At 69.2% G+C, this 228,744-nt stretch carries 183 protein-coding genes, 3 tRNA genes and 1 pseudogene (2 of these 187 only partly in view); 103 read left to right on the top strand and 84 right to left on the bottom strand.

Annotation, left to right across the window (positions count from 1 at the left end):
* The 8 genes from mscL to ACZ5LB_RS19620 form a co-directional block, all read left to right on the top strand.
* Positions 1-373 carry the 3' portion of a large conductance mechanosensitive channel protein MscL gene (gene mscL / locus ACZ5LB_RS19655; protein ID WP_464603901.1) on the top strand. The gene continues 20 nt to the left of window position 1, outside the view, so only the last 373 of its 393 coding nucleotides appear in the window; its start codon lies beyond the left edge, outside the window; it ends in the stop codon at positions 371-373.
* 93 nt (positions 374-466) lie between these two features.
* Positions 467-1,450, top strand: a complete 984-nt coding sequence (locus tag ACZ5LB_RS19650; protein WP_464603900.1) for a [citrate (pro-3S)-lyase] ligase — start codon at positions 467-469, stop codon at positions 1,448-1,450.
* A 3-nt stretch (positions 1,451-1,453) separates the two neighbouring features.
* The gene (citD, locus tag ACZ5LB_RS19645) at positions 1,454-1,717 is read left to right on the top strand and encodes a citrate lyase acyl carrier protein (protein ID WP_464603899.1); all 264 of its coding nucleotides are present in this window, start codon (positions 1,454-1,456) and stop codon (positions 1,715-1,717) included.
* A gap of 2 nt (positions 1,718-1,719) precedes the next feature.
* Complete coding sequence (locus ACZ5LB_RS19640; protein WP_464603898.1) at positions 1,720-2,190, top strand: PPC domain-containing DNA-binding protein; 471 nt, start codon at positions 1,720-1,722, stop codon at positions 2,188-2,190.
* 7 nt (positions 2,191-2,197) lie between these two features.
* On the top strand, positions 2,198-3,109 hold the full coding sequence (locus tag ACZ5LB_RS19635; RefSeq protein WP_464603897.1) for an HpcH/HpaI aldolase/citrate lyase family protein: 912 nt from the start codon (positions 2,198-2,200) through the stop codon (positions 3,107-3,109).
* A complete protein-coding gene (gene citF, locus ACZ5LB_RS19630) occupies positions 3,096-4,634 on the top strand; it encodes a citrate lyase subunit alpha (RefSeq protein WP_464603896.1) in 1,539 nt (512 codons plus the stop codon). The genes ACZ5LB_RS19635 and citF overlap by 14 nt, the downstream gene beginning before the upstream one ends.
* Positions 4,627-5,901 (top strand): triphosphoribosyl-dephospho-CoA synthase, encoded by a 1,275-nt coding sequence (locus ACZ5LB_RS19625; RefSeq protein WP_464603895.1) that lies wholly within the window; start codon positions 4,627-4,629, stop codon positions 5,899-5,901. The genes citF and ACZ5LB_RS19625 overlap by 8 nt, the downstream gene beginning before the upstream one ends.
* Before the next feature lie 148 nt (positions 5,902-6,049).
* Positions 6,050-7,813 carry a sodium:solute symporter family protein gene (locus ACZ5LB_RS19620; protein ID WP_464603894.1) on the top strand — a complete coding sequence of 588 codons (1,764 nt, stop codon included), beginning with the start codon at positions 6,050-6,052 and terminating at the stop codon, positions 7,811-7,813.
* On the opposite strand, the gene ACZ5LB_RS19615 is transcribed toward ACZ5LB_RS19620, so the two are convergent.
* On the bottom strand, positions 7,810-10,086 hold the full coding sequence (locus ACZ5LB_RS19615; protein WP_464603893.1) for an ankyrin repeat domain-containing protein: 2,277 nt from the start codon (positions 10,084-10,086) through the stop codon (positions 7,810-7,812). The two genes, ACZ5LB_RS19620 and ACZ5LB_RS19615, sit on opposite strands and share 4 nt — an antisense overlap.
* Before the next feature lie 367 nt (positions 10,087-10,453).
* Positions 10,454-11,152, bottom strand: a complete 699-nt coding sequence (locus tag ACZ5LB_RS19610; protein WP_464603892.1) for a DeoR/GlpR family DNA-binding transcription regulator — start codon at positions 11,150-11,152, stop codon at positions 10,454-10,456.
* A 194-nt stretch (positions 11,153-11,346) separates the two neighbouring features.
* Between ACZ5LB_RS19610 and ACZ5LB_RS19605 the strand changes: the two genes are divergently transcribed.
* From ACZ5LB_RS19605 to ACZ5LB_RS19555, 11 genes are read left to right on the top strand one after another with little or no spacing between them, the layout of a single operon-like run.
* Positions 11,347-12,153, top strand: a complete 807-nt coding sequence (locus ACZ5LB_RS19605) for a hypothetical protein (protein WP_464603891.1) — start codon at positions 11,347-11,349, stop codon at positions 12,151-12,153.
* A 30-nt stretch (positions 12,154-12,183) separates the two neighbouring features.
* Positions 12,184-15,309, top strand: coding sequence for a TonB-dependent receptor (locus tag ACZ5LB_RS19600; protein ID WP_464603890.1), 3,126 nt, complete (start codon positions 12,184-12,186; stop codon positions 15,307-15,309).
* A gap of 12 nt (positions 15,310-15,321) precedes the next feature.
* Positions 15,322-15,903: an outer membrane beta-barrel protein gene (locus ACZ5LB_RS19595; protein WP_464603889.1), complete on the top strand. Its 582-nt coding sequence runs from the start codon at positions 15,322-15,324 to the stop codon at positions 15,901-15,903.
* Between the two features lie 27 nt (positions 15,904-15,930).
* A complete protein-coding gene (locus ACZ5LB_RS19590) occupies positions 15,931-17,106 on the top strand; it encodes an AgaS family sugar isomerase (protein ID WP_464603888.1) in 1,176 nt (391 codons plus the stop codon).
* Complete coding sequence (locus ACZ5LB_RS19585) at positions 17,103-18,044, top strand: carbohydrate kinase family protein (protein WP_464603887.1); 942 nt, start codon at positions 17,103-17,105, stop codon at positions 18,042-18,044. The genes ACZ5LB_RS19590 and ACZ5LB_RS19585 overlap by 4 nt, the downstream gene beginning before the upstream one ends.
* Positions 18,037-18,873: a class II fructose-bisphosphate aldolase gene (locus ACZ5LB_RS19580; protein ID WP_464603886.1), complete on the top strand. Its 837-nt coding sequence runs from the start codon at positions 18,037-18,039 to the stop codon at positions 18,871-18,873. Before ACZ5LB_RS19585 ends, ACZ5LB_RS19580 begins: the two co-directional genes overlap by 8 nt.
* Positions 18,866-20,170, top strand: coding sequence for a class II D-tagatose-bisphosphate aldolase non-catalytic subunit (locus ACZ5LB_RS19575; protein ID WP_464603885.1), 1,305 nt, complete (start codon positions 18,866-18,868; stop codon positions 20,168-20,170). Before ACZ5LB_RS19580 ends, ACZ5LB_RS19575 begins: the two co-directional genes overlap by 8 nt.
* A complete protein-coding gene (locus ACZ5LB_RS19570; RefSeq protein WP_464603884.1) occupies positions 20,164-21,054 on the top strand; it encodes an EamA family transporter in 891 nt (296 codons plus the stop codon). The genes ACZ5LB_RS19575 and ACZ5LB_RS19570 overlap by 7 nt, the downstream gene beginning before the upstream one ends.
* Positions 21,055-21,068: 14 nt before the next feature.
* Positions 21,069-23,096, top strand: coding sequence for a glycoside hydrolase family 36 protein (locus ACZ5LB_RS19565; protein ID WP_464603883.1), 2,028 nt, complete (start codon positions 21,069-21,071; stop codon positions 23,094-23,096).
* Positions 23,093-24,154 (top strand): amidohydrolase family protein, encoded by a 1,062-nt coding sequence (locus tag ACZ5LB_RS19560; protein WP_464603882.1) that lies wholly within the window; start codon positions 23,093-23,095, stop codon positions 24,152-24,154. The genes ACZ5LB_RS19565 and ACZ5LB_RS19560 overlap by 4 nt, the downstream gene beginning before the upstream one ends.
* A 1-nt stretch (position 24,155) precedes the next feature.
* Positions 24,156-26,186, top strand: coding sequence for a glycoside hydrolase family 36 protein (locus ACZ5LB_RS19555; protein ID WP_464603881.1), 2,031 nt, complete (start codon positions 24,156-24,158; stop codon positions 26,184-26,186).
* Positions 26,187-26,448: 262 nt separating this feature from the next.
* Here ACZ5LB_RS19555 and ACZ5LB_RS19550 read toward each other — a convergent pair whose 3' ends face one another.
* Entirely contained in the window at positions 26,449-27,318 is an 870-nt protein-coding gene (locus ACZ5LB_RS19550) for a 1,4-dihydroxy-2-naphthoate polyprenyltransferase (RefSeq protein WP_464603880.1), read from the bottom strand.
* Positions 27,319-27,397: 79 nt separating this feature from the next.
* Between ACZ5LB_RS19550 and ACZ5LB_RS19545 the strand changes: the two genes are divergently transcribed.
* From ACZ5LB_RS19545 to ACZ5LB_RS19535, 3 genes are all read left to right on the top strand, one after another.
* A complete protein-coding gene (locus tag ACZ5LB_RS19545; RefSeq protein ID WP_464603879.1) occupies positions 27,398-28,768 on the top strand; it encodes a C1 family peptidase in 1,371 nt (456 codons plus the stop codon).
* A 130-nt stretch (positions 28,769-28,898) separates the two neighbouring features.
* Complete coding sequence (locus ACZ5LB_RS19540; protein WP_464603878.1) at positions 28,899-30,065, top strand: cytochrome-c peroxidase; 1,167 nt, start codon at positions 28,899-28,901, stop codon at positions 30,063-30,065.
* A 9-nt stretch (positions 30,066-30,074) separates the two neighbouring features.
* The gene (locus ACZ5LB_RS19535; protein WP_464603877.1) at positions 30,075-31,274 is read left to right on the top strand and encodes a hypothetical protein; all 1,200 of its coding nucleotides are present in this window, start codon (positions 30,075-30,077) and stop codon (positions 31,272-31,274) included.
* Here the strand turns inward: ACZ5LB_RS19535 and ACZ5LB_RS19530 are convergent.
* The gene (locus tag ACZ5LB_RS19530; protein WP_464603876.1) at positions 31,271-31,744 is read right to left on the bottom strand and encodes a thioredoxin family protein; all 474 of its coding nucleotides are present in this window, start codon (positions 31,742-31,744) and stop codon (positions 31,271-31,273) included. The genes ACZ5LB_RS19535 and ACZ5LB_RS19530 overlap by 4 nt on opposite strands.
* A gap of 80 nt (positions 31,745-31,824) precedes the next feature.
* Positions 31,825-32,277, bottom strand: a complete 453-nt coding sequence (locus tag ACZ5LB_RS19525; RefSeq protein WP_464603875.1) for a cupin domain-containing protein — start codon at positions 32,275-32,277, stop codon at positions 31,825-31,827.
* A 197-nt stretch (positions 32,278-32,474) separates the two neighbouring features.
* Between ACZ5LB_RS19525 and ACZ5LB_RS19520 the strand changes: the two genes are divergently transcribed.
* Positions 32,475-33,056 carry a TetR/AcrR family transcriptional regulator gene (locus tag ACZ5LB_RS19520; protein WP_464603874.1) on the top strand — a complete coding sequence of 194 codons (582 nt, stop codon included), beginning with the start codon at positions 32,475-32,477 and terminating at the stop codon, positions 33,054-33,056.
* Here the strand turns inward: ACZ5LB_RS19520 and ACZ5LB_RS19515 are convergent.
* From ACZ5LB_RS19515 to ACZ5LB_RS19495, 5 genes are all read right to left on the bottom strand, one after another.
* Positions 33,053-33,517: an ExbD/TolR family protein gene (locus ACZ5LB_RS19515; protein WP_464603873.1), complete on the bottom strand. Its 465-nt coding sequence runs from the start codon at positions 33,515-33,517 to the stop codon at positions 33,053-33,055. The genes ACZ5LB_RS19520 and ACZ5LB_RS19515 overlap by 4 nt on opposite strands.
* A gap of 126 nt (positions 33,518-33,643) precedes the next feature.
* On the bottom strand, positions 33,644-33,946 hold the full coding sequence (locus tag ACZ5LB_RS19510) for an MTH1187 family thiamine-binding protein (protein WP_464603872.1): 303 nt from the start codon (positions 33,944-33,946) through the stop codon (positions 33,644-33,646).
* A gap of 95 nt (positions 33,947-34,041) precedes the next feature.
* Positions 34,042-36,072 carry a M13 family metallopeptidase gene (locus ACZ5LB_RS19505; RefSeq protein ID WP_464603871.1) on the bottom strand — a complete coding sequence of 677 codons (2,031 nt, stop codon included), beginning with the start codon at positions 36,070-36,072 and terminating at the stop codon, positions 34,042-34,044.
* Positions 36,073-36,246: 174 nt separating this feature from the next.
* A complete protein-coding gene (locus tag ACZ5LB_RS19500) occupies positions 36,247-36,948 on the bottom strand; it encodes a nucleotidyl transferase AbiEii/AbiGii toxin family protein (protein ID WP_464603870.1) in 702 nt (233 codons plus the stop codon).
* Positions 36,949-37,037: 89 nt separating this feature from the next.
* A complete protein-coding gene (locus ACZ5LB_RS19495; RefSeq protein ID WP_464603869.1) occupies positions 37,038-37,853 on the bottom strand; it encodes a type IV toxin-antitoxin system AbiEi family antitoxin domain-containing protein in 816 nt (271 codons plus the stop codon).
* 297 nt (positions 37,854-38,150) lie between these two features.
* Here ACZ5LB_RS19495 and ACZ5LB_RS19490 point away from each other — a divergent pair, with 297 nt between their 5' ends.
* The gene (locus tag ACZ5LB_RS19490; RefSeq protein ID WP_464603868.1) at positions 38,151-39,227 is read left to right on the top strand and encodes a 3-oxoacyl-ACP synthase III family protein; all 1,077 of its coding nucleotides are present in this window, start codon (positions 38,151-38,153) and stop codon (positions 39,225-39,227) included.
* Here ACZ5LB_RS19490 and ACZ5LB_RS19485 read toward each other — a convergent pair.
* From ACZ5LB_RS19485 to ACZ5LB_RS19460, 6 genes are read right to left on the bottom strand one after another with little or no spacing between them, the layout of a single operon-like run.
* Positions 39,193-40,053, bottom strand: coding sequence for a N5-glutamine methyltransferase family protein (locus ACZ5LB_RS19485; RefSeq protein ID WP_464603867.1), 861 nt, complete (start codon positions 40,051-40,053; stop codon positions 39,193-39,195). The genes ACZ5LB_RS19490 and ACZ5LB_RS19485 overlap by 35 nt on opposite strands.
* Positions 40,054-40,062: 9 nt before the next feature.
* On the bottom strand, positions 40,063-40,938 hold the full coding sequence (locus tag ACZ5LB_RS19480) for a hypothetical protein (RefSeq protein WP_464603866.1): 876 nt from the start codon (positions 40,936-40,938) through the stop codon (positions 40,063-40,065).
* Between the two features lie 8 nt (positions 40,939-40,946).
* Positions 40,947-41,945, bottom strand: coding sequence for an NAD(+) synthase (gene nadE, locus ACZ5LB_RS19475; protein ID WP_464603865.1), 999 nt, complete (start codon positions 41,943-41,945; stop codon positions 40,947-40,949).
* 2 nt (positions 41,946-41,947) lie between these two features.
* Complete coding sequence (gene asnB / locus ACZ5LB_RS19470) at positions 41,948-43,921, bottom strand: asparagine synthase (glutamine-hydrolyzing) (protein WP_464603864.1); 1,974 nt, start codon at positions 43,919-43,921, stop codon at positions 41,948-41,950.
* Positions 43,922-45,436, bottom strand: a complete 1,515-nt coding sequence (locus ACZ5LB_RS19465) for a class I adenylate-forming enzyme family protein (RefSeq protein WP_464603863.1) — start codon at positions 45,434-45,436, stop codon at positions 43,922-43,924.
* Between the two features lie 13 nt (positions 45,437-45,449).
* Positions 45,450-45,698 (bottom strand): acyl carrier protein, encoded by a 249-nt coding sequence (locus ACZ5LB_RS19460; protein WP_464603862.1) that lies wholly within the window; start codon positions 45,696-45,698, stop codon positions 45,450-45,452.
* Between the two features lie 223 nt (positions 45,699-45,921).
* Here ACZ5LB_RS19460 and rlmF point away from each other — a divergent pair, with 223 nt between their 5' ends.
* From rlmF to ACZ5LB_RS19445, 3 genes are all read left to right on the top strand, one after another.
* Entirely contained in the window at positions 45,922-46,830 is a 909-nt protein-coding gene (gene rlmF / locus ACZ5LB_RS19455) for a 23S rRNA (adenine(1618)-N(6))-methyltransferase RlmF (RefSeq protein ID WP_464603861.1), read from the top strand.
* A 300-nt stretch (positions 46,831-47,130) separates the two neighbouring features.
* Positions 47,131-47,334, top strand: coding sequence for a cold-shock protein (locus tag ACZ5LB_RS19450; protein WP_306599326.1), 204 nt, complete (start codon positions 47,131-47,133; stop codon positions 47,332-47,334).
* A gap of 68 nt (positions 47,335-47,402) precedes the next feature.
* Positions 47,403-47,567 (top strand): hypothetical protein, encoded by a 165-nt coding sequence (locus tag ACZ5LB_RS19445; RefSeq protein ID WP_464603860.1) that lies wholly within the window; start codon positions 47,403-47,405, stop codon positions 47,565-47,567.
* A gap of 15 nt (positions 47,568-47,582) precedes the next feature.
* Here ACZ5LB_RS19445 and ACZ5LB_RS19440 read toward each other — a convergent pair whose 3' ends face one another.
* Positions 47,583-48,647, bottom strand: a complete 1,065-nt coding sequence (locus ACZ5LB_RS19440; protein WP_464603859.1) for an aldo/keto reductase — start codon at positions 48,645-48,647, stop codon at positions 47,583-47,585.
* A gap of 28 nt (positions 48,648-48,675) precedes the next feature.
* Positions 48,676-50,388, bottom strand: a complete 1,713-nt coding sequence (locus tag ACZ5LB_RS19435) for a serine hydrolase (protein WP_464603858.1) — start codon at positions 50,386-50,388, stop codon at positions 48,676-48,678.
* A gap of 109 nt (positions 50,389-50,497) precedes the next feature.
* Here ACZ5LB_RS19435 and ACZ5LB_RS19430 point away from each other — a divergent pair, with 109 nt between their 5' ends.
* Positions 50,498-51,823 carry an OmpP1/FadL family transporter gene (locus ACZ5LB_RS19430; protein ID WP_464603857.1) on the top strand — a complete coding sequence of 442 codons (1,326 nt, stop codon included), beginning with the start codon at positions 50,498-50,500 and terminating at the stop codon, positions 51,821-51,823.
* A 193-nt stretch (positions 51,824-52,016) separates the two neighbouring features.
* Here the strand turns inward: ACZ5LB_RS19430 and ACZ5LB_RS19425 are convergent, their stop codons facing one another.
* The 3 genes from ACZ5LB_RS19425 to panE form a co-directional block, all read right to left on the bottom strand.
* Positions 52,017-52,496 carry a PIN domain-containing protein gene (locus ACZ5LB_RS19425; protein ID WP_464603856.1) on the bottom strand — a complete coding sequence of 160 codons (480 nt, stop codon included), beginning with the start codon at positions 52,494-52,496 and terminating at the stop codon, positions 52,017-52,019.
* A 3-nt stretch (positions 52,497-52,499) separates the two neighbouring features.
* Positions 52,500-53,339: a hypothetical protein gene (locus ACZ5LB_RS19420; protein ID WP_464603855.1), complete on the bottom strand. Its 840-nt coding sequence runs from the start codon at positions 53,337-53,339 to the stop codon at positions 52,500-52,502.
* A 147-nt stretch (positions 53,340-53,486) separates the two neighbouring features.
* On the bottom strand, positions 53,487-54,398 hold the full coding sequence (panE, locus tag ACZ5LB_RS19415; protein ID WP_464603854.1) for a 2-dehydropantoate 2-reductase: 912 nt from the start codon (positions 54,396-54,398) through the stop codon (positions 53,487-53,489).
* 74 nt (positions 54,399-54,472) lie between these two features.
* On the opposite strand from panE, the gene ACZ5LB_RS19410 reads away from it, so the two are divergent.
* The 3 genes from ACZ5LB_RS19410 to ACZ5LB_RS19400 all read left to right on the top strand — a co-directional run bounded on the left by ACZ5LB_RS19410 (position 54,473) and on the right by ACZ5LB_RS19400 (position 58,498).
* Complete coding sequence (locus ACZ5LB_RS19410) at positions 54,473-56,251, top strand: M14 family metallopeptidase (RefSeq protein ID WP_464603853.1); 1,779 nt, start codon at positions 54,473-54,475, stop codon at positions 56,249-56,251.
* An 80-nt stretch (positions 56,252-56,331) separates the two neighbouring features.
* Positions 56,332-57,771: an aminotransferase-like domain-containing protein gene (locus tag ACZ5LB_RS19405; protein WP_464603852.1), complete on the top strand. Its 1,440-nt coding sequence runs from the start codon at positions 56,332-56,334 to the stop codon at positions 57,769-57,771.
* The gene (locus ACZ5LB_RS19400; protein ID WP_464603851.1) at positions 57,764-58,498 is read left to right on the top strand and encodes a class I SAM-dependent DNA methyltransferase; all 735 of its coding nucleotides are present in this window, start codon (positions 57,764-57,766) and stop codon (positions 58,496-58,498) included. Before ACZ5LB_RS19405 ends, ACZ5LB_RS19400 begins: the two co-directional genes overlap by 8 nt.
* 73 nt (positions 58,499-58,571) lie before the next feature.
* Here ACZ5LB_RS19400 and ACZ5LB_RS19395 read toward each other — a convergent pair whose 3' ends face one another.
* The 10 genes from ACZ5LB_RS19395 to ACZ5LB_RS19350 all read right to left on the bottom strand — a co-directional run bounded on the left by ACZ5LB_RS19395 (position 58,572) and on the right by ACZ5LB_RS19350 (position 69,782).
* Positions 58,572-61,733 (bottom strand): immunoglobulin domain-containing protein, encoded by a 3,162-nt coding sequence (locus ACZ5LB_RS19395; RefSeq protein WP_464603850.1) that lies wholly within the window; start codon positions 61,731-61,733, stop codon positions 58,572-58,574.
* Positions 61,734-61,828: 95 nt separating this feature from the next.
* Positions 61,829-62,998: a PP2C family protein-serine/threonine phosphatase gene (locus tag ACZ5LB_RS19390; protein ID WP_464603849.1), complete on the bottom strand. Its 1,170-nt coding sequence runs from the start codon at positions 62,996-62,998 to the stop codon at positions 61,829-61,831.
* On the bottom strand, positions 62,995-63,873 hold the full coding sequence (locus ACZ5LB_RS19385; RefSeq protein ID WP_464603848.1) for a patatin-like phospholipase family protein: 879 nt from the start codon (positions 63,871-63,873) through the stop codon (positions 62,995-62,997). The genes ACZ5LB_RS19390 and ACZ5LB_RS19385 overlap by 4 nt, the downstream gene beginning before the upstream one ends.
* Positions 63,863-64,201 carry an STAS domain-containing protein gene (locus tag ACZ5LB_RS19380; RefSeq protein ID WP_464603847.1) on the bottom strand — a complete coding sequence of 113 codons (339 nt, stop codon included), beginning with the start codon at positions 64,199-64,201 and terminating at the stop codon, positions 63,863-63,865. Before ACZ5LB_RS19380 ends, ACZ5LB_RS19385 begins: the two co-directional genes overlap by 11 nt.
* Positions 64,201-64,638 (bottom strand): ATP-binding protein, encoded by a 438-nt coding sequence (locus ACZ5LB_RS19375; RefSeq protein WP_464603846.1) that lies wholly within the window; start codon positions 64,636-64,638, stop codon positions 64,201-64,203. The genes ACZ5LB_RS19380 and ACZ5LB_RS19375 overlap by 1 nt, the downstream gene beginning before the upstream one ends.
* A gap of 125 nt (positions 64,639-64,763) precedes the next feature.
* A complete protein-coding gene (locus tag ACZ5LB_RS19370; protein ID WP_464603845.1) occupies positions 64,764-65,138 on the bottom strand; it encodes a response regulator in 375 nt (124 codons plus the stop codon).
* On the bottom strand, positions 65,135-66,757 hold the full coding sequence (locus tag ACZ5LB_RS19365; RefSeq protein WP_464603844.1) for an ATP-binding protein: 1,623 nt from the start codon (positions 66,755-66,757) through the stop codon (positions 65,135-65,137). The genes ACZ5LB_RS19370 and ACZ5LB_RS19365 overlap by 4 nt, the downstream gene beginning before the upstream one ends.
* Positions 66,758-66,833: 76 nt before the next feature.
* The gene (locus ACZ5LB_RS19360; RefSeq protein ID WP_464603843.1) at positions 66,834-68,666 is read right to left on the bottom strand and encodes a hypothetical protein; all 1,833 of its coding nucleotides are present in this window, start codon (positions 68,664-68,666) and stop codon (positions 66,834-66,836) included.
* A gap of 73 nt (positions 68,667-68,739) precedes the next feature.
* Positions 68,740-69,252, bottom strand: coding sequence for a carboxymuconolactone decarboxylase family protein (locus tag ACZ5LB_RS19355; protein ID WP_464603842.1), 513 nt, complete (start codon positions 69,250-69,252; stop codon positions 68,740-68,742).
* A gap of 2 nt (positions 69,253-69,254) precedes the next feature.
* Positions 69,255-69,782, bottom strand: a complete 528-nt coding sequence (locus ACZ5LB_RS19350) for a peroxiredoxin (protein WP_464603841.1) — start codon at positions 69,780-69,782, stop codon at positions 69,255-69,257.
* Between the two features lie 108 nt (positions 69,783-69,890).
* Between ACZ5LB_RS19350 and ACZ5LB_RS19345 the strand changes: the two genes are divergently transcribed.
* Positions 69,891-70,823, top strand: a complete 933-nt coding sequence (locus tag ACZ5LB_RS19345) for a LysR substrate-binding domain-containing protein (RefSeq protein ID WP_464603840.1) — start codon at positions 69,891-69,893, stop codon at positions 70,821-70,823.
* Positions 70,824-72,164: 1,341 nt separating this feature from the next.
* On the opposite strand, the gene ACZ5LB_RS19340 is transcribed toward ACZ5LB_RS19345, so the two are convergent.
* Positions 72,165-73,262 (bottom strand): NADH:flavin oxidoreductase/NADH oxidase, encoded by a 1,098-nt coding sequence (locus ACZ5LB_RS19340; RefSeq protein WP_464603839.1) that lies wholly within the window; start codon positions 73,260-73,262, stop codon positions 72,165-72,167.
* A gap of 163 nt (positions 73,263-73,425) precedes the next feature.
* Between ACZ5LB_RS19340 and ACZ5LB_RS19335 the strand changes: the two genes are divergently transcribed.
* The 3 genes from ACZ5LB_RS19335 to ACZ5LB_RS19325 all read left to right on the top strand — a co-directional run bounded on the left by ACZ5LB_RS19335 (position 73,426) and on the right by ACZ5LB_RS19325 (position 75,644).
* Positions 73,426-73,905 carry a MarR family winged helix-turn-helix transcriptional regulator gene (locus ACZ5LB_RS19335; RefSeq protein WP_464603838.1) on the top strand — a complete coding sequence of 160 codons (480 nt, stop codon included), beginning with the start codon at positions 73,426-73,428 and terminating at the stop codon, positions 73,903-73,905.
* A 265-nt stretch (positions 73,906-74,170) separates the two neighbouring features.
* Complete coding sequence (gene rsgA, locus ACZ5LB_RS19330) at positions 74,171-75,280, top strand: ribosome small subunit-dependent GTPase A (RefSeq protein ID WP_464603837.1); 1,110 nt, start codon at positions 74,171-74,173, stop codon at positions 75,278-75,280.
* Positions 75,281-75,284: 4 nt separating this feature from the next.
* A complete protein-coding gene (locus tag ACZ5LB_RS19325) occupies positions 75,285-75,644 on the top strand; it encodes an RNHCP domain-containing protein (protein WP_464603836.1) in 360 nt (119 codons plus the stop codon).
* Between the two features lie 176 nt (positions 75,645-75,820).
* On the opposite strand, the gene ACZ5LB_RS19320 is transcribed toward ACZ5LB_RS19325, so the two are convergent.
* Positions 75,821-76,255, bottom strand: coding sequence for a MarR family transcriptional regulator (locus ACZ5LB_RS19320; protein WP_464603835.1), 435 nt, complete (start codon positions 76,253-76,255; stop codon positions 75,821-75,823).
* 422 nt (positions 76,256-76,677) lie between these two features.
* On the opposite strand from ACZ5LB_RS19320, the gene ACZ5LB_RS19315 reads away from it, so the two are divergent.
* On the top strand, positions 76,678-77,220 hold the full coding sequence (locus ACZ5LB_RS19315) for an arginase family protein (protein ID WP_464603834.1): 543 nt from the start codon (positions 76,678-76,680) through the stop codon (positions 77,218-77,220).
* Between the two features lie 751 nt (positions 77,221-77,971).
* Here the strand turns inward: ACZ5LB_RS19315 and ACZ5LB_RS19310 are convergent.
* Positions 77,972-78,421: a hypothetical protein gene (locus tag ACZ5LB_RS19310; RefSeq protein WP_464603833.1), complete on the bottom strand. Its 450-nt coding sequence runs from the start codon at positions 78,419-78,421 to the stop codon at positions 77,972-77,974.
* 569 nt (positions 78,422-78,990) lie between these two features.
* On the opposite strand from ACZ5LB_RS19310, the gene ACZ5LB_RS19305 reads away from it, so the two are divergent.
* The 3 genes from ACZ5LB_RS19305 to ACZ5LB_RS19295 all read left to right on the top strand — a co-directional run bounded on the left by ACZ5LB_RS19305 (position 78,991) and on the right by ACZ5LB_RS19295 (position 90,113).
* Positions 78,991-82,038, top strand: a complete 3,048-nt coding sequence (locus ACZ5LB_RS19305; protein ID WP_464603832.1) for a hypothetical protein — start codon at positions 78,991-78,993, stop codon at positions 82,036-82,038.
* A gap of 2 nt (positions 82,039-82,040) precedes the next feature.
* Positions 82,041-87,371, top strand: a complete 5,331-nt coding sequence (locus ACZ5LB_RS19300) for a DEAD/DEAH box helicase (protein WP_464603831.1) — start codon at positions 82,041-82,043, stop codon at positions 87,369-87,371.
* A gap of 582 nt (positions 87,372-87,953) precedes the next feature.
* A complete protein-coding gene (locus tag ACZ5LB_RS19295) occupies positions 87,954-90,113 on the top strand; it encodes a 3'-5' exonuclease (RefSeq protein WP_464603830.1) in 2,160 nt (719 codons plus the stop codon).
* 750 nt (positions 90,114-90,863) lie between these two features.
* Here ACZ5LB_RS19295 and ACZ5LB_RS19290 read toward each other — a convergent pair.
* A tRNA-Ser gene (locus ACZ5LB_RS19290) sits at positions 90,864-90,953 on the bottom strand.
* A gap of 105 nt (positions 90,954-91,058) precedes the next feature.
* Between ACZ5LB_RS19290 and ACZ5LB_RS19285 the strand changes: the two genes are divergently transcribed.
* A complete protein-coding gene (locus tag ACZ5LB_RS19285; RefSeq protein WP_464603829.1) occupies positions 91,059-92,132 on the top strand; it encodes a DUF2891 domain-containing protein in 1,074 nt (357 codons plus the stop codon).
* A 3-nt stretch (positions 92,133-92,135) separates the two neighbouring features.
* Here ACZ5LB_RS19285 and tadA read toward each other — a convergent pair whose 3' ends face one another.
* Genes tadA through ACZ5LB_RS19270 form a run of 3 tightly spaced genes read right to left on the bottom strand, consistent with a single transcriptional unit; the run spans position 92,136 to position 95,831 of the window.
* Positions 92,136-92,588 carry a tRNA adenosine(34) deaminase TadA gene (gene tadA, locus ACZ5LB_RS19280; protein ID WP_464603828.1) on the bottom strand — a complete coding sequence of 151 codons (453 nt, stop codon included), beginning with the start codon at positions 92,586-92,588 and terminating at the stop codon, positions 92,136-92,138.
* On the bottom strand, positions 92,589-94,754 hold the full coding sequence (locus ACZ5LB_RS19275) for a hypothetical protein (RefSeq protein WP_464603827.1): 2,166 nt from the start codon (positions 94,752-94,754) through the stop codon (positions 92,589-92,591).
* Positions 94,755-94,760: 6 nt separating this feature from the next.
* Positions 94,761-95,831 (bottom strand): NAD(P)/FAD-dependent oxidoreductase, encoded by a 1,071-nt coding sequence (locus tag ACZ5LB_RS19270; protein WP_464603826.1) that lies wholly within the window; start codon positions 95,829-95,831, stop codon positions 94,761-94,763.
* Positions 95,832-95,931: 100 nt separating this feature from the next.
* Between ACZ5LB_RS19270 and ACZ5LB_RS19265 the strand changes: the two genes are divergently transcribed.
* From ACZ5LB_RS19265 to ACZ5LB_RS19250, 4 genes are read left to right on the top strand one after another with little or no spacing between them, the layout of a single operon-like run.
* Entirely contained in the window at positions 95,932-96,135 is a 204-nt protein-coding gene (locus ACZ5LB_RS19265; RefSeq protein WP_464603825.1) for a CopZ family metallochaperone, read from the top strand.
* A 7-nt stretch (positions 96,136-96,142) separates the two neighbouring features.
* The gene (locus ACZ5LB_RS19260; RefSeq protein ID WP_464603824.1) at positions 96,143-96,439 is read left to right on the top strand and encodes a metal-sensitive transcriptional regulator; all 297 of its coding nucleotides are present in this window, start codon (positions 96,143-96,145) and stop codon (positions 96,437-96,439) included.
* A gap of 8 nt (positions 96,440-96,447) precedes the next feature.
* Positions 96,448-98,517, top strand: coding sequence for a heavy metal translocating P-type ATPase (locus ACZ5LB_RS19255; RefSeq protein WP_464603823.1), 2,070 nt, complete (start codon positions 96,448-96,450; stop codon positions 98,515-98,517).
* A gap of 26 nt (positions 98,518-98,543) precedes the next feature.
* Positions 98,544-98,777, top strand: coding sequence for a hypothetical protein (locus ACZ5LB_RS19250; protein ID WP_464603822.1), 234 nt, complete (start codon positions 98,544-98,546; stop codon positions 98,775-98,777).
* On the opposite strand, the gene ACZ5LB_RS19245 is transcribed toward ACZ5LB_RS19250, so the two are convergent.
* Positions 98,778-100,841, bottom strand: a complete 2,064-nt coding sequence (locus tag ACZ5LB_RS19245) for a sensor histidine kinase (RefSeq protein WP_464603820.1) — start codon at positions 100,839-100,841, stop codon at positions 98,778-98,780.
* Between the two features lie 42 nt (positions 100,842-100,883).
* Between ACZ5LB_RS19245 and ACZ5LB_RS19240 the strand changes: the two genes are divergently transcribed.
* Complete coding sequence (locus tag ACZ5LB_RS19240) at positions 100,884-102,080, top strand: DNA methyltransferase (RefSeq protein WP_464603819.1); 1,197 nt, start codon at positions 100,884-100,886, stop codon at positions 102,078-102,080.
* Between the two features lie 44 nt (positions 102,081-102,124).
* Here the strand turns inward: ACZ5LB_RS19240 and ACZ5LB_RS19235 are convergent, their stop codons facing one another.
* The gene (locus tag ACZ5LB_RS19235; RefSeq protein ID WP_464603818.1) at positions 102,125-103,495 is read right to left on the bottom strand and encodes a PQQ-binding-like beta-propeller repeat protein; all 1,371 of its coding nucleotides are present in this window, start codon (positions 103,493-103,495) and stop codon (positions 102,125-102,127) included.
* Positions 103,496-103,618: 123 nt separating this feature from the next.
* Here ACZ5LB_RS19235 and ACZ5LB_RS19230 point away from each other — a divergent pair, with 123 nt between their 5' ends.
* From ACZ5LB_RS19230 to ACZ5LB_RS19215, 4 genes are all read left to right on the top strand, one after another.
* Positions 103,619-104,119 carry a MarR family winged helix-turn-helix transcriptional regulator gene (locus ACZ5LB_RS19230; protein ID WP_464603817.1) on the top strand — a complete coding sequence of 167 codons (501 nt, stop codon included), beginning with the start codon at positions 103,619-103,621 and terminating at the stop codon, positions 104,117-104,119.
* Positions 104,116-105,879, top strand: a complete 1,764-nt coding sequence (locus ACZ5LB_RS19225) for a chloride channel protein (RefSeq protein ID WP_464603816.1) — start codon at positions 104,116-104,118, stop codon at positions 105,877-105,879. Before ACZ5LB_RS19230 ends, ACZ5LB_RS19225 begins: the two co-directional genes overlap by 4 nt.
* Before the next feature lie 408 nt (positions 105,880-106,287).
* Positions 106,288-106,761 carry a GNAT family N-acetyltransferase gene (locus ACZ5LB_RS19220; RefSeq protein WP_464603815.1) on the top strand — a complete coding sequence of 158 codons (474 nt, stop codon included), beginning with the start codon at positions 106,288-106,290 and terminating at the stop codon, positions 106,759-106,761.
* 310 nt (positions 106,762-107,071) lie between these two features.
* Positions 107,072-107,488 carry a GxxExxY protein gene (locus ACZ5LB_RS19215; RefSeq protein WP_464603814.1) on the top strand — a complete coding sequence of 139 codons (417 nt, stop codon included), beginning with the start codon at positions 107,072-107,074 and terminating at the stop codon, positions 107,486-107,488.
* Between the two features lie 210 nt (positions 107,489-107,698).
* Here the strand turns inward: ACZ5LB_RS19215 and ACZ5LB_RS19210 are convergent, their stop codons facing one another.
* The 3 genes from ACZ5LB_RS19210 to rpmB form a co-directional block, all read right to left on the bottom strand.
* Positions 107,699-108,127 (bottom strand): GNAT family N-acetyltransferase, encoded by a 429-nt coding sequence (locus ACZ5LB_RS19210; protein WP_464603813.1) that lies wholly within the window; start codon positions 108,125-108,127, stop codon positions 107,699-107,701.
* On the bottom strand, positions 108,124-108,819 hold the full coding sequence (gene tsaB / locus ACZ5LB_RS19205) for a tRNA (adenosine(37)-N6)-threonylcarbamoyltransferase complex dimerization subunit type 1 TsaB (RefSeq protein WP_464603812.1): 696 nt from the start codon (positions 108,817-108,819) through the stop codon (positions 108,124-108,126). The genes ACZ5LB_RS19210 and tsaB overlap by 4 nt, the downstream gene beginning before the upstream one ends.
* 78 nt (positions 108,820-108,897) lie before the next feature.
* On the bottom strand, positions 108,898-109,089 hold the full coding sequence (gene rpmB / locus ACZ5LB_RS19200) for a 50S ribosomal protein L28 (RefSeq protein WP_316412867.1): 192 nt from the start codon (positions 109,087-109,089) through the stop codon (positions 108,898-108,900).
* Between the two features lie 140 nt (positions 109,090-109,229).
* On the opposite strand from rpmB, the gene ACZ5LB_RS19195 reads away from it, so the two are divergent.
* From ACZ5LB_RS19195 to ACZ5LB_RS19150, 10 genes are all read left to right on the top strand, one after another.
* Positions 109,230-110,069, top strand: a complete 840-nt coding sequence (locus ACZ5LB_RS19195; protein ID WP_464603811.1) for a DNA-processing protein DprA — start codon at positions 109,230-109,232, stop codon at positions 110,067-110,069.
* Positions 110,070-110,100: 31 nt separating this feature from the next.
* Positions 110,101-112,533: a type I DNA topoisomerase gene (gene topA, locus ACZ5LB_RS19190; RefSeq protein ID WP_464603810.1), complete on the top strand. Its 2,433-nt coding sequence runs from the start codon at positions 110,101-110,103 to the stop codon at positions 112,531-112,533.
* A 47-nt stretch (positions 112,534-112,580) separates the two neighbouring features.
* Complete coding sequence (locus tag ACZ5LB_RS19185; RefSeq protein ID WP_464603809.1) at positions 112,581-112,970, top strand: bacteriohemerythrin; 390 nt, start codon at positions 112,581-112,583, stop codon at positions 112,968-112,970.
* Between the two features lie 74 nt (positions 112,971-113,044).
* The gene (locus ACZ5LB_RS19180) at positions 113,045-115,111 is read left to right on the top strand and encodes a hypothetical protein (protein ID WP_464603808.1); all 2,067 of its coding nucleotides are present in this window, start codon (positions 113,045-113,047) and stop codon (positions 115,109-115,111) included.
* A gap of 101 nt (positions 115,112-115,212) precedes the next feature.
* Positions 115,213-117,036, top strand: a complete 1,824-nt coding sequence (locus ACZ5LB_RS19175; protein ID WP_464603807.1) for a hypothetical protein — start codon at positions 115,213-115,215, stop codon at positions 117,034-117,036.
* A 1-nt stretch (position 117,037) separates the two neighbouring features.
* Positions 117,038-119,365, top strand: coding sequence for a VIT domain-containing protein (locus tag ACZ5LB_RS19170; RefSeq protein WP_464603806.1), 2,328 nt, complete (start codon positions 117,038-117,040; stop codon positions 119,363-119,365).
* Positions 119,362-126,951, top strand: coding sequence for a hypothetical protein (locus tag ACZ5LB_RS19165; RefSeq protein WP_464603805.1), 7,590 nt, complete (start codon positions 119,362-119,364; stop codon positions 126,949-126,951). The genes ACZ5LB_RS19170 and ACZ5LB_RS19165 overlap by 4 nt, the downstream gene beginning before the upstream one ends.
* On the top strand, positions 126,948-128,462 hold the full coding sequence (locus tag ACZ5LB_RS19160) for a hypothetical protein (RefSeq protein ID WP_464603804.1): 1,515 nt from the start codon (positions 126,948-126,950) through the stop codon (positions 128,460-128,462). Before ACZ5LB_RS19165 ends, ACZ5LB_RS19160 begins: the two co-directional genes overlap by 4 nt.
* A complete protein-coding gene (locus ACZ5LB_RS19155; protein ID WP_464603803.1) occupies positions 128,459-130,132 on the top strand; it encodes a hypothetical protein in 1,674 nt (557 codons plus the stop codon). Before ACZ5LB_RS19160 ends, ACZ5LB_RS19155 begins: the two co-directional genes overlap by 4 nt.
* A gap of 52 nt (positions 130,133-130,184) precedes the next feature.
* Positions 130,185-130,643 carry a hypothetical protein gene (locus tag ACZ5LB_RS19150; RefSeq protein WP_464603802.1) on the top strand — a complete coding sequence of 153 codons (459 nt, stop codon included), beginning with the start codon at positions 130,185-130,187 and terminating at the stop codon, positions 130,641-130,643.
* Here the strand turns inward: ACZ5LB_RS19150 and ACZ5LB_RS19145 are convergent.
* Together ACZ5LB_RS19145 and ACZ5LB_RS19140 are read right to left on the bottom strand one after the other, a co-directional pair.
* On the bottom strand, positions 130,526-131,845 hold the full coding sequence (locus ACZ5LB_RS19145) for a DmsC/YnfH family molybdoenzyme membrane anchor subunit (protein ID WP_464603801.1): 1,320 nt from the start codon (positions 131,843-131,845) through the stop codon (positions 130,526-130,528). The two genes, ACZ5LB_RS19150 and ACZ5LB_RS19145, sit on opposite strands and share 118 nt — an antisense overlap.
* Positions 131,842-133,854, bottom strand: coding sequence for a molybdopterin-containing oxidoreductase family protein (locus ACZ5LB_RS19140; protein WP_464603800.1), 2,013 nt, complete (start codon positions 133,852-133,854; stop codon positions 131,842-131,844). The genes ACZ5LB_RS19145 and ACZ5LB_RS19140 overlap by 4 nt, the downstream gene beginning before the upstream one ends.
* A gap of 123 nt (positions 133,855-133,977) precedes the next feature.
* Between ACZ5LB_RS19140 and ACZ5LB_RS19135 the strand changes: the two genes are divergently transcribed.
* From ACZ5LB_RS19135 to ACZ5LB_RS19125, 3 genes are all read left to right on the top strand, one after another.
* Complete coding sequence (locus ACZ5LB_RS19135; RefSeq protein WP_464603799.1) at positions 133,978-134,328, top strand: hypothetical protein; 351 nt, start codon at positions 133,978-133,980, stop codon at positions 134,326-134,328.
* A gap of 328 nt (positions 134,329-134,656) precedes the next feature.
* Positions 134,657-134,905: a BrnT family toxin gene (locus ACZ5LB_RS19130; protein ID WP_464603798.1), complete on the top strand. Its 249-nt coding sequence runs from the start codon at positions 134,657-134,659 to the stop codon at positions 134,903-134,905.
* A complete protein-coding gene (locus ACZ5LB_RS19125) occupies positions 134,880-135,200 on the top strand; it encodes a BrnA antitoxin family protein (RefSeq protein ID WP_464603797.1) in 321 nt (106 codons plus the stop codon). Before ACZ5LB_RS19130 ends, ACZ5LB_RS19125 begins: the two co-directional genes overlap by 26 nt.
* Here ACZ5LB_RS19125 and ACZ5LB_RS19120 read toward each other — a convergent pair.
* From ACZ5LB_RS19120 to surE, 3 genes are read right to left on the bottom strand one after another with little or no spacing between them, the layout of a single operon-like run.
* Positions 135,181-135,693, bottom strand: coding sequence for an adenine phosphoribosyltransferase (locus ACZ5LB_RS19120; RefSeq protein ID WP_464603796.1), 513 nt, complete (start codon positions 135,691-135,693; stop codon positions 135,181-135,183). The two genes, ACZ5LB_RS19125 and ACZ5LB_RS19120, sit on opposite strands and share 20 nt — an antisense overlap.
* 10 nt (positions 135,694-135,703) lie before the next feature.
* Positions 135,704-135,976: an acylphosphatase gene (locus tag ACZ5LB_RS19115; RefSeq protein ID WP_464603794.1), complete on the bottom strand. Its 273-nt coding sequence runs from the start codon at positions 135,974-135,976 to the stop codon at positions 135,704-135,706.
* A complete protein-coding gene (surE, locus tag ACZ5LB_RS19110; protein ID WP_464603793.1) occupies positions 135,973-136,731 on the bottom strand; it encodes a 5'/3'-nucleotidase SurE in 759 nt (252 codons plus the stop codon). Before surE ends, ACZ5LB_RS19115 begins: the two co-directional genes overlap by 4 nt.
* Before the next feature lie 69 nt (positions 136,732-136,800).
* Here surE and ACZ5LB_RS19105 point away from each other — a divergent pair.
* Together ACZ5LB_RS19105 and ACZ5LB_RS19100 are read left to right on the top strand one after the other, a co-directional pair.
* Positions 136,801-136,877, top strand: a tRNA-Pro gene (locus ACZ5LB_RS19105).
* 249 nt (positions 136,878-137,126) lie between these two features.
* Positions 137,127-138,995: a methyl-accepting chemotaxis protein gene (locus ACZ5LB_RS19100; RefSeq protein ID WP_464603792.1), complete on the top strand. Its 1,869-nt coding sequence runs from the start codon at positions 137,127-137,129 to the stop codon at positions 138,993-138,995.
* A gap of 48 nt (positions 138,996-139,043) precedes the next feature.
* Here ACZ5LB_RS19100 and ACZ5LB_RS19095 read toward each other — a convergent pair whose 3' ends face one another.
* The 5 genes from ACZ5LB_RS19095 to ACZ5LB_RS19075 all read right to left on the bottom strand — a co-directional run bounded on the left by ACZ5LB_RS19095 (position 139,044) and on the right by ACZ5LB_RS19075 (position 150,737).
* Entirely contained in the window at positions 139,044-146,381 is a 7,338-nt protein-coding gene (locus ACZ5LB_RS19095; RefSeq protein ID WP_464603791.1) for an InlB B-repeat-containing protein, read from the bottom strand.
* Complete coding sequence (locus ACZ5LB_RS19090) at positions 146,378-148,204, bottom strand: SUMF1/EgtB/PvdO family nonheme iron enzyme (protein WP_464603790.1); 1,827 nt, start codon at positions 148,202-148,204, stop codon at positions 146,378-146,380. Before ACZ5LB_RS19090 ends, ACZ5LB_RS19095 begins: the two co-directional genes overlap by 4 nt.
* Before the next feature lie 18 nt (positions 148,205-148,222).
* On the bottom strand, positions 148,223-148,822 hold the full coding sequence (locus tag ACZ5LB_RS19085) for a hypothetical protein (protein WP_464603789.1): 600 nt from the start codon (positions 148,820-148,822) through the stop codon (positions 148,223-148,225).
* A gap of 113 nt (positions 148,823-148,935) precedes the next feature.
* Positions 148,936-149,343, bottom strand: coding sequence for a helix-turn-helix domain-containing protein (locus ACZ5LB_RS19080; protein WP_464603788.1), 408 nt, complete (start codon positions 149,341-149,343; stop codon positions 148,936-148,938).
* Positions 149,344-149,357: 14 nt separating this feature from the next.
* Positions 149,358-150,737, bottom strand: coding sequence for a sigma-54-dependent transcriptional regulator (locus ACZ5LB_RS19075; protein WP_464603787.1), 1,380 nt, complete (start codon positions 150,735-150,737; stop codon positions 149,358-149,360).
* Between the two features lie 63 nt (positions 150,738-150,800).
* Between ACZ5LB_RS19075 and ACZ5LB_RS19070 the strand changes: the two genes are divergently transcribed.
* The 3 genes from ACZ5LB_RS19070 to ACZ5LB_RS19060 all read left to right on the top strand — a co-directional run bounded on the left by ACZ5LB_RS19070 (position 150,801) and on the right by ACZ5LB_RS19060 (position 154,195).
* Entirely contained in the window at positions 150,801-151,574 is a 774-nt protein-coding gene (locus tag ACZ5LB_RS19070) for a TatD family hydrolase (protein ID WP_464603786.1), read from the top strand.
* Positions 151,550-152,206 carry a hypothetical protein gene (locus ACZ5LB_RS19065; protein ID WP_464603785.1) on the top strand — a complete coding sequence of 219 codons (657 nt, stop codon included), beginning with the start codon at positions 151,550-151,552 and terminating at the stop codon, positions 152,204-152,206. Before ACZ5LB_RS19070 ends, ACZ5LB_RS19065 begins: the two co-directional genes overlap by 25 nt.
* An 87-nt stretch (positions 152,207-152,293) precedes the next feature.
* Positions 152,294-154,195, top strand: coding sequence for a DUF6600 domain-containing protein (locus ACZ5LB_RS19060; protein WP_464603784.1), 1,902 nt, complete (start codon positions 152,294-152,296; stop codon positions 154,193-154,195).
* Positions 154,196-154,279: 84 nt separating this feature from the next.
* Here the strand turns inward: ACZ5LB_RS19060 and ACZ5LB_RS19055 are convergent, their stop codons facing one another.
* Complete coding sequence (locus ACZ5LB_RS19055) at positions 154,280-154,660, bottom strand: hypothetical protein (RefSeq protein ID WP_464603783.1); 381 nt, start codon at positions 154,658-154,660, stop codon at positions 154,280-154,282.
* A 32-nt stretch (positions 154,661-154,692) separates the two neighbouring features.
* Positions 154,693-155,775, bottom strand: a complete 1,083-nt coding sequence (locus ACZ5LB_RS19050) for an OmpA family protein (protein WP_464603782.1) — start codon at positions 155,773-155,775, stop codon at positions 154,693-154,695.
* Positions 155,776-155,881: 106 nt separating this feature from the next.
* Here ACZ5LB_RS19050 and ACZ5LB_RS19045 point away from each other — a divergent pair, with 106 nt between their 5' ends.
* Positions 155,882-156,586, top strand: coding sequence for a response regulator transcription factor (locus ACZ5LB_RS19045; RefSeq protein ID WP_464603781.1), 705 nt, complete (start codon positions 155,882-155,884; stop codon positions 156,584-156,586).
* On the opposite strand, the gene ACZ5LB_RS19040 is transcribed toward ACZ5LB_RS19045, so the two are convergent.
* Positions 156,580-157,251: an OmpA family protein gene (locus ACZ5LB_RS19040; RefSeq protein ID WP_464603780.1), complete on the bottom strand. Its 672-nt coding sequence runs from the start codon at positions 157,249-157,251 to the stop codon at positions 156,580-156,582. The two genes, ACZ5LB_RS19045 and ACZ5LB_RS19040, sit on opposite strands and share 7 nt — an antisense overlap.
* A complete protein-coding gene (locus tag ACZ5LB_RS19035) occupies positions 157,248-158,651 on the bottom strand; it encodes a serine/threonine-protein kinase (RefSeq protein WP_464603779.1) in 1,404 nt (467 codons plus the stop codon). Before ACZ5LB_RS19035 ends, ACZ5LB_RS19040 begins: the two co-directional genes overlap by 4 nt.
* An 80-nt stretch (positions 158,652-158,731) precedes the next feature.
* On the opposite strand from ACZ5LB_RS19035, the gene ACZ5LB_RS19030 reads away from it, so the two are divergent.
* Together ACZ5LB_RS19030 and ACZ5LB_RS19025 are read left to right on the top strand one after the other, a co-directional pair.
* Positions 158,732-160,981, top strand: coding sequence for a hybrid sensor histidine kinase/response regulator (locus tag ACZ5LB_RS19030; RefSeq protein ID WP_464603778.1), 2,250 nt, complete (start codon positions 158,732-158,734; stop codon positions 160,979-160,981).
* The gene (locus tag ACZ5LB_RS19025) at positions 160,978-161,322 is read left to right on the top strand and encodes a DMT family protein (protein WP_464603777.1); all 345 of its coding nucleotides are present in this window, start codon (positions 160,978-160,980) and stop codon (positions 161,320-161,322) included. Before ACZ5LB_RS19030 ends, ACZ5LB_RS19025 begins: the two co-directional genes overlap by 4 nt.
* Here the strand turns inward: ACZ5LB_RS19025 and ACZ5LB_RS19020 are convergent.
* Positions 161,306-161,785 carry a carbohydrate-binding protein gene (locus tag ACZ5LB_RS19020; RefSeq protein WP_464603776.1) on the bottom strand — a complete coding sequence of 160 codons (480 nt, stop codon included), beginning with the start codon at positions 161,783-161,785 and terminating at the stop codon, positions 161,306-161,308. The two genes, ACZ5LB_RS19025 and ACZ5LB_RS19020, sit on opposite strands and share 17 nt — an antisense overlap.
* Before the next feature lie 223 nt (positions 161,786-162,008).
* On the opposite strand from ACZ5LB_RS19020, the gene ACZ5LB_RS19015 reads away from it, so the two are divergent.
* From ACZ5LB_RS19015 to ACZ5LB_RS19005, 3 genes and pseudogenes are all read left to right on the top strand, one after another.
* On the top strand, positions 162,009-162,302 hold the full coding sequence (locus ACZ5LB_RS19015) for a hypothetical protein (protein ID WP_464603775.1): 294 nt from the start codon (positions 162,009-162,011) through the stop codon (positions 162,300-162,302).
* A pseudogene (locus ACZ5LB_RS19010) lies at positions 162,274-162,597 on the top strand (carboxypeptidase-like regulatory domain-containing protein); the annotation flags it as partial. The gene ACZ5LB_RS19015 and the pseudogene ACZ5LB_RS19010, both read left to right, overlap by 29 nt.
* Before the next feature lie 360 nt (positions 162,598-162,957).
* Positions 162,958-164,154 (top strand): erythromycin esterase family protein, encoded by a 1,197-nt coding sequence (locus tag ACZ5LB_RS19005; RefSeq protein ID WP_464606338.1) that lies wholly within the window; start codon positions 162,958-162,960, stop codon positions 164,152-164,154.
* Here ACZ5LB_RS19005 and ACZ5LB_RS19000 read toward each other — a convergent pair.
* Positions 164,145-165,902, bottom strand: coding sequence for an acyl-CoA dehydrogenase family protein (locus tag ACZ5LB_RS19000; protein ID WP_464603774.1), 1,758 nt, complete (start codon positions 165,900-165,902; stop codon positions 164,145-164,147). The genes ACZ5LB_RS19005 and ACZ5LB_RS19000 overlap by 10 nt on opposite strands.
* A 97-nt stretch (positions 165,903-165,999) precedes the next feature.
* Between ACZ5LB_RS19000 and ACZ5LB_RS18995 the strand changes: the two genes are divergently transcribed.
* The 3 genes from ACZ5LB_RS18995 (at position 166,000) to ACZ5LB_RS18985 (ending at position 167,692) form a co-directional block, all read left to right on the top strand.
* Complete coding sequence (locus tag ACZ5LB_RS18995) at positions 166,000-166,707, top strand: class I SAM-dependent methyltransferase (RefSeq protein ID WP_464603773.1); 708 nt, start codon at positions 166,000-166,002, stop codon at positions 166,705-166,707.
* Positions 166,708-166,783: 76 nt separating this feature from the next.
* The gene (locus ACZ5LB_RS18990; RefSeq protein ID WP_464603772.1) at positions 166,784-166,984 is read left to right on the top strand and encodes a hypothetical protein; all 201 of its coding nucleotides are present in this window, start codon (positions 166,784-166,786) and stop codon (positions 166,982-166,984) included.
* Between the two features lie 66 nt (positions 166,985-167,050).
* Positions 167,051-167,692: a MarC family protein gene (locus ACZ5LB_RS18985; protein WP_464603771.1), complete on the top strand. Its 642-nt coding sequence runs from the start codon at positions 167,051-167,053 to the stop codon at positions 167,690-167,692.
* A 611-nt stretch (positions 167,693-168,303) separates the two neighbouring features.
* On the opposite strand, the gene ACZ5LB_RS18980 is transcribed toward ACZ5LB_RS18985, so the two are convergent.
* From ACZ5LB_RS18980 to ACZ5LB_RS18955, 6 genes are all read right to left on the bottom strand, one after another.
* On the bottom strand, positions 168,304-171,417 hold the full coding sequence (locus ACZ5LB_RS18980) for a PAS domain S-box protein (RefSeq protein ID WP_464603770.1): 3,114 nt from the start codon (positions 171,415-171,417) through the stop codon (positions 168,304-168,306).
* 66 nt (positions 171,418-171,483) lie between these two features.
* Positions 171,484-172,752 carry a threonine synthase gene (gene thrC / locus ACZ5LB_RS18975; RefSeq protein WP_464603769.1) on the bottom strand — a complete coding sequence of 423 codons (1,269 nt, stop codon included), beginning with the start codon at positions 172,750-172,752 and terminating at the stop codon, positions 171,484-171,486.
* Between the two features lies 1 nt (position 172,753).
* Positions 172,754-173,683 carry a homoserine kinase gene (locus tag ACZ5LB_RS18970; RefSeq protein WP_464603768.1) on the bottom strand — a complete coding sequence of 310 codons (930 nt, stop codon included), beginning with the start codon at positions 173,681-173,683 and terminating at the stop codon, positions 172,754-172,756.
* Positions 173,684-173,691: 8 nt separating this feature from the next.
* A complete protein-coding gene (gene thrA, locus ACZ5LB_RS18965) occupies positions 173,692-176,121 on the bottom strand; it encodes a bifunctional aspartate kinase/homoserine dehydrogenase I (RefSeq protein ID WP_464603767.1) in 2,430 nt (809 codons plus the stop codon).
* Between the two features lie 243 nt (positions 176,122-176,364).
* A complete protein-coding gene (locus ACZ5LB_RS18960; RefSeq protein WP_464603766.1) occupies positions 176,365-178,011 on the bottom strand; it encodes an NAD(P)-binding domain-containing protein in 1,647 nt (548 codons plus the stop codon).
* A gap of 24 nt (positions 178,012-178,035) precedes the next feature.
* The gene (locus tag ACZ5LB_RS18955) at positions 178,036-178,392 is read right to left on the bottom strand and encodes a cytochrome c3 family protein (RefSeq protein ID WP_464603765.1); all 357 of its coding nucleotides are present in this window, start codon (positions 178,390-178,392) and stop codon (positions 178,036-178,038) included.
* 148 nt (positions 178,393-178,540) lie between these two features.
* Between ACZ5LB_RS18955 and ACZ5LB_RS18950 the strand changes: the two genes are divergently transcribed.
* Entirely contained in the window at positions 178,541-179,530 is a 990-nt protein-coding gene (locus tag ACZ5LB_RS18950; RefSeq protein ID WP_464603764.1) for a PstS family phosphate ABC transporter substrate-binding protein, read from the top strand.
* 64 nt (positions 179,531-179,594) lie between these two features.
* Positions 179,595-181,745: a hybrid sensor histidine kinase/response regulator gene (locus tag ACZ5LB_RS18945; RefSeq protein WP_464603763.1), complete on the top strand. Its 2,151-nt coding sequence runs from the start codon at positions 179,595-179,597 to the stop codon at positions 181,743-181,745.
* A 477-nt stretch (positions 181,746-182,222) separates the two neighbouring features.
* On the opposite strand, the gene ACZ5LB_RS18940 is transcribed toward ACZ5LB_RS18945, so the two are convergent.
* Positions 182,223-183,206 carry a GGDEF domain-containing protein gene (locus tag ACZ5LB_RS18940; protein WP_464603762.1) on the bottom strand — a complete coding sequence of 328 codons (984 nt, stop codon included), beginning with the start codon at positions 183,204-183,206 and terminating at the stop codon, positions 182,223-182,225.
* 103 nt (positions 183,207-183,309) lie between these two features.
* On the opposite strand from ACZ5LB_RS18940, the gene ACZ5LB_RS18935 reads away from it, so the two are divergent.
* Positions 183,310-184,041, top strand: coding sequence for an SHOCT domain-containing protein (locus ACZ5LB_RS18935; RefSeq protein ID WP_464603761.1), 732 nt, complete (start codon positions 183,310-183,312; stop codon positions 184,039-184,041).
* Here ACZ5LB_RS18935 and ACZ5LB_RS18930 read toward each other — a convergent pair.
* Positions 184,038-184,802, bottom strand: a complete 765-nt coding sequence (locus ACZ5LB_RS18930) for a M23 family metallopeptidase (RefSeq protein ID WP_464603760.1) — start codon at positions 184,800-184,802, stop codon at positions 184,038-184,040. The genes ACZ5LB_RS18935 and ACZ5LB_RS18930 overlap by 4 nt on opposite strands.
* Before the next feature lie 90 nt (positions 184,803-184,892).
* On the opposite strand from ACZ5LB_RS18930, the gene ACZ5LB_RS18925 reads away from it, so the two are divergent.
* From ACZ5LB_RS18925 to ACZ5LB_RS18890, 8 genes are all read left to right on the top strand, one after another.
* Positions 184,893-186,581: an ABC transporter substrate-binding protein gene (locus tag ACZ5LB_RS18925; RefSeq protein WP_464603759.1), complete on the top strand. Its 1,689-nt coding sequence runs from the start codon at positions 184,893-184,895 to the stop codon at positions 186,579-186,581.
* Positions 186,578-187,447, top strand: a complete 870-nt coding sequence (locus ACZ5LB_RS18920) for an ABC transporter permease subunit (protein ID WP_464603758.1) — start codon at positions 186,578-186,580, stop codon at positions 187,445-187,447. Before ACZ5LB_RS18925 ends, ACZ5LB_RS18920 begins: the two co-directional genes overlap by 4 nt.
* Entirely contained in the window at positions 187,444-188,226 is a 783-nt protein-coding gene (locus ACZ5LB_RS18915) for an ABC transporter permease (protein WP_464603757.1), read from the top strand. Before ACZ5LB_RS18920 ends, ACZ5LB_RS18915 begins: the two co-directional genes overlap by 4 nt.
* The gene (locus ACZ5LB_RS18910; protein ID WP_464603756.1) at positions 188,223-189,158 is read left to right on the top strand and encodes an ABC transporter ATP-binding protein; all 936 of its coding nucleotides are present in this window, start codon (positions 188,223-188,225) and stop codon (positions 189,156-189,158) included. The genes ACZ5LB_RS18915 and ACZ5LB_RS18910 overlap by 4 nt, the downstream gene beginning before the upstream one ends.
* Positions 189,155-189,910: an ABC transporter ATP-binding protein gene (locus ACZ5LB_RS18905; protein WP_464603755.1), complete on the top strand. Its 756-nt coding sequence runs from the start codon at positions 189,155-189,157 to the stop codon at positions 189,908-189,910. Before ACZ5LB_RS18910 ends, ACZ5LB_RS18905 begins: the two co-directional genes overlap by 4 nt.
* 167 nt (positions 189,911-190,077) lie before the next feature.
* On the top strand, positions 190,078-192,360 hold the full coding sequence (locus ACZ5LB_RS18900; protein WP_464603754.1) for a cadherin-like beta sandwich domain-containing protein: 2,283 nt from the start codon (positions 190,078-190,080) through the stop codon (positions 192,358-192,360).
* Positions 192,361-192,370: 10 nt separating this feature from the next.
* On the top strand, positions 192,371-194,488 hold the full coding sequence (locus ACZ5LB_RS18895; RefSeq protein WP_464603753.1) for a S8 family peptidase: 2,118 nt from the start codon (positions 192,371-192,373) through the stop codon (positions 194,486-194,488).
* Between the two features lie 77 nt (positions 194,489-194,565).
* Positions 194,566-195,129, top strand: a complete 564-nt coding sequence (locus ACZ5LB_RS18890; RefSeq protein ID WP_464603752.1) for a hypothetical protein — start codon at positions 194,566-194,568, stop codon at positions 195,127-195,129.
* Here the strand turns inward: ACZ5LB_RS18890 and ACZ5LB_RS18885 are convergent.
* Positions 195,112-196,776, bottom strand: a complete 1,665-nt coding sequence (locus tag ACZ5LB_RS18885) for a DUF2813 domain-containing protein (protein ID WP_464603751.1) — start codon at positions 196,774-196,776, stop codon at positions 195,112-195,114. The two genes, ACZ5LB_RS18890 and ACZ5LB_RS18885, sit on opposite strands and share 18 nt — an antisense overlap.
* Positions 196,777-196,987: 211 nt before the next feature.
* Here ACZ5LB_RS18885 and ACZ5LB_RS18880 point away from each other — a divergent pair, with 211 nt between their 5' ends.
* A complete protein-coding gene (locus tag ACZ5LB_RS18880; protein ID WP_464603750.1) occupies positions 196,988-197,431 on the top strand; it encodes a hypothetical protein in 444 nt (147 codons plus the stop codon).
* A gap of 14 nt (positions 197,432-197,445) precedes the next feature.
* Here the strand turns inward: ACZ5LB_RS18880 and ACZ5LB_RS18875 are convergent, their stop codons facing one another.
* The 11 genes from ACZ5LB_RS18875 to ACZ5LB_RS18825 form a co-directional block, all read right to left on the bottom strand.
* Positions 197,446-199,032, bottom strand: coding sequence for a methyl-accepting chemotaxis protein (locus ACZ5LB_RS18875; RefSeq protein WP_464603748.1), 1,587 nt, complete (start codon positions 199,030-199,032; stop codon positions 197,446-197,448).
* A gap of 73 nt (positions 199,033-199,105) precedes the next feature.
* On the bottom strand, positions 199,106-203,602 hold the full coding sequence (locus ACZ5LB_RS18870) for a pilus assembly protein (RefSeq protein WP_464603747.1): 4,497 nt from the start codon (positions 203,600-203,602) through the stop codon (positions 199,106-199,108).
* An 18-nt stretch (positions 203,603-203,620) separates the two neighbouring features.
* Positions 203,621-204,205 carry a PilX N-terminal domain-containing pilus assembly protein gene (locus ACZ5LB_RS18865; protein WP_464603746.1) on the bottom strand — a complete coding sequence of 195 codons (585 nt, stop codon included), beginning with the start codon at positions 204,203-204,205 and terminating at the stop codon, positions 203,621-203,623.
* Positions 204,206-204,218: 13 nt separating this feature from the next.
* Positions 204,219-205,400 (bottom strand): PilW family protein, encoded by a 1,182-nt coding sequence (locus ACZ5LB_RS18860; RefSeq protein ID WP_464603745.1) that lies wholly within the window; start codon positions 205,398-205,400, stop codon positions 204,219-204,221.
* A complete protein-coding gene (locus ACZ5LB_RS18855; RefSeq protein ID WP_464603744.1) occupies positions 205,387-205,929 on the bottom strand; it encodes a type IV pilus modification PilV family protein in 543 nt (180 codons plus the stop codon). Before ACZ5LB_RS18855 ends, ACZ5LB_RS18860 begins: the two co-directional genes overlap by 14 nt.
* On the bottom strand, positions 205,911-206,636 hold the full coding sequence (locus ACZ5LB_RS18850) for a pilus assembly FimT family protein (protein ID WP_464603743.1): 726 nt from the start codon (positions 206,634-206,636) through the stop codon (positions 205,911-205,913). The genes ACZ5LB_RS18855 and ACZ5LB_RS18850 overlap by 19 nt, the downstream gene beginning before the upstream one ends.
* A complete protein-coding gene (locus tag ACZ5LB_RS18845) occupies positions 206,636-207,793 on the bottom strand; it encodes a DUF4382 domain-containing protein (RefSeq protein WP_464603742.1) in 1,158 nt (385 codons plus the stop codon). The genes ACZ5LB_RS18850 and ACZ5LB_RS18845 overlap by 1 nt, the downstream gene beginning before the upstream one ends.
* Positions 207,794-208,015: 222 nt before the next feature.
* Positions 208,016-208,708, bottom strand: coding sequence for a FecR family protein (locus ACZ5LB_RS18840; RefSeq protein WP_464603741.1), 693 nt, complete (start codon positions 208,706-208,708; stop codon positions 208,016-208,018).
* Entirely contained in the window at positions 208,705-210,072 is a 1,368-nt protein-coding gene (locus tag ACZ5LB_RS18835; RefSeq protein WP_464603740.1) for a sigma-54-dependent transcriptional regulator, read from the bottom strand. Before ACZ5LB_RS18835 ends, ACZ5LB_RS18840 begins: the two co-directional genes overlap by 4 nt.
* The gene (locus ACZ5LB_RS18830; RefSeq protein WP_464606336.1) at positions 210,069-211,733 is read right to left on the bottom strand and encodes a CHASE2 domain-containing protein; all 1,665 of its coding nucleotides are present in this window, start codon (positions 211,731-211,733) and stop codon (positions 210,069-210,071) included. The genes ACZ5LB_RS18835 and ACZ5LB_RS18830 overlap by 4 nt, the downstream gene beginning before the upstream one ends.
* Positions 211,734-211,850: 117 nt before the next feature.
* Entirely contained in the window at positions 211,851-212,624 is a 774-nt protein-coding gene (locus ACZ5LB_RS18825; protein WP_464603739.1) for a hypothetical protein, read from the bottom strand.
* A 215-nt stretch (positions 212,625-212,839) separates the two neighbouring features.
* Here ACZ5LB_RS18825 and ACZ5LB_RS18820 point away from each other — a divergent pair, with 215 nt between their 5' ends.
* Positions 212,840-213,136 carry a type II toxin-antitoxin system TacA family antitoxin gene (locus ACZ5LB_RS18820; protein ID WP_464603738.1) on the top strand — a complete coding sequence of 99 codons (297 nt, stop codon included), beginning with the start codon at positions 212,840-212,842 and terminating at the stop codon, positions 213,134-213,136.
* Entirely contained in the window at positions 213,133-213,633 is a 501-nt protein-coding gene (locus tag ACZ5LB_RS18815; protein WP_464603737.1) for a GNAT family N-acetyltransferase, read from the top strand. The genes ACZ5LB_RS18820 and ACZ5LB_RS18815 overlap by 4 nt, the downstream gene beginning before the upstream one ends.
* A 71-nt stretch (positions 213,634-213,704) precedes the next feature.
* On the opposite strand, the gene ACZ5LB_RS18810 is transcribed toward ACZ5LB_RS18815, so the two are convergent.
* A tRNA-Arg gene (locus ACZ5LB_RS18810) sits at positions 213,705-213,780 on the bottom strand.
* Between the two features lie 98 nt (positions 213,781-213,878).
* Between ACZ5LB_RS18810 and ACZ5LB_RS18805 the strand changes: the two genes are divergently transcribed.
* The 3 genes from ACZ5LB_RS18805 (at position 213,879) to ACZ5LB_RS18795 (ending at position 216,079) form a co-directional block, all read left to right on the top strand.
* Positions 213,879-214,913 carry a tyrosine-type recombinase/integrase gene (locus ACZ5LB_RS18805; RefSeq protein ID WP_464603736.1) on the top strand — a complete coding sequence of 345 codons (1,035 nt, stop codon included), beginning with the start codon at positions 213,879-213,881 and terminating at the stop codon, positions 214,911-214,913.
* A gap of 227 nt (positions 214,914-215,140) precedes the next feature.
* A complete protein-coding gene (locus ACZ5LB_RS18800) occupies positions 215,141-215,668 on the top strand; it encodes a hypothetical protein (protein WP_464603735.1) in 528 nt (175 codons plus the stop codon).
* A gap of 63 nt (positions 215,669-215,731) precedes the next feature.
* Positions 215,732-216,079 carry a hypothetical protein gene (locus ACZ5LB_RS18795; protein WP_464603734.1) on the top strand — a complete coding sequence of 116 codons (348 nt, stop codon included), beginning with the start codon at positions 215,732-215,734 and terminating at the stop codon, positions 216,077-216,079.
* 164 nt (positions 216,080-216,243) lie between these two features.
* On the opposite strand, the gene ACZ5LB_RS18790 is transcribed toward ACZ5LB_RS18795, so the two are convergent.
* The gene (locus ACZ5LB_RS18790) at positions 216,244-216,954 is read right to left on the bottom strand and encodes a hypothetical protein (protein WP_464603733.1); all 711 of its coding nucleotides are present in this window, start codon (positions 216,952-216,954) and stop codon (positions 216,244-216,246) included.
* Positions 216,955-217,099: 145 nt separating this feature from the next.
* Between ACZ5LB_RS18790 and ACZ5LB_RS18785 the strand changes: the two genes are divergently transcribed.
* On the top strand, positions 217,100-217,573 hold the full coding sequence (locus tag ACZ5LB_RS18785; RefSeq protein WP_464603732.1) for a hypothetical protein: 474 nt from the start codon (positions 217,100-217,102) through the stop codon (positions 217,571-217,573).
* An 8-nt stretch (positions 217,574-217,581) separates the two neighbouring features.
* On the top strand, positions 217,582-217,929 hold the full coding sequence (locus ACZ5LB_RS18780; protein ID WP_464603731.1) for a DUF3024 domain-containing protein: 348 nt from the start codon (positions 217,582-217,584) through the stop codon (positions 217,927-217,929).
* Positions 217,930-218,107: 178 nt separating this feature from the next.
* Here ACZ5LB_RS18780 and ACZ5LB_RS18775 read toward each other — a convergent pair whose 3' ends face one another.
* Positions 218,108-219,913 carry an ATP-dependent nuclease gene (locus ACZ5LB_RS18775; RefSeq protein WP_464603730.1) on the bottom strand — a complete coding sequence of 602 codons (1,806 nt, stop codon included), beginning with the start codon at positions 219,911-219,913 and terminating at the stop codon, positions 218,108-218,110.
* Between the two features lie 180 nt (positions 219,914-220,093).
* Entirely contained in the window at positions 220,094-221,167 is a 1,074-nt protein-coding gene (locus ACZ5LB_RS18770; protein ID WP_464603729.1) for a type I restriction endonuclease, read from the bottom strand.
* Positions 221,168-221,947: 780 nt separating this feature from the next.
* On the opposite strand from ACZ5LB_RS18770, the gene ACZ5LB_RS18765 reads away from it, so the two are divergent.
* From ACZ5LB_RS18765 to ACZ5LB_RS18730, 8 genes are all read left to right on the top strand, one after another.
* Positions 221,948-222,319 carry a hypothetical protein gene (locus ACZ5LB_RS18765; protein ID WP_464603728.1) on the top strand — a complete coding sequence of 124 codons (372 nt, stop codon included), beginning with the start codon at positions 221,948-221,950 and terminating at the stop codon, positions 222,317-222,319.
* 766 nt (positions 222,320-223,085) lie between these two features.
* Positions 223,086-223,817 (top strand): hypothetical protein, encoded by a 732-nt coding sequence (locus ACZ5LB_RS18760; RefSeq protein WP_464603727.1) that lies wholly within the window; start codon positions 223,086-223,088, stop codon positions 223,815-223,817.
* Positions 223,818-224,630: 813 nt separating this feature from the next.
* Entirely contained in the window at positions 224,631-224,975 is a 345-nt protein-coding gene (locus ACZ5LB_RS18755; RefSeq protein WP_464603726.1) for a DUF3024 domain-containing protein, read from the top strand.
* 121 nt (positions 224,976-225,096) lie between these two features.
* Positions 225,097-225,312, top strand: a complete 216-nt coding sequence (locus ACZ5LB_RS18750) for a hypothetical protein (RefSeq protein WP_464603725.1) — start codon at positions 225,097-225,099, stop codon at positions 225,310-225,312.
* A gap of 29 nt (positions 225,313-225,341) precedes the next feature.
* On the top strand, positions 225,342-225,836 hold the full coding sequence (locus tag ACZ5LB_RS18745; protein WP_464603724.1) for an N-acetyltransferase family protein: 495 nt from the start codon (positions 225,342-225,344) through the stop codon (positions 225,834-225,836).
* A 48-nt stretch (positions 225,837-225,884) separates the two neighbouring features.
* On the top strand, positions 225,885-226,133 hold the full coding sequence (locus ACZ5LB_RS18740; RefSeq protein WP_464603723.1) for a hypothetical protein: 249 nt from the start codon (positions 225,885-225,887) through the stop codon (positions 226,131-226,133).
* Positions 226,134-226,234: 101 nt separating this feature from the next.
* Positions 226,235-226,666 (top strand): EamA family transporter, encoded by a 432-nt coding sequence (locus tag ACZ5LB_RS18735; RefSeq protein WP_464603722.1) that lies wholly within the window; start codon positions 226,235-226,237, stop codon positions 226,664-226,666.
* A 113-nt stretch (positions 226,667-226,779) separates the two neighbouring features.
* Complete coding sequence (locus ACZ5LB_RS18730) at positions 226,780-227,265, top strand: methyltransferase (protein WP_464603721.1); 486 nt, start codon at positions 226,780-226,782, stop codon at positions 227,263-227,265.
* 958 nt (positions 227,266-228,223) lie between these two features.
* Here the strand turns inward: ACZ5LB_RS18730 and ACZ5LB_RS18725 are convergent.
* Positions 228,224-228,744 carry the 3' portion of a hypothetical protein gene (locus ACZ5LB_RS18725; RefSeq protein WP_464603720.1) on the bottom strand. It continues 229 nt past the right edge of the window, so only the last 521 of its 750 coding nucleotides appear in the window; its start codon lies beyond the right edge, outside the window; its stop codon occupies positions 228,224-228,226.

Below are 228,744 nucleotides of genomic sequence, written 5' to 3'. Positions count from 1 at the left end.
CAAGGCCTTCGTGGCCAAGGGAAACGTGGTGGACCTGGCCGTTGCGGTCGTGGTCGGCGGCGCCTTCGGGGAGATCGTCAAGGCCTTCGTGAACGGAATCGTGATGCCGCTGGTGAGCTATGTGCTGCCGGCCAACATGGTCTGGGAGCAGTGGGCCGTGGGCAAGCTGCGCATCGGCGTGGTGCTGGGCGCCACCCTGAACTTCCTCATCATCGCCGGCGTGGTGTTCCTCATCCTGGTGAAGCTGCTGGGCGCCCTGATGAAGAAGAAGGAGGAGCCCGCGGCCCCCACCACCAAGCCCTGCCCCCAATGCCTGGAGGCGATTCCCCTGGCCGCCAAGCGCTGCAAGTTCTGCACAAGTCAGGTCGACTGACCGCTCCGTGACGGTTTCCACAAATAGAAGACTGTAAGGTAGTTGAAAGGCCGCCGGTCCTATACTGCGGGCGGACCCTTCACGGAGCACGTCTTGTTCGACCAGCCCACGGAACGCGAAGTCCGGGAACTCATCGAGTCCCAGGGTTTGCGTTACGAGGCCGGGGTGGATGAGCGGGTGGGCTGGTACGAAAACGGGCGCCTCGCGGCCTGCGGCGCACGGAAGGGCTATGTGCTCAAGATGCTGGCCATAGCTCCAGAATTCCGGGGCACGGAAATCCTGGGCGCCCTGGTGACCCGGCTCGTGCTGTCGGGCCTGTCGGCGGGCCACGAGACCGTCTTCCTCTTCACCCGGCCCCAGAACGCCGGGATCTTCGAGGCCCTGAACTTCCGGCTCCTGGCCACCCACGGCACCGCGGCCCTGCTGGAGCACGGGCCCGGCCTGGAGGCCTACTTGGCCTCCCACCCCGCCGCCCCGGGCCGGAACGGCGCCATCGTCGTCAACGGGAACCCCTTCACCCTCGGGCACCTCCACCTGGTGGAACGGGCCGCGAAGGAGGTGGACCGGCTCTTCCTGTTCGTGGTGAGCGAGGACTGCTCGGCCTTCCCGTTCGCGGTGCGCCTGCGCCTGGCCCGGGAGGCCACGGCCCACCTTCCCGGCGTCACCGTCCTGGAGACCTCCCGGTACGCGGTGTCCGCCGGGACCTTCCCGTCCTACTTCCTCAAGCGCCAGGACGAGGCCGCCCAGGCCCAGATGCGCCTGGACCTGGACCTCTTCGCGCATCGCATCGCCCCGGCCTTCCACGTCGTCCACAGGTTCGCGGGGGCCGAGCCCCTCTGCCCCGCGACCCGGGCCTACAACGCCGCCATGGCCGAGGTCCTGCCCGCGGCCGGCATCGCCCTCACCGAGGTGCCCCGCATCGAGGCCGGGGGCGCCCCCGTGAGCGCCACCCGGGTGCGCGCGGCCTTCGCGGCCGGCGACTTCGCGGCCCTGGCGACCCTCGTCCCCCCATCCACCCTCCAGTTTCTCAGATCCGACGAAGCCCGGCCCATCGCCGGGCGCCTCAAGGGAGCCTAGCCCATGCAGATACACCGCAAGTCCACCGCGGGCACCATGCAGTCCAGCGACCTCATGGTCGTGGTCGAGCCCGCCGAAACCCTCCAGATCGACATCGAATCCACCGTGAAGAAGCAGTTCGAGCACCTGATCCGGGCCCGCATCGAGACGACCCTGCGGGACCTGGGCGTGGCCACGGGCCACGTCCGGGTCTCGGACCGGGGCGCCCTGGACTACGCCATCGCCGCCCGGGTGGAAACCGCCATTCACAGAGCTTCCCAGGAGTAGTCATGGACAAGGTATGGTCCCGCGAATGCGTCACAGGCCGGCGCTTCATCATCAAGATCCAGCCGGGTGCGCGCATCGTTCCCACCCTCCTGGAATTCTGCAGCGAGCAGAACATCTCCTTCGCGTCCATGGTGTCGGCCATCGGTTCGGTGCGTGAAGTGGAGTTCCGCGACATCCAGACCGGCGCCCACCTGCCCCTGACCGAGCCCAGGACCCGCAAGCACCGCGTGGAAGGCCCCCTGGAGATGCTCGGGCTCTCCGGCAACATCGCCCCGTGCGCCGACAAGAAGCTGGGCGCCCGGTTCCACATCCTGGCCTCCAAGGCGGGCGGGGAAGTGGTGGGCGGCCAGCTGTTGGACGCCGAGGTCTTCGCCACCTGCGAAATCGTGCTGGCCGAGTACCTGGTGACGGGCATCGAGCGCTACCACTCCACCTCGAGCGGCGTGGACACCCTCTTCTTCGAAGAAAGGTAGGGGACCCATGAGACTCCGCCGTTCCCTGCTGTACGTTCCCGGCAACATGCCCGGGATGCTCCAGAACATCCCCGTCTTCGAGGCCGACGTCGTCATGGTCGACCTGGAGGACGCGGTCCCCCTCCAGGAGAAGGACGCCGCGCGCCTCCTGGCGCGGAACTTCCTGCGGTCCTACACCGACCGCAACAAGGAGATGTTCGTCCGGATCAACGGGCTCGACACGCCCTACGCCCTGGACGACCTGCGGGAGATCCTCCCCGCCCTGCCCGACGGGATCCGCCTGCCCAAGGCCGACAACCCCGAGGTGGTCGAACGGCTCGACACCCTGCTCACCGAGCACGAGGAGCAGCTGGGCCTGGAGATCGGCCACTTCAAGATCATCCCCTCCATCGAAAGCGCCGAGGGCGTGCTGAACTGCGTGCAGACCGCGGTCAGCTCCCCGCGCCTGGTGGCCCTGGCCTTCGGCGCCGAGGACTTCACCGCCTCCATGGAGATCGACCGCACCAAGACCGGGGAGGAGCTGTTCTCCGCCCGCACCCAGATCGTCTGGGCCGCCAAGGCGGCGGGCCTCCAGGTCATCGACACCATCTTCCCCGACGTGAACGACATGGAGGCCCTCCGCACGGAGACGGCCCTCATCAAGCGCCTGGGCTTCACGGGCAAGTCCCTGGTCAACCCCAGGCAGATCGAGATCATCCACGAGGTGTTCCGCCCCTCCGCCAAGGAGATCGAGCACGCCCTGGAAGTCATGGACGCCATCAAGCGCGCCCGGGAGATGGGCACCGGCGTGATCTCCCTGAAGGGCCGGATGGTGGACGCGCCCGTCGTCACCCGCGCCGCCCGCGTCCTGAAGACGGCCATCGCCTTCGGGATGATCGACTTTGACCTGACCGACGAGGTGATCCATGGCGAAAAATAGCCTCGGCCGAGAGATCCCGGCCCAGTGGAGGGGCCGCACCCTCGACCCCTACGTGGACCCCTGGAACAAGAAGCCCGAAGTGCTGAGGGCCACCCGGCCCCTGGTGCGCCGCCACCCCTCCGACTCCAAGCTCCTGCCCAGCCTGCGGGCCGCCCTGGAGAAGTGCGAGCTCAGGGACGGCATGAACATCTCCACCCACCACCACCTGCGCAACGGGGACCTGCTCCTGAACCTCCTGGTGAAGGAGATGGACGCCATGGGCCTCAAGGACATGGGCATCGCCTCCAGCTCCATCCACGACGTGCACGCCGAGATCATCCCCTACATCCGCAAGGGCGTCATCACCCGCATCGAGACCGGCGTCAACGGGCTCATCGCCCAGATGGTGAGCAAGGGCGAATTGAAGTGCGACATCATCGTGCGCAGCCACGGCGGCCGGGCCCGCTCCCTGGTCACCGGCGAGGTGGAGGTGGACGCCGCCTTCATCGCCGCCCCCTGCTGCGACGTCACCGGCAACATGAACGGCGTGCACGGGAAGTCGGCCTGCGGCTCCCTGGGCTACGCCTACACCGACGCCCGCTACGCCAAGAAGGTCGTGGCCGTCACCGACAACCTGGTGCGCTACCCCGCGGCCCCCATCAGCATCTCCCAGTCCGACGTGGACTACGTGGTCCAGATCGAGTCCCTGGGCGACCCGAGCAAGATCGTCTCCACCACCACCCGCGTCACCCGCGACCCGGCGGGGCTGCTCATCGCCAAGTACGCCTCCGAGGTCATCCACGCCTCGGGCCTGCTCAGGGACGGGTTCTCCTTCCAGACCGGCGCCGGGGGGACCTCCCTGGCCGTGGCCGACAACGTGCGCCGCCTCATGGCCGAGAACAAGGTCAAGGGCAGCTTCGGCTGCGGGGGCATCACGGGCTATTTCGTCGACATGCTCGAGGAAGGCTACTTCGAGACGCTGTTCGACGTGCAGTGCTTCGACACCCGGGCCGTGGACTCCATGCGGCGCAACCCCTGCCACCGGGAGATCTCGGCCGACCTGTACGCCAGCCCCTTCAACCGCGGCTGCGTGGCCAACATGCTGGACTGCGTGATCCTGGGCGCCACCGAGGTGGACGTGGACTTCAATGTCAACGTCAACACCGAGTCCAGCGGCTACCTGCTGCACAACACGGGCGGCCACTGCGACGTGGCCGCCGGCGCCAAGCTGGCCATCGTGGTGGCCCCCTCCATGCGCGGCCGGCTCCCGGTGGTGCGGGATTCCGTCACCACCGTCACCACCCCCGGCGAGACCGTGGACGTCATCGTCACCGAGCGCGGCATCTGCGTCTCCGCCAAGCACGCCGACCTGGTGGCCGAACTGAAGCGCCGCAACCTGCCGGTGAAGGACATCCACCAGTTCCACGAGGAGATCACCCGGGTGACCGGCAAGCCCCGGCCCGTGGAGTTCGAGGACGAGGTGGTGGCGCTCGTGGAATACCGGGACGGGTCCATCATCGACGTGATCCGGAAGGTCCATGAATAGCGTGTTCCTGGAGGCCCGCGACGCCCGGGAGCGCGAGCTCCACCGGGCCCTGGCCCAGCGGGGCGGCGCGGCCTCCATCCTGTTCGTGGGCTGCAACGTCCCCGGCCCCGCCAAGCTCCGTCCGGGCCTTTCCCGCCTGGCCCAGGGGGCCCTGGACGGGCTGGAGGTCCCGGCGGCCCATTCCGGTTTCGACGCCCTGGGCCCCTTCCACATCGCCTTCTCCGACGGGGACCCGCTCCGGATCAAGGCCGCCGCCGTCGCCCTGGAGGCCCTGACCCCCTCCGGGCGGATCCTGGACATCGACGTCTACCGCCCCGACGGAACGCAGGTGGACCGGGCCTCCCTGGGCCTGCCTCAGCGCCCCTGCCTCCTGTGCGACGAGCCCGCCCGGGAGTGCATCCGCGCCGGGCGCCACCCCCAGGCCGAACTCCTGGCCAAGGTTGACGCCCTGCTCCGCGAGCACGGCACGCCCCGGCGGCTCCCGCCCGGGACGCTGGCCGCCGCCCTCCACCAGGGCGCCCTGCGCGAGCTGGACCTCACCCCCAAGCCCGGGCTCGTGGACCGCCGGGACGCGGGCTCGCACCCCGACCTCACCTTCGAGGCCATGCGGACCTCGGCGGACCTGCTCCCCCGGTACTACGAGGACCTCCTGGAGCGCTTCGGCGAGGGCCGGTCCCTGGACGAGCTCACCCAGGCCGGCCGCGACGCGGAGGACCGCATGCTGCGCGAGATCGGCACCAACGGCCACAAGGGCTACATCTTCCTTTCCGGCCTGACCCTCCTGGCCGCCTGCCAATGCAAGGGCCGGTTCGACCAGCTCCGGCCTTCCATCCGGGATCTGGCGGCGCGGTTCTTCGCAACCTGCCCGCCCCAGGGCACCCACGGCGCGGACCTCCGGGCCCGCCAGGGCCTGGGCGGCATCCAGGCCGAAGCCCTCGAGGGCCTGCCTGCGGTGTTCGAGCACGGCTGGCCCGCCTACCGCAGGGCCCTGGAGGCCGGCCTCGAGCCCCGCCTCGCCGGTTTCCACCTCATGGCCGCCCTCATGGTGGCGGTGGAGGACACCACCGCCGTGCGCCGCTGCGGCCCCGGAGGCCTGCAGCGCCTGCGCCAGGACGGCCAGGACCTCCAGGCGCTCCTGGACATGGGCCGGGACCCCGAACCCTTCCTCGCGGCCTTGAACGAGGACTACCGGCGCATGAACCTCACCATGGGAGGCGTGGCCGACTGCATGGCCCTCACCTGGGCCCTGCACGCCGCATCCGCCTGAACGGACCTCCGTCCCCCGGGCGACGCCCCATTTCCACCCGCAGCGACGCCCACGGGCGTCTACAATGCCCACGATCCGGAAGGCCGTCCCCGTCCGTATCCGCGTGATCAACGCGCTGGAAACCAGAATCGGTGAGCAAGGAATTCCCATGGAACTGCGGGTGCTGGACTGGGTCGTCATCGCCGCCTATTTCATCTTCAACCTGGCCATCGGACTGTACTACCGGCGTCGCGCCACGGGTTCCACGGACGCGTATTTCGCCGGCGACCGGAAGGTGGGCTGGTTCCTGGCGGGCACCAGCATGGTGGCCACCACGTTCGCCGCCGACACGCCCCTGGCCGTCACCGGCCTGGTCGCCAAGCACGGCATCGCCGGCAACTGGCTCTGGTGGAACCTGCTGCTCAGCGGCATGCTCACGGTCTTCTTCTTCGCGAGGCTCTGGCGCCGCGCGGGGGTGCTCACGGACGTGGAGTTCGCCGAGATCCGCTACGCGGGACGGCCCGCGGCCTTCCTGCGGGGATTCCGGGCGGTCTACCTGGGGCTGCCCATCAACTGCATCATCCTCGGCTGGGTCAACCTGGCCATGGTCAAGATCCTGATGGTGATCTTCCCCGCCCTGGACAAGCTCCACGCCCTGGGCCTGGTGTTCTGCATCATCCTCCTGACGGCGGGCATCAGCACGCTGTCGGGCCTCTGGGGCGTGCTTGTGACCGACCTGTTCCAGTTCGTGTTGAAGATGGGCATGGTCATCGTGCTGGCGTACGACTCGGTCAAGGCCGCGGGAGGCATGGGCGGGATGGTGGCGAGGCTCAGGGCCATGGACGCGGCGAGGGATGGCGGCAGCATCCTGGACTTCGTCCCCGCCATGGACAGCGCCTGGATGCCGCTGCTCACCGTCTTCGTCTACATCGCCGTCACCTGGTGGGCGACCTGGTACCCCGGATCCGAACCCGGCGGGGGCGGCTACGTGGCCCAGCGGATATTCTGCGCCAAGGACGAGCGGAACTCCCTCCTGGCGACCCTCTGGTTCGCCATCGCCCACTACGCCATCCGGCCCTGGCCCTGGATCCTCACCGCCCTGGCGAGCCTCGTGCTCTACCCCACGCTGGCGGACAAGGAATCCGGCTACATCAAGCTCCTGATGGATCCCAGCGTCTTCCCGCCCGCGCTCCGGGGCGTGATGATCGCCGCCTTCGCGGCGGCCTACATGAGCACCGTGGCCACCCAGCTCAACTGGGGCGCCTCGTACCTGGTGAGCGACGTGTACCGGCGGTTCCTGAATCCGGGCAGGGAGGACAGGCACTACGTCCGGGCCGGCCAGGCCGCGACCCTGCTCCTCATGGTGGCCAGCTGCGTGGTGACCTGGTTCCAGACCGACATCGAGGGGGCCTGGAAGCTCCTCATGGCCATCGGCGCGGGCACCGGCAGCGTGCTCATCCTCCGCTGGTTCTGGTGGCGCATCAACGCCTGGAGCGAGATCACGGCCATGGCGGCCAGCTTCCTGTCCAGCATGGCGCTCCAGCACGTCTTCAGGTTCGACGCGGGCGACCCGCGGGAGCTGGCCATCCAGATCCTCATCTCGGTGGGGGTGTCCACGGCGGCGTGGCTGGGGGTGACCCTCCTCACCGGCCCCGAGCCGGACGCCGTGCTCCGCGCCTTCTACCGCAGGGTCCGCCCCAGCGCGCTGATGTGGGGACCCGTGGCCCGCGCCTGCGCCGACGTCGTGCCCCGGAACGACCTGGCCACCGCCTTCCTGGACTGGCTCGCGGGCTGCGTCATGGTCTACATGGCCCTGTTCGGGGTGGGGAAGTGCCTGTTCGGAGCCTGGGGGCCGGGCCTGGGCTTCCTCGGCGTCGCGGCCGTGTGCGGAGGCTTCCTCCACTGGCACCTCCGGCTTCAGGAGGGGTCCTAGTCGGCCTTTTTCTTCAAGTGCCCCTCGAACTGTGCGGCGAGTTCGGCCAGCCCCAACAGCCGGGCCACGCTCAGCGGAGTGTCTCCCTGTCTATTGGCCAGCAGGGGATCCGCGCCTGCGTCAAGCAGGGCCTGGACGATGGCGGGCCCGCCGGAAGAGAAGCCAGGAATGGACTTCCAGGCCAAGGCCGCACTCAGGAGGGGGGTCGTTCCGATCTCGTCCTCGTCGTTCACCCGCGCACCCGCACTCAGGGCCTCCTGGACAAGGGGGAGCGAACCGGTCGTGGCGCAATAGGCCAGGATGGAGAGTCTGCCCTCGATCCGCGTGGATGGGTCGAGGCCGTGCCGGAGCCAGAAGCGGACCCAGAAGACCATTTCCGGGCCACCCACGGACAGCTCGCCATTCCGGAAAAGGGCCGCCTTCCGCTCCTGCGGCATGGCGCGGACGAAGGGGACGGGGTACCAGGGGGGCCCCAGGCCTTCCGCCCCGGCGTTGTGCAGGACACCGGCCAGGGCGAGGTAGGCATCCGAGTCGATGGGGATGGCCTTCTCCACCAGGAGGTGCATCGCGGGCAACAGGGTCCCGGAACGGGAAACCACGATGGACTGGATGGCATTCAAGGCCATTTCCGGAGAATCCAGTTCCGTGGCGAAGAGGCCCCACAGGTCCCGGTACGGTTCCAGCCCCACGAACGCGTGATGCCACGCGCCCAGCAGAGGGGCGTCGGAAGGGATCTCCATGGGCCGGAGCCTGGAGAAGCGGCCCTCGTTCTCCAGGGAACGGATGGCGAAATGACCCGGCTTGAAGGCCCATTCGAAGACCTGTTCCCGGTTGATGGAAAAGGTGAAGGTCCCGAACTCCGATTCGGTCTCCCCTCCCTTGGCGGCAACGCAGGCGAAGAACCGGCCCGGTGCCGACACCAGTTGGCAAAGGCGATCGAGCTTGCCGGTGGCCTGGGAGAGGGCCCGGCCCTCCTCCCAGGGGGCGTTGAGGATGGGATCGGGGAGCAGGTGGGCGATGAGGTTCAGCATGTTCCGGAGGCCCGTGCCCTTGAGGTTGTGGCTTCCGTTGCCATAGACGATGGGCAGGGGGTCCCCGGGGCGGTTGAGCCCGGAGACGAGTTCGCTCCATGCGTCCCGGGCCGCCTGGGTGGTCTGGCCGGAGACCTGGGGGAAAGCCCGGTAGAACGCATGGAGCGCCGCCAGTTTTTCGGTGGGGGGAGCCGGGAACCGGTGAAGGAAGGCGGTGAAGAGGTCTTCGGAAAAACGTCCATCCCGGGTCAAGGCGATGTTGAAGAAATTGCGCAGGGAGGTTTCCCCGCAGTCCGGGTAGAGGGCACCGCCGTGGCGGGCCATGCCGTAGTTGACCAGGGCGGGAATGATTCCCTTGGTGCGCTGGGATTCCAGGAACACGGCGATCTCGTCCGGAGGCACCGGCCCACATCCACCTGCCCGGTGCACCTCCATGCGTTCCAGGACGCCAGGCACCACAGCGTCGGACCAGGCCGGGTCGAACGGCGGAAGGGGCCCTCCCTGGGGCGGCCCGAGGAGCAGGTCCGGACTGAAGGCACGGTACAGTTCATCCACATGGTCCGCCACCGTCCAGGCATAGCCCAGGAGGGCCATCTCCACCACCCGTGGAGGGTAGGCGCGCCCGCCGTCGGCCACTTCCTCGCGAACGCCCCGGGCGAGCATCGTGGCGAAGGCGCCCAGGATCCGGTTGTGCCCCGATTCCTGATCGCCAGTGGCGCCCCCCAGGATCCGGACCACGTCGGCGCGCAGTTCCCGCTCCGCCTCTTCGGGCGAGGTCGTGGCCCTGGAGGAGGAGGCGCCGCGCGTGTCCTCCATGGAACCCTTTCGGAACGTGATCGCGTCCAGGAGGGCCAGGATCCTGGGCAACCCCTGCTCGCGGTCCCTGGACAGCGCTCCGATGGGGTCCTTCGTGCGCTGGTTGGGCACGAAATTCGCGCCGTCCGGGGACGGGAAAAGGTACTGGATCACCCCGGCCACCGCATCCTGGGGGTGGTCGTTGGCCCCACGGAGGCCGGGGTGCCTGGGAAGGTCCGCCCGGGGCGCCGGGCCGTAGGCCCCATAAAGGCGCAGGTTCCGGAGCAGGCCCGACTTGAGGGAGACCATGCCCCAGAGGGGGGAGAGTTCCCGGTGGGCGGGATCCGTCTGGCCGTAGATGCCCACCGCCTGCTCCACGGGGATCTCGGCCGACACGGCCAGGCCCAGGGTGAAGGGAAGGATGGGCAGGATGCGGAGGATGCGCATGGGGCTCTTTTCGATAAATTACCCATAATGCGTGCCCAGGATCACCAGAAGGTTCCCTGGAAATCCGAGGCGCCGGTCGGGACGCGCCGGACCCTGCTAGGAGGCTGTCCAAGTATTCCTCGGCCCCGCGATGATGGCACCGGCCATGGCAAGACAAGGCACGCGAGGAGAGCGATTCGGGTAATCGTTCGACGAGCGTAACGCGGGATTGCCGTGGCCGCTGCCATCACCCGTAGGGCGGCGCCTGGAAGCCCGCTTCTCGTGTGCAAGCCCCTTGAAAATATGACCTATATTTCCTGCGGGTCTTGCGCTCGATAATCGGGCTTCCAGGCGCCGTCGCGGGGCCGAGTAATACTTGGACAGCCTCCTACGCGATGGAAACCTTCACCCCGGCCTCCCGGAGGTTCGCGAGTTCGGCCGCATCCGCGCTGGCGTCCGTGATGAGTTCGCTGATCTGCGTCACCGGGCAGATCCTGGCGAACGCCATGCGGCCCACCTTCGAGCCGTCGGCGACCACCACGGTGCGCCGGGCGTGGTCGATGAGGGCGCGGTTGGTGTGGGCCTCCACGTCGTGGTGGGTGGTGAGGCCGCCCTGCACGCTGATGCCGTCGACCCCCACGATGGCCAGGTCCAGGTGGATGCCGTCGAGGCTGGCTTCCGCCAGGGGGCCCACCAGTTCGTAGGATTCGCTCCGGGCCGTGCCCCCCGTGACGATGAGCTTGATGTTGGGGCGCAGGGCCAGGTCCGAGGCGATGTTCAGGGCGTTGGTGACGATGATCAGGCCCGAGCGCATGGCCAGGGCCCGGGCCACCTCCGTGGTGGTGGTCCCGCCGGTGAGGCCGATGGAGACCGTGCTTTCACCGAGCGCCTCCAGGGCCGCGGCCGCGATGCGGCGCTTCTCGTCCTTGTGGCGCCCGCCGCGGTACCTCAGGGGCAATTCGTACACGAGGCTGTTGGCCACCGCACCCCCGTGGGTGCGGGAAAGGAGATGCTGGTCCTCGAGCATTTCCAGATCCCGCCGCACCGAGGCGGTGGAAACGCCCAGTTCCTGGGCGAGATCCGTCACCCCCAGCGTACCTTGTTTTGAAAGCCGATCGAGGATCAGGCCCAGACGTTCTTCCTGTCGCATTCTTCAAAAATACCATCAAAAAGGAAATCCTGTCTGTTGCTTCTTGTTTACTTCTGCTTAAAATCAATCACGAACAATCAACATTGCTGTAACATTGCGATGCAAACCCCACTTCCCGCGGAGGGCCCGCCATGCTGTCCAACCACCTCGTCCCCAGGGCCCTCGCCGCGTTGGCGTGCGGGGCCGTCCTGCCCCTCCTGGCCGCGGATCCCGCGCCGACCTTCGATTTCAAGGTGCGCACGGGCCTCACGGCCGGCGACATCCGGCGGGACCACGACGACAACAAGGCCCTGGGCTTCGCCGTGGCCGGGCGCTTCCCCCTGGGCCCCTCCCGCGCCTTCACCGTCGAGCTCGGGTTCGACGTCATGCCCGGCCAGGCCCACGACGTCATGCCCACCTCCGGCACCGTGCACTACAGGCCCGAGGCGCCGGTCACGACCTACGGCGGCGAACCCCTCTACCTGAGCCCCTCCAATTCCATCGATTTCCGCAAGGAGCGCAGCCAGGGCTTCAGCCTCCGGGGCTCCTACACGGACAAGCTCGGATCCGGCTCCCTGTACTGGTTCGCCGGCGCCAGCCTCGACCTGTACAAGGTCACCGCGGAGCTGAGCGGCACGCTCATCCCCGTCTACGGCACGGACCCGGCCACGCCGGTTCCCGGCTACGTGCCCCTGGACCCCTCGGATCCCGGCGGCGACGTGAAGGACTACTACGAGGGCTGGGCCATGAGCCGGGAGAAGACCCGGCTGGCCGTGGGCGCCCACGCGGGCCTCGGCGTGGCCCTCACCCAGGACTTCAAGCTCGAGCTGACCGTCCGGAACATCGGCATGAACCACTTCGAATACAAGCCCTTCACCTACACCGGCAAGGCCCCTGTCCTCGAGGAAAGCACCCGCCGCGGGTTCGTATTCGAGCTGGCCCTGGCCTTCCGCATCTGACGTCCAGGACCGCGAAAAGGAGATTCATCCATGCTGCATCGAAGAATGTTCACGCCCATCGCGATGATCCTGGCCGCGAGCCAGCTGTTCGGCCAGGAGACCACCGGCGTGGCCTCGGGCCAGATCCTCACCCGGGCCGGGAAACCCATCCCGGGCGCCGTGGTGCGCCTGGCCTCGCCGACCCTCCTGGGAGAGCGCTCCGTCGCCTCCAACGACAGCGGCCAGTACCGCGTGGGCCTCCTGCCCAACGGCCGGTACACCATCACGGTCTCCGCCCCCGGCTACCTCACCATCAAGGGCCAGTTCCAGATCGTGCCGGGCCAGACGGCGCGCCAGGACGTCATCCTCACCCCCGCGGTGGAGCAGGGGGCCACGGTGGAAGTGGTGGACCAGGCCGCCCAGGTGGACAAGACCACCACGGTCACCTCCTCCACCTTCTCCATGGACAACCTCAACGAGCTCGCCGACTTCAAGATGGACGCCATCATCCAGCTGTCCCCGGGCATCACCGGCACCCTGGACCCCAACGTCGGCGGCTACGCCGACGACGCCCTCTCCATCCGCGGCGGAATCCTGCACAGCACCAAGGTGATCCAGAACGGCCTGAACATCACGGAAGAGGGCGGAGGCTACCTCAACGAGGTGACCACCCTCATGGACATGGTCGAGAGCATGTCGGTCATCCAGTCCCCCCTCAACGCCCGGTACGGCAACACCGATGGCGGCCTCGTCTCCATCGTCACCACCCGCGGCAGCAACACCTTCACCGGCACCGCCCGGGTGAAGTACCGCAAGAACATCTGGCAGGACAACAGCACGTCCTACGCCCGCCGGGACGGAACCCCCGGGGACCCCGCGTGGCCCAACGACGACTACTCCAACCGCACCTACGAGCTCTCCCTGCGCGGACCCATCTGGAAGGACCACATCACCTTCGCCTACGGCACGCAGCAGACCCCCAACCACTCCTACACCGCGCAGGTGGGCAACACCGTCCTCAACGGGCTGCCCAGCCAGTCCACCTACACCTTCGTGCCCGGCGCGGGGGTGGTGCCCGCCAACACCTACGGCCTGGGCGCCCTGGACACGGTGGCGGACGTCTCCAAGTTCCACCAGTTCGTCGTCTTCGCCCAGATCAACGACAACCACAGCCTGGAGTGGAACTACACCCAGAACGACAGCCAGGCCTACTGGGGCATCCCGCGCTTCGGCCGCATCGATTCCGTGGGCTCGTCCACGGACGACTACAAGCATCACCTGTGGAACCTCGGCTACAAGGGGATCCTGGGCGACGCCGGCGTCCTGGAGGCCCGCGTGGGCCACACCTACCGTTCCTGGCCCCATCCCTACAGCCCGGGCCAGCCGGCCATCTGGACCACCTTCATCCCCGGCGCCCACAACGCCGACGGCTCGAACCCCGTCACCAGCCTCCTGGACGGGTACGCCTCCGGGGGAACCGCCTACAACATCAACGGCTACAACGCGGACCGGGGCGACACCATCCTGAACGACTCCATCCTCGTGAACTGGTCCCGGGAGTTCACCCACAACGGCTCCACCCACCTGGTGGACATGGGCGTGGACATCGAGAAGTTCAAGTGGGGCATCCAGGTGGGCGCCGCCAAGGACCAGTACGTAGTGCCCGGCCAGAACCCCGTCACCGGGGAGTTCCTGGTCTACAACACCGCCACGGCCACCCTCCACGACCTGGACCCCACCTACGACAACACCCCGGTCCTCAACGACGGCCTCGTGAATCCGGGCCTGGGCGCCCCGGGATCGGACAACCACTGGCCCGGCGGCCTGGGCCTCGTGCCCCTGTGGGTGAGCCGCACCGGATCCGAGGGCGGCGACATGCGCAAGCAGACCACCTCCATCTACCTCAACGACCTCTGGACGATCAACAGCCACCACAGCATCATGCTCGGCGTGCGCCACGACGCCTTCAAGGTCAGCGACGAGACCAGCACCTTCGTCTCCTACGGGCGATTCAACCCGCGGTTCGAATACAAGTGGGACGTGTACGGCGACCAGACCCGGCTGTTCAACCTGTCCTACGGCGAGTTCCAGTCCAGTTCGCCCGGGTCGCTCTTCCTGCCCGCGGCCCGCGGCCGGTATGGTAATCAGACCGTCTCCTACTGGAGCCAGGGGTCCAGCACCCCCTACTACGTGAGCCAGGCCCAGCTCCAGGACCCGGCGAACTACACCGCCTACACCCGCACCTACGCGGGCGACACCTTCGTCATCGACCCCAACTGGAAGAACCCCGTCTCCCACGAATTCACCCTGGGCTTCCGCCGCGCCTACGCCTCGGGCGGCTTCTGGCGGGCCACGGCCATCTACAAGTACTGGTCGAACCTCTTCGACTTCTTCCCGGGCGAGGTCTACACCGACGAATCCGGCTCCCCGAACTTCAAGCGGATCCTGCGGAACGACCCGGACTCCAGGCGGACCTACAAGAGCCTGGAGCTGGAATGGATGATGCCGTTGAGCCACCGGCTGTCCATCTACGGCAACTACACCTTTGCCCGCATGATGGCCAACACCCGGTACACCATCGACAATCCCGACCGCACCACGAGCCAGCTGGCGAACTTCCGGGACTACTACGACACGTTGTACTCGCGCGACCAGTACAACCCCATGACCCTCCGGACCCCCGAACACATCTTCAATCTTTATCTCGCCTACAACCTGAGCCAGGGGAAGGTCAAATCCAACGTGACCCTGCAGGCCTCGTACACCAGCGGCAGGCCCGAAGGCCGGTGGTCCACGGCCAACATCCCCGCGCCCACCCTGCCCGGCTACAACGACGCCAACGTCCAGAACACCGGCGGCCTCCCCAATTCCATCTCCCTCACGGCGGACGGAAGCCGCATGACCAACATGGACGTCACCACCCTCAGCCTGAAATACAACATGGAGATCACGGTGTGGGGGTCGGTGAAGGGCTTCTTCGACGTGACCTTCGCCAATGTCTTCAACGCCAAGCGCAGGGGCGCCTATTCCCTCGAGGGAACCGGACTCACCGACACGGTCGGACAGCCCCCGCAGCACACCGGCAGCGGGTGGCGCGCCGCGGATGACCTCTCGACCGTCGGCACCGGAAGGGTCGCCGGCAGGTCCATCACCTTCGACACCGGCATCCGGTTCTGAGCGGAGACGACCATGACTTCCACCCGAATGCTCCTTTCCTGCGCCCTCGTCCTGGCCCTGGCCGCCCCCGGAAGGGCCGGCGACAGCCGGTTCCAGGCTTCCGGCGGCCTCGTCGTCAACCAGGGCAACACGGTCGACCTCACCGGCAAGACCACCGGCGGCTACACCGTCGAACTGGGGGCCCTCTTCAGCCCCAAGGGCTTCGGCCCCGACATCCTGGTGTACGCCGGCTACGCGCACATGCCCGCCGGCACCGGGACCGATGAGCGGCCCACCTTCGAACTGAACGGCACCCGCGTGGGCGCGGACCTGGTCTTCCGTCCCTGGGACGGCGTCCCCCTCAGCCTTCGCACCGGCCCATCCGTCCACGTGTGGAAGGGCACCCAGCGGGGCGGCGATCCGAGCCTCTACCCGGCCGACAACCACCTGAAGGCCGGCTGGCGCCTGGGCATGGGCTACGACTTCACCAAGGACTGGTCCGCCACCCTCCTCTACACCTTCACCGAATGGCGGTCCAATTCCGACATCGACCTTTCCGCCACCAATCCGAGCCGCCCCGCGTACTTCAGCCTCATGGCCACCTACCGGTTCTGATCCAATCATTCTTGGGAGCCTTTTGGCATGACCGCTGTTTTCTCCGAATTCGACACGACGGCACGGGCAACGCTGGGCGCCGTCCACACCATTCCCGAAATCCTCGGGCAGCCCGCCCTCTGGCGCGGGATCTGGACGGGCCTGAGGGCGGAGCGGCCCGCCCTGCTTTCCTTCCTGGCCCCGTCCGCCCTGGGCCCCCACCGGGAGATCGTGCTCACCGGGGCGGGATCCTCCGCCTACATCGGCGAGCTGCTCCAGGGACGCTATGCCCTCCGCACCGGGCGCACCGTGCGGGCCGTGCCCACCACCGACATCGTCACCAATCCCGAGGAGGCCTTCCCCCGGGACGTGCCCACCCTCCTGGTCTCCTTCGCCCGTTCCGGCAACAGCCCCGAGAGCGTGGCCGCCGTGGATTGCGCGGACGCGCGCCTGGGGGACGTGAAGCACCTCATCATCACCTGCAACCCCAAGGGGGAGCTGGCCACGCACCCCACCCCCAACCCCCGCGCGGTCTTCGTCCTCCCCCCGGAATCCGACGACCAGGGCCTGGCCATGACCGGGAGCTTCACCGGCATGGCCCTGGCCGGACTGCTGCTGGCGGACCTGGAGTGCCTGGATGCCGCCGAAGTGCGGGTGGAACGCCTCGCCGCGGCCGCGGAGGGCATCCTGGCCACCCAGGGGGACCGGTTCCGGGAGCTGGCGGCTCTGCCCTTCACCCGGGCCATCTTCCTGGGCGCAGGCGCCCTGAAGGCCGCCGCCCGGGAGAGCCACCTCAAGCTGCAGGAACTCAGCAACGGCGCCGTGATCTGCGCGTACGACTCCTTCCTGGGATTCCGCCACGGCCCCAAGGCCGCCATCAACGATTCGACGCTCCTGGTGTTCCTCTTTTCGGGGCGGGCCGGGCACCGGGCCTATGAGGAGGACCTGGTGGACGAGATCCGGAGCGGCGTCCAGGGCCTGTTCCACCTGGGCGTGGGCGAGGGCCTCCGCTCCCATTCCCCCCTGGAGGCCACCATCCCCCTTCCCGGCCCCATGGACGACGAGGAGCGGGCCATCTGCGCGGTCCTGGCGGCCCAGATCCTGGGGGTCCACAAGGCCATCGCCCTGGGCCTGCGCCCGGACACCCCGTCCCCGGCCGGGACCATCTCCCGGGTCGTGCGGGGCGTGACGATCTACCCCACCGTCGAAAGGAATCCGCGATGACCCGTCCGTCGGATGTGCTTGTGGTCGGCGAGCTGAACGTGGACCTGATCCTCAACGGCCTGGCGCGCATGCCGGAAATCGGGAAGGAGGTCCTGGCCGAGGCCATGACCCTCACCCTGGGCAGCTCCTCGGCCATCTTCGGCAGCAACCTCAGCACCCTGGGCGTCCGGGTGGCCTTCCTGGGCAAGGTGGGCGAGGACCTGTTCGGGGACCTCGCCGTGGAGCGGCTGCGCGCCAAGAACGTGGACACCGCCATGATCCTGCGCACCCCGGCCCACGCCACCGGCGCCACCATCGTCCTCAACCGGGGCGAGGACCGGGCCATGGCCACCTACATGGGAGCCATGGCCCACCTGACCCTGGCGGACGTGACCCCGGAGCGCCTGGCCACCGCCGGGCACCTCCACTTCGCCTCGGCCTTCCTCCAGCCCGGGATGTTCCGGGACGTCGCCGCCCTGTTCCGCCGGGCCAAGGCCTGCGGGCTCACCACCTCCTTCGACCCCCAGTGGGACCCGGCGGAGGCCTGGGACCTGGACCTGCCCGCCATCCTCCCCGCGGTGGACGTCTTCCTGCCCAACGAACAGGAGATCCGCCACCTCACCCGGAAGGCCACCGTCGCCGAAGCCCTGGAGGCCCTGCGGCCCCATGCCCACACCATCGTGGTGAAGCAGGGCTGCGCGGGCGCCACGGCCGCCCGGGGCGCGGAAACCTTCTTCCAGCCCGCCTTCCTCAACGACCGCGTGGTGGACGCCATCGGCGCGGGGGACAGCTTCGACGCCGGGTTCATCTCCCGCTTCATCGCGGGCGACCCCGTGGAAGCGTGCCTTCGCTTCGGCTGCCTCATGGGCGCCGTGAACACCACCGCCGCCGGAGGCACCGGCGCCTTCCAGGACCGGGCCGCGGTCATGGCCATCGCCAGGGAGCGCTTCAATGCCTAGCCTGAAAGAGAAACTCCTGGAGATGCGGGACCGCAAGGCCGCCCTCCTCGCCGCCAACTACTACAACGCCGAGACCCTCCGCGGGGTGCTGGAGGCCGCCGCCGACCTGGGCCAGCCCATCATCCTCCAGATGACCCGCGGCTCCATCGACTACCTGGGCCTGCCCGTGGCGCTGGCCATGGGCCGGGCGGGGCTCCGCCAGTACGGGGTGGAGGGCTGGATCCACCTGGACCATGCCCTCAGCCTGGACCTGGTGGCGGACTGCCTCGAGGCCGGCTTCGATTCGGTGATGATCGACGCCAGCGAGCAGGACCTGGACCGGAACATCGCCGACACCCGCAGGGCCGTGGCCATGGCCAAAGCCACCGGGGCCAACGTGGAGGCCGAACTGGGCTTCGTGGCCAAGCTGGGCCAGGAGGCCGACCCCGCCGGCCTCACCGACCCCGCCCAGGCCGCGCGGTTCGTGGAGGCCACCGGGGTGGACGCCCTCGCGGTCTCCATCGGCACCGCCCACGGCTTCTACAAGGCCGAGCCCCGCCTGGACCTGGCGCGCCTGGAGGCGATCCGGGCGCTCACGGACGTGCCCCTCGTGCTCCACGGCGGCTCCGGCGTGGGCGAAGCGTCCATCCGGGACGTGGTGGCCCGGGGCATCTGCAAGGTCAACGTGGCCACCGAGACCAAGGACGCCTTCGTGAGGGGCATCAAGCGCGAGCTGCTGGCCTCCAGCGGCATCGACATCCGCACCATCTTCCCCCCCGCCATCCGCGACGTGAAGGAGCTCATTTCCCAGAAGCTGCGCATGCTCATGACGGACGGCGGCCATGCCTGACCTCCTGCGCCTCCGGGACGACCGCCGCGAAGGGCGCGTGCGCGGCGTGTACGCGGTGTGCTCGGCCCATCCCATGGTCCTGCGCGCGGCCCTGGACCAGGGCGCCGCGGACGGGACGCCCGTGCTCATCGAGGCCACCTGCAACCAGGTGGACCAGTTCGGGGGCTACACCGGCATGACCCCCGCCGCCTTCGCCGCCTTCGTGCGGGACCTGGCCCTGGAAACCGGGTTCGATCCCGGGCAGGTCATCCTGGGCGGCGACCACCTGGGGCCCAACCCCTGGCGCGCCGAGGCCGCGGAACCCGCCATGGCCAAGGCCGGCGACCTGGTGGAAGCCTACGTGGCCGCCGGGTTCCACAAGATCCACCTGGACGCCAGCATGGCCTGCGCGGACGACCCCGCGGACCTGCCCGGCGAGGTCGTGGCCCGGCGCGCCGCGGCGCTCTGCCTCCGGGCCGAGGCGGCCTTCGCCCGGCGCGGCTCGGGCCCCGCGCCGGTGTACGTCATCGGCACCGAGGTGCCTCCCCCGGGCGGCGCCCAGGACGGCGAACCCGGGGTGCGCCCCACCGCCGCCCGGGACGTGGCCGGGACCCTGGACATCACCCGGGCCGCCTTCGCCGGCCTCGGCCTGGCCTCCGCCTGGGACCGGGTCATCGCCCTGGTGGTCCAGCCCGGCGTGGAGTTCAGCCAGGCCGAGATCCACGCCTACCGCCGGGACGCCGCGGCGCCCCTGGTGGAGGCCATCGCCTCCCGGGCGCCCTGGATGTACGAGGCCCACTCCACCGACTACCAGACCCCCGAGGCCCTGCGCCAGCTGGTGGAGGACCGCTTCGCGATCCTGAAGGTGGGCCCCTGGCTCACCTACGCCTTCCGGGAGGCGCTCTTCTCCCTGGAGGCCATCGCCCTGGAGCTCCACGGCCTGGACCCCGCCCGGGAGCGGCCGCGCCTGGCGGAGGTGCTGGAGGCCGTCATGCTCCGCAATCCCATCCACTGGAAGAACCACTACCACGGCAAGGAGTGCGAGCTGGCCTTCGCCCGCCGGTTCAGCCTCAGCGACCGGTCCCGCTACTACTGGACCGATCCCGACGTGGTGGCGGAGGTGGAACGCCTCTTCCGGCTCACCGAGGGCCCCCTGCCCCTGGGCCTGCTCAGCCAGTACCGCCCCCTGGCCTACGAGGCCGTGCGGGAAGGGTCCCTGCCGCCTTCGGGCAGGGCCGTGGCCATCCATGCCGTGCGCCGGGTGCTGGGGCATTACGCCGCCGCCTGCCGCGCCGAATCCCAAGGATCCCCATGCTGAAGCAGCCCTGGTTCCTGTTCACCGTCATCACGGTCCTCGCCTGGGGCCTCTGGGGGGCCCTCATCGACGCGCCCGCCGCCGCGGGCTTTCCCGCGACCCTCGGCTACATCGTCTGGGCCTTCACGATGATCCCCCCCTGCCTGGTGGCCCTGGCCCGGGTGGGCTGGAAGATCGAGACGGACCGGAGGTCGGTGCTCTTCGGGTGCCTCGCGGGCTTCCTGGGCGCCGGCGGACAGCTGGTGCTGTTCCTGGTGCTGCGCATCGCCCCCGCGTACCTGGTGTTCCCCTTCATCGCCCTGTCGCCCCTGGTCACCATCCTTCTGGCCCTGGCGGTGTCCCGGGAGCGCGCCTCGGCCCGGGGCTGGATCGGCATCGCCCTGGCCCTGGTGGCCGGCATCCTGCTGGCCTACACCCCCCCCGGCGCCGGCGCCGCCCGCGGCCTCCTCTGGGTGGGCCCCGCCCTGGTGGTGTTCCTGGCCTGGGGCCTGCAGGGCTTCGTCATCTCCCACGGCAACAAGTCCATGCGCGCCGAGAGCATCTTCTTCTACATGACCCTCACGGGCCTGCTCCTGATCCCCGTGGCCTGGCGCATCACCGACTTCAGCCACCCCATCAACTGGGGCCTGCGCGGTCCCTGGATGGCCGCCGCCATCCAGGTGCTCAACGCCGTGGGCGCCCTGCTCCTGGTGTACGCCTTCCGCTACGGCCGGGCCATCATCGTCTCCCCCCTCGTCAACGCCGGAGGCCCGGTGGTGACCATCATCCTTTCCCTGGCCCTGTTCCGCACCCTGCCCCTGGCCCCCCATGCCCTGGGCATGGTCGCGGCCGTCCTGGCCACCCTGCTCATGGGCATGGAGGACGAGGGCGACAAGGCCGAGGCCTGATTCCGGAGGTCCCCATGCGCATCCCGGCCATCGGCCGAACCCTGCTCGCCCTGGCCTGCGCCGCCGCCTGGGCCGCGCCCCTCAAGCTGGCCTCCCCCCGGGCGGAATTCCAGGTGCTGGCCTCGGGCCGCGTCCTGGCCAAGCGTCTCCAGGAGGGCCACCGCCTGACCCTGGACCTGGCCGGCGCCCGGGACGGGGCCCCGGTGCTGGACCTGCGCCGGGCCAAGGTGGCCCCGCACCGCGCCGAGGTGCCCTTCCTGGGCCGCGGCCCCCTGGTGCGGACCCTGATCCTGGAAACCCGGCCCGGGACCCCCGAAGCCCTCTTTGCCTCCATCCGCGTCACCAACCCCCGCACCCGGCCCCTGCCCCTGGAGGAGGTGCGGGTGCTCAGCGCGCGCCTCGCGCCGGGGCGCCTCACCGTGTTCCAGGGAGCCAGCGTGGGCTGGGGCGAGGACGAAGTGTCCGAGCCCAGGCCCGGCACCCATCCCAACCGCATGGGCGCCATGAACGCCGACGGCCTGGGCGGGGGCATCCCCGTCACCGCCTTCTGGAACGCCGCCACCTGCGCGTCCCTGGGCGTCCTGTCCACCGCGGCCTGCGCCCTGCCCGTCGCGGTCGACCGCGACGGCGCCGTGGAGGCCTCCCTGACCTTCCCCCCGCGGACCCTGGGCCCCCGGGAGACCTGGACCTCGCCCTGGGGCTACCTGTCGGTGCACGCCGGGGACTTCTACGACCCCCTGCGGCTCTGGTCCACGCTCATGGGCGCCCAGGGCTGGCGCCCCGCCGCGCCGCCCCCTTCGGCCTTCGAGGCCACCTGGTGCAGCTGGGGCTACGGCTTCGACGTCACCCCCGCGCAGATGCTGGGGGCGCTGCCCAAGCTCAAGGACCTGGGCCTGGCCTGGGCCACCCTCGACGACCGCTGGTTCGATGCGTACGGCGACTGGAACCCCCGGCCCGACACCTTCCCCGGCACGTCCATGAAGGACATGGTGGACCGGTTCCACCAGGCCGGCGTGAAGGTGCAGCTCTGGTGGCTCCCCATCGGCGCCGAGATCGCCAACGGCAAGGGCGAGTCCCACCGCTACCGGCAGTCCGCCGTGGTGCGCGACCACCCCGAATGGCTGGTGCTGGACCCCTCGGGCCGGCCCGCCACCATGGTCCGGTCCCTGGCCGTCCTGGATCCGTCCCTGCCCGAGGTGCGGGCCTACTTCCGGGACATGGCCGTGCGGTTCATCCGGGACTTCGGCTTCGACGGCTTCAAGATGGACAACATCTTCGCCATCCCCCCCTGCCACAACCCCCTGCACCACCACGCCTCCCCCGACGAATCCACCCGGGCCGCGGCGGAGGTCTACCGCGAGATCCTGGCGGCCACCCACGCCCTGAAGCCGGAGGCCGTCATCCAGATCTGCCCCTGCGGCACCCTGCCCTCCGCGGACTGGCTGCCCTGGATGGACCAGGGCGTCACCGCCGACCCCGTGGGCGCCGTGCAGGTGCGCCGCCGCATCAAGATCCTCAAGGCCCTCCTGGGCCCCGCCTCCGCCGTGTCCGGCGACCACGTGGAACTCAGCGCCATGACCCGGGAGGGCCACCCCGACTGGTTCGAGACCGGCGAGGACTTCGCGTCCACCCTGGGCGCCGGCGGCGTGGTGAGCACCAAATTCACGTGGCCCCCCACGGGCGTCGTGCCCCCCTCCGGCCCCGTGGACCTCACCCCCGAGCGGGAGGCGGTGTGGCGGAAATGGCTCGGCCTCTATGACCGCAAGCGCCTTTCCAGCGGGACCTTCCTGAACCTCTACACCCTGGGCGTGGATTCGCCCGAAGGCTACGCGGTGGCCAAGGACGGCGTCCTGAACTACGCCTTCTACGCCCCGGGGCCCTGGAAGGGCGAGGTGGAGCTGCGGGGCCTGCGGCCCGGCACCTACCGGGTGCGGGACTACGCCGGGGGCCGGGACCTGGGCTCCGTCACCGCCGCTCCTGGCAAGGCCCCCCGCCTTCCGGTCACGTTCACCGATCACCTTCTCATCGAGGTCGCCCCTTGAACCCAACCGCCCTCCTCCTCACCCTCGCCTCCACCCTGGCGGCCCAGGCCCCCGACCAGCTCCTCCTCAAGGACTACCGGCCCCGCTCCATCTACAAGGTCCCCGTCACCCGCGTGGAGAAGGCCATGTTCCCCGTGGTGGACATGCACTCCCACGCCTACGCGGAAACCGACGCCCAGGCCGCGGAATGGGCCGCCACCATGGACCGGTGCGGCATCGAGCGCACCGTGGTGCTGGTCACGGAACCGGGGAAGGGCTTCGACGACGCCGTGCGGCGCTACGGGAAGTTCCCCCGCCATTTCCAGCTCTGGTGCGGCCTGGATCTCTCCGGCTTCGACCAGCCCGGCTTCGCCGCGGCCGCCGTGGCCGAACTGCGCCGGTGCCGGAAGGCCGGGGCCATGGGCGTGGGCGAGATCACGGACAAGGGGGGCGGGCTCGCCGGGAACAAGGGCGGCATGCACCTGGACGATCCCCGCATGGACCCCATCCTCGAGGCCTGCGCCGACCTGGGCCTGCCCTTCAACATCCACGTGGGGGAGGACCAGTGGATGTACGAGCCCGCGGACCGCACCAACGACGGCCTCATGAACGCCTTCACGTGGAAGATCGCCGACTCGCCCGCCATCCTGCGCCACGACGCGGTGGTGGCGACCCTGGACCGGGCCGCGGCGCGCCACCCCCGGACCACCTTCATCGCCTGCCACTTCGCCAACTGCAGCAGCGACCTCGCCCTCCTCGGATCCATGCTGGACCGCCACCCCAACCTCTACGCGGACATCAGCGCCCGCTACGCCGAGACCTCCCCCGTGCCCCGGGCCACCGCGAAATTCATCGCGAAATACCAGGACCGGCTGATGTACGGCACCGACATGGGCATGGACGCGGGCATGTACGGCATCACCTTCCGCATCCTGGAGACCCAGGACGAGCACTTCTACGAGGTCGACCAGTTCGGCTACCACTGGCCCCTGTACGGCCTCGGCCTGGACGCCGGCATCCTCAAGAAGCTGTACCGGGACAACGCCCTGGCGCTCATGAAGCGCGTGGGAAGGCCCTGACATGGATTTCTCCCGGCTCCTCCTCACGGCCCTCCTCGGCGCGGGTCCCGCCTTCGCCCAGGCCCCCGCCGGCCCGCGCATCCAGACGCCCCTCCTGCGGGTGGAGTTCGACGACCGGCTCCGGAGCCGCATCATCGCGCGCTCCGGGGACCGGGAGACGCCCCTGGGTCCCTTCACCGCCGCGGACGGCCTCCTGGGCGCCCCCACCGCCTTCCACCTGGTGTCCAGCCGCACCGAACCCGTCACCGACGTCTTCGGGAAGGGCGAGCGCCTGGTGGTGGAGGGCGCCTCCGGCCGGCTCCGCACCACCGTCGCGGTCACCGTCTATCCCGCCTACCCGGCCCTGGCCTTCTTCGACGTGGAATACGTCAACGGGGGCGCCGCCGCCCTCCCCCACAAGGGCTGGACCCGCAACGCCTACACCCTGGATGCCGTGAAGGCGGGGCCCGGGCCGGCCTGGTGGTCCTATCAGAGCGGGTCCTATTCCAACCGCCCGAACTGGATCGTGCCCCTGCGCCCGGGGTTCCGCCAGCGCAACTTCCTGGGCATGAACGCCACCGACTACGGGGGCGGCACCCCCGTGGTGGACGTGTGGAACCGGGAACGGGGCCTGGGCGTCGGCCACCTGGGCACCGCCCCGGAGGCGGTTTCCCTGCCCGTGGCCATGGGCCGGGACGGACGGGTCCAGGTGGGGATCCGCCTGGACCGGGCCGGATCCCTGGCGCCCGGGGAAACCCTGCGCGGGCCCCGCACATTCGTGTCGGTGCACCGGGGGGACTGCTTCGAGACCCTCGCCTCGTACCGCCGCCTCATGGCGCTCCAGGGCCTCACCATGGAAAAGGCGCCCGACAGCGCCTTCGAGCCCATGTGGTGCGCCTGGGGATACGGCAGGACCATGACGCCCGCCCAGATCTACGGCACCCTGCCCACCGCCAAGCGCCTCGGCTTCAAGTGGGTCACCGTGGATGACGGCTGGCAGGACAACTACGCGGACTGGCTCCTGGATCCCCGGAAGTTCCCCCGCGGCGACGCCGACATGAAGGCCATCGTGGACCGCGTCCACGCCGACGGCTTCCGGGCGCAGGTGTGGTGGGCGCCCCTCATGGGCCAGCGCGGCAGCCGGCTCCAGCGCGAGCATCCGGAACAGGCCCTGCTGAACCCCGACGGCTCCCGCCGGAAGATCTCCTGGTGGCCCACGTTCTACCTGTGCCCCGCCGATCCCGCCGTCATCGAACAGACCCGGGCCCTGGTGCGGAAGATGGTGGGCGAATGGGGCTTCGACGGCCTGAAGCTGGACGGCCAGTACCTCAACGGCATTCCGCCCTGCCACAACCCCGCCCACCACCACGCCAGCCCCGACGACGCCTCCAAGGCCATCCCGGCCTACATCCGCATGATCACCGAAACCGCCCGGGCCCTGAAGCCCGACGTCCTGGTGGAGTTCTGCCCCTGCGGCACCTCGTACGCCTTCCACACCATGCCCGGCTACACCATGGCCGTGGCGTCGGACCCCCACGACTCCTACCAGGTGCGCACCAAGGGCAAGGTTCTGAAGGCGCTCATGGGCGACGGCGTCGCTTACTTCGGCGACCACGTGGAACTCAGCGACCACGCCTCCGATTTCGCGTCCACGGTGGCCGTGGGCGGGGTGGTGGGCTCGCAGTTCGTGCTGCCCTCCCTGGCCCCCAAGCGGAGCACCTCCGACCTCACCCCCGCCCGGGCCGCGGATTTCGAGAGATGGGTGGGCCTCTACTCGCGCCTCATGCTGTCCCGGGGCGAGTACCTGGGTTCCCTGTACGACCTGGGTTTCGACCTGCCCGAAGCCCACGCCATCCGCAAGGGCGACGCCCTGTACTACGGGTTCTTCGCGCAGGCCTGGGACGGGGCCGTGGAACTGCGCGGCCTGGGCACGGGGACCTACCGGATCACGGACTACGAGAACGGCCGGGATCTGGGCCAGGTGACGGGGCCCACCGCCCGGCTCCCGCTGGCCTTCAAGGGCCACCTGCTGCTGGAAGCCAAGCCGCTCTGATCGGGTGGGGTTTGAAGCTGCCGACCTGTCTCCCGGTGAACCCGGCAAATTCCAGCGAAAGGCGTTGTCGCCGAGGCGCCGAAGACGCCGAGGATCGCCGATAAAAAAGAAGATCTTTTCTCGGCGAACCCCGGCGCCTCGGCGCCTCGGCGATAGGTTTTTTGTTTCGAACAACCTCGATGACGGGATCCAATAGATCTCCATCACCCGGCTTTTGGGCTCAAACAGGTTGTCTCGGCAACCAACGACGCACCCCGATCGGCTAGAGGGCCAGCGACAACCCAAGCACCACCCCGTAGGCCAGTTCCAGGGCCCCCGTCCGCCGCAGCACCGGCAGAAGGTCTCTGCCTGCGGCTCCGCCCAGGACCGCCTTCAGGGGGCTGAACGCCAGCGGCGCCACCAGGAACGTGAGCGCCGCCCAGGGGCGCGCCAGGACCGCGGGCACCAGGGCCAGGGCCGCGGCGGCCAGAAGCGCGCCGTAGAGCCTGCGCGTGCCGGCGTCGCCCAGCTTCACGGCCAGGGTCAGCTTCCCGGAAGCGGCGTCCGTGGGGATGTCCCGGAGGTTGTTGGCCACCAGGATGGCGCAGGCCAGCGCCCCCACGCCCACCGCGGCGCAGCCCGCCGGCAGAGACAGGCGCCCCGCCTGGGCGTACGTGGTGCCCAGCACCGCCACCAGGCCGAAGAAGACGAACACGAAGACCTCGCCCATGGCGCGGTAGCCGTAGGGCCTGCGCCCCCCGGTGTAGAACCACGCGGCGGGAAGGCACGCCGCCCCCACCCCCAGGAGCCACCACGCCCCGCACAGCGCCACCAACGCCAGCCCCGCCGCGGCGGCGACGCCGAAGGAGGCCAGGGCCGCCCCCAGCACGGCGCGGGGGCGCGCGGCCCCGGAGCCGGTGAGGCGGAAGGGGCCCACGCGGTCGGCGTCCGTGCCGCGGATGCCGTCGGAGTAGTCGTTGGCGAAGTTCACCCCCACCTGCAGGGCCACGGCCACGGCCAGGGCCAGGGAGGCCCGCAGGGCGCCGGCCCCGTCCAGGGCGGCGGCGGCTCCGGTGCCCGCGGCCACCGGGGCCAGGGCGGCGGGAAGGGTGAAGGGGCGGGCGCCCGAAACCCACTGTGCCGCTGTGGCCATGCCCGCCTCCTCGCAACCTCCATTGTGACGCAAGGCGCGGGCCCCGACCCGGCATAATGGAGCATCCCCAGGAGCGCCCATGTTCGCGAGGCTCAGCCTTCCCCTCCTTCTCGCAGCGTCCCCGCTGCTCGCCCAGGCCCTCACCCCCGAGCGCCTGGATCAGCTGGCGGCCGCATGTCCCCAGGACGGCCCCTTCCGGGCCCTGCGGAACGCGCTGGCCCAGAGCGACGGCCGCAAGCTGGCCGAGGACTGGTCCCGCATCACCGCCGTGGACGCCCACTTCACCAAGCGCCTCCCCGACGAGCCCGTCGCCAACCAGATGTCCAGCGGCCGCTGCTGGATGTTCTCGGGCCTGAACCTGTTCCGGCGCGCCGCCGCGGCCAGGCTGGGCTGCGAGAACCTGGAGTTCAGCCAGAACTACCTCTTCTTCTACGACAAGCTGGAGAAGGCCAACCTCTTCCTGGACGCCATCGCCCGCACCCGCGGCGTGGCCCACACGGACCGGCGCGTGGAGTTCCTCCTGGGGAGCCCCGTGCAGGAGGGCGGCAACTGGCAGGGCTTCGTGGACCTGGTGAAGAAGTACGGCGTCGTGCCCAAGGACGTGATGCCCGAGACCTTCAGCGCCTCCAATTCGGCAGCCATGAACCAGGTGCTGTTCCTGCGCCTGAAGGTCGCCGGCGTGCGCATCCGCGCGGCCAAGGACGCCGCCGAGGTGGAGGCCCTCAAGCTGCAGGCCATGAAGGACGTCTACCGCATCCTGGCCATGCACCTGGGCGTCCCCCCCGCGAAGTTCGACTGGCGCTTTGTCGCCAAGGACAAGAAGGTGACGCCCCTCAAGGCCTGGACCCCCAAGACCTTCTCCGCCGCCACCCTCGCCGCGGACCTGGACGAGATGGTGGCCCTCTATTCCATCCCCACCCTGCCCTTCCAGCGGAAGTACGAGATCGACCTGGACCGGGCCCTCCTGGACGCCCCCAACATGTTCTTCGTGAACTGCCCCCTGGAGGTCCTGAAGGAGGCGGCCACGGCCTGCGTGCTTTCCGACCGTCCCGTGTGGTTCGGCGCCGACGTGAGCCAGGACATGCAGCGCGAGGAGGGCCTGCTCATGGCCGGCGTGCGCGACTACGCCTCCCTCTACGGCATGGACTTCGCCATGGACCGCCGCGCGTGCTTCGAGAGCCGGCGTAGCGTGCCCAACCACAACATGGTCTTCACCGGTGTGGACATGGCCGGCGGCAAGCCGGTGAAGTGGCTGGTGGAGAACTCCTGGGGCGAGAAGGGCGGCAAGAAGGGCTACTACACCATGATGGACGGCTGGTTCGACACCTTCGTCCAGGTGGTGGTGGTGCCCCGGTCCGTGGTGCCCAAGGCCGTGCTGGACGTCTTCGGCGCCAAGGCGGAGGTGCTGCCCCCCTGGGATCCCATGATGTCGGCCCTCAACGTCCAGTAGGGGTAGCGAACGGGCATCCGAAATGGGGTTGACAATTCATGGTTTTTAATTGAGAATCAGTCTCGTTCTCAGCTAAAAGACGTTTCCCCACCCGGACGTCCAACCCCTGACCGGAAGACCTGGAGGCCGCATGCCCGCCCTCACCCGAAACGTCTGCCTCCTCGCGGGGGCCGGGCTGGCCCTGGCCACCGCCCTGGCCTGCGGCAGCGCCGCGCAGCCCGCGGATCCGGGCGGCCTCTCCCCCGCCGCCCGCCTGGGCGAGCAGATCTTCAAGGACACCTCGCTCTCCGCGTCGGGCCTGCAGTCCTGCGCCACCTGCCACGTGGCCGAGGCGGCCCACGGGGCGGACAACGACCTGCCCGCCCAGTTGGGCGGCCCGGCCATGAACCTGCAGGGCACGCGCCAGTCCCCGTCCATCCGCTACCTGGCCGGCAACACGGCCTTCCGCTACGACGCCGAGGGCACGCCCACGGGCGGCTTCTTCTGGGACGGCCGGGCGGAGTCCCTGGCGGACCAGGCGGGCGGTCCCTTCCTCAATCCGGTGGAGATGGCCATGCCCAGCAAGGCGGCCGTGGTGGCCCGGCTGGCGGCGGCCCCCTACGCGGCGGCCTTCCGGGCGGTGTACGGGGACGGCATCTTCCAGGACGCCGAGCAGGCCTACCGCTGCATGACCCTGGCCCTGCAGCAGTACCAGCGGGAGGATCCGGAATTCCACCCCTTCTCCAGCAAGTACGACGCCTTCCTGCGGGGAAGCGTCCGGCTGTCGGATGCCGAGGCCCGGGGCCTGGCCCTCTTCAACAACCCCCAGAAGGGCAACTGCGCCGCCTGCCATCCCTCGTCCGGCGACCGGCCCCTGTTCACGGACTTCACCTACGACGTGCTCGGCGTCCCCCGCAACCCGGCCCTGGCGGCCAACGCCGATCCCACATTCTACGACCTGGGACTGGGCGCCCGGCCGGACATCGACCGGCCGGACCTCTACGGCGCCTTCAAGGTGCCCAGCCTGCGCAACGTCGCCCTGCGCCGGGTTCTCTTCCACAACGGAAGCTTCACGTCCCTGAAGGACGCCGTCACGTTCTACGTGCAGCGGGACACGAACCCGGAGAAATGGTACCCCTCCGCGCCCGACGGCACGGTGATGAAGTTCGACGATCTCCCATCGAAGTACCACGGGAACGTCAACGTCACCGAAGTCCCCTACAACCGCCTGCCGGGCCAGGCGCCGGCCCTCACCGACGCCGAGGTCGACGACGTCGTCGCCTTCCTGAAAACCCTAACCGACGGCTACACCCGCTAAGGAGCCCCCTTGAACCCCCTTCGCCTGCCCCTCGTCACCGCCTGCCTCGCCCTTTCGACCCTGAACGCCCAGACCCCGCCCGAGGACCTCGCCAAGCGGGTGGACGCCCTCTCCCGCGAGCTCGAGCGCGTGAAGGGGGAGATGGCCACCAAGTCCTCCTCCGACACGGTCCTGGGCGGCTACGGGGAGGTGCAGTTCTCCCACTTCTCCAAGGACGGGTCCAAGGACACCGCCGACCTGCGCCGGTTCGTCCTGGCCGTCACCCACCGGTTCGACGACCGCACCGAGCTGGTGACGGAACTGGAGATCGAGCACGCCGTCAGCTCCGCCGACGACGCCGGCGAGGTGGAGATCGAACAGGCCTACATCCAGCACCGGCTCTCGGCCGCGTGGTCCCTGCGGGGCGGGCTCTTCCTGGTGCCCGCGGGCCTCCTCAACGAGCGCCACGAGCCCACGGCCTTCTTCGGCGTGGAGCGCAACGCCGTGGAGACCGCCATCATCCCCAGCACCTGGCGCGAAGGGGGGCTCCAGGTGGTGGGCTCCTTCGAGAACGGCGTGGTGCTGCAGGCCGGCGTCTCCACCGGGTTCGACTTCTCCAAGTGGGACGCCGCGAGCACCGAGGGCGCCGAATCGCCCCTGGGCGCGGTGCACCAGGAGCTGAGCGGGGCGCGCTCCCACGACCTGGCGGCCTTCGCGGCCGTGAACTGGCGCGGCGTGCCGGGCCTCCTGCTGGGGGGCTCCTGGTTCCACGCCAAGGGCGCCCAGGGCCAGCCCAACATGCCCGCCATGGCCGCCACCCTGTGGGACGTCCACGCCCGGTGGACGCCGGGCCCCTTCGACCTCAGCGCCCTGTTCGTCCGCGGCACCGTGCGGGACACCGCCGCCTTCAACCAGACGCGGGTGGGCAACCCCACCCTGGTGCCCAGCCGCTTCGAGGGCTGGTACGGCCAGGCCGCGTGGCGCCTGTGGTCCTCGGGCTCCTACGCCTTCGCGCCCTTCGTGCGCTTCGAGTCCGTCAACACCGCCGCCGCCTTCGACACCCTGGCCCCGGCCTCCCTCACGCCGGCGGCCGCCCCGTCTGAGAAGATCTGGACCGGGGGTTTCAATTTCAACCTGAACCCCCACGTGGTGCTCAAGGCCGACCTGCGGCGCTTCCGGAACGACACCGCGCAGAACCGGGTGAACCTCGGGCTGGGGTGGGCCTTCTAGCCCTTCCAGGCGTTGAGGAAGGCCGTGATCTTCTCCCGGCTGTACCCCTTGCCCTCCTCCAGCACCCCGGTGTCCTGGGAGTGCAGCACCTTCCCGTCGGCGTCCAGGACGAACAGGTGGGGATACCCGGGGACCTTGGGGAACTGGGCGAGGAACTTCTCGTTCTTCGCCTCCTTGCTGAAGTTCACCAGGACGAACACGAAATGCTTGTCCCGCAGGTCCTTCACGTCCTTCTGGGCCTCCCAGAAGCCGTGGAGGAGGTGGCACCAGGGGCACCAGTTGCCGCCCACGTCCAGGATGATGCGCCGGCCGGTCTTCCGGGCCTCGGCCTTGGCGGCGTCCAGGTCCTTGAAACTGTCCCGGGCGGGATCGAAGGGGCCCGCCTTCACGGCGGTCTTCGCCGGGGCGCCGGCGGCCAGGGGCGCGACGCTCGCGCAGAGAAGAAGGGAAAGCGTAAGGGCTCGCATCATGACACTCCTGGATACCCAGTATAACGAGGAACCCGGCCGGTCCGGGTCTGGACCGCGCCGGGTTGCCCATCGCCCTCCGCCTACCAGGCCAGGGGCTGCTCCGCGATGATCCCATCCGAGACCGTGGCCTGCTCCAGGCTGCCGGCCTTGGCCTGGATCACCACGAACGTGAGGGGTTCGGTTCCCGTCGCCCTCCAGGCCCGCACGCCGGCGGGCTCGATGCGGACGGCGGTACCGGCCTGGAGCGGAATCCGCTCCCCATCCACCTGCATCTCCCCCTGCCCCGTCAGGAACACGTAAAGCTCCTCGTTCTGCTTGTGGGAATGGCAGAACGGCGCAGTCTCCCCGGGGGCCATGGACCCGAAGGACACCTCCATGCCGGTGAGGCCCAGCACCTGCCCCAGGAAGGTCTTGCCGGTGGTCCGGCCCCGGCGGGGATGGTCCATTTCAAAGGCCCTCCAGCGGTCCAGCGCGCCGTACTCCGCGGCGGTGAAGTGGGTGGATCGGGTGAGGGCCTGCGCGGCTTGGGTCATGGCGACGCTCCGGGAAAAAGGGGGTGGTGAACGGGGATGTGCTATTTTAGCACGATCGTTCGTGTTAATCTAACCAAATCGACCCTCCAGCGCAAGGGCCGGGTACGCTTAAAATTCACGGGCCGTCAGGGGCAGCTTTTCCGCTTTCCGTCCAAGCGGTGCGGCGGCCGCCGCAGGTTCCCTCCAGGAGGTCAGGTTTGGCGGAAAAAGGCGACAGCACGCGGGCGCGGATCCTGGACGAGGCGATGCGCATCGCCAGCCGCGACGGCCTGGAGGGCCTGAGCATCGGCGCCCTGGCCGCGGCCCTGCCCATGTCCAAGAGCGGCCTCTTCGCCCACTTCGGTTCCAAGTCGGCCCTGCAGGTGGCCACCCTGGAGCACGCGGCCCTGACCGTCCGGGAACGCGCCGCGCCCGGCGCGCGGCTGGCCCCGGGCCCCGAACGTCTCCGCTTCATGCTCCGGACGATCATGGCCTGGATCGACGACCCGGGCCTGCCCGGGGGCTGCCCCATCACCGGGGCCTGCGTGGAATTCGACGACCGGGAAGGCCCCGTGCGGGAGACCCTCCTGCGCCTCCAGCGCGACAACCAGAGAAAGGCCGCCGAAAGCTTCGCGGGATTCGCCCACCCCTCCCAGGATCCGGATCAATTGGCCTTCGAATTCCGGGCCATCACCCTCGCCTACCACCACGCCTCGAGGCTGCTGCGGGAGGAACGGGCCGGGGACTGGGCCCGCAGGGCGCTGGAAGCCCTCATCGAAAGGGCCGGACGCCCAGCCTAGGTCGTCTTGAGCCGGGTGAGGGCCACCTTGACGGGTCCGCCGTCCTCCTCCTGGAAGCCGGGCCTGGCGCGGGTTTCACGGCGGGCCTCGTCGGAGGCCACGCGGATCTGGTCCAGCACCTGCACGGCGCGCTCGTGGGGGAGCTCCCCGTCCACCTTCACGAAGACCTTGCGCAGGCCCAGGGGCTGAAGCATCACGACCGGCACGAGGCGCTCCCGCAGGCTCGCCAGCGTCACCTCCTCGCGCTGCAGGAAGAGCCGGCCCTCGCCGTCCAGGGTGACGACCACCGGCGGTTCCAGGGGCTTGTCCTTCGGTCCTTCCACGACGCGGGGCACCACCACCTGCAGCGCCTTGGAGAGGCCCGGCACCATCACGATGAAGACGATGAGGAGCACCAGGACGATATCGATCAGGGGCGTGATGTTGATATCGGACTTCGCGCTGGGGCGGCGCACGTTCATGGGGGCCTCCTGGGATTTGCCCCAAGGTCGGTCCCCCGGCCGGCCCGTCAATGCCCGGGAGCAGAAGTTACAATTTCCTGATTAATGGGCGTTTATCGGGCGAATTGTCACCCGGGCGTCACGCCGTCAGGCGCCCAGGACCCGTTTCACGGAAGCCACCTTGTCGGCCATGCGCTGGGGCCGGTCGGAGCGGGTGCCCAGCTTGACGTCCGTGTGGATGCGGGGGACGCCCATGGCGTGGAGCCGCTCGTGGCAGGTGCGGATGGCGGCCATGACCGCGTCCCACTCCCCCTCGACGTTCGTGCCGTTGGCGTGGAGCTCGAAGGTGAGCCCCGATGCCGCCAGCACCCGCTCCACCTCCGCCACGTACCCCGACAGCGAAATCCCGGCGCCCACCGGCACCACCGTGAAGTCGACGATCACATGCATGACGCACCTCGTTCCCAGGATCCCACCCGGGCCCCCCGGAACGCAACGCGGCGGCCCCCCGTCGCCGGGAAGGGCCGCCGCGGCGGAGAACGGGCCTACCAGACCTTGATGCGGTCGGCGGGGGCCAGGTAGAGCTTCTCGCCGGCCTTGACGCCGAAGGCTTCGTACCAGGCGTCCAGGTTACGCACCACCGTGGGCCGCACGAAGCCGGGGGTGTGGGGGTCGGTGGTGAGCCGGTTCAGGAGGTTGGCGTCGCGGTAGCGGGACCGCCAGACCTGCCCGAAGCCCAGGAAGAAGCGCTGGTCGCCGGTGTAGCCGGCCACGACCTTGGCGGGCTTGCCGCCCAGGGACTTGTGGTAGGCGTCCAGGGCCACGGTGACGCCGGCCAGGTCCGCGATGTTCTCGCCCAGGGTCAGCTCACCGTTCACGTGCGAGCCCTTGAGGGGTTCGTACTCGGCGTACTGCTTGACGACCTTTTCGGTGAGGGCGGTGAAGCGCTTGACGTCCTCGGAGGTCCACCAGTCGGAGAGCTTGCCGTCCATGTCGAACTTGCGGCCCTGGTCGTCGAAGTGGTGGCTGATCTCGTGGCCGATGACGGCGCCGATGCCGCCGTAGTTCACGGCCGGATCGGCCTTGGGATCGAAGAAGGGGGGCTGCAGGATGGCGGCGGGGAACACGATCTCGTTCCACAGGGGGTTGGCGTAGGCGTTGACGGTCATGGGCGTCATGCCCCACTCGGAGCGGTCGATGGGCTTGCCGATCTTCTCCAGCTGGCGCTGGAACCGGAATTCCGCGGCCCGGATGGCGTTGCCCAGGGCGTCGCCGCGCACCACTTCGAGCTTGGAATAGTCACGCCACTTCTCGGGGTAGCCGATCTTGGGGGTGAACTTGGCGAGCTTGGCCCGGGCCGCGGCCTTGGTCTTGGGGTCCATCCAGGCGAGGTTGGCCAGGCGCTGGTCCATGGCCGCGATGATGTTCTTCACCAGGGCGTCCATCTGGGCCTTGGCTTCGGGGGGGAAGTACTTCTTCACGTAGAGCTTGCCCACGGCCTCGCCCAGGGCGGCGGTGGTGAAGTCCGCGCCGCGCTTCCAGCGGGGCTGCATCTCGGGCTGGCCGGAGAGCACCGTGCCGTTGAAGGCGAAGTTCTCGGCCACCAGGGCCTTGGTGAGGAAGGGGGCCGCGTCCTTGAGGGTGTGGAAGGCCAGGTAGTCCTTCCAGGTGTCCAGGGGCTCGCTGGCCAGGAGCTTGGCGGCGCCGGCGATGGCGCTGGGGTTGGCGATGATCAGCTGCTTCTGGTCGTTGACGCCCACGGCCTTGAGCAGGGCCGTCCAGTCCAGGCCGGGGTAGGCGGTGTCGATGGCCGTGCGCTGCACGGGGTTGTAGAGCTTCTCGATCTGCCGCTGCTCCACCTGGGTCCAGTGGGCGGTGGCGATCTTCACTTCCAGGTCGTAGATGGCCTTGGCCTTGGCCTCGGGGTTGGCGATGCCCGCCAGGCGCAGCATGGCCGCGATGTGGGTCTGGTACTTGGAGCGGATCTCCGCGAACTTGGGGTTCTTGGTGTCCAGGTAGTAGTCCCGGTCCGGCAGGCCCAGGCCGCCCTGGCCGATGTAGACGGAGTAGATGGAGGGGTCCTTCAGGTCCTGCTCGGGGCCCACGCCCACGGGGGTGTTGACGCCGAGGCGGGAGGCCTCGCCCAGGGCCTTGGCCAGCTGGGCCCGGTCCGCGATGGCCGAGATGGCGTCCAGCTGCGGCTTGAGGGGGGCCAGGCCCTTGGCCTCGATGCCCGCCTCGTCCAGGAAGCTGGCGTAGAAGTCGCCAACCTTCTGCTCCTCGGAGCCCTTCCGGGCGCCCTTGGCCTTGGCCGCGGCTTCCACGATGCCCCGGGTGCGCTCCTGGCTCAGGTCCCGGAGCTGGTCGAACATGCCGAAGCTGGCGCGGTCCGCGGGGATAACCAGGTTCTTGAGGTAGATGCCGTTGACGAACTGACCGAAGTCGTCGCCGGGCTTGACGGACAGGTCCATGCCTTTGGTGTCGACACCGAACGCGCCGTACGTGGGGCCGGCCTTCGCCGAGGCGGCGGAAGCCTTCCCCGGCGTGGCGGCCAGCACGGGGGCGGCCAGGATCATCGATCCGGCAACCAGTTTCGCCAATAATCCGCTTTTCTGCATAGGGTCTCCTGACCTTGGGTGGTTACAAGTGTAACGCATTACGATGCGTGGTCGTTTAGGGGGCTTGCACAAGCTCCCTGAACACCCGAACCCACCCATCCTCAAAAAGAAGGTCGTCCCGGCCTAGCCTGATCACATCAAGGCCAGCAATCGATCCAGGACCAGCTTGAAGGGATCAGCGGCCTCGTAATGGCTGCGGACCTGATCTGCGAGCAGGGGGAGAACATCACGATTGAAGGTGGGGTCCTCGACCTTCAATTTCAGGTTCGACTCCAGGATGGTCCTGCTGACCTGGGTCTCCCCGAACTCCATATAACGTTGGAAACACTGGACAATACCGACGGGGTCCACATTTGTGCTGGCAAGAGCCAGCCAGAGGTCGAAAAGGTCACGCCCCTTCTTCCGCTGATACAAGGCGCGGAGTTTGGTGCCCAGCAGTTCTTCCAGGTGGTAGGTCTTCATCATGGCCTTCCCCTTGAACCACGGGCTCTCCACTTTGAACGGCAAATTCTTGAAGCCCAGATGGGTGAAGTGCTCACGCGTGTTGATCTCGACCTTCAGCCTCAGCGGCACGACCGGAGGCGTTTCGGACTCGAAGCGGAAAACCAGCGTCACGAGCCCTTCCCCCTGCTTCCACCGCGGTTCACCAAGCCAGGGAGTCAGCTTCGACCGCAAGGCGCTGATGACGGGGCCAATGGGGCCAGCCGCAACCTGCACGAGGTCCAAATCCTCGGAGTAGCGCCCCGCGGGTTGAAGGAAGAGCTTGTGGAGGGCGGTGCCACCACGAAAGGCCAGGGCGGTTAGGCAGGTGGGGTCCGTGAAGACCTCAACCATCGCCCGACTCAAGACGAGGTCTTGTTCGATTTGTGCATCGGATGACCAGGGGGCGTGGGCTCGCCAATGAGTGATGTACGCCTGGGAAATCAAATGTCGGCCTCGATCTGGTCGTTGATCCACAGGGACCATCGTTTGGACATGATCGCACCCGATCCGGGGAGATCCGATCTCAGTTTCACGACAGAATGGTGTCGGTGCCGGAGGAGGTTCTCGACTTCAAGGGCCGCGTCCGGCCAGCCGGTCAATTCCAGGAGATATCCCAGCCGCTGGAGGATGGCGGACTCGTTCCGCTTGGCCGCCAGCGTAAGATCCTTGAATTCGAGTCCGGCGGCCAGTTCGGCCACGATTGTCGCGACGTTGCCCAGTCCCCCGGCCCGCCGGTGATATGCCACAAGATCCAGCAGGGTCGTCCCCTTGGTCGAGACCACCATGGTGCCGGTCGGAGTCTTCACCTCCATGAGGGGCATGTGCCCTGCTGCGTCGCGTACGAAGAAGGCAAGGCTGTGGCGCCCTGCCTTGGCAGGTTTCCGTTGGCGCTCCACCATGACCTGAAACTCCTGGGCCTGCTGATGGGCGGCGCCGTGGATGGAGGCGGCGGAAAGGAGGGCCACGTAGTATCTGCGCCCTTCGTCGGCCATCAGGGCGTCGATGAACCACGGTGGAGGAGGGGCCCCTTGAGACAGATATTCCAGTGGGACGATGACGAAGAATCCCCTCCGGGGCATCGCCAGGCGCCCCTTTCGAATCAGGCGTCCGAGGTAGACACGCAGGTTCGGGTCTTCCAGGTTCACGCCCTGGGACGCCTCCTCCTTGGTAAAGGTGTACCGCCCGTTGGCCTGGAGATCGTCCACCCAGTTGCGAAGCCGAGGCGAATCTTTCAGGGAGTTGGAGATGACGTCCATCTTGGCTAGATATCCTCAAGGAGACATTTTCTGTTTCCTTTGGTGAAGTATAGATTCCATTTTTAGCTAAAAACACCCAATGAAACAAAAAATGTTACTTTAGGCATATTTACCTGAAATTGCTGACGTTCAAAGCACCGCAGGTTTCATTCGGAAGCTAATTACTTTATTTGAGGATCTTAGACGGCGGCGATCGGGAACCTGAACGGTCCCCGCCGGCTGGACTCCAGGGCCCGGGACCGGGATCACACCTTGGTCCCACCCTACCGCAGAGGCTAACCTGTATGAGGGGTTCGTATGGCACTTCAGACCTTCATTGCGGGAACCGGCCGTCACATCCCGGCCCAGGTCGTTCCCAATTCGGCCTTCCTGCACCACCGGTTCCACGGTCCAGACCACCAGCCGATCGACAAGCCCAACGAAGAAATCCTTGAACAGTTCGAGGCCATCACCGGCATCCACGAGCGCCGGTACGCCCCCGACGACCTGCTCACCTCGGACATGGCCTTCCTGGCGGCGGAGGACGCCCTGGCCTCCTCGGGCATCGACCGGGAATCCCTGGACGGGCTCATCGTGGCCCACAATTTCGGCAACGTGCGCCCCGGCACCCACCGGTCGGACTTCGTGCCGTCCCTGGCGGCGCGGGTGAAGGCGCGCCTGGGCATCCATAACCCCGGCGCCGTGGCCTTCGACCTGGTCTTCGGGTGCCCGGGCTGGCTCCAGGGCGTCATCCAGGCCGACTGCATGGTCCGTGCGGGCGCAGCCCGCCGGGTGCTGGTCCTGGGCGCCGACACCCTCTCCCGGGTGTCGGACCCCCACGACCGGGACAGCCTCATCTACGCCGACGGCGCCGGCGCCGTGATCCTGGAGGGCCGCGAGGCCCCGGGGGGCATCCTCGCCCACGCGGTGCGCTCCGACGCCTTCGAGCATTCCGGCATGCTGGTCATGGGACCCTCCTACCGCGACGGGGCCTTCCCGGGGGACCTCTTCCTGAAGATGGAGGGCCGCAAGCTCTACCGCTACGCCCTCCATAACGTCGCCGGCGCCGTCAAGGACGCCCTGGACAAGGCCGGGGTGGACCTGAGCCAGGTGGCCAAGCTCCTCATCCACCAGGCCAACCTGAAGATGGACGAGGCCATCCTGGAGGCCCTGTGCCGCCTCTACGGCCTGGAAGCCCCCCCTCCCGGCCTGATGCCCATGACCATCTCCTGGCTGGGCAACACGTCCGTGGCCACGATCCCCACGATGCTGGACCTGATCCTCAAGGGGGACCTGGAGGGCCACGCCATCCGCCCCGGCGACGTCCTGGTCCTCGCCTCGGTGGGGGCGGGCATGAACATCAACGCGGTGGTGTACCGGGTTCCCGGGTCCTGAGCACCGCCACCCGGGGCTCGCCCGCGGCGTCCGTGGCCAGGCGGCAGTCCCCGTAGGCCGGGTTCTTGGCCACCAGCGCCTGGACGAGCCGGGCCTGGCCCAGGCCGAACTCGAACAGCACCCGGCCCCCGGGCTTCAGGAAGGCCGGGGCCTCCTGCAGGAAGCGCCCGACGATGGAGATGCCGTAGGGGCCGCCGTCGAAGGCCTCCCGGGGCTCGTGGAGCAGCAGGTCGGCGTGGTTCTTCTCCAGCGAGGTGGATGGGATGTAGGGCGGGTTCATGGCCACCACGTCCATGGTGCCTTCCAGGCCCCGGCCCTTGAGCGGCTCGAAGAGGTCCCCCTGGGAGACCTCCACGCGGTCCCCCAGGCCGTGCAGCCCGACGTTCTCGCGGGTGAGGGCCGCGCAGCTCTCGGTGAGGTCGGAGGCCCACACCCGCGCCCGGGCCATGAGCACCGCCGCGGCGCAGCCCAGGTTGCCCGAGCCGCAGCCCATGTCGATCATGCGCACCTCGCCGGGGCCCGCCGCCTCCAGCGCGGCCAGCACCTCGCGCCCGAGGATCTCCGTCTCCTCCCGTGCCGCCAGGACGTCCCGGCCCGTGAGCAGCTCCACGCCCAGGAACCGCTGCCGGCCGATCACCAGGCCCAGGGGAGCGCCCTCCGCGCGCCGCGCGGCCCACGCCGCGACCTGCGCCTCGGCCTCGGCCGGGGCCAGGCCGCGGGCCGCGGCGAGGATCCGTTCGGCCTCCGCCCCGGCCTCGCTTCCCGCCACGGGGGCCAGGAGCGCCTCCACCTTCGCCTTGAGCTGGTCCAGATCCAAGCCGGCCATGTTCTCTCCTCAGAGTCCCGTGAGGCTCGACGTGTCGCCCCGGCCCTCGATGACATCCACGATGCGTTTACCCAGGAGGGGCGCGGCCTTCCTGGCGAAGTCGGCCGACGGATGGGAATCACCGGCGGTGACGGAACGGCCGGGTTTCAGGTACAGGCCGCCGTCGGTCTCCAGCTCCCGGAAGTCCCACACGAAGATGTTGTCGCCCTTCTCGTCCCAGGTGTCCTTCACCCACGCCGCGAACCGCTGCGCGCGCTCGGCGTCCCCGGGCCGGGTGGCCGACTCGGTGAGGGCGGGTCCCGTCCAGACGATGAAGGTCGTGCGGGGGAACTCCCGCATGCGGGCCTTGAGGGCCTCGTACTGCAGCTTGTAGTTGGCGAGGGTCCGCCGCCTCGACGACGCCGAGGGGGCGCCGTCGTCGTCGGCCACGGAGCTCACGGGGAAGCAGTGCTTGAAAACGATCACGTCGTAGTCCCGGGCCAGGTCGTCCAGGTTGGCTTCGGACCGGTCCCGGTCCTGCCCGCGGTGGGCCACCCAGAGGTTCCAGTAGTCGTAGGGGTTGTTCTCCCAGGGGTAGTGGTCCCGGAAGATCGCGTTGAAGACACGCGCCGGCAGCAGCGCGCCGATGCGGGGGTGGTTCCCCTTGGCCATGGGGTAGTTCTGCTCGGTGATGCGGTAGTCGGTGCCGTGCCGGGTGTTCCAGGCCTCGATGAAGGGGGCCAGGCCGCCCTTCCACACCGCCTCGCCGGTGCTGTGGTGGAGGAACGCGATGCGGACGGGGGTGTGGGCCATGGCGGCCTCCTTGGGTTTCGTCCCCGGGCAGGAGACGCAGAGCGGCGCCGCCAGCGCGAAGGCCGCGGTCCGGACCACTCGCGGGAAGGCCACGGCGCGCCTCAGGACCCGGCCGGAACCGGCCGTTCCATCCCCGCCATGTCCAGGGGGGGCGTGCGCAGGTAATGGGTGGCCCGGGTCTTCCGGCTGAAGTCGTCGAAGGCGTTGCGCACCTGGGCGGGGGTGAGGTCCAGGGCCCGGGCCGTCTCCTCCAGGCTGACGCCGTTCTCCTGGGCGTACCAGAGCAGGTCCATGGTGGCGAAGGGCATGCGGAAGAAGAACTCCTCCTGCGTGGCCGGGGCGCTGTAGGTGTCGGAGGTGGGCGTGCGCTCCTGGATGACCTTGGGCACGTCCAGGTGGGCCGCCAGCTGGTAGACCTGGGTCTTGTACAGGTGGACGATGGGCTTGAGGTCCACCCCGCCGTCGCCGAACTTCACGAAGAACCCCTGGTCGTGCTCGTTCTTGTTGGGCGTGCCCACCACCGCGTAGTTGCGCAGCTCGGCGTGGTAGTAGAGCATGGCGGTGCGGGTGCGCTGCTTGAAGTTGGAGGCGGCCACGATCTGGGCGAATTCCGCCGGCCCCAGGCGCGCGGTCTTCTCGACGCCTTCGGGCGTGACGATGGTGAGGGAATAGACGTTGAGCGTCCCGTTGTCCAGGAGCCCGGGGGGCAGCACGATCTTGGCCAGGTAGCCCTTGGCGGCGTCGAATTCCGGGAACACCCGGGCGATGGCCTCGTCCCGGCGCCCGTAGCAGTCGTAGCCGTCCAGGGCGGGGGTGATGACCTCCTTGACGGGCGTCAGGCCGTAGTGGGCCGCCAGCATGCGGGCCAGGTCCTCCGAGGCCGGGTCCGAGTCCTTCTCGGGGAGGATGAGGGGCACCACGCGCCCGGGGCCAAAGGCCTTCACGCAGAGCGCCAGGCACACCGAGGAGTCGATGCCGCCGCTGATCCCCAGCACCGCGCCGGTCCGGTGCAGCCCGCGCATGTTCTCCCGCAGCCACTTCACGATGCGGTCCGTCTCCGCCGGGGGATCGATGTCGAGGATATGCCTGTTCATGACCATGGTCAGTCCTGCAGCGAGGCCCCGGCGCCGGTGACGAGCTTCACGTCGTCCGCGGCGTCCAGGGGAGGGGAGGGCCTGAAGCCCGAAAGGAACTGGCGGTGGACCAGCTGGGTGGAGATGATGCCCGCCACGGCCATGTCGTCGGTCTCGCTGTGGGCGTGGCCCTGGCGGAGCTTGGACGCCAGGTGCTCCACGGCGCGCGGGTTGAAGTACCCCGCCTCGCGGATGGCGGCGGGGGAGAGCAGCTCGTCCACGTAGTCGGGCGCCGCCGCCCCGAAGAACGCCCGCTGGATGGGCGCGCGGAAGGGCTGCTTGGGCCGGTCCGTGATCTCGGGAGGCAGCCACTCGCGGCTCACGCGCTTGAGCAGGAACTTCTCCGTGAGCCCCTGGAGCTTGAGGCCCGGGGGAAGGCGGTTGCAGAACTCCACCATGCGGTAATCCAGGAAGGGGAACCGGCCTTCCACGGAGTGGCCCATGGCCATGCGGTCGCTCTGGGAGGAAAGGAGGTACTGCGACAGGAAGATGGAGATCTCCAGGTACTGGGCCTGGTGGAGGGGATCCCACCCCGTGAAGCCCTCGGGGTAGCCGGGGACGCGGGTGGCGCCCACCTGTTCCAGAAGGGCGGGGCTGAAGAAGCGCTTGGCCCGGGCCGTGGTGCGCCACCGGATGGCGTGCGAGTAGTCCTGGGCGCCGGTCTCGGAAAGGCCCATGCCGAAAAAGGCCGAGGCGTAGTTCGCGGTGCCTTGCGTCAGGCCCGAGATCCAGGGGTAGATGCGGCTGAACAGCTCCTGGCGGAGCTTCGAATCGGGGCGGGCCGCCCAGAAGCGGCGGATCCGGGCCTCCTTGAAGATGTCGTAGCCCGCCAGGAACTCGTCGGCCCCCTCCCCGGTGAGCACCACCTTGAAGTTCCGGCTCCGCACCAGGCCCGAGAGCAGGAACATGGGCGCCGGGGACGTCCTCATGAGGGGCGTCTCCGCGTGCCAGACCACCTCCGGGAAGATGCGCCCGATGTCGGCGTGGCTGGCGCGCACCACGTGGTGGTTCGTCCCCAGGGCCTTGGCCATGCGGGCCTGGAAGCCGCTCTCGTCGAAGGCCGGGTCGTCGAAGGCGATGGAGAAGGTCTCCAGCGGATTGGTGGTGAACGTGCGGATGATGGCGGTGATGGTGGAGGAATCCAGGCCCCCGCTGAGGTAGGCCCCCACGGGCACGTCGGCCCGCAGGCGCAGGCGCGTGGCGTCGATGAGGAGCTCCCGCAGTTCCGCCGCGCAGTCCTCCGCGGACCGCACGGGACCGGGCTCGGGGAAGTCCAGCTCCCACCAGGGCTCGAGGGTCACGCGGCCGTCCCGGACCTGCATCCAGCTGCCCGGAGGCAGCTCCCGGACGCCCTTGAAGAAGGTGCGGGGCGACAGGGTGCTCCAGTAGGTGAAGATCTCGTCCAGGGCCTCCGGGTCCGCCTGGGCCTCCACCTCCGGGTGCGCCAGGATCGCCTTGATCTCGGAACCGAAGACCAGGGTCGCCCCGGCCTGGGCGTAGAAGAGGGGCCGCACGCCGAGGCGGTCCCGGGCCAGGAAGAGGGTCTGCTTGACGGTGTCCCAGATGGCGATGGCGAACTGGCCGTTGAACCGGGACAGGCACCCGGGGCCGAACTCCTCGTAGGCGTGCAGGACCGTCTCGGTGTCGCAGGAGGTGGCGTAGCGGTGGCCCCGGGCCTCCAGCTCCTCGCGCAGCTCGGGGTGGTTGAAGATCTCGCCGTTGAAGACGATCCAGAGCGTTCCGTCCTCGTTGGAGATGGGCTGCTGGCCGGAGCTGAGGTCGATGATGCTGAGCCGGGCGTTGCCCAGCCCGGTGCGGCCGTCCACGTAGACGCCGAACTGGTCCGGCCCCCGGTGGCGGATGGCGCCCAACATGGCGCGCAGCACCGAGGCCCGCGCCGGGGCCGAATCGCCCAGGCCGCAGTACCCGACCACGCCACACATCTAGGCCAACCCGAGTTTGCTGATTTTCCCGCTGGGGGTCATGGGCAGCTCGGCCATGAACTCGACGTACCGGGGCACCATGAAGTCCTCCAGGTGCCGGCGGCAGTGGGCGATGACCTCGGCTTCCGTGAGCTTCGGTCCGGTGCACACCACGCAGGCCTTGATCACCTGGCCGGCCATGGGATCGGGAACCCCCACCACCGCGGCCAGCACCCCGGGCAGCATGTGGAGGACGTTCTCCACCTCCTTGGGCGCCACCTTCTCCCCGCGGCTCTTGATGATGTCGTCCTGGCGGCCCACGAAGTAGAAGAAGCCGTCGGCGTCCGTGCGGAAGAGATCGCCCGAATGGCACACGCGCTCGCCCGGGATGGGCCCGGGACGGTAGCGCCGGGCGGTGGCCTCGGGGGCCTCCCAGTAGCCGCGCATGACGTGGCGGCCCCGCACCACCAGCTCGCCGGTCTCGCCCGGGCCGAGCCTGCGGCCCGCCTCGTCCTCCAGCCACGCCTCGGTGCCGGGGATGGGGATGCCCACCGACCCGGGCCGCGCGTCCAGTTCCGAGGGCGGAAGGTAGAGGGTGCGCTTGGTTTCGGTGAGGCCGTACATCGAGTAGAGGGTCGCCCCCGGGAACGCGGCCCGCAGGTCCTGGATGTGGCTGGGGGGCAGCGCCGCGGCGGTGTTGGTGAGGTAGCGCAGGCTGGAGAGGTCGAAGGCGCTGCGGTCCATGGCCAGGAGCATGGCGAAGACGGTGGGCACGCCCGGGAAGCCGGTGATGCGCTCCTCCTGGATCCGCTGGAGGATCAGGGCGGGATAGGTGAAGCTGCGCTCCAGCACCAGGGTCCCGCCGAACTTCAGGACCATCAGGAGCTGGTAGAGGCCGTAGTCGAACGACAGCGGCAGGACGCCCAGGACGATGTCCTCCTCGCGGTTCTCCAGGTAGGTGATGATGGAGGTCGACGCGAAGTCCACGTTGCTGTGGTCGCACATGACGCCCTTGGGCTCGCCGGTGCTGCCCGAGGTGTACACCAGGCAGGCCAGGTCCAGGTCGATGTTGACGATGGGCAGGGGCGCCCCGGGGTCGTCGGCCTGGATCGCCTCGAAGGTCCGCACGCGGCCCTCGGCGGGGCGGGTGGAAAAGCAGGACACCCCCAGGCGCAGGGACGGCACGCCGGCCCACAGGTCCTGGAAGCCCACCACGCGCTCGTCCATGAGCAGGGCCGAGGCGCGGCAGTTGTTGAGAATGTACTTCAGCTTGTCCAGCTTGGTGGAGGCGTTGATGAGGACGAAGACGCCGCCGGCCTTCAGCGCCGCGAAGATCCCCACCACGGCTTCCACCGAGTTGTGCAGGTGGATGGCCACCCGGTCCCCCCGCCCGACGCCCGCGTCCACCAGGGCCCGGCCCAGGCGTTCCGCCATGGCATCCAGCTCCGCGTAGGTGACCCGCTGGTTCCCGCACACCACCGCCACCTTGTGGGGCAGTCGTGCGGCCGTGGCCGAGAGGAATTGATGGACCAGCATGGGCGCGCCCCCCTCAGGAGGCCTTTTCCGTCTTGCCCACGACGTAGGCGCTCAGCTTCGCCACGGAATCGAAATTGTCGGGGAGCAGCTCGCTGTCGCTCACGGAGATCCCGAACTCCTTTTCCACGAAGGAGACCAGTTCGATGATCCCAAGGGAATCGATGATGCCCTCCTCGAGGAACGAGGATGCGTCGCCGTATCCGTAGCCCTGGTCGCTGAAGAGGAAGTTTCGCGCGATGTAGTCGCGGATCTTCGGAGCCACAGAAGTCGTGTCCAAAGCCATTCGGGTTCCCCTCAGCAGGGCAGGTGATTGACGGTCCAACTTGTATATAAACTGCTGGTATTATGTCGATGACAGTTTAGCCGAACTGCGGTCCGATGCAACAGGCCCGATGCAGGGAATTCCCAACTGCCCCACCCGTCTGGTTAAGGTTGGAAGGAAGCGGCCCGAACCCAGGGTCCACCCTTAGCCCCGAGACCCGACCATGACCCGAACGACCGACCCTGGAACCGGAGGCAAACCGGGCCTTCACCCCCGCAACCGCCACCGGGGCCGCTACGACATCCCCGCCCTGGTGGCCGCCTGCCCCGAACTGGCCCCCTTCCTGCGGCCCAACCCGCTGGGGGAGGCCACCATCGACTTCGCGGACCCCGAGGCCGTGCGCACCCTGAACCGGGCCCTGCTGGCCTCGGCCTACGGCATCCGGGGCTGGGACCTGCCCCCCGGCTTCCTGTGCCCCCCGGTGCCGGGGCGCGCCGACTACCTGCACCACCTGGCCGACCTCCTGGCCACCGGAGGGGTCCCGCCCCGGGGCCCCGGGGTGCGGATCCTGGACGTGGGCGTGGGGGCCAACGCCATCTATCCCCTGGTGGGCCACCGGGAGTACGGCTGGAGCTTCCTGGGCACGGACATCGACCCAAAGGCCCTGGCCAGCGCCCGCACCATCCTCTCCGCCAACCCCGGCCTGGCCGAGGCCGTGGAGCTCCGCCTCCAGAAGGACCCGGGGCGGATCCTGGCCGGGGTGGTGCGCCCGGGCGAGACCTTCGACGCCTGCATGTGCAACCCGCCCTTCCACGGCTCCCCCGCCGAGGCCCGCGAGGGCACCCGGCGCAAATGGCGCAACCTGGGGCGCCCCGCCGCCGGGGTGCTGAACTTCGGGGGCCAGGGCGCGGAGCTCTGGTGCGAAGGGGGCGAGGTGGCCTTCGTGGGCCGCATGGTGGAGGAGAGCGCGGAGCGGCCGGAATGCTGCCGATGGTTCACCAGCCTGGTGTCCAAGTCCGCGAACCTGCCGCCGGTGCGGGCCGCGCTGCGCAGGGCCGGGGCGACGCGGGTGCGGGTGCTGGAGATGGGCCAGGGTCAGAAGGTCAGCCGCATCGTGGCCTGGGGCTTCTGAGGGCCGGGAATGAAATATAAAGACAGATATGCAGCACCCTGGCTTTCGGCCTATCCCTTTCGCCTCGGCATGGGTCAAAGGGGTGAAGGGGCGATCTCCTTCAATTTCAGGGGGAATTCAAACATCGCTGTTCCAACAGATAAAAATAATTGCAAAAATCGGCATCATTTTCTGGCTTCTCCCCGGAAGTACGTCATGATGACTCTAGAGAATCCATACGTCGTGGGTAATCTACGCTGGGCCGGCCACTGTCTCGACTCGCACACAGCGCTTAAATTCGAGACAACTTCAGGATCTCCAATGGCTCAAGGTACTGTTAAGTGGTTCAACGCTGAAAAGGGCTTCGGCTTCATCACCCCCGATGGTGGCGGCGCCGACCTGTTCGTCCATCACACCGCCATCCAGGGTTCGGGCTTCAAGACGCTGGACGAGAACCAGCGCGTGAGCTTCGAGAGCGGACAGGGCCAGAAGGGCCCCCAGGCGATCAACGTCACCAAGCTCTAGTCCGGCGCAATCCGGTTCCGGCCCGCCCCTGCTGAAGGTGGCGGGCCGGTTTCTTTGCAGGAGTCCCCATGGCCAGAGTGAATTACCAGAGAGACAAGCGGCTCAAGGACCTGGACCGGCAGCGCAAGCAGGAAGAAAAGCGCGCGAAGCGCCTGCAGAAGGGCCAGGCCCCGGCCGAACCCGATGCCCAGGTTCCCGAGGAAGGACAGGACACCACGCCTGTCCAGGAGTAGGCTGGCCCGGCCGGGTCAGCGGTTCTGCGGGGGGTTCTGCGGGGCGTCCCGCTTGTACCACTGCGCCTGCCCCGACACCGGAAAGGCGCGCCGTTCCAGGTCCGCCAGCTGCGCCGGCGCGTAGGGCGTGAAGGCCCGGGCGATGGCCACGTTCTCCTCCAGCTGGGCGATGGTGTCCACGCCCACGATCACCGTGGAGACCGGGTGGGATAGCACGTAGCCCATGGCCTCCTTCATGGTCAGCGCCCCGGTGCGGGTGATCTTCACGGCGCCGCGCTGCTGCTCGAGGGGCGGCGGCGCGTAGCCCGCCAGGAGCCGGCCGCGGGCGGGAATCTTCATGCCGATCACGCCCATGCCCTTCTCCACCGCCAGGTCCAGCAGGGGGCGGAACGTGAGGTGGTGCGGGTCGGCGGCGTTGAACGCCATGAGCACGGTGTCGAAGGGGAAGCGCCGGATGGCCTCCATGAGCACGGCCGGATCGGTGTGGCCGCTCAGGCCCAGATAGCGCACGAGGCCCTGCTCCCGCGCCTCCCGGAAGGCTTCCAGGGCTCCGCCCTTGGCGCACACGGCCTCCACGTCCTGGGGCGTGGCCATGGCGTGCAGCTGCCAGAGGTCCACGTGGTCGGTCTGGAGAAGGCGCAGCGACGTTTCCAGGAGGCGGAGGGAGCCGTCCCGGGTGCGGTCGTGGGTCTTGGTGGCGAGGAAGGCCTCGCGGCGCCTGCGCTTCATGACCTTGCCCAGGTACTGTTCGCTCCACCGGGCCTCCCCGCCGTAGCGGGCCGAGGTGTCCAGGTAGTTCACGCCCAGGTCCAGGGCCCGCTCGATGATGGGCACGGCCACGGCTTCATTGTTGGGCTTCTCGATGGCGGCCTGGCCCCCCAGGCTGAAGATCCCCACCAGGTGACCCGTGTGCCCCAGGTTGCGGGTGGGCATGGCCCGGGCGGTGCCGGGGTTCCAGGGGGCGTCCGCCCGGGGCCGGGAGGCGGCGGGTCCCGGCTCCGCGGCCCTGCCGGCCGCGAGCCCCAGGGCCGCTCCGGCCCCGAGCTTGAGAAGGGTGCGGCGGTCCATCGGCATGGTCATGGGCGTTCTCCGTTCCAGGGCAAATCTATCAGGTCTTGGGCAGGTCCCCCACCCGGCTCACCAGCCTCACCCAGAGGTCGCCGCCGCTCAACCCGTTGGTGAGGATCACCAGGCCCGTGCCCCGGACCGGATCGAACTGGCTGAAGCAGCGGAAGCCGGTCTGGTTCGCGCCCGAGTGGTGGAAGATGTCCCCGCCCAGGGTCCGGTTCACGGACCACCCCAGGCACCACCCCACCCCCAGCCCGCGGGCCATGCCGGGACGCTCCATGGGCTCCCGGGCGTCCAGGGTCACCTGGGCGGTGAGGGCGGCCTTCAGGGACGGGGCCGTGAGGCCGCCCTGGGCGGGGTCCAGGAAGGCCAGCAGGAACCGCGCGTAGTCGTCGGCGGTGGTGTAGAGGGTGTAGGCCGCGTTGGCGTGGAGGTAGCGGGAGCGCGTGTTGAAGGTTCCGTCCGGCCTGTGGCCGGCGGCGAGCGTGGCCCCGACGGCCGGGGTCCACACGAAGCTCGAGCGGGACATTCCCAGGGGCTTGAAGACCATGCGCTCCGCCAGCAGTTCCAGGGGCTCGTCGGCGATGCGCTCCACCACCCGCTGGAGCAGGAACATCCCCTCCCCCGAATACAGGAAGCGCGACCCGGGCTTGAAGGCCACCGCCACGGGCCCTTCCCGCTCCTCCCCGTCCTTGCGCCAATTGGGCAGGCCCGAGGTGTGGGAGAGGACCATGCGCGCCGTGATGAGCCGGAACTCGGCCTGGGGCGGGTAGCCGTCCCCGGGGAGGTAGGCGCAAAGGGGCCGGTCCAGGTCCAGCAGGCCCCGGTCCGCCATCAGGAGCGCCAGGTACGCGAACACCGGCTTGGACATGGAGCAGGCCTCGAACACCGTCTCCCGCGCGGCGGGGGTCCCGGTCCGGGCGTCGGCGACGCCGAAGGCGCCGGACCAGGCGATCTTCCGGTCCCGGATCACGGCGATGGACACGCCCGGCACCTTCAGTTCCTTCATCAGCCGCGGCGTGAGCTCCCGGATCGTTTCGACGGTGCCGCCGGGGGCGGCCCCCATGCGGTCCAGGGCCCAGGAGGCCGCCCACCGCACGTCCTCGTCGGGGTCGGCCAGGGCCTCCCGCAGCGCGGAGGCCCCCGCCCCGGCCACGCCCAGGGCGAAGGCCGCCCCCTGGCGCAGGGCCGGGTCCCGGTCCCCGAGGGCCTTCACCAGGCCCGGCGCCGCCGGCATCGCGGCGGGACCCAGATGCCCCAGGGCCGTGGCCGCGCCCTTGCGCACGGAAGTCTCGGGCGATTCCAGGGCCCCGGCCAGCACCGGCACCGCCCCGGGCCCGAGGCTGCCCAGGGCCAGGGCGGCCTGGCCCTGCACGAAGATGTCGGCGTCGGCCAGGGCCCCGGCCAGGGCCTTGGCCGAGGTCGCCGCGCAGGGCCCCAGGGCTCCCAGGGCCTGGGCGGCCCGCTCCCGCACCAGGGCCTCGGGGTCGCCCAGGGCGCGGACCAGGGCCGGCACCGCGGCGCAGGCCGCCGGGCCCAGCCGCGCCAGGACGCGGGCCGCGGCCTCCCGGCCCGCGGCGTCGCCGGTCTCCAGCACCCGGATCGCCTCGGGCACCGCCCGGGCCCCCTGGGCGGCCAGGGCCGCCACCGCCTTCCACCGCAGGGCCGGATCCGGCTCGGAAAGGCCTCCGGCGAGACCCGGGACTGCCAGGCAAAGGACGAGGCCAGCCACGGACGGGGAAAGGATCCGCATGATTCGCTCCTGGAGGTGAGGCCAGTGTACAGGGATGAAGGAGAAATCATGTCGTGACCTGCAAGGTTCGTTTGGTATGCTGGGGGTTTGGCAAAAAGATGAGGTTCTAATGCAAAATCCCATCCACCGCACCCTGGCCTGCTCCTCCCTGGTCCTCGCCCTGGCCCCCGCGGCCCTGGCCTCGGGCTTCCAGCTGCGCGAACAGAGCCCCAGCGCCCAGGGGAACTCCTACGCGGGCATTTCCGCGGGGGGGAGCGACATCGGCTCCATGTTCTTCAACCCGGCCACCCTGACACGCTTCCAGGGCAATGCATTAGTCATCGGCGCCAGCCAGATCCAGCCCTCGGCGAGGCTGGAGGGCGGCAGCGCCACCCGGGCCACGACCCTCGGCGGCAGCGCGATCACCGGCACCTCCGGGGGCGACGCCGGCCGGAGCGCGGCCCTGCCCGTCCTCTACGCCATGTGGAGCCTGAGCCCCGACCTGAAGGTGGGCTTCTCCCTGAACAGCCCCTTCGGCCTCACCAGCGAATACGGGTCCGACTGGATCGGGCGCTACCACGCCATGAAGTCCACCATGACCATCGTCGAAGTCGCCCCCAACCTGGCCTGGCGCATCAGCCCCAAGTGGTCCGTGGGCGCGGCCGTGGTGGCCCGCCACGTGGACGCCACCCTCAGCAACGCCGTGGACTTCGGCGCCGTGGGCGCGGCCTACCGCATCCCCGGCTTCGCCCCCGGGGCCCAGGACGGCGTCGCCACCGTCAAGGGCACCCAGTGGCGCCCCGGCTACCGGGTCGGCGTGCTCTTCGAGCCCCGCACCGACCTGCGCTTCGGGGTGGGCTACCAGTCCGCCATCGACTTCGAGCTCAAGGGCGACGTGTCCTACCAGGGGGTCCCCGCCGCCCTGGCCGCCAATTTCCGCGACGGCGCCGCCACCCCCAAGGCCAACCAGCCCGGCACCGCCTCCCTGGGCGCCGCGTGGGACGTCACCCCCGCCCTCACCCTGGAGGCCGAGGCGGCCCGCACCTTCTGGTCCCACTTCAAGGAGATCCGCATCACCTTCGCCAGCGGCCAGGCCGATTCGGTCACGCCCGAGTACTGGAAGGACTCCTGGTTCCTGGCCCTGGGCCTCACCTGGCGCCCCGGCGGCGCCTGGACCGTGCGCACCGGCGTGGCCCTGGACCAGACCCCCACCACCGACACCCACCGCACCCCCCGCATCCCCGACGCCGAAAGGACCTGGGCCTCCGCCGGCGCGGGCTACGCCGTGACCCGGGCCTTCTCCGTGGACTTCAGCTACAGCCGGCTCTTCGTGAAGAACTCCAACCTCGCCCTCACCGCGACCCCGGGCGGCCCGGACTTCTTCCGCGGCACCATCCACGGCACCTTCCACAACCGCGTGGACATCTTCGCGCTGCAGGGGCGCCTGACGTTCTAGCAGCCTGTCTAGGTATAGGTACGGGTCCCTATATTTCGCCCCGATCGTCGCGGGAGTTGCTGTCGCAACTCCCGCGACGGAGAGCATCGCCAAAAGACGCTCGCCCGTGTCTCTCTTCGCGGGAATGCCGGTTTCGGGACATTTCAGGTCGGATGCAATCCTGAATCGGCTCCGAGCGGGCATTTTTAGAGCCTCAAGATCCGGAATAGCAGACCATCTTCAGGCCCAGAGCTTCCTGCATCCAGGAAAAGTCTTTGCCATTGTCCGTTACCAGGGGCAAGCCATGGGCCAGGGCGCAAGCCGCGATCCATGTGTCGTTGAGTTGGGCCTCCCTGTTGGGGTTCCCACCATCCCGCACATGGATCAAGGCGGCGGATTCCCCTGCGGTAATGATCTTGGCCCAATGGCGGGCGACGAGATCGGTTCCGTCAATCAGCCCGGTCTGGTCAAGAATTTCTTGAATACCTTGGGCATACTCCGCCTTGCGCGAATCCTCCGGCAGCCGCTGCAGCCAGACATGGAGTTCCGCTTCCGTTGGGAAGGCCCGGACCATGTCCTTGCCGTGCAGGTATGCCTCATAGCGCCTGGCGCGCGCCTCGTCCTTCTTCAGACGGCCATTCTTCAACTTGACTAGAAGGGAGATCAGGTTTGTATCCACCACCACGAGGGCCATGCCTCACTCCCCTTCGAATTCCTTCAGGAATGCGCCCAGGCTTTCGCCAGCGTCCGCTCCTAGACTGGGAGCGAATTCCTCCAGGTTGAAGCCGCCTGCCATGGGGCGCCTGGGGGGGTGGATGCCGGCGGGGTAGGATTCGGCGAGGAGTTCCTGGGATTGGGGAGCCAGAAGCACGCTTTCGCAAGCCTCGGCCTTCCACAGCCCTTGGGGGGGGCGGGGTCGACATAAAACCCTCGCGAAGATGACTTTCCGCACCAACCCAACCAGACGATCCTCCGGTAGATCAGGTGGGAAGGTGCAGGTCATCGCTCCGTGTCGGGTATGGACCTCGAAGGTCCGGTCCTTGAAATCAACCTCCAGCAGGCGGCCCTGGATGAGCTCCCATTTCGCCTCTGCGGCGATTCGCTGCGAAAAGGCCAGGTAATCCTTGCGATCGAACTTTGCCTTGAATTCCGTTTCATCGGAGTGGGCGGGGGGCACTTTGACGCCAAGACGACAGCCACGCCGGGTCAGCCGATCAAGGGCGGCCCTCTGGGCCTTGGCCCATTTCCAGCCTTCCTGTGGATCAAACCCGCCATTTTGAAAATAGGACCGGACAGCCTCCCGCGCCGGTCGGATGTCCGGGAGGCCTTTGGATTGGGGTGCGACCAGACCTACCGTTGCGCTGCCGGCCCGGATTGAGCCCACCATCCGCAAGGATTCCAAGGATGGATCAAAGTTCTTCAGGCCCTTCATCAGGTCAGCCAGGTCCTCGAGGTCCTCGGGGGTCAGAGCCCCTTTCAGGGCGCCCTTGCCGCCGATGGAAAGCACCAGGTCCAGGTCCTTCTTGGTTCTGGTCATGGCCCCCCCTCCCGCAGCAACGCGATCCCATCATCCCCCAAGGACCCCTCCCGGGTCGAGCCCGCAGGGGCACGGCGCCTTAACCAGGACCCACCCCAGCTTAACGTTGGGTTGAAAGGATTCCTCCAATCGTATCAATCCGGCTGGCTACCGCCGCCGCCGCACCTCGTAGGTGCGCAGGCTCGCGTCCACCAGGGCCAGCATGGGCAGGGGGCCCTTCCCCCGGCGCAGCAGGTCGCCGATGAGGTGGTCCGCTTCGATGCGGCCGCCGCCCTCCAGGTCGCGGAAGAGCGAGGACGTCATGGCCGAGCCCGGCTCCGTGAGGATGGCCCGGGTCTTCTCCAGGCTCGCAGGCCGGGGCGCGTAGCCCTGGGCCGCGGCCACGGAGGCGCACTCCTCCATGAGGGCCACGCCCAGGGATTCGGCGCCCGCGGCGACGATGTCGCCCACCGAACCCCGCAGGAGGCAGGTGATCCCGGCGGCAGAGGCGATGAACACCCACTTCTCCCACAGCTCCTGGACGATCTCCAGGCTGAGGCGGCCGTCGAACCCGGCCCCGCAGAGCTGGGCCTCCAGGGCCAGGGCCCGGGGCGTGCGCGCCCCGTCCCGCTCCCCGAAGACCAGCCCGTGAAGGCGGTTGAAGTGCACCACGGCGCCCTGGGCGTCCAGGGCCGAGGAGATGAAGCAGGACCCGCCCAGCACCCGTTCCGCCCCGAAGCGCCGGTCCAGGAGATCGAAGTGGCGCATGCCGTTGAGCAGGGGCAGCACCGCGGTGCCGGGGCCCACGGCGGGGGCGAAGGCCTCCACCGCCTCCTCCAGGTCGTAGGCCTTGCAGCTGAGCAGCACCAGGTCGAAGGGGTCCCGGAGGTCGCCGGCCAGCACCGTGGGCGGGGCGGCGAGGTGCAGGTCCCCGAAGGGGCTGCGGATGGAAAGGCCTTCGGCGGCCAGCTTCCGGGCCCGCCCGGGACGCACCAGGAAGGTCACGTCCCGCCCCGCCTCCAGGAGCCGCCCCCCGAAATACCCCCCGATGCCGCCGGCGCCCACGATGAGAATCCGCATGTCTGGTGCTCCCGGGGACCAGGATACGATGCGCATGAGCTACGCTGGAACCTCTGGTTCGCGATGGAGGCACCATGCGGTTCGTCAGTCTGGCCCCGGCCCTGCTCGCCACAGCCCTGGCCGCGGGCACCCTGCCCCCCACCCGCTTCGAGCGGTCCGGGGGCCTCGAGACGCCCCGGCTGGCGGAGACGGTGGAGGAATGCCGGGCCCTGGCCAAGGCCTCGCCCTGGGTCCGCGTGGGAACCTTCGGCCGCAGCCCCCAGGGCCGCGACCTGCCCCTGGTGATCGTGGACCGGGACCGGGCCTTCGACCCCGCCCGGGCCCGGGCCAAGGGCAAGCTCGTGGTCATGATCCAGGCCTGCATCCACGCCGGCGAATCCGACGGCAAGGACGCGGGGCTGCGCTTCCTGAAGGAGCTGTGCGTGGAGCGCAAGCACCCCGGCCTCCTGGACCGGCTCGTGTTCGTGTTCCTGCCGGTCTTCAACGTGGACGGCCACGAGCGCTTCGGCCCGCACAACCGCATCAACCAGAACGGCCCCAAGGAGATGGGCTGGCGCAGCACCGCGGCGGGGCTGAACCTGAACCGCGACTACCTCAAGGCCGACGCCCCGGAGATGAGGGCCTGGCTGAAGCTCCACCAGGCCTGGCTTCCGGACGTCTTCCTGGATTGCCATTCCACCGACGGCGCCGACTACCAGTACCCCCTCACCATCGCCCGGGAGGCGGGCCCCGGGGACACCTGGTTCCTGGAACCGCGGCTGGGCGCCTGGATCCGGGACAGCTTCCTGCCCGGCCTGCGCTCCGGCCTGGAGGCCGACGGCATGCCCACCACGGAGTACATCGTCTTCCGCACCTGGCACGACCCCCGCAGCGGCCTGGTCATCGGCCCCTCCGGGCCGCGCTATTCCCAGGGCTACCAGTCCGCCCAGAACCGCATGGGAATCCTCCTGGAGACCCACATGCTCAAGCCCTACCCCGTGCGGGTCGAGGCCACCCGGCTGGCGCTGCTGCGCACCTCGGAGATCGTGGCCCGGGAGCACGCCACCGTGGCCCGCCTCAACCGCGAAGCCGACGCCTTCACCGCCAGCGCCGCCTTCCGGGCGGCGCCCATGTCCCTGGGCTTCAAGGACGACGGCACCTCCGAGCCCATGGCCTTCAAGGGCTTCGCCTACGACCGCGCCACCAGCGACCTCACGGGAGGAGACTGGTTCACCTACGACCCCACGCGGCCCCAGACCTTCCAGATCCCGCGCTACGGACACCTGGTGCCCACCGCCACGGCCCGGGTGCCCGAAGCCTACCTCGTGCCGCCGGAATGGACCGAGGTCATCGCCCGCCTCGAGGCCCAGGGCATCCCCCACCACCGCCTGGCGAAGCCCGCCACGGTGGCGGTCTCCGGCTGGCGCTTCCGGGACGTGGTCTTCCGGCGCACCCCCACCGAGGGCCGCCAGCGGGTGGAGAGCCTGGTGCAGGAGGAATTCGCCGCCACCCGGGATTTCCCCGCGGGGACCGTGGTGGTGCCCACCGGCAACCGCCTGGCGCGGATCATCGTCCACCTGCTGGAGCCCGCCTCCGAGGAGAGCCTGCTGCGGTGGGGCTTCTTCAACACCATCTTCGAGCAGAAGGAGTACGGCGAAAGCTACGTCCTCGAGCCCCTGGCCCGGAAGATGCTCGCGGCGGACCCCGCCCTCAAGGCCGCCTACGAGCGCCGCAAGGCCGAGGACAAGGCCTTCGCCGCCAACCCGGACGCCCAGCTCAACTGGTTCTACCAGCGCTCCCCCTGGGGGGATCCCGGCCTGGGGCTCTACCCCGTGGGCCGGATCTTCGACGCCGCGGAGGCCGCGAAGCTCTGAAACTGGCCGGATCAGAATTGATCCCAACTGACGGTTCCAGTGCAGCCAGAGGGACGTAACCTGGAGGTCCGGGGGGCGCCATGCTGCTGAAACTGGAGGAGGGGGGAAGCCCCAAGGGCCGCCAGATCGTCGACCAGGTCCAGCGGCTCATCCGGGACGGGCACCTGAATCCCGGCGAGGCCCTGCCCTCCACCCGACACCTGGCGGAGGGCCTCGCCTTGCACCGCTCCACGGTGGCCACGGCCTACCAGGAGCTGTGGGCCCTGGGCTGGCTGGAGCTGCGGCCCGGCGCCGTTCCCCGGGTCCGGCGCCGGGGGGCCCTCGGGGCCCCCGCGGGGCCGGAGCCGGGCGCCTTCCCGTGGCGGGAACGGCTCACCCTGCCCCTGGAACCGCCGCCCCGGCCCCGCCCCGAAGGGCTCATCTCGTTCAACAGCCTCGGCATGGACCCCCGCCTCATTCCGGTGGAACCCCTGGCCCGCTCCCTGAAGGCCGCCCTGCACCGGGAGGGCGCCCGGCTCCTTGACTACGGGGATCCCCGGGGCCTCCCCTCCCTGCGGGCCGTGCTGGCCCAGCGCATGGGCCGCCACGGTGTCCAGGCCGCCCCGGAGGAGATCCTCGTCACCCAGGGCGCCCAGCAGGCACTGGACCTGGCCCTCAGGGCCCTCACCCGCCCGGGGGACGCGGTCCTCGTGGAGACCCCCACCTACGATCACATGCTCCGCCTCCTGGCCCTGCACCGCCTGCGGCCCCTGCCCATCCCCGAGGGCGCGGACGGTCCGGACCTGGCCGCCCTGGAGCGCCTCGCCCGCAGGGAACGCCCCGTTCTCCTGTACACCATGCCCAGCTTCCAGAACCCCACGGGCCGCTGCCTGCCCCAGTCCCAGCGGGAGGGCCTCCTGGCCCTCTGCGAGCGCCTGGCCCTGCCCATCCTGGAGGACGGCTTCGAGGAGGAGATGAAGTACTTCGGCCGCGCCATGCTGCCCCTCAAGTCCATGGACCGCGCGGGCCTCGTGCTCTACGCCGGCACCTTCTCCAAGGTCCTGGCCCCGGGCCTGCGCCTGGGCTGGCTCACGGGCCCCGCCACCTGCCTGGGGGCCCTGGCCGGACTCCGGCGCTCCACCGACCTGGGCCCCTCCCCCATCCTCCAGGCCGCCCTGGAGGACTTCCTGCGCAAGGGCCACTTCGACCAGCACCTCGCGCGGCTCCACCGCACCTTCCGCCGCCGCATGGAAACCGCCCTGGCCGCCCTGCGCCGGGAAATCGACCCCGCCGTCGCCACCTGGACGGCCCCCACCGGCGGCTACCTCATCTGGCTCGCCCTGCGCGGAGCCCCGCCGGCCGGCCTGGAAGCGGCCCTGCACGCCCACGGCGTGGACGCCCGCGGCGGTTCGTCCTACTTCAACGACCCGGAATCCGGGAAACCCTTTCTCCGCCTCTCCATCTCCTCCCTGGACGAGGCGGAGATCACCGAAGGCGTGGCCCGGCTGGGCCGCGCCCTGGGAGCCCTCAGCCATGCCTGAACCCGCCACCCCCTTCGCCAACGCCTACGACGACCAGCTCCGCGCCGCCTCCTACGCGGCCCTGGCCTTCCCCGGAACCTACCACCTGGCCTTCCGGGACCTGCCGGAGCTCCTGGGGCGGCCCGGCCCCGGCGCCCGGGCCCTGGACTTCGGCTGCGGCGCGGGCCGCTCCACCCGCTTCCTCACGGACCTGGGCTTCCGGGCCGAGGGCGCAGACCTTTCGGAGGCGATGCTGGCCCAGGCCCGGGCCCGGGATCCCCGGGGCACCTACCGCCGGGTGCCCGACGGGGACCTGACCGCCCTGGCCGGGAACCGCTACCACCGGATCCTGTCGGCCTTCACCTTCGACAACGTGAGGACCGGCTCCAAGCCGGGCCTCTTCCGGCAGCTGGCGGACCTGCTGGAACCGGAAGGACGCCTCCTGAACCTGGTGAGCTCCGAGGAGCTCTATCGCCTGGAGTGGGCCTCCTTCAGCACCGCGGCCTTCCCCGGCAACGCGGCCCCGGCCCCGGGCGCGGCGGTGTTCACCGTGATGAAGGACGTGCCCGACGCCCGGCCCGTGGAGGACATCTTCTGCCCCGAGGCCGACTACCTGGACCTGTACCGCGGCGCCGGCCTCGTGCGCGTCCTGGCCCACCGCCCCTTGGGCCGCCCCGGCGAACCCTTCGCCTGGGTCAACGAGCTGCAGGTGGCCCCCTGGCGCATCGACGTGCTGCGCAGGGCCTGACCTTCCGCCGTACAGGCCTCCGCCCCGGCCCCTCCCCGCAGGGAGGAGGATGCCGGGGCGGAACGCGGCGGGACTACGGGATATAGATGTGGTACCCGAGGCGGGCGGAATCCGTCTCGGCCGCGGCCTGGACGTCGGCCATGGTCTTCTGGGTCCACTCGGCGGCGGTGTAGGTGGGATTCCCGGCCTTCACGGACGGCAGCCGGAAGAAGCTCTTGTCGGCGGCGGGATTGGCCGCGCCCCAGGCCAGGTCGCCGAGGGTGTCGATGCGGGCGTCCCAGGCGGCGGAAGTGGCCGTGCCCACCGTGCTCAGGAAGACGGGGTCGTTGCCGTTGAAGTTGGCCACGTTGTTGTTGGTGACCGCGGCGGCGCCGTTGGTCACGTGGGCGGCGTCGGGAAGGGCGGCCCCGGTGTTCTTCATCAGGAAGCTGGCGCCGGGAGCCAGGGTGCCCGGGATCAGCGCGGTCTTGAAGGTATTGGACGTGTTCGGGTTCGTCCAGAGGCAGAGGTAGACCGGCGTGACGGCGGCATCATAGGTGCCGGCGCCGACGTTGGTGACCTCGATCCACTTGTCGTAGCTCGCGCCTTCGTAGTACTGGCTGATGATGAGAGAGGACGCGCCCGGGATGCCGCCGGGGGTGACGGTGAGGGTGAACGTCGTGGTGGTGCTGGCGCCGTCGCCGTCGGTGACGGTCAGGGTGACGATGGCCGAACCGGTGACGCCCGCGGCGGGGATCAGGGCCAGGGTGCAGACGCCCGCGGCGTTGTCCACCACCAGGGCGGAGGGCAGCAGGACGGTGTTGTCCGCGGTGGCGGTGACCGTGAGGGCGCCGGGAGCCGTGGAATCGTCGGCCACGGTGAAGGTGGCGTTGACGGCGGCGCCCTCCGTGGTGGATTTGTTGCCCACGCCCGCGAAGGTGGGGGCCTCGTTGCCGCCCTTCACCTTGATGACGCGGGTGATGGTGTTGCTGGAGCCCAGGCTGTCCTGGACCGTGAAGGAGGCGGAGAAGGTGCCCCCGAGGGAATACGTGTGGCTCGCGGTCATGCCGGTGGAAACCGGGGTCCCGTCGCCGAAGTTCCAGGTGGCCGAGGCGATGGCGGTGCCCGCGGCGGAGGCGGAGTTCGGCGTGGCCGCGCCCGCGAAGGTCACGGTGTCATTGACGTTCACGGTGGTGTCCCAGCTGGGCTCGACCATGTGGACGTTGGGGCCGGAGGTCTGCTCGAAGGGAGTGCGCCAGCCGCGCACGTCCACGGTGGCCTTCCAGGCGGGGATGTCGAGGCCGGGGGCCACGGTCTGGAGGTTGGGGAAGAAGTCCAGGCCGGTGAGGGCCTCGATGCGGGCCACGGAGGTGACGTAGGTGGTGAGGGTCGCCGGCGCGTTGACCAGGCCCCAGGCGTTGGGCAGGATCAGGGCCAGGGCCTTGGGCTGGCCGGGCGTGGCTTCGGAAACCACGATCTTGTAGCAGGCCGTGGGAATGGCGATGTTCAGGCCGGGCTGCGCCTTGGAGGCCCACCACGCGGGGCTGGGGGGGAAGTAGGAGCCGGTGTAGACCCACACGCGGCCCAGGTAGGACGTGATGCCGTTGGTGTCGCCGCCCTGGGTGCCGCCGATGGTCTCCTCCAGCCGCTGCCAGAGCTGCTGGTTGAACTGGGAGATCTGGGGCACCAGGTTGCTCATGATGGTGGCGTCGTCGCCGGCCACGGGGGTGTAGCGGTAGGAGACGTCGGCCCGGGGCACCTGGTGGCCGCGGTCGAAGCTGTCCGGCGAGTTGGCCCCGCCCGTGTAGATGCCCGTGTAGTCGTCCTTGCCCACCCGGGGCGCCTCGAGGCGCAGGTCGGCGGTGTAGTCCTTGTCGGAATTGGCGTAGGGCTGGTGGACCGGGAAGTTCAGGTACGAGGTCCACACGGGGTTCTTCAGGGACTCGTCATAGCCCAGGCGGAAGGAGCCGTTGGGGTAGTTCACGGGGTCCACGTGGAGGGAAGGCAGCACCGTGAGGGGCCGGCTGGGCACCGCCACCGGATCCCCCGCGTAGACGGGGCTGGGCACGGAGGCCACGGCGTAGGTGTTGGCGCTCTCCACCTGGAAGGCGCCGTCGCTCACCAGGACGGAGTAGGCATCCCCGTTGGTGGGGAATTCGGTCGAGGGCACCGTGTAGGAAGCGGCGTTGGCGCCGTCGATGGGGGTGCCGTTCTTGCGCCAGGAATACGTGAGGGCGCCGCCGTGGTTCGCGGTGGCCGAGACGGTGAACGTCACGGCGTCCGGAGGCAGGACGGTGCGGCTCTCGGGCTGGGCGAGGATGGTCGGCGGCGCGTGCACCGCCACGGCCGCGGCCAGGGAGAGGGTGGAGGTGACGGTGCCGTCGAGGGTGCAGGTGGCCACGGCGTCGTAGCTCCCCGCGTCGGCCACGGCCACGGCCGCGATGGCGAACTCGGGCGAGGTGGCGCCGGCGATGGGCAGGCCGTCCTTGCGCCACTGGTAGGTCACGGAGCCCGCATTGGCCGAGGCCGCCACGCTGAGCGCCAGGGGCGCGCCCAGGTCCACGGTCTGGGAAACCGGCTGGAGCGTGAAGACCGGAGGCACGTTCACCTGGAGCGCGGCCGCCGCGGAGGTGGCCGAGGTGACGGTTCCGTTCACGGTGTTGGTGACCACCGCGTCATAGCTGCCGGCGTTGGCGGCCGTCACGGCGGTGAGGTTCAGGGTGGCTGAGGTGGCGCCAGCCAGGGCGGAGCCCCCCTTGCGCCACTGGTAGCCCAGGGTGCCCTTGCCCGTGGCCGCCACGGTGAAGGAGGCGGAGGCCCCCTGTACCACGGTGAGGCTGGCGGGCTGGGCGGTGATGACCGGCGGGACGTTGATGGCCAGGGTGGCGGGGCGGCTGTGCACCCAGCCCGTGGGGTTGCTCACGATCACCGTGTAGACGCCCGCGCTGGCGGCCGTGGCGGCGGGGATGGTGTAGGTGGCCGAATCGCCGCCCACCCGGTGAAGGCCCTTCAGCCACTGGTAATGGAAGCGGCTGGGCTTGCCCGTCACCTCCACCTTGAAGGTCACCGCCTGGCCGGCGATGGCCGTCTGGCTCCGGGGCTGGGTGACGATCCTCAGGTGATCGGGCTTGTGGAACCAGCCGAGGTGCCGGCCCTGATCGTGGTCGCGGTCCGGGCCGCCGGCCCGGGTTGGGGTGCCCAGGCCGAGCACGGCCAGGCAGAGGCTCAGACGAGCCAAGCTTCGAAGCGCCTTCATGACAGTCTCCTGGAAATCCGGGGTAATGGTTCATGAAGTATCCAGCGACCGCCCCCGGGTACCAAGTCAAATCTTGTGAATTCCCGGCAACAAATTCAGCGTTCGCTTGTTTGTCTGTCTCTCGGGTTCCGGCACAGGGCCAGGAGGGTGATGTCGTCCGAGGGCTCGAAGCCCGCCACGTGCCCGCGCAGGGCCTCGGTCACCCGGTCCAGCCACGGGCCGGCGCCCCCGCCGGGGGGCACCCCCAGCAGCCGCGCCTCCCCGAAGAACCCCCCGGCGCCCTGGGCCTCGGTCACCCCGTCCGTGAACAGCAGCAGCCCCTCCCCGGGCGCCAGGACCTCCCGCGCCACCCCGAAGGCCGACCCGGGCAGGAGCCCCAGCGCCGGGCCCGTGGGGGCCAGCCGGGTCCGCACCACGCCCCCGGAGGCCACCAGCGGCGCGTCGTGGCCGCAGTTCGCGTAGGCCAGCTCCCCCGACCCGGAATCCACCATCCCCAGGAAGGCCGTGGCGAACATGCTGGAGCGCTCGTGCACCGTGGCGATGTAGTCGCTGGCGGTGCGGGCGGCGCGCTCCAGCACCTGGGCCGGGTCGCCCGGGGCCGCGGTGGCCGCGGCGCGGATGAGGGTCCGGAAGAGCGCCATGTAGAGCGCGGACCCCACCCCCTTGCCGCACACGTCGGCGACCACCACCATCGTGCGGCCCCCGTCCACGGCGAAGGCGTCGTAGAAGTCGCCCGCCACCTGCGTGGCCGGCGCGAACCGCGCGGCCAGGTCCCACCCGTCCAGCGCCGGCAGGGCCTCGGGCAGGAACCCCTTCTGGATCTCGTGGCCGATCCGCAGCTCGCGCTCGAGGCTCTCGGTGTGCAGGCGCTCCCGGTCCCGGAGGCGCTTCCGGTCCAGGGAGGCCCCCACCCGGGCCCTGAGGATCACGGGGTTGAAGGGCTTGGGGAGGTAGTCCTCCGCCCCCAGCTCGATGCAGCGCACCACCGTCTCCAGTTCCTCCACCGCCGAGATCATGATCACCGGCAGGTGGCGCAGGGCCTCGTCGGCCTTGAGCTGGGCCAGGACCTCCAGGCCGTCCATGCCCGGCATCATGATGTCCAGGAGCACCACGTCGAAGCCGCCGCCCTCCACCATGGCCAGCGCCTCGGCCCCGCCGGCCGCGGAGGCCGTGGCCAGGCCCAGCTTCTCGAGCCTGCGGGTGAGGAGGTTCCGGTTGGCCTCCACATCGTCCACCACGAGGACCCGGCCCGGGGACGCGCTCACGCCTCGACCGGGGCGTCCGCCAGGAGCCGGCGCAGGTAGGGGACCTGCTCCTGGGCGGCCCGCTCCCCGACCTCCGCCACGTAGGGGATCTTCTCCGTTTCGAACAGGCCCACCCGCTTGTCGAACCTGGGCACGATGAGGATCACCTCGGAATGGTGGGTGAGGTTGTGGAAGGCGAACCGCGACTTGAGCAGGTTGTTGGTCATGATGCTGCTCAGCTGGAAGGAGAAGCGGCCCAGGGTGTTGAACCGCCGCTGGTAGGGGCTCTCGAAGCCCACGGCGATGATCACGTCCGCGCCCTCGCGCATGGCCACGTTCACAGGCAGCGGGTCCGACATGAAGCCGTCGATGAGGAGCCGGTCCCCGATGCGGTGGGGGCTGAAGATGTAGGGGATGGAGATGCTGGCGCGGATGGCGTCCACCACGCTCCCCTCCCCGAGGATGGCCTGGTCCCCGTTGGCGAGGTCCGTGGCCGTGATGAACAGCGGAACCTTCGCGTCCTCGATGGCCATGTCCCCGAACGTCTCGCGCAGGCGGCGCATCACCAGCACGTCCTTGCGCATGCCGAAGACGGCGTCCCTTCTTCCGAAGAGCCGCCCGAAGACGACGCGCAGCAGGGCCAGGCGGTCCCGCTGGCTCGTGAGCTCCCGGGTCCACAACCGGGTGCTCATCTCCAGGGTGGTCTCCACGTCGTGGCCCGCGGCGATCATGGCGGCGTAGATGCTCCCGGCGCTGCAGCCCACCACCAGGTCGATCCCGATGCCCTCCCGCCGCAGCACCCGCTGCACCCCCAGGGCCGCGGCGCACTTCACGCTGCCCGCGCCGATGACCAGCGCCACCTTCTTGGAATGCCTCGAGGCCAGGTTACCTTCCATAGCTGGCCACCGCCTCGTCGATGCCGGGGAAGAGCTTCAGGATCCCGGTGAAGCCGCTGATCTCCAGCACCCGGTTCACGTCGGGCCGCACCGCCCCCAGGCGGAAGTCGCCGCCGGCGCGCCGCGCCTCCTTGACCACCGCCAGGAGCGTGCGCAGGCCGGCGCTGCTGGTGTAGTCCACCGCGCTGAAGTCCACGGCCAGGCGCACCTTCCCGCCGCGCACCTGCGCCTCCAGGGCGTCCTGCAGGGCCCCCGCGGTCAGGCCGTCGATGCTGCCCACCACCGTCGCCACCGTCACATCGCCCACGTCCTTGACCGACAGATCCATCAGGTCCTCCCTCCCATGAACTTCACGAGCGTCACCCGGTTCCCCCGGGGCGCCACGTCCTCGTGGCGCACCTCGTCCACCACGGCCCGCACCAGGCTCCAGCCGTGGCCCCCGGGGCTGCGGTCCCGCCACCCCGAGGCCAGGTCCGGGGCCGGCGCCGAGGCCGGATCGAAGGGCGCCGCGCGGTCCTCCACCACCACCTGCCAGGACCCGGGCTCCGCCCGGAACGCCACCCGGATGGGCCCGGGAGCCCCCGGCGCGTAGCCGTGCAGGATGATGTTGGCGCACACCTCCTCCACCGCCAGGCGCAGGTCGTGGCGCGCCGCGCCGGCCACGCCGGCGCGGTCGAAGGCCTTGGCCATGAAGGCCAGGATGGACCCCAACCCATGGGCGTCGGCGGTCACCTCCAGGGCGGCCGGGGTCTCCGGTCCGGTCATGGGGACCCTTCGACGACAAATGAAACATTCAATTCGGTCACCCCCCGAATGCGTTCCCTTGGTTGCTTGATGAGCGAAAAATGCGACTCATTCTCGCACATCCTGATGTCTGAACACATGAAAATTCAGGGGATTTCCGGGGGCACCAGGGCCGCGATCTTGGCGAGCAGCCCGTCCAGGTCCACCGGCTTGGTGCCGTAGTCGTCGCACCCGGCGCCCAGGGCCTTCTCCCGGTCCCCGCTCATGGCGTGGGCGGTGAGGGCGATGATGGGGATGGGCCGGGTGGCGGCGTCCGCCTTCAGCAGCCGCGCCGCGTCCCATCCGTCCAGGCCGGGCAGGCTCATGTCCAGGAGGATCAGTTCCGGCGCCCCGGTGCGGGCCAGGGCCACGCCCTCCAGGCCATCGGCGGCGGTGACCACCTCGTGGCCCCGGCGCCGCAGCCGCCGGCTCAGCATGTCCCGGTTGTTCTCGTTGTCCTCCACCAGCAGGATCCGGGTCAAGGCTCCCCTCCCGGCTCCGGGGCCTCGGCCGGAAGGCGTAGGGTGAAGCGCGACCCCCGGCCGGGCTCGCTTTCCACCTCGATGTCCCCGCCCATCATGCGCGCCATGCGCCGGCCCACGGCGAGCCCGAGGCCCGTGCCGCCGAAGCGCCGCGTGGTGGAGCTGTCGGCCTGGGAGAAGCTCTGGAAGAGCCGGCCGATCTGCTCGGGGGTGAGGCCGATGCCCGTGTCCCGCACGGCGAAGGCGAGCCAGCCGCCCTCCCGGTCCACCTCCAGGGCGACGGCGCCGCCGGAGGTGAACTTGCAGGCGTTGCCCAGGAGGTTGAGGAGCACCTGGCGCACCTTGGTGGCGTCGCCGCGCATGGCGCCCGCCTCCGGGGCGCAGCGCAGCTCCAGGGAGTTGGCGTTCTTCGCGGCCAGGGGCAGGGTCAGGGACACCAGCTCCTGCACCAGGGGCTCCACGGCGAAGTCCTCCAGGTGGAGTTCCATCTTCCCCGCCTCGATCTTGGCGAGGTCCAGGATGTCGTTCACCAGCAGGAGCAGGTGCTTGCCCGCGGAGGTGATGCGGGCCAGGTCCTCGCCCATGGTGTCCATGCCCGCGTCGGCGGCGTCCTCCTGGAGCATCTCGCCGTAGCCGATGATGGCGTTGAGGGGGGTGCGCAGCTCGTGGCTCATGCGCGAAAGGAACTCGCTCTTGGCGCGGGTGGCCTCCTCGGCGGCGGCGTACAGGGCCTCCAGGTGGCGCTTCTCTTCCACCTCCGCCAGGAGCCGCGCGGCGCGGATCTTGGCGGCGGCCATGTGCCCGGCCACCGCCAGCAGGCGCAGGTCCTCCCCCGTGAAGGCGCCCCGGGCCAGGCCCGCGTCCAGGTAGATCACCCCCACCACCTCGCCGTCGTGCTCCAGGGGCACCATCATCACCGAGGCCGCCCCGCTGGCCACGATGGACTGGGCCTGGGCGAACTGCGCGTCCAGGACGGGGTTGTTGATGAGCAGGGCCTTGCGGCCCTCCACCACCTTCTCCAGGAGCGTGCGCGAGGGCTGCACCTGGAAGCCGGCCCCCTGCCGCCGGGTGCGGGAGGCCACCTGCACCATCTCCCCCCGGGCATCCACGAGCAGCGCCGCCCCGCGGTCCGGGCGCAGGAACGGGAAGATCCGCTCCAGGAGGTTGCCCAGCATCACTTCGGCCCCGGCGTCCCCCAGCATGTCCAGGCTGAGGCCGTGCATGAGGTCCAGGGCCTCCTTCCACCCCGGGGCGCCCTCGGGGGCCGGAACGGACGGGGACGAGGCCCGCAGCTGCTCCACCTCCATGATGAAGGAGATGGAAGGGTCCTCGGCCCGCTCCAGGGCGAGGCTCACCCGGCCCAGCACGAGGCTGTCGCCCGGGGCCACGGCCCGGGGCCCCGCCAACAGCTCCCCGTTGACCCGGGTCCCGTTGCGCGAGCCCAGGTCCTCCAGCAGGGCGCGGCCGGCATCCAGGAACAGCCGCGCGTGGTTGCGGGAGAGGCTGGGATCGTACACGACCACGTCGCAGGACGGGTCCCGGCCGATGACGAGGGACGGCCGGTCCTTCCCCAGCTTAGCGGGGGGACCGTCGGGAGGGCGGAGCCAGAGTTCGTCCATGGGATGACCTGTTGATGGGCCATCTTGGATTGTTTCCCGAACCTGTCAACTATAAACTATTTAACCGCTTTCGCCCTCACTGCACATCACTGACCCGGCCGTTCAGGAAGGTGACCTTCAGATCGCGGTAGACGTAGATCTTCTTGGCTCCCAGGTCCACGGTGTTCCGGGGCCGGCCCAGGGCGGTTTCCACCTGCGCGGGGGTCATGCCCAGGGAGACCGTCGTGCCGGAGGGCGTGTCGTCGCCGGCGTCGATGAGGGAGCGCTCGGCCCCGTTGGCTTCGCGCACCGCCTGGGTGAGCTCGGTCTGGGCATCCGCGTCGGGCCGGAGATCCCGGGCGTAGTCGGCTTCCTGGGAACCCAGGGCCGAGGCCGGGAGGGCCGGAATGCCGTCCTTGCCCTGTTCGGTCTGGAGCTTGGCCAGGCCGCGCTCCATGGAGGCCTGCATGGTGTTGGCCATCTCCTGCAGGTCCAGGGTCCGCACCGAGACGTAGCCGCCCCGGGGGCAGCTGGCGCCGCGGGTGGACAGCACCCGCACCTCGGCCCATTCGGCGCCCTGGGCGGGCGTCTGGGAAAGCTGGAGCACGTCGCCGTCCACCAGCGAACACTCCTCGCTGCCGGAATAGGCCATCACGCCCCCCGACACCACGAAGATCCGGGGCCCCCGCGCCGTGAAGATCGCCGGCGGGCCGGAGACCGCGGCCGGGTCCGGCCGGGCCTCGTCCATCTGCCGGCGGACCTCCTCGGCGATGGCGTCCTTCACCTCGGGCGACAGGGAGGTGCCGCTGTCGTACACGACGGGCGGCGCCGAGACGGTGACGTTCTGGGCCAGGTAGGCGGATTCCAGCGAGGCCGCGATGATGAAGTCCGCCAGCCAGAAGGCGGGGCTCCGGTACACCGGGTAGGGCGCGAAGTAGCCGCCGTAGTAGCCGTACCAGGGCCGCGACGACCAGCCCCAGGTGTAGCGCACGGGCCGGCTCCACGGGGAATGGCACCAGGAATAGAAGGCCGGGCGGTAGGCGTGGCGGGGCATGTAGACGTTGTAGGTGCGCCCGCCGTAGAACCAGGGGCGGTACACCGAGGCGTGGGGCACCCCGTTGACGATGTAGGTGCGGTGCACGTAGGCGTGGCCGCGGAATTCCACCGGACGCTGGATGTAGCCCATGCGGCCCGTGGCGTTGGCCACGATCACGCGGCCCCCGGGGCGCACCACTTCCACCTGCCGCACCCCGCTGGGCGAATGGCGGATCACGGCGCCGCCCGGCGTGCGCACCTCCCGGATGGCCCCGGTGTGGGTCCGGCGGATCTCGCCGCCCTCCCGGGTGCGCACCACCTCGTGCACCGGTCCCCGGCCGGCGGGGCCGGGACGGACTTCCGTGGGCCGGGGGACCCCGCGCCCGGGTTCGGGCCGGGTCTCGGGCCTGCGTTCCGTCCGCGGATCGGGGCGCACCTCGGGGCTGCGTTCCTGCCGGGGCTCGGGCCGCACCTCGGGCCGGCGTTCCGGGCGGGGCTCGGGCCGGATCTCGGGCCTGCGTTCCTGGCGCGGTTCGGGCCGAACCTCGGGGCTGCGCTCCGGGCGGGGCTCGGGCCGCACCTCGGGCCTGCGTTCCTGGCGAGGTTCCGGCCGGGTCTCGGGCCTGCGTTCCTGGCGGGGCTCGGGCCGGGCCTCGGGACGGCGCTCCTGGCGCGGTTCGGGCCGGGCCTCGGGCCTGCGTTCCTGCCGGGGCTCGGGCCGGGGTTCAGGCCGAGGTTCGGGCCTGCGCTCCTGCCGGGGCTCGGGTCGCTTCTCCCGGGGCTCCTCCTTCTTCCGGTCCTGGGCCTGGAGCAGAAGCGACGCGGCCAGGAGGGCCACCAGGGCCCTCCCGCCGCCGCTGAAGGCCTTTCGGATCCTGCTGGCGCCCATGGACATGGTGACTCCTGGTGACATGCGACCACTCTACACCCGGACCCCCGACAGGGGGGGCGCCGGGGCGGAGCCCGCGTCAGTCCCCGGTCTGGAAGGCCACCGCCAGGCCGTGCACCGTGGCCGCGATGCGCACCGCCTCGAAGACCTGGGCCTCGGAAAGGCCCCCTTCCACCAGGACGGCCTCGTGGGCCCGCACGCAGGCCTCGCACCCGTTCACGGCGCTCACCGCGAGGCAGAACAGCTCGAAGTCGAGCTTCGGGCCCGCGGTGCGGGCGATGCGGTTCATGCGCAGGCGCACCGGAAGCTGGGCGTAGGACTCCTTGCCCACCAGGTGGCGGAAGCGGTAGACGATGTTGGTCATGCCCATGAGGGCGGCCGCGGCCAGGGCGTCTTCCACCGTGGCCTCCCCGGCGGCCTCCAGGGCCTGGGCCCGCAGTTCGCGCAGCAGGTCCGGGTTGCGCGCCGCGGCGGCGGCCGCCAGGGCCGTGCCCAGGCGCTGGGCGGGCTCCAGGGGGGAATCGCCCAGCACGGCCTGGAGGTTGAGCTTGAGGTCCCGGGCGTAGGCGGGGAGGGTTTCGAGGGTCGTCATGGTCACACCTTCAGGGTCGCGTCGCCCTTGCGCCAGTTGCAGGGGCAGAGTTCATCGGTCTGGAGGGCGTCCAGCACGCGCAGCACCTCGTCCACGCTCCGCCCCACGCTCAGGTCGTTGACGCTCACGTGGCGGATGACGCCCTGGGGATCCACCACGAAGGTGGCCCGCAGGGGAACGCCCTCGGTCTTGTGCAGGACGCCCAGGGCCGAGCTCAGCTCGCGCCGGGTGTCGGCCAGCATGGGGAAGGGCAGGTCCTTGAGGTCCTCGTGCTGGTTGCGCCAGGCCAGGTGCACGAAGTGGGTGTCCGTGCTCGCGCCCAGCACCTGGGTGTCCCGGTCCTGGAAGTCGCCGTCGCGCTTGCCGAAGGCCGCGATCTCGGTGGGGCACACGAAGGTGAAGTCCATGGGCCAGAGGAAGAGCACCTTCCACTTGCCGGGGAAGCTCTCGTGGGTGAGGGTCTCGAATTCCTTGCCGCTGTTCACGGCCTGCAGGGAGAAGGAGGGGAACGTGTCGCCGACGGTCAGCATGTCTATTCCTTTGGGAGAGGGGAGCGGGATCGCTCCGCCCAACCAGCATCCCGTTTCCCCGGATCCAGGTCCAAGATATCAATTCTATCAAAGTGATAGCATGAACCTATGACGATCGCTCCCCTGCCCTGCACCCTCCGCCAGATGCAGTACGCCCTCGCCGTGGCGGAAACCCTCAGCTTCCGCAAGGCCGCGGACCTCTGCGCCGTGGCCCAGCCCTCCCTCAGCGCCCAGGTGGCCGCCCTGGAGGAGGCGCTGGGGGTGCCGCTCTTCGAACGGGGGCGGGGGGGCGTGCGGGTCACCACCCCCGGCCGCGCGCTCATCGCCCGCATGGGCGCCCTGCTGCGGGACGCCGCTGACCTGACGCACGAGGCCCGGTCCCTGCGGGACCCCCTGGCGGGCCCCCTGCGCCTGGGCATCATCCCCACCCTCGCCCCCTACGTGCTTCCCTTCCTCGTGCCGGCCCTGCGCACGGCCTTTCCGCGCCTCCAGCCCATCTGGATCGAAGGCACCACCGCCACCCTGGCCGCGGGCCTGGAGGACGGCGGCCTGGAGGGCGCCCTGCTGGCCCTGGAAGCGGACCTGGGCGAACTGGAGACCTTCCCCCTGGGCCAGGATCCCTTCCTGGTGTGCCTGCCCGCCGGCCACCGCCTGGCCCGGGGCGAACGCCCCCTGCCCCTGGACGCCCTGGAGGGCGAGCGCCTCCTCCTGCTGGACGACGGCCACTGCCTGCGCGGCCAGGCCCTGGCCGCCTGCGGCCGCACCCGGGTGGAGGAAGCGGGTTTCCGGGCCACCAGCCTGTCCACCCTGGTGCACATGGTGGCCGGCGGCCTGGGGATCACCCTGCTGCCGCGCCTGGCCGTGGGCACCGAGGCCGCCCGGGCCACGGTGGCCCTGCGCCCCCTGGCGCCGCCCGTCCCCTTCCGCACCCTGGCCCTGGCCTGGCGGTCCGGCTCCTACGCCGGCGCCGCCCTGCGCAGCGTGGGAACGGCCATGGCCGCCGCCCTGCGGGAGCATCCGGACGGCGGAGGGACGCCGTGAGCCGCGGGGCGGCTTTCCACCCGGGCCGGCGGACCGACTACCCTGGAAGCATGGACTCCACGCTGCGCATCCGGACGATCCTCACCTTCTGGCTGCCGCTTGCGGCCGCCTGGCTCATGATGGGCGCCGAGGGCCCCTACCTGTCGGCCATCGTGGCGCGCATGGACCGGCCCGTGGAGAACCTGGCGGCCTTCGGCCTCTCCTTCACCCTGGCCTGGCTGGTGGAATCGCCCATCATCATGCTGCTTTCCGCCTCCACCGCCCTGTGCCGGGACCGGGCGAGCTTCCTGGCCCTGCGGCGCTTCGCCTACCTGCTCAACGGCACGCTGACGGCGATCCTGGTGGTCGTGGCCCTGCCGCCGGTGTTCCGCCTGCTGGCGCAAGGGGTGCTGGGGCTGCCCGCCGACGTGGTGCACCTGGCCAACCTGGCCACGGCGATGCTGGCCCCCTGGCCCGCGGCCATCGGCTACCGGCGCTTCCACCAGGGCCTGCTGGTGCGCACGGGCCAGACCCGCCGGGTGGCCTACGGCACCGTGCTGCGCCTGGTCACCATGTCCCTGGCCGCCGCCGGCCTGGCCCTGGGCACCCGCCTGCCGGGGGCCTGCATCGGCGCCCTGGCGCTCAGCTCCGGCGTGGTGGCCGAAGCCGCCGCCAGCCGCTGGATGGCCCACCGGGTGGTGCGCGACCTCCTGGATCCCGGCCCCCCCAGCGGCCCGGCCCCCACCTTCCGGGAACTGGCCCGGTACTACTACCCCCTCGCCCTCACATCCATCATCGCCATGGCCACCGCGCCCCTGCTCACCTTCTTCATGGGCCGGGGCCGCGACCCCCTGCAATGCCTAGCCGCCTGGCCCGTGGTGCACGCCTTCGTGTTCTTCTTCCGGAGCGGGGGCAGCGCCTTCCAGGAAGTGGGGGTGGCCCTCACCGGCGCCGACGGCCGCCACGCGGCCCAGGTGCGCCGGGCGGCCACGCTGCTGGCGGCGGGGTCCACGGCGCTCATGGCCGTGGCGGTGTTCACGCCGCTGGGGGCGCTGTGGTTCCGGCGGGTGGTGGGCCTGGGCGCCGAGCTGCTGCCCTTCGCCCTGCTCCCCGCCCAGGTGCTGCTCCTGCTGCCCGCCATGGAATACCTGCTGAGCTTCCAGCGGTCCCGGTGGATCCTGGCCGGCCGCACATCCCTGGTGTCCACGGCCACCGCCCTGGAAACCGTGGGCCTCACCCTTTCCATGGCCCTGTTCGCCCTGGTGCTGGACTGGCGCGGCACCCTGGCCGCGGCCCTGGCCCTGACGCTGGGCCGGTCCGCCGCCTGCGGCTACCTGCTCCGCAAGGCGGCGGACGAGCCGTTCACTGGTAGCGGGACACCCAGTGGGCGTACGGCGGCGGAAGCGTCCGGGCCGCCGCCTCCGGCACCCCCAGCGTGCGGGCCGCGTGGAAGGGCCAATGCGGGTCATCCAGGAGAGGTCGCCCCAGGGTGACCAGGTCCAGGCGCCCCTCGCGGATCAGGGCGTCGGCCGCCCGGGGATCCCGGGCCAGGTTCCAGCTGGTGGTCACCGGCAAGCCCGTGGCCCCGTGCACCCGGACGGCGGTGGGCACCATGAAGTCCGGGCCCCAGGGGATATGAGCCTCCGGCGTGTTGAACCCCAGCGACACATCCACGAAGTCGAGCCCCTCGGCCTTCATGCGGCCCAGCAGCGCGACGGCTTCGGCGAGCATCGCCTCGTCGTCCCCGTGGAACTCCACCACGCCCAGGCGCACGGTGAGCGGAAGGTGCGCGGGCCACACCGCGCGCACGGCCCGGAAGGTCTCCAGCAGGAACCGGGCCCGGTTCTCGGCGCTGCCGCCGTAGGCGTCGGTGCGCCGGTTGGCCAGGGGCGAAAAGAACTCCTGCGCCAGGTATCCGTGGGCGAAGTGCAGCTGGAGCCATTCGAAGCCCAGGTCCCGGGCGCGCTCGGCAGCGCGGACCATGTCCGCCTGCACCCTGCCGATGTCCTCCAGCGTCATGGCCCGCGGCACCCGCGGCAGTCCCTTGCCGTAGGCCACCGCCGACGGCGCCAGGGTCTCCCAGGCGTTGGGCTGGCCCAGGGGGATGTGGTCGTCCCCCTCCCAGGGGCGGTTGGCCGAAGCCTTGCGGCCCGCGTGGGCGAGCTGGATCCCCGGCACCGCGCCCCCCGCCTTGATGGCCGCGACGACCGGCGCCAGGGCCTGGGCCTGCGCGTCGTTCCACAGCCCCAGGTCGGCCCAGCTGATCCGGCCCTCCGGGGACACCGCCGTGGCTTCCACCGTCACCAGGCCCGCCCCGCCCCGGGCGAGGGAGGCGTAGTGCCCCAGGTGCCACGCGTTGGCCAGGCCCTCGTCGGCCATGTACTGGCACATGGGCGGCACGGCGATGCGGTTGCGCAGGGTCACGCCCTTGAGCGAATAGGGGTCGAACAAACCAGGCATGGATCACTCCTTTTCAATGCCGGCGGCGCTGCGGCCGCCATCCCGGGTCCCGCCCGGCTGGATTCGACATTAATTGCAGACGCCGTATATTTCAATACAAGATTATTCCTAATCGCAATTTTCACCCCCTGCTATCATCCCCTGGGCACTGCCCGGAGACGCGATGGCCCCTTCCCCCCAACCCACCCCCCTGGCCCAGCACTGGTGCGCGCTGTCGCTCCTGCACGAGCGCATCCAGGCCCACCTGGAACGGGCCCTGCAGGCCCGGCACCAGCTGAGCGTGCGCGAGTTCTCCCTGCTCACCGTGCTCGCCCGCCAGAACGAGGGCGGCAAGGGCCACCTGCAGATGAAGCAGGTTTCCGATTCCGTCCTCCTCAGCCAGAGCGCCACCACCCGCCTGGTCACCCGCCTGGAGGAACGCGGCCTCCTGGAACGCGCCTTCTGCCCCATCGACCGCCGCGGCATCTACACCCACGTCACCGAACAGGGCTTCGCCACCCTGGACCGCGCCCGCCCCACCCACGACGAGGCCCTGGAACAGGCCCTCGCCGAGGCGCGGCGGGACCCCCAGTTGGTGCCGCTGGTGCAGGCGCTGGATGCCCTGGATCTGGGGGCGGGTGGGGCGGCGCGGCCGGGAGCCTGAGGGCGGACCGGCCAGCATCGCCTGGCCAACCTTCCACGAAACATGGGCGGAAGGTACGCATCCCCGCTCCGGCGCCGGCCTTGCCTTCCGGCCGGTGGCCTCCTATGCTGGACCCGGAGTCTGGATGCGACAGCAGCACACGACAACCTGGATGAACCTGGAGACGGTTGCCGTCCCCAGGGCCGAAGCCTAGGCTCCGGCCCTCACCCTCTCGGAAGCGCCCCCGTCGGGGGGCTTGAGCGGTCATTCATCCAGGAAATCCACCATGACGCATTCAGCGTGTCCATCCGCGGGCCTCGGCCTGCCACCCTTCGATTCCCTCACCCCCTACGGCTGGTCCCCGACCCACGGCGAGACCTTCCAATCCATCGCCTCTCCCGGCTGCGAACCGGGCCGCGTCGTGGCCGCCTCCCGCGGCCTCGTGCTGGCCCAGACCCCCCGCGGCGAATGCTGGGGCGTGCCCACGGGCCGCCTCCGCGAACGTCTCCAGCGCACCGGCCTGAGCCTCTGCGCCGGGGACTGGATCCTCCTCCAGCCCAACCCCGGCCCGTCCAAAGCCTCCATCGTGGACCTGATCCCCCGGGGAGCGACGCTCACCCGGTCCTGGACCGGCTCCGGCGGCCGCCCCCAGTGCCTCGCCGCCAACCTCGACGTGATCCTCCTGGTCATGGGCCTGGACCGGAACTTCAACCCGGCGCGCATGGAGCGGCTCCTCTCCCTGGCCTGGGGCAGCGGCGCCCAACCCGTCGCCGTCCTCACCAAGCGGGACCTCAACCCGCAATGGGAGGCCTTCACGGCCCGCATCGAGGGCATCGCCCCCGGCGTGGCGGTCCGCGCCATCTCCGCCTGGACCGGCGAGGGCCTGGAAGTCCTTCCGGAGCTCCTGCCCGAGGGCCACACCGGCGTCCTGGTGGGGTCTTCGGGCGCCGGAAAATCCACCCTCCTCAACGCCCTGATGGGCAGCGAGGTGCGGCGCACCCGGGAGGTGCGCACGTCGGATGGCCGGGGACGCCACACCACCTCCCTGCGGGAACTCTTCCTGCTGCCGGGCGGCGGGTGCCTCATCGATACGCCCGGCATCCGCGAAGTGGGCCTGTGCGCCGAAGGCTCCGACCTGGATTCCGCCTTTTCCGACATCGCCTCCCTGGCCGAAGGGTGCCGCTTCCGCGACTGCACCCACGGCGCCGAACCCGGCTGCGCCGTGCAGGCCGCCCTTTCCGAAGGCGCCATCGACCCCGACCGCTACGGCCACTACCTGCGCCTGCGCAGGGAAGTGGCCTTCGAGGCCGCCCGCAGCGACGAGCACCTCTGGCGCGAACGCGAGGAAAAATGGCGCCGCATCAGCAAACTTCAAAAGACCTTCAAGAAACGGTGAATGCATGTCCCGCGACCAACGCCCCCCTCGAGGGCCCCTCCCCAACCGCCCCACCGACGCCTTCCTCCGCACCCACTGCGGCACCACCGTGCCCGCCGAAGCCCTGGGAACCCGCCAGCGCAACCACTGCCCCCGCTGCCTCCGGAGCCTCCACGTGGACGTCACCGTGGGCGACCGGCGCAGCCTGTGCCGGGGCGTCATGGACCCCATCAGCGTGTGGGTCCGCCACGGCGCGGAAATGGCGCTCCTCCACCGCTGCCGCCGCTGCGGCGTCATCCGCTCCAACCGCATCGCGGGGGATGACGACCTCGAACCCCTGCGCGCGCTGGTCAGGAGCCTGGGGGAGGTGGGCGGGGGGTTCTGACACGGCGGAGATCCGCCGGCCTCGCGCCGCCAAGGGCCGGACCCAATGGCCTCCGGTGACAACCCGCCCCTGCTAGCGCGGGCACCGGAGGCGCCCGTCGCCGGGGTGCGATCCGCCCACGGAGACCGCCCGTTTCCGCAGAGACCCGAGGACTTTCGCGATGCGTTCCACCATGCTCAGGTTGGGGTCGGGATTCCCGTGAGGCGCTCCTCAAGGAAGTGTGCCGCCAACTGCCGTTCCCGTGCCCGGCCCATACGCAGGGCATCGAAGAGCGCCAGAAGCTCATAGAGCGCAGGATCCGACAGGGCCGCCTCGGTCGCGGACTTGTACAGGGGCTCAACGCTGGTCCCCCGGACCGTCCCATCCTTGTGGGGCCAAACCGGGGGCAGATCAGCGTCCGCCTGGAGTTCGTCCTTGAGGGGAGAGGCCGCGTGGGCGGTGGGGAAACCCCGGGTCACCTGGCCCAGTTGGGTGGGGAAGGCGTACTTGGCGCCGTGGATCAGGAATTCCCTGATCGGCATGGGGCTGGGTGGGGAGGACAGCCCATCCGATGGCAGGAGGCCCCCCTTCCGTGCGCGCTGAACCGCGTTGTGGGTTTCGGCGATGCTCATGCCGAGTTCGTGAGCCAGGGTCTGGTAGTTCCAGGCACGACCGCGCCCGACCCAAAGTTTGAGCGTGACGAGGAGGTCTTGGGGTTTAAGCACCATATTCCAAATATATCTACTATTCACGAATTGTGAATAAGCGGGTGAAAATTTCGGTCGGTCACCCTCCTGAACCACCTTGCGTGCACGAAGACGGACGCTCCACGCTAAGGGTAAGGACGGCTCAATCAGGTTTCTGGCGTTCCTGCACCGCTGCTGCCGATGCGGCGTCATTCGGTCCAACCGCATTGCCGGGGATAACGACAGGCGGATCATCGCCCAGGCTGAGTGTGGGTGCACAATGGTTCGGACCCGATCGTTCAAAAAACCCGCGCCGCCATTCCATCCGTTGCGCAGGAAGCCGGTCTCAAGCGGAGAACCAAGGCGCCATGACCTCCCTCAAGCTCTTCATCCCGGATTTCGGCCCCCTTGCGGCCCAGCCTGTCTACCAGCGCCACCTGCTCGTGGGTGAACGGGCCGTCGCCACCGGAATGGCGACCCTGTTCCACCCCGAACCGGCCCGGGTTGAGGACCTCCTGCTTTTCCATTCCCCCGAATACGTCGAAGCCCTGGCCCAGGGCGTCCCGGACCCGCTGGCCTCCTCCGGCGGGACCTGGTTCCCGGGCCTGATGGATTTCGCGCGATCCATCGTCGGGGCCTCCTTCGCCTCCATCGAGGCCGCCGCCCGCGATGGCGTCTCCGGGTTGCTGGGAGGTGGGGGCCACCACGCCTACCCGACGCGAGGCGGTGCCCTGTCCTGGGTGAACGAGATCGGGATCGGAGTCCACCACTTCCGCCGCCTGGGTTTCCAGCGCGTCCTCGTCCTGGACCTGGATGCCCATTTCGGCAACGGCACCGTCGCCGGCTTCCCCGACGACCCCGACCTGTTCCTCTTCGACCTCCACGGCCACGCCTCGGACTGGGTGAGCTGATGGACCAGGTCGAGGGCAGTGATGAACCGGCAGCTGTAGCCCTGCTGGATGGCCTTCCTACCCAAGCCGATGCCACACCTGTGACCGGTGATCTTGCCGAGGACCTGCCGGCGCTTCTGGAGCCAGAGCATGAAGCCGGGCTTGGGGGTGATCCACACGGCCCCTTCGAGCCTCCCACTTTCGGGGTGGAGGATGGCTGCCGGGAGTTCCAGCCCGGGCCGCAGCCCCTCCGCGGACCAAGGCTCCCGGCAGGTGGCCAGAGGGAACAGGTACTCGGCCATGTCGCTGTTCCGGCCACGGGGGCGCCCCAAGAAGAAGCAGGCGTGAGGAAGGCCTCTTGCGATCCTGGGGGTGATCCTCCCCGTTGGGAGGGCTATCCACAGGAAGAGAAAGGGCCCGATGGCCGATAGGTCCCCCGGAAGGGGACCATGGTCCTGGGCTACGAGGGGTGAGGTGCGTGCGCTCATGGATCCTCCAATGCTCCGCCCTAGGCTTGGGGCAAGGCGTCAAAGAGGGATGGGGATCCGTCACTGCATGGGCTGAGCCTAGCTTCCAAGAGAGGGGACTGCAACGCTTGTCCCTGGGCCCGATGAGGACAGAGTTGGCGCATGGGATTCCCTTTCGCTCCAGGGCTTTCCGAACAAGGCTTGAACGTAGCCGAAGGATTCCCGGGCATCGGGTGGGCGGCCCAATTCTCCATTCGGGGCAAAGACGCTTGCCATCATTGCCTCCCGTCGCCTTGGGCAACGATTCAGAGGTTCCCTCCCGACACCAGCGCCAGCATGGGGCTCGAACAGCCCTTTGCGGGGCAGGAGCAGTCCACGATGTTCCCGCAATGTTCTTTGATCCCTTCGGCCCAGATGCCCTCCCACCCGCATTCTGGGCAAACCAGGGGTTCGTGCTTGTAGTCGCTGTAGTAGTCGAGAATGCGGGCGCGGTACGGCTCCGGGGCCGGACGGGTTGGGCTGGGGACTTCCTCCGGTGCGGTCGATCCGATTTCCGCGCCCATGACCCACTGGAGGTAGTCCGCGTGGGTCCCGGGCTGGACGATCCCGAGGCCCTCCATGTAATGAGCCTCCGCCGAGAGGACCCGCCGGAGGATGTCCGGGGAATGCTCCGTGATTCGTTCCAGGTAGGACACCAGGATCTCCCGGTCCATGGTCTCCGGAGGCAGTTCTCGGAGGAGGTCTTCATGAGCCATTCGCTCCGAAGCGAGGGATTCCTGCTCCTCCTCCGCGTCTGCCAGTCCCGCGAGCACAAGGAATTGGAAATGTCCGTCCAGGATCTCCTGCGCCGTGGGGGAGGGCTCACCGCTCTCATGGCAAGCGATGGCTACGGCATCGGCCGTGTCGTAAATCGGGGTGTTCTCCATTCTGTCCTCGGGATTACTCATCCTTGCATGGGGCTTGACTGGCATGCAAGGGGACCGGGAGACAGTGGCTGTCTTTATGAACCTGCTTTATTCCTCAAGTCGAAGCCGGCGGATTCCCCCTCTAGGGGATTCATTTCTCATGCATTTATCTATCGGGGCATGGAAGAATGTCCGTAGCCACCTGCTGCCCTTTCAAGACCCGCCTCCCTGCTGGATGTCCAACGGCCATGGTTCACCTCGAAGATCACAAAGACATTCTTGTTCAGGCGGGGCATGGGGTTTTCGTGATTTGGAATTTATCCAAAGGGGCTGCGCCTGGAGTCAAAGATGCTCGGTCTGGAAGGTCGCGCCTATCCGTCGTCTCGGATCAATGCTCGTGATTTTCATACAGTGGGATATTGATGCGTGCCCTTCAGTCATTCCATCACGAATCTCCAGCCAACTTTGGCGCCTGGTTTATGGTGATGCTCGCCAATAGGCCACTCCCCTGGTCGTGGGACCAGGAAGATGCCGCCCTGCTTCTTCGGTGGTTCCACCATTTCGATTGGAGTCGGCACCTCGGGCAATATTCCCCGTCGAACAGCGGCGCGGCCTCTGCTTTGGCCGTGCTCCTGGCGCAAGCGTACCAGTCCTGCTTTGCAGGGGACGGGGATACAGCCGTTTGGAAACGCCTTGGCCAGGTCACAGGGCTGCCTGATACGGCCTTTGGCGCCAATGTGACGAATCTGACCCGCCAGCTTGGGCTATACAAGGACTGCACCGCGGAATCCGATCTGATCCATGTGATTCCCTTCCTCAAGCTGGTGGGCTGCCCTCAACAGGCCTTGCCGAGTCTCGGTCAGCAACTTCGGAGCAGTTCACCGGTTGGCAAGCGGTTCCGCGCTCTTGCGACGGCCCAGTGGGGTCCCGATGCGGAGGCTCTCCTGAAGGCCTGGATGCGAGAGGGGCGTGGTGTTCCTCCATTCCTTTCACCAGCGGAAGCGGAACTCCTCCAAAGAGAGCCCGAGGCGAAGAAGGAGGAGCAGGGATTCATCTGGCGCGTCCTTCAAATGACGACGGGTGCCTTCATGCCCGTGCTCTTTTCCACCAGCACCATTCCTGCCGGGGACTGGAGGGGGGCAACCGGACAGACTGTCACCGCCGAGGTTGCAAGGACCCATGGCATTCCGCAGGTGACTGGGCGGGATGGACTGGTCCAGGGAGGTGGGCAGACACTGGAAGTGTCCTGGCCGAACACGCCGACCTTCTGGTGTGAGACCAAACCGACCCCCAGGGGCGTCCGCCACGTCTACCAGAAGGGCAAGGGCGGTGGCGCCACTCTGGTCTGCCTGCCGCCTAAATGGTCCCTTGACGGAGATGGTGATCCGAGTTGGCGGTGGGTGCCCATCAAGGGCAGGTGTACCCTCTTCGATCCTTCAGGGAACCCATGGCAACCGAGGGACGAATCCCCCACCTGGGACGCACTCGACGGGATTGCCATCGAAGGGCAGCCGAACATTACCATCCTTCACGAACTGCCGTCCGGACTTCAGAAGTTGGAAACCCGTGGAGGGCAGCTGGGGAGCACGCTCCGTGAAGGGGCGGTGTGGCGGAATGATGATCTTGGGGTCCCGCCCCTTGGGCATCTCATTCTTTCCTGGGTTTCAAAACAGGGCATTCGCCGGACGAAGGAAATCTATTGCCTGCCCACGCTTCAGTTGGCCAAGTCCCTCGGGGAAAGGCCCACCGTCTGGATCCGTGGGATGGAGGGGCTGGTCGGGCGGGAGGAGGGGGGCCGGTACTACGAACTGGAGATTGAAGCCAAGGCGAATGCGTGGACTTCAGTCATTACCTTCCGTGGATGGGGTCCCGAGCCGGTTTTGCTTCGTCTCGAAGGACCACTGAATCCCTACGGAGTCTCTCTCTATGGCTGGAGGCCGCACCACCCCTGGTCCTCCCATGGCCCTTGGCATGTGGGGCCTGGTTTCCCCATGCAGGCCTATGAGGCCAACCTGCGCATCGAAGTCGCACTTCCCCCTACTGCGGAGAGCCGGGTCTGGGTGGACAACCTCGTGCCGTTGTGGCCCGACAAGATGATCAAGCATCAACGGCGCCTGGGCCCCCTTGAATTCCACGAGCCTCTTAAACCGCTATGGGATGTCATCGAGCCGATGGCTCGTCCTGTGCGTCTCTCCTTGGCCTGGGCCAATCTGGCGAATCCGGAGGATGAACGGCTCCGTTCGGCGCTCCTGGCCCGCATCTTCCCCCGGGAGGCGCCATTGAGCGTACGTGTGATGGGTGAGTGGGGCCTTCAGGTGCGGGTCAAGGGTGGGACCGGGGGAGGCCCGGATCTCAAGAGGTTGGTCATCAAGGTGGGATCGACTAAAAATCCGCTTGCCGTCCATGAATTTCCATTGGATTCCCTCACGGCCGCGCCCATCGACAACGGCATCGTCGTCCAGGTTCCCCCCCAGGATCCGGCCCACGGCCCCTACCACCTTGGCCTGCGCTCTGAAGAAGAGGACCTGCATCCCATCAGTATCCATGTGGATGGGCGGGGGAAGTTGATTCCTCGCGCGGTTGAAGCCCACTTCAAGGCCGTTCGGGGCCGGATGATCGGCGGTGTGTGCCTTCGGGAGGACCTTCCAGATTACAGGGACCAGCAGCTCCGCTTCGTTTACGACCTAGCAGAAACGCACAACCTGCTGGAACTACTAGAACGGGGCGAAATCCAACACTGGCTCGAATACCTCGGTGATGACTTTCTCTTCAGCCAGCCCTGGACCCTTGGGATTGCGCTCCGGCATCCCAAGATGACCCTTGAGCACATCATCGGTTCCACTTGGAGTGATGAGAAGAAGTTGCAAGCACTCGGGAACCTGGGCCAGAGCGGCTGGACGTGGTGGATCATCCCGCCCGCAGATATCGCTTCCATGGACCCTGAAGTCAGGACTCCGCTCCTGGCCTTCATCGCCCAACTGGCCCGGCGCAGGGTGACGGCCCTGGATGGGATCACCAATCCAGGAATCCGCAGCGTAGCCATCGCGAGGCTCTGCGAAGAAGGCCTATTTCTTCATCTGGAACCTGCGGCCCAGCGCCTCCTCCTTGAATGGATGGGGTTCCCCGTGGAGATGATGGAACAGCCGTCGCGGGCACAGGATCTTGCGCCGCGGCTGTGCCAGCAGCAGGGAGACTTCCTGGGAGGGCTGATCCAGGGGATCTTCACGCCGAGTCCGGAACCACCGCCGCCCCTGCCAAAGCCACCGGTGTCCGGGTTGGCCGGGCTTCCCCCTGTCCTAGAGCCACTCACGCGGCTGTCAGGTTGGGGACGCGCCTACCACCACTGGATGCAGACGGAATCCAGTTCGCTCATCTGTGCGAAATCATGGGCCGATGCGACGCCCGAAGTATTCAGGCACTATGGCCCACTGTTCACCTTCTTCGCCCTTCTCAACTGGAAGGATTGAACATGCACGATCCCATCCGCGCCATCCAGGATGTCAGGGATTCCCTCGCGCTCGCGGCACTGGAGCGCATCCCACCCTACCTCGGCCATCAGCGTGAAGCCCTGCTGCAGTGGTTCTCCAAGCCGCAAGGCCCCTTGAGCGATCCCTTGGTGGAGTTCGACCCGCCTTTCGAATCCGCCGATCTGAGCTGGGACGAGGCTGTACAGGAAGGGGCTCTGCTCCCTGAGACGCTGGCGCTCCTGCGCAAGGGCGGGACGATCAAGTCTGTGAAGCCATACCGCCACCAATGGGAAGCGATCAAGGTCGCACGGGAGGGGAAGAGCATCGTCGTGAGCGCAGGGACGGGTTCGGGAAAGACCGAGTGCTTCCTGATTCCGATCCTGGATGACCTCGTGAGGGAAGCCCTCGCGAAGCGTGGCCCCCTCCTCGGGTTGCGCTCTATGCTCGTCTATCCATTGAACGCCCTCGTGTTCGACCAGATAGGGCGCTGGCGTGCGGTGCTCCGTCACCAGCAGGCCGTGCTGGGGCATGTCCCGATCCGGCTCTCCATGTACAACGCCTTCCTCCAAAAGAAGAAGGATGTGGGTGCGGATCTGCGCCCCACCTTCTACGCCCTTGGGATGAGTGAGGAAGACCCGGACCTGCGCCCCTATCTTCCGATGGACGAGGGCGAGGTCACGAGGCGGGAGCAATTCCTTGCCGGAGGGGACTCCGGGGCCAACCTCCTGATCACCAACTACGTGATGTTGGAGCTGGCGCTCCTGAGAGACGCTGACCAGACGTGGCTTTCAGAGGCCAAAGGTTGGAAGCACCTGGTGCTGGACGAGGCTCATACCTACACAGGGGGCCTGGCGGTGGACATCGCCCTGCTGCTGCGCCGCCTCCGCGACCGCATCGTTCCTGACCTCACCCCCCAGGGATTTGCGACTTCAGCGACCTTTGGAGGAAAAAACGCCAAAAGCGAACTGGCCTCCTTCAGCTCGGTTCTGTTCGGTCAGGAGCCATCCGAGGTGGAAGTGCTGCAGGGCCGGCGGGTCGCCGTCAGGCCTGATCCCTCTGTACCCGCAGCAATCAGAGGGGACTACGCCACCTTGGTCCGCTTCCTGGCGGCAAGACAGGATACAGAAAGGCTGAAGCCCCTGATCTTTCCCCACAGCCAGCTTCAGAAGCTATATGGAACGAACGAAGGCGGCCTTCAGCGGTTGAATGACCTGCTGCGCCAGTGCAGTGAATTCCGTAGCGAGGATGGGGCCCGGGCCCTGCTCCCCCATCGTCTGCACGCCGTCCTCCGGCGGCCCATCCCCTGGGCCAGCCAGTGCATCAACCCCCAGTGCCCCGGACGGGCAGGGCTCGACGGATACCTACGCTGGCCTGGACTCGGATGGATCGGACAGGATCCTAGTGATGATGTCTGCCCGAAGTGCCATGCCCCCATGCTTCTTCCGGTGACATGCGGATTCGAGGGCTGCGCGCAGGAGGGCCTGCTGGCGAAGGCCTCCTACGATGCGTTCCCTCCCACCTTGAATGGCCTCTTTCACCCGAGCTCAGAATCCCCCCTACTGGCGGAAGCCTGGGTTCTCCTCGTGCCCAAGGCGGAGTGGGTGGAGGATCGGCCTGCGACCCCGGTTGTATTGAAGGGGGGCGCGGTTCGTGAGGCATCCCTGGAGGATGCGGAGTGGCTCGTCGTCCTGATCGAGACGGATCGGGAGACCGGCAAGCTGAAGTGCCCGCGTTGCGGGCAGGTTGAGACCCTCGAAAATACGTGGAGCAGGAGGTTCCCCGCGGGGGCCATGGACCTGGTCGCCATGGACCGTCTCATCGCGCTTCAGGCACCCGATGGGCGGGGTGACGGGGAACCCAATCAAGGGCGCCGCCTCCTCAGTTTCGCGGATTCCCGCCAAGGCGCGGCCCGACTCGCACCCCGGCTGGCTTTTACCCATCGGGTCCTGTATGTGCGTCGATGGATGGTGGACACGCTGCGCTCCATTCCTGCGGCCCAGCCCCAAGTTGCGAAGATTGAAAGCCAGCTCGAGCGCCTCCGGGAGATGAATGCAGGTGGGCTGATGGATGACCTCATCCGCAAGATGGAGGCCGAAATGGCTTCCCTGCAATGCGGTGAGACGATTCCCGGGCTCATCCACCACATGGTGCAAGACCGCCGCAGGTTGGAGGTCTGGGCGCGGAGTCTGGAAGGATCCCGGTTCCACCAGCGCTTCTCCGGTGCGGCCCTGCTCCCCAAGGCGTCGGACGGGAGTGATCCTGATCTTGAGACGATCTGGTACGGGATGATCCGCAGCCCCGAAGGGCGGGCCGCCGTGCGGGCGATGAGCGACGGGGCCAGGGGTAAGGACGACCTGTCCCAGTCCCTGATGGACTTTCTGTCAAGGGAGCTCCTGCTTGCTGTCCTTCGCGAGCTATGCCGTCCCCCGGGGCGGACTCCAACGGCCATCAAGCTCGGCCTCATCCAGTTGCAGTGGCCTCGGCTTACGGGCCCCCTAGCGCCCCTTAGCAGCCTGAAGGTCCCCGATTCGCTGCATCAAGAAGTCTTCGAGCGTGCCTGCTTCCTGCTCCTGGAGCAGCGCTGCCTTGAACTCCCCCAGCCCATCAGCGGCAAGGAGGAGGACTGGGGGAGCGCCTTCATCAACCGAAGGGCCGCACTCCAGGAATCGGCTACAGCCGGTGAAGTGTACAGCTTCGCCAGCGATCGCATCGACATGAGGCGTTTCACGGCCTTCCTCGACCTGCTGGCGGAGCAATGTCTCGGTCGTCGGGATGATCAGTGGAACAAGCGGGCCTATGTGGCGTTGTGGGATTCCCTCCGCGCAGTGTCCCGGGATGCCCCGCTGCTGAACCTGTTCACGGACGGCAACATCGACTACTTGCGCATTAAGGCGGAGCTCCTTCAGCTGCGCCCCGGGACCAGGGCATTCCTCTGCAAGCGTTGTGGTGCCACCTCCCCCTGGGGCGGGCTTGGTAAGTGCTCGGAACAGCGTTTCCGGGAGGCCCGGGGGGGCGACCGGTCTGAGCCCTGTGAGGGGGACCTGGTGGAGACGGATCCCTTCCTGGCCATGCCTCCTCAAGGAGCGGCCTTTCCCCATGCCCGGGAAGTCCTCCTGAATCGGCCTGCGCCCGATGGGCTCACCGCATTCGAGCACACGGCCCAGCGGAGCGGAGACAAGGTGCGGCGGGATGAACTTCTCTTCCGCCAGAGCCGGATGAACGTGCTCTGCAGTTCCACAACTTTGGAGATGGGTGTCGATCTCCCCGATCTGGACACGGTGGTCCTGATGGGGGTTCCCCCCGCGGCATCCAATCACACTCAGCGAGTAGGTCGTGCAGGCCGCTCCCGCACCAGGTCCTGCCTCGCCTTGACCCTGGCTGGCGAGGACAGTTTCGACCGATGGGCGCACCGGGACCTGATGGCCTTCCTCAAGCGCCCCGGTGTCACGCCACAGGTCGACCTGGATCGAGAAGAGAAGCTGTTCCAGCATTTCTTCGCCTGGAGACTCGGCATCCTGGTCCGCGGCGGTGATCTCCTGAGGGTGGGGGCCGGGGCAGAACTCCTCAACCGCGTGTCCATGTTCGCGGGCATCGATCCCGACCTGCGCCGGAATGCCATCGCCGTCTGGAACACCCGGTACCCCGAAAGTCCATGGCGTCTGGAGTCCTTCGCGCCGGGATGGGGCGACGAAGCGGTACTAAGGTGGGAGACCCTCACCACAGAGGAAATGGCCCGGGGCATGGCTATCTTCGGCCGCGGGGAGCAGGCACTCCGCACCTGGCTTCAGGAGGGGGAAAAGGCCCTCCAGGAGCAGATCGATGGCATCCACAAGCAGGTACTCTCGATCGAGGATGCGATCGCCAACGGTCCTGAGCGCCAGGCCAATTTCATGCGCTACCTTCTCCATTCCCTGCGGGAATACGACGCCCTCAAATGGCTTGCCGAAAACCACCTTCTGCCAAGTTTCGGGTTCCCCATCTCATCGGTGAGCCTCGCGCCTCCCAAGGACATCGGGCCCATTGAACCCATCGGCCGGGATCGTCGGCAGGCGGTGATGGAATGGACGCCTGGTGCCAATGTCGTTGTCGCGAACCGCAGATGGACGGTCAGAGGACTGGCCCCTGACACGCGGCGTGGCCAGAGAGAAACCCATCACAGGCTATACACCCTGCTGAAATGCCGCAGTTGCGGGCATCAGCACGTGTCCATGAGCGCCGATCTGGGGACCTGCCCGGCCTGCTCCAGCAAGGAAAGGGAGATGCAGGCCGTTGTCACGCCTTTTGCCTTCGCTTCGGAGGATAAGTCCAAGCTGGCCGGCACTGAGTCCCAGATGCCCTTCGGACGCTCCACGCGTGTCCTGACCTTGGATGATCGGCAGTGGCCCGAAGGCGTGATCACCTTCCGGCCCTCGGTGCCAGTGGCCTTCCTGAACCTGGGACAGGAGGAGCACGGGTTCTGGCTTTGTCCGGCCTGCAACATGCTCCGACACGCCCAAAGGCGGTGGACCCGATGCTGTCAGCAGAATACGCAGACGGATCCCGACCCTGTGGTCCTGGGGGAAGTCGTCCGCATGGACGTCCTTCGGATCCGGCCCACGGCGGAGACTACCCATGATGGACTCCGGTCAGCCTCCCAGGCACTTCGCCTCGCCGCGGCCTTCCTGCTGGAATTGGATCCCCGCACCCTTGCTCTGGCCGACATCCTCGAGGATGGCCTCAACAGCATCTATCTCGTGGATCTGACCGATGGCGGAAGTGGGCTGCTCGCGCGGCTCCGGGAAGGGCGGCGATGCCGGGACTGGTTCGCTCTCGCACGCAGGATCCTGACCCATGAGGACTGCCCCGAGCAGGCCTGCGCCAACGCCTGCCCGGAGTGTCTCCTGACGCACGACAATCGGACCGAGCATCGACGAAGGCCCTTCCGCCGGATGGCAGGAATCGGAACCGTGGATGCGCTGCTGGCTGACCTCGAGGCCGCAGAGACGGATGATTCGCATAGCTCTGGGCCTGAGAGTCACGCTGAACCGGATGCCCCATGGTCCTGGGCCGATGTGGTCATGCTGACGGTACTTGAGGCATCCGTCGTAGAAGCCCTTCAGAACCTTGGACTCCCGGCTCCCGAAGTCGGCCAGGATCTGGTGGTCGGTCATGAAACGGTGGGTACCGCAGAACTCAGCTGGTCCAATCTGAAGGTGGCCGTCATCGAAGGGACGAGCGATGTGCCGGAGGTTCCGGACTGGGTCCTAATCCCGGCCACGAACCCTGACCTGATCACACGGATCCTGGAGGCGATCGCTGCGCGGACCGGCGAGGCAGAGGCAGGCGTGAAGTGAAGGGGCCCCAGGCTTATCCCGGCCCGGCCCCGGGTGCGATCATAGTTCTTCACGCTTATTCGAATCGACCAGGGAGGTTCTCCTCGATGTCTGCTGTTGTCCCTCACTTGGGTACCGCTCCTGACCCTCGAATACCCCCTCCAATCCAGCTTCTTGAAATGAAGGAAATTTGGAATCACGTGCCCACCTCGGCCGCCGCAGGACATCCGTTCCTGTTCAATCCGGCGCGGGCTCCGTTCCAGGGCCCCGGCCTAGCTTCCATTCCGGAAGGACGCCATGCCGATTCTCGCTGAACCCCGCCCCATCCCCGCCCCTGGGCTTCGCATCGAACTTCGCGACGCGGAATGGCGGGTGCTCCGTGTGGACGCCACCTCGGATGGCGGGCACCTTCTGACCTGCGAAGGGCTGTCGGAGATGGTGCGTGGCTGTGAGGCCACCTTCCTCACAACCCTCGATCCGGATTATCGGATCCTCGATCCTGCCCAGACCTCGCTCGTTGAGGACCCCACCAGCCACTACCGGGCCAGCCGGTGCAGACTGGTTGGACCAGCTTTCGACATCGCTTCTAGATAGGACGAGACCATGAATGAACCGAAAGTCGCCATCGGAGACGGATTCCTGGAGGCCTTTTCTCTGATCCCCAGGGCGAAGCAGAAGAAGGTCATGGAGTTCGTGGCCAAGTTTCGCCATGACCCCCGGGGGGTGGGGATCAATTACGAGACCATCAATGATGCAATGGATGAGAACTTCAGATCGGTGCGCATCGATCTGGAATACCGCGGCATCGTCCTGAAGCCGGAGAAGGGGGATGTCTACATCCTCCTGCATGTCGACAAGCATGATGATGCCTATCAGTGGGCCCGCCGACACCGCTGTGGGATCCACCCGACCACGGGTGTTCTGCAGCTCATGGAACTGGAGCGACTGGAGGAGCCAGTCCCGGTGCCGAATGTCAACCTGGATACTGCCCAGGCCACGGTTATGGCCTCACCGCCTAACCCTATTTTTGAACTCCCGCCGGACATCCTTATGCGCCTCGGGGTTCCAGAATTTCGCCTGGAATGGGTGAGGGGCCTCACGAGCGTGGTTGCTTTGGAGAGTGGACAGTCACTCCTGCCCATTGAGGCCTTCGAGGCGCTCTACCTGTTTGCGAATGGGATCGAGCTTGAGGACCTTCTTGCCGAATATGCGCCGGAGCGGAAGAAGCCCGTGGATACCGAGGACTTCGTGGGGGCCCTGGAACTCGATGCCAGCCGCCGTCGCTTCTTCGTGGTCGATGACGAGATGGAGCTGCTCGAGATGCTCGAAGCTCCACTGGAGAAATGGCGCGTATTCCTGCACCCGTCTCAACGTCGGCTCGTCGAGCGGAACTGGAATGGGCCGGTGCGTGTGCTGGGAGGTGCAGGCACTGGGAAGACCGTGGTGGCGATGCACCGGGCCAAATGGCTCGCCCAGCAGGTGCTCAGCAAGGGGGAGAAGCTCCTGTTCACGACCTTCACCAGCAACCTCGCCACGGACATCAGGGAGAATCTCGCCAAGATCTGCGTACCGGAGGTGATGGAACGGATCGAAGTGGAGAACCTGGACGCCTGGATCTCCCGCTACTTGAAGAGCCAGAACCATGGGAGGCGGATTGTCTATCCAGGCGGACACGGTCGTGAATACGAGGTCTGCTGGGAGAGGGCGATGGCGGTGTGTCCTGCATCGCTCGGACTTCCGGCCTCGTTCTATCAGGAGGAATGGGAAAGGGTGGTGCTTCCGCAGAACCTGCAGGTCCTGAGGGACTATCAGATGGCTCCGCGAGCAGGCCGCGGTGTGGCGCTCAACCGCAAGCAGAGGACGGAGATCTGGCCGGTATTCGAGGAGATGCGCCTTCAGCTGAGCCAGCATCAGCCCACCCCCCTCATCACCATCGAGGATGCGGTCCATGAGGTCATGGCCCTGCTGGGCAAGGATGCGGCCATACGTGGGCGATATCGCGCTCTTGTGATCGATGAGGGTCAGGACTTCGGACCGGAGATGCTGACGCTCCTGAGGCACCTGGTGCCTGCACGGGAAAACGACCTGTTCCTGGTGGGAGATGGCCACCAGAGGATCTACCGCCGAAAGGCGGTGCTTGGACGCTGCGGTATCGAGGTCAAGGGGCGCAGCCGGAAACTGAAGATCAATTACCGCACCACGGAGGAGATCAGGGATTTCGCCACGGCCATCCTGGAGGGAATCCCCGTGGATGACCTCGATGCAGGGGCCGATGAGACGACGGATTACCGATCTCTCACCCATGGGGAGCGACCGACAATGAAGGTCCTCGGCTCGTTCAAGGAGGAGTGCGACTGGATCCTGGCCCAGGTGGACGAACTCCAGGCCGAGGGCATGCGGCAACGCGATATCTGCATCACTGTGCGCACCAACAACCTCCTTGAAGCCTTCGATCATGAGTTGAAGTCCCGGGATGTCGCCCGCCAGCGGCTGTCCCGCCAAAAGGCCGACAACCGCAACCTAGACGGCATTCGCTTGGCTACGATGCACCGGATAAAGGGATTGGAGTTCAAGGCCGTGTTCATGGCCAGCGTGAACGAGGGAATAATCCCCCTGCGCCAAGCCCTGGCCGACACTGAGGACCCAGTTGAACTCAATCTTGCGGAGACCGCCGAACGAGCGCTATTCCACGTCGCGGCGACGCGTGCTGTCAGGCATCTATTCGTCTCGACATCTGGTCGACCGAGCACCTATCTCGTGTGATCCGCGCCACCGTGCACCTTCGATTTCAGGGGCCAATCCAGGAATATCCAGGGGATAATGGAATCAACAGATAATCACTTGGTTTTCTACACTCCGGTGGCCCATGACCGCCTCCACGCCAAGCACATTCGACCTTCTTCTCCCTTTCCAGGAAACGTTGGACGGGCCAGGTGGGTCCGCCTACCAGGGGCTGGCTGCTGAAGCCATAGGGCTGCAGACCTGGACCGATTCCCAGCGGTTCACCTGCGCCTTTCTGGGTGGCACGGGCACGGGGAAGAGCACACTTCTTTCAGGCCTGCTCCACTGGGATCTCCTTCCGGCCTCCAACCTTCCCTCCACTTCCCAGCCGATCAGGATCCAGCACTCTCCAGCAGCCGACGTGCCCTCCCTGGGTACGCTCGAAGGGCCTTCGATCCGGTCTTGGCTCATGGACCGCGACCGGACCTTCCGGGAGGGTGGCCGCCTGGATCCTGCGCCCTGCCTGATCCGGACACAAGTGCCCTTCCTTCGGGGCTTGGAGGGCAGGCTGCCGCTGGAACTCGTTGACACCCCGGGCTGCACGGATGTGGAAGGGGCGATGCGGGACGCGCGGCGCGGGCGGCGCGACCAGGGCGCCGCGACAATCTTGCTTTAATACCGGCCGCCCCACGATGGAGTAAAGATGGAGTAATACAGAGTCGTGCCTCAAGCCAGCTAAAATCGAGTCCCATACAAAAAGGCCCCGAAACCATGCGGCATCGGGGCTTTCACTGGCGGAGAGAGAGGGATTCGAACCCCCGGTGAGCTCACACCCACACCTGATTTCGAGTCAGGCGCATTCGACCACTCTGCCATCTCTCCAGGACGGCCAGTCTACCAGAACCTTGACCGCGTTGTCCCAGGGGAGCGCTTGGACCATGATGAAAGGGTTTGGGCCCTGCCGGCTGGGGCTCCTGGGAGGTGGGCATGCGCTTGCACTGGATAGTCGCGGGGATCGTGGCTGTGGCGTCATTGGGGGCGCAGGGGGTGACCCGGGAGGCGGCGTCGCGGTTTGCGGGGCATGTGCTCAAGTCGGTGGAGCGGGAGTATCCGAACAAGCTGGACCATACGATGGCGGGGGCGGGGGACGTGAAGGGGCCGCGGGAGCTGCATCCTTCGTTCTACGGGTGTTTCGATTGGCATTCCTGCGTGCACGGGCACTGGATGCTGGCGCGGCTGCTGCGGACGTATCCGGACCTGCCGGAGGCGGGGGGGATCCGCATGGCGCTGGACCAGGCGCTGGCGCCGGAGCGGATCAAGGTGGAGGTGGCCTACTTCGTGGATCCGGCGCACCGGGGGTTCGAGCGCACCTATGGGTGGGCCTGGCTCCTGAAGCTGGCGGCGGAGTTGCGGGGGTGGGACACGCCGGATGCGCAGCGGTGGGCGGACCAGCTCCAGCCGCTGACGGACGCGGTGGCGGCGCAGTTCCGGAGCTTCCTGCCCAAGCTCAGCTATCCGAACCGGGTGGGGGTACACCCCAACACGGCCTTCAGCCTGGGGCTGGCGCTGGATTATGCCCGCACCGCCAAGGACACGGCGCTCGAGGCCCTGGTGGTGGAGCGGGCCCGCACCTATTTCGGCAAGGACCGCAAGGGGCCCATGGAATGGGAGCCGGGGGGCGAGGACTTCCTGTCGCCCTGCCTGGAGGAGGCGGCCCTCATGGTGAAGGTGCTTCCGGCGCGGGAATTCAAGCCGTGGGTGGAGGGCTTCCTGCCGGGACTCCTGAAGACCGGGACCCTGGCGCCCGCGGTGGTCTCGGACCGCAGCGATCCCCGGATCGTGCACCTGGACGGGCTCAACCTCAGCCGCGCGCGGTGCCTCCACGCCCTGGCGGCGGGTCTGGGGCCGCATGATCTCCGGGCCAAGGCCCTGGAGAAGGCGGCCGTGGAGCACGCCGGGGCCGCCCTGCCCCACGTGGTCTCGGGCAACTACGAAGGGGACCACTGGCTGGCCACCTTCGCGGTGCACATGCTGGAGGAGCGCGGCAACTCCGGGCGGTGAGGCCTACCGCCGCCGCCGAAAGAACGCCTGCAACTGCTCCCGGCACCCCTCCTCCAGGAGGCCGCCCTCGAAGGCCAGGCGGTGGTTCAGGTTCACCTGGGCCAGTTCCTCGTGCAGGCGGCTGACGCCCACCTTGGGGTCCGACGCCCCGAAGACCACCCGCTCCACCCGGGCCAGGGTCAGGGCTCCGAAGCACATGAGGCAGGGCTCCAGGGTCACGTAGAGCGTCGCCCCGGGCATGCGGTAGTTGCGCAGCCAGGCGCCGGCGCTGCGCAGGGCCATGATCTCGGCGTGGGCGGAGGGGTCGTGGGAGGAGACGGGGCAGTTGTGGCCCCGGGCCACGAGCTTGCCGTCGGCCACCAGGACGGCGCCGATGGGCACCTCGTCCTTGCCGTCGGCCTTCTCGGCCTCCTCCAGGGCCAGCTTCATGAAATAGATGTCATCGCCCGACCACATTCACCGGCTCCCCGAAACGTCCCTTCCCATCATCGCTCCAAAGGCCTTCTCCAGTTCAATCTGCTGTTCGTGAAGGCCCAGGGCGCCCAGGGCGTCGCGCAGGGGACGGAAGACGGAGGTGTCCTCCTGGGCGCGGCGCTCCAGGTACCAGGCGCGCTCCCAGGGGCGCAGCTCCCGCAGGGGGCGGTGGTCCAGCAGGTCCCAGCAGGCCTGGAACCATTCCCGCATCTGGAGGAAGTCCCCCTGGGCGCGGAGCTCGTCGGCCACGGCGCGCTGGACGGCGTAGGGGAGGGCCGTCCTCCAGTCCCCGCCGGGGAACCAGTGGGGAAGGCCCCGGGCCAGGCCCAGGATGGAGGGGCGGCCGGGGTGGAAGCGCGCCCAGGAGATCCATGCGCGCCACAGGCGCGTGTCGCTGGGCCAGCTGCGCAGGAGGGTCTCCAGGCCGGGCAGCGCCGCCTCGGCGGCGGCGCCCCACAGCTCGGCGTTGGGCTTCCAGGGCTCCCGGGGGCTGAAGGGCAGCTCCAGGCCGGCCCGGGCGGCGTCCTCGGCCAGGAGGGGCTCCAGGCGGCGGTCCGGCATGCGCGCCAGGAGGGCCTTGAACCGGGCCCTGCGCGCGGCCACGTGGCCGGGATCCTGGGCGATCGCCTGGGCCAAGCGTTCCAGGTAGGGCGTGGCCTGGCCGGCCAGGATCCCGGCCAGGGCCCGGGGCTCGGGGCAGGCGTCGCCGGTGGCGCGGAGGTCGTCGCCCTGGAAGAGGGCCCACCGCGGACCGGGGGCCCAGCCCAGGCGCGCCCGGAGCCGGGCGTGGACCTCGGGGGCGGCGGTCTCCCACCGCAGCTCCCCGGGGGACCAGAGCGCGAGCGCCGGCGCGTCCCGCAGGGCCTTCCAGGACCCGAGCCAGGCGGGGCGTCCGAAGACGGTGAGGCGCAGGGGCGGCGGCACCGGGGGCATGGGGGGGCGGTGGGACCCGCGCGGGGCGGCCTGGGAGCCCAGGCGGCGCCAGACGTCGGCGGCCTGGGGTCCGCGGCGCAGGAAGGCGGTGGCGGCGGTGCGGGCCCCGCCCCAGCCCGCGGCGGCGTCCAGGGCGGCGCGGGCCTGGTCCGCCGAGCCGGAGGCCGCCAGGGCCGCGGCCTTGTGGGCCAGGAGCGCGGCCTCCAGTTCGCAGTGGTCCTCCCAGCCCTTGGGGGTGAGGGGGTCGGGGGGGGCCTGGGGCGTCAGGTCGGCCAGGAGCCGCAGCTCGCCGGCGGGGTCGTGGCGGCGGCGGAAGGGCTCCAGGAGCAGGGGAAGGAGGGGCGCCGGCGGGAAGACCGCGCCGGGGACGGGCTGGACGGCGCCGGAGAGGGACTCGGGCAGGTGCCGCGCACCGTCCAGGGTCTCCATCCAGAGTTCGGTGAGCCCGGGGTCGTCGGGGTCGGCCAGGGCCTGCTCCCCCACCTCCGCGGCCAGGCCCTGGAAGATCCCTCGCAGGGCGGTGGACTGGCCCAGGTCGAACAGGGCCAGGCGCGCGGCGAGGGCGTGGCCTTCCCGGTACCACCCGGGCACCTTGCCCAGTTCCTCCAGGGCCGCGCCCACCCCGCGGTAGAGATCGCCGGCCCAGGCGTCGCCGTCGGCGCCGGCCAGGGACACGCGGTCCTCGGCGGGGGCCGCGCCGGGTTCGGGGTGCCAGGCGGGAACCCGCACCTTGCCCTGGCCGTCCAGGCTGGCGATGCGGGCCCGGGCGAGGCGCAGCTCGAAGGTCAGCGCCTCGGAGCGGGCCTCGCCCTGGCCGGGGTTGTCCTTCAGGAAGGCCTCCCGCGCCTCGAAGCGGGCCATGGCGCCGGTGGCGCGGACGGCGTCCAGGAGCGCGGACCCCTTGGGCCGGCCCCGGCCCGCGCCGGCCACGTCGCCGGTGGGGGCCAGGAGGGCCCACTGGGCGCCCTGGGTGGCCTGCAGGTCCTGGGCGGGGGCGGTCCCCAGCACCTCGATCCCCCAGTCGCCCCCGGCGGCGAGCTTCTGGTAGTCCGGGTCGGCCAGGAACTCCGCGGGCACCAGCAGGCCGGGCTGGAGGCACAGGGTCCAGCGGTTGCGGGATGCCTCCACCTTCCGGTGGGACTGGACGAAGTCCTCCCAGGGCCCGGCCAGGGCGACGGTACATGAAAAGATGAAGAAAAGAGCTCGTGTGACCACGAGGAGTTAGTGCGGGAATAGCCTCCCGGGATCCAGGACGCCGGCGGATTCCTTTTCCAGGAGGCCCCGGGCGGCGGCGGCGCCCACGGCCAGGCCCGACGTCATGCCATGGCCGCCCAGGCCCGCCACCCAGAAGAGGCGCGGGTTCACGGGGTCGGGGCCCAGCACGAAGCGGCGGTCCGGGGCGAAGGTGCGGATGCCGCACCACAGGCGCGCCACGGGGGCGTCCTCCAGGGCGGGGGCCAGGTCCCGCAGGGAGCCGGCGAGGCCCTCCAGCACGGCCGCGTCGTCGGGGGGCTGGAGGCCGCGGGGCGGCGCCGCCACGCGCTGCTCCTCGCAGGCGCACAGGAGCACGCCGCCGGATTCGGGGCGCAGGTAGAGGGGGCGGTCCGCCCACCACGTGTAGGGCCGGTCCGGGGCCATGGGGGCCGTGCTCCACACCAGGTGGCGGCGCAGGGGCGCGAAGTCCACGTCGAGTCCGCCGGCCATGCGCCCGATTTCGCCGGCCCAGGCCCCGGCGGCGTTCACCAGGGTGCGGGCGCGCAGCTCCCCCTGGTCCGTGGCCACGCGGAAGCCGCCGTCGGCCTCCCGGATCCCCAGCACCTGGCACCCGAAGCGCAGCTGGGCGCCGCCTTCCCGGGCGCCGTCGGCGCAGTGGCGGAGCAGCGCGGCGGTGTCGATGAGGCCGTCGGAGGGGATGTGGAGGTGCTCCGCGGCCCGCAGGCCCGGGAAGGGCGCGCCCGCGCCCAGGTGCGCCTCCAGGCCGAAGTCCTTGGCCTCCCGGGCCAGGGCGCCGGCGCCCCCGGGGTCGGCGCCCAGCAGGTAGCCGCCGGTGGGGGTCAGGAGGCCCGCGGCCGCCAGGAGGTTGCGTCCCCGGATGGTCAGGGCGGTGTGCTCGGGGCGGCCCGTGAGCTGGCGCGCGATGCCGGCGTTGTGGCCGCTGGCGTAGAAGCCGGGCAGCGCCTCGCGCTCGACCACCAGGATCCCCTTCTGGCCGGCCCGGGCTAGGTGGAAGGCCGTGGAAAGTCCGGCGACGCCGCCGCCGATGATGAGGATCTCCGCGCTGTCCAGGACCATGGCCACTCCAGGGGACATTGTGCCATCTTGACGGGGCGGAGGCGGGGACCTATGCTTTCCATACCCCACCCCAGGGGGGGGTGGGTAAGGAGAAGCAGCCATGATCCAGTTGAAGATCGAAGGCATGACCTGCGGGCATTGCGTCATGGGCGTCAAGCAGGCGCTCGCGGCGGTTCCGGGGGTGAAGGGGGCGGTGGAGGTGGATCTGGCCTCGGGCCGGGCCCAGGTGGACGGCACCGCGGAGGCGGCGGCCCTCATCGCCGCGGTGGAGGAGGAAGGTTACTCCGCCACCCTGGCGCAGTGAGGCGGCCATGGCCGGCAACTGCTGCGGGCAGGGACTGCGGTTGGACGCCTCGGTGCGGGAGGACGCCCGCAGGCGCCTGCTGTCCGTGAAGGGGCACGTGGAGGGCATCCTGCGCATGCTGGAGGACGAGACGGTCTACTGCGTGGACATCCTCAAGCAGGTGAAGGCGGTGGACGGGGCCCTGGCCAAGGTGGGCAACCTGGTGCTGCAGAGCCACCTCAGGCACCACGTGGTCACCGCCCACGAGCGCGGCGACGAGGACACCATCGTGGACGAGCTGATGGAACTGCTGAAATACCGATAGGAGCGGTGATGGAAAGGCTGTTCAAGGTCGAAGGCATGACCTGCGCGAGCTGCGTGCGCAGGGTGGAAAAGGCCCTGGCCGCCGTGGGCGGGGCCACCCAGGTGCAGGTGAACCTGGCCACGGAGGAGGTGCGCATGGTCTTCCCCGGCGCCCCCGCGGGGGACCCGGAGATCGCCCGGGCCCTGGAGGCCCGAGGCTACCGCATGGCCGTGGAGGACGCCGTGGAGGCCGATCCCTCCCGGGAGGCCCTGGTGCGCCTGGCGGTGGCCTGGGGGTGCACCCTGCCCCTCATGCTCGGCATGTTCCACCCCTTCCACCTGTCCTGGCCCGTGCAGGCGCTGCTGGCGGCGGTGTCGGCCTTCGGGGCCGGCAGCGGCTTCTTCCGGCGCGCCCTGCGCCAGGCGCTGCGGCTGGAGACCAGCATGGACACGCTCATCGCCCTGGGCGCGTCCGTGACCTGGGTGTTCGCGCTGTGGGAGAGCCTGCAGGGCTCGCCCCATCCGCCCTTCGAGAGCGCCGCGGCCCTGGCCGCCTTCCTCCTCACGGGCAAGTTCCTGGAGGTCAAGGCCCGCCACCGCGCCACGGGCAGCCTGGAGGCGCTGGTGAAGCTGGCGCCGGCGGTGGCCTTCCGCCTGCGGGAGGACGGCTCGGAGGAGGAGGTGCCCACCCGCCTCGTGCAGCCCGGGGACCGGCTGCGGGTGCGCCCGGGCTCGGCCTGCCCCGTGGACGGCACCGTCCTGGAAGGCGTGGCGGAGGTGGAGGAGGCGCTGCTCACCGGCGAGCCCCTGCCCGTCACCAAGGGCCCCGGGGATGCGGTCATCGCCGGCGCCATGGTCCACGGCGGCGCGCTGGTGTTGGAGGCCGCCTCCACGGGCCGGGACACGTGGCTGGCCCGTCTGGCCCGCCAGGTGGCCCAGGCCCAGGGCTCCCGCGCCCCGGCCCAGGAACTGGCGGACCGGGTGTCGGCGGTCTTCGTGCCGGCGGTGCTCCTGCTCTCGGCGCTGACCCTGGCCGGGTGGTGGTGGCATACGGGGGCCCTGGCCCTGGCCTGGCGCCCCGCCGTCACCCTTCTGGTCATCGCCTGCCCCTGCGCCCTGGGGCTGGCCACGCCGGTGGCCTCGGCCGCCGCGCTGGGCACCGCGGCCCGCAACGGCCTCCTGGTGCGGGACGCCTCGGCCATGGAGGCCCTGGCCCGGGCCACGCATCTTGCGTTCGACAAGACCGGCACGCTCACCCAGGGCCGGCCCGTGGTGCGGCGCGTGGACGGTGATCCGGACACCCTGCGCCTGGCGGCGTCCCTGGAACGGGATTCCGAACACCCCGTGGCCCGGGGCATCCTGGAGGCCGCCGCCGGCCTCGCCCTGGCCGAGGTGCGCGGCTTCCGGGCCCATCCGGGCCAGGGTGTGGAGGGCGAGGTGGAAGGCCGCATCCTGCGCCTGGGCAACCCGGCCTTCACGGGCCAGGCCTTCGACGCCGACCCCGCGGGCGTCACGGTGGGCCTGGCCGAGGGGGACCGCCTCCTGGGCGTCCTGGTGCTGGCGGACGCCCTGCGCGAGGACGCGCCGGGCACCGTGGCCGAGCTCACGCGCCAGGGCCTCACGCTGCACCTCCTCAGTGGAGACCGGCCCGAACCGGCCGAGGCCCTGGGGCGGTCCCTGGGCATCTCCGAAGCCCGCGGCGGCTGCCGTCCCGAGGACAAGGCCCAGGCCATCCGCGACCTGCAGGCCGGCGGCGCGGTGGTGGCCTTCGTGGGCGACGGCGTGAACGACGGCCCCGCCCTGGCCCAGGCGGACGCGGGCATCAGCCTTCCGGGGCTGGAGGCGGCCCAGGCCGCGGCGCCCCTGAACCTCCTGCGGGAAGGGCTCGTGCCCCTGCTGCAGGCCCGGCGCCTGAGCCTGCGCACGCGCACCGTCATCCGGCAGAACCTGGCCTGGGCCTTCGGCTACAACCTGGTGCTGGTGCCCCTGGCCGCCTTCAATCTGCTGGACCGCTTCGGCGGGCCCATGCTGGCGGGAGCCGCCATGGGCTTGAGTTCACTCACGGTGGTGCTCAACGCCTTGCGCCTGCGAAGGGCGTGAATAGAATCGATGGAGAGGAGTTCACGATGCTTCCCATGCTGTTGACCGTCGCCGCCCTGGTGGCCCCTGCCCCGGCGCCCAAGCCTGCCACCAACACCAAGTGCCCGGTCATGGGGGACAAGGTGGATCCCAAGAAGAGTCCGAAGGTGGTGGTCAGGGGGCAGGAATACTTCATCTGCTGCGGCGGGTGCAAGGCGAAGCTGGAGAAGGATCCGGACAAGTACCTGAACAAGGACGGCACTCCGAAGAACGCGAAGTAGCTAGGCGCGCGGCGGCAGCAGAAGGCTGAAGAGGCTGCCCTGCTCCAGGGGCTCGTAGCGGGCTTCGCCGTGGTGGTCCTCGGCGATGCGGCGCACGATGGCCAGGCCCAGGCCGGTGCCTTTCTGCTTGGTGGAGAAGTAGGGCTGGAACAGGTTGGGGCGGTCGGCCTCGCGGACGCCGGGGCCGTTGTCGGCCACGTCCAGGCGGAGCATGGGGCCCTGGTGGGTCAGGGCCACGCGGATGCGGCCCTGGCCTTCCAGGGCGCCGATGGCGTTGTCCACCATGTTGATGAGGGCGCGCTTGACCATGTCGCCGTCCCACAGGACCTCCAGGGGGCCGGGGAGGTCCAGGTCGAAGGTGATGCCGGGGTAGGTGGGCTCGTAGAGGCGGATGGCCTGGCGCACCAGGTCGGGGGCGTCCAGGGGGGCCGGGTGCGGCGCGGGGAGCTTGGCGAACTGGCTGAAGCTGTCCACCAGGCGCGTGAGGCTGGCTACCTCGGCCAGGATCGTCTCGGCGCCCTCGGCCACGGTCTGGGGGTCCAGGCGGCCCTCGCGGCTGCGGCGCTGCAGGCGCTGGGTGGTGAGCTTGATGGGGGTGAGGGGGTTCTTGACCTCATGGGCCATGCGCCGGGCCACCTCCTGCCACGCGGCGCGCTTCTCGGCCTGGGCCAGGGCGGAAAGGTCCTCCAGCACGGCCAGGACGCCGCCGCCGGTGAGGGGGATGACGATGGCGCGCACGGGGTGGCCGTCGCCTTCGCCGCCGATGCGGATCTCCTCCACGTGGGGCCGCCTCGTGGTCTGCACCGTGGCCAGCAGCTCCGGCAGGCGCCCCAGGCTGGGCAGGCGCGCCAGCTCGGACCAGCCGCGTTCCAGCAGGTCCCAGTTCTCCACGCCCAGCCAGCGCCGGGCCACGGAATTGAAGGTGCGCAGCTCCAGGTCCCGCTGCCAGCTGAGGATGCCCACGGGCAGGGCCTCCATGAGCTGGCCCAGGTAGGCGCGCTGGCCGTCGATGCGCTCGGCCTGGGCCTCGATGGCCGAGCGGGACTGGCGCAGGTCGCGGGTCATGGCGTTGAAGCTCTGGCTCAGGAAGGCCAGCTCGTCCTCGCCCTGCTCGGGCAGGGACACGTCCAGGTCGCCCGTGCCGATCCGCTGGGCGGCCTTGGCCAGGGCGCGCACGGGCTCGGAGATGGTGCGGGCGATGGCGAGCCCGGTCCACACCGCCACGAAGAGGGTGAGCATGGTCAGGAAGAGCAGCGTGCGCTGGGGCAAGGTCTCCAGCACCTCCCGGCCGGCGTGCATCTGGAAGGACTCGCGGTAGCGCTTGTCCAGGCGGATCATGCCCTCCATGGCCGCGCGGGGCAGGAAGACGCCCGCCACCACCCGGTCGCCGGAGGGGCCGCGGGGGCCGGTGCCCACCTGCCATTCGCCGTCGGGAACGGGCACGGCCTGGATGCCTTCGCGCAGGTCGGCCAGGGCCGGGGGCACCAGGCCGTGGGCCAGGGCCACCGTGGCCACGCCCTGGGCGGGGACGCGGGCCAGGAGGTCGAAGCCGGTGCTCTCGCGCTCCCGGGCGGGCTCGTGCAGGGCCTCGGGGGCGATGCGGGTCGTGGCGGTGCGCAGCCGCAGGCGCACCTGCTCGCGGTAGGCCTCGTTGACGTAGTGCCCGTCCTGGATCACTTCCATGGTGTCGGGCATGAACCAGCGGTCCACGTTCTTGCGGATGAAGGTGCGGCCGATGGCGAAGAGCATGAGGCTGGGCGCGATGCCCACGGCAAGGAAGGCCAGCACCAGCCGCGTGCGGATGCGGGCCCCCAGGATGCCGCTGCGGCGCTCGAAGTACAGCTTGGCGATGCTGCGGATGACGATGAAGAGGAGGGTCCCGATGGCCAGGACGTTGGCCATGCCCACGGCCAGCAGGGACCACCGGCTGGGGGCGTCCAGGCCCATCTCCACCTGCTTGGACAGGAGCCGGTAGGCCATGAAGATGACCCAGATGAGCACCGACAGGCCCGAGGCGACGTAGAGGCGGGTGAGTTCGGGGTGGCGCTTGGGCTTCTTCACCATGCAAACAGGCTAACCTGGATGCTTGCATCGGGGGTCGGGAGGATGGCGCAGGCGGGACGGGATTTTCTGGGCGGGTTTCCGGACGGGGTCCGGAGCGAGCTGGAATGCCTGGAATCCACCTGTCCGGTGGTCACCGGGGAGTTCTGGACCTCCCGGCAGCGGCAGGCCCACGCCCTCCACGAGGTGTCCTACCGGGCCTGCTACAAGCCGCAGCTGCCCCGGCTCTTCATCGAGGGGCTCACGGAGCCCGGGGACCGGGTCTACGATCCCTTCAGCGGGCGCGGCACCACGGCGCTGGAGGCCGCGCTCCTGGGGCGCCGGGTGGCGGCCAACGACATCAACCCCCTTTCCCGGATCCTCCTGGAGCCCCGCCTGGCCCCGCCGGACCTCCGCGACGTCGAAGCCCGGCTGCGCGAGATCCCGCTGGCGTGCCCGGAGCCCCTGGACCTGGGCATGTTCTTCCACCCCGACACGGAGCGGGAGGTGCGCGCCTACCGGGCCTGGTTCCTGGAGCGGGAGCGCCGGGGCACCTTCGACGCCCTGGACGGCTGGATCCGCATGGTGGCCACCAACCGCCTCACGGGCCACAGCCCGGGGTTCTTCTCGGTGTACACGCTCCCCCCCAACCAGGCCGTGAACGCCGCCCAGCAGGTGGAGATCAACCGCAAGCGCGGGCAGGTGCCCGGGTACCGGGACACCCGGGCCCTGGTGCTGCGCAAGACCCGGTCCCTGGTGGCCGGCCTCACCGCCGAGGAGCACCGGCGTCTGCGGGCCTGCGATCCCCTTCTGCTCACGGGCCCGGCGGCGGCCTCGCCGGGGCTGGAGGCGGGTTCGGTGCGGCTCACCGTCACGTCGCCGCCCTTCCTGGACGTGGTGCAGTACCAGGCCGACAACTGGCTGCGGTGCTGGTTCTGCGGCCTGGACGCGGAGGAGGTGGGCCGGGGCATCACCATGGCCCGCACGGTGGAGGCCTGGTCCCGGGCCATGGGCGAGGTGTTCCAGGAACTGCACCGGGTCACCGCCCCCGGAGGCCACGTGGCCTTCGAGGTGGGCGAGGTGCGCAAGGGCACCGTGCGCCTGGAGGAGGCGGTGCTGCCCCTGGGGGCGGCCGCGGGGTTCAGGGTGGAGGGCGTGCTCATCAACCAGCAGACCTTCACCAAGACCGCCAACATCTGGGGGGTTTCCAACAACACGCACGGCACCAACAGCAACCGCATCGCGCTGTTCCGGAAGGCCTGACCGGAGCGGGCCGGGCGCGGAACCCGGCCCGCTTCCGGTGCCGCCTACCGGCTGAGGACCTTGAGGGTGTAGTTCCCGTCGGCGCCCTTCACCAGCGTCAGGCAGTGGGTGGGGTTGAGCAGGAGGGCGTCCAGTTCGCCCTGGATGCGAACCTCGCCGGCGGGGGCGCCCTTTTCCAGGTCCAGGGACTGCAGGACGGTTTCGCCCTTGGCCTTGTCCCAGGAACCCACCACGGCCTGGCCCTCCAGGACGGCGGGGTCCAGGAACCGGCCCCAGGGGCCCTTGAAGAAGCCCATGCCGAATTCGCCGGCGGCCTTGAAGCTGCCGGTGACCTTGCCGGTGGCGGCGTCCACCACGAAGACCCGGTTGTCCTTGGTGATGTGCACGGCCTTGCCGGAAAGGAGCGCGGGGGTGGCCGAGCTCTTCTCCTTGAGCTCCCAGGCCTTCTCGCCGTTGGCGAGTTTGACGCAGGAGAGGCGGGAGCCGCCCATCATGCCCCACTCCAGGGCGACAAGCAGTCCGTTCTCCACCCGCACGGGGCTGGGGCCGCCGATGTCGAACTTCCAGCGCACGGCGCCGCTCTCGGTGTCCAGGGCGTAGAGGGTGCCACCGAAGCTGGATCCGCTGCTTCCGTAGTGGCCCGAGGACACCAGCACGGAGGTGTCCACCACCTTGAAGCCCCACTGGTTGTCGTTGCGGGTGGAGGCCTTCCAGAGCTTCTCGCCGGTGGCCAGGTCCACCTTGTAGCAGGCCGCCTTGCCGCCGAAGTAGACCTTGTCGCCCGCCACCACCGGCAGGTTCTCCACGCCGTCCTCGGCCTCCACGGTCCACAGGGTCTTGCCCGTGGCCAGGTCCAGGGCGTACAGGGAGCCGGTGGTGCCCTTGAACAAGGAGCCGCCGAAGGTGCCCACCAGGATGCGGTCCCCGGCGAGGACGGGGCCCTTGAGGGCGTCCTGGACGACTGAGACGTTGCCCTTGAAGAAGTTGGCGCTGCCTTCCTTGCCCAACTGGGCCTCCCAGCGCAGGGCGCCGGTGGCCGTGTCCAGGCACGCGATCTTGAAGTCCTCGGTGAACAGGAACAGGGCCCCGGGGACTTCGCGCAGGAAGGCGCCCTTCCGGTTCACGGTCCAAGTCTTCCGGGCCGTGTTCAGGTCCATGCGGATGATGTTGTCGCCGTCCCGCAGATACAGGGCCTCGGCGCCCAGGAGGAATGCCGGGCGCCAGTTCAGGCCCTCCATGGACCAGCGGAGGGCCAGGGGCGACGTCGCGGTCCGGGGGGCGTCGGGGATGCGTACGCTTTCCGTGACCAGTTTCCAGGTGGGTTCCACAACGGCTGCCGGGGCGGGGGGACGGTTGTCCGCTCCGGGAGCGAGGAGAAGGGAGGCCGCGAGAAGCGCAGGCAGGGTGAGCGCCATGGGAGTTCCTTATAAAGTGGGATTGCAAAGATGTTACCAGGACCAGGCTTGATAAGCCCAACATCCTCAACCTCCGGGTCGGGGGGCTTGCGGGAGGGGCGGCAACGGCCTATGGTTGATTCCATGGGATCCCAAGTAAATCTTCCCCTTCCCCCCGACGCCCGCCGGGTCTTCGATTCCCTCCGGTGGATCTTCCGGGAGCTGCGCCTCGCCCACGACCCGAAGGGCAGCGCCAACGGGCTGAGCGCGGCCCAGGCCTTCGTGCTCCATGTGCTCCGGGACCAGGGGCCGCTCAGCATCGGGGCCCTGGCCCAGGCCACGGCCACGGACCCCAGCTCGGTTTCGGTGGTGGTGCGCAAGCTCCAGCAGAAGGGGCTGGTGGGCAAGGCCCCCAGCGCCGGGGACCGGCGGCGCATGGAGGCGGCGCTCACGTCGGCGGGGGCCCGCATCGCGCGGTCCGCGCCCAGTCCGGTGCAGCAGGTCCTGCTGGAGCGCCTGGGGCGCCTGGGCGGGGAGGACCTGCGAACGCTGGCGGACCTGCTGGAGCGGGTGGCGCCTTCAACGGAGGACGGCCATCCCGCGCCCATGTTCTTCCAGGAAGGGGCGTCCGGGGGGCGCCGGTGAGGGACGGGATCGCGGTGGCGCCCGGCATGGAGGACGCGCGGCTGCCCCGGGCCTCGACGGTGGTGGACGCCCGGGTGGCCCTGGTGGGGGCGGCCGCGGCGGCCCTGGGGGTGGCGGCGGGGTTCCTGGCCGAGGCCCTGGTGCGCCTCATCGGGCTGGTGACGAACCTGGCCTTCTTCCACCGGCTCTCAACCGAATTCGTATCGCCGGCGGGGAACCACCTGGGCTGGGCCCTGCTGCCGGTGCCGGTGGCGGGGGGCCTGCTGGTGGGGCTCCTGGCGCGGTACGGATCCAAGGCCATCCGGGGCCACGGCATTCCGGAGGCCATGGAGCAGGTGCTGCTCAACGGCAGCCGCATCCCGGCCCGGTTGACGCTCCTGAAGCCGCTGTCGGCGGCCATCGCCATCGGCACGGGGGGCCCCTTCGGGGCCGAGGGCCCGATCATCGCCACGGGCGGGGCGCTGGGGTCCATGGTGGGCCAGCGCCTGCCCATGACGGCCCCCGAGCGCAAGACGCTCCTGGCCGCGGGGGCGGCTGCGGGCATGGCGGCCACCTTCGGGTCGCCGGTGGCGGCGGTGCTGCTGGCGGTGGAGCTGCTGCTGTTCGAGCTGCGGCCCCGGTCGGTGATACCCGTGGCCCTGGCGGCGGTGGCGGCCACCGGGGTCCGCTTCGGCATCCACGGCGTCAAGCCCATCTTCCCCATGGAGGCCCTGGCCCGGCCCACGGGGACGCAGCTCTGCGTCTACATCGCGGTGGGCGCCCTGGCGGGGCTGGCCTCGGTGGGGGCCACGCGGGTGCTGTACTGGATCGAGGACGGGTTCGAGCGGCTGCCCCTGCACTGGATGTGGTGGCCGGCGCTGGGGGGCCTGGCGGTGGGCGTGGTGGGCGTCGTGGCGCCCCGGACGCTGGGCGTGGGCTACGACAACATCGAGGCCATCCTGGGGGGGACGCTGGCCGGCAAGGCGCTCCTGGTCCTGTGCCTGGCCAAGTTCCTTTCCTGGGCGGTGGCCCTGGGCAGCGGGACCTCGGGGGGGACGCTGGCGCCCCTGTTCACCATCGGCGGGTCCCTGGGGGCCCTGCTGGGGTCGCTGGCGGCCTGGGCCCTGCCCGGCGTGGGGGTGGATCCCCGCATGTGCGCGCTGGTGGGCATGGCGGCCATCTTCGCGGGGGCGGCGCGGTGCATGCTCACCTCGGCGGTGTTCGCCTTCGAGATCACGCTCCAGCCCGTGGGCCTGATGCCGCTGCTGGGCGGGTGCGCCGCGGCCTACCTCATCTCGGCCCTGGTGATGCGCCACGGCATCATGACCGAGCGCCTGGCGCGCCGGGGCGTGCGGGTGCCGGCGGAATATCCGGCGGACCACCTGGACCAGCTGCTGGTGCGGGACCACGCCACCCGGGACGTGGCGGCCTTCGGGGCCGGCGAGACCGTGGCCGCGGCGCGGCGGTGGCTCGCCGAAGGCCACCCGGGCGCCTCCCACCAGGGATTCCCCCTCCTGGACCCCGCGGGCCGCCCCGTGGGCCTGATCATGGGGCGCGAGCTGCTGGACCCGAACCTGGACCCCGGCCAGCCCCTGGCCGCCCTGGTGAAGCGGCCCCTGGCCCTGGCCCGGGAGGACACCTCGCTTCGGGAAGCCGCGGACCACATGGTGCGCGAGGGCGTGGGGCGCCTGCCGGTGGTGGGCGCTGACGGCCGGCTGGCGGGGATCCTCACGAGAAGCGATCTGCTGGACGCCCACGCCCAGAGGCTGGGGGACGGGTGACCTTCCTCAAATTCAGGTTGGGGGCATCCGGGTGCCCATGGTGTTGCTAGGGGAGGAACTGGCCGGTTCGGGAGACCCTGGAACCGCATTCGGGGCAATGCCAGCCGCCCCACAGGAGTTCCCGGACCGACCTGGGCATGCGGAATCTCGGCAGCAGGCAGTGGCATTTCGGACAATGCCGCGCGGGGGTGAGGGCGATCCAGAGGAGCGTCCCCAAGACGGCGGACAATAAGCCAATAGCCATCCCCCGGCTGGAATGATCCATGGACGCCTCCCCACGAAGCCGGGAATGCCTCCCGTTGTTTCCTTCTACCGGTTCGACGCGGAAGGTTCCTGGCGTTGTCGGAAACCACGCCCCGAGGCGCGGCGACGGGTGACCTTCCGCCGGGGGCTGGGCATACTCGTCCCATGCGAAGAGCCATCGCCTCCGACATCCCTGAGATCGTGCGGATCACCAACCTCGCCTATGCCGTGGAGGCCTTCTGCATCCGGGGCGAGCGCACCCGTCCGGAGGAGGTGGCGGACCTCATGGAGGCGGGGATGTTCCTGGTGGAACCCGGGGGGTCCGGCCTGACGGGATCGGTCTTCCTGCGCCGGGAGGGGACCCGCTGGTACCTGGGGCTGCTGTCCGTGGCCCCGGACTGCCAGGGGCGGGGCCTGGGGCGCAGGCTGGTGGGCGCCGCGGAGGAGGCCTGCCGGGCCGAAGGGGGGAAGTTCCTCGATCTCACGGTGGTGAGCCAGCGGAAGGAGCTTTTCGGGTTCTACGAAGGGCTGGGGTTCCACGCCTGCGACGTGCTGCCGTTCCGGGAGCCGGAGAAGCTGATCCTGCCGTGCCATCTCGTGAAGTACACGAAGGCGCTTGTGCCGGCCGAAGGCCTGTGACCGGAACCGTCAGGAAAGCGGGACCGGTCCCCTTTACGCCGTACCCGGCAGCTCCCGCACGTCCAGCGCCGCATTTTCGCCATCGATCCATGGACGCCTCCCCACCAAGCCGCACTCCCCACCGCGCCAGGAAAGTCTCCCATTGTTTCAACTACCGGTTCCACGCGGAAGGTTCCTGGCCTTGCCGTAAGCCCCAAGACCGGCTGCCTTTCTTGACCTTCTTTTATCTCTTTTTCATCCCCGTCCATCCCCGTCCATCCCCGGCAGAACCTTGCTCCGATGTGTCGGCACTATGGGGTACGAGGACGACATGCCCATCCAAGATCCACTCACCGGCCAAATCATCGGCTGCTGTTTCAAGGTTGCCAACGAGCTGGGCAACGGCTTCGTGGAGAAGGTGTATGAAAACGCCCTGGCCCATGAGCTCCGGAAAGCCAAGGTCAAGGTCGTCCAGCAGCAGGGGATCGAGGTCTTCTACGATGGCGTGAATGTCGGGAACTACGAGGCGGATCTGGTCGTGGAGGGGCGGGTCATCGTCGAGGTGAAGGCGGTGCGGGAATTGGACGATGCTTTTATCGCCCAGTGTTTGAATTACATGAAGGGGACCCGGATCGAGACGTGTTTGCTGGTCAATTTCGGGAAGGCGAGGATACAGGTGCGGCGGCTAGGAATGTCGCGGGGGGAGGTGGCCGGGGAGGTGGAATTGGAGGTCAGGGACGGATTGTAATGGGCGTGCGGCAAGGGCTAGGGGGAAGTTGGCCGGGGATGCACGGGGATGGACGGGGATGGAAAAGATGATGAAAAGATTGTCATCCCATGGACGAAAGGTCGGTCTTGCACGCGGCGGGGGTTGGGTAGGGACGGTTATTGACCGGGCCGAGGCTCGAAGGGAGCGGAGTTTGGAAGGCAGGAATTCTCGGAGGCGTCCTAATAGACGTCAGGTAGGCGAAGGTCCGGGTGCCGGCAGCTCACGCACGTACAACGCCGCGTCCTCCCCGTCGCGGTAGTAGGCCTTGCGGGTTCCCCGCGCAACCCAGCCTTCCTTTTCGTAGAGGGCCCGGGCGGGGGCGTTGGATACCCGCACTTCCAGGTGGAGTGTGGCGATGCCCATCGCGGCCAGGCGGGCCTGGCAGTGGCGCAGGAGGGCGCGGCCCTCGCCGGCGCGGCGGCGGGCGGGGTCCACGGCGATGCGGAGGAGTTCGGCTTCCTGGGCGGGCTCTACGACGCGCCAGCGGGCGAAGGCGCCGGAGGAGGACCACAGGTGCTCGGTGTCGTCCAGGGGGCCCCAGGATTCCCCGAAGGTGAGCCGGTCCAGCTCCTCGATCCAGCCGGGCGCCTGGGAACCGGGGCCCAGGTGGGTGATCACCGGGCCAGGCCCCGGCGGAGGGCTTCGGAAAGGTGGGCGGAGGCCTGTGGGAAGTTCACTTCGGCGTCGGTCTCGCGCAGGTAGAAGGGCACCAGGGGGGTTTCGGCGGGGCCCTGGGGCAGGTCCCGGCACAGGCCGGCGAGCCCCGCGAGGGTGGCTCCCTCCTCGTCCAGGAGGACCTGGGGGGGATGGGGCAGGTGGGCCTGGGCCCGCTCCCGGAAGCCCGCGGGGGCCCACCAGGGGGCGTCCCCCAGGCGTTCCGCCAGGGCCGCCAGGGGCAGCTTCTGGGCGGGGGCCAGGGCGCCGCCGTCCCAGGGCTGGGCGAAGGCCTCCTGGCGCTGGCCGTCCAGGAGGATCCACACGGGGCCCTGGACGCCGCCCTCACGCAGGGCGCGGCCCCGCAGTTCGAAGGCGGAGAAGCCCCAGGTGGGCAGGCCGGTGAGGGCCAGGCCCTCGGCGGTGGCCACGCCGATGCGCAGCGAGGTGAAGCCGCCCGGGCCCACGCAGGCCACGGCGCCGGAGAGGTCGGCGGGGGAAGCCCCGGCCTCCTGGAGAAGCTCCTGCACGGTGGGCAGCAGCGTGCCGCTGTGGCTGCGGCCGATGCCCACCTCCAGGCCCCGGGTCCAGGTCCGGTCCCCCCCCACGAGGGCGAGGTGGAGGCGTTCGGTGGTGGTGTCGATTCCCAGGATCAAGGCCGGACTCCCATGGGATACGAAAGGGTAAACGAAAAGACCCCCGTCTCGGGGGCCGATTCGCAGGATGGCGGAAAGCTAGACGTTCTTGGTGACGCGACCGGCCTGGATGCAGGAGGTGCACACGCGCAGCCGCTTGGGGGCGCCGGCCACCAGGGCGCGAACGTTCTGGATGTTGGGGTTCCAACGCCGCTTCGTGATGTTGTGGGCGTGGGAAACGTTGTTCCCGAACTGGGGCTTCTTACCGCAAATTTCGCACTGACGGGACATGGGAACCTCACGAACACAGAACGGCCAAGACCAGAGAAAATCCAGTCTAGCAAAAAGCCCCGCGAAGGCAAGCCCTAATATCCGGCCCTTGCGCGAAACCCCCCGGACACCCAACGTGGTTCCACCTTCGGGAGGACGTCGTGGACGCCGCCGCCTGGGCCCTCGCCTTCACCCTCCTGCCCTGGCCGGAGAGCCGGAAGGCCGCGGCCTGGGCCCGGGCCCAGGTGGGCGAGGAGCTCCCGGAGGAACGGGGCGAGGCCGTGGCCCTGGCGGCCTCCATCCCGGTGCTGCGGGCGGAGGCGGCGGCGCGGGAGGCGCGCCTGGTGCTGCCGGGGGACCCCGGGGCGGACCGGCTGGAGGCGCCCCTGCCCTACCCCCTGGCCCTGTGGGTGCGGGGCACCCTGCCGCCCCCGGGGCCCGCCCTGGCGCTGGTGGGCAGCCGCCAGGGCAGCTGGTCCGGCCGGGAGCGCACGCGCCGCTGGGCCCGGGAGCTCACGGAGGCCGGGGTGGCCGTGGTGTCCGGCCTGGCCAGGGGCATCGACGGGGCGGCGCACCTGGGGGCCCTGGATGCGGGGTCCACCTGGGGCATCATGGGTTCGGGGCTGGACCATCCCTACCCGCCCGAGCACCAGAAGCTCATGGACCGCATCGCCGCCACGGGGGGCGGCATCGTCACGCCCTTCCCCCCCCAGGCCCGGCCCCTGAAATGGCACTTTCCCCGGCGCAACGTCCTGCTGGCCGCATGGACGCTCGGTGTGGTGGTCATGGAGGCCCGGTACGCCTCCGGCTCCCTGGTCACCGCCAAGCTGGCGCTGGACCACGGCAAGGAGGTGTGGGGCTGCCCGGGCAGTCCCGAGGACCCGCTCCACGAGGGGCCCAACCGCCTGATCCGGGAGGGTGCGGCCCGGGCCTGCCTGGGGTCCGGGGATTTAATAGAAGACTTATCATATTTGTGCCGGGGCTTGACAAATCACCCATGAAGGGTTCCAAATCGGCAACTTGGAGATTGCCTTGACCAAGCTCGTGATCGTGGAAAGCCCTTCCAAAGCGAAAACCATCACCAAATATCTCGGAAAGGGATACACGGTGAAGGCCAGCGTCGGCCACATCCGCGACCTGCCCAAGAAGCTGGGGGTCGACATCGAGAACGGCTTCCAGGAGGAGTACGAGATCCCCGCCAGCAAGGCCAAGGTGGTGACCGAACTCAAGGCCGCGGCCAAGGGTGCCACCGAACTGTATCTCGCGACCGACCCTGACCGCGAGGGGGAGGCCATCTCCTGGCATCTCCTTGAATCCATCAAGCCCCCCAAGGGCATGCCGGTGCACCGGGTGCTCTTCAACGAGATCACGCCTTCGGGCATCCAGAAGGCCATGGCGGCGCCCACCGTCATCAATAAGAAGCTTGTGGACGCCCAGCGGGCCCGGCGCGTGCTGGACCGGCTCGTGGGCTACAAGGTCTCCCAGGTGCTCTGGGACAAGGTGCGCCGGGGGCTCAGCGCCGGCCGGGTGCAGAGCGTGGCTGTGCGCCTGATCGTGGACCGGGAGCGGGAGATCCAGGCCTTCAATCCCGTCGAATATTGGGTGCTCAAGGGCCGCTTCGCCGCCAAGACCCCGCCCGCCTTCTGGATGAGGCTGACCCGCCTTTCCGGTTCCCCCGTGCAGCTGGGCAACAAGGAGACCAAGACCCGCATCGCCGACGAGAAGCAGGCCCATGCGCTGCGGGACATGATCGTGGCCTCGGCCTGGAAGGTCACATCACTCGAGACCAAGGAGAAGAAGCGCAACCCCGCGGCCCCCTTCACCACCGCCAAGCTGCAGCAGGAGGCCGCCCAGAAGCTGCGCATGAGCGTCACCCGCACCATGCAGAACGCCCAGCGCCTCTACGAGGGCGTGGACTTCGGCGAAGGGCCGGTGGGCCTCATCACCTACATGAGGACGGACTCGCCGCGCCTGGCCCCCGAGGCGGTGACGGCCATCCGCGAGCTCATCGCCTCCCGGTACGGCAAGGAGTACCTGCCCGCCAAGGCCCGGGTCTTCAAGGGCAAGGCCGCCGCCCAGGAGGCCCACGAGGCCATCCGCCCCACCGACATCACCCGCACCCCCGAAAGCCTGAAGAACCGCCTCGAACCCGACCAGTTCCGGCTCTACGCCCTCATCTGGCGGCGCACGGTGGCCTGCCAGATGGAGGCCGCCGTCTTCGACGAGACGGTGGTGGAGGCCGAGTCCACGCTCAAGAGCGGCGAGGCCGCGGCGTTCGAGGCCAAGGGCGAGATCGAGCGCTTCCCCGGATGGTTGTCCGTATACCGGGCCGCCCAGGAGGAACAGAAGGCCGAGGAGATCACCGAAACGCCCGAGGAGGGCGACGAGGAGGCCGTGGGCCTGCCGGCCCTGAAGGTGGGCATGCCCCTCAAGCTCGAGCAGCTGGACACCGACCAGCAGTTCACCAAGCCCCCCGCGCGGTTCTCGGAAGCCACCCTCGTGAAGGAACTGGAAGAGGACGGCATCGGCCGGCCCTCCACGTACGCCAGCATCATCGCCACCATCCAGGACCGGGACTACGTCAAGAAGCACGAGGGCCGCTTCAAGCCCACCGAGCTGGGCTGCGTGGTCACCGACCTCCTGGTGCAGGGCTTCCAGGAACTCATGGAGCCCACCTACACCTCGGGCCTGGAAGGGCAGCTGGACCGGGTGGAGGAAGGGGACCTCACCTTCCTGAAGGCGATGAAGGATTTCTACGGTCCCTTCGAGAAGCTCCTGGCCCGGGCCGGCAAGGACATGCTGAACCTCAAGGCCGGCATCCCCGCGGGCGTGGAGTGCAAGAAGTGCAAGGCGCCCATGCTCAAGCGCATCGGCAAGAACGGCCTGTTCCTGGGCTGCTCCCGCTACCCCGAGTGCGACCACACCGAGGAGCTGGAGAAGATGGAAGAGCCCGAGGACGCGCCGGAATGCCCCCTGTGCGGCTCGACCCCCATGAACCTGCGCAAGGGCCAGTTCGGCCCCTTCTGGGCCTGCACCAACTACCCCTCCTGCAAGGGCATCCGCAAGGCCGACCCCAAGGGGATCCCGGTGCCGCCCGACCAGCCCCTGGACGAGAAGTGCCCCACCTGCGGCAAGAACTTCGTCAAGCGCCACGGCCGCTACGGCGAGTTCGTGTGCTGCGTGGACTACCCCACCTGCAAGACGGTCAAGAAGGAGATCCTGGGCGTGCCCTGCCCCAAGTGCGGCGGCGACCTCAGCCCCCGGAAGACCCGCTTCGGCAAGATCTTCTACGGGTGCACGCGGTACCCCAAGTGCGACTTCACGGCCTGGGACAAGCCCGTGCCCCGGGCCTGCCCCTCCTGCAAGAATCCCTACATGACCGAGAAGACGCGCAAGCCCCGGGGCAAGGACCCCATCACGGTCATGCTCTGCCCGGCCTGCGCCTACGAGGAACCCCTGGGCTAGAAATCAGGTAAGCTGTTGGACGATTCGAGGAACGCCGCATGGATTTCATGGAATGGACCGAAAAGTACACCGTCGGCAACCCCCTCGTGGATGCGTACCACCACATCTTCTTCCAGATGGTGGCTGAATTCCGCAAGGCCATGGCCGAGGAGCAGCCGCCCCCCATGGAGGACCGCATCGAGTTCCTGGTGGACTACACCCTCATGCACTTCGATTCCGAGGAGCGGTGGATGGCCAAGGTGGGCTACCCCGACCTGGAGGCCCACAAGGAGGTCCACCAGAACTTCCGGGAGCGCATGAAGGAGCTCCAGCGCCGCTACAAGCACGAGCCGGGCTCGGTGACGGCCGAGGAGGTGCTCTACCTCGTGCAGGACTGGTTCGCCCACCACATCCTGGGTTCGGACATGGAGTTCAAGGGTTACGGCAACCCGGCCTGAGCAAGTGCCCTTGGGCACATCTCCGGGCGGTGATCCCCTGTAGAATTCCAAGTGAATTCCACCTGGGGTCCCCCATGAAGATCTTCGGCATCGCCGCCATCCTCGCCGCGTCCTGCGGCCTGCCCTCCCTGCGCGCCACGGCCCCCGCCGTGGCCCCCACCGCACCCCAGGCCTCCCTGGAGGCCGAACTCGTCGCCCGGTACGGCCCCTCCCAGGCCGTGCGCGTCCGGCGCGGCATCCAGCAGGCTGCCCGGCTCTGGCGGGCCGAGGACGGGGACCCGGCGGCCTTCGCCGCCTTCGTGCGCGAACAGTTCGCCGGGGACGCCAAGGCCCTGGACGCGCTCTTCGGGCGCCTGGAGATGGTCATCGAGAGCCTCGAAGGCCACATGCTGGAGATCGGCCGCGACTTCCGGTGGCACGCGGAACTGGACCTGGGGCCCATGCTGCCCGTGGACGACATCCTGGCGGGCTACGACCCCGGCGCGCACTTCCAGGCCGACGCCTTCGCCAACAAGCTGGCCTTCGTGGTGCTGCTCAACTTCCCCATGAGCACCCTGGACGAGCGCCTCAAGGAGGGCGCGGGCTGGAGCAACCGCCAGTGGGCCGAGGCCCGGCTCGTGGACCGCTTCGCCGCGCGCATCCCCGCGGAGGTGAACCTGGCCGTGGCCCAGGCCTCCGGCGCCGCCGAGCGCTACATCGCGGGCTACAACATCTGGATGCACCACGTGGTGGACGCCAAGGGCCAGCGGGCCTTCCCCGCCGGCAAGCGCCTGCTCTCCCACTGGAACCTGCGCGACGAGATCAAGAGCCAGTACGCCCAGGGCGCCGAGGGCCTCCAGCGCCAGCGCCAGATCCAGAAGGTGATGGAGCGCATCGTCACCCAGACCATCCCCGCCGTGGTGGTGGACAACCCCAACGTCGACTGGGATCCCTTCGCCAACACCGTGAAGCCCGCGGCCGTGAAGGATTCCGACCGCCCCGCCCCGGCCCTGGCGGTCACCGCCGCCCCCGAGCCCGACACCCGCTACGCGGTGCTCCTCCAGACCTTCCAGGCCGTGCGCAAGGCCGACCCCTACTGCCCCGCGGCGCCCACCCACATCGCCCGCAGCTACGAGGAGGGCCGCCAGCTCCCCGAGGCCCGCGCCCTGGCGATGCTCAAGGAGGTGTGCGCCTCGCCCCTGGTGGCCAGGACGGCCCGGCTCATCGAGCGGCGCCTGGGGCGCAAGCTGGAGCCCTTCGACATCTGGTACAACGGCTTCCGCGCCGGCGCGGGCCTGGACGAGGCCAAGCTGGACGCCATCACCCGCAAGCGCTTCCCCACCGCCGAGGCCTACAAGAAGGAGATGCCCGGCCTGCTCATGGGCCTGGGCTTCACGCCCGAGAAGGCCGCCTACCTCGCCGGCAACATCGAGGTGGACCCCGCCCGGGGCTCCGGCCACGCCATGGGCGCCGCGCGCCGCGCCGACCACCCCCACCTGCGCACCCGCGTGGGCAAGGACGGCATGGACTACAAGGGCTTCAACATCGCCATCCACGAGAACGGCCACAACGTCGAGCAGACCTTCTCCCTGAACGGCGTGGAGCACCCGCTCATGGCCGGGGTGCCCGCCACCAGCTTCACCGAGGCCCTGGCCTTCGTGTTCCAGGCCCGCGACCTGGAGCTGCTGGGCCAGCCCGCCCCCACCGCCGAGGCCAAGGCCCTGGCCGTCCTCAACGACTTCTGGGGCACCTTCGAGATCGCCGGCGTGGGCATGGTGGACACCGCCGTGTGGCACTGGATGTATGAGCACCCCCAGGCCACCCCCGCCCAGCTGCGCGAGGCCACCCTGGCCATCAGCCGCGACGTGTGGAACCGCTACTACGCCCCGGTGTTCGGCCAGAAGGACTGCGTGCTCCTGGGCATCTACAGCCACATGGTCAGCAGCTTCCTGTACCTGCCCGACTACCCCATCGGCCACATGATCGCCTTCCAGATCCAGCGGCAGGTGGACAAGACCGGCAACCTGGGCGCGGAGTTCGAGCGCATGGCCCGCCAGGGCCGGCTCACCCCCGACCTGTGGATGGTCCGCGCCACCGGCAGCCCGGTGGGCCCCGAAGCCCTCCTGGAGGCCACCGCCAAGGCCCTCGACAACTTGAAATAGGCAAACCCGGGAACCCGGGTCCGGGAAGCCTGCATTTGGGGTATGGTTAATCCACGTTTCCAGGACGTCCATCCCCGATTCCTTCCAACCCGGCCGGCCCCATGCCCCTTCCCCCCAACCGACGCCGCGTGGCCCTGGCCGCCCTTGCCGCGGCCGCGGCCCTGGGGGGCTTGGCCTGGCTGAAGATCTCCCGGGACCTCTCCCGGGCCCTGGCCCAGCCGGACCGCGGCGAGGCGCCCCTGCAGCTCCTGCCCGTCAAGGCGCCGGGCCTGGCCGCTGAGCGCTGGGGCGGCGGCGAGGTGGAGGCCGTGGCGGCGTCGGAAACCACCCTGGCCACCGCGGGGGCCTCGGGCATCCGGGACGGCGGCGGGGACCTGTCGGGGCCCCTGCCCACCCTCCGCGCGGCCTGCGTGGCCCTGTGGCGCGGCCGCACCGTGGCGGCCCTGGAGGCCGGCGGACTCTACCTCCGGGAGGGCGGCGCCTGGCAGGAGATGGCCACGGGCTTCGGAACCCTCCACGTGCGCACCCTGGTTGAGACCCCGGGCGGCGAGCTGCTCATCGGGGCCCGGGAGGGGCTCTTCCGGGTCGCCTGGGGGGCCCGCACCCTGCGCAGGCTGGACGGCCATTCCGTGCGCGCCGTGGCCCTGGGCCCGGGCGGCCTGGTCCTGGCCGGGGGCGAGGAGGGCCTGCGGCGCATCGAGGCGGCCCGCGCCACCCTGGTGCCCACTCCGGACCCCTGGATCGAATGGGTGGGCTGCCCCGGTTCCGACGTGGCCGCGGTGACCCCCCTGGGGCTGGCGCGGGGCGCCCTGAGTGAGGGCCTGGGCGCGGGCCTGGCCGCGGTGCCCGGGGGCGAGGACGCGTCCTCGGCGGCGGTGGACGGCGCCGAGGTGCTGGCCGCGGGCGGGGGGCGCCTGCTGCGCTTCGGCCCGGACGGAAGGGCCCGGGAGGAGGCCCTGCCCGCCCCGCCCCGCAAGGTCATGGCCGCCAGCGGCCTGGTGTTCGCGGACACGGATGCGGGGCTCTACCGCCGCACGGCCACGGGCTGGGTCCTGGCCCGGCCCCGGCCCGCGGCCCTCCCGGCGGGATCGGCCCACGTGGGCGCCCTGGCCTGGCTGGGACAGCGGCTGGTGGCGGGGATCTTCAACGGGGGGCTGGCGGTGGCCGAACCCCGGGGCACGGCCCTGGCGTGGACCGCGGTGCCCGGTTCGGGCACCTGGGGCGTCAACGCCCTGCTGCCGGTGGGCGGCGCCCTGCAGGTGGCGAGCCTGCGCGGCTCGGCGCGCTTCGACGGGGCGACCCTCAAGGGCACCGGCGAAGGGGGTGCCGCTTTCTCCCTGGCCGCCACCCGCGACGGCGTGGCGGTGGGCCTGGGGCAGGGCGTGCTCATGCCCGGCTCCCGCCTGCTGTCGGCCTTCCACGGGCTCCCCGGGAACCAGGCCCTGGCGCTGGCCTCGGGGGAGGTCCTCTTCGTGGGCACGCCTTCGGGCCTGGGCGCGGTGGCCGGCAACCGCGTGGCCTGGCGCGTCACGGCCGGGGAAGGCCGGCTGCCCCACCCCTGGATCACCGCCCTGGCCCTGCACAGGGGCGACCTCTTCGTGGGCACCTACGGGGGGGGCGTGGCCCGGCGCACCGCGCCCGCGGACCAGCCCCGGGCCGTGGGCACCTTCCAGGCCTTCACCGAGACCTCGGCGTTCAAGGTGAACACCGGCTGCCTCGTGGAGGCCGCGGGCCGGCTCTACCTGGGCACCGACGGCCGCGGCCTCTGGCGCCTGTCGGCGGACGGCGCCCGCTTCGAACCCATCCGGGCCCAGTTGCCCTCCCCCCGCGTCACCGCGCTCCTCGAAGGCCCCGGAGCCCTCTACGTCGGCACCGACGAGGGCCTGGCCCGCATCCCCCTGCCCATCCCGGACGAAGGATCCTGACATGTCCAGAAGGTTCCGCGCGCTGCTCCTCCCCGCCCTGCTGGCCCTGCCCCTGGGGGCCCAGGCGGGTCTCCTGATCCCCACGAGCTCGGGCAGGCCCGACCCCAAGGTGCTCTCCCTGCGTGAGATGACCGTGGACCTGGCCATCGCGCGGGGCTACGCGCGGGTCAACGTGCGCCAGGTGTTCGAGAACCACACCACCTCGGTGCAGGAAGGCACCTACCGCTTCGCCCTGCCGCAGACGGCGGCGGTGGGCGACTTCGCGGTGTGGGACGGGCTGCAGCGCATTCCCGGCGTCATCCTCGAGAAGAAGCGGGCCCGGTCCATCTACCAGGAACTCGCCCGCCAGCGCATCGACCCCGGCCTCCTGCAGCAGGGGGAGGAGGAGGACGCGGAACCCGGGGAACGGGCCCCGGGCGCGCGGCCTTCCGGGGGATCCCTCTTCTCGGTGACGGTGGCCCCCATCCCCCCCATGGCCACCAAGCGCCTGGAGATCCAGTTCCAGCAGGAGGTCCCCCTCATCGGCGGCCGGGGCGAGTTCCGCCTCGTCCTGCGCCCCCCCGACGCCGAGCCCACCGTGGCCGAGACCTTCACCGTGCGCGTGCGGCTGGAGGACGCCGCCTTCGAGGCCATGGCCTCCGGGCTGCCGCTGGTCGCCACGGCGGAGGGCGCGGGGTTCACCGGCAAGCATGTGCGCCTGGACAAGGACCTGGCCCTGCGCCTGCGCCCCCGGGCCTCGGAGCCCCTGCGGCTCACCGCCTTCCGCAATCCAGAAGGGGCCCTGCCCGAAGGCCTGGCCCTGGCCCCGTGGGAGCGGCCTTCGGAGATCCCCCCCGAGAAGGACGGGTTCTTCCTCCTGGAGGCCCTGCCCCAAGGCGCCGCCCGCGCGGAAAAGCCCGCCCCCGCGCCCGGGGGCCGGTCCCTGGCCATCCTCTTCGACACCTCCCTGGGCCACCGCTGGGGCGGCCTGGAGCTGGCCTACGGCCACCTGGTGCGCGTGCTCCAGGCCCTGGGCGGGGAGGACCGCTTCGCCCTCATCCCCTTCGACCGCACCCCGGGCGCCGGCGTCCTGCAGGCCGCCACCGCCCAGACCATCGAGGCCCAGCTCACCCAGCTGCGCAACCGGCCCCTGGGCCCGGGCGCCGACCTGGCCCTGGCCCTCGCCGCGGCCCGCAAGGCCCTGGGCGACCAGGGCCGGATCCTGCTGCTCACCAGCGGCCAGGGTCTGCTGCGTTCAAAGGCGCTCAAAGCCGCCGCGGGCCCCGTGCCCCTGTTCACCGCCGTGACCGTGGGCGAGGCCGGCGAGGCCCTGGCCGCGGCCTCGGCGCAGCTGCTCGCCCCCACCGCCACGGAGATCGAGGGCGACCTCTTCTTCCGCAACGTCCTGGGCGGGGCGCCCCAGGAGAAGGCCCGGCGCGCCGCGGGCGAGCCGCCCTTCACGGCCACCGGGGGCGCACCGAAGCTGCGCGACATCTACCCCGTCCTCGTCCAGCCCCTGGAACCCGGCAGCCTTTCCGGGTGGATCGGGCGCTACGGCGCCCCCGCCGAGAAGGTGCGCTTCGAGTGGGCCTCGCCCCTCTTCGCCGGCGGCAGGGCCATCCTGGACGGGGCCCTTCCCGCCAAGGCCCTGGACGCCCGGGACCTGCCTCGCCGCTGGGCGCGGGCGCGGGTGGACGACCTTCTGCGGCGCATCGAGGCCGAGGGTGAACGCAGGGAATGGGTCGACGAGATCATCGCGCTGAGCAAGCGCTACAAGTTCGTCACCCCCTACACGGCCTTCCTGGCCGCGCCCCGGTCCCTCCTGCGGCCCCGGCGCATCCAGCCCGGGGACCCCGTGCTGCGGGTGGAATGCGACGCCGGCACGGTTTCGGCCACGGCGCTGTTCCCCTTCGGGCTGAAGCTGGACCTGGTGCGCAGGCCCGCTAGCACCGTGTGGGAGGGCCGCTTCATCGTGCCCGAGGGACTCCGGGACGGCCGCCACCCGGTGCGCATCCTCATGCGCGACGCCAGCGGCGCCCGGGTTTCGGAAACGAAGCACTTCGTCCTGGACGGCAAGGCCCCGGAGATCCGGCCCGAGCTTCCGGCCTCCGCCCGGGCCGGCGCGCCGCTGCGCATCGCGGCCGCCGCCGACGAGGACGTGGTGTTCCTCAGCGCGCGGGTGGGGGAGGCCCCGCCCATCCCCCTGCGATGGGATCCCGCCGAACGCCGCTGCGTGGGCCTGGTGACCGTTCCCTACGGCGTCCAGGGCCCGGTGGAAGTGGTGTTCGAGGCGGTGGACGCCCCCAAGAACCGGGGCTTTGCCCGCGCGACCCTGGAGGTGAAGCCGTGAGGACGAAGCGCGCGATCGCCTGGATCCTTCCCCTGGCGGCGGCGGGGTTCGCCGCCTCCGTCATCCCCTGGGAGGACATGACGGAGGGCGACTGGATCTACGCCCTGGCCACCCGGTTCACCCAGGTGGACGGCCACCGGGTCCACTACCCCACCCCCACCGCGGAGCTGGCGAAGCTCCTGGAGGGCCGCGGCGACCCCGCGGCCCTGCGCCACCTGGCGGAGGCCCGCCTGTCCCTGGGCGACCGCAAGGGCGCCCTGGAGGCCATGGAACGCTGGGCCCAGACCGCGGGGCCCGAGGCCTGGGCGGAGACCGCCCGGTGGGAGGCCGCCCACTCCGAGCCCGCCGCGGCCTTCAAGGCCGCCGAACGCGCCATGGCGGGCCTGGCCCCCGAGGCCCGGGCGTCGCTCTGCGACGAGCGCATCGCCTGGGCCGAGGCCCACCCGGACCTGGCCGACGGCATCGCCCTGCGCAAGGCCAAGGCCGAGCTCTTCCCGGAGGACGCCGATGCCCTGGAGGCCTGGCTGCGGGCCCTGGAGAAGGCCGGGCGCCTGGACGAGGCGGACCAGGCCTTGGCGGCCTCCCACGCCCTGCCCCCGGAGCGGAGCCTCCTGGTGCGGTCGGACCTCAAGGCCGACCACGGCGACGCCCGCGGCGCCTTCCTGATCCTGGACGGCGCCGTGACCCGCCCCTGGACCTCCGCCTTCGACCGCGCCTACGCGCGGCGCGTGGACAAGGCCTCGGCCACGTCCCCCGGCGCCTGGCGCGCCGCCCTGGAGACCCGCTACGACGCCGGCGCCCTGACCCGGCTCTTCGTGTACCTCAAAGGCCGGCAGCAGGCCGGCATGGCCACGGACCTGCTGCGCCAGGTGGAGCGCCGCCACGAGAAGACCCTGGACCGGGACGGGGAGCTGCTCCTCTCCCGCCTCTACGCCGGGGTGGAGGCGGTGCCGGAGGCCTTCCGGGCCGCCCTGGCCGCGGCCCACCTGGGCAGCCCCGCGCAGCAGACCGGAGACCTGGCCCTCCTGGCGCAGCTGGCGCTACGGGCCGGGGGCCGGCCCCTGGCCTGGGGCGGCTACAACGACGAGGCCTATCGCTGGGTGGCCGGGGTGGACCGCACCCCGGGCCTGTGGACCGGCGGCGTGTCCTTCCTCCTCACCGGGGTCCCCTGGAAGGAGACCCTGGACAACCTCGAATTCCAGTCCCTTCCCGAGCGCACCTTCGCCACGGCCCGGGCCCTGGCCGACGCGCTGGCCCAGCGCGCCCCCGCGGACCCGGCGCTGCCGGCCCTGCGGGTGGCCATCATGGCCCGCCACGTGGAGCGGGGCGAAGGGGCCCAGGCCCTGGCCCTGCTGCCCCTGCTGGAACGCGGCCCCGCGGACCAGGCCGACGAGGCCCGGCGCCAGGCGCTGCTCGCCGCGCGCCAGGTGGACGTGCCCCTGGCCGAGGAGCTGCGCCTCATGAAGGCGCGCATGCGCCACGCCGCCCCGGACCGCTCCCGTCCCGCCCTCCATGGCGGCGGGGAAAGCGACTACCAGCCCGAGGAGGCCGACGACACCCACGCCTGGGCCCGGCTCCAAACCGGCCGGCCCCGGGCGCGGAGCTACCGGCGGCTCCTGGACGACTGCGTGGCCCGCCTCGACCAGCGGGACGGCTCCCACCGCGCGTCCGTGGACCTGGTCCTCACCGAGCTGGACCGCCTCCCGGACGCGGAGGAGCTGTGGCTGGACCTGGCCAACCGCCTCGAGGGATGGAACCTGGACGATGGCCTCGGGCCGCGCTACCAGGAGGCCCTCAAGCGCTTCCAGGCCCCGGGCATCTGGGACAAGGCGGCGCGCTGGTATGCGCGACGCAGCTACCACGCCGAGCTGCGCGCCCTGGCCGCGGATGTCACGGCCCGGTTCCGGGGCTCGGACCTGTTCCGCAGGGCCGGGACCCAGGTGACGGTGCAGGTGCCCGACCAGCCCCCGGTGAACGGGGGCCTGCGCATGGTGCTCTGGGCGGACTGGGTCCGCCTCAAGGCCCTTGAGCGCTTCCCCCACAGCCCCCAGGTGTTCCGGGAGGCCGGGCGCCTCGTGACGCCCGCCCAGTGGCAGCGGGACTTCGATCCCGCGGCGGAGGCCCGCAAATCCGCCACGAAGACCATCGTCCCCGAGGCGCTCCTGGAGGAGCGGCGCTGGGCGATCCTCTTCGTGGATCCCGCGCAGCGCGAGGCCTGGTTCGCCGCCGCCATGAAGCAGGGCACGCTGGAGGCCCGGCTCGCGGCGCTGGAGGGACGCAAGGACCGCACCCCCGTGGAGGATCTGCTGCTCTTCGAGGGCTGGGCCCGCCTCTCCCGCTTCGAGCAGGCCGTGGCGCCCGGCGAGAGCCTGTGCCGCAGCTATCCCGGCGACGGTGACCACGCCCGGCGCCTCCTGTCCCTCCACCGGTCCCTCAACGGCCTCGAGGCCTCCCACGGCGCCCCGGCCCGGGCGCTGGTGGAGCGCGCCGCCCCCGCCCTGGAGAACCCCAACCCCCTGTGGACCGAACTGGGCGAGATGGAGGAGGACCGCGGCCGTAGCGCCGAGGCCATGGCCATCTGGCGCAACCTCCTGGCCCGCGACCCCCGCGACCCGGCCCGCATCGCCGAATTGGCCACCCTGCTCTGGGACTACAACCACGACCGGGAGGCCCTGGAGGTGGTGGAGGCCGGGCGCAAGGCCCTGGGCCGGCCCCGCTTCTACGCCTTCGAGACCGGCGTGCTGCGCGAGAACCTCAGGGACCTGGAAGGCGCGGTGCGGGAGTACCTGGACGCCACCCGGCCCGAGGACGGGGACGGCTTCTTCTCCTGGTTCGAGAACGACCAGCGCTCCCTGCGGCGCCTGGCGCAGCTCCTGTCCCGGCCGCGGGTCTACGCGCTGGTGGAGCGGCGCATCCGTGCCCTGGCCCCCGGCAACGCCGCGGATGAACGCACCCTGGCGGCCTTCTTCCCCCTGGGGACCATCACGCCCCCGGACCCCGGCCTCGCCGAGGATGCCGACACCTGGATCGACGCCATGGACCAGCCCGCCGACCCCGTCGGCCGCGCCCAGCGCCAGGCCGCGAAGGAGGCCCGGCGCCCCGGGGAGCACGACGCCATCGCCCGCATCGAGGCGCTGATGCTGGACAAGCTTGCCGAGATGGCCCCCCGGGCCACCGCCGCCGCCTTCCTGGATTTCGCGGAGCAGTCCGGCAAGTGGCGCATCGCCGAACGCTGGCCCAAGGCGCGGGCCACGGCCTTCGAAGGCGCGCTCATGGCGCGCCGGGCGGAGCTCGCCCCCGAGGAGGAGGAGCGCATCCGCCTGGAGATCGAACGGGCCCGGTTCCTGGCCGACCACGGCCTCGGGCAGGACGCCGACGCCGTGTGGGCCTCCCTGGAGCCCCGCATCGGCAAGCTGCCCGAAGGCAGCGTCAAGCTCAGCGCCGAAAGCCGGCGCGCCGGCTACCTGGAACGCTCCCGGGGCACCGCGGCGGCGGCCGCGGAGTGGCGGCGCATCACGCCGCGCTACCCGTGGAGCCTGGGCCTGCTGGATGACCGGCTGGCCTTCCTGGACCGGGCCGGGCTGGGCGCCGAAGGGCTCGACCTGCTGGAGCAGACCGTGCCCCGCGCCGCCGCGGGCCACCGGGAGAACCTCCTGGAGCGCCTCACCCGGGCCGCCCTGGCCGCCTCGGACCTCACGCGCGCCCGGGGGGCCGTGGAGCGGCTCCTGGCCTCCTCCGGCCTGGAGGACCGGCGCCGCCTGGAGGCGGTGCACCTCCTGGCCAGGCTCTCCTTCCGCGGAGATCCCGCCTGGGATCCCTTCCCCGTGGCCCGCACCCAGTCCGCCCTGCTCAAGCCGGAAGCCCAGGCGGACCTCTACCACGAGCTGGCCCGGGCCGCGGACCTGGAGAACGCGCCCTCCCGCGGCGCGGCGCTGTGGATCGAGGCCCTGAACCGGCGCACCGAAAGGGCGTGGCTCGTGGCCGCCTCCCGGTCCACGCAGCGGGGCGGAAAGGGCGCCGAGTTCCTGGCGTTCTTCGAGAAGCAGCACGAGCGCAGCCCCCGGGACATGCGCTGGGCCGTGGCCGTGCGCGACATCAAGCGGTTCTTCCACGACGTGGACGGCGCGGTGGCCGCGGCCAAGGCCGCGGTGACCGTCCGCCCCGAGCAGGAGATCCTGTGGCGCGACGCCGTGGACATCCTGGTGTGCGCCGACCGCGTGCACGAGGCCGCGGACTACCTGGAAGGCTGGCACCGGCCCCGGCCGGCCAGCGAGGAGGTGGCCCGCTGGCGCAGCGAGCTCTACGCCAGGGCGGGCGACGGCGCCCGGGCCCTGGCCGTGGAGCAGGAGACCCTCAAGGCCCTGGCCCGGGAAGGCACCGCCGACGCCACCGAGCGTAGCCTGCGCCGGACCCGCGCGGCCCAGCGGCTCTTCGCCCTGGGCCTGCCGGACATGGCCGTTCGGCTCTATTCCCCGAAGGGCGACGCGGGGGCCATGGCCGCCGCCGGCGACCTGCCCGTGGAGACCCGCGTGCAGATCGGGCTCCTCACGGGCCAGATCACCCGCGTGCTGGACGCCCTCAAGGACCGCTCCCACCTCCTGTCCCAGGCGGGCGCCACCTTCGCGGCCCACGCCCGGCCCGAGCAGAAGGAGGCGGTCCAGGGCTGGCTCCTTTCGATCATCCGGCCCAAGGAAAGCCCCAACCCGGATTCCGCCGCCCTGGACCGCTGGTGGGGCTTCATCGCCACCTCCGGCCTGGAGCCGGGCCTGCGCGAGGGCCTCGCCCAGCGCCTACTGGCCTCCCGGGGCGGACCCTGGCAGGCCGATGCACCCTACCCCTTCGTGCGAAGCGTCGCCGACGGCCTCATCGCCGAGGCGGCCCCGGCCTTCGGGCAACCCGCCCGGAAATACGTCCGCGAGCCCGACCTCCAGGCCCTTTGGGTCCGGGACCTGGCCCGGCGCGACCGGCCCGGGGAGCTCCTGGCCTTCGTGGAGCCGAGGTGGCAGGACCTGCTGGCCCAGGTGCGGGGCGCGTCGGCCGTGACCTCGAGCACCTCCCGCCAGGCCTGGACGCCCTGGCTGGACCATCCGGACGCGCTGCGGGCCTGGGCCCGCGCGGCCTCGTCCCAGCCCGCGAAGGTGCGGGAACTGTCCGAGGTCATGGGCGACCGGCGCCTCTGGGACCGCTTCTGGGTCCTGGGGGCCCGGGGCTGGTCCGCGGAAACCCTGGTGGCCATCCTGCCCGAGGCGCCGCGCACCGCCTGGTTCCGGTTCTGGGAGCGGGCCCTGCCCCAGGACCCCGTCCTCGCCGCGCGCCGGGCCACCACCGAACGCGTGGACGCGGCCGTGGCGCGCCTGATGCAGGGCGCCGCGGGCGCCGCCGACGACCCGCTGGTGGACAAGCTGCGGGGCCCCCGCACCGTGGGGGACGTGCTGGGCAAGGACCCCAGGTGGATCTGGCCGGAATTCACGCCCCGCCGCGACGGCCGGGGCGACGTGGCCGAGAAGGGCGATGACCGGGTGGCCGGCCAGGGCGTGGACCAGGGCCGGATTCCCGGCGCCTTCTGGGGCGAGCGCCCCGGGGAGGCCTGGTACGTTCTCGAGGCCCTGGCCCGCTACCGCAAGGGCGACCCCACCGCCCCCTACCTGCCCCTGGAATCGCCCCTGCGCGGCTCCGAGACCCCGCGGGCGCTCCTGGCCATGCGCCTGGCCCGGGCCCTGGGGGACCTTCCCCTGGCCCTCCGGGTGGCCGAGGGCCGCCCCGGCGCCGCCAAGGACCGCGCGTGGCTGGAAGGCAGGCTCTCCCTCCTGGCCGCCGCCGACCGGAAGCAGGAGGCCGCGGACGCCTACCGGGCCTACGTGAAGGCCATCCAGGCCGGTCTCACCGAGTCCGACTTCAAGGACCTCTCGGTGCTCGCGTCCCGCCTGGGCCTGCCCTCGCCCCTGGAGTGCCTCGACGCCTCGCTCCCGGTGGGACCGGTGTTCCTGGCCTACCTCCAGGACCAGCGCCCCGAGGCGGCCCGCCCCTTCCACACCGCCAACCCGGTGGACTTCCGCACCGCCCTCCAGCGGCGTTGGGAGGGCCGCGAGGCCCAGCTCACCCGCGCCCAGGCCCGGTACTGGCTGAAGGAACTGTGGGCCACCGGTTCGGCGGGCCTGCCCCAGGCCGTGCTGGCCCGGGTGGGCCCCGCGTGGCCCGGTGCCCGGGCCCACCTGGGCCGCGTGCCGGTGCCCGAGCGCCCCGGGGCCATCGCCGCCCTGGAGAAGGCCCTGGACCCCGCCAGCCCCGCACCCGCGCTCCTGGCCGAGTTGACCCGGCCCGGAGCGGACGACGCCTCCCGGATCCTGGCCGTGCGCATCCGCCTGGCCCGGAACGAGGGGGAACCCGCCCTGGCCCTGCTGGACGCCATGCTCGCCGAACTGGGCAAGGGCGAAGCCCTGGCCTTCAACCCGCCCCAGCCCGCCGAGGCTCCCCCCGCCGACGGCGAGGACGCGCCCGACTCGCACCCCTTCCAGGGCGTCGACCCCTTCCTTGACAGGCTCGAGGCCTGGCTCGCGCCCTTCAAGGCCGCGGGCCGGCAGAAGCCCGTGGAGGAGCGGTACCTGAAGGTCCTCGCCGCGCGGCGCCGCGACGGCGAGGCCACGTCCGCGGCCTGGCGCCTGGCCTTCCGGCTCACCCCGGCCGCGGACGCGCCGGCCCTGGCCCGGGAACTGGAGGAGGCCTGGTTCCGGGGCGAGGTGAATGCCTGGGGCCTGGGCGAAATCCTTGAGACCGCGGCCGCGGCCATGCCCCAGGAGGCCGGGCGGTGGCTCACGCGCTGGCCCGATGGGCACAGCTACGCCCACGCCCGCCAGCGGGCGGGAATCCTGGAAAAGCTCAAGCTCAAGGCCGAGGCCGCCGGAGCCCTCCTGGCCTCCCGGAAGCGCGACCCCTGGACCGCCCGGGAGGAGGTCATGGCCTTCGACCTGTGGCGCAGGCTGTCCCCCCCCGGCGTGAAGGCCCCCGACTACTGGACCGGGGCCGCCGCCGTGTGGGCGGGCCCGGTCTCCCTGGGCGACCGGCTCAAGGCCCACGGCCACGACGTGCTCGCGGCCCGCGCCGCCCTGCGCAACCTCGCGCCCGGGGACGAGAACACCCTGGCCCGGGCGGAGAGGGTGCTGGAGACGGACCGCCCCTGGGCCCGCGACCTGGAGTCGGACCGCGCCCTGCTGCGCCTGCGCGCGGCCAGGACCCTCCTGCCCCGGTCCGCGGAGGCCGCCGGCAACGCCCTGGGCCGGCCCGAACCCGAGGCCCTGGCCCGGATCCTCGCGGCCCGCCGCTTCAAGGCCGCCGACGTGGACGCCGCCCTGGGCGACGTGGCGCGCATCTCCGCGCGCCTGGGCCAGGAGGCCCGCACCCGCGCGACTCTGGCCGTGCTGGCCGACCGCGGCGCGCCTTCCCTCAAGACCCTCCAGGCGGAGCTGGCCCCCGCCGCCGCCCGGCCCGAGGCCTTCCGCATGGAAGGGGGCAGGCCCGCACCCATCCGCCCGCGGGACCTCACCTGGGCGATGCTCACGAACGTGCTGAACAAGGAGGGCCGCCCATGATCCCGCGCCCGGCTCCGATGCTCCTGGCCGCGAGCCTCCTCGCGGCCGAGGCCCCCCTGCCCCTGCCAGGCGCCCCCCTGCGCATGGTCATCCCCGACGCCCAGGCCTTCGACGCCGCCCTCAAGGGCGACTTCCGCCGCTTCCTGACGGGCGACCCCCGCGCCGGCGAGCCCGTCACCGCCGCCTGGCGCCGGAGCCGCGTGGGTTCCAAGCTCGAGGACCAGTGGACCCGGCTCTCCCCGGACCTGCCCTGGACCTGGAAGCAGATCCTCCAGCTCAAGCCCCGGTCCCTGGGGCTGGCCCTGCTGGAAGTGGGCCACCTGGAAGCCGTCCTGGTGGTGGACACGCCGCTGGCGCAGCTGCCCCTGGCCCTGCCCAAGGGCACCCCCAGAACCCACGAGGGCGTGGCCTACGCCCTGGTGACCCGGGGCGCCGCGGACGGCTCCGGGGACAAGGACCGGCGCATGGGCCTGGCCTGGGCCCGCCTGGGCCCGCGCCTCGTCCTGGCCACCAGCGAGCGCGCCATGAAGCTCGCGCTCTCCGAGGCCCAGGCGGGCCGCGGCCTCCAGCCGCCCCTGCCCGGCCTGGTGTCCATGGAGCTGGACCTGGACGCCCTGCGCAAGGACCGCTACTTCCGCCGGGAGTTCCTCTGGCCCGAGGGCCCCGAGAAGGGCCGGGTGAAGGTCGCCCTGCGCAGCGAGAACGGGCGCCTGGTGGAGGTGCGCCAGGGCGGCGGGGACACCCGCGCCGGCACCTACACCTTCCAGGCCGCCGGGGGCGCCCAGGGCTGGGAGCCCGACGGCACGGGCTTCTGGACCGCCTTCCGCCGGGGCCTCCTGGAACCCGTGCCCCAGCCCCTGGACCAGCCCGTGCCCGGCCTGGCGCCCCTGCCCGAGGCTTCCGCCGGGGCGGACGCGTACACCGTGGACCTCACCAAGCCCCTCGCGGGCCCGGGCGGGGCCCGGTGGGAGGAGGGCGACCTGCTCCCGTGGAAGGCGCTCCTGGCCCAGGTTCCCGTGCCCACCTGGGGGTTCTGGATCACCCCCGACGGCGTGAGGCGCCTGGCCTTCCCGTGGCCGGAGGCCCGGGACGCCGAGTTCGCGGAGCGGTGCCGCGCCACAGCGGAACGCCGCGCCGGCCGCGCCACGGTCGCCCGCGTGGGCGGGACCTACGAGATCCGCGTGGGCCCGGGCCTGCCGGCCCTGGCCCTGCGGCGCGCCGGCGCCGTGCTGTGGGCCGCCCCCGCCGCCCGGGACCTGCAGGACGTCCCCGTCCCCCGGCCCGACGCGGCGCTGCTGCGGTGGGCGCGGGTGGACCTGGACGCGGTGCGCGCGGAAAAGGCCCGCTGGGCCCGGGCCGAGGGCCCCGCCCGGCCCGAGCAGGTGCGCCCCCTCTCGGACCAGGTGCTGGGCCTTCTGGGGTGGATCCCGGGCACCCGGTCCCTGGCCGTGGAGCGCCGGCGCACCCCCGGGGGCTGGGAGGAGCGGGTGGTCTTCGGCGGGGCCCCTTGAGGGCGCTGTTCCTGTGGCTGGCGCTCACCCTGGGCGCCGCGCCTCCGGAACTGGCCACCTGGCGCCTGGAGGGCACGGCGGTGGCGTCCACCCCGCCGTCTGGGGACGCGCCCCTTCCCGCCGGGTCCCTGCAGAAGCCCTTCGTGGCCCGCGCCTGGGCCCGGAGCCACGGAGGCCCCACGCCGAGGTTCACGTGCCGGGGGTGCTGGCTCAAGGCCGGCCACGGGGAGCTGGGGCTGGCCCGGGCCGTGGCGGTGTCCTGCAATGCCTACTTCCTGGCCCTGGCGGGGGAGACGCCCCTGGTGGACCTGAGGGCGGCGCTGGAGGCCGAGGGCTTCGCCCCGGCGCCCCTCACCCCCGCGGACGCCATCGGCCTGGGGGGCAGCCTTTCCATCCGGCCCTCGGCGCTGCTGCGGGCCTACCGCAACCTGGCGCTCACCCCCTGGCCGGAGGGCGAACCGGTGCGCCGGGAGGTCCTGGAGGGCCTGCGGGAGGCCGCGCTCACCGGCACCGCCGCGGGCCTCGGGCACCGCGGCTTCTGGGCCAAGACCGGCACGGTGCCTTCGCCCGACGGGGACCCCCTGGCCACCTGCGGCCTCGCCGTGGCGGTGGACGACACCGGCTGGGCGGTGCTCGGACGGCTCCGGCCCGGCACCGGGAGGGAGGCCGCCGCGGCCCTGGCGTCGCCCCTGGACCGGTGGCGGCCCTGGGCGCCGCGGCGCGGGACGCGCCGGTCCGGGGCGGTGGAGGCCGGGGTGGCGGACGCGGTGCGGGTGCGGCTCTTCGAGCTGCTGGGACGCAGGCGCTTCCAGGTGCGGAACCTGGGGCCGGACCCCGTGCCCCTGGGCGCGGGCTTCCTGGGGCCCGGGTCCACGGCGGAGCTGGCCCCCGGGATTCCCGCCGGGCCCGGGCTGCTGGAACTCACGGCCCCGGGGATCCGCCGGCGCATCCGGGGACAGGTGGTCCTTCGCGCCGGGACGCCGGTGGCCACCCTAACGCCCCGGGACTACGTGGCCGGGGTGGTGGACGCGGAGGTGCCCTTCGGGGCCCCGGCGCTCCGCACGGAGCTGGGCGCGGCGGTGCTGCGGTTCCTGGCGCGCGGGCCCCGCCACCCGGGGGCCGACGTGTGCGATTCCACCCACTGCGCGTTCTTCGTGGGCCTGGGCCCCCGCATGGACTGGACCGACCCGCGCCACGGCACGCCGCTGCCCGGGGAGCTGCCGGGCCTGTCCGACGCCGCCTGGGCCGCCATCCGGGAGGCCTCGCGCAACCCCGGTCCCGACCAGTGGACGTCCCACTGCGGCGGCCTTCCCCTTTCGCCCCGGGCCGTGTGGGGCTCGGGGAGCGCCGCCGCCCCGCCCTGCCCCCGGCACCCGGCGCCCGCGGCCCCCTGGACCCGCCTGTGGACCGCCGCCCAGGTGCGGGAGGCCTTCGGCGCGACCGTGGAACGCATGGAGGCCGGGGACGAGGACGGCGTCCGGGTCCTGCGGGTCTGGACGGAGGGCGCCCCGCGGAGCCTGCGGTACGACCAGGCCCACCGCCTGGTGGCGGCGGTGCTGGGCTGGGACGCCCTGCCCAGCCCTCCGGAAGCCGTGGAGCGGGTGGAGGGCGGCTTCCGGGTCCGCGGCCACGGCCTGGGGCACCGCGTGGGGCTCTGCCTCGGGGACTGATCCGCGCGCCGGTGGGCAGATTTTCCTGGCCCGGAACGTGCAGGACCGGGGCATGTTTACCCAGCCCCTCCTCGCAACGGCCAACTCCGCCTTCCCCGCCGCCGCGGCAGCGCCCCAGGCCAGCCCCGGGTTCGCGCAGGTGCTGGCCGCGGCCACGTCCGCGCCCGACCCCGTGGACGAGGAGAAGGCCCTCCAGGAACTCTTCCACATCCTCGCCTGCCTTTCCTGCGGGGTCGTGGAATACCCCGCCGAAACCCCCGCCGGGACGAATGTGCCGGGTCCCAACCGCCGGGAGGTGGAGGCCCTCAAGGAGGTCCTGCGCCGGATCATGACCGGCAACGCGGGCCGCTCCGGCAAGCAGGGCTCCGGGGACGACCCGTCGGACCTGACCCTTCAGGAGCTCTTCGACTCGCTGCCGCCGGAGATCCGCAACCTGCTGATGCGGGCGTTCCCCAAGCTCCAGGACCTGCTGAGGGAGGCCGCGGGCGAGGGCAGCTCCAGCTCGTCGTAGTATTCGCAGCGGTCCAGCAGGTCGCCCAGGACCACGCCCAGGGCCGCCCAGGGCGCGGGCGCCAGCACGGGCAGCGCGAAGCCCGCCGCCACCCGGGCCAGGGACAGGAGGGGCCGCGCCCCGCGCCCCTTGCGGGCGAAATGGACCTTCCGCCAGGTGTAGAGCAGGAGCTTGAGGGCGCCCGCGGCCACGGCCAGGGGGGCGTTCCCCGCGAGCACCGCGGCCAGGTAGATGCCGTTGAACAGCGCGTGGGCGCTGTGGAAGTTCAGCGGCGGCACGTGCAGGGCCATCTGGTAGACCCGGTCCACGGCGTACAGGGCCGCGAAGCCCGCCGCGGCCGCGGCCCAGGCCGGGGCCAGGCCCAGGAAAGCGGCGGCGCAGAGCCCCAGGAAGAGCGAGGCCAGCGCGATCTCCCGGCTCAGCCAGGAGCCCCGCAGGTTCAGGACGGCGCGCCAGGCCCGCCCGGGCCGGCCCAGGTGGACGGCGCCCAGGGCCATGGCGGCGGCGCCGGCGGCCAGGAGGGGCCAGGGGTGGGTGAAGGGCCCACCCGCGGCCATGCGGGCCGTGAGCACCGCCAGGATCGTCGTGAAGGCCACGAGGGTCCATTCTCCGCGCAGGGTTATCTTCGGTTCCGGAACGCGCAGGAGGCCTTCCAGGATCCCGGTGGCGGGGGGCGGCGAGGCGAAACGCGGCGCGGCGGGTTCGCCCGTGATGCGGATCCCGGGCCCCAGTTCCCACCCCGGGAGGCCGAAGGGCGCGGGTCCGGCCGGCTCGCGGGGCTCCACCTCCAGGGCCCCCAGGGGGCACCGGGCCACGCAGGCGGGTTCCTCCCGATCGGGGCAGAAGGTGCATTTCTCCACGGTGCCGGTGGCCGCGCTGAATTTCGGGGCGTCGTGGGGGCAGGCCCAGGTGCAGTAGCGGCACCCCATGCAGGCCTCCTGGCGCAGGGTCACGGCGCCGGTGGCGGGGTCCTTGGTGTAGGCGTCCGCGGGGCAGTTCTCAAGGCAGGCGGGGTGGTCGCAGTGGTGGCAGGCCAGGGACAGGTGGAACACCGGCAGGTCCGGGGTCCGGTGGGGGTTGAAGGTGTGGACCTCCCGCCAGGGCCGGGTCTGGACGGCGCGGTTCTCCATCCAGCAGCCCAGGACGCAGGCCTCGCAGCCGGTGCAGAGGTCGGCGTGGAAGCGGAACCGGAGCGCGGTCACGGGGCCTTCTCCACGTCCACGAGGTTGTCGTGGAACGCCGCGCCGTGGGCCATGTCGGTCTCGCGGCCCTCGGACAGGAGGTTCACCGAGCCCCCGTGCTCGGCGCCGTAGCCGTTGAAGGCCACCACGCAGCCCGGCAGGAGGCTAAGGTCCAGGTTCGCGGGCAGGAACAGTTCCCCCCGGCCGTTGAAGACCCGCACCCGGTCCCCCTGGGCGATGCCCCGCGCCGCGGCGTCCCCGGGCGCCAGGTGGAGCCGGGGCCCCGGATCGCGCAGGCAGGAAAGGGTCACGAACTGGCTGTGGATGCTGTTCTTGTGGTTGGGGGTGAGGAGGGTGAGCGGGTAGGCGCCGGGGCTGGATTCCCGGGGAGGGGTGTAGCCCGGGAGGGGGTCCACGCCCCAGCGGCGCACGGCCTCCTCCGACAGCAGCTCGATGCGCCCGGAGGGGGTGGGGAAGGCCAGGTCCGCGAAGGCCACCTCCTCGCAGCCGGGGGCCAGGACGGGGCCCTCCCGCAGAGCCTCCAGGGTCAGGCCCGGGAACCGGGCCAGCTTCGCCTCGAGCCAGGCCTCCTCGCCCCCGGGGGCCACGAGGCCGTCCGTGGCCAGGCCCATGCGCTGCGCCAGGAGCCAAAGCACTTCGCTTTCGGGCTTCACGTCGCCGGGGGGCGCCAGGAGCCGGGGGCGGATCTGGAGGTAGGGGTGCCAGTAGGCGCCGATGACGTCGGTCTGTTCGAAGAGGCTCTTGGAGGGCAGCACCAGGTCCGCCTCCCGGGCGGTGTCGGTGAGGCGCTCGTCCACCACCACCCGGAACTCCAGGGCGCGGAAGGCCGCGCGCACCCGGGTGGTGTCGGGGTTCTGGCCCACGGGGTTGCCGCGCTCGACCCAGGCGGCCTTGAGGGGCGGGTCGCACTGGGCGGCCATGTCCAGCCCCAGGCGGGCCGTGGACAGCGACACCCGGGCCACGCCATCGGGCCTTTCGGGCGGGAAGAAGTCCAGGGGGTCCTTCACGGCGCTGAACACGTCGGACTGCAGGTTCGCGTAGACCCAGCCGGCGCCGGGCCTGCCCAGGTTCCCGGTGAGGGCCAGCAGGGCCAGGAGCGCCCGCATGGTCTGGCCCGAATTGGTGTAGCGCTGCATGCCGAAGCCCGCGCAGAGGGTCAGGGGCTTGACGGTGCCCAGCTCCCGGGCCAGGGCCTCCACCTCGCGGGCGGGGACGCCGGTGACGCCTTCGCAGCGCTGCGGGGTCCAGGCCTCCACGGCGCGGGCGTAGGCCTCGAAGCCCAGCACGTGGGCGTCGATGAAGGGGCGGTCCACCAGGCCGTCCCGGATGAGCACGTGGGCCAGGGCCAGGGCCAGGGCGGCGTCGGTGCCGGGGCGGGGCTGCACCAGCAGCGCGGCGCGTTCGGCGGTGGGGGTGCGCCGGGGGTCGATCACCACCAGCCGGCCCCCCGCGGCCAGGGCCTGGTCCACGAACCGCATCTGGTGGATGTTGGTCTCCGCCGCGTTCTTGCCCCACATGACGATGAGGGCCGCGTGGGCCAGGTCCCAGGGGGCGTTGTGACGGTTGTCCCCCAGGGTGAGGCGGGTGGCCTCCAGGCCCGCGGGCCAGCACAGGTCGCCGTAGGTGGTGGTGCACCCCCCGAAGCGCCGCCAGAAGGCCATGGAGTTGCCGTTGAGGAGGCCCTTGGTGCCGCTGCCGGCGTAGTACATCACCGCCTGGGGCCCGTAGCGCTCCCGGATGTCCAGGAACCGCCCGGCCATGAGGTCCAGGGCGTCGTCCCAGGACACGGCGGCGAACGCGCCGTCCCGGCCCCGGAGCATGGGCGTCAGGATCCGGGAGGACGGCGCCACCCGCTCCAGGTAGCTCAGGCCCTTGAGGCAGGGCCCCTCCGGGGTGGCCCGGTTCCCGGGGTGGGCGTCGATGGCCGTGATCGCCCCGTTTTCCACGGTGACCCTGAGGCTGCACGTGCTGTAGCAGTTTCGGGGGCAGGCTGACGTGTAAACGGGCATCCGGGCTCGCTTGAGGTTTCCCTGGCCGGGCAATTCCGGCAAACTAGGGGGATGACGAAATCGTACTACGCCGGCCAGGAAGTTGATGCCCCTTGTGGGAGATGCAAAGGGGAGACGCGGCACATGATCCTGTCCATCACCGATGGCGTGCCGGAAAAGCTCATCTGCTCCACCTGCAAATCCGTGCACAAGTTCCGCGCCGAACGCCCCGCTCCCGCCCCCCGCCCCGCCCGGGCCACCGTCGCCACCCGCGCCGCCGCCCCCCGGAGCACCACCTCCCCCTCCCGTTTCCACGAGCTGATGCTCGAGGAGCACGCGGGCACCACCTCCATCCCCTACGCCGTCTCCCAGAAATGGGAGGAGGGCATGTGGATGGACCACCCCAGCTTCGGCCTGGGCCGGGTGCAGAAGCGCACGGGACGCAAGGTGGACGTGCTGTTCAGGGACGGCCTGAAGACGCTGGTGAGTGCGTAGCGGGGGAAGGGAAAAGCGAGATTGGACTGTTGCCTTGGGTCTGGAAAACCGGGGGTTTTGTCCCGGGTTTTGAGGCCCTGAACGCATTGTCCGAAGCGGATCGGAAGGACCATCGAAAAGCGAAAACGCTGGGGCGCTGGGTGTTCAAACTCGCGTGTTGACGCCCCTGCAATGCACGACTTTTCTTTTCCCAGCGCCCCAGCGAGTACTCTGCGCCTCAGCGTTTGGTCCTTTTGCCTCGTTTTCGAGGCGCGTGAAAGGTGCCTTGACAGAGCTTATTTTGTAGCTACATTATGTTTTGTGGTACGAATGGGACGATGCCAAGAACGTGGCGAACCTTGAAAAGCACGGGGTGGAGTTCAGCGAGGCCTTCGGCTTCCAATGGGAAACGGCCCTGCAGGTCGAGGATCGACGGAAGAATTACGGTGAACCACGGTGGATCTCCGTCGGGTTCATCGGCAACCGGCTCCACACCCTTGTCTACACGCGAAGAGAGGAATCCTTCAGGATCATCAGCCTCCGCAAATCCAATTCCAGGGAAAGGAGGGCGCATGAAGAAATCCAAGGCAAGGCCTGATCACATCCCCCAGGAAGACTGGGATTCCGTGGACAGCCCACCCCTTTCCCAAGATCTCCTCGCGGGCTTGAGGCCCGTCTCCGAAACGCATCCGGAGATCCTCAATGCCTACCGGGAGGGCGGATTGAGAGGCAGGGGCCCCCAGAAAGCGCCCACGAAGACCCTTCTATCCATGCGCTACAGCACCGAGGTCCTGGCCTATTTCCGCGCCACCGGCCCCGGTTGGCAGACCCGCATGGACGAAGCCCTCAAGCAGTGGATCCAGGATCAGCCTCCTAGTACCTCAGCACGCTGAACACCGGCATCCCCGTGAGCTTTCCCCTGCCCGCCATCGCCACCATCTCGATGAAGACGGTGAGCGCCAGGGGGTGGGCCCCGGACCGCTCCACGATGTGCCGGGCCGCCAGGGCCGTGGCGCCCGTGGCCAGGACGTCGTCCACGATCAGCACGCGGTCGCCGGCATGGAAGGCGTCCTGGTGGATCTCCAGGCCGTCGTGGCCGTAGGAGGACGCGTAGGCTTCGGCATAGGTGGGCCGGGGCAATTTCCCGGGCCTCCGGGCGGGCACGAAGCCCAGGCCGAGCTTGTGGGCCAGGGCCGAGCCGAAGATGAATCCGCGGGATTCCAGGCCCAGCACGTGGGTGGGCTGCAGGGAAAGGACGGGTTCGGCCATGGCGTCGATGGCGCGGGCGAAGGCCTCGGCGTCATTGAAGAGGGGGGTGATGTCCTTGTACAGGACGCCGGCCCGCGGAAAATCCGGGACCTCCAGAACTGACGATTTGAAGTTCATGCTACCTCGCTTACCGCCGAACCTCGAAAGGGTGGGGAAGTGATTGTCCACCCTCCACCACCCACCAGTCCAGCCGGGAAACACGGGCCGAGGAAGGCCCGGCCTCCAGAAGGTCCTTCAGGGCCTCCAGGTGGGACAGATCCCCGCCCACTTCCCCGGAGACGGTGCCGTCGGGCTCGTTGCGAACCCAGCCGGCGAGGTCCAGGTCCCGGGCGGCCTGGATGACGAACCAACGGTAGCCCACCCCCTGGACGCGTCCATGGGCGTGGAAGCCGGCCTTCACGGGAGCCCGCCGTTGAAGGTGCGTTCGAAGTCGGCCCGCCGGCCCATGACCTCGGGGCAGGCCAGGTCCAGGCGCAGGGGGGTCACGCTGACGTAGCCCGCCAGGGCCGCCTCGGCGTCGCTGCCGGGACCCTGGGCGTAGGTGGGGCCCAGTTCCCCGCCGATCCAGAAGTAGGGGGTCCTGCGCGGGTCCACGCGCGTCTCCACCAGGTCGTGGTACTTGCGGGTGTCCTGGCCGCAGAGGCGGAAGCCCAGGGGCTCGCCCTTGGGCAGGTTCACGTTCCAGATGCGGTTGGCGGGGAGGTCCATGCCCTCCCAGCGCTCCAGGAAGTGCCCCGCCCAGGTTTCCGCCTGGGCCAGGTCCCCCTCGGGATCGATGGAGAAGGCCGCGGAGAGGGCCCCCTGCTGGCAACCCTCGAAGGCCGCGCCCACCGTGCCGGAGTAGAAGACGTCCTCGCCCAGGTTGAAGCCGTGGTTGACGCCCGAAAGCACCCAGTCCGGCTCGCGCTTGAGCACGGCGCGGATGCCCACCAGCACGCAATCCACCGGGGTGCCCGTGCAGGCGTAGCGGTCCCCGCCCAGGTCGTGGAGGCGCAGGATGTCGTTCAGGCTCATGGCGCTGGACACCGCCGAGCGGTTCCGGTCCGGGGCCACCACCACCACCCGCCCGAAGCGCGAGGCCACCCGCGCCAGGGATGCCAGGCCCGGCGCCCAGCAGCCGTCGTCGTTCGTTATGAGAATCAGGCGCTCTTTCATGGCTCCAGTGTAGCCGGGGAGAACCGGTGCTTGACCTCGGCCGACAAACGTACTAGACTCGTTAGTTCACGGCGCGTGGCGCAGCCTGGTAGCGCACTACCTTGGGGTGGTAGGGGTCGGAAGTTCGAATCTTCTCGCGCCGACCAAAAAAGCAGGAAAGAGGGCGGCTCCCCAAAGCCGCCCTCAAGCTTTGTCGGGGAAAAGAATCGGATTCCCGTGCGCAGCCAGCGCCGCGGGGCCTTGGCCGAAGTTCGAATCTTCTCGCGCCGACCTAAAAGCAGCAAAGAGGACGGCTCCCAAAAGCCGCCCTAAAGCTTTTTGCGTTCAGAGACCCTCGCCTTGACCGGAGGGGACTGAGGAATATGATGATCCCACCTCATCCAACCGGAGATCTCATGCTGCGCAACTTGGGTATCCTCCAGAAGATCATCCTTGCCTTCATGGTCATTTTCGCGGTCACGATCACCCTCCTGTCGACCTCGGCGGGGCTGGTGCTCAGGGCCAAGCTGGCCCAGCGCCAGGGGGAGATCGACATTCCCAAGGCGGCCAACGCCATCTACGCCGATATCGACCACAACCTGCTGCAGCCGGCCTCGGCGCTGGAACTGGTGGCCAAGGACGGCTTCATCAAGGACTGGATGCTCGCGGGGGAACCGGCCAAGGACCTTCCCAAGCTGCTGACCACGCTCAAGACCGTCGCGGAGAAATTCAAGGCCGAGGGCTGCAACCTGGTGTCGAAGCGGACGGGCAATTACTACGACCTGACCAACCCGCGCCGCCTGACGGCCGACGACGGCTGGTTCGCGGCTTTCGGCGACACCAAGAAAGAGGTGGAGATCAACGTCTACACCGACCATCCCGTCTTCAAGGAGGTCGCCTTCATCAACCGGCGCATCGACCATAACGGGGAATACCTGGGCGTGGCCTCCATGGCCATGAAACTCTCCGATCTGGTGCACCGCGTGGTGGACGCCAAGGTGGGCACCCGCGGATCGACCTACATGTGCGACGCCAACGGCCTGGTGACCATCCATTCGGACAAGTCCTTGATCCACAAGGAGAACGTAGCCTCCCTGCCCGGATTCCAGGAGGCCTGGGGCCAGGTGAAGGCCTCCAGCGGCCACCTGTTCGAGGCGGAGCGGAACGGCGACCGGCGCTTCGTGTACGTCAAGCCTGTGCCTGAACTGGGCTGGTTCCTGGTCATCGAGGCCAGCCAGAAGGAGCTGTTCGCGGAGACGGACCGGGCCATCCTGTTCGGGGCCCTGGGGACCGTGGTTCTCGGCTGCCTCCTGCTCTCCGCGACCCTCTACGTGCTCCTCAAGAAGATGCTGCTCGTGCCCCTGAACGGGGTGCTGGAAGGCATCCGCCGCAACGACCTGACCGTGGAGATCCAGAACCTGGTGCAGGACGAGGTGGGCGAGCTGGGCCGGGCCTTCAACGCCAGCTCGGCGCGCTTCCGGGAGATCTTCCGGGGCATGGCGACCGATTCGGAGCGCGTGGCCAGCGGATCCACCGAACTGAGCGCCACCGCAGAGGAGATGCGCAACACCAGCAACGAGATCGCCATGGTGTCGGAGCGCCAGCACAGCGGCATGGCGAGCATCTCCGGGGCCATGGACAAGCTCTCGGGGCTGATCGCACGGATCCAGGGCTTCATCGTGGAGTCCAAGGGCCGGGCGGAAAGGGCGGTGGGCGCCTCCACCACCGGCACCCAGTCAGGGGAAGCGACGGCGGAGGCCATGCGGGCCATCCGCGAATCCACCAAGCGCATGACCACGGCGGTGGCCGTGATCCAGGACATCGCGCGGCAGACCAACCTGCTGTCCCTCAACGCGGCCATCGAGGCGGCCAAGGCCGGGGCCATGGGCAAGGGATTCGCCGTGGTGGCCGAGGAGGTGCGGAAACTGGCCGAGCGCAGCGCCAGCGCCACCCGGGAGATCCGGGCGCTCATCGAGGAGGTGGACGTGGTCGTCCTCCAGGGCGAGGAGACCGTGACCGGCAGCGTGGGCGCCCTCCAGAACATCCGTGAACAGATCGACAGCCTGGCCGAGGAGGTGGACCGGATCCTGGAGGCGGTTTCCGAAGGCGCAGGCATGCGCGACGAAGTCCAGCGCCACGTCCACGCCACGAACCTGGATACGGAACGCAGCTCCGCCGCCAGCCACGAACTGGCCGCCACCGTGGGCGAGGTGGCCAAAACCGCCACGGAACTGGCGAAGGTCGCCGAGAATCTCTCCAGCGCAGTGGCGAAGTACAAGATCTGAAACAGCGCCGCCCCGGTTTTTGGTACCCGGACGGCGCCGGAGGCCTTATCAGGGGGTGTTGGAGAAGACCACCTGGAGACGGTGGCCCGCCTGGCAGGCTTTGAGGGTGTAGTCGGTGAGGGGTCCCAGGGATCTTCCGTCCAGTTGGACGTCCACCACGGTCTGGCCGGCCCCGGGCAGGAAATGGAAGGCCTGGTCCTGGCCGTACGCCACGGTCTGGGGGGTGGACGGGACCACCTGGCCGTTGCCGGCGGCCGTGGCCTCCACGGTGAAGGTCTCCGGCGAGAACTCGGCGGTGACCCGGTGGTCCCCGGCAAGGTTCGTGATCCGGTAGGCGTCCACGGGGCCGAGGGAGGTGCCGTCCAGCCGGACGTCGTCCACCTTGAAGCCGCGCCGGGGGGTCACGTGAACACTCACGCACTCGCTGGGGTTGGCGAAGGTCACGGCGGGTCCCACCGTGCCTCCGGGACTGGAGATGCCGAGGACCGTGAAACGGCCGGCGTCATCGAAGACCACGGAAATCACATGGTTCGCGGTCATCCCCCGGAAGGTGTAGGACCCGATGGGGCCAATGGACGCGCCGTCCACCCGGACGTTGCCCACGCGCCGGCCGGCCTCCGGTATGAAGGTGAACGTGGCGTCCACCCCGTAGGCGAATGTCTGGAGCCCCGCCGGCGAGACGGTTCCGGATCCGGTGGCGCTCGCGTGGACCGACACCAGGTCGGTGTCGAACTGGGCGGTGACCGAAACGACGGCGTCGACCGGCCCGTCCGTCCTGGGGTTGTCGGTGCTGCCGTCGCTCCACCGGGTGAAGTGGAAGCCGATGTCGGGCACGGCGGTCACGGCGGCGCCGCTGCCGCCCAGGGTCACGGTCTGCGTCGAGGGCCCGGTGATGGAACCGTGGGCGCCGGCGGTGTAGGTGAGGGTGTAGACGTTGGCGGCGAAGCTGGCGGTGATCGACAGGTTCCCGGCAACGGAGGCGTCGGTGCGCGTGGCGGTGAGGAGCCCGTCGCTCCACTGGGTGAAGTGGTAGCCGGGATCGGCCACGGCGGTCACGGCGGTGCCGCTTCCGCCCAGGGACACGGTCTGCGTGGAAAGCCCGGTGAGGGACCCGTGGGCGCCGGCGGCGTAGGTGAGGGTGAAGGTGTTGGCGGCGAAGCTGGCGGTGACCGACAGGTTCGCGGCCACGGAGGCGTCGGTGCGCGTGGCGGTGAGGACTCCGTCGCTCCACTGGGTGAAGTGGTAGCCCGGGTCGGGCACGGCGGTCACGGCGGTGCCACTGCCGCCCACGGACACGGTCTGCGTCGAAAGCCCGGTGAGGGACCCGTGGGCGCCGGCGGCGTAGGAGAGGGTGTAGGTGTTGGCGGCGAAGGTGGCCGTGACCGACAGGTTCCCGGCCACGGAGGCGTCGATGCGCGTGGCCGTCAGGAGGCCGTCGCTCCACTGGGTGAAGTGGTAGCCGGCGTCGGGCACGGCGGTCACGGCGGTGCCGCTGCCCCCCAGGGACACGGTCTGCGTCGAGAGCCCGGTGAGGGTCCCGTGGGCGCCGGCGGCGTAGGTGAGGGTGTAGGTGTCGGCGGCGAAGGCGGCGGTGACGGACACATCCACGGCCACGGAGCCGTCGGTGCGCGTGGCGGTGAGGAGGCCGTCGCTCCACTGGGTGAAGTGGTAGCCGGGATCGGCCACGGCCGTCACGGCGCTGCCGCTGCCGCCCAGGGTCACGGACTGCGGGGAGAGACCGGTTATGGAACCGTGGGCGCCGGCGGTGTAGGTGAGGGTGTAGACGTTGGCGGCGAAGCTTGCGGTGACGGACACGTTCCCGGCCACGGAAGCGTCGGTGCGCGTCGCGGTTAGGAGGCCGTCACTCCACTGGGTGAAGTGGTAGCCGGGATCGGCCACGGCGGTCACGGCGCTGCCGCTGCCCCCCAGGGACACGGTCTGGGGCGAGGTTCCGGTGATGGAACCGTGGGCGCCGGCGGCGTAAGTGAGGGTGAAGGCGTCCGCGGCGAAGGTCGCCACGAGGGTGTGGCCGGCGGCCACGGAATGGAAGGTGTAGGAGGAAGGGGTTCCCACGGAGGAACCGTCCACGGTGACGTCGACCAGGTGGTAGCCGGCGTCGGGCGTGAAGGCGAAGACGGCGTCGGCGCCCTGGGCCACCGGCTGGGCGCCGCCCGGCGAGACGGTCCCGCCGGCGGAGGCGCTGGCGTCGATGGTGAAGTAGGTGCCCGCGGCCAGGAGGGTCACGTCCTCTGCGGTGGTGAGGAGGGGATCGAACACGCTCACGGGGGTGCCGCTGGTGGTGGTGGCGGAGACCTCGTCCTGGTAGGTCTGGGCGCCCAGGCCCGGGGCGATGGAGGCCCGGAACGTGATCGTCGCGGTGGCGCCGGAGGCGACGGAGAAGCCGTCCCACACGGGCGCCTGGTCCCCGGGGGCCGGGAAGGTGGCGGGCACGGCCCCCACGACGCTGGTGGTGGAAAGGTAGGTGAACCCCGACGGCAGGGTGTCGACCACCTGGACGCCGGTGGCGGTGGCGGCCCCGGTGTTCTCCACCGTGATGACGTAGGTGGCGGTGTCGGCGCCGGACTGCACGATGGTGGGCGTGGTCGTCCTCAGGCCGAGGCGGAGCCCGCCCACCCCGGTGGTGAAGGAGGCGCTGGCGGGGGCGGCGGAAGGCGCCGTCAATGCGGCGGTGTCGGTGGCGTCGCCCACGGCGCCGGGGAAGAGGGTCACCTGGGCCGCACTGGCGGATCCGGCGGACAGGGTGCCGAGGTTCCAGGTCACGGTGCCGGGCACGGAACTGTAGGTGCCGCCGGTGGAGGCCACGTAGACCGCGCCCGCGGGCAGCGTGTCCACCAGGGTGGCCGGGGCGGCGTCCGCGGTGCCGGCGTTGGCGTAGCGCAGGGTGTAGGTGAGGCTCCCGATCACGGGGGCGCCCGCGGTCACGTCGACGGAAGGGCTCACGGTCAGGGTGGCACCGCTGATGGCGGTGATGCGCGTGGTCTGGCTCCCGATCCGCACGTACTGGTTGACGAGGAAGGGCGAGGCGTCGTCCACCTGCACGGTGGCGGTGCCCGTGGCGCTGGCGGCGGCCACGGCGCCCGGGTAGGCGGAGGTGGAGGGCCCGTCCTTCACCACGCCCAGGGTGGCCTGGGCGTCCACGGTCCCCGCGGCCGCGGCGGTCTTGGAGGCGGTGTTGGAGGCGGTGGCGGTGGCGCTGGAGGACAGGGCCGTGCTGCCCGTGGGCATGGGCTTCCGGATGCGGAAGGCGAAGGTGAGGGTACGGCTGGTGCCGGGGGCGAGGGTGCCCACGGTGAAGACCGCGCGGTTGCCGGGGGAATCGAACCCGGCGCCGTCGTCGCCGGACGCGTCGGTCAGGGGGGTGCCCCCGGAGGCCAGGGTGCCGGAAACGAAGTCCGCGTAAGCCGGGACGGCGTCGGCCACCTGCACGCCTTCGGCGTCGGCCCCGCCGTCGTTGGCGAGGGTGAGGGTGGACGTGACGGTGTCCCCGGGCGCGAAGGGGCCGGCGGGAACGAAGGACTTGGAGAGCCGCAGGTTGGGCAGGGGGTTGATCGTGACGTTCACCGTGTTGCCGGTCCGGGAACCGGAGGTCTGGGCATCGGAAACCGCGGGGGTGTTCGCCAGGACGGTCTGGGTTCCGGGGAAGGTCCCGGACGCCCCGGCCTTCATCTGGAAGGAGAGCTGCGCGGAGGCGCCCGCGGAAAGGGCACCCAGGACGTACGACAGGGTCCCTCCGGAAACCGGATCCGCGACCGTCGAGCCGTTGACGCGGGTGCTCCCGGGCACATAGGCGAAGTAGGCCCGCACGGGGAGCACGTCGGACAGGGTCACGGACGTGGCGGTCCCGGTGCCGCCGTTGAGGGCGGTGAGGGTGTAGGTGACGACGTCGTTGGGGCCCGCCAGGGCCTTGTCGGCCGAGGCCGAGACGGTGACGGCGGGGCGCAGGACCGTGGTGACGGCGGAGTCGGACGTGGCCAGGGTCTGGGTGCTGGAAAGGCTGGCCCCGTTCGTCAGGGAGGTGATGCCCGAAGCCAGGGGGCTGTTGACGGTGGCGTTGACGAGGAGGGAACCGGTTCCGCTTCCGGCCACGGTGCCCGAAGCCTGGCCCGCGGAATTGACGTTGAAGGTGTACACCTGCCCGGCGACGGAGGCCGGGGTGGCCGCCGATCCGTTCAGGGTGGCGCTGGCGAAGGTGACGCCGGCCGGCAGCGTCTCCACCACCTGGGCGCCCGTGGCCGCGGTCTGGCCCGTGTTCGAGAAGAGGATCGTGTACTGGAGGGCGTCCCCGGGGTTCGCGGTGAGGAGGCTCACCTGCTTGTCGATGACCAGGTTGGCGGGCGCCGTGTAGCAGAAGTAGCCGTTGGACACCGCCAGCGCGGTGCCGCCGCTGATGGGGTTGGCAACGGTGCCGCCGAACTGGAGGTAGATGTCGTCGGTCTTGCCCGTGGTCTTCTCCGCGAACTCGAAGAGCCAGAGGAAGCGGTGGCCCTTCTGGAGGGTGCCCGACAGCGTGACGTCGAAGCTCAGCTGGCCCTTGCTGGAGCCGGTGAGGGAGAAGACCGTGGGGGTGGACAGGGACGTGCGGGCCCCGGTGGCCTCGTTGTAGTCCAGGACGCTGGCGCGGACGTACACCGTGTTCCCGTTGGCGCGGTCCACCCAGAAGTTGGTGGTCAGCGTCCCCGTGAGGGCGATGTCGCTGGTGGTGGCCGGGGCGTAGAAGGCCAGGTTGAGGGCCGGGTCGTAGGCGGTGGTGGAGACGGTGCGCTTCACGGCGAGGCCGGTGTCGGACGCCACGGGGGAGACGGTGGTGGTGAGGAACTGGGCGCCGTCGAAGCCCACGTTCCCCTGGGTCGCCTGGAAGTAGTAGTTGTTGCAGATGCTCCCGGTCTGGTTCACGCCCAGGAGGAACCCATTGGACACGGCGCCCACGCCGGTGGCCGTGAGGGTGGCGGTGTCGGTGAGGGGGTTGGCCCCCGCGTAGCCCGAGGGCACGGCCAGGGTCACCGTCACGGACCCGGTGGCGTTGGCGGCCAGGTCGGGCAGGCTCCAGGTGACCGTCCCGCCGGCGTTGGACCCGCCGTTGCTGGCCGACACGAAGGCCAGGCCCGCGGGAACGGGATTCGTGAGGACGAGGCCCGTGGCCGTGGCGTTGCCGGTGTTGGCGTAGGACAGCGTGAAGGTGACGCTGCTGTTGGCGGGGACCGTCGCGGGCGAGGTGGCCACCTGGACGGACAGGACCGGCCGGGAGGCGGTCACGAAGATGCTGGCGCCCGCGGTGGCGGTGGAGGCCTCCGTGGAGGTGAGCGTGGCGGTGTTGGCCAGGGGGATCGTGGCGCCGGCGGGAAAGGGCGAATCCACGGTGGCGGCCACGGTGAGGACGTCCGGCCCTTCCCCGGCGGGGATGGCGCCCAGGTTCCAGGTGACGGTCCGGGTTCCCGCGGCGTAGACGCCGCCGCCCGAGGCCGACACGAAGGTCAGGCCCGTGGGCAGCACGTCGGCGAGGACGGCTCCGGTCACGTTCACGGGGGAGGGGTTGGCGTAGGCCAGGGTGTAGGTCACGGTGTCCCCGGGCGCCGCCGAGGCCACCGAGGCGGTCTTCTGCAGGGTCAGGGCGGGCGCGCCCACGGACACCTGCGCCACGCCCGTCACCAGGCTTCCCGCGGAGGACACGACGGTGGCGGCGTTGGACCAGGTGCCCGACGTCGCGGGGGCGGTGGCGGTGAAGCTGAAGGTCCGCGTGCCGCCGGCGGGAACCGAGGCGGAGGCGAAGGTCCAGGAGAGGAGCCCGGTGGCCCCCCCCGCGGGGGAGGCGGACGGCGCGCCCAGGCTGCCGCCGCCGGTGGAGACGTAGGCGAAGCCCGTGGGCAGCGCGTCCGTGATGCCGGTGACGGTGACGGGGGCCGCGGAGGTGTTGGTGACGGTCACCGTGAAGGTCACCGAGGCGCCCGCGGTGACCGGGCCCGTCGCGGAGGAGGCGATGGAGGCGAAGGGGGGTGGCGCGCCGCAGGTGTTGGTGAAGAGGGCGGTGACGGGCCCCGGTGTGGAGGGGTTCGCGTAGTCCTTGCCCGAGGCGTCCCCGGGGGCGTACCAGCTGAAAGTGCTGTTGCCGGAGGCGTCGGTGGCCTTGACGCCCACCAGGTAGCGCCCCTGGGTCAGGGCCGAGGTGTCCCAGGAGGCGGTCCAGGCGCCGATGGGGTTGTTGGAGGTGGTGGCCGTGCCCACGGGGAACCAGGGGTTGCCGTCGTTGGCCAGGCCGTCGCCGTTGGCGTCGGCGTAGGCGTAGAACTGCACGGCGGCGATGCTGGTGGCGCAGGCGCCGCCGGAGCAGGTGATGGCGCCGGACACGGTGGCGGTGAGGGTGGCGGGGCCGCATCCGGCCACGCCCACGGACTGCACCACCGGCTGGGGCGCCCCGGCGCCGCCGGCCAGGAACACGGAGTCGCCGAAGGGCGCGGGCAGGGCGGGGTCGGCCACGTAGAGGTAGTCCCCGGCGGTGACCACGTCCTTCTGGAACGGGTTGTTGAGGCTGTTGGAGGACGCGAACACGAAGGCCATGGGCGTGGCCGGCGTGACCTTGGGGCCGCCCACGGCGGTGGCGTCCAGCAGGGCCAGGGGCACCTGGAAGTCGAGGTAGTATTCCGCCGTGGAACCCGGCACCAGGGAGCTGCGGGTCATGCCGTAGTCCCATACCGTCTCGGCGCTGCCGTTGGGCCAGGTGGCATCGGCGCTGTTGGTGCCGTGGAAGTTCAGGATGGGGCCGCCGTCGGTGGCCACGAAGGCGGCGGCGAACTGGTTCACCAGCTGGATGCCGGTGCCGGCGGTGGCGTAGTCCAGGGACTGGCTGAGGGTGCGGCTGTAGATCACCGACACGCGGTCCACGGGGGTTCCGGGGCCGCCGGAGCTGCCGTTGAGCTGCACGGCGAAATCGCGGTAGCCGTCGCCGTTGATGTCGATGAGGACCGACCAAAGGGCCGATTTCCAGGGATCGGTGGTGCTGGCGGAGCCGGCGCTGGGGCCGGTGGCGTATGTGTTGGGCTGCGCGGCCAGGCGGAACCGGTAGAAGACCACCTGGTTGACCGCGTCGTAGGACCAGAAGACGCTGGGCTGCGACTTGTCCGGGGAGCCGGAGCTCACGTTCACGTAGCTCTGGGGCGAGGTGCCGCCGTTGCTGGGGTCGGAGACGGCGGGGTCGGTGAGGGACGCGCCGCGGCTGGTGTAGGTGATCCAGGACCCGGACGCGGGCCAGGCCACGGGCCTGGCGGTGGCCGGGGCGGCGGCGAGGTTGGGCCAGGCGCCGGCCGCGGGCCAGGTGGCCGCGGCGGCGGGGAGGGCCAGCAGGGTGCCCAGGAGGAAGGTGCGCAGGCTCATCGGGCCACCTCAACGTTCACGGTCGCCATGGCCCAGCCGAGGGCGTTCTCGGCGGCCAGGGCGAACCCGGTGGAACGGGTCACGGTCAGGGTGAGGGTCTTCAGGGGAGTCACGTCGCCGATGCCCTGGTCCATCCAGGCCCGGGTCGCCCCGTCCACGCGCCAGGCCAGGGTCACCGTGCCGCCGCCCGCGGGCAGGGTGGCCGGCGTGGCCTGCAGGTCCCAGATCACCGGGGCGGCGCACAGGGGCCGGACCACCCGGAACCCGATGGTGCGCTGGCGCTCCGTCTCGATCCGGGTGTAGCGCGCCGAGGACCGCAGGTCGGCGATGCCGTCGTTCCAGGACGCGCCGCGCAGGGTCCGGTTGGCGGTGGCCAGGCCCAGGACCGCCTGGCCCCCGGCGGGGGCTCCCAGGTATTCGGGCTGGTAGCAGTCCGCCACCCATTCCAGGGCGTCCCCGGTCATGTCCGCGAGGTTCCAGGGGTTCGGCGCGAGCTGGGCGACGGGCCACGCCACCAGGTCGGCATTGGCGTCGAACCAGGCCAGGGGCTGGGCCTGGGCGCCGGAGGCGTCGTCGCCCCAGACGTAGCGGGTGGAGGTGCCGGCGCGGCAGGCGTATTCCCATTCCGCCTCGGAGGGAAGCCGGTAGAGGCTCCACCCCAGGCGGTCGTTGAGGTGCCCCAGGTAGTCCTGGGCGTCCTGCCAGGAGACCTGTTCCACGGGGCGCAGGGGGAAGGCCCCGAAGCGCGTGCAGGGACCGACGTCCTGGAAGAAGGAGGGGTTGGACCCCATGAGGGCCTGCCACTGGGCCTGGGTGATCTTGGTGCGGGACATCCAGAAGCCCTGCGCGAAGGTGACCGCATGGGCGGGGCGCTCGTTGTCCAGGGCGTCGGCGTCCCCGGACGGGGCGCCCATGGAGAAGGATCCCGGAGGGCAGTAGACCATCTGGAGGCCCGTGGCGGGATCGGTCCAGACGGCGCCGGGGGCGGGATCCGCCGGCGGGCAGGGATCGCCCACGAGCACCGTGGTGCGGGCCGTGACGCTGGCGCCGGCCTCGTTGTAGACGGTCAGGGTGTAGTCGGTGGTCTGGAGGGGGCTCACGGGGATGCTGGCCCCGTCGGCGATGGGCACCTGGCCCGGGTCCACCACGCCCCGGGAACCGCGGAAGCTCGCGTAGAGCGCCGTGGCCCCTCCCGTCCGCACCAGCACGGGGAGGCCCTGGAACCGGGTGATGGCCGGGGCGGCGACCACCTGGATGGGCCAGGAGGTTTCCGTGGAGACGTTGAGCGGGTTGGTGACGAGGCAGGCCACGAGGATCTGGCCCGGGGAAAGGGGCTTGAGGGTGATCTGCCGGGTGCCTTCGCCCGCGGTGATGGTCGCGCCCGTGACGGTCCAGGCGTAGGTGCTGCCGGGCTGGTCCGGCACCGAGGCCTTCAGGTCGTCGGCGGTCACGTCGGCCACGGCCGGGGAGGTGATGGTGGCGTCGGGGGCGGGCAGGGTCTGGATGGACGCGGTGCCCACGTACCGGGTGTCGTCCTTCCAGGTGGCCACCACGACGCCCTGCCCCGCGGCCTTGGCGGTGAACACGCCGTCGGCGGAGAAGGTGCCCAGCTCCTGGGGCCGCACGGCCCAGGAGAACCCGGAGCCCAGGCGCAACTGGGCGCTGAAGGCGAGGGTTCCGCCCACCGTGACCCGGGCCGGGCCGGGGGTGATGGAAACGATGGCGTTGACGCCCGGGGCGTCGGCGCCGTTCGTCTTCTGCCCGCCGCAGCCGGCCAAGGCCGCCAGGACGAGGACGCACAGGGATATCCGGAAGGGATTCACGTCGGCTCCAGGTTCAGGTCAGAAGGTCCAGGCCAGGCCCAGGTGGGTCACGTTCACGCGCTCCCCCTCCCACCCGTAGGGGCAGGAAAGGAGCCGCGCCGTGGCCCGGAGATGGTCCGTGAAGCGGAAGTCGGCCACCAGGGCCGCCCCCAGCTTCGTCCAGGCGGGCCTGCTGACCTCCACGACGGTGCCGGCGCCCGGAAGGTCCAGGGTGCTGGTGGCGTCCACCGTCCACCGCACGGCGGCGAGACCGCCCCCGGCGCTGAGGCGGCGCAGGCCGAAGGGCTGGTCGAAGAGGTACTCGGCGCCCAGGGACCACCCCTGGACCCGGGTGTCCAGCCTGCGGGTCCAGGCCACGCCGGCGGTGGATCCGGTCCCGGTGCGGTGGGCGGCGGGGAGGAAGAGGCCGTCAAGACGCACCCGCAACCGGTCCTCGCCGCGCACGGGGCGCTCGGCGAAGGCGCCCAGGCCCAGGCCGGGGCCCCCGCCGGTGGTGTCCTTGAGGTCGCCGGAGGACGCGCCGAGGCTCGCCTGGGCGCTCCATCGCCATTCCCCGGCCCGGGCCGGCATGCAGGCAAACAAATACACAACTGCCATCAAGCAGGTCGCTCGACTCATGGTCCGTTATCCCCCCCGAGGGACGCGGGGCCCCTTTCCAGATCTTCGGAGAATCCGGCGCCCGAGTTAAGGATATCTATTTAGTGTCATTTACTTAGTCTTGTTTAGTCTTGCTATTTCAATAGTTGAATATCGTGGCCCCCGTCCCGGCCCGACAACTGCGCCAGCAGGCGCTTGAGGGCCGCCCGGACCTTGGCCAGTTCCGGAGCCCTCGGCGCCGTCTGCACGTGGGGCCTGCGGGGCGGCCGGTCCGCCGGCACATGCGGCGCGGGCTCAGGGTCCAGGCCCAGGTCCAGGCCCCGGGCCAGGTGCCCGGTGAGCAGCAGCTCCCGGCAGTCGCTGACGGTGAGGCCCTCCTGCAGCCACCCGTGGATGCGCTGGAGACGGTCAAGTTCGTCCACGTGGTAGTAGCGGAGGTTGCCGCGGCTGCGCCGGGGCTGGATCTCCGGGATGATCGTCTCCCAGTACCGGAGGTCCTTGGGGCTCACTCCGATGCGCCGGGCGGCTTCGCCGATCTTCATCCACACCCGTTCCATCAGGAGTCTCTCGCCTCGATGCCCAGGGCCTTCAGGCGCTTGTACAGGTTGGAGCGGTCCAGGCCGAGCCGTTCGGCCACGCGCGTCATGTTGCCGTTCTGGAGCTTGAGCTCCCGCTGGATGTAGGCGCCCTCGAACCAGTCGCGGGCGTCCTTGAGGCTCGGGAACTCGGGGAAGGAGAAGGGGTCGGGCTCGGCCAGGTGGCGCACCGCCAGGGCGCCCAGGTCGCGGGTGGTGATCTCGGCGCCCCGGCTGAGGATCACGGCGCGTTCCATGAGGTTCTTCAGTTCGCGCACGTTGCCGGGCCAGTCGTGGCGCAGGAGCGTTTCCCGGGCGTCGGCCGCGAGGCGCCGGGGGGGGCGCCCGTACTTGCGGGCGATGCGCTGGATGAAGGCCTCGGCCAGTTGGATGAGCTCCTCGGCGCGCTCCCGCAGGGGCGGGACCCGCAGCGGGACCACGGCGAGGCGGAAGTAGAGGTCCTCGCGGAAGCGCCCGGCCTTGATCTCCTCGGTGAGGTCCTTGTTGGTGGCGGCGATGATGCGCACGTCCACGCTCACGGCCCCGCCGCCGCCCACGGGCTCGATGCGCCCCTCCTGCAGGGCGCGGAGCACCTTGGCCTGGGTCTTGAGGGACATGTCGCCCACCTCGTCCAGGAAGAGGGTGCCCAGGTGGGCCTCCTTGAACTTGCCCTTCTGGTCCCGCACGGCGCCGGTGAAGGCGCCCTTCACGTGGCCGAAGAGCTCGGACTCGATCAGCTCCTCGGGGATGGCCGCGCAGTTCACCTCCACGAAGGGGGCGTTGGCCCGGGGGCTGCGGTCGTGCAGGAGCCGGGCCACCTCTTCCTTGCCGCTGCCGTTCTCGCCCATGAGCAGCACCCGCCCCTCGGTGGGGGCCACCAGCTCCACGTCCGACAGGAGCCGGCGCATGGCGGGACTTTCGGCCATGAAGAACCGGTCCTGGTCCACCTCCTGGTGGAGCCGCAGGTTCTCGGCCTCCAGGCTGCGCTGCTTGAGGGCGTTGGCCACCACCAGGAGGAGGCGGTCCAGGTCGATGGGCTTTTCAAGGAAGTCGAAGGCGCCCAGTTTCGTGGCCTGCATGGCGGTGTCGATGTTGCCGTGGCCCGAGATCATGATCACCGGCAGGTCGGCCCGCATGGCCTTGGCCTGCTTGAGGGTCTCCAGCCCGTCCATGCCGGGAAGCCACACGTCGAGCAGCATCAGGTGGATGCCTTCCCCGTCGTCCTGGGCCAGCAGGTCCAGGGCCTGTTCCCCGCGCTCGGCCTTGAGGACCCCGAACCCTTCCTCGGCCAGGGATTCCCCCAGTGAACGGCGAATTCCGGGCTCGTCGTCCACGATGAGGAGGGTGGTGAGGGGGCGCATGAATAGAGCGTATCCGGTCTTTCCCCCCCAGGGCATGGCAACATGGAGTCCGGAGACGTCATTATGCTGGTGGATTCCCACTGCCACCTCACGGGCAGCTACCTGGGAGAGGATCAACTGGAGGCCGTGCTGGACCGGGCGCGGGGCGCCGGCGTCTCGGGCCTGGTGGCCGTGGGATGCAACCTGGACGACTCCAGGCTGGTGCTGGCCCTGGCGCGCCGGGCCCCCCAGGTGCGTGCCTCCCTGGGCGTCCACCCCCACGACGCCCGCACCTGGGACGCCCGGTCCGGGGAGGCCCTGGAGGGCCTCCTGGCCGCGCCCGAGGTCCTGTTCGTGGGGGAGACGGGCCTGGACTGGCACTACGACCTGAGCCCCAGGGACACCCAGGAGGCCGTCTTCCGGGCCCAGATCCGCCTCGCCGCCAAGGTGGGCAAGCCCCTCATGATCCACACCCGCGAGGCGCCCGCGGCCACCCTGGCCATCCTGCGCGAGGAGGGGGCCACCCGCGGGATCATCCACTGCTTCAGCGAGGACCTGGCCTTCGCCCGGGACGCCCTGGACCTGGGCTTCCACCTGAGCTTCTCGGGCATCGTCACCTTCCGGAACGCCCAGGCCATCCGCGAGGTGGCGGGCTGGGCGCCCCTGGATCGCATCCTGGTGGAGACCGACGCCCCCTACCTGGCGCCGGTCCCCCACCGGGGCAAGCCCAACGAACCGGCCCACGTCACCTTTGTGGCCGCCCAGGTGGCGGCCCTGCGGGGCCTGACGCCGGAGCGTCTGGCGGAAATCACCACCGGCAACCTGGAGGCCCTGTGCGGCTGGTCACCCTCTTCCTGAGCGGCCTTCTCCTGGGCGCCCAGGCCCCCGGCAAGCTCCCCTGGGACGCCGCGGCGGCCGTCCCCTGGAAGGCCGGGGACCCCGGGCCCCTGCCCGCCCCGCCCCGGGTGGAGCCCATTCCCGCCGGGGCGCCCATCCGGGCCCGCATCACGCCCGACGGCACCGTCCGGGTCATCGACGGACGGGGCATGATCCTCCTGCGGACCGGGCTGCCGGGACGCCCGCTCCAGGTGTGGCGGGACGGGGGCGTGCCGGTCACATCCTTCGACCTGGTGCGGTTTTCCGGGCGTTCCCTGCTCACCCAGGGCATCGGGGCCCTGCCCGTCAAGGACCTGGACTTCCGCCCCGCCCTGGAGGGCCTGCTGTGGATCCTCACGGACGACGAACGGGTGATCACCCTCATCCACCCCGCCACCGCCAACATCAGCTACCTGCCCCTGCCGGGCGGCCGCAGCTTCCGGCTGGTCTTCCATCCCGACCGGCTGGAGGTGCGCGAGGACCTGGGGCCCGGCGCCTCGGAGTGCTGGTCGGTGCCCTGGATGGCCCTGCTCCCCCAGCTTCTCCAACTGGGCCGGGAGAACCCCGCCAGCCGCCCCTCCGGCACCGCCTTACAACCCTTTCCCCGTAGCTGATTTTTCCTAGTTAAACCTTAATCGGACTCCGGGGTCAACCTTGGCAGAGAAATCGCATCCAACCCGGCACCACCCTGGAGGCGCACCATGATCCGCAACCGTTTCGCCGCCGCACTCGTCCCGGCGCTGCTCCTTTCCGGCGTGGCGCTCCTGCCCAGAACGGCCCCCCAGGACCCCAACGACCTGGTGGACGAATTGGACCAGCAGGACTACGAAGTGGGCGAAAGCCCCGAGCGCTACGCCCAGGTCAAGGTCGTGGAGGGCGACGTCACCATCCGCAAGGGCGAGGAGGACGAGCCCCTCACCCGGGGCGTGCCCGTGGCCGAAGGGGATGTGGTGGAAAGCCGCGGGCGTGGCGTCCTGCAACTGGGCGACGGCAGCGCCGTCGCCTTCGGCGCCGGGACCCGGTTCCGGGTGGCGGCCCTGTTCTCCAACCAGGACGCGGAACGCCGGGTGCTCCTGGTGCTGGAGCGGGGCGAACTGCGGGTGTGCCGCGGCGCCCAGAGCGAGGCCGTCATCCGCGTGGACACCCCCTCGGGCAGCGGCTCCCTGGGAACCCGGGGCGCCACCCGCCCCGAGGCCACCTTCCTGGTGTCCAAGGACCCCCGGGGCGACAAGGTGGCCTTCCTGGTCCACGGGGGCCAGGCCACCTGGACCAACGCCGAGGGCCAGGCCCAGATCTACGCGGGCCAGCGCCTGACGGTCTACGGCGACAACGATGTGCTGGACCGGGTGTCGGACTTCAACGCCTACGCGCTCGGGGAGTTCGACCAGTGGGCCGAGGCCCTGGTGCGGCCGCGCCCCAGCGAGAGCGCCTCCCGCGTGCCGCCGGAGATCCGCTACTACGCCGGGGACCTGGACGGCAACGGGAAGTGGGTCTACGTGGATGAAACGGAATCCTGGTGCTGGACCCCCACCGTCGTGGACGCGGACTGGAGCCCCTACACCAACGGCTACTGGGGCGCCTACGGCGGAGGCATGACCTGGGTGAGCAGCGAACCCTGGGGCTACGTGACCTGCCACCACGGCCGCTGGGGCTGGCGCGTGGGCCTGGGGTGGTACTGGATCCCCGGCGTCTACTACAGCCCGGCCTGGGTGGCCTGGCACAGCACCGGCAGCTGGTTCGGGTGGGCCCCCCTGGGCTTCCACAACCGCCCGGCGCGGTGGCGGGACCGCCAGCACTGCTGGAACGTGGTGGACGTCCACCACGTGGGTGACCGCCACCTCCGGCCCTGGTTCCACCGCGACCCGGCGGTGGTGAGCGTGTTCAACCGCCCCCCCGAACGGGGCGCCCGCCCCTGGTTCCAGGGCCGGATCATCGTGAACCGCCAGGAGCTCAGGGACCCCGTGCGGTTCCGGCGCGTGGCGGACCAGCCCGCCGTGGCCCGGGATCGGGTGGCGGTGTACACCCGGGAAACCGGCCGCCCCATCATCAGGCCCCAGGAGCCCGGCGTCCGGGGCGGCTTCAACCGCCTGGAACGCGCCCGTCCCGAGACCCCCAGGCCCGTGGTCCGTCCCGGCAACGGCGACCGGGCCCGGCCCGAACGCGAGGACCGGCCCAGGATCGAGATCAACCGGCGGGAACCCATCCGGGAGCAGCCCCGCCAGGAGGCCCCGCGCCCCGAGGTGAACCGGCGCGAACCCGTGCGGGAGCAGCCCCGCCAGGACGCCCCCCGCCCCGAGGTGAACCGGCGCGAACCCGTCCGGGAGCAGCCTCGCCAGGAGGCCCCGCGCCCCGACGTCCTTCGGCGTGAACCTGTGCGGGAGCCGCCCCGCCAGGAGGTCCCGCGCCCCGAGGTCATCCGGCGTGAACCCGTGCGGGAGCAACCCCGCCAGGAGGTTCCGCGCCCCGAACGCCGCGAGCCCGCGCGGATGGAGGCGCCCAGGCCCGAGTCCCGGCCGGCGCCCGCCCCCAGGCAGGAACCCCGGCCCGCGCCCGCCCCCGCCCCCAGGGCCGAACCCAAGCCCGCGCCGGAAAGGAAACAGTAACCGCCTACGTGCAATGGCCGGGGGAAGGAAGCCTTCCCCCGGCCATCTTCTTGCAGCAACCGGGACGGGAGGTCCCGGCGGATCCTACTTCGTGACCTTGTCGGCGGTCTCCTTGGCCTTGGCGGCGCCCTTGCGGGTGCCGGTGTGGCCCTTGGCCGTCGCGTCCTTGGCCTTGGCGTCGCCCTTGGCGGTGGCGGCCTTGGCGTAGTCGCCGGCCACGGGGACGGCTTCGGCCTTTTTGTCCGCCTTGGCCTTGGCGGCATCGACCTTGGCTTCGGCCTTGGCCTTGGAGGCGTCGACCTTGGCTTCGGCCTTGGCCTTGCCTTCATCGGCCTTCTTGTCGGCCTTGGTCTTGGTCTCCTCCACCTTCTGGTTGGCCTTGGCCTTGGCGGCGGCCTTCATCTCGTCCAGGGACTGGGCGGAAAGGGTGAGTGCGGCGGCGGCGAGCAGGATCGTCAGGCGCATGGTTCCTCCTTGGGTTCGGGGCATGGTAGGCCCTATTGGCCCGAAACGGAAGTCTCGACCTTGCGGGTCTCCACGTTGGCTCCATCGGCCTTCACGTCGATCTCCACCCGGCGGTTCCGCGCCTGGCCTTCCTTGGTCTTGTTGTCGGCGATGGGCTGGTCGGGACCCACGCCCTCGGTGCGGATGGAGGCGGCGGGAATGCCCGCCTCGGTGAGGACCTTGGCGACGGCGTCGGCCCGGCGCAGGCTCAGGGCCTTGTTGAAGGCAAGCTTGCCCACGGAGCTGGTGTGGCCGCTGACCACGAGGGTGTACTTGCCCTTGTAGGCCTTGAGGCTCTGGGCGACCTTGCCCACGGCCTGGACGCCTTCGGCGGGCAGGTCGGCCTTGCCGTTGGCGAAGTGCAGGACGGCCTCGTCCAGGACGATCTTCGCCGGCGGGGGCGGCGGCGGGGGAGGCGCCACGGGCGCGGGGGCCGGGGGCGGGGCGACGACGGGCGCCGGGGGCGGCGGCGGGGGCGGCTCGACCTTGGGGGCGGGCGCGGGCTCAGGGGCCGGGGCGGGGGCGGGAGCGGGGGCGGCGACCGGCTTGGAGCCCTGGCCCCAGCGGAAGCCCAGGGTCACGAGGCCGAGCACCTCGGTGTAGGACTTCTGGGTCTCGATGCGGATGCCCCGGGCCTCCAGGCCCAGCAGGAAGTTCTCGCCCAGGTGGCCCTGGACGCCCGCGCCGGCGTGGTAGCTGAACCGGGTGGTGTAGCCGTTGCTGAAGGAGAAGGGCGTGTCGACGGTGGTGGAGCCGGCGCCGGCCCGCAGGTAGGGCACCCACGCGGAACCGGGATTGAGGTTGAACAGGCCCGAGAGGTGGGCGTGGTACTCGTCGGCGCTGAGGCCGCCGGTCTTGGTCTTCAGGGTCGTGCCCAGCACGGAGAGCTCGCCGCCCCACCGGGAGGAGAACCACTGGCCGAAGGAGAGGCCGAAGGCCGGGTTGTCCTTGGCGCCGCGTTCACTGTTGGCCTGCCAGTCGTAGCCGCCCTGCAGTCCAAGCCACTTCTGCCCCTCCTGGGCGGAAAGGGGCCCGGCGACAAGGGCGAGGGCGGTTGCAAGGGTTAGGATTTTCATCGATCACCTCCAGGCAGTGTGTTCATCTTCAACATTCTCCCAGCTTGATGACGGATTTTTCCTCACATTTTCATACATTTCCCGTTCTGGTAGTCTGGTCGGGTCCATGAACCCAGCGCCCCCCGAGCCCCCCGCACCCGCCGCCGGAGCCAGGGTCCTGGTGTGCGAGGACGCCCGGCCCATGCGGGACTTCCTGGTGGCCGGCCTGGAACCCTTCGGGATCCTGGCCGCCGGCGTGGGCGACGGCGCCGCCCTGGATGCCGCCCTGGAGGCGCACGATCCCCAGATCCTCATCCTGGACGTGGGCCTGCCGGGGGAGGACGGCTTCTCCATCGCCCGGCGCATGCGGCGGGAACGGCCCCGGCTCGGCATCATCATGCTAACCGCCCGCCACGGCCTGGAGGACCGCATCCGGGGCCTGGACGGCGGCGCGGATCTCTACTTCGCCAAGCCCGTGGACCTGCGGGAACTGGCGTCGGCCATCGCCAGCCTCCTGCGGCGCCTGGGCGCGGGCCGCACCTGGCGCCTGGAGCCCCATGCCGCGCGGCTTCACACCCCCGCGGGCGGGGCGGTGGACCTCACGGACCTGGAACTGCGGTTCCTGACGCCCCTGCTGGACCGCCCCGGCGAGGTGGTGGAGCGGGAGCACCTCTTCCAGGCCCTTGACCAGCCCGACGACATCTACGCCGCCAGGCGCATGGAGACCATGGTCAGCCGCCTGCGCACCAAGGTGCTGCGCCTGTGCCCAGGGGAGCCCCTTCCCGTGAAGGCGCGCCACGGGCGGGGCTACGCCTTCCTGGTGGACTACTGAGGCAGCACCAGCTCGGTGCGGCGGTTGCGGGCCCGGCCCGGATCGGTCTGGTTGGAGGCCACGGGGAAGGCGCTGCCGAAGCCCTGGGCCTTCATGTGCTCCTTGGCCACGCCCCGCGCCTCCAGGTACTGGGCCACTGAGCGGGCCCGGTCCAGGGAGAGGGCGAGGTTGAACTCCGGGGTGCCCAGGGTGTCGGTGTGCCCGCAGATGAGCACGTCCACCCCCTCGAAGTGCGCCTTGAGAAAGGAGGCCTGCCGTTCCAGGAGGGGGAGGAATTCGGGCCTCAGGTCGGCCTTGTTGAGGTCGAAGGTGACCCCGGCCCCGTAATCGAAGACGAGGATGCGCGCCAGCCCCAGGGACTTGGCCATGGCCGAGTTGCCCGTGCCGAAGACGAACACCACCTCGGCCCGGTCCAGGGCCAGGAAGCGGATGCGGGTCTCCACCACCGGTTCGCTCCCGGAGGTGGCGGTGAGGTCCAGCAGGGCGTCCAGCGACTCCACGGTGAGCGTCCGGGGCGTGGTGCCCATGGGCTTGCCCGCGAGGAACAGCGGCACCCCGCCAGGGTAGGAATCCACCTGCACCTGGATGGCGCTTTCGGGCACCGTGCGGGGCTTGCCGCAGGCCACGGCGAGCAGGATCAGGGCCGCTGCGCAGAGGGTTCTCATCGTGCCTCCTGGAAATCGACGGAGACGGCCACGGCCGCCTCCACGGGCCGGCCCTGGTCGTCCAGGGCGGGGCTGAACCGGTACCGCATGGCCACCGCCCGCGCGGCCTCGGCGCACGCGGGCTTCACCGCCGACAGGATCCTGCAGCTCCTGACTCGGCCGTCCTCCCCCACCACCAGCGACGCGCCCACGCTCAGGCCCGCGCATTCCCCCACGGGGGCGGGCGCGAGGCCGTTGTCCAGGAGCCTGGGGTAGGTCACCGGCCGACGCACGGGGGCTTCGGCCACCGGGGGCCGGGGCTGGGTCTTGGGGGCGGGCGGAAGCTGGGTGGATGGAGCCTGGGCGGCCGGCGCCGGCGGGGGCGCTTCCACCCGCGGGGCCGGCCCGGGCCGGCGCAACGCGAAAAACATCACGGCGGCACCCAGGGGGGCCAGGCCCAGGATCCACCAGGGGCGGCCCTTGCGCCGGGGCAGGTCGGCGGTGGGCGCCACGGCCTCCAGGGTCCGGCGCCGCAGGGGGAACTCCCCCGCCACCTCCAGGGGGCGGTTCCAGGCCATGCCGGCCTCGGCGCAGGCCGCCAGGAGGGCCTCCCGCATCGCCGCGGCATCCTCCCACCGCCTGTCCCGCTCCCGGGCCAGGCTGCACATGATCACCGCGCCCAGGGCGGGGTGGAGGCCCGGGCAGAGCTCCTCCAGGGGCGGGGCCTCCTCCTTCAGCCGGAGCAGGAGGGTCTGCAGCACCTGGTCGGAAGGGAAGGGAAGCCGGCCCGACAGGGCCCGGTAGAGGGTGACGCCCAGGGAATACAGGTCGGCCCTGGCATCCACCTCCTCGCCCAGGGCCTGCTCGGGGGCCACGTAGGCGGGCGTGCCCAGCATGTGGCCCGTGCGGGTCTCCATGGGGTTCTCCACCGCCTTGGCGATGCCGAAATCCGCGAGGAAGGGCGTTCCGGCGGCGTCGAAGAGGATGTTGGCGGGCTTGATGTCGCGGTGGATCACGCCGTGGGCGTGGCTGAAGGCCAGGGCCTCCAGCACGGGCACGGCGAGCTGGGCGGCCATGGGCCCATCCAGGGTGCGCCCCCCGTCCAGGATGGCGGCGAGGGAAGGCCCGTCCACCAGCTGCATGGAGTACCAGGGCACGCCGCCGTCCTGCCCGTAGGCGTGGATGCCGACGATGTGGGGATGCTGCAGGGAGGCCGCGATGCGGGCCTCCACCGTGAAGCGCTCCTGGGCGTCGGGGCCGGTGAAGGGATTCGTGAGGATCTTCAGGGCCTCCAGGCGGCCCAGGGCGAGGTTCTCCACCTCGTAGACCGTTCCGGCGCCGCCTTCGCCCAGCAGCGTGCGGAACGCGTAGCGGTCCGCGAGGCGCTCCATGACCAGGGCGGTCCTGCTGTCGATGGCCACGCGATCCTCTCCCTCCTGCCGGGTGCTCGTATCATATTCGCATGAACCGGTTCACCCTCCACGCGCCCGGACACCTCCCGATGGTTCTGGGCAGGGACCGCCCGGAACTGGTGCTGGGCAGGGCGCCCGGGGTGGACGTCCAGCTGGAGGACGCCGCCATCAGCCGGCGCCACGCGCGGTTGGCGTGGCGGGAGGACGGGGTCTGGCTGGAGGACCTGGGGTCCCGCCACGGCAGCTTCCGCAACGGCGCGCGGGTCAAGGCCCCGGTGCGCGTGGTGCCCGGGGACCGCATCACCCTGGGTCCCGTGGAGCTCACCCTGGAGCCCGCGCCCCCGTCGGCCCTGGAGGAGACCTCCCTGGCCCTGGAGGACGTGCGGCTCTGGGCCGGCACCCAGGAGGGGCCCCTGGACTGGCGCGAGGCCCTGGAGCTCCTCCACGAGCTGAGCCTGGCCATGCTCAAGGACGTGGAGGCCGCGAGCCTCCTGGGGGACCTGCTGGACCGCCTCTTCCGGTTCCTGGGCGCCTCCCGGGGCGCGGTGCTCCTCAAGGACGCCGGCGGCGCCCTGGTGCCCCTGGCGGTGCGGGCCCAGGACCCGGACAGCCCCCTGGGGCTGACCCACGCCACCCTGGAGGCCACCATCTCCCGGCGCGCCGCCCGGCTCTTCCGGGAGCCGGCCGCCCCGGACGGGCTCCTCGCCGAGTCCCGCACCGCGTCGGCCATGGCGGTGCCCCTGGAATTCGGCGGCCAGACCCTGGGCCTGTTCTATTTCGACTCCACCCGGGGGCGCGGTCCCTTCACGGAGCTGGACCTGCGGTTCGTGGCCTCCCTGAGCAACCTGGCCGCGGCCAAGCTCCTGCAGCAGACCCTGGCCGCCGAGCTGCGCGACCGGGAGGAACGGGAGCGGGAACTGCGGGAGCGGGAGGCCCAGGCCCAGGCCCGGAGCGAATTCCTGGCCCGCGTGAGCCACGAGATCCGCACCCCCATGAACGCGGTGCTGGGCTTCACCCGCCTGGCCCTGGCCGAGGCCCTGCCGCCCCGGGCCGAGGACTGCCTGCGCAAGATCGACCTCTCGGGCCGGTCCCTCATGGCCGTGGTGGACGAGGTCCTGGACTTCTCGAAGATGGAAGCGGGGAAGGCGGCCCTGGAGGCCCTGCCCTTCCGCGTCCAGGAGGTGCTGTCGGGCATCCGCGACCTCTTCTCCCAGGCCGCCCGGGAAAAGGGCCTCGCCCTGGAGGTGGCGTCCGTGGACATGGCCCCGGTGGTGGGGGACGCCCACCGCCTGACCCGGGTCCTGGCCAACCTGGTGGGCAACGCCATCAAGTTCACGGCCGCGGGCCGCGTGGAGGTGCGGGTGGAGCCCGGCCCCGGGACCCTGCTTTTCGAAGTGGCCGACACGGGCATAGGCATCGCGCCGGATCAGGTCGAGCGGATCTTCTCCCCCTACGCCCAGGCCGACGAGAGCATCGCCCGGCGCTACGGGGGCACCGGCCTGGGCCTTTCCATCGCGAGCCGCCTGGTGGAGCTCATGGGCGGGACCCTGGCCGTGGCGTCGCGCCCCGGCGAAGGCAGCACCTTCTCCTTCTCCCTGCCCCTTGCGCCGGCGGAGGCCGCGGACCTGGGCGGCCGGCGGGTGCTGCTGGTGGAGGACAACGCCCTGAACCGCGAACTGGCCGAAGCCCTCCTGCGGGAGGCCGGCGCCGGGGTGGAAACCGCCGGCTCCGGGGAGGAGGCCCTCGCGCGGGCCCGGGAGGCGCCGTACGACGCCGTGCTCCTGGACCTCCACCTGCCGGGCATGGACGGCTTCGAGACCGCGCGGCGCCTGGGCGCCCTGGGCCTGGGGCTGCCCATCCTGGCCATGACCGCCGAGGCCGGCGCGGGCCAGCGGTGCCTGGAGGCGGGCATGGCCGCATGCCTCCCCAAGCCCGTCGAGGCCCGGCTCCTCATGGGGACCCTGGCCCGGCACCTCCGCCCGGACCCCCTGGAGGCCCTGGCCGGCGTCCTGGACCTGCCCCTGGCCCTGGCCCGCGCCGGCGGCAGGCGGGATCTCCTGGCGAAGCTCCTGAAGGGCTTCCTGGACGCGCCCACCCTGCCCGCCCACATCCGGGAGGCCGCGGACCGGGGGGACCTGGCCGCCGCCCGCCGCCTGGCCCACGACCTCCGGGGGCTCGCGGGCAACCTCGGCCTGGATGCCGCGGGGGAGGCCGCCGGGGATCTGGAGGCCCGGCTGGCCGGGGATGGGCGAGAATGGGAGGAGGCCTGCGCCCGCCTCCAGGACGCCTTGGCCCCGTTCCTGGACCGGGGCCCCCGGGCCTTCCAAGGAGAACCATGACCATCCGTACCTGGCTTCCCATCACCCTGCTGGTGGTGTCCAACATCTTCATGACCTTCGCCTGGTACGGCCACCTCAAGTCCCAGCGGGGCGGGCCGGTCCTGGTGGCCATCCTCACCAGCTGGGGCATCGCCTTCTTCGAATACTCGCTCATGGTCCCCGCCAACCGCCTGGGCTACGGGCGCTACACCCTGCCCCAGCTGAAGGTCATCCAGGAGGTGGTCACCCTGTGCGTGTTTGGCGTCTTCGCGGTGCTGTACATGCGCGAGCGCCTCACCGTCAACCACGCCTGGGCCGCGCTGTGCCTGGTGGGGGCGGTGTTCTTCACTTTCCGGAAGTAGGCCTTTCGGTGGCGCAGGCCACGGGCTCGCTCCAGGCGCTGCTGCCGCCGTCGTTCACCGCGCGCACCCGGTAGGCGTGGGTGGTGCCCGGCGCCAGGCCCCGGTGCATGTAAGGGCTCACCACCCCGCGCACCACCGTCCCGTCCACCAGGAGGTCGTAGCTGGTGGCGCCCTGCACCTGGCTCCAGCTGACCACGATGCGCGCGGGCCCGTCGGCCACGGCCGCCAGGCCCTGGGGCACCGCCGGGGCGGCCGCCTCCTGGCCGGAGAAGACCCGCCAGAGGGTGGGCGCCGCTGGGGGCTCCTGCCCCGCCCGGGAGGTGTGCGCCTGGAGGCAGACGTAGTCCACCCCCAGGTAGCTGACCAGGTTCCGGGCCTGGTAGGCGACGCCCGGGGCCCACGGCGGATGGACGCTCTGGGCGGGAGCGACGAGAACTGCCAGCAGGAGGGTGTGGGCGAGCATGATGACCTCCGGAGCCGGAACCACTATGCGCCTCCGGCCGGGTGGAGCGCAATGCCGGAAAGGACCCCGGCCTGCCGCGGAGGCGCCTGCACGCGCCCCCTTCGCGGGCCGAGGCACCTCGAACGGGAATCGGACACACCTGAGGTGGGTCCGGCGGACCCGGGCCCGCATTTTCGGACCGTCCGGTTCCGTTGGCACCGGCTCCCAGCATGAGGAGGCACCCATGAAAAACTTGCCTGATTCCATTCAAAGACTGGAGGACCCGTCGCTCTCGACCATCCATGGCGGCATGTTCAGGGCCGCCCGTTTCACCTTCAAGGGGATGCCGCTCAACTCGGGTCCGGATCCCCATGACGTCTACCTGGCGGCTCAGCAGGCTGAGGCGAGGGAACGTTTCCAGGCGCTTACGCGTGCCAACCCCGGGATCCTCGCGCCCCCCGACCCGAACTGGAGCGTGGAGGTCCTGAAACACCGCATGGCGACGGGCTATGGCCAGCCGCAGCTGCGACGCCCTTGAACGGGCCGGAAAGGTCCCCGCCGCCGCCCGGGCGGGATTGCGCCTGATATCCCTTGGCGCCCTGGCTCTGGTCCTCCACTGCGGTCCCGCCAAGGGAACCCTGGAAGGCCGGGTCCAGGGACCCGATGGCCAAGGGATGCGCGATGTGGATGTGGCGGTATTCCCCGCGGACCTGCGTGGCCCGATTGAAACCGAGAACGTTTCCTGGGTCCGCACGGACCGCAAGGGCCGGTTCCGGGTACGGCGCCCTGCCGGGGCTTACGCTGTTTCCGCCAGCCATAGGGTCTTCACCGGGGCCAATGCCAGCCGGATCACGCTTACCCCTGGGGAAACCCGCATCCTGCCCTTCCCGCTCCGCCTGGGACCGGGTGCGAGCGTCCTGCGGGGACGTGTGCGCGACGCGAAGGGCCGCCCTGGGGCTGAGGCGTTGATCGCCCTTGTTCCATCGGATGGGAAGGTGGCGTTGCGGTTCGATCAGGTGCGGTGGGTGCGCACCCGGGCCGGATCGTTCCAGGTGGGTCTCGAAGTGGGACGCTACGGGGCTTCAGCCGTCGGAAAGGGAGGCCGGGCTCCGGAAGGGTGGATCGAGGTCGGCCGATCCTCCCTTGAATGGAATCCGGAACTGCTTCCGGAACCAAGCGGAGCCCCGCCGGTCGTGAGGACCTGGATCGCCGCGGAGGCCATCCCCCTGGCGGATCCGGAGCAGTCCGAAGTCCTCGATCCCGCCCTGCTGTCCCTGGCCCGGTGCGGTCTGGTCTTCGGCATGGGCGAGGCCACGCACGGCACCCGCGAATTCTCCCTTCTGGTCCACCGCACCGTGATGGCGCTGGCCCGCGAGGGCTCGATCCGCGCCCTGGGCCTGGAGATGGGCCTAGTCGAGGCGTTCCGGGTGGACGCCTATGTCCAGGGCGACGGCCCCGACCCTCTTCCCTCCCTTCCGCCCCCCTTCCAGGTGCTCGAAATGCGGGACCTGCTGGCTGCGCTGCGGACCCACAACCTTAAGCAGGACAGACGTTCGAGGATCAGGGTCCATGGGTTCGACATGATGGACCCGGAGCCCCCCTACACCCATGCCCTGGGTTTCTTCCGGAAGACGGATCCCGAAGCCGCAAGGGTGATGGAGCGCCACCTGAAGGGGCTCGCTGGCGCGCGCGCGTTCACCAAGGAGATCCAGCCCACGGACCGGGTCGCCTGGAGGAGGGCCCTGGATGGGCTCCTGGCGCGGATGGACGCCCGGAAGGCGGTCTACGTCAGGGCCGCGGGCGAAACCGCCTTTGGCCGCCAGCGCCAGGCGCTCGTGGTCCTCGGACAATTCATTCCCGTGGCGGGTGATATCCCCAGGGGGCTCGAGGCGCGGGAAAAGGCCATGGCGGAAAACGTGTCCTGGATCCTGCGCCAGGGGGGCATGGGCGCGCGCGTCGTGCTGTGGTCCCACAACGGCCACATCGCCAGGTCGGCCCACGGCCCCTGCGGGTTCCCGACCCTCGGCTGGAGGCTGGGCCGGGACCTGGGCCCTGGCTACGTGGCGCTGGGAACCGCCTTCAGCCGGGGCGGTTTCCTCGCCTTCGCACTCCCGACGGCCAAGTTGATCCCCCGCGCCGTGGAGCCCATGGCGCGCGGGACGCTGGATGCCGCCCTGGCCTCGGCCGGGGAGCCCCGCTTCCTCCTGGATCTCCGGAAGGTTCCGAAAACGGGACCGGTCCGGCGCTGGCTGGGCGAACCCCAGGGAACCTGGTTCATCAATCTGGAATACGACCCGGCCCACCCCGGGGAATCCATTTCGACGGATCCCGTGGTGGGCCGGTACGACGCCCTCGCGTTTTTCGCGGAGACGACGGCCTGTCAGTACTGAACGATCGGGTACGAGCCCTTCTCGATGAGCTGGGCGGCGATGGCGCCGCGGAGCTTCGAGCTGGAGGCGGGCACGAAGCCGGCGAAGGTCTCCAGGTCGCCCAGGGCCTTGTCCAGGCTTTCCCCTTCGAGCACCTCGGCCAGGAGCATGCGCGCGTTGACCTGCACCTTGTGCCAGTTCTCGTTCACGTAGAGGTCGGCGAACTGCCTGGCCAAGCCGGCCCAGCGGTGGCCGGCCTCCGTCATCTTCGCGGCGCGCACCACGGCGCTCTCCATGGCGTAGATCTCGGTGAGCATGTCGGCGACGCGGGCGGAGGCCTCCTGGTTCTCGATGAGCTTCTGGCCGCAGGCCTCCAGGGCCGCGGCGGAGGCGTAGACGCACAGGCGCTTGGCCAGTTCCACCGCGTGCATGGAGCGGCCCATGGGGCCCTCGGGGGCCACGGGGACGCCGGCCAGGGAACGGTCCAGGGGCAGGCTGCCGTTGCTGGCGCGCTTGAACAGGGCGCCGGCGATGATGAGGCGGTTGATCTCGTTGGTGCCTTCGAAGATGCGGTTGATGCGGTTGTCGCGGTAGATCTTCTCGGGGGGGTATTCGCTGGAGAAGCCGTAGCCGCCGAAGGCCTGCACCGCGTCGTCCGCGGACAGGAAGAGGGCTTCGGAGCCCCACACCTTGGCGATGGAGGCCTCCATGGCGTACTCGTCCATGATGTCGAGCTTGGCCTTTGCGGCGCCCTCCTGGTCCCAGCTGATGGCGTGCATGCGCTCGTCCACGTAGCCGATGGTCCGGAAGTTCATGGCCTCGCCCACGAAGATGCGGGTGCCGATGTCGGCCAGCTTGGCCTGGATGAGGCCGAAGGCGTGCAGGGGCTTGCCGAACTGCTGGCGCTCGCCGGTGTACTTGATGGTGTATTCCAGCACCACCTTCGCGGTGCCGGTGCAGCCCGCGCCCAGCTTGAAGCGGCCGATGTTCAGGATGCCGAAGGCGATGCGGTGCCCGCGTCCCACCTCGCCCAGGAGGCGGTCCTTGGGGATGCGGCAGTTCTCCATGATGAGGGCGCGGGTGGAGGAGCCCTTGATGCCCAGCTTGTGCTCCTCGAGGCCGGTGGAGAACCCGGGGTCCTCCTTCTCGACGATGAAGGCGCTGAACTTGCGGCCGTCGACCTTGGCGAAGACCACGAAGACGTCGGCGAAGCCGGCGTTGGTGATCCACATCTTGCCGCCGTTGAGCACCCAGTGGTCGCCGTCCAGGACGGCGGTGGTCTTGGCGTTCATGGCGTCCGAACCCGAGCCCGCCTCGGTGAGGGCGTAGGCGGCCAGCTTCTCGCCGGAGGCCAGGAGCGGGAGGTACTTGGCCTTCTGCTCGGGCGAACCGAAGTAGACGATGGGCAGGGTGCCGATGCCGGTGTGGGCGCCGTAGCTCACGGAGAAGGAGGCCTGCTTGCCCACCTCCTCCAGGAGCACCAGGCCGGTCTTCTTGTCGAGATCCATGCCTTCGTAGGCCTCGGGGATCTCCAGGCTGAGCAGGCCCAGTTCGCCGGCCTTGCGCAGCAGGTCCCGGCTCAGGTCCAGGTCGACCTGGTCGAGGGCCGCGTCCTGGGGCAGCACCTCCCCCTCCATGAAGTCCCGGGCGGCTTCCCCGATGGCCTTGGTCTCGTCGCTCAGCTCCTCGGGGGTGAACTGGGGCTGGGAACCGATGGCCGAAAGGAGGAAACTGCCTCCGAAGAGCTTCTCGCTGGTACTGACTTCCATGAATCCTCCAAGGGGGGGATGGGCATAACCCGGACTTGTTAAGTTCACAGTTTAACCGGATGGGCTGACACAAGGGTCCCGGACCGTGGATCATGTGATGGAGGAGACACGCATGCCAGAGGGAAGTAAAGTCCAGGCCATGTTCTCCGGCATAGCCGGTAAATATGACCTGCTCAATCATGTACTATCCCTGGGCACGGATTTCTACTGGTGGTGGCGCATGGCGAGGGCCTCTGGGGCCGCTCCGGGCCGGCGCTACCTGGATGTGGCCGCGGGCACGGGGGACTCCTCCCTGGCCCTGGCCCGGCGCGGCGCCGAGGTGATCTCCACGGATTTCACCCAGGAGATGCTGCGCCTGGGCCCGGGCAAGTTCCGCCGGAAGGGACGGGAGCGCCTGATCTGGGCCTCCGTGGGCGCCGACGCCCAGCACCTGCCCTTCGGGGCGGAGACCTTCGACGGCGTCACCATCTGCTACGGCATCCGCAACGTGGAGAACCGCGGGCTGGCCTACGGGGAGTTCCGCCGGGTGCTGCGGCCCGGGGGAAGGCTCACCATCCTGGAATTCAGCCGGCCCCGCTTCGCGTGGCTGCGGACCTTCTACGACCTGTACAGCCTGCGGATCCTCCCCAGGGTGGGCGGCTGGATCAGCGGCGACCCCGGGGCCTACACCTACCTGCCCGAGAGCATCCGGTCCTTCCCCGACCAGCCCAGCCTGGCCCGGGAGCTCATGGAGGCCGGATTCCGGGAGGTGGCGTGGACCGACCTCACGGGCGGCATCGTGGCCCTGCACACGGGCGTGAAATAAGCGCGGGACAGGGGTGCTACACTGGGATCCGGGCTCCGGCCCCCCCAACCCGATCCTTCAAAAGCGAGGTTCCGCCGTGTCCAAACCCGATCCTTCCATCACCGCCGACCTCCTGAGCAAGCTCCCCGCCAAGAAGGCCGAGACCCACGTCGAATCCCACGTGCCGGCCCTGAAGAAGGCCACCGGCATGGGGCCCAAGGGCACCAAGCCCAACGCCCGTTCCGCCGAGAAGGGCACCGTCCAGGGCCACACCCGTTCCTCCAACCGCGGCAAGTAACGCCCGCCTGAACCTTCCCGGGCCCCCCCGGCCGCGCCGGCGGGGGTTCCGCGCACCGGACGTACCATGCCAGGCACGCTGTACCTCACCTTCTTCACCTTCCTCGCCCTGTTCCCCATCCTGAACCCGCCGGCCATGGCGCCGGTGTTCCTGCAGCTCACCGCCGAGGTGCAGGACGGGGAGCGGAACCGGCTGGCCCGGCTCATCGGGACCTACACCTTCGTCTTCCTCACCTGCCTGCTCTTCATCGGAGGCTGGGCCCTCAAGCTCCTGGGCATCTCCATCCCCGTCATCAGCGTGGCCGGGGGCCTGCTGCTCTTCCACTCCGCCTGGCACATGCTCAACCGGGACCCCCGGATGAGCGAATCGGAAAAGGCCGAGATCCAGGTCAGCATGAAGGACAAGGCGTTCTTCCCCCTGACCCTGCCCGTCACGGCCGGCCCCGGCGCCATCGCGGTGACCCTCAGCCTCGTGCCCGCGGGCAACGTCCTGGAGCCGCCGGTGCTGCTGCGCTACGCCGCCGTGGCCGGGGGCATCGCCCTGGCGGCGCTGGCCGTCTTCGTCTTCTACCGGTTCTCCGGCGCGGTGATCCGGAAGATGGGAACCACCGGGGCGGCCACGGTGAGCCAGATCTCGGCTTTCGTGCTGCTGGCCATCGGGGTGCAGATCGTATGGAACGGCCTGCGGGAGCTGATCCGCACGGTCTAGGCGTGGTCTATCGGATGGGCGGGACAGTCCTTTCTCGGGTTGAGGTCTCGGCATTTCCGGGTGAAGAGCTCGTACGCCGAGCACGCCGAGGCGCGGAGTTACGCCGAGGTGGCTTCGCGACCCGAAACCCCGACCCACTCCGCCCATGCCCTGCCCGCTGTCGCGGGCCGCGCAACTCCGTTGCGCGAGGCAGGGTGCGCTGGCCCTGCCACAGGCAAGCCTGTGGGTGACCAGCGCACCCTGCCTTGGACGGGCCTGGGCTGGACGATCCGGGTGTCCTGACCAGTGTGTCAGGGGCTCTCAGCGGCGAGCGGTCGCTTTGAAGATGATCGACGCATTCACCCTGGGGCATCGGTGCCCGCTGGGAAGGTTCCCGGGACCGGCGTCTGGCCGAAATGCCAAGCCCGGGCCCGTCCAAGGCAGGGAGCGCCGGTCACGGCGCGGCCCGCGAAAGCGGGCAGGGCCTGGGCGGAATGGGTCGGCGCCTCAGGTTGCGAAGCCACCTCTGCGCAACTCCGCGCCTCAGCGTGCTCGGCGTACGGGTCCTTCTCCTGAAACAACCACAGCATCCCGTTTTAGCGACACGGTTCCACTATTCCCATCCACCAACATTAGTCAAGCGCCGCCCTCACCCGCTCGGCCAGGACTTCCAGGGTGAAGGGCTTGCCCATGACCTGCAGGTCGCCCTCCGCCAGGCCGTGGTGCTCCATGACGTCGGCGGTGTAGCCGGACATGAGCAGGCACTTCAGGCCGGGGCGCAGTTCGCGGGCGCGCTCCGCCAGTTCACGGCCGTTCATCTGGGGCATGATCACGTCGGTGAGCAGGAGGCCGATGTCCTGGTCCGGCTGGGCCAGGAGGGCCATGGCCTCGCTGGGCGAACCCGCGGCCAGGGTCCGGTAGCCCAGGCTCCGCAGGAGCATGATGGTCACGTCCAAGTGCATGGGCTCGTCCTCCACCACCAGGACGCACTCGCGGCCACCCTGGGACGAGCGCGCGGGCCCCGTGGCCGGGGCCTTTTCCCCGGTGCCCTCGTGGCGCGGCAGGTGCACCCGGAAGGTGCTCCCTTGGCCCGGAGCGCTGTGCACCTCGATGAAGCCGTCGTTCTGCTTCACGATTCCGTAGACCGTCGCCAGGCCCAGGCCCGTGCCCTTGCCGATGGACTTGGTGGTGAAGAAGGGCTCGAAAATGTGCGCGAGCACCTCGGCGTCCATGCCGCACCCGGTGTCGCTCACCTCCAGGACCACGTAGGCGCCGGGGCGCGCGTTGTGGCCGGGCAGGGGCTCCCCCTCGCGCAGCACGCGGTTCTCGGTGCGGATGGACATGCGCCCCACGCCCGAGATGGCGTCCCGGGCGTTCACCGCCAGGTTCGCGAGGATCTGGTCCACCTGGGTGGGATCCATCCGGATCTCCCACAGGCCCTCGCGCTGGGCGTAGTCCAGGGTGATGTTCTCGCCGATCAGGCGCGAGAGCATCTGGAGCATGCCGGGGATGGCCTCGTTGAGGTCGATGACCGAGGGGGACACGGCCTGCTTGCGGGCGAAGGCCAGGAGCTGGCGGGTGAGGTCCGCCGACCTCATGGCGGCCTTCTTGATCTCCTCGAAACGCTCCTGGGCCTTGCCGGAAGGCGTGTGCAGGAGGCCCACCTCGGCGTTGGCCACGATCACGCCGAGCATGTTGTTGAAGTCGTGGGCCACGCCCCCCGCGAGCCGCCCGATGGATTCCATCTTCTGGGCATGCTGCATCTCGGCCTGGAGCGCCTGGCGTTCCCGCTCCGCCTTGACCCGTTCCGTGATGTCGGAGAGCGTGAGGAGGAACTCCTCGCCGATGGCGGTGCCCGAAAGGATCACCGTGCGCTCCTCCCCGCCCAGGCAGGCCAGGGTGGTCTCCACGGGCGGCAGGTTCCCGCCCTCCTTTGTCCTGGCCGTCCACCAGGCCCGGGCCTCCTCGCGGCGCAGGGGGTCGGGGTAGGCGCGCTCCAGCCACACGGAAAGGGATTCCATCCCGTCCAGGGCGTACCCGAAGGTCCGGGTGAACTGCCCGTTGAGGGCCACCATGCGCCCGCCCTCCCCCAGGATGCACATGGGCACGGGCGCGGCCTCGAAGAGCTGGCGGAACCGGAGCCAACTCTCCTGGAGGTCCTGCTCGGCCTGCTTGCGCTCCGTGATGTCCTTGGCGATGCCGTAGTGGCCCATGATGCCGCCCTGCGCGTCCCGCAGGGGGCCCTTGGTGACGAGGAAGGTGCGCCGCCCCCCGGGGGTGTCCAGCACCTCCTCCAGGGTGCGGGCGCTGCCCCGCTGCAGGATCGCCGAATCCTCATCCGCCGCCCCGGGCCGGGGAGGCTCCTTCCCCAGGACGTCCGCGGCCTTCATGCCGAAGGCGCGCTCGGCCTCGGGGTTGAAGAGCAGGTAGCGCCCCACCCGGTCCTTGGCGTAGATGACGTCGCTGGAGGCGGTGGCGATGCCGTCCAGGAGCCGCAGGGCCCGGAGACGCTCGGCCTGGAGGTTGCGGTCCCGCTCGGCCTGGGCGAGGATCCGGTGCTGGCGGAACATGCGGTCCGTCAGCACCGCCAGGAACAGGGCCAGGAGCCCCGCGAGGCCGATGACCGCCACCTGGTGCCTCGCCGCGGCATAGAGCTCGGATGCGTCGATCTTGGCCACGAGGAACCATTCGGTGCCCTTCACGGGCTGGATCACGCCCGCGATCCGCCCCCCGTTGTAGTCCTTCCCCTTGACGAAGGCGCCCATGGGCGCGCTGCCCCGGAGCACCTGGGCGGTGAGCAGTTCGCTGCCCGCCACCGGCCGGGTCATCTGGATCTGGCGGTCGGGGTTCTGCATGGAGCCGCTGAGGTACTGCACCTGGTCGCCCAGGCGCCGGAACAGCACCACCTCGCCCGTGGAGGTGGGAACGGGCCAGGACTGGAGCCTGGGGAAGAGGTGGGCGGCGGGGTCGATGGTGAGGACCAGGATGGGCCCGGGCCGGTCCCCGGCCGGGGCCATGGGCGCCAGGAAGTCCAGGTGCAGGGCCCCCGCCGTGTCCCGGTAGGGACCCACGACGCGGCCGGTCCGGTCCGCGAGGGTGGCCTTCACGGCCTCCAGGAGGTCCGGAGACGGGACCCGCCCTTCCGGGAAGGCATGGGTGAGGAGCCGGTCGTCGATGACCATGAGGCCCTGGAAGTCCTTGAGGTCCCGGTAGGCCTGCAGGTTCCCGAAGAGGCGCTCCCGTTCCCCGGGATCCCCGCTCTTCCGCCAGGCGAAGTAGGCCCGGGACCAGAACCGCGAGGAGGAGGCGAAGGCGACGTCCCCGCGCCGCTCGTGGACCCACTCCGCCACCTGGCGCGCCTTGTTGTCGGCGATGGCCTGGAGCCGCACGGCCTCGGTGACCTCCAGGTGCCGGTACACCTGGTGGATGCCGCCCCACACCAGGCCCACGATCACCAGGCCCAGGAGCACCACCGGCGGCACGAAGCGCCGGGCCCGGGCCCGCCGCTCCCCGGCGAGGGTGGGGAGCAGGCGCCGCTTCATCTCCTGGTAGAGCAGGAGGGAGGTCACCCCCACGAAGAACCAGCCCTTCACGGTGCTCAGGGTGGCGATCTGGTCGGCCCCGCGGGCCACCAGGAGCACCACCCGGTCCGAAAGCAGGATCCACAGGGCCGAGAAGCCGGCATACAGAAGCACCACCCGGAGAATGGCGTTGGAACCTCGGGAAGGGCTGGATTCAGGATTCATATGTTGGGGGTTTCCGGCCTAGAGGATATCCAATCGCAGCAGGAATCCCACCGATATTCCTATCGCTCAGAGGAGCTCCTCCCGCAACGCCGCGAACCCCGCGGGCAGGCTCCGGGACAGGATGGGCCGGTCCTTCACCGCCGCCAGGGCCGGCGGCAGGGGCACCCGGATTCCCAGGCCTTTCTCCAGGGTCTCCCGGAACTTCGCCGGGTGGGCCGTGCCCAGGAACACCCCCGTCTCCCCAGGCCCCAGGTGCTGGGCCAGGACGCCGTGGGCCACCGCGGCGTGGGGTTCGGACAGGTAGCCCCCGGCGTGGAGGTCCCGCAGGGAGGCCAGGGTCTCCTCGTCCGTGAGGCTCCCGTGGCGCAGGGCGCCCCGCATGGCCTCAAGGTCGCCCTGAAAGAGGGCGTGGATCCGCTCCCAGTTGCTGGGCGCGCCCACGTCCATGGCGTTGGACAGGGTCGCCACGGAGGGCCGGGGGCGGTACACGCCCGTCTCCAGGAAGTCGGGCACGGTGGTGTTGGCGTTGGTGGCCACCGTGAAGGCCCTCACCGGCAGCCCCATGCGCCGGGCCAGGAGGCCCGCGTAGAGGTTCCCGAAGTTGCCCGAGGGCACGGCGATGACGGGGGGCTCCCCCACCCGGGCCACGGCCTCGAAGTAGTACGTCACCTGGGCCAGGAGCCGCGCGATGTTGATGCTGTTGGCGGAGGTGAGGCCCAGGCGCGCCGCCAGTTCGGCGTCCCCGAAGGCGGCCTTGACCAGGGCCTGGCAGTCGTCGAAGGTGCCTTCCACCGCGAAGGTGCGCACGTTGTCCCCCAGGGTGGCGAACTGCCGCTCCTGGAGGTCCGAGACGCGGCCTGCGGGGTAGAGGACCACCACCTGGAAGCCCGGAAGGCCCAGGAAAGCGCTGGCCACGGCGGCGCCCGTGTCCCCGGAGGTGGCGGTGAGCACCGTGCGCCGCCGTCCGTCTCCGCGGGAGGCCAGGGCCAGCATGCGCGCCAGGAACCGCGCGCCGAAATCCTTGAAGGCCAGGGTCGGCCCGTGGAAGAGCTCCAGGGCGAAGATCCGCGCCCGCACGCGCGCCACCGGCACGGGGAAATCCAGGGCGGAGGCCACGGCCTCCTCCACCTCGGCCCGGCTGAACTCGTCGCCCAGGAAGCGGTGGAGGATCTCCGCGGACCGGGCCTGGAAGTCCATGGCCAGGAGCGCCTGGACGTCCCGGAAGCAGGGCACGGGTTCGGGCACCCAGAGGCCCCCGCCGGGGGCCATGCCGGACTGGACGGCCTGGGCGAAGGTGGCGCGGTTCCTGGAATCGCGGGTGCTGACGAGTCGCATGCTAGGCCTCCCTCGCGCCCCGCGTGTCCAGGCCGCAGAGCCAGGACGTGCTGGGCAGCGTCGCTTCCTCGAATGCCTTCCGGATGGCCGAGGCCACCGCCGGGGCCCGCCCTTCGGGGGCCACCGCGAACACCGACGGGCCCGAGCCCGAAAGGCTGAAGCCCAGGGCCCCCGCGGCCAGGGCCGCAGCCTTGGCCCCGGAGAACCCGGGCACCAGGGGCGCGCGGTGGGGCTCGGCCAGGGGGTCCCGGAGGCAGCGGGCCAGAAGGCCCCGGTCCCCGGCGTGCAGGGCGTGCACGAAGCCCGCGAGGTTGCCGGCGAAGGTCACGGCCCCGGCCAGGGGCACCTCCCCGGGCAGCGCCGCGCGGCTGGCGGCGGTGGGCAGCTCCCATTCGGGATGGACCACCACGAAGACCAGGTCCCTCGGCCAGGGCAGCTCCCGGGCCGTGGCGCGGCCGTCCCGGCCGGGCACCACCATGCGCAGCCCGCCCAGGAGGGAGGGCGCCACGTTGTCCAGGTGGCCGGCGCCGCTGTAGGTGCCCTCGGCCCGCCCCGCCAGCGCCAGGAGCTCGGGGCCCTCCAGGGGTGAACCCGCGGCCTCCTGGAAGGCGGCGAGGGCCGCCACGACGGAGCTGGCGCTGGAGCCCAGGCCGCTGTTCACGGGCAGCCGCTTCTCGAGGGTGACGGCCCAGGGGGTGGAAACCCCGGCGCGCTCCCGGAACAGGGCCAGGGCGCGGACCACCAGGTTGGGCCGGGCGTCCCCGGCGAGCATGGCCGCGAAGGCCCCCTCGACGGCGAACCGGTCGGCGCCGGCGGGCTCCACCGTCACGAAATCCCCCAGCAGGGTCCCGTCCAGGGGGGCCAGGGCCGCCCCCAGCAGGTCGAAGCCCGCCGCGACGTTGCCGATGCTGGCCGGCGCGAAGAACCGCACGGCCCGGCTCAATGGACCAGCCTCAGGACGTCCGAGAGCACCCCGGCGGCCGTGACCTGGGCGCCGGCCCCGTAGCCGCGCACGACCATGGGATAGGGGCTGTAGCGCTCCGTGAAGAAGGCGAAGGCGTTCTCCCCGCCCTTCACCTGGGCCAGGGGATGGTAGGCGTCCACCACCTTCAGGCCGACGGCGCAGCCCTCCCGGGAGAAGCCCCCGATGTAGCGCAGGAAGCCGCCCTGGGCCGCGCGCCGGGCGAAGGCCTCGTCCAGCTGGGGCAGGCGTTCCATGAAGGCGTCCACGTCGCCCGAGGCGTCGAAGCCGGGGGGCAGGAGGCCCTCCACCGCCACATCCTCCAGTTCGAGTTCCATGCCGATCTCCCGGGCCAGGATGAGGAGCTTGCGGGCCACGTCCATGCCGCTGAGATCGTCCCGGGGATCGGGCTCCGTGAACCCCTGCGCCCGGGCCTGGGCCACCGCCCGCGAAAGGGGCACGCCGTCGCCCACCTCGCCCAGGATGTAGGACAGGGAGCCCGAGAGGATGCCCTCGAAGCGCTGCACCACGTCCCCGGTCCGCACCAGGTTCTGGAGGGTGTCGACCACGGGGAGGCCCGCGCCCACGTTGGTCTCGAACAGGAAACGCCGGCGCAGGCGCCGGCAGGTTTCCCGCAGGCCCTTGTGGAACGCGGTGGACGAGCTGTTGGCCTTCTTGTTGGCGGCCACCAGGTGGAAGCCCGCCTCCAGGATCTCCGGGTAGCGGGCGGCGAGCTCGGCGCTGGTGGTGCAGTCCACGAACACGCTCGTGGCCGTGCGGTCCAGGCGTGCCGAGGCCAGCACCGCGTCCAGGTCGGTGGGGACGGCGCCGGCCTCGAAGGCCTCCCGCCACGTCCCCAGGTCCCGGATGCCGTGAGCCATGCGCCGGCTGGTGGCGAGGGTGCGGATCCGGATGTCCAGGCCCTGCTCCCGGAACCGGGGCTCCTGGCCATGGATCTGCTCCAGCAGGCACCCGCCGACGTTGCCCGCGCCGAAGAGCACCAGGTCCAGGGTCCGCGCCGTGCGGAAGAAGCGCCGGTGCACGTGGGGCATGGCCCGGCGGCCGTCCTCCTCCCGGACGACGGCCGAGATGATGCGTTCGGAGGAGCCCTGGGCGATGGCCATGACGTTGCAGTCCACGTCCGCCAGCGCGTCGAAGAAGGTGCCCGCGATCCCGGGCCGCAGGTGCATGCCGTCGCCCACGATGCTGAGGATGGAGACGTGCTCCTGGATCTCCACCGCGTCCACCAGGCCCGCGGCGCGCTCCATGCGGAAGGCTTCGTCCAGCACCGCCGCGCCCCGCGCCCCGTCCTCCCGGCGCAGGCAGATGCAGATGGACAGCTCCGACGAGCACTGGCTGATGAAGACCACGGAAAGGTCGCGCCGGGCCAGGGCGCTGAAGGCCCGGGCCGCCATGCCGGGCACGCCGGCCATGCCCGGGCCCGCCAGGTTGAGCATCACCAGGGACGGCAGGAAGGAGATGCCCCGCACGCCCAGGGGGGGCGCGGCCACGCCGTCGCGCACCAGGGTGCCGGGGTGGCCGGGTTTGAAGGTGCTGGCCACCCGGATGGGGATGGCGCGGGAGCGCACCGGGGCGATGGTCTTGGGGTGCAGCACCTTCGACCCGAAGAAGGCCAGTTCCATGGCCTCCTCGAAGCTAACCTCCGGCAGGGGGAAGGCCTCGGGCACCAGGCGGGGGTCCGCGCTGAAGACGCCCTCCACGTCGGTCCAGATCTCCACCAGGTCCGCGTCCAGGGCCGCGGCCGCCAGGGCGGCGGTGTAGTCGGAGCCGCCCCGGCCCAGGGAGAGGATCCGGCCCTGGGCGTCGCCCCCGAAGAACCCCGGAAGCACCCAGAGCGCGGCGTCCCCGTCCCGCTCCGGTCCCAGCCGCGCGCGGATCTCGTCCGGCAGGGGCCGGCCCTCCATGGGCTCCCCCTCCAGGATGAGGTATCGCCGAGGGTCCAGGTACCGCGGCTCGAGGCCCCGGCCCTTCAGGAGCGCCGTGAGGATGGCGCAGGAGGCGCGCTCGCCCAGGCTCGACAGCACCGCCAGCACGGAAGGGGAGCATTCGCCCACCAGGTTCACCCCCTGCAGGATGCGCGCGCACTCGGCGGCCAGGAGCTCCAGTTCCGCGCCGAGGGCGTCCGCGCCGGGGCCCAGGTCCGGCTTGAGGTCGGCAGCCACCTGCCGGTGCCGGGCAAGGAAGGCCTCGGGCACGCCGGCGGCGGCGCCGGGGGCCGTGACCAGGAGGTCGGTGACCCCGGCCATGGCCGAGGCCACCAGACACACCCGGTCCGTCTCCAGGGCCGCGGCGACCAGCGCGGCCACGTCGCGCATGCGCGCCGCGTCCTTGACGCTGGTGCCGCCGAATTTCATGACCCGCAGGGGGACGGTTGGGAGGCTGTTCATGGGGACCTCGGCCAATGCAGAAAGCCCCGCGTCCGGGTGGCGCGGGGCGGAAAGTGGAAGTGATGATCCGACTAAACCGTCCCCGCGCCGGAATGGGTACCGGTCAGGGTGGTGGTCATGATGATGGAACCCGCCTGCGCGGCGCGACACCCGGCATCGCGGCCGGGACCGGGGCACAAGGCTGGGATCAAGGGCGACATCAGCCTACGATCCACGAAATGCCTTTCAAGGTCAAGGACAGCTTCACTCACCCAGCAGGAACCTGAGTCGTTTCGCGGCCTCGCGCGTGCAGGGAAGCTCCATCCCGCCTGCCACCCGGACCCTGGCCCGCCCCGCGAAGAGGGACCGGATCTCTTGCACCGCCTGGGGGTTCAGGAGGAGGGTGCGCTGGATCCTCACGAAGAGCACGTGGTTGAAGGCCAGTTCCACCTCCTCGAAGGTGCGCCAGGGGGTGGCGTGGCGCGTGCCTTCAACCCACGCGTGCACGGTCCCGTCCACGGCCTCGAAGTGGGTGGTGGCGGCCAGGTCCACCACCCGGGCCCCCTCGGGCCCGATGGCCTCGAACCGGGGCTCCTCCACCAGGGCCAGTGGGGCGCCTGCGTCGGGGTCCGGCTCCGGAAGCGGCGCGGCCGCGGGCGGCGGCAGGGGTTCGGGCACCGGCAGGGGCGCGGGTAGCGGCTGGGGCTCGGGCACCGGAACCGGCAGCGGTTCGGCCACCGGCAGGGGCACGGGAAGCGGCTCCGGCACGGGCGCCGGAAGCGGCTCCGGCACGGGCGCCGGAACCGGCTCCGGCACGGGGGCCGGCGGCGGCTTTGGCACGGGCGCGGGCGCCTTTGGCGCGGGGGCCGGTTCCGCCCCGCGTGGGGTTTCCGGGCGGGGCTTCGCGGCCGGGGACGGCGTGTCCCGGGCGGCCTTGCGGGATTCGGCGCCCCGGCGCCGTTCGGGCTCCCCGGCCTTGCGGGCGCCGGCGTTCCTCCGGCGCTCGGCCTTGGTGAGGGGGCGCGCGGGTTCCTCCGGCTTGGCGTCCTGGCGGTGGAGGAGGGCGAGGGCCGTGATGTCCCGGCCTCCCATGCCCTGTTCGGCGGCGGTCTCCACCTGCCGCAGGAGCGGCGCCGCGATGGGCATGCCGACGCCCAGGTCCCGGGAGGCGCGCAGCACCAGCGCCAGGTCCTTGGCCGCAAGGTCCAGGGTCTGGTCCGAAGGTTCGTGGTCCCGGCGCACCATCAGGCCCCCGAAGGCGTCCATGGGCGGTGACTTGAGCAGGCCGAGGTTGAGCAGGCGCAGGTAGTCCGCCGGGGCGAAGCCGGCCTTCTCGCCGAAGGCCAGCACCTCGCCCAGGGTCTCGACCATGGCCACGGTGAGGAGGTTGGCGCCCAGCTTGAGGGCGTGGGCCATCTCCGGCCGGGTCCCCACCCGGGTGATGCCCCGGCCCAGGGCCTCCAGGATCACGAGGCAGCGGTTCACCTGGGTCTCCGGCCCCGCGGCCAGCACCCACAGGCGCCGCGACACGGCTTCGCTGGGCTTTCCCAGGACGGGCGCCGCCACGTAGCCCTGCCCCGCCGCCCCGTGCGCCTCGGCCAGGCGGCGGGAGGTGTCCATGCCGATGGTGCTCATGCACAGGTGGATGGCGCCGTGGCCCAGTTCCTCCAGGAGTCCGCCGGGGCCGTAGGCGAGTGCCTCCTCCGCGGCGTCGTCGGCGACCATGGTCAGGGCCACCTGGGCCTTGGCCACGGCTTCCGGGACCGTGGAGGCGATGACCACGCCGGGGCCGACCAGGGCTTCGGCGCGCCCGGGGGTGCGGTTCCAGAGGGTGACCTCGTGGCCAAGCTCGATGAGGTTGCGCGCCATGGGGGCGCCCATCCGGCCGAGTCCGAGGATGGTGATTCGCATGCGGGCCTCTTCCTGTACGTCCCCCTACTTCGGGGTCAGCTTGAACGTGGGGTGGCACTCCAGGCACTTCACCACCGGGGGCTTGTGCTGGCGGTGGCACTGGGTGCACAGGAAGGGCCCGGGATGGCCGCCCTTGGGGACGGCGTGGGGGTTCACGGGCAGGGCCTTGGTGTAGGCCGCCATGGCCGGGGCGTCCCCGTGGCAGGCGAAGCAGGCTTCCTCGGCCACCGCCGCCTTCGTGGGCTTTTCCTCCTTGTGGCAGTCGAAGCAGGTGACCCCCGCCTTGGAATGCCGGGGCGTGGGCTTCTCGTCCGCGCCCCGCGCGGGCAGGCCGAGGAAAAAACAGGCCAGCGCAGGAGCCAGGATACGACACAGGGTCATGGAGCGTCCTCCGGGAATCGCACGATCTCTTGGTACCGTGAGCGGCAAGGCGTTAGTCTACTAAACAACGATCCATAGGTCGCCTGGTACTTCCGGGCGGCTCCGCCGGGATAGCCATCCCTCGTACTACCGCGTTCGGGAGATCTACATGGGCAAGTCCTGTTTGCACGCCGCAATCGCCTTGTGCCTTGCCGCGGGAGCGCCCGGCCTCCGGGCCCAGACCGCCCAGGTCCGCGCCAAGGTCTCGGCCACCCTGCCGTCCTACGTCGCCACGCGCCAGGTGACCACCCGCCTGGAGATCCCCGGCACCGACGCGTTGTCGGACCTGGGGGACGAATGGAACCGGCTCTTCCGGCAATACCACCCCAAGGCCGGCATCGCCTACCTGCCCAAGGTCACCAAGGACGCCGCCAAGGACCTGGCCGACGGCGCCAGGCCCCTGATCATCACCGCCCGGGAACTCACCCCCGAGGAGATCAAGGCCTTCCAGACCAAGTTCGGCTACATGCCCATGCGGATCCCGGTGTGCATGGACGCCCTCATCGTCTTCGTGCACAAGAACAATTCCCTTTCCAGCATCACCATGGAGCAGCTGGACGCCATCTACTCCCGGGACCGCCTGGGCGGCGCCAAGGAGCCCATCAAGGAATGGGGCGACCTCCGGGTGCGGGGCGACCTGGGCAAGCGCGAGATCCACGCCTACGGCCGGGGCGAAGGCACGGCGATCCGGGACGCCTTCCAGGCCTCGGTGCTCCTCAAGGGCCCCTTCCGCGCGGGCCTGGTGCCCAAGGACGATTCCGCCTCGCTGGCCGAGGCGGTGGTCACCGACGAGGCCGGCATCGCCTACGGATCGCTGGCCTCCTGGTACGCGGGCGTCAAGGTCCTCTCCATCGTCCCCTACAAGGCCTCCGACGCGCGGTTCCCCACCCAGGAGAACGTCACCACCAGCCGGTACCCCATGCCGCGCCTCTACTACGCCTACGTGAACCGCGCCCCGGGCCAGCCCCTGGATCCGGCCGTGGACGAGTTCCTGCGCTTCATCCTCAGCCAGGAGGGCCAGGGCGCCGTGGCCGACGTGGGGATCCTCCCCGCGCCGCCGGAATTCCTGACCATCGCGATCAAGCGCCTGGACCGCTGATCCCGCTTCCATCGCCCTGAAACGAGGGCATACTCCAGGGATACCTCCACCCAGGAGCCGGTCCATGTTCCCCTTCAGCGGGTCCAGCCGATTCACAGCCAGGGTCCTTCCGGAGGATCCCCGGGACCTGGAACACCGCCTCCTGACGATCCTCTGCCTCGTGGCGGCCCTGGTGTCGTTCCTGGCGGTCATCCCCATCAACCTGGTGCACCACTTCCCCCTCCGGGTGCACCTGGTCATGGGCGGCTTCGGCGTCGCCGCCTTCGCGCTCTACCTGGCCTGCCGCGGCGGCCGCTATCCCGGCGTGCTCTCGCTGGCCGCCATGGTGGGCACCCTGGATTTCGTGTGGTTCTTCAAGGGCGCCAGCGGCGGGCCCATCCCGCTCTTCTTCGTCCTGCCCACCGCGTTCACCGTGATCTTCTTCAGGGGCCGCAAGCTGGCGATCCTGCTGGGATTGCTGCTGCTCAACGGCGCGCTGATCTTCGCCGCCGACCTTCTCATGCCCGGCCTCGCCGCGCCCTACCGGTCCCAGGCGCAGCGGCTCCAGAGCGTCTTCTCCAGCTTCGTCATCTCCAACTCCCTGGCGGCCCTCATGATCTGGGTGGTCATGTCCGGGTACCGGCGGGAGCGGGGGCGACTGCAGGCCGCCGCGGACGCCCTGGCCAAGTCCGAGGAACTGCGCCGGGCCCTGCTGGCCAACTCCTGGGACATCCTCTCCATCCTGGACGCCCAGGGCAACCTGACCTACAACTCCCCCGCGGCCCAGCGCATCCACGGCTTCAGCCCCGAGGAGATGGCCGGCCGCAACACCATGGAGTTCATCCACCCCGACGACCGCGAGGCGGTGGGCAGGACGTTCCGGGCGATCCTGGCCGCCCCGGGGGCCCGGGGCGTGGTGCGCTACCGCTACGCTTGCAAGGACGGGCGCTGGGTGGACATGGAAGCCGTGGGCGTCAACTACCTGGACGATCCCACCGTCCGGGGCATCGTCACCAACTCGCGGGAGATCACCGAGCGCGTCCAGGCCGAGGCCGATCTGGCCCGTTCCGAGGAGGAGCGCCGCAAGATGGAGGCCCAGCTCTGGCAGTCCCAGAAGATGGAAAGCCTGGGCAGCCTGGCCGGAGGCGTCGCCCACGATTTCAACAACATGCTCGGCGGCATCATCGGCCACGCCGACCTGCTCCTGGCCCGGGAGGAGGACCCGGATCGCAGGCGGCACCTCCAGGCCATCCTGGAGGCCGCGGAGCACTCCACCGGCATGACCGCCAAGCTTCTGGCCTTCGGGCGCAGGGGCAAGAACATCCTGGAGTCCGTGGACCTGGACCGCCTGGTGCGGGAGGCCTGCGGGTTCGCCTCGGCCTCCCTGCCCCAGGGCGTGACCGTGGACCTGAGCCTGGGGGCGCCGCCGCGGGTGGACGCGGACCCGTCCCTGGTGAACCAGGTCGTCCTGAATCTCCTCGTGAACGCCGCCGAGGCCATGCGCGGCCCCGGCGTCATCGTCGTGCGCACCTGGGACGACCGCCTGGAAGGGAGCGACGCGGCGGCCCTGGGCCTGGCCCCGGGCCGCTACGCCGCCATGAGCGTGAAGGACACCGGGATCGGCATGGACGAGACCACCCGGTCCCGGCTCTTCGAGCCCTTCTTCACCACGAAGGCCGACGGGAAGGTCCGGGGCAGCGGCCTGGGGCTCCCCACCGTCTACGGGATCCTCCAGTCCCACCACGGCGGCGTCCAGGTGGAGTCGGTCCCGGGCCGCGGTTCCACGTTCACCGTGCGCTTCCCCGAAGGCGCCCTGCCCGCCCCCGACGGTCCCGCCCCCCGTCCCCCGGCGAACCGCGGCAAGGGCACCATCCTCGTGGTGGACGACGAACCGGTGATCATGACCCTCATGGTGGAGGCCCTGCAGCGCCTGGGCTACGCCACCCTGTCGGCCTGGGACGGGGAGGAGGGCGCCGAGGTCTTCGCCGCCGCCCACGCCGACCTCAGCGCCGTGATCCTGGACCTCAAGATGCCCAGGCTGGGCGGTTCCGGCTGCTTCCGGCGGATGCAGGCCGTGGACCCGGCGGTGCCCGTGCTCATCTGCACCGGCTACGGCGACAACGAGGAGGTCCAGGACCTGCTCCGCATGGGCGCCAAGGGGCTGCTCAAGAAGCCGTTCCGGGTGGCGGAGCTGGAGGGGTGGATCCGGATGCTGGTGCCGGCGGGGGTGGACTAGGGTGGGTCTGCAAGCTTGATTTCTGGTTGCTTTCGGCAGGATCGTTCACCCTGGTGGAGTCGAGTAAAAAACAATTACGCTGAGTGCGCAGAGGCGCTGAGGACGCGGAGAGCGCCGACCCGCCCCGGAAGGGCTGACGGGCCCGTGCGCCGCCGTCCGGTCCCATCCCAATCACGGCAGCGGGCTTGCCTGGGGTTGGTTGATGGAACGGCCACGACGCCTGACCACCCGGAACCCCCATACCAGCATGGGCCCGTCTACCCTTCCGGGGCGTGGGCCGCTCCGAAGGCTTGCCTGCGGAGCGGTCCACGCCCCGGAAGGGGCAGCGCGTCAGCGCTGCGGACCGCGCCAGCGGGCCAGGGCCCATGCGGAAGTGGGTCGGCGCCCTCCGCGTCCTCAGCGCCTCCGCGCACTCAGCGTAATTGTTTTTTACCTAAACATTCCCACATACTTGATTCAGCCAAAATCCCCAAGGCCTCAGCCATTTGCCGCCTGCGGCCAGACAAACCCCGGCTCCGAACACAGCACGTCCACGAGCCCATGCGCCCGGGCCCAGGCCAGATCCAACGATTCCATCCCCCGCAACGGCTCCGGGTCGGCCTCGGGCTTGAAGACCGCCCCCACGTACCGGTCCCGCCCGCTTCGCTTGGCCGCGGCGAGGCACTGCTCGGCGATGGCCATGCCCTGTTCCCAGGTGCCCAGGTCCGGCCCCAGGGGCAGCATGGGCAGGGCCGTGAACCCGATGGACACGCGCTTGCGGATCTTGTCCCCGCTGGGCAACTGGAAGGTCAGGTCCCGCACGGCGGCCAGGAGGTTCCGGGCCACGGTGGGGGCGCCGGAGCGCCGCGCCCGCCGGGCCACCACCAGGAAGGTCCCGCCCTCCCAGCGCACCCGGAAATCGGTCTTGCGGGTGATGCCCTTGAGGGCCTGGCCCAGCTGGCAGAGCACCGCGTCCCCCGCGGCCTGGCCCCAGGTATCGTTGACCTGCTTGAAGTAGTCCAGATCCATCAGGTACAGCAGGATGTCCTCCCGGGCCTCGGACGGGTCCCTGCCGGCTGCCTGCATCTCCTGGTATGCCCGCCGGGCCTGCTGGGCGTCCATGGCCAGGGAATGGTCCAGGAACCGCCGGTTGTGCAGGCCGGTGAGGGGGTCCACCAGGCTGGCCGCCTCGAGAGCCCGGTTGGTCGCCTCCAGGGCCTTGGCGTTGTCCTCGATCTGGCGCTCCAGGGTGCTATTCCGATCGAACAGCCGACGGATCCGCCACTGGAGCCAGAAGACCGAGAGACCCAGGCCGGCCAGCCCCGCCAAAAGCAGGAACCAGGTGAGCCACCACGCCGACAGACCCGGCCCTTCCCCTCCCGGGGGCGCGAAGGCAAGGACGAGAATGGGCAGGTTCAGGGGGGCACCCCCGGGGAGGCAGGGCAGGTGGAGGTCGAGGCGACAGGTACCGCCTGCCCCCATTAGATGGCATTTGACCGGGTGGGATCCAGCCTTTCTCGCGCACCGGGCAGGATTCTGCGGCCGCCATTGTGGGGTAGGATCGAGAAATCCCGAGGTTGCCCCCATGAGATATCTTCCCGCCGCCCTGGCCCTGATGCTGATTCCGGCCGTCCACGCCGCGCCGCGCCGCACCTGGGACTTCGGGAACCTCAGCTACGTGAGGCGGACCCCCGCCGAGAAGGGGGCCTCCGCCAACACCCATCCCATGACGGTGGACCCCGCGGCCCTGGCCCAGGCCCTGGGCGGGGTCCGCTACGCCGACGGCGGCAAGGACGCCCCCCTGTTCATCCCGGCGGAAGCCGAAGCCATGGCCAAGGCCCTGTCGGAAGCCATGGCCGCGGCGGGTCCCGGGGAGGACCTCGTGGTCCTGAGCACCCTCAGGCGCGATGGCGGCTTCTTCGCCGAAAACCTCGGCGTGACGGCGCGGGTCTTCGCCACGGGCGGCAGGCTCAACCTCATCGTCCACGACACCCGCCTGGACTTCGTCTACGCCTACAACCTGGACAACCGGCTGCCCTCCTTCGACTACGGGTCCCGGACCCGGCCCGGCTCCGCCGTCCTGAAGGCCCCCGGCGCCGAGTCCCCCCGGGCGGACTGGCTCGTCCTGTCCCTGGCGGATGCAGCACCCCGGCTCGCAGCCGCGGCGCCCGCCCCCAAGGCCGCCGCCCCGGTCCCCGCCAGCGTCGAGGAGCGCCTGCGCGGCCTCAAGCGCTTCCGGGAGCAGGACCTGATCACGGAAGACGAATACACCCGGCAGAAGCAGGAGCTCCTGAAGGAATACACCAAGGGCAACTAGAGGAAGAGCCGCGGGTCCACCCGGGCGTTGTTCAGGCTCAGGGACCAGTGCAGGTGCGGGCCCGTGGCGCGCCCCGTACTGCCCACCCGCCCCAGGGGCTCGCCGGCCTTGAGCACCTGCCCTTCCTTCACCAGCACCTTGGACAGGTGCGCGAACAGGCTCACCACGCCCTCGCCGTGGGCGAGGTAGACCGCGTTGCCGCTGAAGAAGAAGTCCCCCGTGAGCACGACCACCCCCGCGGCCGGGGCCCGCACCACCTGGCCCGCCGGGGCCTTGATGTCCAGGCCGGAGTGGGGCGACCGGGGCTCGCCGTTGAAGATCCGGCGCATGCCGAACGAGGCCGTCAGGGCCCCGGGGGTGGGGCGCAGGAACTTCAGCGTGGGTTCGAACCCCTCGGGCCAGGCCGCCCAGGCGGGTTTGGCGAGGGCCCCCTCCCGGGCGATGCGGGCCTCGTCCTCGGGCGAGGGGTTCACCCGGCGCTCGTCCTTGAGGGTGACGCGCTGTTCGGGGTAGCGCTTGGCCTTGATGGTGAAGGGCACGGGGGTGCCCTCCGCGTCCAGGGTGTCGCGGCCGGGCTTGGCCGAGAGGGGGATGCCCACCACCGCCTCCCACCCGCGGGCGCCCTTGCGCACCAGCACGCGCTCGCCATGGTAGGCGGCCCGGGGCCCCGGAACCGGGACCCGGACCACCCCTCCGGGCACGGGCGAGGCCTTGAAGGGCGCGGCGGCCAGCATGACGGGGAGGAGCAGGGACGGGAACATGCCTGAACCCTAGCACAGGTCGGGGGCCGTCTCACGCGCCCCCGGGGCCGCATCCATGGCGGCCGCCATTCCGGTTAGTCTGGAGGCCGCATGATCCCTCCACCGCGCACACCCTGGTTCACCCTGGGCCTCTGCGGCCTCCTGGCGCTGGGCCTGGCCGCGGGCCGGCACATCGCGCGCCCCCGCTACACCCAGCCGGCCCGGGTGGAGGACGCCGTCCTGCGCATCGCCATCAACCTCACCCCCAACACCCTCGACTGGAACCTGAGCAGCGACTTCAGCCCGCCCAACTACACCGTCGCCCGGGCCACCATGCGGGGGCTCTACACCTGGAACGCCTCCCAGGACCTGGTGCTGGACGTGGCCGCCTCCTGCGCCCTGGACGACCCGAAGCGCCCGGTGGAATACACCTTCCGCCTGCGGGACGACGTCTTCTGGTCCGACGGCGCCCCCCTTTGCGCCGAGGACTTCGTCCTGGGCTGGCGCCGCGCCCTGGAGGGGAAGGAGAGCAAGTACTTCAGCGACATCGTGGGCGTCCGGGACTACCTGGCCCTTCCTCCGGGCCCCCCGCGCGCCGCCGCCCTGGCCCGGGTGGGATTCCGCGCCCTGGACGCCCGCATCTTCCAGGTCCGCCTCGCGGCGCCCCGCACCTACTTCCCCGGCTACCTGGCGGGCGTCTACGCCTTCTGCCCCGCCCCTTCCCACCGGCTCCGGGGCCTCACCGAGGACCAGATCCGGGCGTACTACCGGCGCACCGGGAACGGCGACCCCCTGGCCCTGGGGCCCTACCGAATCCGGGAATGGAACCGCCTGGACGAGAGCATCGACCTGGTGGCCAACCCCCACTACCCCGCCCTTCCCGGCCGGGTGCCCCGGGTGGTCCTGTTCCCCTCGGACCTGGCCACCCTGCTGTACGACCAGGGCCGGGTGGACTTCAACTTCCTGGACGACGGCCCCTCCACCTTCAAGCACCCCGCCGACCGCCGCCAGGCCGCGCTCTGGAGCACCTTCTGGATGGGCATGAGCACGGAGCTCCTGCCGCTGGAGGTGCGCCGGGCCATCGCCATGGCCCTGGACCGCACCGCCCTGGGCGACCACGTGCTGCCCCGGTTCCGTGCGGCCTCCCAGCTCCTGCCCGAAGGGTTTCCCGGGAGGCTCCGGGACGGGGACCCGCGGCTGAAGGCCCTGCCCCCCTTGAACCGGGACGAGGCCCGGCGCCTGGTGGCGCGGGCCGGCTGGACCGGCCGGGAACTCACCCTGGTCTACCACGAGAACGGCACCTTCCTGCCCGAGGCCGCCCTGGCCGAGGGCGTGCGGGTCCAGCTGGCGGAGGTGGGCCTGCGGGTGCGGCTCCTGGGCACCCGCTCCATGACCGCCGAGATGCTCACCCATGACCGACGGGCCCGCCACGCGCTGCACTTCCGCCGCACCGGCGCCGACTTCCCGCACCCCCAGGAATTCCTCCTGCCCTTCACCTACGGCGGGGACCCCGCCCAGGACAACGCCAGCTACACCGGCTTCGAGACCGGCGGCGCGGGCCCCGCCTACCGCCGCTTCGAACGCGAGGCCCAGGCCACCGCCGAGGTGGACGCCTCGGCCCTGGCGGACCGCGCCTGGGAGGCCCAGCGCATCCTCCTGGCCGAGGAGGCCGTCCTGGTGCCCCTCTTCTACCCGGACCGCTATTTCCGCACCCGGCCCTGGCTGCGGGAGCTGACCATCGACCCGTTCAACTTCATCGACTTCACCCGGCTCACCTGCAGCCTTCCGGTGAAGCCGTGAGGTTCCGGTTCCTGCGCGACCTGGCGATCATCCCCATCGTCGCGTTCCTGGTGCAGGCCCTGGTGGTGCGCCTTCCCGTGCCGGTCAGCGACGACGCCAAGCGCCCCCAGGTGGTCTCCCTCCAGGCACAGATGGAGCGGGACCTGGGCAAGGGCCGGGCCCTGGGGTTCCTGCGGCCCTGGGTCAAGCTCGCGCGCGGCGAGCCCCTGGGCAACGACCAGCAGGGGTTCGACATCCGCGACCTGGCCGCGGCCCTGGGCAGCAGTCTTCGCATCGGGATCATGGGGCTGGCGCTCTCCCTGGGCTGGGCCTACCTCTACGCCTGGTTCCGGGTGCGCACCCGCAACCCCCTGGACCGGCGCACCCTGGAGCTCCTGCCGGACCTGATCTACGCCACGCCTCCCTTCTTCTTCGCGCTGGTCCTGGCCATCCCCCTGGGCACCCACCTGGCCGGGTCCCGGCTGCCCTTCGAGGCCGCCGCCGCCCTGGCCACGGCGCTGCCGGCCGCGGCGTTCTTCGGGCAGGTGCTCCACGATGCCCTGGCCCACGAGATGGCCCGGCCCTATGTCCTCACCGCCCGGGCCAAGGGCCTCTCCGACGACCGGGTCATCTGGCGCCACGCCATGCCCAACGCCACCCTGGTCCTCCTGGACGGCGCGGTGCCCAAGGTGACCCTGCTCCTCACCGGCAGCTTCATCGCCGAACGGGTCTTCAACATCCACGGATTCGGCTACCTCTACGTCTACGCCGCCGAGCAGCGCCAGGCCGCCCTGGTGGTGGTGGGAACGACCGTGTTCGCCGCCCTGCTGGTCCTGGTGTCCATGGCCGCCCAGGCCGTGCGCTCCTGGCTGGATCCCCGGCCATGACTCCGCGCGCCAAGGGCCTCGCGGGCCTCTCCCTCCTCCTGTTCCTGCTGGCGCTGTCGGCCCTGCCGCGCTGGATCCAGGCCTGTCCATTCGGAATGGACCTGGAGTTCCCCACGCGCACCGTCTGCGAACGCGCCCTGGGCGGCCTGGGCCGGTCCATGGCCCTGGCCGGAGGGGTGGCGGGCCTCACCACCGCCCTGGGCATCCTGCTGGCCCTGGCCGCGGCCCAGGCGAAAGGTCCCGTGGACTTCGCCATCACCCGGCTCTCGGAGTTCTTCTTCGCCCTGCCCGACATCCTGGTGCTGATCACCATGGCCTTCCTGCTCAAGACCGCCCGGGACCTGGGGTTCATGGACCCCGACCCCACCCTGGCGGTGGGCACCTCCCTGTCGGTGATCGGCTGGGCCGTGCCCGCGCTGATGTTCCGCGCCCGGCTCCAGGCCCTGGGCGAGGCCGAGTTCGTGGCCGCCAGCCGCGCCCTGGGCGCGGGCGAGACCTGGATCCTCGTGCGCCACCTGCTGCCCCGGATGAAGGGTTTCGTCCTCGCGGTCTTCCTGCTCCGGGTGCCGGCGGTGATCTTCATGGAATCCACCATCAGCTTCCTGGGCTTCGGCCTGCCGCCCACGACGCCCAGCCTGGGCACGTACGTGGGAAGCAACTACCGCAACCTGATCCTGGGCGAGTGGCGCATCGTCCTGCCGGTGTGGGGGCTGCTCCTGCTCATCGCGGTGGGCTTCTCCCTCCTGGGCAAGGCCCTGCTGGCCGGGGAGGAGGCGTGACCGCCGTCCTGGAAGCCCGGGACCTGGGCATCGCGCTGGCCGGCGGGAACCCGCTCGTGGAGCGGCTCTCCTTCGACCTCACGGCGGGACGCACCCTGGGCCTGGTGGGCGAGAGCGGCTCGGGCAAGAGCCTGACGGCCCAGGCGCTCCTGGGCCTGCTTCCCGGGGACCGCTTCGAGGTGACCGGCAGCCTGCGCATCCTGGGCGAGGCGCCCCGGGACTGGGCGCGCCTTCGCGGCAAGGTCATCGCCATGGTCTTCCAGGAGCCACGCCTGGCGCTCAACCCGCGCATGGAGGTGGGCCGGCAGATCGCCGAGGCGCTGGAGCTCCACCGGGGTATGGGGCGCACGGAGGCCCGGCGGGAGGCGGCGCGCTGGCTGGACCGGGTCGGCATCGCTTCCGCGCGCGCCGCGGACCGCCCCGCGACGTTTTCCGGCGGCATGCTCCAGCGCATCTGCATCGCCATGGCCCTGGCCGCGGGCCCCCGGATCCTCGTGGCCGATGAGCCCACCACCGCCCTGGACACCACCGTCCAGGCCCAGGTGCTGGACCTGGTGGGCGATCTGCAGCGGGAGCTGGGTCTGGCGGTGCTTTTCATCACCCACGACCTGCCCCTGGCCGCCCAGCGCTGCGACGACCTGCTGGTGCTCTATGCCGGGCGCCCCATGGAGAGCGGCCCCACCGCCCGCGTCCTGCGCAGCCCCCGCCACCGCTACACCGAGGCGCTCATCGCCTGCGCCCGCTTCCCGGAGGAACCCGGCACGCCCCTGGCCGCCATCCCGGGCCAGGTCCCCCTGGTCACGCCGCCCTCCATCCCCCCCTGCGTCTTCGCCGACCGCTGCCGCTTCGCCCGGGAGGACTGCCTGGACCGGCCCTACACCTGGTTCCCCGAAGGCCACGCCTGTTTCCACCCCTGCGGGGAGGCCCCATGATCCTCCTGGAAGCCAGGGGCGTCCACAAGGCCTACCAGGGCCGCCCGGTCCTGGCCGGCGTCGCCCTGGCCCTGGAGGAGGGCCGCACCCTGGGCCTGGTGGGCGAAAGCGGCTCGGGCAAGACCACCTTCGGCCGCATCCTCATGGGCCTGGAACGCCCCGACGCCGGCGAGGTCCTCTACCGCGGCGCGCCCATGCCCCCGCCGCGGACTGCGGCCTGGCGCGCCCTGCGCCGGAAGATCCAGGCCGTCCACCAGGACCCCGCCGCCGTGCTCAACCCCGGGTGGACCGTCCAGGAGGTGCTGGAGGAACCCTTCCGCGTCCACGGCATGCCCCGGGCCGAACGCCGCGCCAGGATCCCCGCCCTCCTGGACCAGGTGGGCCTGCCCGGGGCCGTGGCCCCGCGCCGCCCCGGCGAACTCAGCGGCGGGCAGAAGCAGCGGGTGGTCATCGCCCGCGCCCTCTCCCTGGAACCCGATCTGCTGTTCGCCGACGAACCGGTCTCGGCCCTGGACACCTCCGTGCAGGCCCAGATCCTCAACTTGCTCCTGGAGCTTCGCCGGGAACGGGGCATGGCCATGGTGATCGTCTCCCACGACATCGGCGTGGTGCGCCACATGGCGGAGCGCACCCTGGTGCTGCGGGACGGCGCCATCGTGGAGGAGGGCCCTTCGCAGGCCGTCTTCGACCACCCGGAACATCCCTTCACCCGGGCGCTGGTGGAGGCCCTTCCAAGGCTGGGCGGCGCGTAGGCGGAACCGGCAAACCATGATGATTCAGGGGCTTGGGAGCCCCGGCGGGGGCGCCTTAACATAAATTAACAATCGATTCGACAGGCCTTGCTAGGTGTCAGGTCGAAATTTTGAAATACTCGATCATCAACCCAAACCCACGAACCTACCCCTCAGGAGGCCTGCCAATGCCCTTTTCTTTTTCAAACCGGGTCGCCGCATTCGGTGCCCTCGCCATCATCAGCATGGTCGGTACAGGCTGTTCGTCCAGCCGGTCCAAGGATTCGGATAACAGGCTGACCTCCCTGGTCGTTTCCGCCGGGGCCATCACTCCCGCATTCTCCGACAGCGCGGACGCCTACCGCCTCACCGTGGCCAACGCGGTGGTTTCCACGACCGTCACCCCCACCGCGGCCAAGTCCAACGCCACCATCACCGTGATGGGCGCGGTCGTGGTCAGCGGCCAGGCCTCCGCCGCCATCCCGCTCAACACCGGCACCAACATCATCCCCGTGGAGGTCATCGCCGAGAACGGCGCCCGCCGCGTCACCACCATCACCGTCACCCGCCTGAAGAACAGCGACGCCAGCCTGGCCAGCCTCTCCACCTCCAAAGGCATCCTCACCCCCGCGGCCAGTCCGAGCGTCCATACCTACACCATGGACATCTACTCCGGCCAGACCAGCCTCACCGTGACGCCGACGCCCACCCACCCCCTGGCCACCGTCCAGGTCAACGGCGTGACCGTGACCCCGGGCACCGCTTCCCAGCCCATCCCCCTGGCGGTGGGCAGCACGGCCATCACCGTGGACGTCACCGCGGAGGACGGCACCCTCTCCAGCAACACCATCACCGTGAAGGAACTTGCGCCCTCGACCCCCGTCACCGTGCTGGATTCCTCCAACGGCACCGCGGTCAAGAGCGCCCTGCTGACCCTGATGAACCCCGCCGGCGACGTGCTGGAGGACGCCATCCCGGTGGACGCCAGCGGAAACGCGATGCTCAGCCTGGATCCCCAGGCCAAGTATTCCATCCTCGCCAAGGGCACCGGCACGGCCCAGGACGCCCGGGTGAATTTCGACCCCACCCGCGAAGCGCGGGCGGACCTCTACTGCCACAGCCTGGGGATGACCAACTTCCCCGCGTCGGCGCCCCAGATCACCGAGGTCTCCTACTCCGCCGACGGGACCACCTGGACGCCCATCCTGGCCAACCAGTTCTCCGATGTCCTGGCCAACATCAACTACCTCAAGGTCACCGTCCTCGGCAGGTCCGGCGTGAGCCCCACCGCCTGGTCGGGCTTCGGCATCGGCGTCAACTACGACCGGAACGCCTGGAGCTATGACTACTTCGCGCCCATGGCGACCGAAGAGAACTCCGTTCCCGTCACGGTGAACGGCCTCCCCTTCTACCGCACCACGTCCACCTTCTATCTGGACTATTACGCCAACCCCGTGGCCGGCACCGTCCACAGCATCGACGTGGTCGCCTACGACGTGGCCAACAACCGCACCGAGCAGAAGGTCTACTTCACCGTCACCGACGCCGTGCCCGTGGCCGCCGATCCCGACATCTCGGCCGTGACGCCCACCAACGTCTTCAACGTGCTCTACACCTACGGCCTCACCCGCGACATCTACGCCGTCACCCCGGTGGACGACAAGGCCATCACGTACATTCCCCTCGTCCAGTTCAACGTGGGTTCGGGAGCCACCGCCCCGGGCATCCGCGGCTTCGAACTCTACCGCTCGGCGGACGGTACCAATTTCACCAAGGTGAAAACCCACCAGTACGGCTACCTCAACAAGGGCAGCAACGGCATCTACTCCTGCTACGACCTGGACCCCACCCTCAAGGAAGGCGTCGTCTACAGCTACAAGGTCCGCGCATTCAACAGCAACCTCACCGCCAACAGCGGCTTCACCCCTGAATCCGCGGCAACGCCCAGCCAGTTCCTGCCCCCCTTCACGGTGGGCCTGTCCTCCCCGGCCATGAGCGCCATCACCACCACCCGGCAGCCCAAGTTCGAGTTCACGGTCTCCAACCCCGCCCTTTGGGACGCGGCGGTGTCCGACTACTTCTACTTCTACCTCTGGATCCGGGACAAGACCGGCTCCAGCGTCTTCGGCCAGGCCTACCGCTACAACTTCATCCTCGGCAGCTTCCAGAAGGTCGTCTCCGGGGCCTGGGCGACCACGTCCGTCGATTGCGCCATCTCCGAAGACCACACCAAGGTGAGCATCAACTTCCCCAACGCCACGACCCTGCAGCCGGGCGTCACCTACGAGTGGAGCATCTTCGGCACCAAGGGCAGCGCCAGCTACTCCACCAGCGACGCCAGCTACTTCCAGCGCTACACGCCTAACACCGGCACGCTGGGCAGGGCCCAGTCCTATGGCAGCACCTATGAGAAGAGCTACGGCGCCATCAACGGCTTCTTCACCCTCACCCTCGACCCCAGCGCCCAGTAGGATGGTGACCATGAAAATTTCCCGAATCGCCTGTCTCCTCACCTTTGCCCTGGGTCTCGGCCTCCTGGGCACCGGCTGTTCCCGGTCCGACGTGGGCGCGCCCGCGTCCAGGACCCCTTCGGGGACGGCCCCCGGCACCACGGCGAACATGGCCGCGCCGGCCATCCAGTACGACTTCTACACGCCGACGTCCGAGGACAGCCTGAAGACGGACACGAACTACGGCTACCTCATCGCCAAGACCTCCCCCACCTTCCGGGAGGGCCTCTTCACGGCCCAGGGTCTCAAGGTGATCGGCAAGATCAGCAACAAGGGGTTCAACTACTACCACCTCTACCGCGAGTCCGGCGTCCTGGAGGCCATGGAGGACCTGAAGCGCACCTCCGGCGTCCTCTTCGTGGAACCTGACCTCCTGCTCACCCACAATGCCGGGTTCGCCTACGACAACCCGGATCCCCGGACCCTGTCCGAGGAATACTCCGTCTACATCACCAAGTGCAAGGAGGCCTGGGAGACCTACGGCTTCGGCCCCCACCGCCCCACCACCGCGGATATCGACACGGGCATCAACTTCTCCCATGAGGACCTCAAGGGGGTCGTGACCCACGCCTTCTCCTGGTACGACCTGGCCAACGGAGGCGCCCTCATCGACGGCACCGCGGACCACTCCGTGCAGCCCATCGACTACGTGGGTTCCACCACCGTCTTCAGCACCGACGGCAACGGTCACGGCAGCCACACCGGCGGCACCATCGCCGCCGTGGGCAACAACGGCAAGGGCGTGGCTGGCGTCTGCTGGAACACCGACCTGGTGAGCTACAAGGGCCTGGCCGATTCCGGTTCCGGCGGCTCCTGGGCCATCTACGGGTCCCTGTACCACCTCATCAATTGGAAGAAGGCCAACTACGACCACACCATCGCCGTGAACATGAGCCTGGGCGGCGCCGCCGCCTCCCAGTTCGCCATCGACATGGTGGAAGCCTGCGTGGAGAACAACGTCGTCATCGTCGCCTCCATGGGCAACACCGGCCAGAACATGGCCCAGTACCCGGCCGGCTACCAGGGCGTCATCGCCGTGGGCGCCACCACCGGCGCCGACAAGAAGGTGCACTTCTCCACCTCCGGCCGCAACATCTCCGTGACGGCCCCGGGCTACAACGTGATCTCCACCTACAACGGCGCCGAGGACGACTACGCCTCCGAGTCCGGAACGTCCATGTCCACGCCTTTCGTCACGGGCCTGGTCACCTACATGCTGACCTTCGCCCCCGACCTGAACGCCGCCCAGATCAAGACCTACCTGGAGAGCAACACCGACCTCATCGAGGGCGCCACGGGCTTCACCGAAACCAACGGCTGGGGCCGGGTCAACGTGCTCAAGACCATCGGCGCAGTGGTGGCCGACGTCAACGCGAACAAGGCGGCCGCGGCCAACTACATCAACGCCCGCCTGAAGGTGGCGGTCTCCAACACCTTCCAGGGCGGAACAACCGCCTTCTCGGGCGTGCCCGTCTACCTCTACAACTGCAACGAGACCGGCACCATCACCAACTACGTGGCCAGCAGCATCACCCTGTCCGACAGCGTCACCAAGGAAGTCGGCGTGGCCTTCTTCAACCTCCTCAAGCCCGGCTATTACGTGGCCAGGAGCAGCTATGGCGGAAACCCGGCCTCCACGCCGGTCTTCCAGGTCAAGGCGGGCGATACCTCCATCCCCGCCCAGACCATCCCCTACACCCTGCCCGTCTACTGGATCCAGACCTTCATGGACGCCGGCTCCACGGGTGCCGAGGACGACATCATCACCGTGTGGAACCAGGCTGGATCCAAGATTGCCACCGTTGACGTGGGCAACCTCGACAACGCCGGCCTGGTCCTCACGCCGCAGACCTACAAGTTCAGCGTGACCCCCTTCAATGCCTCCAGCATCGGCGAATACGCGCTCTACGTCTCGCCGACCTTCTACCCCGCGGCCACGGCCCCCGGCACCTTCGCCGCCCCGGACGCCACGGCTCTCCTGGGCAGCCAGAGCCACGCCACGGCCACGCCGCAGACCATCCTGCTCAACCAGCTCTACAACTGCAAGATGCCCACCACCGGCGACTTCTACTCGGTGGTGATTCCCTAGCAAACCGCAAGCCTGAGGGGGCGGGGCCGTGGCGCCCCGCCCCCTTTCCACGTACCTTGGATTCCCGAGGAGGCCCCATGACCCTGCTCCGCATGCTTCCCCTTGCCGCCTGCGTGGCCTTCGCCGCGCCCCCGAAACCCGCGCCACGCTGCGTCGATCCCACGGCCGTGACCGCCTTCACCACCGACCGGGAGTACCGGATCCTGCGCTACGCCGGCCATGCCTTCCCCTACCGCCTCGTGCGGGGCGTGCCGACCCTGCAGGAGCCTTCCGCCCCCGCCGGCTCCGGCCGCGTGCGCTGCGTGTCGAACCGGGGCCGGGGCCGGATCGCCTGGGCCGACCTGGCGCACCACCTCGCCCTCGCCGCCTGGCCCAAGGGCAAGACCACGCCCTTCATGGGCATCCTCTCCCGGACTTCGGGGCGCTGGGAACTCCTCGTCACGGAGATTACCGACGAAATGGCCCAGATCAGGGGCCTTCCCCTGGCGGGCTTTCCCGACGCCACCGCCCGCGAAGGACACGTCCTCATCATCGGCCACCTGGACGACACCCTCGAATCCGCGGACCAGCGCAACGAGGCCTACCTGGTGGTGGACCGCATGGAATGGATCGGGCCCAAGGGGTCAGGCCCGGCGTCGTAAAAGCCGGGGTTCCCCGGTCCCGGCGGGCATGGCCTTGTCGCGCAGCGTCCCGAAGAGCCGGCCCAGGAGGGCCGGGACCTGGGCGGCGCCGCGCCTTCCGGCCTCCTCCGCCACGTCCAGGGCCATGCCGGGCTTGGAGGATGCGCGCAGGGCCTGGTGGATCACCTCCGAGACGCCCGCGCCTTCGGCCACGGGGCCCGCGGCCCGGCGGAAGACGTCCTCGAAGCCCTCCCGCCACAGGAAGTGCTCCAGGTCGGTGTCCGGCAGCACCGTGACGTGGCGGGCCTCGGAACGGCCATGGAGGAACCTGCGGGCCTTGGACGCGTAGTGGCGCCCGGCCTCGTCGCCGTCGGCGATGACGTGCCAGGGGATGCCGAAGCGGTCCGCGAAGGCCAGGAGGGGACCCAGCCCCGCCTGGGCGAAGGGCACGCAATGGATGCCCTCCAGGGGGAAGCCGAGGCCCCAGACCCGGGCGAGCTCCGGAAGCAGCCAGGATTCCGTCTCCCCTTCCACCAGGAGCCAGACCCGCGCGAACAGCGTGTCCGCGTGGTGCGTGCGCACGTGGAAGGCCACGCGCCGGGTGTCCTGGAGACCCAGGGCCGGCCCCTCCGGGTCCGGGAACACCGCGGTGTCGCTTTCGCGGCGCACCAGGCGCCGCAGGGCCCGCAGCGGAAAGCCCGCCATGAGGCCGCCGCTGGCCGTGGTGACCAGCTTCTGCAGCGGAAGCTGGGACACCAGGTTCCAGGCCGTGGCGAGCTGGATGGGGTGCAGGTGCGTCTCGGGGTCCTCCAGCACGAAGAGGGGCTGCGCCCCCCGTTCCGAAGGGGCCGAGGCCTCCGCCTGCAGCATGGCGCCCACCAAGGCCAGTAGGGCCACCTGGCGCATGCCGGCGCCGGCGTGCCGGGCGAGGTCCGCCAGGGAGTTGCCGTCCTGGAGCCCCAGGGGCGCGTCCGCGATGTCGGTGGCGCGGCGCAGGCCGTCGGCGCCGCCCTGGAGCGCCCGGAACAGCTCGGGCCTGCTCACCGCGACCCGCTTCAGGGCCTCCAGCCCCCGGGCCAGCTCCCCGGGGTGGACCTGGTGGGGCACGGAGAGCAGCCGCTGGAACACGCGCTCCACGGCCTTCTCGGGCTCCTCGTGCAGCTCCGGTTCCGCGCCCTGGGCCGGGGCCAGGATCCCATCCGCCAGGCGGAGCTCCCGGAACACGTAGAGGGGATGCTCCCGGCGCACCTGGTCGGCCAGGGCCTCCAGCACCTCCGGAGGCAGCGGGATCTCCCGGCCCCGGGCGTCCAGGAACAGCCGGCGGACCTTGAACCGGCTCCGGGAAAGGCGCCTCCCCGCCCACTGCGCCACCAGCCGGAAGGCGCCCGCCGGGTCCCGCCACCCCGCCGCCTCCAGATCCGGGTGGGGCTCTCCCGCGAAGGTCAGCGTGATGCTCATGCGCTTGGCGATGGTGGTGCGGTCGTTGGCGAGGCGGTGGAAATCCGCCTCGGAGAGGCCCCGGCTCCCCAGGGTGGCCTGCAGCGCCTCCACCAGGCTGGTCTTGCCCCAGGCGTTCTCCCCGAAGAGCACCGTCGCGTCCGGTTCCACCGCCAGGCGAAGGCGGGCGATGCCGCAGAAGTTCACGATCTCCAGTTGTTCCAGGTGCATGAAGGGAGAATGACCCACCGGCGCGCCGGAATCAAGGCGTCCGGGCGCCCGGAGCCCCGCCGGCCCTGGAATTCACAGACCCCCTTGCATTCGATTTTTTTTCGCCTAGCCTTTGACCAGGAGGGCTTCCCTCCTTTTCGCATCACCCGTTTGGCCCCGTTCGCCTAGATCCGGGCCCGTTCCGCCATTCAGAATCCCTTTGGAGTCCCTCGTGAGCACCCGCGGCCTGCTTTCCTTCCGCTTCAACGGTCAGGACTACGTCACCTACAACCACTCCGACAGCTACCCCAAGGGCCTGGGCGCCTGGGTCTGCGCCTTCGCCCAGGAACACCTGGGTTCCGAAACCGCCATCGAGGCCTTCGGCCACCGGATCCAGGCGCTGCAGTGGGTGGACAACCCCCGGGACAGGACGGCCACCCGGCTCCAGGGGCGCGACCTGCTGGAGGCCATCGCCCGGGGCGAAGTCCAGCGCGTCCCCCGGAACAACCGGGCCTTCGAACTGTGCCTGGACTGCGAATTCGCCTACATCCTGGACCTGGACGCGGGCCAGATGGAGTTCTGGGACCTGGTGGAAGGCGAACGCGCGGCGAGCTTCCCGCTGGAATGGCTAACCCCCCTCGCGGTGGACATCATGGAATGCGAGCGGCGCCATTGATGCCGGCGGTCCCCTCAGAGCTTGAACTTGTGCACCACGTTCCGGAGGCCCTCCGCCACCCGGGAAAGATCCTCGGACGTGCGGGAAACCTCGTGAACCGTGGCCGCCAGCTGCTGCGTCGCCGCGGCGTTCTGCACCAGGCGCTCGCTGGTCCGGACCATGCGCTGGCTCACGTCCGCGTTGGTGGCGGCCTGGGCCTGGCTCAGGTGGCCGATCTCCTGGATGCTGCCGGCGATGGCATTGATCCGGGTGCGGATGGTGTCCAGGTTCTCCAAGGTGACGCCCACGCCCTGCACACCCCCGTCCACGGCTTCCTGGGTGCGCAGGATCAGCTGCTCGATCTCCTGGGCCGAGGCCCGGGAACGCTCGGCCAGCTTGCGGACCTCCTCGGCCACCACCGCGAAGCCCTTGCCCATGGTGCCCGCCTTGGCGGCTTCGATGGCGGCGTTGAGGGAAAGGAGGTTGGTCTGGCGCGCGATCTCCTGGATGACCTGGATGGCCCGGACGATCTGGGAAGTGGCCTCCTGGATGGACTGCATGCCTTCGGAGGCGCGGCGCCCGGCCTCGGTGCCATTGGCGGTGTCCTGGACCGCGTCCCCGCTCTGGGCGCCGGTCTGGCGGCTGCGCTCGGCCATGGCCTCCACGTTGGTGCCCAGGCGCACCAGGGCGCTGGAGACCTCCTCGCCCGAAGTCCTCAGCTCCTCGCTGACCAGGGCGATCTCCTGCACGGCGCTGGCCATCTGGGACGAGGATGCGGCCAGTTCCGCGCTTCCCGAGGCCACCCGTTCCGCGAGGGCGTTCACCTCCAGGATCGTCGTGCGCAGGCTGCCGTTGTAGGCGTTGAAGGCCTCGGCAGCCTCGCCGATCTCGTCCCGGGACTGGATGCTGATCGGGCGGGAGAGGTCGCTCGTGCGGAGCCCTTCCACCAGCTGCCCCAGGGGGTTCACCAGGCGCCGGGCCAGGTTGACCGACAGCGCGAAGATCAGGATGGACACCACCAGGGTCGCGATACCGGTGCTCAGCACCACCCGGCCCACCTCCGCCTCCACGTCATCCACGTAGACCCCCGCCCCCAGGATCCAGCCCCAGGGCTCGTAGCGTTGGACGAAGGAGACCTTGGGATGGAGGCCGGGGAAGCCGGGCTTGGCCCAGGTGTATGCGTGGAACCCGCCCTCCGGGCTCTGGGCCGCGCGGTCCAGGTCCCGGAACAGCGCGACCAGGGCCGGTTCCAGCGTGTCCGTCTTCTTGCCGACCAGGGCCGCGTTGGGGTGGTAGACGATGGTGGGCCCGGGCGACTGGATCCAGAGGTAGTTCTTCCCGTCGAAGTGCATGGTCGCCAGGAGTTCCTTCGTCCGCTGCATGGCGAATTCCTGGGTGCGCCGCCCCGCGGCGACTTCCACCTGCTGGTTCTCCAGGATGCCCATGGCCAGGTGGACGACGCTCCGCACTTCGGAGCGCCGGGCCTCCATCACCGAGGTGCGAAGCCGCGGGAGGATGTGCACGGCGATGAGAAGAACGAAGAAGACCACGGGAAGGAGGCTGAGCAGGACGATCTTCCCGGAAAGGCGCCGGAGGCGCTCCCTGAGGTTGTAGAAGGCCATGGCATCTCCTCGACTGTCACGGGGGGGGACGGGGGATCGAGTCTAGCAGGAACCCGGCCTCTTCCGTTCCGGATCAGTGGATGACGCGCCAGGTGCGCATGCGGAAGCCGCGGTTGCTTTCCTGGTCCTTCACCGACTTGATGTCGGGCGTGTTGGCGCCCACCTGCTGGCTGAAGGAGCCGGTCTTGGCGCTCACGGCCCCGCCCTGCACCACCCGGTCCCCGGCGTCGGCGAGCTGGCTGCTCAGGGAGTTGAAGTAGAAGGCCAGGCCCGAACAGTCGTCGGCGCCCTTGTTGAGGGTGGTGATGTCGCCGACGGTGGAGCTGGCCTGCACCTGGGTATCCACCGCCAGGGGACGCATGATGTCGCATTCCCGGAAGGTGCGGGTGAAGGCATTGGAGGAGCAGCCGAAGCCCGAATTGCCGCTGATGTTGAAGATCGAGAAGAACAGCGTGCCCAGCTTGGTGAGCGGGCTCACCAGGATCTTGTCGTGGGTCACGCCGCCCACGGCGGACGGCAGGGACCCGTCCTTGAGGGTGTAGTAGTAGCCCGTCTTGTTCTTGAAGAGGTAGAGCGGATCACCGGGGGTGACCCGGGGGTCGCTGTAGGTGGTCGTCCAGGACCCGTACGTGATGGGCTGCAGGCTCGTGTCGGGGATGCCCGAGGTGTCGTAGCCCAGGTTGAGGCTGTCCTGCCGGTCGGCGAGGACCAGCATGCGGTTGAGGGCGGGCGGCGTCACCGACCCGTTGGTGGCGTAAGTTTCGGGCGCGTCCGTAGGGTTGTTGGAATCGCCGGAGCCGGCGCTCACCATGACGGTCAGCGGCCGGAGGGTCCGGGTGCTGCTGCCCGAGCTGTCGGCCACCGCCACCGGGTAGTTGCCGTCCAGCCGGAAGGCGTCCGGCCTCTGGGTGAAGCGCAGGTTGGCGTTGCTGTAGATGAACCGGGGCGTGGTGATCCAATTGCTCACGTTGCTCGAATCCAGCCGGAACGTGGCTTCGGTGGCCTTCAGGTTGGAATTCAGGGCCATCACGTTGCCCTTCATGTCGGTGAAGTACACCCGCTGGATGATGGGGAACGTGTTGAAGATGCTCACGCCGGTCACGCCCGCGGGGATGGATCCCACCGAGGTGCTGGCGGACCAGTCCCAGGTCTTGAGCGGGACGCCCGTGAACACATCCAGGGCCAGGATGGAACGCCCCATGCCCTCGGCGGCGGTGATGGCACCCGTGGCCCGGTAGGCGTCGTCCACCTGGGCGTTGGCGTAGCCCCCGGAGAGGAAGACCACGGCCTTCTGGGTGGAGATGGTCCCGTCGGTGGTCACGTAGGTGAACACGGGCACCGAGGTGCTCATGGCCATCTTCTTGACCACGGCGCTGGAGGAGGCCAACTGGGGATCCAGGACCCACTGGACCTTGAAGTTCTCGGGGGTCACCGAGCCGTCCGTGGCCGAGGACAGGCCCAGGGCGTAGTAGCTGCGGGCGCCCTTGCGCATGCCGAACACCACGATGGCGTTCTCGTACCCCAGGGACACGCGGCTGTCGCCGATGAGCTGGCCGGAAACGGGCTTGTCCTCCCAGAACAGGGCCGGGTCGCCGTCCACCAGGTAGCGGTGGGGCACGGTGTCCTCCACGTCCTGGTTGAGGAAGACCTCGTACATGGTGCCCAGCATGTCGGGCGGCACGAAGGCCCAGAGCTCCGCGGCCTTGGCGGTCACGACGCCGGCGGTGCTGTTGGCGGCCTCCATGAAGCAGTGCAGGAAGCCCTGGTTGGTGCCCACCAGGAGCAGCCGGGCGTGGGGGTCCGTGCCGCCGGGCCAGGTGAGGCCGGTGGGCAGGTTGCTGGGGCCCAGCTCGATGGCCAGGGGCGCGGAATTGATGATGTCCCCGAAGATGCCCACGCGGTTCTTGGAGGGGTCCGTGGCGGCCTTGCCGCAGTAGTAGTCGATGAAGGCCTGGACGGAGGCCGTGCGGGCGGTGCTGGAGGCGATGGATGCGGGGAACCGCCCCGCCGCGGCGAACTGCGTCACCAGGGTGCTCACCAGGGAGTTGTTGCTGGACTGGAACCGCACCTTGGTGGTGGTGCCCGGCGTCAGGGTCCAGATGATGCGGTTGCTCCAGGACGTGGTGGTGCCCGTCAGGGTGTTCTCGGGGTGCACGGTGGCGCCCAGGGGCAGGTCCGCGGGAACGTAGTTGCCGAAAATGTCGAAGGCGCTCCACAGGTGGTGGTCGTCGAAGTTGTTGAGGCCGCACTGGTAGGTGGGCCGGCCCTGCGCGTCCAGCACCGGGTCGCCGTTGGTGTCCAGGATCATCACGCAGCCGATGGTGCTTTCGCCCTGGTTGCCGTAGAAGGAGAAGACCTCGGTGTTGGTGGTGGTGTCGAGGGTCCGCTTGATGCCCACGGAGAAGAGGTTCCCGGTCCACGCCGGCTTGCGGCTGGTCTTGAAGATGCCGAAGTACGCCTGGGTGGTGGTCTTGGTGCCGGTGGTGGGCGTGGCCGGGGCGCTGAGGGCCGCGGCGCCGGAAACCATGTAGTTGGCCACGTCGTTGAGGTTGGCCTCCAGGGCCGAGGGGCTGCCGGAGGGGTAGTAGAAGACCTGGCCCCCGTCCAGCTTGGATTGGTCGGGATTGTTGCCCTTGGTGGGGCGCCAGCCGCCGTAGCCCAGGTCCGTGCGGGACGGATCGGCCCACTGGGCGATCTTGAAGAACTCGCCCTCGTAGGAACGCTGGTTGTGCGCGGAGTCGTAGTTCAGGTTGCCCGGCAGACCCACGCTCACGACCATGGTCTGGATGCCCGGGTTGGCGGCGGACCGCGCCCGTCCGGGGGACACCTCCCAGGCGGCGCCCCAGCTGCCGGAGTTGTTGGAGCTGTCGGCGAAGGCCGCGATGTCCGACAGGACCCCGGGATGGAAGTTGTCGGTGCCCGGCGTGAGGGTGCCGATCCCCGGGGCCTTGGCATAGGCGCCCGTGCCGCCCTTGTTGAGGCCGGAATTGCCGTTGGTGGTGTAGTTCTGGTAGGCCGCGGCCGCATCCTGGGAGATGCGCGTGGGCGAGCCGGTGTCGGTGGAATCCGTGAGGCCCAGGGTGGGGAAGATCACCACGTAGGTCTTGCCGGGGCACGAGGCGTTGGACGCCTCGAACACCGTGGAGTTCACCTCGATGCTGGCGCGGTAGTAGGTGTTGGCCAGGGCGTAGGCCCAGGGCTGGGGGGTGCGGGGATCCATGGGGCCGATGGGGGCGCTGTTGCCCGTGGCCGACACGGCGTCCATGGCGTCGTAGCTGGCCGGGGCGGAGGCGTATGTCTGGACCCACCCGGAGGGGCCCATGAGCTGGAGGCTGGTGCCGTTGGTGGTGAGGCCCCCGGAGGTGCCGTCCAGGCCGGAGACGAGCTTGCGCAGGAACCGGCGGTTGGCGACGCTGGTGTCGGCCCACAGCGTGCTCTGGCTTGGATTGGCCGTGATGGCGGTGGTGGGGGCGCCGCCCTCCTCCGAGAACCCGGGGTTGTCCACCCGCCCGTCAACGTAGCGGTAGATCCAGTTGAACTTGCCGTCCTTGCGCAGGAGCACGTCGATGCATGCGATCTTCTGGGCCTGGTACCGGGTGAGCACGGGCAGGCCATTGGCCCAGCCCATGGCCGGGGCGGACGCGGCCACGCCGGGCACCGTGGTGTTCTCGGTGGTGGCGGGGATGGCGTAGCCGCCGGGGGACGCGTAGTTCCCGCTGGTGGGGGCGGCGTTCCAGTCCACCCCGTTCAACCCGCGGACCAGCCTGCTGCCGTAGATCCAGCAGAGATAGTCCAGGGAATAGTAGAAGTTGCCCATGCCGGCGTACCCGGCCGGAATGTTCGCCAGGATCGCGCCGTTCACGGGGTTCACGGCGGTGTTGTGGGCTTCGGACCAGGGGTCGTACTGGATGGTGGTGTTTCCCGCCAGGCGCTTCTGGTAGTTGGTTACGGCCGTATTGGCGGGGGCCGAGGGCACCGTGCCCGAGGCCGCGTACGGGCTGTCCCACACCTGCGAGGGGCAGGGCAGATCGATGGAGCGGGTCGTGGAGCCGGTCCTGAGGGCGAAGCGCACATGGGTGATCTGGGCGATGGTGGCCGCCGCCGTACCCTGCCAGGTCACCACCGTCCCCGTGAAGGTCCCGTTGAAGTTGTAGGGCACGCCCGCGACGGGGACGCCGCCTTCGGAATAGAAGGTCTGGGTCTGGGCCCACTGGTACAGGTAGACGTTCACCGGGGTTCCCACGGGGGAGCCGGCGGCGGGCACCTTCAGCAGGAAGATGAAACCGTAGTCCTTCCCCGTCCTCTTCACCGTGAGGCCGGAAAGCGGCACCGCGTCCACCCACTTGTCGCGGCCGGAATAGGTGGAGTAGGTGCCCACCTCGTAGATGGCGCGGCTGCTGGTCATGAAGTCCAGGATGGTGATGAGCTGGCTGCGGCCCGCGTCGGTCTTGTACACGTCCAGCAGGTCCGTGCGCGTGAGGAGCTGGGGCTCCACCTGGGCGCGCAGGGGCAGGACGAGGCAGAGCAGGGAAAGCAGGACGGCGCTGGCGAAACGGTGCCTGGCGAGCATGACGGACCCCCGGGGTGCCTAGTTGATGTACTGAACGACGGATTCGCGGCGCGAAATGAAGGACTGGTTCGTGCCGGCGATGTTGGCCCGGCCCGTGGTCTGCAGGAGCCAGAGGCTCTGGCTGCTCTTGATGAGGCTGCTCTGGGTCGTGTTGCTCAGCTGGTAGGCGCCCAGGTAGCGCAGTTCCGCGTCGAAGGAAGGCTGGACGGCGGTGGACTGGAGGTAGGACGAGGTCGAGGGCGTCATGTTGCCCCCGATGGTGGCCCCGGTCAGGACCGTGCGCAGGGTTCCCGAGGTGTCGGTGTAGGCGCTGCGGTTCGTGTCCGAATAGATGGCCGCCAGGAGCGCCGTCATGCTGGCCTGGAGGCTCGCGGCGGCGGGGTCGGCGGTGGTGTTGGAATAGGGGCTCCCCCAGGTGAGGGTCCAGTCCATGGCCGAGTCGGCGGTCTCGAAGGCCTTGCGGCTCGTGGATTCGTTGCCGACGATGAGCATCTCCCGCAGGGACGCGCGGCTCATGCCCATGGAGGCCACCGTGACGACGCTCAGCAGGATCAGGGCCACGACGATGGAGATGCCGCCGGCTTCCTTGGGGTTCTCGCGCATGGTCAGCATCTCCTCAAGGTGTGCCGAGCCCGAAATTCCGGGGGGACAGCATGATGGTCTCCCGCCGCGTGCGGTACGCCACGGGGGTGGCCGATCCGGCCCGGGCGAACTCGGTGCGCTGGATCTCCGAACGGGTGCTGATATTGAGCTGGATGAGCACGGGCGCGTAGTTCATCCAGAAGGGATCCGCCAGGCTGGTCCCGCCCAGGGCCAGCCGCGTCAGGGGACTGGCGCTGGCGGCCAGGGCCTGGTTGAGGGCGGTGCGGATGGTGGTCCAGCTGTCCCCGGCGCCGCCGGCCCGAAGCCAGTTCCTGCCCGCGTCCAGGCTCCAGTCCACGGTGAAGCCCACGACGTTCTCCAGGAGGATCTGCTCCTGGGCGGGCGCCACCACCGCGGCGGTGCCCGGCGCGAAGATGACCCCCGCGTTCCCGGCGAGGGGCTGGGACTGGCGCACGAGGCACGGCACCACGGCCTCGGGATCGGCGGGGTTGAGGTTGCGGGGCACGACCGTGAAGCGCACCACCTGCAGGGGCCGGAAGACGCTGATCTGCGCCCCGGCCAGGTGCGGCTTCTGCACCTGGGCGTGCACCAGGGGGTTGGTGTCGTTGCCGTAGGCGTCCACCAGGCTCTCCTGGGAGGCCACGATGTTCACCGAGAACCCGGTGGCGCCGCCCGGGTCGGGGGCGGCGCCCACCTGGAACACCTCCCAGTTGGAATCCTGGACGAACAGGATGTCCCCCGCCTGGATGATGTTGCCACCGTATGACATGTTCACCTGCAGGGCCGATTCGCCCGGGGTGCAGGCCGACGCCAGGGTGCCCCGCGCGTTCAGGGGCAGGTCCAGGACGATCTGGAGCTCGTCCACCGCCGCGGTGCCCCCGGGCGGGACGTACCCGGTGGTCTGCATGAGCATCGGCGGCTGGGCCGCGGGGCTGGTGGGATCGATCTCGGAGACCACCCGCTTGTAGTAGAGGTGGCCGGCGGCCAGGATCTCCTCCTGGAGCTGCACCAGGCCCTGGCGGGACTTGCGCTGGACGTTCAGGGTCTCCATGCCGCTGACCATCGCCGAGGTGGACCCGGCGAAAAGGCCGACCATGCCGGCCATGAGGATGCCGATGAACACCATGGCCACGGCCATCTCCACCAGGGAGAAGCCGCGCCCGGCGGCGCGCGGAGGGAGATCAGATCCGGACATTGCGCCCCACCGAGAAGTATTTGGAGGCGTTGGCGGTGGCACCTCCGTTGGTTCGCACGAGTTCCTGCCACTGGACGTTGACCACGAAGTTGGCCACGGCGTTCTTGGGCCCGGCCAGCACCCCCGCGTCCCGCTGCCAGGTGAGGGTGAAGATCCGGTTCGGGCTGGCGGCCGTCACCGCCGCGCCCGTGATGTCGAAATGGAGGGCCTCGGCCGCGGTGGAGGCGTGGGCCGAGTACAGCACCGGGTCGATGTAGCGGTAGCCGCCGGTGGTCACGGTTCCCGTGGCGCTCTGCATGCGCTCGCCGGAGCTGAGGATGCCCTCGGCGGTGACCACGTCCATGAAATTGTGCGCGAGGAGGATGGCGGTCCCGCGCTCCCGGCCCGCCGTGGCCGAGGAGAGCGAGGCCCCCTGGAGGGTGAGCAGGCCCAGCAGGCCGATGGCCATGATGAAGGCCACCATCAGCATCTCCACCATGCTGAATCCGGCCTCGGGGCGGGAAGGCCGCGTCAGTCCAGGCGTTTCCATCGCATCTCCGAAGGGGCGTCGAGTTGGCTGTCGGGTTTGTAGAACGCGAGCGTCATTCCCTGCTCGTTCACCAGGACCACGCCATAGGGCACCCCCACCCGGTTGGGGCTGTTGCCCGCCACGCCGATCCAGCCGCCGCCCACCAGGGTGGAGACCGAACCGCCCGCGGCGGCCACCGACTGCAGGTTGCCGGTGGCGTTGAACCCGAACAGCCGCGTGGAGGAACCAAGCGGGGCGTTCCAGAAGGCGTTGCCGCCCATGAAGGTGGTCATGGCCGCCACCGACCCGGGGGGCGTCACCTCCCCCGGGGCGAGGGGGAGGCTCAGCCCCACCTGGGCGTAGCGCCTCCAGGCGGGATCCAGGGCCGTGGTGAGCCGGGGCGTGGTCTCCAGCTGGAGGTAGCCGGCGTCGGCGGGGTCAAGGCTCCGGATGGCGATGAATTGCACCGTTCCCGTGGCGAAGTCCGGCTTCATGACCACGGTCTGCCCCGTGGAGAGCGCGAGGCTCCGGGCCTGGAGCACCATGCCGCGCACGTCCTGGAGGCCGTGCTGGACCGCCCGGGGCGTCCTGGGCGAGAAGCTGTACGCCATCGCCAGGGCCAGGGTCGCAACGATGGCCAGGACCACCAGGAGCTCGGTCAGGGAGAACCCCGAGCTCCTGGAGGGCCGGGCCCGCAGGCCGGACGTGGGGAACGGGTGGAAGCCCATCAGAAGGCCACGACGGCGGCGGTGTCGGCGCCGGCCGCCACGGTGGCGGTCACGGGCGGCGCGGCGGCCAGGGTCGTGGTGCCGTCGAGGTTCAGGGTCGCGCGGGTCCCCGCGAGGCCGTAGGTGCCGGGCTGGAGCGGACCGAAGGAGAAGGTCTCGGTGGAGGCCCCCACGACGGCCAGGTCGGTATCCACCACGAAGGTGCGGCTCACGCCGCCGGGGGTGGAGGGGAAGGTGGCGAGCAGGGAAACCGTGTCGGACTGGCTGGCGGCGGCCAGGGGCGTCACCGTGCCGCCGAGGGTGCCCGTGGCCGGGACCGCGGTGAAGGCGGCGCTGAAGGTGAACACCGGGCTGCCCGCGGCGAGGCTGAACCCGTCACTGGCCTTGGGGGCATACACCTTGCCGGGGACCGGCATGCTGACCACGAAGTAGGTGGAGCCCACGGGCAGCAGGTCGAGGGTGTAGGCGCCCGTGGCGCTGGTCAGGGTGCTGCGCACGATGGCGGGCTTGCCGGCTCCGTCCAGGACCTCGGCGAAGACCGGGACGCCGGCCAGGGCCGAACCGTCCGCCTGGTCCGTGAGGGTTCCGGAGATGGAGCCCGTCACCGCCTTCTCGAAGGCCCTGCAGGTGGGACGCAGGATGTACTTGCCCGAGGCCCCGGCGGCCACCACCTGGATGGAGCGGGCGGCGTCGAAATCGATCCACAGGTCGGCGGTGGTGCCCGCCTGGACCACGAAGGGCCCGGTGAGCTTGATGCCGGTGTGCATGCCGGAGGGGACCGTGAGGTCGTGGGTGGTGCCGTCCCGGAGGACGATGGTGTTGCCGGTGGCCCCCAGGATGAGCCGCATCTGGCCGTAGGAGCCCGGGGCCAGGGTGGCCCCCTTGACGAGGCTCTGGCTGATGCCGCCGGTGAGGGTGAGGAGGTCGATGGGACCCCCGGTCCAGGTGCCCAGGGTGGTCCACCCTGAGCCGTCCCCGCCGATTTCAATGGACTGGATGTTGAGGAAGATCGACGTGTAGGCCGAGGTGGGCCCGTCGACGAGGGTGACGTTGACGGCCGTGGGGCCGCCGGAAGGGGAGGTGCCGGCGCCGGAGCCGCCACATCCCATCAGGCCGGCGATACCCAGGGCCACGGGAAGGGCCAGGGCGGATCGCATGGGAGATCTCCTGAAAAAATCGATTTTGATGACAAGGTTCCCCAGAAGAAAGCCGATGGCCACGAAGCTGGGCCTTCGGGCTTCAACCTTTCAACAAGAACCGTGCCACCGTCCTCCGGCGGAGAACCCTGTCCGCCCGCGGCTTCCCCCTGGAGGAATCCGCGCGACCCGGGTCATTCCGTCCCGGAAAAAGGCGAGGTACGGGTCGAAACGACCCGCGGCCTATTTCTTGGGCCCGCCCGTCGGATGGGGCTTGCCCTGGCCCACCACCGCGGGCACCCGGGAACCCGGTGCCGGCAGGTTGTCCGGGCGTCCACCCTGGCTCCAGGCCTTGTTCAGGTACCCCTGCCCGCGGGAGGGCTCGGCCTTGGCCACGTCGGCGGCGCTGAAGGTGGACACCTCCCCGGCCCTCACCTGGATGGGGGTGGGATGGGGCCCCATGGCGAAGACCTCCACCACCCCCTCGAAGACGGTGAGGGTCGTGCGGCCCGCTTTGTCCACCACCACCTCGTAGGAGGTCCCCCGAACGGCCAGCAGGGCGCCGGGCACCGCGATCTTGCGCTCCTCCTGGCCGCCGGCCAGGGCCTTGAAGAAGCAGCGGATCCGCCCCCGCTCCACGGTGAGGAGCACCCCCGGCTCGCCCCCGGCGAGCTTCACCTGGCTGCTGCCCAGCACCTCGAACCGGGCCTGGCGGGAGGGGACGCCCAGCACGATGCGCCCCCACCAGCCGGTCCGCAGGGCATCCCCCGAGGGGGCGGATTCCCCCTGGACCGCCTTGACCTCCTTGCCCTTGTCTCCACCGGGCCAGCGTTGGACGGAGGGCTTGACCTCCTCGAACTGGTACTGGAAGACCTGGGGCTGCGGCGCCGGTGCCTGGAGCAGGGTCAGCAGAAGGGGGGCCAGCAGCCAATTCATGAGTCGTCTCCGTCCGGCACTTCCATGCCGTATTCATCGACCGCTTTGAGCTTGCGGCTGAGGGTTTTCCGTTCAATGCCCAGGATCCGGGCCGCCTCGGTCTTGTTCCCCCCCGCGTGGCCCAGCACCGCCAGGAGGTACCGCCGCTCCATGACCTCCAGGGGCACGAAGGGCGCCTGGAACGGCGCGGGCGGCGCCCCGGGGGCCCGCCCGTCCAGGGACCCCAGGATCCGCGCCGCCACGGCCGGGTCCTCCAGGGAGCCGGTTTCGATGAGCAGGCGCCGGACCACGTGGCCCAGTTCGCGCACGTTGCCGGGCCAGGGGTGCGCGGCCAGCAGGGCCAGGACGTCCCGGGAGAGCGCGCCGGGCCCGGGCAGGCCAAGTTCCCCCAGGAACCGCTCCTGGAAGTGCGCCACCAGCGCGGGCAGGTCCGACAGGCGGTCCCGCAGGGGCGGGATGCGGATCTCGTAGCCGGCGAGGCGATAGTAGAGGTCCTCCCGGAAGGCGCCGGCGGCCACCATGGCCTTCAGGTCCCGGTAGGTGGCGGCCACCACCCGCACGTCCGCGGATTCGGAGCGCTCCGCCCCCAGGGGCTGGATGACGCCGTCCTCGAGGAACCGCAGCAGCTTCACCTGGAATACCGGCGAGATCTCGCCGATCTCGTCCAGGAGCACCGTGCCGCCGTTGGCCTGGGCCAGGGCGCCCTGGCGGTCCCGGTGGGCGTCCGTGAAGGCCCCCCGCCGGTAGCCGAACAGCTCGCTTTCGATGAGGGTGTCCGGGAGCGCGCCGCAGTGGACGGGGATGAAGGGCCCCTCCGACCGGCGTCCGAAGCGATGGAGGGCCCGGGCCACCAGTTCCTTCCCCGTTCCGGTCTCGCCGTAGATGAGCACCGGCACGTTCAGGGGCGCCACCCGGCCCGTGGCCTTGTACACCTCCACGATGGAGGGATGCGACCCGATGATGACGCTGGCGGGGCCCCGCTCGGCCACGGCCGGATCGGCCAGCCTGGGCCGGAGCGCGTCCTTCACGCAGGCGATGAGGTAGGGGACGTCGAAGGGCTTGGCCAGGTATTCCGCGACCCCGTCCTTCAGGGCCTGGGCGGCGGTTTCCAGGGTGCCCCGGGCCGTCATGATGATCACGGGCGGGGGGTCGGGCAGGTCCCGCACCTCCTTGAGCAGGTCCATCCCGCTTCCGTCGGGCAGGTAGATGTCGCAGAGCACCAGGTCGGGCCGTCCTTCCCGGAGGGCGGCCCGGGCCGCCTCCAGCCCCTCGGCCCGCACGACCCGGTGGCCTGATTTTTCCAGGGCCATGGCCGCCATCTCGCGGATTGCCAGGTCGTCGTCCACCACGAGAACCCACGTCATTCCGCCCCCTGCAACCGCGCGAGTCTAACACGGAACAGGGCGCCGCCCCCCGGGCCCTCCAGGACCCGCACCTCGCCCCGGTGCCAGGCCACCACCTCCGCCACCACGGCCAGGCCCAGCCCCAGCCCCGGCGCGAGCCCCTGGGCGCTGCCCCGGGCGAACCGCCCGAAGATGCGCTCCCGCTCCCCGGGGGGGACGCCGGGCCCCTGGTCCAGGACGTCCAGGACCACCCAGTCGTCCTCGGGTCCAAGGCGGACATGCACCGGGCTCCCGGCCGGGGAGAACTTCAGGGCGTTGCCCACGAGGTTTTCCAGCACCCGCTCCAGGAGGGCCGCATCCCCCCGCACCCGGAGGCCGGGGGTCGCGTCCAGTTCAATGGGCCGCCCGGCGCCGGCCCGGAGGATCTCCACCCGCCTGCCCCACAAGGCCGAGAGGTCCAGGGGCTGGGCGTCCCGCTGGAATTCCCGCAGCCCCAGCCGTTCCAGGTCCAGGAGGTCGTCCACCATGCCGGCGAGGCGGGAGGTCTCGGCCACCACCATGCCGGCCACCCGGTTCCGTTCCTCCACCGAGAGGTTGAACTGGGCCAGGAGCTGGGCCAGGCCCTTCACGGAAGTCAGGGGGGTCTTGAGCTCATGGGCCACCTTCCGGCGGGCCTCGGCATCCTGCGTCCGCAACGCGGCCTGGCTGGCCTGGAGCCGTTCCAGCTCCGCGATGCGCGTGCGGGCGCTGCCCACGGCCAGGCCGGCCCACCGGGCCCGCGCCACCGCCGCCAGGAGCGCCAGGGGCAGGACCACCGCCAGGGGCGCCAGCTCCAGATCCAGGAAGGCCAGCGCCGCCAGGGCCAGCGGCAGCGGCGCCAGGAGGGCGCCCCAGGCCAGGGCGCGCCGGGCCCGGGACCGGGCCGCCCACCCGAAGGCCCACGGCAGCGCCAGGCCGCAGGCCACCAGGGCGTCCAGCACCGGCGGGGCCTCCCGCAGCAGGTCCCCGGAAAGGACGGCCTCCGCCGCCACCGCTTCCACCAGCACCCCGGGATCCGGAGAGCCGCCCCGGGAACGGGGCGTGACGACCCGGTCGCCCGCGCCCGCCGCGCTGACGCCGAGGAAGGCGATGCGCCCGCGCAGGGTGTCGCCGGGGCGCCCCCCCAGCACCGCGGCGGCGCCCACCGCGGGGACGGGCCAGGTGCGGTAGCCGGGCCGGAGGGTCACGGCCACCGGCACCGGCCGGCGCGGATCGTCCAGGCGCGCAGCGGCCACGGCCAGGGCGGGGATGGAACGTTCGTCCCGTTGCTTGGTGGAGGTGAGGCGGCGCACCACGCCGTCCCGGTCCAGGTCGTAGCTCACGTGGCCCACCGGGGCGTCCCCCAGGGACCGCGCGGGGAGCACCCAGGCGCCGGAATCGTCCAGCCCGGCGGCGAGCAGGGAGGGGCCCCGCCCCAGGGCCCGCGCCAGGGCGGCGTCGCCCGGTTTCGCCTCCGGCAGCAGCACGTCGATCACGACCCCCCGCGCCCCCGCGTCGAAGGCCCCGTCCACCAGCCGCGCCAGCGTGGCCCGGTCCCAGGGCCAGCTTCCGGCCGTCCGCAGGGCCTCCTCGTCGATGAGGACGGCGGCCACCTTGGCGGCGGGCCGGTGCGGCAGGGCGCGCAGCATGGCATCCCGAAGCAGGCGTTCAGCCGGCTCCAGGATCCCGGCCAGGCGAAGGCCGAGGGTGGCGGCAAGGGCCAGCGCGGGCCAGAGCGGTTTCAGGGCAGGTCCTCCTCACCAGGGGCGGTCACGGGATCCTCAGGGACGGCAGGAGATGAAGAGCCCGAAGCGGGTCCGGGGGGCCCCGTCGTTCAGGCCCGCGCTGAAGGAGGCCCCGAAGGCGAAGGGGTACCCGAGGGTGCGGTACACGTCCAGCGCCAGTTCCCGGGGGGCCGGCATGCCCGGGTACTGGGAGCCCTGCCCCAGCCAGGTGAGGGAGACCTTGGAGCGGGTGCCGTAGTAGGAGAGCCCGGCGCCCGCCGTGTAGATGCCGGCGCGGATGGGGGTGTCCGCCGCGTCCTTGCTGGCTGAACTCTGGATCCAGCCGGCGGAGACCGATGCCTGGATCCGCCCCCAGCGCTGATTGGCCGCCAGGGAGGCGCCCACGTCCGTCAGTCCCGTGCCCAGTCCCTGGTCGCTCTTGGCGGTGGGCAGCTTCACGGCCAGCCCCCCGTCCAGGGCGAAGCCCCCGCGGGTCTCAGGCAGGAGCCGGCGCAGCCCCCGCAGGAGGACGTCCCCGAGCCCCGAGGTGGTCCGGGTTCCGGTGCCGTCCCCGTATTCCATGCGGAGCACCGGCACCGCCACGCTCACGTCGTAGGTGGCCGTGGCCAGCCCCGCCGCGCCGTACGCCAGGTCCAGCCGGTTCGTGGTGGCCAGGCCGTAGTCCCCCTGCCGGGTCCCGATCCCCGCTTCCGCATACCCCGAAGGCGACTGCGCCCCCAGCGTAGCCGCCCCCAGGGCGACCCCCAGGGCCAGCACCCCCCTCCGGCCCCGCGTCCCTGCCCATGGAAGGGATCCGATGCAGCTGCCCACGTAGAGCTCCTTGATTTGGAATGGCGATTCGAGATGCCCCATCATGCCCCGAAACGCCGGGAAAAACCAAGCCCGGGGGAGCGGTGATGAGTGAGACATACGGACAGACGCCACGGGATGCAATTCACGGTTAAGGGTACCTTTTCCTGCCACCGGCATTCAATGTCTTGACACTGTCCTGACGCATCCTACCCTTATCCTTTGGAGGTATAGCCATGGCTGCCCAGGCGACCGTCGAGCGCCGGTCCGAGAAACTGGATTTCAGGGTCTCCCCATCCGCGAAAGCGAAGTTGCAGGCGGCCGCCGCGATCACCCATTGCAGTGTGAGCGATTTCATATTGGCCAGCGCCCTGTCCCGGGCCGAGGACGCCCTTGCGGATCGCACCGTGTTCCACCTGGACGCCAAGACCTGGGAAGCCTTCCAGAAGGCCCTGGATGCCCCGCCCCGTCCCATGCCGCGATTGAAGGCCTTGCTGTCCGGGCCCAGCCCTTTCGAAACCACCGGGAAATGACCGGGAAACGCATCGAAAGCCTCCATGCGGGACACGATCTGCAGCCCTTCGACTGCGGGCGGGACGCGCTGAACCATTGGCTCCTGAAATTCGCCCTTCAATCCCAGGCTGCCAACTCCACCAGGACCTACGTTGCCATGGATGGCGACACGGTCATTGGGTTCTACAGCCTCGCCGTGGGGGGTGTCGCCTACGATGAATCGACGCTCCGCCTAAAAAAGGGGCTCTCCCGACAACCCGTCCCGGTGATGCTCCTGGCGCGGTTGGCCATCCACGAAGAATGGCAGCGCCAAGGGCTCGGTGGGTTTCTCCTGCGGGATGCCGTTCGCCGAACCCTGCAAGCCGCCGACATCGCTGGCATTCGGGCGCTCATCATCCACGCGAAGGACGAAAACGCCAAGAAGTTCTACGAAAGGTATGATTTCAGGCAGTCCGACTCGGACCCGCTGCATCTCTACGCCCTTATGAAAGAACTCAAGGCGCTCATCGAAGAGTAGCAAGCGTTCCCGGAGACGCCCCCGTGTCCAACCATGCGGCCGGCTTTCCTCGTCCACTTCCCCAAAGCGGCTGGTGGTCCCGGGCAGAATTGAACTGCCGAACTACCGCTTAGGAGGCGGTCGCTCTATCCCCTGAGCTACGGGACCTGGTGCGGTTCTACGCTACCCCAGCCATCTGGTGGTGGCGTTCTGGTGACACCTTCACTCCAAATCCTAAAGGAACCCCCCTCTTACGAGGAGGTTCCATGACGACCCAGCATCCTGGTCTTAGAAAGAACGGGGAATACTGGTATTACGAACTGCGAGTCAATGGACAACGGCTCCATGGCTCCACGAAAGCCAAGGACTTGAACACCGCAAAGCGCGTCCTTGAGGAACGCCGCAAGGATGCTCTCAACGCCCAATGTGGTGCTCCCAAAGTTCCAATCTTTTCTACTTTGGTCGAGAAGTGGCTCAAGACGCACAAGACTGTCCATAGCAGGAAGCACTGGGAGGACGTTGAGCGCGTTTCAAGGAACTGGCTCGTCCCCGCCTTCGGTTCCAAGCGCCTGAACCACATTCGGAGCGAAGATGTCGCGATGCTGCGCTCCAGGATGCTGGAAGCAGGAAGGTCTCCGGTCACGGTAAACGATGCTTTGAAGATTCTCAAACTGCTTTGCAAGTTTGCAGTGAAACTCGGCTTGCTCAGGGATCTCCCCTTCCAGACTCAATTCCTTCGGGTCCAGCGCAAACCGCGCCCGACCGTTTCTGCTCCCCGAATCCACGAATTCCTTCACGCGGTGGACAAGTGCGCCCGTAACCCACATGTAGCCGTGATCCTGAAGGTCATGGTCGGATTGGGTCTCCGGGAGTCCGAAGCACTTGGAATGCGCTGCGAGTGGTTCGATCCGGCGAGCCGCACCTATGTTGTCGGCAAGGCAAAGGGGAAAGAGGCACGCGTCCTGCCCGTCCCCGACTGGCTCTGGAGCGCGATCCAAGCCATGCCAAAGAGTTTGAGCGAGTGGGTGTTCCCCGCAGAAGACGGGAAGCCACACCGACCCCAGTTCTGCAAGAAAGCACTCCAGCGCGTATCCAAACACCTTGGACTTGGAAACATCACTCAACACCGACTGAGGGCAACCTTCGCATCCCTCCACGCTTCGGCGGGAACGCCCATCGCAGAGATCCAGGGAATGCTCGGGCACAAGAGCGTTCAGACCACGATGATCTACGTCGAAACAACGCTGGAAGCTAGGCGCAAGGCACAGGACGCGCTCTCCAAGCAGCTTGGACTGGCGTGAACCATGGCGACAACCAAGGTGCAGAGGTCCGAACCAGGGCGAAGTCGGTATAACGAGCGGTGTAACCAACGGTGCAGAAGCCGGTATAGAAGGAAGACCAGAAGACTGTTGGATAGTCTGTGGGATGGATTGTTGGATGGTATAACCCGTTGGATGTTGGGTGTTGGTATTTGTGGGGTATCTTTTGCACCCTTTGGCGTTAAGTGGCACTTACGCTGGGTGGTGCGATGAGAAAACTCCGCATCAACCCCCCTCCCGATGCCCCTCCTTGCCTTCCAGGTGCAGAGGAGCCTCACGCTGCCGAGAAGGCAGCGGACCATCCGCGCAACCCTAAGGATGCATTCTGGGATGAAATCCAGGACATCGATCCAGACCCGCCGCCGCCACCTCTGCCTGATGAACTCCGAGGACTGGAATTGTCCTTCCTCGCTCCACCGCGATTCTTCGTGAGCGTATCGGTGCCTGAACATATCTATCGAAGGTTGCAGCGCTACGGGATCAGCAAGTTCTTCGAAGAGGCAGTGGCATCCTTCGATGGCGACCTGAAAGCCTTGGTGGAAGCCTCGCTGGAACTGATGAAGGCACGCCGCGAGCGCAATCTCACCGAGGCAATCTGCAATGCCAACGGCAGAGTCCTCAGGGAGACCAGGCAAAAGATAGAATCTATCAAAGATTCCCTCGCCGGGATCCGGGGCATCTCGCGTGCCAAGGTTCTTGCCGGACTCGTGCAATTGAAGCTCAACGCCATGAAGTGATCTTCTCGCCATAGATCTCGCTAGGAATTTGGGTCTACTTCAATTTATCTCTGGAGAACAGGAATGCGATATTTTCTACTAGTTATTCTTGCTTGGTCAGTAGCTTGGGGGCAAACATACGCAGCGGATATGGTGAAGGCGCGAGAGACCTATGCCTCGGAAATGACAGCTTCTGCATATTTGGACAAAACTCCTGTCGTATTTACGGCTCATGGGAAGGGTAATAGGACTCTTTGGCTGATTTCAACAAGTGGACCTTGGGAGCCAGGAGAAGTTGATTACTACACACACGATGATAAGTGTGTAAAGAGATGGCGTGAACTTGGATTTATAAAAGTAATATTTCTGTATAAGGCTGTAAAAGATGGACAAGTTATATTGCCTGAATATGCCGCATATCGCGTAAAGTGAACGCTTAAAACGCCTTTAGGTGTTGGCTTCAACACTCCCAATAGATCGGACCTATGATCCCAACCGAAGCCCTGGAGTCGTGCGTTTTAGGTCGTATTTCTTGCTCCCCTTTCCGCCCAAGCATGGTGCGGTGCAATGTCCCTGGCACCACAGTATCTGCGTATTCATTCCGCAGGCTCATCGGGAATACCGCGCAAGGTTTTTGCTGCGTCGAGCTTGAGTTCAGGGTCCCCAGTCCGACTTGGCAGAGATGGTGACGGGATTTCCACCTCCCATGCTTCCATCCATACGCGGTATGCCCACGCGCTGTCTGAGTTCTGCCAGGACTTTGATCGTGCCCAGTAGTATTCCTCCTGGTCGTCCCATACGGCGCCGATGAAGGCGTTGGCGTCACGGATTTTGTCGATGAACTCCAGGTGGACCTGCTCAACCGCCCCCCAGTCACCGGAGCCGTCCAGGAAGTCGCGGTAGGCGTTCTGGAGGGATTCTTGGCGCCACACCAGATCGAGGTATAGCCGCTGCTTTTGTCGCCGTGTGCCTATCTTGAGCTTCCAGTGAACCTTCAGAGGCGGGACCTTCCCTGCCGCCTTGGGGCGAGGTGTGCGCTGCTTAGGTGCCGGTGCAGCCTCTTGTGTTGGCTCTGGCTGTGGGAACCGGTTAAATGGCTGGATATTGCCGGGGACTCCAGGTTCCGGCAGAACGACCTCATTCAATCCCGCACACAATGACGCCTCAGTCGGAAATTCCCGAAGGGCTTGCTCCACGAGCTGGCGCCTGGCAATCGAACTCAAGCTCATCCCGATAAGGCTCACCTCTTCTGGTGTCTTCCCGGCATAGAGTTGCTTGGCGATCCAATGTAAGTCAGAGCGGTTCATCGATCCTCGAATGGCACACCTCCATCATAGGGCGGCTGCTTCTTGCGAAGCGACTCACGGGGCGACAATCTTGCTGCATCACGCCGTATCACCTATGCCGAAAGCCCATTTCTGCAACAATGTTGTGATTCTCGAAAGAGCTACCATGACGGAACTATCACACGGGCTTTCCGGCGCATCAGGTGAATATTTCGTCTGTGCAGAGCTATCAATGCGTGGATACCTTGCCTCATTGACAACCAAAAACGCCGAAGGGATCGATGTGCTTGCGATGAAGCCAAGTTCAGGCAGGGCGATCTCGATTCAAGTTAAAACGATCCAAGGTGCAGACCGCCACTGGGTCATGAACGAGAAGCATGAGCACATCGAAAACCCGGACCTGTTCTATGTTTTCGTGCGCCTGCTCAAGGTCGGTCTTCGTCCAGAATTCCATGTCGTGCCCAGCGCAGTTGTCGCTGCCCATGTCGTCGCTAGACATAAGGAGTGGATGGCGGGAGCCAAAAGGGATGGTAGCCCCAGGAAGGATACTTCCATGCGTGGATTCACTGATAAAGACAATCAATACTTTGAAAGATGGGATCTCCTAGCCACTTCAGGGTCCACCCCTGACAACCGGTAGAATGAGGCATGCCGATCCCTGCTTCCCTCAAGCAAACCGTAGATCAGGAACTCACTGCCTACTGTGAACAGAAGGTGCCCATGCGGGTGCGGGACAAGGTGCGCCTTGTGCATCGGTGGCACGGAACGAAGGTCATGCTTGTTGAACAGCGCCCCTACTGGAAGGATGCATCCGCACCATGGATCGACAGCCCTGTGGTTCAGTTTCGATATCATGACGACACCGACGACTGGACCATCTTCTGGCGGGATCGAAATCAGAGGTGGCACCCCTATGAACCACATCCTGGTTCACGCAGCATCACGCGCCTCCTTGCGGAAGTCGAACAGGACCCAACGGGGATATTCTGGGGTTAATACACTCATGTGGCGCAGGATAGTCCGCAATTTTGCACTACTTGCCGGAAAGTAGTATGAGTGGAATTCCTCCGTGGGCACGTGAAACGGACGCCTTTAGGGCACAAGGAAAAGCAAATAAATTCAATGCGATCCCATGGAGCCGGGATATTGAGCAGAGCCCATAGCTTCTCAGCCTTTAGTCTCCAACGTAATCACCGAAAATTTCAACCATCTTGTTCCGCCACGATTCAGGAACACCATCCCAGCTCTCACTCCATTTCTGCGTCACCTGATAAGCATTAAATGGTTTTTCTGAAGTAGGGGCGGTGTAACCCAACTCATCTTCAATATTTTCCTTCATCTGAACAACCTTGCCCATTCCCATAAGTGCGTCTGCAATTGGCTTATTGAATACTTCCGCTCCAGCTATACCCTTGTCGCGGTCATGGACGACGATCGGGGCTATACCCATTGAAACAAGATACTTTACCAAGCCAATGATCGACGCCTTTCCTCTCGCTTTAACAAGTTCGAAATCCGAGACTACCCTCAGATAGCGTTCCTTGGACAGATGTTTCAACGTCTCCTTAATGACAACTTCTTCCGTATCCCCTTCGACAATGATGACATGCTTCGTAAAGAAGACTCTGGCTATATGATCATCAACCCGAAGGAGCATTTTAACATATGCTTTGGCATCCTCCTGGAGAGCGCTAAATGCTTCAGTTACATTGAATGGCGAGGACTCAATGCCATTTTGCTTGAGTTTCAAGCTATTTAATACTTGCTTAGGCTTTCTTGACAAGTCGATAATAAATGGAGAGTGTGTTGTAGCAATGATTTGAGACTCATCACCACTTAATTCGTAAATAGTATCACGCATTTGATTGGCAGCACTTGGGTGAAGATAGATTTCTGGCTCTTCGAAACAAACGATCAATGAGCGAACCTGGTCGTCCTCCCTCCGCGAAAGCCACTTTTGCCTGAACCGGAGCATTCCAAACGCCGCAGCCCTGATCATGCCCGAACCCTGATGGGCAACGGCAGTCCTGACATTGCTGGACATCTCTACATTAAATGTCGGCTTTAGAGCGGTTTTAGCGTCACTCAAACTTGCAGTTGCATGGAGTTGAGAATCGGGGAATACGCTTGCAAGCACGCCATTTAGTTCGGCGATCATTTTGCCGAACTCTGAGGTAATATCTTCTGGATTAAGCTCCTTTGCCAGTTTGTTTAGAAACTCTTGGGCTTGTGAATAGTTAATGGACGCATTTCTTACATCTTCAAAAAGTTCATTTAATGTCTTACCCAAGACTCCGGAAGAGTTCCCTTCAATCTCAGCAGCAGAGGTATCTGCAGGTATCAGCAGAAATCGTGGCAACATTTTCAATACTACGCCAGGAATACCTCCTGGATTTTGAAACCAAGTTTCTGAGTCCTTTGTATCCCAGATGGCATCGAGCTGATCAAGCTTCTCAATGGCAGGCTTGCTTGACCCAATCTTAGCTGCAAGGTCTGGAAACAACTCCTGGACTTCTTGCAGTGGAGCACCTTTATCAATCAAGTCTTGAGCCGTCTTATACCCTGCAAACCCAGGATTGATTTCGCGCTCCTTCGACCTAAACTCGATGGTCACGTCCTTCCCGAGTGTGAATGTTTTACGATACGTCACGGATAAGCCAGGACCATCGTCAGCGGTGTATGAAAAAATGCGACCCTTGAACCCACGCCATCGCTTAGCATCTTCTGGAAGGTGTCTAAATTCAGCCTCCAGGGTAATCGTATCAACAACTGGTTTTGTTTCGCCTGTTTCATCATCAATAACAGAATAATACTCAGCGCTAGGAATTGTCTTCTTGGCGGACAAGAGCCACTCCAGGGCTTTTAGGACAGTGCTCTTGCCCGCATTGTTGGGTCCAATCAGAAAGGTCGCATCGCCAAATAGCAGCGTTGCTGATTGGATCCGTTTGTATCCTTCGATCTTAAGTGAATACAGTTTCATGAAGCCTCCTTGGAGATATGCCAATGGGATAACCAAAATATGCATATACAAGAGGTGAAGCAAAGCGCGTGAGGGTGGCAAAAGGATTGGTTAATGCAATATGTGCTTTCAATGCCTTTGAAAGAATACCAAATCAAACATATTGAACTTGCATTGTTTTTCGATAAAATGCCTTTCCAATTACCTCTTGACGTTGCAGTGGAAACTGGCAACAGCCTTCAAGCTATCAGTCAACTGGTAGAGTTCGGTGAGATCGCTGATGCTTGTCCTGGTCTCCTCCTTTTGCGTATCAAACACGCCAATCGCCTTGTTCTTCGAATTGAAGTAGAAACGGCAGATTGGTTTCCTGTTGTTGTCATCGAAGAGGACAGCGCAATAGGACTTTGCATCACGGATGGTCACTTTCTTGGGTTCAACAACCTCGCGTAGGATCGCCCTGACAATGTAGAAGGCTTCCCACTCGTCCGGCGTTGTGATGATCTTCTCCTCTTCCTCTGCCGGGGGCATGACAGGCTCCGCAGGTTCGGCAGGAGGCATTCCATCATCAGCAAGCGCCACCTTCAGGCGGTCATTGATCTTGTCGTTGATCAATTGCTGGAACGCCCGCTTCGTGAGTGCCGTGAATTGATCCTTCACGACCTGGGTCATCCGACCGCTGTATACCTTCCCCGCGAGAAGCCTGACAACCTCTTCGGAAGGGTTGTGCAGCTGCTCATTCAGCACGCGCTGGATCTCCTTTGTGTATTTGAGATCCGTGGCGGTTGAGAGGATGTTGTTAATATCAAAGGTTGTCTTGGTGAACTTCTTCAGTTCCTCGGCATCCTGATCCTTGAAGTCGAGCAGATTGAATTCCAGGAACGGCTTGGCATCCATCATGTTCGGTTGGTCAAGATCGGTGTAGAAGAAATACTGGGTGCCATTAGTGAGGACGCCAAACCTAGTCTCCGTCACGGTGAAGTAGCGGAATAGCTGGGTAGCCTGAATCTTGCTCAGATCGGTGCCGTATTTCTTGCATTCCATGATGATGATGGGCTTGCCATCTCTGAAGATGGCGTAATCGACCTTCTCGCCCTTCTTCACGCCCACGTCCGCTGTCAACTCCGGGCGGACCTCGGTCGGGTCGAACACGTCGAATCCCAACGCCTTGATGAAGGGGAGAACCAGCGCATTCTTGGTGGCTTCCTCCGTCTGGAGGTGCCCCGCCTGGTTTGGCACACGGGAAGCGATCAGCCTGAGTTGATCAAGGAAGTCCATAGGAGGCTCCTGGGATTTATCGATGTGATCGCATAATAGGAAAGCATGATTACCTTCAGGTCTCAATTGTTGTTTGTAGGACTTTGGAAGACCTTTCGCGCAAGTCTTGCAGAAATCCCAAAGCGACTCCCGTCTATAGAAGACCTAAAAGAGGCGGAACGAGGACTGAATGCGACCCAATCACAGCAGGACGGGTAGGTCGCCCTGAGCATCCCCATGGACGTGAAACAATGCCCGGTCCCCCTTCACGACTTCACTCAAAACTCAAAGAGGAATCGCCTTGATGGGGCTACCTTGAGGCTCAATTAGTAGCTAACAAAAACAGAAGGACCCCGGCTCTGTCGGGGGATATCTTACTATTTCCCTTTCCCTTTCCCTTCTCCGGTCAGATGCCGGGGTGAATGGAGCCAATACCGTTCAGCGACCAATAATCTACCGTTCGGGGGATTTTAGTGGACGAGAACGGGTCACCTGATTTAATAGCAGCGAAAGGGGTAGATATGGCTCTCTTCAAACATGGCAATCTATTACAGCAATCCACGGATCTTGCTTTCGATGCAAAGCATGCCCCAGGAACGACTGCGCCAAATCCTGGAATTTATCGGTGCACTTCTTGTGGGGATGAGATTGCCATAGCAGGCGGGCATACCTTGCCGCCACAGAACCACAAGCAGCACAATCCAGCAAATGGTCCCATCCACTGGCAACTCCTGGTGTATCCCGTCCAGCAGTAGCACCGTCCTGTGAATCCTGCCCTAGCACTGGGATAGGAGATTAGGCATGGACACCTTTGCCGATCGCGCACAAAACCTCATTGCGACAGCCGGGAAGATAGCCCGCCTTCAGCAATCCACCCAGGAAGCTTCAACCTTAGAGGCTGCGAAGGCAACCCTAGTCAAGAGTGGGTATGACAACTGGGATGGCGGAACAGACCTTTACACGCTGATGCTCGATGTTCCTGTGGAGACCTATGCTGCCCTTGGGGATCATCGTGAAGAACTGGAGAATGCCCTACAGCGTACCCATGGGAGCAACGATGGGCGCTGTGCATGCCATGAATCCCATCCAGCAGCCTGGGCAACCGGCATGGTTCGCGTTCTACCATTGCGGTCCACTTGGATTGGTAAACCGCTCCAGGGACCTTCAGCTTGAGGACTGGCGACGCCTCGGAGCGTGGATTGCGCGCGCGGCAGGAGATTGAACCTCCACCATTCGGTTGATGCGGAACCGTCCACTGGCTTCTCCTTCTTGCTCCCGGAGGTCCAGGAGGATTGAACGGACATACTTCGGGGGTAGCGATCATAGATTGATTCATTCGAAATCGGATCCAATGCAGACCGCCCCCTACCTTTCAAATTCAGCAGGTTGAACGCGGCGAACCCCCGCCCCCGGCTTGTTCATTCCAAGCAGAATGGAGAGACGGGCTCTATTCGTTTAATATTCGCCTTCTTGAATCCTCCTATCATCATCTCCAGACCCCATTACAAACATTTTCAGCATTTAGCCTAGATCCCACTGGGTTCCGACCTGTGTTGAAACAGCGCCAGGTGGACCACATGCGCCAATGCACTGCAAGGAGGGGATAGACAGCGAGGACCACCGCGATTTCTGGGGAGGCGATTGGAGCGCTTGGGGCGCATCCCCGTTGACACCGATCTTGGACGTGTGACCGTCACAAAGGTCAAAGGGAGGATTGGTTTAATAGGTGCTTCGGGTATCCCGCACCCACCCTGCGCCACCATAACCGCTCCGTTTGCCTCCTATACGCCTCGCTGGACTGGGGTGGGGGTTCTGCCCTGTCTGAGTCCCAGGGGCGCCTCTGGGGCATCCAGCGCATCTCCTTGGCAACGATGACATTGCTCCGGTGAGCGTTGTGGAGTAGCGTGTGCCGAAGCATTCACCAAACCGAGGAACCTTAATGTTGTCGAAAATAACACTGATTACCGCCGCGCTGTGCTTGTCCCTGATAGCAGGTAATCCAAAGCAGCGACAGACCGGGCAGATGAATCAGACGGGCGAGTTCCACAGCGATGAAGTCTCTGCGAAGGATGGTGAACGGTGGTTGGCACTCATCCTTGACCCATCGAAACGGGATCGGATCGCTTCCGTGGTCGTCCGTGTTGAGCGGGTCATGGATGCCCTTGTTGATGAACCCGGAGCGAGGACTGGGAAGAGGGTCACCTTCCCGGGTGGAACTGATAGCGTTTTCTTGTTTCGCGGCATCCAATCCATCCGACCGCGACCCGTTGAGACGATTTGCACCATACAGACCTTAAAGCCGAACGTCTCCGTGAATCTTGTGCTCTCAACAGGCAAGTCGTATCAGTTGACACTGGTGTGCTCGAAATTCGAGGGCTCCGAAGCGCTGCAACGTTCTGCGGCTTCCCTGGTGCTGAGGTGTGGCGACCAGAAGCAGGTATTGGGCACCTATCAAGCCTCCTACGAGCAGGGTGTCTTCGCGGGGGTGGGGCAGGGAGGTGAAACTCGGCTGCTATGGGCGGGCGATCTCAACGGCGATGGGGCGCCGGACTTCATCGTTGACCTGACCGATCACTACAACATGGCGCTTCCCACCCTGTTCCTCGGCACGAAGAAAGATGCGAAGGAGCTGGCATCTAAGGTTGCTCAGCATAGGACACTCGGTTGCTAGGAGCCCAGCGAGGCTATCTCTCCCGCACTCCTGGTAGCGCCTAGACCCGCCTCTGTGAGCGACCATTAATGACTAGTCTCGCAGGGATGAATTCGTGGAACTCCGGGTCCCCCTCTCGTTGCCGAAAAATCGCGAATTACCCCAACAGAGTTTTCAGGGCATCGAAGACCAGAATGCTGGCGAACAGGAAGCTAAGAATCCCGTGAAGTTTCGTCATGGCGCAATTGATCGAGCGCCCAGCCGCACCCACATAGAAGCGCCCCATAAAATTCATAGCGGATTCGGTTCTGAAGAGGCACCACCAACCATAGAGTCCCAGGGCACATGCAAGGGCAAGGGGAGTTAATGGAGAGTGATAATGCATGGCTTTACCGGATATATGGAAGGTAGGTGCAGTCACTTGCGGCTAAGAGAACAAGGAGGACCCCGAGGCAGTAAGCTTGATTATGAGAGAGATTTCTGGCGCCAGGAACAATCCCTTAGCCCTAAGCAGCTTCTAACTCCTTCTGGAAAAACCTAAACCCGCCTCTGTCAGCGAGAATTCCATTGCCAGGGAAGCCTAGCCTGGACTTGCCGACGATCATCTTGGTGCTCCTAACCCCCAAACTGCCGCCCTTGCAACCGTATGAGAATATGCTCCGCACGAGTCCATGGAATGCCGCTTTCCCAGGTCCTGACATCCACCAAACTCTCGGGTCACCGAAGTGCACCGGGGCAACGCCAAAATCTACGGGGCACGAAATGCTCTTGAACCTTCCTCGGCTTCGGACCATCAAAGGCTTGGATTCCTGAAAATCGAACCAAGTGGTGCCTATGCCTATTCCCGCCAACCTGAAGCATGTGGTCGATGAAACCTTAGCCGTTTATTGCCAGCAGAAGGTGCCGCATCCTGTGCGGGAGAAGGTAAGGCTTATCCATCAGTGGAGAGGCAGCAAGGTCACCCTCGTAGAGCAACGTCCGCACTGGAAAGACCCCGCGATATGGGGGGACAGCCCTGTAGCCCAGTTCAGGTTCAACCAGGATCATGGTCGCTGGAGCCTCTTCTGGAGAGATCGAAACCAACGTTGGCATCCATACCAGCAGTTCCCGGGCGCACAGAGCATTTCACGTCTTTTGGCGGAAGTTGATCAGGACCCAAGGGGTATCTTTTGGGGATGAAGGAAGGAGTTGACTGAGGTCAGGGGCGAGATGCCGAAGTATTTCGAATCCTCCCGCTTGCATGGGCAATAGCCTTTCTTTGTTCTCGTTGAGGAGTCTACAATCGTGGTCCGGTGATGCCATGATCCTGACCGTCGATTCCAACCGTTGCATTCATTTGCCCGAGGGATTTGCCCCCGGAGATCGCGTCCTTCTGATTTCACGCCAGGAAGGCAGCTACGCCCTTCTACCGATCAATTCTGCTACCAAGGAAGAGATCGACCTGGCAATGGCGGATGAGCTTGAAGAGAGTGCCAGAGAATTTCGCAACCTCCTAAAAAAGCTCGACCCACGCTGAAGAATTGCGATCCACACACGGATTGGAGGATGGTCATGGAATACCTTCTTCGACCAGCAGCTGCCACCGATTTGGACCAGGTTCTCCAGTGGATTTGGAATGCCGACCACCTTCGCGAATGGGGTGGTCCTTCGCTCTCCTTTCCTCCAGAACGTAAGCGGATTTGGGCGGGGATCATGGGCGACGGATTAACTACCTACGCATTGATCGGCAAGGGTGAAGAGGTTGTGGGGTTTGGACAGATCCTTCCCCGGGGTCCTGGCAGGGTCCACTTGGCGCGGATTTTCGTCTCCCCTAAATTCAGAGGGAAGGGGTTGGGGCGTGCGCTATGCCTCAAGTTGATGGCACGTGCTGTCGTGCTATTTCAACCCCACACTTTTTCGTTGAGGGTAGACGAAGGGAACACGACCGCCCTCTCTCTATATCGATCACTAGGCTTCTACGAAAGGACTTCGGGAAACGTTGAGGGTTCCGTCTCAATGCAATGTGAAGCTAACGGCGTCTTTTCCATACCCTCCACCTAGGTTTCGAGATTCTCTGTGTGTATCCAATAGCGCGTGAAAGGGGCAACCTTGTCCATCGATTACGATCCAAGTGAATTCAGAGATGCCCGCGCCTTTGGTGAATTGGAGCGCCTGTCCAACGCCAAGGACGATATGACCATGGCATTCGGCAATCTCGGGAGGGATCTTGAGGAGATGGTGTTCTGGGCGGTCCTCGCGGAAGACCCCTTGATCTGCTGTTACGACAAACTGGACAAGGAAGTTCGCGATGGCTTCCCACCGGTCGAGGAGCAACGTCCCCTGGCAACCTTCCTGTGAAAATGGAACGCGTCTGCGTGACCTTTTGGCGAAACCCCGAGGCAGGGAAAAAGCCTTGCAGCGGTTGTGAGGGCGATACTTGCCGGGAGAAGGATATAGGAATGGGATCAACCAACTGGGTTCTTTGGGCATTGCTCTCTGCTGTATTTGCAGCGCTCACTGCGATCTTCGCAAAGATCGGCATCCGGGGCGTCGATTCGGACCTTGCCACCTTGGTTCGAACCGGGATCATTATCGTCGTTCTTGGAGCGTTCGTCTGGTTCGCCGGGAAATGGCGCAACCCCCTTGCAATGCCCCCCAAAACCCTGCTCTTTCTAGGCTTGTCGGGACTTGCGACGGGAGCTTCCTGGCTTTGCTACTTTCGGGCGCTCCAGATCGGAGACGCCTCCAAGGTCGCGCCTGTAGACAAGCTAAGCCTTGTCCTGGTCGCGGTCTTTGCCTTCGCATTCCTTGGAGAACGCCTGGTAGCGAGGGAATGGGCAGGTATTGCATTGGTCGCAGGGGGCGTGCTACTTCTCGCATTCAAGCGTTGAAGATAAATTTGGGCACAGCAGGCATACAAGATGAGGGTAGTCGCAAGGAATGATGTTCCCATTATTGGTTTGTTGTAAGTGGATTCAGGAAGACCCCTTCGATTGGAGACACGATGGGCACACAAGAGGTAACAATTCAGCCACCCCATGTCTTCCTTATCCAGTTGATTGTAATTATCGCTCAAGGAGTATTTGGAGCCTGGGTGCTTCCGGTGCTGCCCTACAACCACTCCACAGCACCTCTTCGTTGGGCACTGTTCATTGCATGCGTTGCCCCATTCCTGATGAGCAAAATATGGATGATTAAGTTTTTCGCTAATCACCAGGCAAACCCCATGTTCAAAGATCACGCCAAGGAATTGATAACTGAATTCCCTTTCTCCGTGGCACGCAATCCGTTCTATCTATTTGATTTCCTTCCGTTTCTCGGGCTAAGCCTGCTTCTCGGAATACTCGACCCGCTCATCTTGCACTTCCCCCTCTTTTTCCTCTTCTTGAATTTCTACATCGTTCCCGCTGAAGAGAAGCGCCTCTTGCTTGCCCATGGTGCGATTTACGAAGCCTACAGAAATCGTGTTAAGCGTTGGGGCTTGTTTTGACGAAAACATTGGGAAGGTTGCCCACGAGAGTAGCCACAGGGTTCCCTGAAGGGGATGAGGATAGGTCCAGTGGGTCTTTGAGGAGGCTAGTCTGACCTTGATAATTTATTCAAATGACCTATATTCAGTCGCTAGCCTTCGCTCACCTGGTTTCAGCCAGCAACGGTGAAGAGTTCGGTGGATCGGATTTGGCGATCCACTGCTTCTGGGGGCGGCTGGAAGTGTGGAGGCACCTTATGTCCGACAGACGATTTCGCCCAAGGATCGTTTCAGAATTGTTCTCACCCGATCAGCGCACCGGGGCAGGAGACCGTAAGCACCGCGCCAGGATTATCCGGAAGCTGACAGCGAGCCTTCGTGTGCTATGGGAACATCATCCCGAGTCACTAGTTGAGACTTTCAGGGCAAGGCGGATGCCTTAGGATGATGCGGAGTTTGTCTCCCCAGGTTCATTTAATGGAGGCTTCTCGTGGACTCTCTGGAGAGGAACATTGCCCTTGCCCTGATGCTCGGACGCTTGGAAGCAGCCCTTGTCGTGATCCAAGGGCTGGAACATAAGGTCTTCGGGGTCACAGAGGACGACCGCATGGAACTGGAACCTAAGCTTCAGAGCGTTTCGGCATCACTTTCCGATGCTATTCATACCGTAATCCATCTGCTTCCAGAGGGAGAGAAACTCACTAGGCGTGGGAATTGACATGCTCGTTAATCCTGATGCGTGGAAGGCATAGCGCCAGGCTTGGACCACCTGCGCTCCTTGTATCACCCGCTGGACAATCTCGCAGAGAGCAACGTCACAGAGAGGTTTCGGAAAGAATGCACCAGTCTTGGCGACCTCAAAAGGGTGATGGAAGCCGTTGAATTCCAAAGGAAACACAGCGTGGCGAGAGAACAGCGATGGGTTGCCTGGAGGTTACGAAGGTCCACACCTTCTCGCGTTCAGGCTGTGGTCCAGGGTTCAAAGTCCCTTCGCAAGGTATGCTTCAATCACGCGCTTGGCGTTGGCGTGATTTGACTCAAGGACATCCAGTGGAGTCCCAAATAGTTCGACAAGGCGCTCCAGGTGGCGATCCAGTGTGCTATCCAGGATTGGGTCGACAAAGTTTCTGCGTTGGTCTTCTAAGGTCATTGGAGCCATTGGGTCTAAGACCTTTTTAGAAGGCTCATGCAAAAATAGGAGCCCGCTGCATATTGCGGTGAAACGTGATTGTGCGGCGGCGTGCCATCCGATCAAGGTAACCTCGCTCTTGATCTCTGGGATTCCATAAAAATCCATGACCCAGGGATGTGGGGCATTTGCTGGGATGAATACGAGCAGGTCCGTCATTGGCGCGGCTTCCCGATCCCGATCCATCACCTTGAAATCGCCCTCTGAATCAAATTGAATGGCAGTCGCACCTTGCCTGTTGAGTGGACCAGAGAGGAACCCTGTCGGTTCCACAAAGTCCCGAGTAAGTTCGGCATAGATTGCAGATACCG

The sequence above is a fragment of the Mesoterricola sp. MK458 genome (assembly GCF_055384935.1).
This window is presented reverse-complemented; position numbering and strand designations above follow the sequence as displayed.

Excerpts from the sequence above, each read along its gene's own strand:
- citD (WP_464603899.1), top strand. The coding sequence starts at position 1,454 with ATGCAGATACACCGCAAGTCCACCGCGGGCACCATGCAGTCCAGCGAC.
- ACZ5LB_RS19640 (WP_464603898.1), top strand. The coding sequence starts at position 1,720 with ATGGACAAGGTATGGTCCCGCGAATGCGTCACAGGCCGGCGCTTCATC.
- ACZ5LB_RS19635 (WP_464603897.1), top strand. The coding sequence starts at position 2,198 with ATGAGACTCCGCCGTTCCCTGCTGTACGTTCCCGGCAACATGCCCGGG.
- citF (WP_464603896.1), top strand. The coding sequence starts at position 3,096 with ATGGCGAAAAATAGCCTCGGCCGAGAGATCCCGGCCCAGTGGAGGGGC.
- ACZ5LB_RS19625 (WP_464603895.1), top strand. The coding sequence starts at position 4,627 with ATGAATAGCGTGTTCCTGGAGGCCCGCGACGCCCGGGAGCGCGAGCTC.
- ACZ5LB_RS19620 (WP_464603894.1), top strand. The coding sequence starts at position 6,050 with ATGGAACTGCGGGTGCTGGACTGGGTCGTCATCGCCGCCTATTTCATC.
- ACZ5LB_RS19615 (WP_464603893.1), bottom strand. The coding sequence starts at position 10,086 with ATGCGCATCCTCCGCATCCTGCCCATCCTTCCCTTCACCCTGGGCCTG.
- ACZ5LB_RS19605 (WP_464603891.1), top strand. The coding sequence starts at position 11,347 with ATGCTGTCCAACCACCTCGTCCCCAGGGCCCTCGCCGCGTTGGCGTGC.
- ACZ5LB_RS19600 (WP_464603890.1), top strand. The coding sequence starts at position 12,184 with ATGCTGCATCGAAGAATGTTCACGCCCATCGCGATGATCCTGGCCGCG.
- ACZ5LB_RS19595 (WP_464603889.1), top strand. The coding sequence starts at position 15,322 with ATGACTTCCACCCGAATGCTCCTTTCCTGCGCCCTCGTCCTGGCCCTG.
- ACZ5LB_RS19590 (WP_464603888.1), top strand. The coding sequence starts at position 15,931 with ATGACCGCTGTTTTCTCCGAATTCGACACGACGGCACGGGCAACGCTG.
- ACZ5LB_RS19585 (WP_464603887.1), top strand. The coding sequence starts at position 17,103 with ATGACCCGTCCGTCGGATGTGCTTGTGGTCGGCGAGCTGAACGTGGAC.
- ACZ5LB_RS19580 (WP_464603886.1), top strand. The coding sequence starts at position 18,037 with ATGCCTAGCCTGAAAGAGAAACTCCTGGAGATGCGGGACCGCAAGGCC.
- ACZ5LB_RS19575 (WP_464603885.1), top strand. The coding sequence starts at position 18,866 with ATGCCTGACCTCCTGCGCCTCCGGGACGACCGCCGCGAAGGGCGCGTG.
- ACZ5LB_RS19570 (WP_464603884.1), top strand. The coding sequence starts at position 20,164 with ATGCTGAAGCAGCCCTGGTTCCTGTTCACCGTCATCACGGTCCTCGCC.
- ACZ5LB_RS19565 (WP_464603883.1), top strand. The coding sequence starts at position 21,069 with ATGCGCATCCCGGCCATCGGCCGAACCCTGCTCGCCCTGGCCTGCGCC.
- ACZ5LB_RS19555 (WP_464603881.1), top strand. The coding sequence starts at position 24,156 with ATGGATTTCTCCCGGCTCCTCCTCACGGCCCTCCTCGGCGCGGGTCCC.
- ACZ5LB_RS19550 (WP_464603880.1), bottom strand. The coding sequence starts at position 27,318 with ATGGCCACAGCGGCACAGTGGGTTTCGGGCGCCCGCCCCTTCACCCTT.
- ACZ5LB_RS19545 (WP_464603879.1), top strand. The coding sequence starts at position 27,398 with ATGTTCGCGAGGCTCAGCCTTCCCCTCCTTCTCGCAGCGTCCCCGCTG.
- ACZ5LB_RS19540 (WP_464603878.1), top strand. The coding sequence starts at position 28,899 with ATGCCCGCCCTCACCCGAAACGTCTGCCTCCTCGCGGGGGCCGGGCTG.
- ACZ5LB_RS19530 (WP_464603876.1), bottom strand. The coding sequence starts at position 31,744 with ATGATGCGAGCCCTTACGCTTTCCCTTCTTCTCTGCGCGAGCGTCGCG.
- ACZ5LB_RS19525 (WP_464603875.1), bottom strand. The coding sequence starts at position 32,277 with ATGACCCAAGCCGCGCAGGCCCTCACCCGATCCACCCACTTCACCGCC.
- ACZ5LB_RS19515 (WP_464603873.1), bottom strand. The coding sequence starts at position 33,517 with ATGAACGTGCGCCGCCCCAGCGCGAAGTCCGATATCAACATCACGCCC.
- ACZ5LB_RS19510 (WP_464603872.1), bottom strand. The coding sequence starts at position 33,946 with ATGCATGTGATCGTCGACTTCACGGTGGTGCCGGTGGGCGCCGGGATT.
- ACZ5LB_RS19505 (WP_464603871.1), bottom strand. The coding sequence starts at position 36,072 with ATGATCCTGGCCGCCCCCGTGCTGGCCGCCACGCCGGGGAAGGCTTCC.
- ACZ5LB_RS19500 (WP_464603870.1), bottom strand. The coding sequence starts at position 36,948 with ATGGTTGAGGTCTTCACGGACCCCACCTGCCTAACCGCCCTGGCCTTT.
- ACZ5LB_RS19495 (WP_464603869.1), bottom strand. The coding sequence starts at position 37,853 with ATGGACGTCATCTCCAACTCCCTGAAAGATTCGCCTCGGCTTCGCAAC.
- ACZ5LB_RS19490 (WP_464603868.1), top strand. The coding sequence starts at position 38,151 with ATGGCACTTCAGACCTTCATTGCGGGAACCGGCCGTCACATCCCGGCC.
- ACZ5LB_RS19485 (WP_464603867.1), bottom strand. The coding sequence starts at position 40,053 with ATGGCCGGCTTGGATCTGGACCAGCTCAAGGCGAAGGTGGAGGCGCTC.
- nadE (WP_464603865.1), bottom strand. The coding sequence starts at position 41,945 with ATGGTCATGAACAGGCATATCCTCGACATCGATCCCCCGGCGGAGACG.
- asnB (WP_464603864.1), bottom strand. The coding sequence starts at position 43,921 with ATGTGTGGCGTGGTCGGGTACTGCGGCCTGGGCGATTCGGCCCCGGCG.
- ACZ5LB_RS19465 (WP_464603863.1), bottom strand. The coding sequence starts at position 45,436 with ATGCTGGTCCATCAATTCCTCTCGGCCACGGCCGCACGACTGCCCCAC.
- rlmF (WP_464603861.1), top strand. The coding sequence starts at position 45,922 with ATGACCCGAACGACCGACCCTGGAACCGGAGGCAAACCGGGCCTTCAC.
- ACZ5LB_RS19450 (WP_306599326.1), top strand. The coding sequence starts at position 47,131 with ATGGCTCAAGGTACTGTTAAGTGGTTCAACGCTGAAAAGGGCTTCGGC.
- ACZ5LB_RS19445 (WP_464603860.1), top strand. The coding sequence starts at position 47,403 with ATGGCCAGAGTGAATTACCAGAGAGACAAGCGGCTCAAGGACCTGGAC.
- ACZ5LB_RS19440 (WP_464603859.1), bottom strand. The coding sequence starts at position 48,647 with ATGACCATGCCGATGGACCGCCGCACCCTTCTCAAGCTCGGGGCCGGA.
- ACZ5LB_RS19435 (WP_464603858.1), bottom strand. The coding sequence starts at position 50,388 with ATGCGGATCCTTTCCCCGTCCGTGGCTGGCCTCGTCCTTTGCCTGGCA.
- ACZ5LB_RS19430 (WP_464603857.1), top strand. The coding sequence starts at position 50,498 with ATGCAAAATCCCATCCACCGCACCCTGGCCTGCTCCTCCCTGGTCCTC.
- ACZ5LB_RS19425 (WP_464603856.1), bottom strand. The coding sequence starts at position 52,496 with ATGGCCCTCGTGGTGGTGGATACAAACCTGATCTCCCTTCTAGTCAAG.
- ACZ5LB_RS19420 (WP_464603855.1), bottom strand. The coding sequence starts at position 53,339 with ATGACCAGAACCAAGAAGGACCTGGACCTGGTGCTTTCCATCGGCGGC.
- panE (WP_464603854.1), bottom strand. The coding sequence starts at position 54,398 with ATGCGGATTCTCATCGTGGGCGCCGGCGGCATCGGGGGGTATTTCGGG.
- ACZ5LB_RS19410 (WP_464603853.1), top strand. The coding sequence starts at position 54,473 with ATGCGGTTCGTCAGTCTGGCCCCGGCCCTGCTCGCCACAGCCCTGGCC.
- ACZ5LB_RS19405 (WP_464603852.1), top strand. The coding sequence starts at position 56,332 with ATGCTGCTGAAACTGGAGGAGGGGGGAAGCCCCAAGGGCCGCCAGATC.
- ACZ5LB_RS19400 (WP_464603851.1), top strand. The coding sequence starts at position 57,764 with ATGCCTGAACCCGCCACCCCCTTCGCCAACGCCTACGACGACCAGCTC.
- ACZ5LB_RS19395 (WP_464603850.1), bottom strand. The coding sequence starts at position 61,733 with ATGAAGGCGCTTCGAAGCTTGGCTCGTCTGAGCCTCTGCCTGGCCGTG.
- ACZ5LB_RS19385 (WP_464603848.1), bottom strand. The coding sequence starts at position 63,873 with ATGGAAGGTAACCTGGCCTCGAGGCATTCCAAGAAGGTGGCGCTGGTC.
- ACZ5LB_RS19380 (WP_464603847.1), bottom strand. The coding sequence starts at position 64,201 with ATGGATCTGTCGGTCAAGGACGTGGGCGATGTGACGGTGGCGACGGTG.
- ACZ5LB_RS19375 (WP_464603846.1), bottom strand. The coding sequence starts at position 64,638 with ATGACCGGACCGGAGACCCCGGCCGCCCTGGAGGTGACCGCCGACGCC.
- ACZ5LB_RS19365 (WP_464603844.1), bottom strand. The coding sequence starts at position 66,757 with ATGGACGAACTCTGGCTCCGCCCTCCCGACGGTCCCCCCGCTAAGCTG.
- ACZ5LB_RS19360 (WP_464603843.1), bottom strand. The coding sequence starts at position 68,666 with ATGTCCATGGGCGCCAGCAGGATCCGAAAGGCCTTCAGCGGCGGCGGG.
- ACZ5LB_RS19355 (WP_464603842.1), bottom strand. The coding sequence starts at position 69,252 with ATGACGACCCTCGAAACCCTCCCCGCCTACGCCCGGGACCTCAAGCTC.
- ACZ5LB_RS19350 (WP_464603841.1), bottom strand. The coding sequence starts at position 69,782 with ATGCTGACCGTCGGCGACACGTTCCCCTCCTTCTCCCTGCAGGCCGTG.
- ACZ5LB_RS19345 (WP_464603840.1), top strand. The coding sequence starts at position 69,891 with ATGACGATCGCTCCCCTGCCCTGCACCCTCCGCCAGATGCAGTACGCC.
- ACZ5LB_RS19340 (WP_464603839.1), bottom strand. The coding sequence starts at position 73,262 with ATGCCTGGTTTGTTCGACCCCTATTCGCTCAAGGGCGTGACCCTGCGC.
- ACZ5LB_RS19335 (WP_464603838.1), top strand. The coding sequence starts at position 73,426 with ATGGCCCCTTCCCCCCAACCCACCCCCCTGGCCCAGCACTGGTGCGCG.
- rsgA (WP_464603837.1), top strand. The coding sequence starts at position 74,171 with ATGACGCATTCAGCGTGTCCATCCGCGGGCCTCGGCCTGCCACCCTTC.
- ACZ5LB_RS19325 (WP_464603836.1), top strand. The coding sequence starts at position 75,285 with ATGTCCCGCGACCAACGCCCCCCTCGAGGGCCCCTCCCCAACCGCCCC.
- ACZ5LB_RS19320 (WP_464603835.1), bottom strand. The coding sequence starts at position 76,255 with ATGAGCATCGCCGAAACCCACAACGCGGTTCAGCGCGCACGGAAGGGG.
- ACZ5LB_RS19315 (WP_464603834.1), top strand. The coding sequence starts at position 76,678 with ATGACCTCCCTCAAGCTCTTCATCCCGGATTTCGGCCCCCTTGCGGCC.
- ACZ5LB_RS19310 (WP_464603833.1), bottom strand. The coding sequence starts at position 78,421 with ATGGCTCATGAAGACCTCCTCCGAGAACTGCCTCCGGAGACCATGGAC.
- ACZ5LB_RS19300 (WP_464603831.1), top strand. The coding sequence starts at position 82,041 with ATGCACGATCCCATCCGCGCCATCCAGGATGTCAGGGATTCCCTCGCG.
- ACZ5LB_RS19295 (WP_464603830.1), top strand. The coding sequence starts at position 87,954 with ATGAATGAACCGAAAGTCGCCATCGGAGACGGATTCCTGGAGGCCTTT.
- ACZ5LB_RS19285 (WP_464603829.1), top strand. The coding sequence starts at position 91,059 with ATGCGCTTGCACTGGATAGTCGCGGGGATCGTGGCTGTGGCGTCATTG.
- tadA (WP_464603828.1), bottom strand. The coding sequence starts at position 92,588 with ATGTGGTCGGGCGATGACATCTATTTCATGAAGCTGGCCCTGGAGGAG.
- ACZ5LB_RS19270 (WP_464603826.1), bottom strand. The coding sequence starts at position 95,831 with ATGGTCCTGGACAGCGCGGAGATCCTCATCATCGGCGGCGGCGTCGCC.
- ACZ5LB_RS19265 (WP_464603825.1), top strand. The coding sequence starts at position 95,932 with ATGATCCAGTTGAAGATCGAAGGCATGACCTGCGGGCATTGCGTCATG.
- ACZ5LB_RS19260 (WP_464603824.1), top strand. The coding sequence starts at position 96,143 with ATGGCCGGCAACTGCTGCGGGCAGGGACTGCGGTTGGACGCCTCGGTG.
- ACZ5LB_RS19255 (WP_464603823.1), top strand. The coding sequence starts at position 96,448 with ATGGAAAGGCTGTTCAAGGTCGAAGGCATGACCTGCGCGAGCTGCGTG.
- ACZ5LB_RS19250 (WP_464603822.1), top strand. The coding sequence starts at position 98,544 with ATGCTTCCCATGCTGTTGACCGTCGCCGCCCTGGTGGCCCCTGCCCCG.
- ACZ5LB_RS19245 (WP_464603820.1), bottom strand. The coding sequence starts at position 100,841 with ATGGTGAAGAAGCCCAAGCGCCACCCCGAACTCACCCGCCTCTACGTC.
- ACZ5LB_RS19240 (WP_464603819.1), top strand. The coding sequence starts at position 100,884 with ATGGCGCAGGCGGGACGGGATTTTCTGGGCGGGTTTCCGGACGGGGTC.
- ACZ5LB_RS19235 (WP_464603818.1), bottom strand. The coding sequence starts at position 103,495 with ATGGCGCTCACCCTGCCTGCGCTTCTCGCGGCCTCCCTTCTCCTCGCT.
- ACZ5LB_RS19230 (WP_464603817.1), top strand. The coding sequence starts at position 103,619 with ATGGGATCCCAAGTAAATCTTCCCCTTCCCCCCGACGCCCGCCGGGTC.
- ACZ5LB_RS19220 (WP_464603815.1), top strand. The coding sequence starts at position 106,288 with ATGCGAAGAGCCATCGCCTCCGACATCCCTGAGATCGTGCGGATCACC.
- ACZ5LB_RS19215 (WP_464603814.1), top strand. The coding sequence starts at position 107,072 with ATGCCCATCCAAGATCCACTCACCGGCCAAATCATCGGCTGCTGTTTC.
- rpmB (WP_316412867.1), bottom strand. The coding sequence starts at position 109,089 with ATGTCCCGTCAGTGCGAAATTTGCGGTAAGAAGCCCCAGTTCGGGAAC.
- ACZ5LB_RS19185 (WP_464603809.1), top strand. The coding sequence starts at position 112,581 with ATGGAATGGACCGAAAAGTACACCGTCGGCAACCCCCTCGTGGATGCG.
- ACZ5LB_RS19180 (WP_464603808.1), top strand. The coding sequence starts at position 113,045 with ATGAAGATCTTCGGCATCGCCGCCATCCTCGCCGCGTCCTGCGGCCTG.
- ACZ5LB_RS19175 (WP_464603807.1), top strand. The coding sequence starts at position 115,213 with ATGCCCCTTCCCCCCAACCGACGCCGCGTGGCCCTGGCCGCCCTTGCC.
- ACZ5LB_RS19170 (WP_464603806.1), top strand. The coding sequence starts at position 117,038 with ATGTCCAGAAGGTTCCGCGCGCTGCTCCTCCCCGCCCTGCTGGCCCTG.
- ACZ5LB_RS19160 (WP_464603804.1), top strand. The coding sequence starts at position 126,948 with ATGATCCCGCGCCCGGCTCCGATGCTCCTGGCCGCGAGCCTCCTCGCG.
- ACZ5LB_RS19150 (WP_464603802.1), top strand. The coding sequence starts at position 130,185 with ATGTTTACCCAGCCCCTCCTCGCAACGGCCAACTCCGCCTTCCCCGCC.
- ACZ5LB_RS19140 (WP_464603800.1), bottom strand. The coding sequence starts at position 133,854 with ATGCCCGTTTACACGTCAGCCTGCCCCCGAAACTGCTACAGCACGTGC.
- ACZ5LB_RS19135 (WP_464603799.1), top strand. The coding sequence starts at position 133,978 with ATGATCCTGTCCATCACCGATGGCGTGCCGGAAAAGCTCATCTGCTCC.
- ACZ5LB_RS19125 (WP_464603797.1), top strand. The coding sequence starts at position 134,880 with ATGAAGAAATCCAAGGCAAGGCCTGATCACATCCCCCAGGAAGACTGG.
- ACZ5LB_RS19120 (WP_464603796.1), bottom strand. The coding sequence starts at position 135,693 with ATGAACTTCAAATCGTCAGTTCTGGAGGTCCCGGATTTTCCGCGGGCC.
- surE (WP_464603793.1), bottom strand. The coding sequence starts at position 136,731 with ATGAAAGAGCGCCTGATTCTCATAACGAACGACGACGGCTGCTGGGCG.
- ACZ5LB_RS19100 (WP_464603792.1), top strand. The coding sequence starts at position 137,127 with ATGCTGCGCAACTTGGGTATCCTCCAGAAGATCATCCTTGCCTTCATG.
- ACZ5LB_RS19095 (WP_464603791.1), bottom strand. The coding sequence starts at position 146,381 with ATGAGCCTGCGCACCTTCCTCCTGGGCACCCTGCTGGCCCTCCCCGCC.
- ACZ5LB_RS19085 (WP_464603789.1), bottom strand. The coding sequence starts at position 148,822 with ATGAGTCGAGCGACCTGCTTGATGGCAGTTGTGTATTTGTTTGCCTGC.
- ACZ5LB_RS19080 (WP_464603788.1), bottom strand. The coding sequence starts at position 149,343 with ATGAAGATCGGCGAAGCCGCCCGGCGCATCGGAGTGAGCCCCAAGGAC.
- ACZ5LB_RS19075 (WP_464603787.1), bottom strand. The coding sequence starts at position 150,737 with ATGCGCCCCCTCACCACCCTCCTCATCGTGGACGACGAGCCCGGAATT.
- ACZ5LB_RS19070 (WP_464603786.1), top strand. The coding sequence starts at position 150,801 with ATGCTGGTGGATTCCCACTGCCACCTCACGGGCAGCTACCTGGGAGAG.
- ACZ5LB_RS19060 (WP_464603784.1), top strand. The coding sequence starts at position 152,294 with ATGATCCGCAACCGTTTCGCCGCCGCACTCGTCCCGGCGCTGCTCCTT.
- ACZ5LB_RS19055 (WP_464603783.1), bottom strand. The coding sequence starts at position 154,660 with ATGCGCCTGACGATCCTGCTCGCCGCCGCCGCACTCACCCTTTCCGCC.
- ACZ5LB_RS19050 (WP_464603782.1), bottom strand. The coding sequence starts at position 155,775 with ATGAAAATCCTAACCCTTGCAACCGCCCTCGCCCTTGTCGCCGGGCCC.
- ACZ5LB_RS19045 (WP_464603781.1), top strand. The coding sequence starts at position 155,882 with ATGAACCCAGCGCCCCCCGAGCCCCCCGCACCCGCCGCCGGAGCCAGG.
- ACZ5LB_RS19040 (WP_464603780.1), bottom strand. The coding sequence starts at position 157,251 with ATGAGAACCCTCTGCGCAGCGGCCCTGATCCTGCTCGCCGTGGCCTGC.
- ACZ5LB_RS19030 (WP_464603778.1), top strand. The coding sequence starts at position 158,732 with ATGGTTCTGGGCAGGGACCGCCCGGAACTGGTGCTGGGCAGGGCGCCC.
- ACZ5LB_RS19025 (WP_464603777.1), top strand. The coding sequence starts at position 160,978 with ATGACCATCCGTACCTGGCTTCCCATCACCCTGCTGGTGGTGTCCAAC.
- ACZ5LB_RS19020 (WP_464603776.1), bottom strand. The coding sequence starts at position 161,785 with ATGCTCGCCCACACCCTCCTGCTGGCAGTTCTCGTCGCTCCCGCCCAG.
- ACZ5LB_RS19015 (WP_464603775.1), top strand. The coding sequence starts at position 162,009 with ATGAAAAACTTGCCTGATTCCATTCAAAGACTGGAGGACCCGTCGCTC.
- ACZ5LB_RS19000 (WP_464603774.1), bottom strand. The coding sequence starts at position 165,902 with ATGGAAGTCAGTACCAGCGAGAAGCTCTTCGGAGGCAGTTTCCTCCTT.
- ACZ5LB_RS18995 (WP_464603773.1), top strand. The coding sequence starts at position 166,000 with ATGGAGGAGACACGCATGCCAGAGGGAAGTAAAGTCCAGGCCATGTTC.
- ACZ5LB_RS18985 (WP_464603771.1), top strand. The coding sequence starts at position 167,051 with ATGCCAGGCACGCTGTACCTCACCTTCTTCACCTTCCTCGCCCTGTTC.
- ACZ5LB_RS18980 (WP_464603770.1), bottom strand. The coding sequence starts at position 171,417 with ATGAATCCTGAATCCAGCCCTTCCCGAGGTTCCAACGCCATTCTCCGG.
- thrC (WP_464603769.1), bottom strand. The coding sequence starts at position 172,752 with ATGCGACTCGTCAGCACCCGCGATTCCAGGAACCGCGCCACCTTCGCC.
- thrA (WP_464603767.1), bottom strand. The coding sequence starts at position 176,121 with ATGAACAGCCTCCCAACCGTCCCCCTGCGGGTCATGAAATTCGGCGGC.
- ACZ5LB_RS18960 (WP_464603766.1), bottom strand. The coding sequence starts at position 178,011 with ATGCGAATCACCATCCTCGGACTCGGCCGGATGGGCGCCCCCATGGCG.
- ACZ5LB_RS18955 (WP_464603765.1), bottom strand. The coding sequence starts at position 178,392 with ATGACCCTGTGTCGTATCCTGGCTCCTGCGCTGGCCTGTTTTTTCCTC.
- ACZ5LB_RS18950 (WP_464603764.1), top strand. The coding sequence starts at position 178,541 with ATGGGCAAGTCCTGTTTGCACGCCGCAATCGCCTTGTGCCTTGCCGCG.
- ACZ5LB_RS18945 (WP_464603763.1), top strand. The coding sequence starts at position 179,595 with ATGTTCCCCTTCAGCGGGTCCAGCCGATTCACAGCCAGGGTCCTTCCG.
- ACZ5LB_RS18940 (WP_464603762.1), bottom strand. The coding sequence starts at position 183,206 with ATGGGGGCAGGCGGTACCTGTCGCCTCGACCTCCACCTGCCCTGCCTC.
- ACZ5LB_RS18935 (WP_464603761.1), top strand. The coding sequence starts at position 183,310 with ATGAGATATCTTCCCGCCGCCCTGGCCCTGATGCTGATTCCGGCCGTC.
- ACZ5LB_RS18930 (WP_464603760.1), bottom strand. The coding sequence starts at position 184,802 with ATGTTCCCGTCCCTGCTCCTCCCCGTCATGCTGGCCGCCGCGCCCTTC.
- ACZ5LB_RS18925 (WP_464603759.1), top strand. The coding sequence starts at position 184,893 with ATGATCCCTCCACCGCGCACACCCTGGTTCACCCTGGGCCTCTGCGGC.
- ACZ5LB_RS18915 (WP_464603757.1), top strand. The coding sequence starts at position 187,444 with ATGACTCCGCGCGCCAAGGGCCTCGCGGGCCTCTCCCTCCTCCTGTTC.
- ACZ5LB_RS18905 (WP_464603755.1), top strand. The coding sequence starts at position 189,155 with ATGATCCTCCTGGAAGCCAGGGGCGTCCACAAGGCCTACCAGGGCCGC.
- ACZ5LB_RS18900 (WP_464603754.1), top strand. The coding sequence starts at position 190,078 with ATGCCCTTTTCTTTTTCAAACCGGGTCGCCGCATTCGGTGCCCTCGCC.
- ACZ5LB_RS18895 (WP_464603753.1), top strand. The coding sequence starts at position 192,371 with ATGAAAATTTCCCGAATCGCCTGTCTCCTCACCTTTGCCCTGGGTCTC.
- ACZ5LB_RS18890 (WP_464603752.1), top strand. The coding sequence starts at position 194,566 with ATGACCCTGCTCCGCATGCTTCCCCTTGCCGCCTGCGTGGCCTTCGCC.
- ACZ5LB_RS18885 (WP_464603751.1), bottom strand. The coding sequence starts at position 196,776 with ATGCACCTGGAACAACTGGAGATCGTGAACTTCTGCGGCATCGCCCGC.
- ACZ5LB_RS18875 (WP_464603748.1), bottom strand. The coding sequence starts at position 199,032 with ATGGCCTTCTACAACCTCAGGGAGCGCCTCCGGCGCCTTTCCGGGAAG.
- ACZ5LB_RS18870 (WP_464603747.1), bottom strand. The coding sequence starts at position 203,602 with ATGCTCGCCAGGCACCGTTTCGCCAGCGCCGTCCTGCTTTCCCTGCTC.
- ACZ5LB_RS18865 (WP_464603746.1), bottom strand. The coding sequence starts at position 204,205 with ATGCGCGAGAACCCCAAGGAAGCCGGCGGCATCTCCATCGTCGTGGCC.
- ACZ5LB_RS18860 (WP_464603745.1), bottom strand. The coding sequence starts at position 205,400 with ATGTCCGGATCTGATCTCCCTCCGCGCGCCGCCGGGCGCGGCTTCTCC.
- ACZ5LB_RS18855 (WP_464603744.1), bottom strand. The coding sequence starts at position 205,929 with ATGGAAACGCCTGGACTGACGCGGCCTTCCCGCCCCGAGGCCGGATTC.
- ACZ5LB_RS18850 (WP_464603743.1), bottom strand. The coding sequence starts at position 206,636 with ATGGGCTTCCACCCGTTCCCCACGTCCGGCCTGCGGGCCCGGCCCTCC.
- ACZ5LB_RS18845 (WP_464603742.1), bottom strand. The coding sequence starts at position 207,793 with ATGCGATCCGCCCTGGCCCTTCCCGTGGCCCTGGGTATCGCCGGCCTG.
- ACZ5LB_RS18840 (WP_464603741.1), bottom strand. The coding sequence starts at position 208,708 with ATGAATTGGCTGCTGGCCCCCCTTCTGCTGACCCTGCTCCAGGCACCG.
- ACZ5LB_RS18835 (WP_464603740.1), bottom strand. The coding sequence starts at position 210,072 with ATGACGTGGGTTCTCGTGGTGGACGACGACCTGGCAATCCGCGAGATG.
- ACZ5LB_RS18820 (WP_464603738.1), top strand. The coding sequence starts at position 212,840 with ATGGCTGCCCAGGCGACCGTCGAGCGCCGGTCCGAGAAACTGGATTTC.
- ACZ5LB_RS18815 (WP_464603737.1), top strand. The coding sequence starts at position 213,133 with ATGACCGGGAAACGCATCGAAAGCCTCCATGCGGGACACGATCTGCAG.
- ACZ5LB_RS18805 (WP_464603736.1), top strand. The coding sequence starts at position 213,879 with ATGACGACCCAGCATCCTGGTCTTAGAAAGAACGGGGAATACTGGTAT.
- ACZ5LB_RS18800 (WP_464603735.1), top strand. The coding sequence starts at position 215,141 with ATGAGAAAACTCCGCATCAACCCCCCTCCCGATGCCCCTCCTTGCCTT.
- ACZ5LB_RS18795 (WP_464603734.1), top strand. The coding sequence starts at position 215,732 with ATGCGATATTTTCTACTAGTTATTCTTGCTTGGTCAGTAGCTTGGGGG.
- ACZ5LB_RS18790 (WP_464603733.1), bottom strand. The coding sequence starts at position 216,954 with ATGAACCGCTCTGACTTACATTGGATCGCCAAGCAACTCTATGCCGGG.
- ACZ5LB_RS18785 (WP_464603732.1), top strand. The coding sequence starts at position 217,100 with ATGACGGAACTATCACACGGGCTTTCCGGCGCATCAGGTGAATATTTC.
- ACZ5LB_RS18780 (WP_464603731.1), top strand. The coding sequence starts at position 217,582 with ATGCCGATCCCTGCTTCCCTCAAGCAAACCGTAGATCAGGAACTCACT.
- ACZ5LB_RS18775 (WP_464603730.1), bottom strand. The coding sequence starts at position 219,913 with ATGAAACTGTATTCACTTAAGATCGAAGGATACAAACGGATCCAATCA.
- ACZ5LB_RS18770 (WP_464603729.1), bottom strand. The coding sequence starts at position 221,167 with ATGGACTTCCTTGATCAACTCAGGCTGATCGCTTCCCGTGTGCCAAAC.
- ACZ5LB_RS18765 (WP_464603728.1), top strand. The coding sequence starts at position 221,948 with ATGGACACCTTTGCCGATCGCGCACAAAACCTCATTGCGACAGCCGGG.
- ACZ5LB_RS18760 (WP_464603727.1), top strand. The coding sequence starts at position 223,086 with ATGTTGTCGAAAATAACACTGATTACCGCCGCGCTGTGCTTGTCCCTG.
- ACZ5LB_RS18755 (WP_464603726.1), top strand. The coding sequence starts at position 224,631 with ATGCCTATTCCCGCCAACCTGAAGCATGTGGTCGATGAAACCTTAGCC.
- ACZ5LB_RS18750 (WP_464603725.1), top strand. The coding sequence starts at position 225,097 with ATGATCCTGACCGTCGATTCCAACCGTTGCATTCATTTGCCCGAGGGA.
- ACZ5LB_RS18745 (WP_464603724.1), top strand. The coding sequence starts at position 225,342 with ATGGTCATGGAATACCTTCTTCGACCAGCAGCTGCCACCGATTTGGAC.
- ACZ5LB_RS18735 (WP_464603722.1), top strand. The coding sequence starts at position 226,235 with ATGGGATCAACCAACTGGGTTCTTTGGGCATTGCTCTCTGCTGTATTT.
- ACZ5LB_RS18730 (WP_464603721.1), top strand. The coding sequence starts at position 226,780 with ATGGGCACACAAGAGGTAACAATTCAGCCACCCCATGTCTTCCTTATC.